Raw genomic sequence first — 226342 nt, 5'->3', positions numbered from 1 at the left:
AGGGCGCGTGCGATCAATCAATCGTCGAGCTTGTCGTAGTCCAGCTTCGGAGCGTTCTGAAGTGCTTCCTTGGTGGTGTCGACGTGAGCCTTCCACGTGCCATTGTCGTTGTTGATGGCAACGGAGGTCGGGTCGAGAACGACATAGCTCTCATTGATGCCGAGGAAGCCGCCGACGCTAGCGACAATACCGATGACAGCCTTGCCATCGCCGATCACGACGTCTTCGATCTCACCGATCTCTTCGTTCTGAGCATTGTAGATGTTCACGCCTTCGAGCTGATCAGCGGTCAGGTCGGTCTTCTGCACGTTGACGAACTTCAGCGGGCCAGCTGGCTTGGTGCCCATGGTGAAGCCAGGACCAGACATCATCGCATCAGAGCCAGAAGCGGCTGGTGCAGGCGCTGCCGGAGCGGCAGGTGCAGCGGTCTGGGCAAAAGCGACAGAGGAGGTCAGGGCTGCAACAGCAGCCAGTGCGAAAACCTTGTTTTTCATGAATGTTTCTTCCCTTTTGTATGCTGAACGTTTCGTTCGGGGGAAGAACGGGTGGGGGGTGGATTTGGTTCCTGGGAGAAGTAAAACTCTTCGTGTTGTCCCTGACTGTAATTATTACTCGGTCTTGCTGCCTTCTGGTTGGGCAGATTTGTCCCACTCGCCATCCACAAACTTCAACGCATCGACAATAGACACCTTCCACAACGACCAAACATGGTCCCCGTCGGTAATACGCAATTCCGACTTGCGGTTGTCGGTCTGTAGCGTTTCGTGCAAGGCGACGGCGCCGCGCCAGAGGAAGAAGCCGTCGTCGTCTCCAACGGTCAGGTAGGTGGCGGGGAGGTCCTGGGATTCGGCGATATGCTGGGCTACGAGGGTGAAGACGTTCTTTTCGTTGAAGAGCCTCGCGTCGAAAGGTGTGCCGAAGGCGCCGGAGAAGTGGTCGCCGGTGGAGGGCAGGACGATGCCGCTGGTGATGGTGGCGCGATCGACGCGGTGGAAGAAGGCGCTGTCCTGGATAAGTTTCAGCTCCGCTGGTGTCTTGTCGAGATCGGAGGCCGGGACGTTCTGCCAGATGGCGCCGGAGAGGCTCGCGACGGCGGCGTAGAGGTCTTCGTGGGCGTAGGCCAGATGCAGCGCGCCGAAGCCGCCCATGGAAAGGCCCGCAATGGCGCGGCCCTGCCTGTCCTTGCGCACCGGCAGCGTCTTTTCGACATGGACGCGCAGATCGCCGGTGATGGCGGCTTCATAATCGCCGGGGCCATCGACGGCGGCGGAATCGACATACCAGCTATTCTTCACGCCAGGCATGACGACGACCAGCGGGCGGATCGTGCCAGCGGCGATCATACCGTCCAGCGTCTTTTCGATATCGCCGAGGTCGCGCCAGCTATTCTGATCGCCATCATGGCCATGCAGCAGGTAGAGAACCGGCCAGCCATTTTCCGGCGGCTCGCCATCCGGGCGATAGATATTCACGGGAAGATTCGCGTTCAATGCGTTGCTGTGAAAGGTGGCGTCGCTGATTGTGCCAGACATAGCGGATGACGTAAGGCAGGCTAGTGTCAGTGCCGAAAAAGCAAGTGTGTGCAGCCGCATATCGCTTCACCTTCCGTTTCATTGCGCGCAACGGGAATGCCGTCGCGCGTCTGAATGTTCCCGAAAGACGTTGCGTTGGTGGCTACAGCATAGGCCTGAACATCGGATTCGATTTCCAGGCCGATGCGTCGATTTAAAGAAGGTAGAGCGTTTTTATGCATCTGAAAAGACGCCCGGCGCTCTATCGTCCTGGTCTGCCCGTCTTGCCCTTGGTCCGTCCTTTGCGCTTCTGTTCACCCGGATCCTCGTAGGAGCCGACGCCGACCTTACCGCGCTTCAGAGGGCGAGGATCGTCCTTGCCGCCATTTGCTGGTTCCGGCAGGCCCTCCAGCAGTGGAGAGAAACGCTTGCCGGGCTGGGTCGCAGGCTTTTCTGGCGCTGCGCCGCGGACGGGTTTTTCAGTGCGACCGACGGTCATTTCATCCAGCGTGTTCTTGCGGAAGAGGGGCTTGGCGGTGTCGGTACCGGGGCCCATGTCGTCCAGCGAGGGTTTGGCGAAGAGGGACGTGCCGTCGGCGTTTGAGGCGTCACCCCGCTCTGTTCTGCCGGACCTCTCCTCAAGGGGAGAGGTCGCCTCGCGGTTGCCGCCCGATCCGGTCTTTCTGGCTTTGCTCGAGGCTTCTTTTCCTCTCATGCCTTCGGCACTCGACGCCTCCTGCTTGGCAATTGGATCATCCATCGCCGCAAGCTCGACGGCTTTGAGGCGCTTGATTTCGTCGCGCAGGCGGGCAGCCTTCTCGAAGTCGAGATCGGCCGCGGCGTCGCGCATCTGTTTTTCCATGGCGTTGAGATGCGCCTGCAGATTGTTGCCGACGAGGTGGCCGCCATCGGCGAAGCCCTTGCCTGAAACGCCGGAAATATCGGCCCTTACGTGGTCGCGTTCATAAACTGAATCAAGAATATCGGAGATCTTCGCCTTGACCGATTCAGGCGTGATTCCGTGCTCTTCATTATAGGCCACCTGCTTTTCGCGACGGCGGCTGGTCTCTTCCATCGCCCGCTTCATCGAGCCGGTGATGTTGTCCGCGTAAAGGATGACCTTGCCATCGACGTTACGTGCAGCGCGACCGATGGTCTGGATGAGCGACGTTTCAGAGCGCAGGAAGCCTTCCTTGTCCGCATCCAGAATCGCGACGAAGCCGCATTCGGGAATGTCGAGACCTTCGCGCAGCAGGTTGATGCCGACCAGAACGTCGAACGCGCCGAGACGCAAATCGCGGATGATTTCGATGCGTTCCAGCGTGTCGATATCCGAGTGCATGTAGCGCACTCGAACGCCCTGTTCGTGCAGATATTCCGTCAGGTCTTCGGCCATGCGCTTTGTCAGCACGGTGCAGAGCGTGCGATAACCTTTGGCTGCAGTCTCGCGGATTTCACCCAGAACATCGTCCACCTGGGATCGCGCGGAGCGCACTTCCACCGGAGGATCGATGAGGCCCGTCGGGCGAATAACCTGTTCGGCGAAGACGCCGCCCGCCTGTTCCATTTCCCAGCCGCCGGGTGTTGCCGACACGGCCACGGTTTGAGGACGCATGGCGTCCCACTCCTCGAAGCGCAGAGGACGATTGTCCATGCAGGAGGGCAGGCGGAAGCCATATTCGGCCAGCGTCGCCTTGCGGCGGAAGTCGCCACGATACATGCCGCCGATCTGCGGAATGGTGACGTGGGATTCGTCGATGAAGATCAGCGCGTTATCTGGAATATATTCGAACAGCGTTGGCGGCGGTTCGCCGGGCGTGCGGCCGGTCAGATAACGCGAATAGTTTTCGATGCCGTTACAGGAGCCAGTGGCTTCCATCATTTCGATGTCATAGCGAGTGCGCTGCTCCAGGCGCTGGGCTTCCAGCAGGCGGCCGGCACTTTCCAGCTCTGCCAGACGATGCTTCAACTCTTCCTTGATCGCCTTGATCGCGCCGTTCAGCGTAGGGCGCGGGGTCACATAGTGCGAGTTTGCGTAGATCTTGACCGATTGCAGGTCGCCGGTCTTCTGGCCGGTCAGCGGGTCGAATTCGGTGATGCTCTCAATCTCGTCGCCCCACATCGAAATGCGCCAGGCGGCATCTTCCAAGTGGGCAGGGAAAAGCTCGATCGTATCGCCGCGCACGCGGAAAGAGCCGCGCTGGAAATCCATGTCGCGGCGCTTGTATTGCTGGGCCACGAGGTCGGCCAGCAGCTGGCGCTGGTCGAGCTTATCGCCCACCTGCATCTGGAAGGTCATGGCGGTGTAGGTTTCCACCGAACCGATACCGTAGATGCAGGAAACGGAAGCGACGATAATGCAGTCGTCACGCTCTAGGATCGCGCGGGTTGCGGCATGGCGCATCCGGTCGATCTGCTCGTTGATCGAAGATTCTTTCTCGATGAAAGTGTCCGAGCGCGGCACATAGGCTTCCGGCTGGTAGTAGTCGTAGTAAGAGACGAAATACTCCACCGCGTTGTTGGGGAAGAAGTTCTTGAATTCGGAATAGAGCTGAGCGGCCAGCGTCTTGTTGGGGGCCAGGATAACCGCCGGGCGGTTGGTGGCCTCAATGACCTTTGCCATGGTGAAGGTCTTGCCCGAGCCGGTAACGCCGAGAAGCACCTGGGACCGGTCACCGGAATTGATGCCTTCCACCAGATCGGCAATCGCGGTTGGCTGGTCGCCGGAGGGCTTGTAGTCCGTCACCATTTCGATAGCAATGCCGCCTTCGGATTTCGGCGGGCGCGCAGGCCGGTGAGGCGTCCACAGCTTACCGTCCTTGAACAGCGGATTGCCGCTTTCAATGAGCTTCGAGAGTGCATCCACCGTGGCGGTTACCGCACCGGGCGCCAGTGAAGCGGCGTCTTCCAATGATATGTCCATGCCCGCGACCGGATTGAGACCGGCTGCCGCTCGAGTTTTCGGATCGGATGAGCCGCCGATCGAAACACCGCGTGACGTCTTGGAGGCCGTCGGCGTCTTGCTCGCCTTGGCGGCTGCTTTTTCCGCTTCCTTGCGCGCTTCGATCTCGATCTTCTTGCGGTGCTTGCCCGCCTTGGAGGCGACTTCGCGCTGCGTCTCGACGGAGGTCGCTTCGGCTTCCGCCTCCAGCTGCTTCACCCAGTCGGCAACAGAGCCGGAGAGGGGAGCACCTTCGAAGGAAGCCTGAGGCATCTCCTCGAAACCATTGGAGGGGGAGCTTTCGGAGGATTTTTTGGGTGATCTGGCCATGCGAGGAATATGGAGAGCTTGAGGTGCAAAGGGAAGAGGCGAGCGCTAAAAAACGAGTACAAAAAGGCAACGGTTTTGTTGGAACAAGAGGCTATCCGCCGCGTTCTTATCGTCATTTTTTAGCCCGCTTCGAAAAGCAGTTCTGGTCGGGCTCAAATTCTTCGCGTGTGGGTTACGAAGTAGTGGACAAAACGATATTGGTTCTCGTCATCGGCACTAGACGGCTGATCAAGGTCTGGCTTGAACCTTTCAGACAAGAGGTAGTGTCATGATTACGCGCCCCGCAACAGCAGACGATGCGCAAGGTATGGCCGCGGTGCAGAACGAAATCTTCGCGGGGGGGCTGCGAAACACCCCGACGGATGTCGAGGTTGTCACGATGAACTATATCTCGGACCCGGCCCGAATCGCTTGCACGGTTGCCGTCGATGAGGATGGGCGCATTCTTGGCTTTCAGTCGCTGAAGCTCGCCACCGCTGCCGGCAATCCCTACGGTGTGGCGGAAGGCTGGGGCATTATCGGCACGCATGTCAGTCCATACGCTGCACGAAAAGGCGTCGGCAAGGCGCTGTTTAAGGTCACGCTCGAAGCCGCTAAAGCCTTCGGTCTAAAAGATATCGACGCCAGTATTGGCGCCGATAATGACATGGGACAGGCTTATTACGAAGCCATCGGATTTCGGACCTATCGCACGACGGACGATCGGGTCTGCAAGGCCTATCGACTCGGCTGAGGCTGAAGGACCGTCCCCTGAGCCGGTTTCGTTCAGATCATGAAGCGGTATTGCGCCGTTGCCCGATTTTCTGGATGGCCAGATCGAGAATCAGCATGACGATCAGGCTTGCACCGACGAGTGGGAAGATGACCCCACCTACTGCGAGGATTGCGGCCAGTCCGTAAAGCGTACGTCTGTTTTGCGGCATAGGCGGAACGCCGAGTGAGCCTTTCGGGCGACGCTTCCACCACATGACGCCGCCCGACACGGCAAGCAGAATGATGGCGAGGCAGGCAAGCGCCAGCACGATCTGGTTGGCAAGACCGAATTGCTGGCCCATATGTACATTGATGCCCCATTCCAGACCGCGGCCGAGCGGACCGTAATCGGCGTAGCTCATGTCGATCAGCGGCTTGCCGGTATATTGATCCAGATGGATGACCCGCTGTCTGGACAGATCGTCGGGGTAAACGGAGCCGCTATAGACGCCCTGCGGCTTTGTCGGGAGCGCCACCGTATAAGCGGCTGCGAGGCCAAGCTCATTGAAGCGAGCGACCGCCTTGTCGATGCCGATGGGGGCTGGCATGTCACCGCCATGGTCGTGGTTCATTGCCATGTGGTTCATGGGCATAGAGGGCGCGGGCTCCGTGTGCTGGCCATGATCGTGACCTTCGGAGGTCGGTATCCTTGCCTGCTCCAGCGACCATGAGGTTTTCGAAACATCGTTGAGCCTATCGCCCGACATCGGGATGTCTACGCGCACCCCTGCCGGATAACCGAAATTGTTGCCATTGGCCCATTCATTGACCTTGCCGCCCCAAACGCCGGACCAGGGCATGCCGGTGATGGCAAGGAAGACGATGAAGGCGCCGACGAAGATGCCGGTTACGGCATGCATATCCCGCCAAAAGACACGCTTCTTCGGCGTGCCGCGAACGGAAACCACGCCGCCGGTCTGGCTGCGCGGCCACCAGAGATAGATGCCGGTCGCCACCAGCAGAATCGACCAGCCGGCGGCAATCTCGATCAGGTAGCGGGCATAGGTGCCGAAATATTTGAGGCTGTGAAGCGTGCGGATTGTCCACATGACGGTGCCCCGGTCGGGTAGGGAGCCGAGGACTTGCCCGGTGTAGCCATTCACATAGACGGCGCGTTTGCCCTCCGGGGTGCTGATCGTCACTTCAGTCGAGGCGCCTGCGTCGGCGGGGCGGGTGAGCTTGACCGCGGTGCCGGGCACGGCAGCCACGGCGTTGGCAATGATGGTGGACGGGGAGACAGTGGCGGTGGTGTCTGCCACCTCTATCCGCTTGAGGTTGGAATGGATGGCGTTATCCAGCTCATCCTTGAAGAGATAGAGCCCACCGGTGATGGCAAGGCTGATCATGAAGGGCAGGACGAAAAGACCGGCGTAAAAATGCCAGCGCCAGACGGCGCGATAGAGATTGAGCGATGACTGCGCGCTCACGCGTTCACCCACAGAGGTGGTGCTGATCGACATTATTGGCTCCGCAAAACGATGCAGGCGGTCGCAATTATTCCGTCGGCGACGTGCCCGCTGGGATTTCAACGCGGGTCGGATCGCGGATCGCCTTGAGGGTTCAAGGCTATTTTTGCGCGATAGGCCCGTAACCAGCCAAGAAGCTGATTGTTCTCGGCGCATTCCTCTATTGCAGAGATGCGCCCTGGATCATGCGTGAAAGGGATTTGGTGGTCCGCGCGGCTGCTGCTCGCGCGTGGGCGGCGCAGAGATTTTGTTTTCGCTCCAACGCCAGAAAGTGACGTGGACGTGTGGAACGACCCGCCCGGCAATTTCGGTCGGACTTGCCAGCAACGCGGTGAAGGACGCGGAGGCAAGACGGCAGAGTGTGCCACAGCAGCTATTGGCGAGCTTTTCCACAGGCGACTGCTTCTGCATGCCGCCACCGCGCATATTAGCCGCGCAGATGATGTCATCGGCTGCAAGGGCCGTGGCCGCCATGCTGCCGTGAGCCACGCCATTCGCAAGGCCTTGCAGCAGAAAAAGCAGCAGGGCCAGCACTGCGACAGCGCCAGCCGAACTGCGATCCTGCATGATCCTGCGAATAAGCTTCATGGACAATGAAGTGGCACAGTTTAGCCACGATGTCACTGCGACAAAGGCGGCGCAGGAGGACCTGCGCCACGATCGACGATCTAAACTTCACTGCTCATGCGGATGATCGGGAAGGGTAGACCCTCGTCATCCACAGAGTGGCGCGAGACGTCGTGAAAGCCGTGGTGATGATAGAAGCGGTGCGCGGCTTGGTTATCGACGTAGACTGTAAGAGACAGGTTCCCCTTCAAGCGAAAGGCATGGGCGAGCAACGCAGCGCCGATGCCCTTGCCCTGATAGTGAGGGGAGACGAAGAGCCCGCCGATGAAATTGTCAATCAGGCCAATGAAGCCGACGGGTGTCTCATCGACACAGGCCACCCATGTTTCCGCCTGGGGCAAGTAGGTGGCTTGGACGAGCGCCCGTTGTTGTGACAACCGCTCTTCTCCGAGAAAGGCGTGCGCCTGGACGGATGCCTCGTACCAGATTGAGGAAAGCGGTGTGTTATCCGCAGGCCGGTAGCGGCGGATTTCGAATGGATCGTTTTTCATGATTGTTCCGTAGCGGATATACGTAAAGTCGAGCCGGCTCGCGATCGAACCAGCCATAAGACCGCGGGGGCGGTGCGGATTTAACCTCTGCGCATAAAACTCCTTCTACGTTTCGTTCGAGGGTAGGCCTCTGCCTCGGCGAAGGCAAGCGTCCCGAGCGCGGATTACAAATTGTCCATGTCGGCAAAATGCCGCCGTTCTGCACGTTTTTTGTCGGAATTGGCTGGAATTCTCCCCGCTATCGATAGTTGGCAGGAGTGGCAGGCATGGCTCCGTTTTCTCCAACGATGGCGGCGATCCGCTATGGTTACGGTCTTGCACCGGACCAGATACTCAGCCGCAATCCTGACGATCTGCTGGTGCAGCTCGTGGATGCGCCCTTGAAAGACAGCTTCTTTCCCATTGGCGGCGCCTTCGATGCGCGGCAGCGGGCTGACGATCTCGCCAAGGGGTTTGAGGCGCTGAAGATCGCCAAGAAAGAGAGTGATGCCGAGACTGATCGCGCGGCGCGCCAGCAATTGCAGCGGAAGGCCGAGCAGAGCTTCCAGCGCGATAGTCTTGCCCGGGTGCTTCAGGCGGCCTTCTCGCCTTACGGTTTTCATGAGCGGCTGGCCGCTTTCTGGTTCGACCATTTCTCCGTCAACGGACACAAATCGTTTCCGATGCGGATGATCACGCCACTCTATGAAGTGGAGGCCATTCGTCCGCATCTTGCGGGATCGTTTCGCGATCTGTTGCAGGCGTCAGTGCTGCATCCGGCGATGCTGATCTATCTCGATCAGGCGCAGTCGACAGGCCCGCAATCGGCAGCGGCGAAGAACCGCAAAAAGGGCTTGAATGAAAATCTCGGGCGCGAGTTGATCGAGTTGCACACGATGGGTGCCGGCAGCGGCTATACCCAGACCGATGTCCGATCCGCAGCACTGGTTCTGACCGGCATGACTGTGGATGATCGCTACGAGATGCTGTTTCGTCCCGGCATGGCAGAGCCGGGCGAGATGAAGGTATTGGGCGTCAAATATGGTGGCGAGCCGCGCTCTGCCGATGACTGTCTTGTCATGCTGGACGATCTGGCAAGCCGGACGGAGACGGCGCAGCACATCTGCCGCAAACTTGTGACCCACTTTATCGCCGACGATCCGCCGCCGGACGTGATCACAGCCATGGTGAGAGAATGGAAGGCGAGCGGCGGACATCTGGCCAAGGTTTACGCCGCAATGCTCAACCATCCGCGCGCATGGCAGGAGCCTGGCGCCAAGATGAAGCTGCCATTCGACTATGTCGTCTCCGGCCTCCGCGCCTTTGGAATCACCCGGAAAAACTGGCGCGAACGAATGTCTCCGGATGGTGATGATAGCTATACGCCGTTCGATACGCCGATCGCGGCCGCAGCCCAGCAGGCGCTGACGGGTGGTGGCGATGAAATGGCCCCGGCGACGTCCGGAGACCCCGGGCAGATGGCGATCGACAAGACTGCTACGGACATGAAGGCTGCCTTTCCATCCAATCCTGCTCAACTGCCAAAGCCAAAAGCGAGTCTTGCCCGGACGCTGACAGTCGCAGCCCTTCGGCGCATGGGGCAGCCGGTTTGGCAGCCGCCGAGCCCGGCCGGTTTCGAGGAGGGCGTGGCCTCATGGCTTTCGCCGAGCCAGATGAGCGAGCGTATCCTGTGGGCACGCAAGGCATCCGGCACGCTCGGAAAGGACATCGAGCCGAAGAAGCTGCTTGAAGTGTCGCTGGCCGATCAGGCGCGCGACGACACAATCCGTGTGGTGGGCCAGGCGCCGAACCGGGTCAGCGGTCTGACGCTGGCGCTGTCGTCACCAGAATTCAACAGGAGATAGGACATGGCCTTCTCTCAGGATATGATGTTGAGCCGCCGCAGCTTCTTGATGACGGCTTGCTGTGCGGCGGCGGTACCGGCTTTCTCCCCAGTCAGCTTCGCTGCGATGCCGGGGGAAAACCGTTTCGTCACGATCGTTCTGCGCGGGGCGATGGATGGGCTCGATCTGGTGCAGCCCTATGGCGAACGTGCCTTCGCTCAGTTTCGCCCGACATTGGCGCTGACACCCGATACGGGACTGATCGATCTGGATGGGCATTTTGGTCTGAACCCTGCGGCTGAGGCGCTGATGCCGATGTGGCAGGCGAAGGAATTGGCTTTCGTCCATGCGGTTTCGACACCCTATCGCGATCAGCGCAGCCATTTCGATGGTCAGGACATGTTGGAAAGCGGTGCGGAGGCGGTGCATGGCGAGCGCACGGGCTGGCTGAACCGGGCGCTTTCCGCCATCCCGCGCTCACAGGATCGCAAGGCCATCGATATCAACACGTCGATGGAGCTCATTCTATCTGGTCCGAATGAGGCGGATGTCTGGGCCTCGAGTTCCAACATGACGATGGCGGCGGATGAAGTCGGTTTCTTCAAGCGGCTTTATGCCAATGACGCCGAGTTCAGCCGCGTGCTCGCCGAGGCGCTGCGCACCGACATGGCGGCCGAGCAGCTCTTTCAAGATGAAAAGCGCGGGCAGGGTATTCGCGATATCGCAAAACTTGCGGGCGGCATGCTGCGCGAAGACTACCGTATCGCCAGCTTCTCCGTCGATGGCTGGGATACGCATGCGGGCCAGAAGGCCCAGTTTGCCCGCACCGTGAAAGATCTGACCATTGCGTTGACGACGCTGAAAGATGCGGTGGGATCCGAGGTCTGGAAGAAGACGATGGTGTTGGCGATGACCGAGTTCGGCCGCACCGCCAGGGAGAATGGCACGGGCGGTACGGACCATGGCACGGGCGGCGTCACTATTCTCGCCGGTGGGGGGATTCAGGGTGGTCGTGTGCTGGGCAAATGGCCGGGTCTGGGTGACGGCAAGCTACTGGACGACCGAGACCTGATGCCGACCGGCGATGTGCGCGAGATCGCAGCCGCCATGCTCTACCGACAGTTCGATGTTGGTAGTGAAGCGCTGACCAATGGAATTTTTCCGGGACTGTCCTTCGACAGATCGTCGACGTATCTCAAGATTTGAATCGCCTGCGAGCAATACATCTCTGTGCGGAACAGGTGTTGACCTAGCCGTCTTTCAGAAAGCGCTGGAAAGCTTTCAGCGTTTCTTCGCTGACATGGTGCTCGATCCCTTCGGCATCGGCCCGTGCCGTGTCCGGATCTACGCCGAGACGACATAGAAAGGCTTCGACGATTTCGTGGCGCCGTCTCGTCTGCGCGGCCAATTGCTGACCTTCGTATGTGAGGAAAACGCCGCGATAGCGTTTTTGCGTAATCAGTCCTTCTTCAGCGAGACGCTTTAGCATCTTGGCGACTGTCGGCTGCTTGACGCCCAGGCGCTGTGCAATATCGATCTGACGTGCTTCCCCCAAATGCTCGATCAGGTCAGCAATCAGCTCGACATAATCTTCCACAAGTTCACTGCGCCTTGCGTCGCGACTTTTCTGGAAAACTTCGGCATGCGTTTCGACTTCGGTCGAAGACAATCGGCTTTCGTTGGATGTGGGCTGCTTCATCGGTCCGAGACTCCTGATCAGATCGGATGTTCATCCCAGTCCCGGCACGGGAATGCCGAAGGTTTGAAGCAACAGCACCCCGTTGAGGGCGAGAATGACGACGGTGCCAACGATCGCCGTCACGTCGATCAGTCGCTTGTTGGCGAAGCTGCCCATGATCGCGGGGTTGCGTGTGAACATGACCAGCGCAATCATCGGGATCGGAAGAGCAAAGGACAGGACGACCTGGCTGTAGACCAGTGCATCGGTGGTGTTGACGCCCATCAGCACGACAACGAATGCTGGTAGCATGGTGACGAGGCGGCGCAGCCAGATCGGAATATGGAAACCGACGAAACCCTGCATGATCATCTGCCCCGCCATGGTGCCAACGGCGGAGGACGACATGCCTGAAGCCATCAGCGAAATCAGAAAGACCGTTGCCGCAGCACCACCCAACAACGGTGTCAGCGTGTGATAGGCTGTCTCGATCTCGGCGACATCCGTATGGCCGGCATGGAAAGCCGCCGCAGCCATGGTCACCATCGCCATGTTGACCAGCCCCGCGACGGCAAGGGCGATGACGCATTCCCAATTGGAGAATCGCAGGAGCTTTTTTCGCTCGGCGTCATTGCGAGCGCTGGCACGATGCTGTGTGAGGCCCGAATGCAAATAGAGCGCATGTGGCATGACCGTCGCCCCGATAATGCCGACCGAAATCGTCAGCGCGGTGGCATCCGGCATGGAGGGAGTGATCACGCCAAGACCGGCTGCACCCCAGTCAACCGGCGCGATGAACATCTCGATGACATAGCAGATTCCAATGATGGAGACCAAAGCCCCAATGACGAGTTCCATGGGCCGAAAACCGCGACCCTCAAAGAGAAGTATTCCGTAGGTCACCACAGCGGTGACTGCCATGCCCGCGAGCAGCGGCATGCCGAAGAGCAGAGACAGACCGATGGCACCGCCGAGGAACTCAGCAAGATCGGTTGCCATAGCGGCGATCTCGCTGACGATCCACATCACGATCCTGACTGGGGTGGAAAATTGATCGTGGCACATCTCCGCCAGATTGCGACCGGTGACAATGCCGAGTTTGGCCGAGAGGGCCTGGAACATCATGGCAATCAGATTTGCCATCAGCACGACCCACAAGAGCGAATAGCCATAGCCGGAGCCAGCCTGGATATTCGTCGCGAAATTGCCGGGGTCCATATAGGCGATCGAGGCTATGACGGCCGGTCCTGCAAAGAGAAGCAGCGAGCCCAAGCCTCGCCTCTGGCCGTTCAAGACCTCTCTTATTTGTGCATCGGTGCGTTCCGACAGCGTCGGCCGCGTCACAGTGTCCGTCATCGCGCTCTCCATGTCGCTGCACTGCAACATAGCAAAGGCTAAGTCTCTGTCAACGAGCTATGATTGGGAGATGAGGCATGATGAGGACGCCATCCTTCCAGCCCCGAAACCGAGTTCTGGAAGGGCGGATGCAATTCCGAAAGTTTTGTCACAGGGATGTAAGAGATCGAAAACGTTGACGGCTCTGTCTGAATTCGATCAAGGCAGTCACCTGCGGCTCAGACGTCGATCGTTTCGATCGGGGTCTGCGGCGGGAGCGGCGTCGGCGTGCCGTTTTCGTCCATGGCCACCATGATGAAGGTGCCCGCCGTGACTTTCTCCAGCTTGTCGTAACGCGAGCGTTGTGCCCAGGCTTCGACGCAAAGGGTGATCGAGGTTCTCCCCGTGCGGGTAATGTCGGTATAGATGGACAGCGTGTCGCCGATTTTAACCGGAAGCTCGAAGGCCATCTCCTTTACCGCTGCCGTCACCACGCGACAGCGCGCCCGTTCTGCAGCGCGTATACCGCTTGCCAAGTCCATCTGAGACATGACCCAGCCGCCAAAAATATCACCTGCCGGATTGGCATCGGCTGGCATGGCCAGCGTGCGAAGCGTCAGTTCACCGGTAGGCTTCGGGGCTTGGTTCATTGCTGTTGTCTCTCCATTAGCGGTTCGCGGTATAACGAGTCCGGGTAATTTTTATGCGGAAGGTTATGCCTTCGCCAAAAACTGCCGTGTTGCATAAAGTGCGATGGCGGCTGCATTCGAAACGTTGAGCGATTTGATTTCGCCCGGCATGTCGAGGCGCGCCAGATGCGTCACGGTTTCGCGCGTCTTCTGGCGCAGGCCCTTGCCTTCGGCGCCCAGAACCAAGGCGATCTTGTCGCCGCTAAAGGTCTGCTCGATGGGGGCGGGGCCTTCCGAGTCGAGGCCGATGGAAGTGAAGCCGAGTTTATGGAGTTCGCCCAGCACATCCGCCAGATTGGTGATCTGGATATAGGGGATCATTTCCAGTGCGCCAGATGCGGACTTTGCCAGCACGCCAGATTCGGTCGGGCTGTGGCGCATGGTGGTGATCAGGGCGCCCGAGTTGAAGGCGACGGCCGAGCGCATGATGGCGCCGACATTGTGCGGGTCGGTCACCTGATCGAGAACCAGAATCAAAGGGCTATCCTTCAAGGCCGAAAGCTTGCGGACCGGCAACGGCCTGGTTTCCAGCATCACGCCCTGGTGGATGGCGTCGGGCCCAAGAACCTTGTCGATGTCCTGGGGGGCAACCATTTCGACCGGAAAAGACTGGGCAGCAGCTTCACCGATTTCCAGGCGCGCGAATGCGTTTTGCGTCACAGACAGCTTGATGATCTGCCGTTCCTTGTTGGCCAGCGCGGCGCGCACCGTGTGCAGGCCATAAAGATAGACCTGGTCGGCGCCAAGCTGCGGCGGCTTCCAGTCATCGGCGCCTTTGTTACGGCGCTTCTGTTGAGGCGGTGTGGGGATTTCACCGCGTTCGCGCTTACCGTCGCGCACGGCGCGTCGAAGGTTGGCATAGTGCGTATCGCGGGTGGATTTGTCTTTGGGATCGTCTTTGCTCATGTCGCCTTATATCGCCGCCGCGTCATCAGCACCAGTCCCCACCGCAACGGCCTGCGCCATCCACAGGGCTTTGACACTGCTCGAATTTTTTCCTGAATTTTCGACATGCATCGTGTTGACAGAACGATGAAGGGCCGTCATATACGCGGCCACAGACGACGAACGGCGCAGCGCCGAACGGACATCTGGACTAAGCTTGGTCGCTTGATCCTCGCAGAATACTGGAGGGATGCCCGAGTGGTTAAAGGGGACGGACTGTAAATCCGTTGGCTCAGCCTACGTTGGTTCAAATCCAACTCCCTCCACCATTCTGCACGGATCAAAATCACCACCGCGGGTATAGCTCAATGGTAGAGCAGCAGCCTTCCAAGCTGAATACGCGGGTTCGATTCCCGCTACCCGCTCCAAACACTTTCCCTCGACATATTCTTCTTTCGGTGTTCGACGTTTCCCGTCAGAGAGTTCTTTGACTCGATCCTACGTTTTTACATTTTGTCACCGTGATTCCCTCGTTTTGAAATGAGATGGCCGGCCAAGTTCGTCGAATTACAACCGCGGATCGCGATTTCGTTGGGTTCGGCGGGCCAGTCGCGGGTCGCTCGGCAAGGGTGGTTTCGGTGCCAACCGGCCGAAGGCGGTGACGATCTCATCAAACGAACTGTTCAATGCTCCAGAGGGAATGGAGATGTGGCCTTGGCCGAACCAGCCATTCGCCCATTGCGTCCATCCCGCAGCAGTGGAGGAGGGGTAGCGATGAGGGTCGCGTAGCCAGACGGTGATGTACCGTGTGCCGAGGTATGAGACCTGTTTCCAGCGTTCGACAGCCTCCCACGGAATCTGTCGGGGTGACCAGCCGCGCCACATGAAGCCATGCTCGTTAATTTCCAGCGTTGGCCCGCATGTAAAGAGACGATGCAGCGGGCCGACGAGGATCAAGGCGAAGATGCCGATCATGGTGGCGAACAACAGCCTGATGCCGATGGGATATGTGGAGTTGACGACCAGCGTCCAAGTCAGTCCTGTCAAAAAGGGGGTGACAGCGGCGATCGACACCAGGGCTTGCTTCTTCGATGCCCATGTCTGGAAGACTGGCAAGACCTTGCTCATGGGGCAGACCATCCGCTTGCGGGAAGCACCATAATGCCGTGAACGGACGTGGCAGCTGACAGAAGCATAAGAAAGATGATTGCTGCCCATTGCAGCCTGTTTTCCAAGGCCGGGCGCTCGACAAGCACGCGACGACGAAATGCCCCGAGTGGATACTTCAATACTGTCGCTCCGCCGACTGCGACCACCACAGCCGCTGTGCCGATATTGCGAAGCATGTCTCTGTCCTCGGCAAAGCCCAACTGAAACAGAACAGACAGAAGCAGCATCATCAGCACCAGGCCGTAGCCGACAAAAATCTGGTGCCAGGCTATCCGATCCTGAACGGGAGTATCGGTTTCCGAAGCAGGGACTTGGCTCATCTTGGGCAAGTCTCTTTGAAGCTTTTGGTTTTCAGGCCATTGTCGATGCTGATCGTAGAGGCGCTGCGGCTTTTCTCGCCTGTTGGATTGTCACAGCCATCGAAGTAGACATTCTCCAGCGTCTTCTTGACCTTCGCGGTCTCACCGTCGCCAACGGCTACTACGTCGAGCGAGACGGTCGTCTGCCCCATATTCATGAAGCTGGCTTCGAGAAAAACTTCGTCGCGCCCATCGGCATCGACATCCGATGCGGCCACGAGGCGTTGGTACTGCACGTCACCCGGCAGCGATCGAACACCAATGGGTCGCTTGTCTTGCATGATAAGCAGGACCGGAGCGCCAGAGGACGGGAAGGGCTCGATCGCGACCGCGGCCTTGTCCTGGATAAGAAGGACGCGTTCCTTTGCACCTGGCGCGGTGAAGGCGCCGGTTGCGTCACCGGCAATGGAGAATCCTTTTGCGAAACGCTTGGCGATTTCCTTCGGTGCTGTTTTCAGAGCCGCCTCGACATCTCTGCGCTGAGCTGCCGAATAGAACGGGCTGCCGGATCGAAACGCATCGTCGCGATAGTCAATGAGGACATCGCCAGCGGCGGGCAGAGCGATCGTGCCGAATGTCAGGGCAGCGATCCCGGTGAGAATGATGCGATGCATGAACGAACTCCCTTATAGAGGTGGCGTCACTGCCAAACGGTGGGATTGGCATTGAGAAGAACCCACCAAGCCAAAACTGCCGACACAAAAAGGATGCCGATATAGAGAAAACCGTGGGTCAACGGCCGCGAGCCTCTTAGCCTCATGTGGCGGTTGGCGATGCCGGCGATAATGAAAGACGGAGCCCATAGAACTGGCATGACGATGATAAGCGGCCAGACGAGAGACTGATCCCAAGAGGCCAGCGGCGGGTATCTAAACGCGAGGACGGGCGATACGAGATGGTAAACGAGTAACCCCAGCAGTCCCATCGACAGAAAAGCACCGACGGCGACCAGGACGGCCGCGAGGAGCGATATCCAGATGTCGGCGACATAGCGGAGCGCAGAGGACATCAGGCCGTCCTCACTGTACGGCAACGCGGGTGAGATAATCGCGCGCCCACGCGCCGTCTGCAGGCATGGGCAGAAAGCGCATGGTGATCTGCACGGTTGCGAGGTCCTTGCCGAGATCAATCACGCGCAGGAAGACGGTTTCCAGCTTGCCGGTCTGTGGATGGCGTGGGCAATCGAGACGAATGCCTTTTGCGCCTTTCTCCCCAAATGTCACATTGGTCAGGTTCGTCTTTGGGCATGTTGCTGAATAGCGCTTGGCGAATTCGTCAAGGTAGGCGTCCTCCGGCACTGTTCCGGGAGCCGTCTGAAGTGTCACCATGCGCGAAAAGTTTTGAACGGTCTCGCCGGATGGAACCAGCTCGACGAGAATCGCACGCCCTTGTCGCGCCTGATGCCCGACGACGAGGCCCTGTTCTGCCGGAAGAGCGATCTGCTTCTCGTCAACAGCGTCTTGCTGAGCTGCGGCTGGTGCTATCAGCAGTAGAGATGCAGCGATTATTGCTGTTGCAAGCCTCATTTCTTCAACCCTCCCTTGAATTTCACGTTCTGACGGAAATGTGAGGAGAATATGACTCGAAGTTGTTAGACCGCTACCAGAAGATCAAGGTTAAGCGGACGCGCGCTTAGAAGCAATACCGGAAGCTTTGCGGTGGGCGCGAGCATCGCAGCATTCCCCAAATGTAAAAAGCGCTCTTTCGAGCGCTTGAAGGGGGGGTGCCGGGGTGGGCTGCGGTCTTGCCAAAGGCCACAGCGTCTTCTTAAAGGTTCAGCTCGCAGTATAGTAGACGAACTGCGCAACGAATACGGCGAGCAGCATGAACGTAAGTGCTGCGCCGATCTTTAACTGTCGAGAGCGCCGCGTGCGGCCGCCGGACCAGTCATAGGCCATGGGTTCAGACATCCTTTTGGTTATTCGTTATGTCTAAAGTAGTGGTCTTCTATGCTTGCGTGAAGCTGACGGCAATCACCAGAAGGGACAGGCGAGTTCTTTGGCTTGTTTCGAGGTCGATTGACGCGGACGCGAAGAATCAATTCGGCGTTTGTTGCTGGTGTTTCTTTGTTCGATGGAGGTGGAAGCCCGAAAGATTCGTTCCGGGCTCCTCATGATCAGGAAGGCGATCCTTCGCACTTAGCTGAAGTAAGGCTGGACATAGGGCCAGACTTCGACAGCGCCATGATAGAGCATGTTGAGCGCCACGTAGACGATGACCGCCAGGCCGACATACGAGATCCAGCGATAGCGGTGGAGCAACTTGGCAACGAAGTTGGCGGCCAGGCCCATCAGCGCAATCGACACGACGAGGCCGATAATAAGGACGGTTACGTGATCCTGCGCGGCACCGGCAACAGCCAGTACGTTGTCCAGCGACATGGAAACGTCGGCAATGACGATCTGCGTTGCGGCCTGGAAGAAGGTCTTGTGACCCTTGGTGAGATCGGCCTCAGCATCGGTGACCGTGTCTCCGGCAGAGGCGTTCTGTTCGCGAAGCTCGCTCCACATCTTCCAGCACACCCAGACGAGCAGGAGACCGCCGAAGAGCTGCAGGCCGACAATGGCAAGCAACTGTACGGTCAGTGCTGCGAAGGCGATGCGCAACACGGTTGCTGCGATGATGCCGACGAGGATTGCCTTGCGGCGTAGATGAGCGGGAAGGCCTGCCGCTGCTAGGCCGATGACGATGGCATTATCACCTGCCAGAACCAGGTCGATCGCAATGACCTGTAGAAAGGCGGTGAAGCCAGCTGCTGTAAAGATTTCCATTCTGTATCCCGAAGCGTAGGCGAGGGGGCCGCGCAAGGAGCGACGCCGAAGTGATGTGTTAAGAGTGGTAAAGCCTGTCTCAATCGCCGTATCCCCGTGGCGATTTCGGCTGGCAATATGACAGGAATTGATTTGACGTAAAGAGTGACCACCGCTCAGGGGTTCTGCCGAGCGATTAAAGTGGTTGATAACACGGCGGAACATCCCCATATGGCGCCAATCCTGCCGCTTTTGGCCGCCGTTTCCGCGCGTCGACAATTAAGTCTTGCGCATTCGGCTACAAAGCCTTAAACGGCGACACCAAACCGGTTCGCCGGGGAAACTACTTCACGTTCACAGGAAGCAATTCACATGGCAAAGAGCAAGTTTGAGCGGAATAAGCCGCACGTCAACATCGGCACGATCGGTCACGTTGACCACGGCAAGACGTCTTTGACTGCCGCGATCACGAAGTACTTCGGCGAGTTCAAGGCGTATGACCAGATCGACGCCGCTCCTGAAGAGAAGGCTCGTGGTATCACGATTTCGACGGCACACGTTGAGTATGAGACGCCTAACCGTCACTACGCTCACGTTGACTGCCCCGGCCACGCCGACTACGTGAAGAACATGATCACCGGTGCTGCCCAGATGGACGGCGCGATCCTGGTTTGCTCTGCTGCTGACGGCCCAATGCCGCAGACGCGCGAGCACATCCTGCTTGCTCGCCAGGTTGGCGTTCCGGCGATCGTCGTGTTCCTCAACAAGGTCGACCAGGTTGACGACGCAGAACTTCTCGAGCTCGTCGAGCTTGAAGTTCGCGAACTTCTGTCGTCCTACGACTTCCCAGGCGACGACATTCCGATCGTCAAGGGTTCGGCACTTGCCGCTCTCGAAGACAGCGACAAGAAGATCGGCGAAGACGCCATCCGCGAGCTGATGGCTCAGGTTGACGCCTACATCCCGACGCCTGAGCGTCCGATCGACCAGCCGTTCCTGATGCCGATCGAAGACGTGTTCTCGATCTCTGGTCGTGGTACGGTTGTGACGGGTCGCGTTGAGCGTGGTATCGTCAAGGTTGGTGAAGAAGTCGAAATCGTCGGCATTCGCGCGACGTCGAAGACGACTGTTACCGGCGTTGAAATGTTCCGCAAGCTGCTCGATCAGGGCCAGGCTGGCGACAACATCGGTGCACTGGTTCGTGGCGTACAGCGCGATGGCGTTGAGCGTGGTCAGATCCTTTGCAAGCCAGGTTCGGTCAAGCCGCACAAGAAGTTCATGGCAGAAGCCTACATCCTGACGAAGGAAGAAGGTGGCCGTCATACGCCGTTCTTCACGAACTACCGTCCGCAGTTCTACTTCCGTACGACTGACGTTACCGGTATCGTTTCGCTTCCAGAAGGCACGGAAATGGTTATGCCTGGCGACAACGTCACCGTTGAAGTCGAGCTGATCGTTCCGATCGCGATGGAAGAAAAGCTGCGCTTCGCTATCCGCGAAGGCGGCCGCACCGTCGGCGCCGGCATCGTTGCCTCGATCATCGAGTAATCTTTTCCCGCAACGGATTTGAGAAAGCCCCGCTGGCAACAGCGGGGCTTTTGCTTTTAGGTGTACTGGCGATCTTGCTCCGGCGGATCGGAGTGCTGATAAGCGGCCGTGTTGACGGGAGCGTCAAAAAAACATCCGATGAGAGGACCCACCGGATGCATATATTCAAAGACCGATGTTACGGGGATCGCCAGTCCGCCCTGTTGCGGACCGGCGTCGTTATCCCAATCTTCAGAACTCTTCCCAGTGACCGGGGGCGGCCGCAGCCGCTGTTCTTCCGCCGAACGCTTTGGTCAGTCTGCCGCCCAATGCGCGGGCTGGAGAAACGACTGGCGCCGCATCGATCGGTGCCGCGCGAAGGGCAGGGGCAGCATCGTCCAGCTTGAAGCGGGTGATGAGGCGAGCGAGATTGGATGCCTCATCGGCAAGGCGATTGGATGAGGCCGTCGATTCCTCCACCATGGCGGCATTCTGCTGTGTCATCTGATCCATGTGGTTGACGGCCGTGTTGACCTCCGACAATCCGGTGGACTGCTCACGTGCTGCGGTGGCGATCGAGTGGACGTGCTCGTTGATCTTGACCACATGGCTCTGGATCTGGCCGAGGGCTTCGCCCGTCGCCGTTACCAGCTTGACGCCGGACTGTACCTCGTCGCCGGAGCGGGAGATCAGCGTTTTGATTTCCTTGGCGGCGTGGGCTGAGCGCTGCGCAAGCTCGCGCACCTCCTGGGCGACGACGGCAAAGCCTTTGCCAGCTTCACCAGCGCGGGCGGCTTCAACGCCTGCATTGAGGGCAAGGAGATTGGTCTGGAAGGCGATCTCGTCGATGACGTTGATGATCTGACCGATTTCACCCGATGCCTGTTCGATGCGACCCATGGCCGAGACGGCATTCTGTACCACAGCGCTGGACTGTTCGGTCGAGCGGCGTGCCTCATCCACCATATGGCTGGCTTCCGTTGCGCGCTCGGTGGAGTTCTTCACCGCGGCGGTGATCTCCTCCAGCGCCGCAGATGTTTCTTCAAGAGAGGCAGCCTGTTGCTCTGTACGCTTGGACAATTCGCCGGAGGCCGTGCGCATTTCGCCTGCGCCACCATTGATGGTCTCGATCGCAATGCGAACCTGGCCCAAGAGGTGACGGAGGTTGGCCATGGTGTGATTGACGTTATCACGCAGTTCTGCAAACGCACCCTGGAAGTCGCCATGCATTCCAGCCGTCAGATCGCCTTCTGAAAGAGCAGAGATAACACGGCGGGTTTCTGCGACACCGCGATCGACGGAGGCGACCAGTTCATTTACCTGGGCCGCAAACCGGTCGAGATCGACATTGTCGTAGTTCTTGGTAATCCGCTTGGTAAAGTCGCCGGCCACTGCTGCGGAGACGACTTCCCCGATGTTGGATTGAAGGTCCGCACTCTTTGCCTGCAGCGCTGATTCCTGCGCGTTCAGTTCACGAACCTTGATGGCATTCTGCTTGAAGACTTCGACTGCACGGGCCATCTCTCCAAGTTCGTTCTTCAATTCGGTGAAAGGAACATCGACGTCGAGATCGCCATCGGCCAGCTTGCGCATGACGACCGTGGAACTGCCAACGGGCTCGGCAATGCCGCGATAAAGAGCAAAGCCGCCGAAAAGAGCGAAACCTGTGAGGCCGATCAGTCCGCCAATGTTCACCCAGTCGGAGTTGCTGACAGCTGCATCGCCGTCGGCGCTTCGCGCAGTCATCAGGGTGCGCTCCGTCTCCTGGATTTCAGCAATGGTGCCACGGATCTTGTCCATATAGGCCTTGCCCGCACCCTGAGCCTCCAACGCTCTGGCCTGCTCGGTGGTGGCCGTATTGCGCATCAGAGCAATCTCTTTTTCCGCAATGTTGGCGCGCCAGGCCTTCGCCTGTTCATCAAGAGCGGCAAGTCGTTGCTGCTGGGCGGGATTGTCCGCAGTCAGTTCCTTCACCTTGGCGAGGCCCGCCTCATAATCACTGATGCCGCCGCGATAGGGATCGAGGAATTCCTCCTTCCCCGCTATGAGGTAACCGCGCAAGCCCGTTTCCTGATTGACGATGGCAACCAGAATTCTATTTGTCGCCCGATAGACTTCATTGGTGTGCTGGATCCAGCCATTTGTATTGTCGATGAAATGGATGCTGCGATAATTGAGAATGCTGACCGTCGCCGCAACAACGATGAGAATCGCAAAGGTAAGTGTGATCTTGAGGGAGGTCTTCATATGTTGCAGTTGCTTCATCATGTGTCTTAGCCGCAAATGATCGAGGAGCCCTAATGCGAGCGACCCAGCATGACTAGACACCCGCACCGCCGAAAAGCGCGCGGGAAGCCATCATCTCTTCCTGCAGCATAGAAATGGTTATGAAGCGCCGCTACAACTCATTCGAGCGACATTGCCCTTCTGTCCAGTAAGAGGCGCAGCAAGACGATGCCGTAACGATGCGACACTGAAATTGGTTCACAAGAATCATCAATTTTTCTGCCAAGGCGATGGATATAGTTCGTAAATACTTTGTTAATACTTTAGAAGAACTATTTGCGGGAAGAGTGTTTGTGAATGTCCCGGCTTCTTCCCATCAATCGTCTCTGTGGGTCGTGAGACATTGGAAAAATGCAAAAAGACGCTTGCCAATCGCGGCGCGTCGCCGTAAAGGAGGCACACACCGAGCGGGCGAGGCGAATTGCTGAGTCTGGTTTGGTCTGAAGGGGTATAGCTCAGTTGGTAGAGCGGCGGTCTCCAAAACCGCAGGTCGTAAGTTCGAGCCTTACTGCCCCTGCCATTTCCTCACTCGCAAGCGCGCAATTTCGCTGCATGGCGATTGGGTGCCGGGTATCCGGCGAATTCACCGAATGTCGATTTGCTCTTGTTAAAAGGGGAATCGGCGTTTATGTAGGGTCAAAACAGACACGCGGTGCGTGGGGCTGATGAGTATCGGCTTTACGCGCCGTAATTGCGTGGGCAGTCAATGGCATCCAAAACCAACCCGTTTACGTTTCTGCAGCAGGTGCGCGCCGAAGCGTCGAAGATCACTTGGCCATCGCGCCGCGAGACCATGATTTCCACGGCAATGGTGCTGGTTATGGTCATTTTCGCGGCTCTGTTCTTCTTTGCGGCAGATCAGCTCATCGGCTGGTTGCTCAGCCTCGTGCTGAACGTCGGCCGCTAACGAATTGAACGGAGAACTATAATGGCAGCGCGTTGGTATATCGTTCAGGCTTACTCGAATTTCGAGAAGAAGGTCGCTGAATCGATCGAAGAGAAGGTTCGCCAGAAGGGTCTGGACCATTTGTTCGAGAAAATCCTCGTTCCGACCGAAAAGGTCGTCGAGGTGCGTCGTGGTCGCAAGGTCGATAGCGAGCGCAAGTTCTTTCCAGGTTATGTGCTTGTGCGCGCCAACCTGACGGATGAGGCCTATCACCTCATCAAGAATACGCCGAAGGTCACCGGCTTCCTCGGTTCCGACAATAAGCCGGTTCCGATCCCTGACTCTGAAGCTGATCGTATCCTTGGTCAGGTTCAGGAAGGTGTCGAGCGCCCGAAGTCTTCGGTCTCGTTCGAAATCGGTGAGCAGGTTCGCGTCTCCGACGGTCCGTTCGCATCGTTCAACGGTGTAGTTCAGGACGTCGATGAAGAGCGCTCGCGCCTCAAGGTCGAAGTTTCGATCTTCGGTCGCGCCACTCCGGTGGAGCTGGAATACAATCAGGTCGAAAAGGTCTGATCAAGTTTCGAAGGGCATTCGTGCCCTTCATCAAATACATCAGGACAATCGAGCAACGACTTGCTTTAAAATCCTGATGGGATGCGACCAAGGTCGCAGAACGCGTGGAAGATCGTCTGGCTCTTAAGCCGGGGCAGGGATCGGACCACGCAACCGCAGCCGCCGGATTTTCCGGCATATGGACCGGGCGACCGGTTCGATTTGAAAGGCAGAGAGTAATGGCTAAGAAAGTTGCAGGCCAGCTCAAGTTGCAGGTAAAGGCAGGATCGGCCAATCCGTCCCCGCCAATCGGACCTGCGCTTGGTCAGCGTGGCATTAACATCATGGAATTCTGCAAGGCGTTCAATGCCGCCACGCAGGAAATGGAAAAGGGTATGCCGATCCCGGTCGTCATCACCTATTACCAGGACAAGTCCTTCACCTTCGTCATGAAGCAGCCGCCGATGACTTATTGGCTGAAGAAGGAAGCAAAGATCACCTCCGGTTCCAAGACGCCTGGTAAGGGCGCCAAGGTCGGCTCCATCACCAAGGCTCAGGTCAAGACGATCGCAGAAGCCAAGATGAAGGATCTGAACGCAGCCGACATCGAAGGCGCAATGGCAATGGTTGAGGGCTCTGCCCGCGCCATGGGCCTGGAAGTGGTAGGTTGATCATGGCTAAGCTTGCAAAGCGCGTACAGAAGACCCGTGAAGGTGTTGACCCGAACAAGCTCTACGTCCTGACCGACGCCATTTCGATGGTTAAGGAACGGGCTGTCGCCAAGTTCGACGAAACCATCGAAGTAGCGATGAACCTTGGCGTTGACCCACGTCACGCCGACCAGATGGTTCGTGGCGTTGTTAACCTGCCGAACGGCACAGGCCGCGACGTTCGCGTTGCTGTTTTTGCTCGTGGCGCCAAGGCTGATGAAGCCAAGGCTGCTGGCGCAGACATCGTTGGTGCCGAAGACCTGCTGGAAACGGTTCAGGGCGGCAAGATCGATTTTGATCGCGTTATCGCGACCCCTGACATGATGCCGCTCGTCGGTCGTCTCGGCAAGGTTCTCGGCCCGCGCGGCATGATGCCGAACCCGAAGGTCGGTACGGTTACGATGGATGTCGCTGGTGCCGTCAAGGCTTCCAAGGGCGGTGCTGTCGAGTTCCGCGTCGAAAAGGCCGGTATCGTTCACGCTGGCGTTGGCAAGGCTTCGTTCGATGCCAAGGCGCTGGAAGAGAACATCAAGGCTTTTGCTGACGCCGTCATCAAGGCCAAGCCTACGGGTGCAAAGGGCAACTACGTCAAGCGCGTAGCGATCTCCTCGACCATGGGCCCAGGCTTCAAGATCGACCCTTCGTCGGTAACGGCTTAAGTTGAATTCGCCGCGCTTCACATGAGGCGCGGCAACACAGATTTCCGGCTCGCAAGAGCTGGAAATTTCCGGGGCAACCCGGAATTCCTGTCCGAGATTGCAGGTGGTCGGTATCTTTCGGGATGTTGGCCTTAATCATTCAACCTGCATGAGACGGGTAAGAGCCCGGATTTTCGCATCGAGACGATGCTAAATAATCCGGTTCGAACCTGATGTGCCTGTGCCTGAAGCCGTTTGCGGCGACAGAGCGGGGGACAGGATCCTCAAGCGTCGCTTGGGATTTCGGCAACGAAAACCCTTGAGGCAAAGGCAAACCCGATGGGTACACATTCAATGTGTAGTCATCTACTGGAGACAGACAGTGGAAAGAGCGGAAAAACGCGAATTCGTCACGGAGCTGAACGAAGTCTTCAAGGCTTCCGGTTCAGTTGTCGTGGCCCACTATGCTGGTGTCACAGTTGCGCAGATGAACGATTTTCGTTCGAAAATGCGTGCTGCTGGCGGCACCGTCAAGGTCGCGAAGAACCGCCTGGCCAAGATCGCTCTTCAGGGTACGGAGTCGGAAGGGATGTCAGATCTCTTCAAGGGACAGACGCTGATTGCATACAGCACTGACCCTATGATTGCTCCGAAAGTCGTCATGGACTTCGCCAAGACTAACGACAAGGTCGTTGTACTGGGCGGCGCCATGGGCGCAACCACTCTGACAGCTGATGCAGTCAAGTCGCTTGCGACACTGCCTTCGCTGGACGAGCTGCGTGCGAAGCTGCTGGGCCTTCTCAATGCCCCGGCAACCCGCGTCGCAACGGTTGTGGCAGCACCGGCAAGTCAGCTTGCTCGTGTGTTCTCGGCTTACTCCAAGAAGGACGAAGCCGCTTAAGGCGGTTTTTCGCTGTAAATATTCAAACCGGTTCGAACCGAATTAAAGGAACTGAAAAATGGCTGATCTCGCAAAGATCGTAGAAGACCTCTCCTCGTTGACCGTTCTGGAAGCTGCTGAGCTTTCCAAGCTTCTCGAAGAGAAGTGGGGCGTTTCGGCTGCTGCTCCTGTAGCAGTTGCTGCTGCTGGTGGCGCTGCTGCCGCTGCTGCTCCTGAAGAAGAAAAGACCGAGTTCGACGTTATCCTGGTTGACGCTGGCGCCAACAAGATCAACGTCATCAAGGAAGTTCGTGGCATCACCGGCCTCGGCCTGAAGGAAGCTAAGGACCTCGTTGAAGGCGCTCCGAAGCCTGTCAAGGAAGCTGTTTCCAAGGCTGAAGCTGCTGACCTCAAGAAGAAGCTTGAAGACGCCGGCGCTAAGGTCGACGTTAAGTAATCTTTTTGATTGCTGGTGGGAGAAGGAAAATCCTTCTCCCATTATCGCTCTGTATGAAACCGATTACCCAAGAACCGCCTGAAAACGGTCCTTGGGTAATGGGTTCTTCAAGAGAATGGTTCCGAACCGGCTCATCAGGCAATCCGGCCTGATCGATCCGGGAAGTGGAACGAGATTGAATTTACCCATTATTCGACGGGGTCGACTGGCCATCGGTACCCGTCCGTTGCAGGCCCGGATGCAATTTTAAAGGAGCGACGATGGCTCAGACCCTTTCGTTTAACGGTCGTAGGCGCGTACGCAAGTTTTTCGGCAAAATTCCAGAAGTAGCGGAAATGCCGAACCTCATCGAGGTTCAGAAGGCTTCGTATGACCAATTCCTCATGGTTGACGAGCCCAAGGGCGGACGTCCCGACGAGGGATTGAATGCCGTATTCAAATCCGTATTCCCGATCACCGACTTCTCCGGCGCGTCCATGCTGGAATTCGTATCCTACGAATTCGAAGCACCGAAGTTCGACGTCGAGGAATGCCGTCAGCGCGATCTGACCTATGCAGCGCCGCTCAAGGTGACGCTGCGCCTCATCGTGTTCGATATCGACGAGGATACAGGCGCGAAGTCCATCAAGGACATCAAGGAACAGTCCGTGTACATGGGCGACATGCCGCTCATGACCAATAACGGCACGTTCATCGTCAACGGTACAGAGCGCGTTATCGTGTCTCAGATGCACCGTTCGCCGGGCGTGTTCTTCGACCACGACAAGGGCAAGAGCCACTCTTCCGGCAAGCTGCTCTTTGCTGCGCGCGTCATTCCTTATCGCGGTTCGTGGCTCGATATCGAGTTCGACGCCAAGGATGTCGTGTTCGCGCGTATCGACCGTCGCCGCAAGCTTCCGGTCACGTCGCTCCTCATGGCGCTTGGCATGGATGGCGAAGAAATCCTGTCGACATTCTACACCAAGGCGACCTACGCCCGTGAAGGCGATGGCTGGCGCATTCCGTTCCAGCCCGAGACGCTGAAGAATGCCAAGGTCATCACCGACATGATCGATGCCGACACCGGCGAAGTCGTTGTCGAAGGCGGCAAGAAGCTCACCCCGCGTCTTTTGCGCCAGTTGACCGAAAAGGGCCTGAAAGCTCTGAAGGCCAGCGACGAAGATCTGTACGGCAACTTCCTGGCGGAAGACATCGTCAACTACGAGACGGGTGAAATCTATCTCGAAGCCGGCGACGAAATCGACGACAAGGCCCTGACCGTCATTCTCGGTCATGGCTTCGACGAGATCTCCGTTCTCAACATCGACCACGTCAACGTTGGCGCCTATATCCGTAACACGCTTGCTGCAGACAAGAACGAGAACCGTCAGGACGCTCTGTTCGATATCTACCGCGTCATGCGTCCGGGCGAACCGCCGACCATGGATTCTGCGGAAGCCATGTTCAACTCGCTGTTCTTTGACGCCGAGCGATACGACCTTTCGGCCGTTGGTCGCGTCAAGATGAACATGCGTCTCGACCTCGACGTGGAAGACACCGTGCGCACGCTGCGCAAGGACGACATCCTGGCCGTGGTCAAGATGCTGGTCGAACTGCGTGACGGCAAGGGCGAAATCGACGACATCGACAACCTCGGCAACCGCCGCGTTCGTTCTGTCGGCGAGTTGATGGAAAACCAGTATCGTCTGGGCCTTCTGCGCATGGAACGCGCGATCAAGGAACGTATGTCCTCGATCGAAATTGACACCGTGATGCCGCAGGATCTGATCAACGCGAAGCCGGCAGCTGCTGCCGTTCGTGAATTCTTCGGCTCCTCGCAGCTGTCGCAGTTCATGGACCAGGTGAACCCGCTTTCGGAAATCACTCACAAGCGTCGTCTTTCGGCTCTTGGACCGGGTGGTCTTACACGCGAGCGTGCAGGCTTCGAAGTCCGCGACGTTCACCCGACCCACTACGGCCGTATTTGCCCGATCGAAACGCCGGAAGGCCCGAACATCGGTCTGATCAACAGCCTGGCCACGTTTGCCCGCGTCAATAAGTACGGCTTCATCGAAAGCCCGTACCGCAAGATCGTGGACGGCAAGGTCACCACCGACGTGATCTACCTCTCCGCCATGGAAGAGGCGAAGTATTACGTCGCGCAGGCCAATGCCGAGTTGGACGCTGAAGGCGCCTTTACGGAAGAATTCGTGGTTTGCCGTCATGCTGGCGAAGTTATGCTGGCTCCGCGTGATAACATCAACCTGATGGACGTTTCGCCGAAACAGCTGGTTTCGGTCGCCGCGGCTCTCATTCCGTTCCTCGAAAACGACGACGCCAACCGCGCGCTCATGGGCTCGAACATGCAGCGTCAGGCCGTTCCGCTTCTGCGTGCCGAGGCACCGTTCGTCGGTACCGGCATGGAACCGATCGTTGCCCGTGACTCCGGCGCTGCCATTGCAGCCCGTCGTGGCGGCGTGGTCGACCAGGTGGATGCGACGCGTATCGTTATCCGTGCAACGGAAGATCTCGATGCTGGCAAGTCCGGCGTTGACATCTACCGCCTGCAGAAGTTCCAGCGTTCCAACCAGAACACCTGCGTCAACCAGCGCCCGCTGGTCGCCGTCGGCGACGTTCTGAACAAGGGCGACATCATCGCGGACGGTCCTTCGACCGATCTCGGTGACCTGGCACTCGGCCGCAACGCGCTCGTCGCGTTCATGCCGTGGAACGGTTACAACTACGAAGACTCGATCCTGATGTCCGAGCGCATCGTCTCCGACGACGTGTTCACCTCCATCCACATCGAAGAATTCGAAGTGATGGCCCGCGACACCAAGCTTGGTCCTGAAGAAATCACGCGCGACATTCCGAATGTTTCGGAAGAAGCGCTGAAGAACCTCGACGAAGCAGGTATCGTTTACATCGGTGCGGAAGTTCAGCCTGGCGATATCCTCGTCGGCAAGATCACGCCGAAGGGCGAAAGCCCGATGACGCCTGAAGAAAAGCTTCTGCGCGCCATCTTCGGTGAAAAGGCTTCCGACGTTCGCGACACCTCCATGCGCATGCCTCCCGGCACGTTCGGTACGGTCGTCGAAGTTCGCGTGTTCAACCGTCACGGCGTCGAAAAGGACGAACGTGCGATGGCTATCGAGCGCGAGGAAATCGAGCGCCTGGCCAAGGACCGCGACGACGAACAGGCAATTCTGGACCGCAACGTCTATGGCCGTCTGGTCGACATGCTGCGCGGTCAGGTTTCGATCGCCGGTCCGAAGGGCTTCAAAAAGGGTGTTGAACTTTCCAACGCCGTCGTCTCCGAATACCCCCGCTCGCAGTGGTGGATGTTCGCGGTCGAGGACGAGAAGGTTCAGTCTGAGATCGAAGCTCTGCGTGGTCAGTACGACGAGTCCAAGTCGCGCCTTGAACAGCGCTTCATGGACAAGGTCGAAAAAGTCCAGCGCGGCGACGAAATGCCTCCGGGCGTCATGAAGATGGTCAAGGTCTTCGTGGCCGTTAAGCGCAAGATCCAGCCGGGCGACAAGATGGCCGGCCGTCACGGTAACAAGGGCGTCGTCTCGCGTATCGTGCCTGTCGAAGACATGCCGTTCCTGGAAGACGGTACGCATGTCGACATCTGCTTGAACCCGCTGGGCGTGCCTTCGCGCATGAATGTCGGTCAGATCCTCGAAACGCACCTCGCATGGGCTTGCGCCGGTATGGGCAAAAAGATCGGCGAGCTGCTCGACGAGTATCGCAAGACGATGGACATCACCGACCTGAAGAACGAGCTGACGGAAGTCTACGCGTCTGAGGCAAAGGACGAAGTGTCTTCCTTCGACGACGATGCGCTGGTGCGCCTGGCAGAGCAGTCCCGCAAGGGCGTCTCCATCGCAACACCGGTCTTCGACGGTGCGCATGAGCCCGACGTTGCTTCGATGCTGAAGCGCGCTGGTCTCAATGAGTCCGGTCAGTCGGTTCTCTATGACGGACGTACAGGTGAGGCTTTCGACCGCAAGGTGACTGTCGGCTACATGTACATGATCAAGCTGAACCACCTTGTCGACGACAAGATCCACGCTCGCTCGATCGGTCCTTACTCACTCGTTACCCAGCAGCCGCTGGGCGGAAAGGCGCAGTTCGGCGGTCAGCGCTTCGGGGAAATGGAAGTCTGGGCTCTGGAAGCTTACGGCGCAGCCTACACGCTGCAGGAAATGCTCACCGTCAAGTCTGACGACGTGGCGGGCCGCACCAAGGTTTACGAAGCGATCGTCCGTGGCGACGACACCTTCGAAGCCGGCATTCCGGAGAGCTTCAACGTTCTCGTCAAGGAAATGCGGTCTCTGGGCCTCTCCGTCGAGCTGGAAAATTCCAAGCTCGAAGAGCAGCAGGCTGGCGATCAGCTGCCTGACGCGGCGGAATAAGATCAGAAAAGGCAGGCGCTTCGAAACGAGCGCCTGCCAGCTTCGCTCACGGATGCGTGTTTGTGGGCGGACACTTTCGCCGCATTTTGCGGATAGATCCATGTTTGAAGCACTGGCCGGTCAGCCCGGGAAAGATCGCGCCAGATGCAAGCAAGGGGCTCCATCCCCTTAAGGAGACAAGGCATGAACCAAGAGGTCATGAATCTTTTCAACCCGCAGGTGCCTGCGCAGCATTTCGATTCCATCCGGATTTCGATCGCTTCGCCGGAGAAAATCCTGTCGTGGTCCTACGGTGAGATCAAGAAGCCGGAAACCATCAACTACCGTACGTTCAAGCCTGAGCGCGACGGTCTGTTCTGCGCGCGCATTTTCGGACCGATCAAGGACTACGAGTGCCTGTGCGGTAAGTACAAGCGCATGAAGTACAAGGGCATCATCTGCGAAAAGTGCGGCGTCGAAGTTACCCTGTCGCGCGTTCGCCGTGAGCGTATGGGCCATATCGAGCTTGCTGCTCCTGTTGCCCATATCTGGTTCCTGAAGTCGCTGCCTTCGCGTATCTCGACCCTGCTCGACATGACGCTGAAGGATGTAGAGCGCGTTCTCTACTTCGAAAACTACATCGTGACCGAGCCTGGCCTGACTTCGATGAAGCAGAACCAGCTTCTGTCCGAAGAAGAGTACATGATTGCTGTCGATGAATTCGGTGAAGACCAGTTCACGGCAATGATCGGTGCTGAAGCGATCTACGAAATGCTCGCTTCGATGGACCTCGAGAAAATCGCTGGCGACCTTCGTACGGACCTTGCTGAGACCACATCCGATCTCAAGCAGAAGAAGTTGATGAAGCGCCTGAAGATCGTCGAGAACTTCATGGAATCCGGCAACCGTCCGGAATGGATGATCATGAAGGTCGTTCCGGTGATCCCGCCGGATTTGCGTCCGCTGGTTCCGCTGGATGGCGGCCGCTTTGCGACGTCCGACCTGAACGATCTCTATCGTCGCGTCATCAACCGTAACAACCGTTTGAAGCGTCTTATCGAACTTCGCGCACCGGGTATCATCATCCGCAACGAAAAGCGTATGTTGCAGGAATCCGTTGACGCGCTGTTCGACAACGGTCGTCGCGGTCGCGTCATCACGGGTGCCAACAAGCGTCCGCTGAAGTCGCTCTCCGACATGCTCAAGGGCAAGCAGGGCCGCTTCCGCCAGAACCTTCTCGGCAAGCGCGTCGACTATTCCGGTCGTTCGGTCATCGTGACCGGTCCGGAACTGAAGCTGCACCAGTGCGGTCTGCCGAAGAAGATGGCGCTCGAACTGTTCAAGCCGTTCATCTATGCCCGCCTCGACGCGAAGGGTTACTCCTCCACCGTCAAGCAGGCCAAGAAGCTGGTCGAGAAAGAAAAGCCGGAAGTCTGGGATATCCTCGATGAGGTTATCCGCGAGCATCCTGTTCTTCTGAACCGCGCACCGACGCTGCACCGTCTGGGTATCCAGGCTTTCGAACCCACGCTGGTCGAAGGCAAGGCCATCCAGCTGCATCCGCTCGTCTGCACGGCGTTCAACGCCGACTTCGACGGTGACCAGATGGCTGTGCACGTTCCTCTGTCGCTCGAAGCGCAGCTGGAAGCACGCGTGCTGATGATGTCGACGAACAACATCCTGCACCCTGCAAACGGCGCACCGATCATCGTTCCTTCGCAGGACATGGTTCTCGGCCTCTACTACCTCTCGATCATGAACGAGCGCGAGCCCGGCGAAGGCATGGCCTTCTCCGACATGGGCGAACTGCATCATGCTCTTGAAAACAAGGTCGTGACGCTGCACGCGAAGATCCGTGGCCGCTTCAAGACCATGGATGCCGACGGCAAGCTGGTTTCCAAGATCTATGAAACGACGCCTGGACGCATGATCATCGGCGAACTTCTGCCGAAGAACGTGAACGTGCCTTTCGAGACCTGCAACCAGGAAATGACCAAGAAGAACATCTCCAAGATGATCGACACGGTCTACCGTCACTGCGGTCAGAAGGACACGGTCATTTTCTGCGACCGCATCATGCAGCTCGGCTTCACCCATGCCTGCCGCGCCGGTATTTCGTTCGGCAAGGACGACATGATCATTCCGGACACCAAGGCAAAGATCGTTGGCGACACCGAATCTCTGGTGAAGGAATACGAGCAGCAGTACAATGATGGTCTCATCACCCAGGGCGAAAAGTACAACAAGGTTGTCGACGCCTGGGGCAAGGCGACTGAAAAGGTCGCCGAAGAAATGATGGCGCGCATTAAGGCTGTGGAATTCGACCAGGAAACCGGTCGCCAGAAGCCGATGAACTCCATCTACATGATGAGCCACTCGGGTGCCCGCGGTTCACCGAACCAGATGCGTCAGCTCGGCGGTATGCGCGGCCTCATGGCCAAGCCATCGGGCGAGATCATCGAAACGCCGATCATCTCGAACTTCAAGGAAGGCCTGACCGTTAACGAGTACTTCAACTCGACCCACGGTGCCCGTAAGGGTCTTGCAGATACTGCCTTGAAGACGGCGAACTCCGGTTACCTGACACGTCGTCTCGTTGACGTCGCGCAGGACTGCATCGTCAACTCTCGTGATTGCGGCACCGACAAGGGCCTCACCATGACTGCCATCGTCGATGCCGGTCAGGTCGTTGCTTCGCTCGGCGCACGTATTCTCGGTCGTACCTCGCTTGACGACATCGACAACCCGGTTACAGGCGAGAACATCGTCAAGGCTGGCACACTGATCGATGAAGCCGACGTTGCTGCCATCGAGAAGGCTGGTATCCAGTCCGTTCGCATCCGTTCTGCTCTGACTTGCGAAATCCAGGTTGGCGTCTGCGGCGTCTGCTACGGTCGTGACCTTGCACGCGGTACGCCTGTCAACATGGGCGAAGCCGTTGGCGTCATCGCCGCTCAGTCGATTGGTGAGCCAGGCACGCAGCTGACCATGCGTACGTTCCACCTTGGTGGTACGGCTAACGTGGTTGACCAGTCGTTCCTGGAAGCGTCTTACGAAGGTACGATCCAGATCAAGAACCGCAACATCCTCCGCTCGTCGGAAGGTGTTCTCATCGCGATGGGCCGCAACATGTCGGTTACCATTCTCGATGAGCGTGGCGTTGAGCGTTCTTCGCAGCGCGTCGCTTACGGTTCGAAGCTGTTCGTCGATGATGGCGACAAGGTCAAGCGCGGTCAGCGTCTGGCAGAGTGGGACCCTTACACCCGCCCAATGATGACGGAAGTGGAAGGCACCGTTCACTTCGAAGATCTGGTCGATGGTCTCTCCGTTCTCGAAGCGACCGACGAATCCACGGGTATCACCAAGCGTCAGGTTATCGACTGGCGTTCGACACCACGTGGTTCGGATCTGAAGCCTGCGATCGTCATCAAGGATGCCTCCGGCGCAGTTGCCAAGCTGTCCCGTGGCGGCGAAGCGCGCTTCCAGCTGTCGGTGGATGCAATTCTGTCGGTCGAACCTGGTCAGAAGGTTTCCCAGGGTGACGTGCTTGCACGTTCGCCGCTGGAAAGCGCCAAGACCAAGGACATCACCGGTGGTCTGCCGCGCGTTGCCGAACTCTTCGAAGCGCGTCGTCCGAAGGATCACGCTATCATCGCCGAAATCGATGGTACCATCCGCCTCGGCCGCGACTACAAGAACAAGCGCCGCGTGATGATCGAGCCTGCAGAAGACGGCGTCGAGGCAGTCGAATACCTGATCCCGAAGGGCAAGCCCTTCCATCTTCAGGAAGGCGACTACATCGAGAAGGGTGAGTACATCCTCGACGGTAACCCCGCGCCGCACGACATTCTGGCGATCAAGGGCGTGGAGGCGCTCGCTTCCTACCTCGTGAACGAAATCCAGGAAGTCTATCGTCTGCAGGGCGTTGTCATCAACGATAAGCACATCGAAGTCATCGTTCGTCAGATGCTGCAGAAGGTTGAGATCACGGATGCCGGCGACAGCCAGTACATCGTGGGCGACAACGTCGACCGCATCGAGATGGAAGACAACAACGATCGTCTGATCGAAGAAGGCAAGAAGCCTGCTTATGGCGAACCGGTTCTTCTCGGTATCACCAAGGCATCGCTGCAGACGCCGTCATTCATCTCGGCCGCTTCGTTCCAGGAAACCACAAAGGTTCTCACGGAAGCTGCAATTGCCGGCAAGACGGACACGCTGCAGGGCCTCAAGGAAAACGTCATCGTCGGCCGCCTTATCCCGGCTGGTACCGGCGGCACCATGACGCAGATCCGCCGCATCGCGACGACCCGCGACGACCTCATCATCGAGGAGCGCAAGAAGAGCACGGGCTCTGCTTCCGCCAACCAGATGCTGCAGGACATGACGGATAAGGCACCGGCTGCCGAGTAAGGCAGCCAGGGCAGAGACCTCTCAAGGAGGTTCTCGCCAATGGACATAGAAACGCCCGGAGCAATCCGGGCGTTTTTCGTTTTGGCGCGGGCATGGAAAGCGGCCGTTTGCTCAGGATGTGCTTATACAAATTGATGTGACTTGAAGGATCGGGGTTAGAAGGCTATCTTGAACGCCTTCGATAGAGGACACATGACGACGATGGATTGGACACGCGCAACCACTTCACCCTTGGTTTTGCAGCGAGATGTTTTGTCCTATGGTTTCGTCAATTTCTCTTTCTGGTCTGTCCTGCATCAAGCCTGACGGCCAACCAGTTTTCACCAATATCGATTTCAATTTCACCGCCGAGCGAGTTGGGCTCGTCGGGCGCAATGGCGTTGGCAAAACCACGCTTCTGCGCGTCATCGCTGGCGATATGATCTCGCAGGGTGGCCGCGTCTCCGTTTCTGGCAAGGTCGCTTTGATGCGACAGGACGAGATGATCCGACCCGATGTAACCCTCTCAGATCTTTTTGGTCTACGCGAGGCACTAGCGCTCATCGAGCGCGCAGCTGCGGGGCAGGCGAGTGCCGAGGAACTGGCGGATGCCGATTGGACAGTTGGCGCAAGGATGGAGGCTGCACTCGAGCACTATGGTTTGGGTGCCGATCCGGAGACCCCGCTTGCCAAGCTGTCTGGCGGACAGCGCGTGCGTGCTTCACTTGCAGCTATCCTTCTAGCAGAGCCGGATTTTCTACTCCTCGACGAGCCGACCAATAATCTCGATCGGGCAGGGCGGGACATGGTGATCGAGCTTGTTCGTCAGTGGCGGCGTGGCGCCATCGTGGTCAGCCATGATCGGGAATTGCTGGAAGAGATGGACGCGATCGCCGAACTGACGTCGCTTGGGATTTCCCGCTATGGCGGCGGCTACAGCGCTTATCTGGAGCTGAAGCAAAAGGAACTGGATGCGGCGACACATGATCTGTCGCAGGCGGAAAGAGTTAGCCGAGAAGTGGCGCAGCGAGCCCAACAGGCTGCGGAGCGAAAAGCCCGCAAGGACAGTGCCGGTGCGAGGAGCCGGTCAATGGGCGATCAGCCGAAGATACTGATGGACGCAGCGAAAGGCCGTGCAGAAGCATCCGGCGGGGCAGGTGCGCGCCTGCGCGACGCCAGACGTGAGACCTCGGAGGCTGCAGTTTCGGCTGCACGATCTCGCATCGAGGTGCTTCAGCCAATCCGGATGGACATCCCCCGAACTGGCTTGGTTGCCGGCAAAGGCGTCCTTCGGCTGCAGGACGTTTCGGCTGGGTATGATCTGTTGCGCCCCCTCATTTGCGAGTTTTCCCTCTCGATGACCGGGCCGGAGCGTGTCGTTCTTGCGGGACCAAATGGCAGCGGAAAGACGACGCTGCTGAAACTGATTTGCGGCGAGATGGCACCGTCCTGCGGCGTAATCGATATGCTGGTGCCGTTCGCCGTTCTGGATCAGCATGTCCGGTGTCTTCGCGACGAGCTGACGTTGCTTGACAATTTCCGGCAGATCCATGCTGAGGCGGAAGATCGAGAAGCCTATGCCGCGCTTGCCCGGTTCAAATTTCGCGCAGACGATGCTCTGCGCATGGCCGACACGTTGAGTGGCGGCGAACGCGTGCGCGCCGGGCTCGCCTGCACAATTGGCGCGGTGACACCGCCACAGTTGCTGATCCTCGACGAGCCGACCAATCATCTCGATCTGGATGGGATCGCAGCTCTCGAGGCGGCGTTGGCGGCCTATGACGGAGCCGTCTTGGCCGTAAGCCACGACGAAGCATTCGTGAAAGCGCTCAATCCAGATAGGGTAATACAGCTCAGTAGATAAATCGCCGCTTTGTTGACGGGCGTCTGGAACCATATCCGTCTTTTCAAGTTGACAGCATGTTGTCAAATTGACAGGAGGCTGACTTGAGTGCCGACGACGCCCAGAAGATCGTGCGTGGTCTCGTTCTCGCTATTTTCGAGAGCAATGGCCGGCTGGTGGATGCGGGCAATCGCATTGTCGGCCCGCTTGGACTGACCACCGCCTGGTGGCAGGTTCTGGGGGCATTGGGCTACGCGTCATTCCCTCTTCCAGTCGCGCACATAGCCCGCAATATGGGTTTGACCCGCCAATCGGTACAGCGCGTGACGGACCTGCTGGTCGAACGCGGCTTTGTGAAACTGGAACCGAACCCCCACCATCTGCGGGCAAAGCTCGTTGTTCTGACGCCAGCGGGTAGGGCTGCTTTGCAGCAGGCTGAGGAAGCCGTTTTGTCGCTGGATGAACACATTCTGAAACGCGTCGGCGCAGAGCGGTTGGGCACCGCCATGGACGTCCTACACGACCTCAATTCAGCATTGGACGAAGCTCTCGAAACGAACGGCGACGATTTCGGCGAGGCTTTCGGGAAAGGAACGTTATGAAGAGCGAACAGGCGAAAAGAGATTTCGATGTCGATGTTGTCATCGTGGGAGGCGGTCCTATCGGGCTCACTACGGCTTGTGCGCTGGCGCATCATGGGGTGACGTTTCGACTGTTTGAACAGCGACATGAGCCGCGAGCGCACTCCCGCGCGAACAACCTTTGGGCTCGGCCACAGGAACTGCTGGCAAGCATCGGACTTCGCGATGCCCTTGCAGAGAAATCCTACCAGATAACCCAAATCAACACGCTGCTGAATGGTCGACCGGTCAACCCAGTCCGGATCGCCGATGTCGATAGCCCTTACGGCACCGTCCTCTATAGCGGCCAGGATGTGATCGAGCAGACGTTGACGGAACGGATCAGGAGCAGCGGAGCAGAGGTAGAGCGAGGCAGAAGGGTCACCTCCTTCGAGCAGGATGCCGACAGCGTTACGGTTACGATCGGCACGGTGAGCCAAGATGATGAAGGCCAGATCGTTGAACCCATCGAGACCTTACGCTGTCGTTACCTTGTCGGCGCAGATGGTCATGATGGCGCCGTTCGCAAGGCATTGGGTCTCGACTTCGAGCTCAAGAAGCTGCCTCATGTGATGAACCGGCAGCTTGACGCAAAGCTGACGTGGCGCCGGTCTACCGACTTCGACCACCTCTGGTTCTTCTACTACGAAAAAGGTTTCTGTGGGGTGCTCTCCGTCTGGGGCGGGTATCACCGTCTGTTCTTCCTGTCCGACGATACCGGACTTCCCGATAGAGACCCGACGCTCGATGAAATGCAGACCATCGCACGCGAGGTAACCGAGGATGAGACGCTGACACTCACCGACCCTATCTGGTTGACCCATAGTCGCTTCCAGCATGGTGCTGCCGAACACTACGCCAAGGGAAGGGTTTTTCTGGTGGGCGACGCCGGGCACGAGTCGCTACCCGCCGGCGGGCAGGGCATGAATTCGGGTTTTCATGATGCGGTGGGTCTGGCTTGGCGCCTAGCAATGGTTCTTGACGGCTGGGCGGCACCTCTGCTGCTCCAGTCTTATGATGAAGAGAGGGGCGGTGAGCACCGCAGACTAGACGATCAGCAAGTTCGCGGGTTTGAAAACAGCGTTTATCGCGGTGCGATCAAGGATGCCGCGATCGATCTGGCGGCAAGGTTCCTTCCCGATATTGGCACTCTCATCCAGGGCAGCGCGGATCTGCAGCAATTGAATGTCGCCTATCCTAAGAGCCCATTGAATGAAGATCATCTCGCCGGGTTGAAAGACCTTGTCGCCAAGGGAGGTCCGAAGGCGGGAGAGCGTGCGCCCGATGCGAAGGTGATCGCTGAGGATGGCAGATCTACGACACTCTTCGACCATCTCTACAATCCCGACGGAAAGAGTTTCGGATGGACGCTGCTTGCTTTTGACGGCCGGGAAAGAGATGTCTTGGACGCGCTCCGTTTGTGCTGCACGGGTGTACAGGAGTGGACCTTCATTTGCCCGCGCCTCATCCTCGGTGCGGCGGTGACAAGGGCTGGCGATCCGACCGCGCTTTACGATCTCGACCATGAAGCCCATGCTGCCTATGGAGTTGGAAAAGCATCATTGATCCTCATTCGACCTGATGGCCACATTGCCTATCGCGGCGAAGCCGATCTCGAGACGCTTCGATCTTACTGTGAGAGAGTGTTTGGTCGGCCACGCTCTCACGCAGTCGATGGCCGACGTCTCGGTGGCGCTAAAAACGCGTTGGGCTGAGTAAGATACACGCAGGTAAGACGTCCAGGACTTTCGTACGCATTCACGTGGTTGCGGACAAATGCTGGAACAGGTCTGCGACCAGAGGCGTCTGCTCTATGCCCTTAGCGATGCAGACCACGAGGTTACGTCGTGCCCATGCATCCGCCAACGGCGTGACGGACAAAGGGTCAGTGCGTTTGCATCGGTGGGCGATGGCGGAGGGGACGATGGCGATGCCGATACCGGCGCTTGCGGCCTGGCAGATGCTTTCGAAGGTGCGCAGGCTGGTACGATAGCGCAGGCGCGCGCCGATTTTTTCTGCCTGGGCCTTGATATGAGCTTGAAGGGCACCGTCCTTCAGCCCGATGAAATAGTCTTCGGTGAGGTTCTCAAAGCGGACCTGCTTGTCGTTCGCCAGCTTGTGGGACTTGGCGCTGACAACGGCGAGTTGACTGGTGGCGAAAGGTTTGAGGACGAGCCCTTCATGTGCCGCAACGTCGGACAGGATGCCGATGTCGGCAAAGCCTGCGGTGACGCTGCGGGCGATCTCGTGGCTTTGACGTTCGCGAAGATCGACATCGACCTGGGGATGCCCTGCAAGCCACGGCGTGAGGCGGTCCGGCAGGGTGTCCACCATTGCCGCCGTGTTGACGGCCATGCGGATCGTCGCTCGCAAGCCTTTGGCAAGTTGGCCTAGATCGGCGCGCATCAGCGCGACATGGCCAATGATCTGACGGGCGTGATGGGAGAGTGTTTCGCCAGCCTCGGTCAGGCGAATGCCGCGCCTGCCTCTCTCCAGCAAGACAACACCGCCCGCAAGCTCCATCTCACGTAGCCTGTCGCTGGCTGCGGCAAGCGACAGGCCGGCTTCCTGTGCACCATGGGTGATGCTGCCGGCTTCGGCAACAGCAAGAAATAGGCGAAGATCGGTGAGGTCGAAGCGCATGACATGGAGCGTAAATGTAAATCAGCCTTCGGTCCAGCCGAAGGCTGATCGAGGAAATCCCGTATTGTGGAGTCCAAGGGCTGCGCTATGACAGTTTCATGAGCGATTATTCCTTCTTCATGCTGCTTGCCGTAGCAGCTACCTTCTTCTGTGCCGGTCTTGTCAAGGGCGTGACAGGGATGGGGCTACCGACCGTCGCGATGGGGATCCTCGGCGGGTTCCTGTCGCCACTTGCAGCCGCATCGCTGCTGATCGTTCCGTCCTTCGTCACAAACGTCTGGCAGTTGCTGGCCGGCGCGAAAGTCGCACGGATATTCTACCGTTTATGGACGATGATGGTTGGGGTTGTAATCGGGACAGTTGCCAGCACCTCGATGCTGACGGGTGGGGACGGGGGATGGAGCACATTTGCTCTTGGAACCGCGTTGACCCTGTATGCGATCTATACGCTGCTGGCGAAACCCTATCGCATCCCACCGGAACATGAATTCTGGCTCTCGCCTTTGGTGGGGATCGTAACAGGATCGATTACAGGCGCGACCGGCGTATTCGTCATTCCGGCGGTTCCCTATCTCCAATCGCTCGGCTTCGAGAAAGACGATCTGGTGCAGGCTCTCGGCCTGTCGTTCACAGTATCGACGATTGCGCTGACGATCGGGCTCGTCTTGAACGGCGCATTTCATTTGGAGGCGGCGGGGTGGTCGGCCCTGGCGGTCTTTCCAGCATTGATCGGCATGGGCGCTGGACAGGTCCTCAGAAGGGCGTTTAGCCCGACGACGTTCAAGCGATGCTTTCTGATGATGCTGGCTTTGCTCGGCCTGGAGATGATGCTGCGTAGCGTTTGGTAAGCGCGAGCAGACAGAAGAAAGGGCGCGCCGTTGCACGCCCTTTGTGATTTCAGGCAAAACGGATGATCGAGACTTCGCCTTCCAGCGCGCCCTGATAGGCGGACGCGTGGGGTTCGTCGTCCGGCACTTCGGTGATCATGCCGATCTGGTCGAGATCGGCTTCGAGGAAACCTTCTTCCGACAGTGCGTTCAAGGCTTCACGCACAGCCGTGTCGTCGTCTGGCGCCTGGAGGATGACGTGGATGTCGATGCCGTCTTCGCCTTCGCGCTCATAGGCCTTGCCGATGATGACGAAGACCATCGCCTCGTCGCGTCCATTGTCGTTGTCGGGTTCGGTGATCATGACGCGATTCCTTTTGTCTTTGGTGGAGGGTGCCAGAGGCGAATCCATCTGACGTTGACGCCTGCCACATGTTGCCTCCATTGCGACCTGAGCTTAGGGCGAATGGTGCTTCAAGGGAATCAATAGACGGCTTTTGTGAAAAGCCAAAGGGCACAAGCCGAAAAACAATGCTGAGGGTAGGGGCTTTATAATAAAAGCCTTTCGAATTGCCGCAGCGCCGGGCGTTGGAGCCTGCCAGGCGGGGACAAAATTCGGATTCACCCTTGACGAAAGCGGGCTAAGACAGTAGTACGCCCGCCATCGGAGCCGATGTGAAGTCTGGCCATCTGGGACGACTCGTCCTGGAGATCACTTCAAACAGGGGTCCAAAACACGTAAGAGACACGATTGTTGCACGCAAGACGTATGTCTTTACGTCCTCTGCTCTTGGTGGTCCATCCGAGGAAACCGGATCGGGCCACGTTTTGCGCATGAGGCTGTGCGTGTTTGGTTGCCGGAGACGGCGTAGCCGCCACCCGAAGGGGTGGCTAAAGTAGTTTTTGCAAGGGATGGTTATATGCCTACCGTAAACCAGCTGATCCGTAAGCCGCGTCAGGCACAGGTAAAGCGCAACAAGGTTCCTGCTCTGCAGGAAAACCCACAGAAGCGTGGCGTTTGCACCCGCGTTTACACGACGACCCCAAAGAAGCCGAACTCGGCTCTTCGTAAGGTTGCCAAGATCCGCCTCACCAACGGCTTCGAAGTCATCGGTTACATTCCTGGCGAAGGTCACAACCTTCAGGAACACTCCGTTGTCATGATCCGTGGCGGCCGCGTCAAGGACTTGCCGGGCGTTCGTTACCACATCATCCGCGGTGTTCTCGATACCCAGGGCGTCAAGAACCGCAAGCAGCGCCGTTCGAAGTACGGTGCGAAGCGTCCGAAGTAATTCGGCAATAACAATCCGGCGCTGCGCGAGGTTCTCCGCGTGGTATAGCGTCAATAACATATGAGAGACAAAGAGTATGTCCCGTCGCCATAGTGCAGAAAAGCGTGAGATCAATCCGGACCCGAAGTTCGGCGATCTGGTCGTCACCAAGTTCATGAATGCCATCATGCTTCACGGCAAGAAGTCTGTTGCCGAAAGCATCGTTTACGGCGCGTTCGACGCCGTGCAGGGCAAGACGAAGCAGGAGCCGCTCGGCGTGTTCCATTCCGCTCTCGACAACGTCGCCCCGCATGTTGAAGTGCGTTCTCGCCGCGTTGGTGGTGCGACATACCAGGTTCCGGTCGACGTTCGTCCGGAGCGCCGCCAGGCTCTCGCCATCCGTTGGCTGATCGCCGCTGCGCGCAAGCGCAACGAAACGACCATGATCGATCGCCTCTCCGGCGAACTCATGGACGCTGCGAACAACCGCGGATCTGCCGTCAAGAAGCGTGAAGACACGCACAAGATGGCTGATGCTAACCGCGCATTCTCGCACTACCGCTGGTAATCTCAACGGTCGAATATCGAAAGGCAGTCCATTATGGCTCGCGAATATAAAATCGAAGACTACCGCAATTTCGGTATCATGGCGCATATCGACGCCGGTAAGACGACGACCACTGAACGTATTCTCTACTATACGGGCAAGTCGCACAAAATCGGCGAAGTTCATGATGGCGCTGCCACGATGGACTGGATGGAGCAGGAGCAGGAGCGTGGCATCACGATCACCTCTGCTGCTACGACGACCTTCTGGAAGGGTCGTGACGGCAAGATGCGCCGTTTCAACATCATCGACACCCCCGGCCACGTCGACTTCACCATCGAAGTCGAGCGTTCGCTGCGCGTTCTCGACGGCGCTATCGCGCTGCTCGATGCCAACGCCGGTGTTGAGCCGCAGACGGAAACCGTTTGGCGCCAGGCAGAGAAGTACAACGTTCCGCGTATGATCTTCTGCAACAAGATGGACAAGACGGGCGCTGACTTCTACCGCTCGGTAGAGATGATCAAGACCCGTCTCGGTGCCACCGCTGTCGTCATGCAGCTGCCGATCGGCGCTGAAACGGAATTCAAGGGCGTTGTCGACCTGATCGAGATGAATGCTCTCGTCTGGCGCGATGAATCGCTCGGCGCCCAGTGGGACGTCGTCGAGATTCCGGAAGACATGAAGGCGAAGGCCGAAGAATATCGCGAAAAGCTGATCGAGACCGTTGTCGAGATCGACGAAGAAGCGATGGAAGCCTACCTCGAAGGCAACTACCCGGACAACGACAAGATTCGCGAACTCGTTCGTCGCGGCACCATCGACGTGAAATTCCACCCGATGTTCTGCGGTACCGCGTTCAAGAACAAGGGCGTTCAGCCGCTCCTCGACGCTGTTGTCGATTACCTGCCTTCTCCGCTGGATATCCCTGCGATCAAGGGCATCGACTTCAAGACGGAAGCCGAAATCGAGCGTCACGCTGACGATTCCGAGCCACTGTCCATGCTCGCGTTCAAGATCATGAACGACCCCTTCGTCGGTTCGCTCACCTTCGCACGCATCTACTCGGGCAAGCTCGAAAAGGGCACGTCCGTCATGAACACGGTCAAGGACAAGCGCGAGCGCGTCGGCCGTATGCTGCAGATGCACTCCAACTCGCGTGAAGACATCGAAGAAGCCTATGCTGGCGACATCGTTGCGCTTGCTGGCCTCAAGGAAACCACCACGGGTGACACGCTCTGCGATCCGCTGAAGCCTGTTATTCTCGAGCGCATGGAATTCCCTGAGCCGGTCATCCAGATCGCGATCGAGCCGAAGACCAAGGGCGACCAGGAAAAGATGGGCCTTGCGCTCAACCGCCTGGCAGCTGAAGATCCTTCGTTCCGCGTGAAGACGGATGAGGAATCCGGTCAGACGATCATCGCCGGCATGGGTGAACTTCACCTCGACATCATCGTCGACCGTATGCGTCGCGAGTTCAAGGTTGAAGCCACCGTCGGTGCTCCGCAGGTTGCTTACCGCGAAACGATCACCAAGTCGCACGAAGAAGACTACACGCACAAGAAGCAGTCCGGTGGTACCGGTCAGTTCGCGCGCGTCAAGCTTCTGTTCGAACCGAACCCAGAAGGCGAAGACTTCAAGTTCGAATCCAAGATCGTTGGTGGTGCTGTTCCGAAGGAATACATCCCAGGCGTTCAGAAGGGTATCGAAAGCGTTCTGTCTTCCGGTCCGCTTGCTGGCTTCCCGATGCTCGGCGTCAAGGCAACGCTTCTCGATGGTGCATACCACGATGTTGACTCGTCTGTTCTGGCGTTCGAAATCGCATCGCGTGCCTGCTTCCGTGAAGCAGCGAAGAAGGCTGGTGCACAGCTTCTCGAGCCGATGATGAAGGTCGAAGTCGTGACCCCTGAAGATTACGTCGGTGACGTGATCGGCGATCTGAACTCGCGTCGCGGTCAGATCCAGGGTCAGGAATCGCGTGGCATCACCATCGTGATCAGCGCTCACGTTCCGCTGGCCAACATGTTCAAGTACGTCGACAACCTTCGGTCGATGTCTCAGGGCCGTGCACAGTACTCGATGACCTTCGATCACTATGCGCCGGTTCCGAGCAACGTTGCTGCCGACATCCAGGCAAAGTACTCCGGTCAGAAGTGATCGGGGTACGCCCCAAACGAGATTTAGAGTTTATTCCCGCTTAGGGACAAGATGGAGAGCCACTAATGGCAAAGAGCAAGTTTGAGCGGAATAAGCCGCACGTCAACATCGGCACGATTGGTCACGTTGACCACGGCAAGACGTCTTTGACTGCCGCGATCACGAAGTTCTTCGGCGAGTTCAAGGCGTACGACCAGATCGACGCGGCTCCTGAAGAGAAGGCTCGTGGTATCACGATTTCGACGGCGCACGTTGAGTATGAGACGCCGAACCGTCACTACGCTCACGTTGACTGCCCCGGCCACGCCGACTACGTGAAGAACATGATCACCGGTGCTGCGCAGATGGACGGCGCGATCCTGGTTTGCTCTGCAGCTGACGGCCCGATGCCGCAGACGCGCGAGCACATCCTGCTTGCTCGCCAGGTTGGTGTTCCGGCGATCGTCGTGTTCCTCAACAAGGTCGACCAGGTTGACGACGCAGAACTTCTCGAGCTCGTCGAGCTTGAAGTTCGCGAACTTCTGTCGTCCTACGACTTCCCGGGCGACGATATTCCGATCGTCAAGGGTTCGGCACTGGCCGCTCTTGAAGATTCCGACAAGAAGATCGGCGAAGACGCAATCCGCGAGCTGATGGCTCAGGTTGACGCCTACATCCCGACGCCTGAGCGTCCGATCGACCAGCCGTTCCTGATGCCGATCGAAGACGTGTTCTCGATCTCGGGTCGTGGTACGGTTGTGACCGGCCGCGTTGAGCGTGGTATCGTCAAGGTTGGTGAAGAAGTCGAAATCGTCGGCATTCGTGCGACCTCCAAGACGACGGTTACCGGCGTTGAAATGTTCCGCAAGCTGCTCGACCAGGGCCAGGCTGGCGACAACATCGGTGCACTGGTTCGTGGCGTGCAGCGCGATGGCGTTGAGCGTGGTCAGATCCTTTGCAAGCCAGGTTCGGTCAAGCCGCACAAGAAGTTCATGGCAGAAGCCTACATCCTGACGAAGGAAGAAGGCGGCCGTCATACGCCGTTCTTCACGAACTACCGTCCGCAGTTCTACTTCCGTACGACTGATGTTACCGGTATTGTTTCGCTTCCAGAAGGCACGGAAATGGTTATGCCTGGCGACAACGTCACTGTTGCCGTTGAGCTGATCGTTCCGATCGCGATGGAAGAAAAGCTGCGCTTCGCGATCCGCGAAGGCGGCCGTACCGTCGGCGCCGGCATCGTTGCTTCGATCATCGAGTAATCTCGACGTCTCAAAATTCTATCTGGCGGCGGTGCTAAAACACCGCCGCCAGTTGTTTGATGAAAAAGCGTATCGGTGCTGCACTTTTAGTGCTTGAAAATTTCGGTGAAAGCGCGTAAACGCGCACTCACGTTCACCGCTGGATTCGCAATGTGTTGCGGCTCCTGGTGATTTCGCAATACAGACTACTGAAATGATTGGGATGCGCTCTTCGCGTTCCTCTCGATTTTTGAAAATCTGCGGCGCCACGATTAACTAGGTTCATGTATTTCCGCGTGCGGAAATCAATAATAAAGAACAAGGACAAGACGAATGAACGGCCAGAATATCCGTATCCGCCTCAAGGCGTTTGACCACCGGATCCTCGATGCCTCTACCCGTGAAATCGTGTCGACCGCCAAGCGCACCGGCGCCAGCGTTCGCGGCCCGGTTCCGCTGCCGACCCGCATTGAAAAATTCACTGTCAACCGCTCTCCCCACGTGGACAAGAAGAGCCGTGAGCAGTTCGAAATGCGGACGCACAAGCGTCTTCTCGACATCGTTGACCCCACCCCGCAGACTGTTGACGCGCTGATGAAGCTCGACCTCGCTGCTGGCGTTGACGTGGAAATCAAGCTCTAAGACCTCGGCCTGACCTTGCGAAAGTAAGGGCCGATATAACAAGGAAGGTACGTGGATTAATCCAACGTCTTCCAATCCGGAGACCGGAAACATCGTGAGATGTCGAAGGGAACTCCCTAACAAAGGCCGAGCAAGGGGTTTCCCTTCAAGGCTCGCAAGAGGATTGAACCAATGCGTTCAGGTGTGATTGCACAGAAAGTGGGAATGACCCGCGTCTACAACGACGCTGGTGAGCATATTCCCGTAACGGTCCTGCGTCTGGACAACCTTCAGGTTGTTGCTCAGCGCACGGAAGACAAGAATGGCTATACCGCAGTTCAGCTCGGTGCCGGCCAGTCCAAGGTCAAGAACACGACAAAGGCGCTCCGTGGCCATTTCGCCGCTGCCAATGTCGAGCCGAAAGCAAAGCTCGTCGAATTTCGGGTCTCTACCGAGAACCTGATCGACGTCGGTGCAACACTGACCGCAAATCATTTTCAAGCCGGCCAGCTGGTCGACGTAACCGGAACAACGATCGGTAAGGGTTTTGCCGGTTCGATGAAGCGTCACAACTTCGGTGGTGGCCGCGCATCGCACGGTAACTCGATCTCTCACCGTGCGCACGGTTCCACGGGTTCCAACCAGGATCCGGGCCGCGTGTGGAAGGGTAAGCGAATGGCTGGTCATATGGGCCAGACTCGCGTCACCACCCAGAATCTGGAAGTGGTTTCGACCGATGAGGATCGCGGTTTGATCCTCGTGAAGGGCGCCGTTCCCGGTTCCAAGGGTTCCTGGATCATCGTCCGCGACGCCGTCAAGTCGGCTGCGAAGTAAGGGAGCCTTATCATGGAATTGAACGTCACGACCCTCGAGGGAAAAGACGCCGGCAAGGTAGCCCTGTCGGACGAAATCTTCGGCCTCGACCCACGCCAGGACATCCTGGCCCGCGTTGTGCGCTGGCAGCTTGCTAAGAAGCAGCAGGGCACGCACAAGACCAAGAACCGTTCGGAAGTTTCCCGCACGGGTGCAAAGATGTACAAGCAGAAGGGTACGGGCCGCGCTCGTCACCATTCGGCTCGCGCACCGCAGTTCCGCGGCGGCGGCAAGGCCCACGGCCCAGTCGTTCGCAGCCACGCTCACGACCTTCCAAAGAAGGTTCGCGCGCTCGGCCTGCGTCTCGCCCTGTCTGCAAAGGCAAAGGCTGAAGAACTGATCATCGTTGATCAGCTGATTGCATCGGACGCAAAGACAAAGGCTCTGCTGGGCAACTTCGCTTCGCTCGGCCTGACCAACGCTCTCGTTATCGGCGGCGCAGAACTTGATGGCAACTTCAAGCTCGCAGCTCAGAACATCCCGAACGTGGACGTTCTGCCGGTACAGGGCATCAATGTTTACGACATCCTGCGCCGTGGCAAGCTCGTGCTTTCCAAGGCTGCTGTAGAGGCTCTGGAGGAGCGGTTCAAATGACGGATCTTCGCCACTACGATGTGATCGTGTCTCCCTCGATCACGGAAAAGTCGACGCTGGTATCCGAACAGAACCAGGTCGTATTCAACGTCGCCAAGGACGCTTCCAAGCCTGAAATCAAGGCTGCCGTGGAAGCTCTCTTCGGCGTCAAGGTCACGGGTGTGAACACGCTTATCCGCAAGGGTAAGACGCGCCGTTTCCGTGGATTCGCTGGCAAGCAGAAGGACGTCAAGAAGGCGATCGTGACACTTGCTGAAGGTCAATCCATCGACGTGTCCACCGGACTCTAAAGGTTAGGCCCAAGCGGGCAAAGACCCAAAAGGGAACAAATACAATGGCATTGAAAAGTTTCAATCCGACCACACCTAGCCAGCGTCAGCTGGTTATTGTGGACCGCGCTTCGCTCTACAAGGGCAAGCCGGTAAAGGCTCTTACACAGGGCCTCAGCTCGAAGGGTGGCCGTAACAACCAGGGCCGGATCACCGTTCGTTTCCAAGGCGGCGGTCACAAGCGGACCTACCGTCTGGTAGACTTCAAGCGTCGTAAGTTCGACGTTGAAGGTACGGTTGAACGTCTGGAATACGACCCTAACCGCACCGCATTCATCGCGCTCGTGACATACACGGACGGCGAACAGGCTTACATTCTCGCGCCACAGCGTCTTGCTGCTGGTGACAAGGTGATCGCCTCCGACAAGGCAGTGGACGTAAAGCCCGGCAACACCATGCCGCTGCAGTTCATTCCGGTCGGCTCGATCATCCATAACGTCGAGATGAAGCCGGGCAAGGGCGGTCAGATCGCTCGCTCCGCCGGTACCTATGCACAGCTCGTTGGCCGCGATGCCGGTATGGCGATCCTGCGTCTCAACTCCGGTGAACAGCGTCTGGTGCACGGCTCCTGCCTCGCATCGATCGGCGCTGTTTCCAACGCTGACCACGGCAACATCAACGACGGCAAGGCCGGTCGTTCGCGTTGGCGCGGCAAGCGTCCGCATGTTCGCGGCGTTGTCATGAACCCTGTCGACCACCCGCACGGCGGTGGTGAAGGTCGCACGTCCGGCGGTCGTCATCCAGTGACGCCATGGGGCAAGCCCACCAAGGGCAAGCGTACCCGCTCGAACAAGTCGACTGACAAGTTCATCATGCGTTCGCGCCATCAGCGCAAGAAGTAAGAGAGGAAGTCTCAAGTGGCTCGTTCAGTATGGAAAGGTCCGTTTGTTGACGGCTATCTTCTCGCTAAGGCTGAGAAGGTGCGCGCAGGCGGACGCAGTGAAGTAATCAAGATCTGGAGCCGTCGCTCCACGATCCTGCCGCAGTTCGTTGGTCTGACCTTCGGTGTTTACAACGGCAGCAAGCATGTGCCCGTCTCTGTCAACGAAGACATGGTCGGTCACAAGTTCGGTGAATTCTCTCCGACCCGGACCTATTACGGTCATGGCGCGGACAAGAAGGCAAAGAGGAAGTAATCATGGCGAAGGCTAAGACCGAACGCCGGCTGAAGGACAACGAGGCTCAGGCCGTTGCCCGTACGCTTCGCGTCAGCCCCCAGAAACTGAACCTGGTTGCCGCTCTTATCCGTGGCAAGAAGGTTGATCGCGCTCTCGCCGAGCTCGAGTTCTCGCGCAAGCGTATCGCTTCCACCGTCAAGAAGACGCTGGAATCGGCTATCGCAAACGCCGAGAACAACCATGACCTCGACGTCGACACGCTCGTCGTCGCCGAGGCCTATGTTGGCAAGTCCATCACCATGAAGCGTTTCCACGCTCGTGGCCGTGGCCGTGCATCGCGCATCGAAAAGCCGTTCTCGCACCTCACGATCGTTGTTCGTGAAGTCGAGGAAAAAGGGGAGGCCGCATAATGGGTCAGAAAATCAATCCAATCGGCTTCCGCCTGGGCATCAACCGTACGTGGGACAGCCGTTGGTACGCTGACACTGCCGAGTACGGCAACCTTCTGCATGAAGACCTCGCTATCCGTGCCTACCTCGTGAAGGAACTGAAGCAGGCCGGTATTGCAAAGGTCGTTATCGAGCGCCCACACAAGAAGTGCCGCGTTACGATCCACTCCGCTCGTCCGGGCCTGATCATCGGCAAAAAGGGCGCTGACATCGAGAAGCTTCGCAAGAAGATCTCCGAGATGACCAGCTCCGAAACGCACCTCAACATCGTTGAAGTGCGCAAGCCGGAAGTCGACGCAACGCTCGTTGCTCAGTCGATCGCCCAGCAGCTGGAACGCCGCGTGGCTTTCCGTCGTGCCATGAAGCGCGCCGTACAGTCCGCTCTGCGCCTCGGCGCGGAAGGCATCAAGATCACCTGCGGCGGCCGTCTCGGTGGCGCGGAAATCGCTCGTACCGAATGGTACCGCGAAGGTCGCGTGCCGCTTCACACGCTGCGTGCAGACATCGACTACGGTACGGCTGAAGCCGAAACCGCATTCGGCATCTGCGGCATCAAGGTCTGGATCTTCAAGGGCGAAATCCTTGAGCACGATCCGATGGCGTCCGAGCGTCGTGCGCTCGAAGGCGATGCTCAGGGTCCTGCAAGCCGTGAGCGTGGCGATCGCAACGATCGTCGTCGCGAAAACGCTTAATTGACGCTGGCGAAAGATAAGCTCGGAGAAGTAAGAAAATGTTGCAGCCAAAGCGTACTAAGTACCGCAAGCAGTTCAAGGGACGCATCAAGGGCGTCGCCAAGGGCGGCTTTGACCTGGCATTCGGTGAATTCGGCTTGAAGTCGCAGGAACCGAACCGCGTGAATGCACGTGAGATCGAAGCGGCCCGCCGCGCGATCACGCGTTACATGAAGCGCGCAGGTCGCGTTTGGATCCGCGTATTCCCCGATACTCCGGTTACGGCTAAGCCGACCGAAGTTCGTATGGGTAAGGGTAAGGGTTCGGTTGACTACTGGGCATGCAAGGTCAAGCCCGGTCGTATGATGTTCGAGATCGACGGTGTTTCCGAGGAGATCGCCCGCGAGGCGCTTCGTCTCGGCGCTGCTAAGCTCTCGGTCAAGACGCGCTTCGTACAGCGCATCGCAGAGTAAGGAGCAAGGCACATGAAAGCCGAAGACATGCGCGGCCTCAGCGCCGACCAGCTCAAGGACAAGTTGGCTGACCTGAAGAAGGAACAGTTCAACCTGCGTTTCCAGAAGGCCACCGGCCAGCTGGAAAAGTCCTCGCGCATCAACGAAGTCCGTAAGGACATCGCCCGGATCAAAACCATTGCTGCCCAAAAGGCCGCAGAAGCCAAGGCCTAAGGAAGAATACTATGCCTAAACGCATTCTCCAGGGCGTCGTTGTATCCGACAAGAACGAAAAGACCGTCGTAGTTCGCGTTGAGCGCCGATTCGCTCACCCGCTGCTGCAGAAGACCGTTCGTCGTTCGAAGAAGTACAAGGCGCACGACGAAAACAACCAGTACAAGGTCGGCGATGTGGTTTCCATTGAGGAATGCGCACCGATCTCCAAGGATAAGCGCTGGACGGTTGTTGCCGCTCACGCTTAATTTCAACGGAATCGCGCCAGGTGTCTTGCACTTGGCGCGAAAATCTGTATGAAGCAGCGCAAGGACGCTCGTAACCCGAGCGTCTTTTGCTTTGATGCGCACGGAAGGTCCCTTTGGGAAACCACCCTGGCAAGATTTCTTCCGCGCAAAGACAGAGATTTCATAAGCTGGAACAGGGGGCAGCATCCATGATGTATGCCCAACCGGTCCGGTAACAACAAGAAGGCGACCTGACATGATTCAGATGCAAACAAACCTCGACGTGGCGGATAATTCCGGCGCACGTCGTGTCATGTGCATCAAGGTGCTGGGCGGCTCCAAGCGCAAGTACGCTTCCGTGGGCGACATTATCGTCGTTTCCATCAAGGAAGCTATTCCGCGCGGCCGCGTCAAGAAGGGCGACGTGATGAAGGCGGTTGTTGTGCGTACCGCCAAGGACATCCGCCGCGCCGACGGCAGCGTCATCCGTTTCGATAACAACGCAGCTGTTCTTATCGACAACAAGAAAGAGCCGATCGGCACCCGTATCTTCGGACCGGTTCCTCGCGAGCTTCGCGGCAAGAACCACATGAAGATCATCTCGCTGGCTCCAGAAGTACTGTAAGGAGCACGAGCGATGCAGAAGATTCGTAAAGGCGACAAGGTTGTCGTATTGACCGGTAAGGACAAGGGCCGTACCGGCGAAGTAATCCAGGTAATGCCGAAGGAAGACCGTGCTGTTGTGCGTGGCGTCAACATGGTGAAGCGTCACCAGCGCCAGACCCAGAGCCAGGAAGCCGGCATTATCAACAAGGAAGCATCCTTGCACATCTCCAACATTGCCATTGCCGATAAGGATGGCAAGCCGACCCGCGTTGGCTTCAAGGTTGTAGAAGGCAAGAAGGTCCGTGTGGCCAAGCGTTCGGGAGAAGTCATCGATGGCTGAGACCAAGTACGAACCGCGTCTCAAGACGGAATACGTCAACCGTATCCGCGGCGCCATGCAGGAGAAGTTCTCCTACGCTAACGTCATGATGATCCCGAAGCTGGATAAGATCGTGATCAACATGGGTGTGGGTGAGGCGACTGCCGACTCCAAGAAGCCCACGGTTGCTGCAGGCGATCTGGCTGCTATTGCAGGTCAGAAGCCAGTCGTTACCCGCGCCCGCAACTCGATTGCTGGCTTCAAGGTTCGCGAAGGCATGCCAATCGGTGCGAAGGTTACTCTTCGCGGCGCACGCATGTACGAATTCCTTGATCGTCTGGTCAACATCGCGCTCCCGCGCGTTCGCGACTTCCGGGGCTTGAACCCGAAGAGCTTTGACGGCCGTGGCAACTTCGCCATGGGCATCAAGGAGCACATTGTGTTCCCAGAAATCAACTACGATAAGGTTGATCAGATGTGGGGCATGGACATCATCGTTTGCACGACGGCTCCGACCGACGACGAAGCACGGGCTCTTTTGACAGAGTTCAACTTCCCGTTCCGTCAGTAACCGTAACGACGAGCGTAGAAAAGGAACTCCGATATGGCGAAAACAAGCGCAGTTGAAAAGAACAAGCGCCGCCGCAAGACAGTTGCCTCCCAGGCCGGCAAGCGTGCCGCCCTCAAGGCCATCGTCATGAACCAGTCCCTTCCGATCGAAGAGCGGTTCCAGGCAACTCTGAAGCTCGCTTCGCTGCCGCGTGACGGCTCGAAGACGCGTATCCGCAACCGCTGCGAAGTAACGGGCCGTCCGCGCGCGTTCTATCGCAAGCTCAAGATGTCGCGTATCGCGCTTCGTGAGCTGGGCAATTCCGGCAAGGTGCCGGGCATTGTCAAGTCGAGCTGGTAAGGAGACGGGCACATGACCATGACTGATCCTTTGGGTGATATGCTCACCCGCATCCGCAATGGTGCTTCCCGTCGCAAGTCTTCGGTTAGCACACCTGCTTCCAGCCTCCGTGCACGCGTTCTCGACGTGCTGCAGGCTGAAGGCTACATCCGCGGTTATTCCAAGGTCGATTTTGAAAACGGCAAGTCCGAGTTCACCATCGAACTGAAGTACTACGAAGGTGCGTCGGTGATCCGTGAGATCGGCCGCGTATCCAAGCCGGGCCGCCGAGTTTATGTCTCGGTTAAGTCCATTCCGCAGGTCGCGAACGGCCTCGGCATCACCATCCTTTCGACCCCGAAGGGCGTGATGGCCGATCACCAGGCTCGCGAACAGAACGTTGGTGGCGAGGTTCTCTGCTCGGTCTTCTAAGGCCGGTCAAGAATCTCCGTAACGGACAGACAGGATAGAAATATGTCTCGTATCGGTAAAAAGCCCGTTCAGGTTCCCGCAGGTGTGACGGCCAACGTTGAAGGCCAGAAGATTACTGCCAAGGGTCCGAAGGGCGAACTGTTCTTCGTCGCAAATGACGATATCCAGCTCAAGCTGGAAGACAACGGCGTTTCGGTACAGCCGTCCAACAACACCAAGGAAGCTCGTTCGAAGTGGGGCATGTCCCGCACGATGATCGAGAACATCTTCAAGGGTGTTAAGGATGGCTATGAGCGCAAGCTCGAAATCAACGGCGTCGGTTACCGTGCCGCCATGCAGGGCAAGAACCTGCAGCTGGCTCTCGGTTTCTCGCACGACGTGGTCTACGAGCCGCCGCAGGGCATCACCATCGCCGTGCCGAAGCCGACGGAAATCATCGTTTCCGGCATCAATAAGCAGCAGGTCGGTCAGGTTGCCGCGGAAATCCGCGAATACCGTGGTCCCGAGCCCTACAAGGGCAAAGGCGTCAAGTACGCTGAAGAACGGATCGTCCGCAAAGAAGGCAAGAAGAAGTAAGGAACTCGCGAAATGGCTAGCAGGAAAGAAGCACTTGCACGTCGTGCGAACCGTGTACGCCGCCAGCTCAAGGCGGTTGCTAACGGTCGCCCGCGCCTGTCGGTTCATCGCTCGTCGAAGAACATCTACGCTCAGATCATCGATGATGTTGCAGGCAAGACGCTCGCGTCTGCCTCCACGCTCGAAGCCGATCTGCGCTCGTCGCTTAAGACCGGCGCTGACGTTGCGGCAGCTGCCGTCGTTGGCAAGCTGGTTGCCGAGCGCGCTGGCAAGGCTGGCGTCAAGGATGTCGTATTCGACCGTGGTGCATTCATCTATCACGGCCGCGTCAAGGCCCTGGCAGAGGCTGCACGCGAAGGCGGTCTGAACTTCTAAGACTTTATCCACCCGGGCGTACGTCGCTCCGGGTGGATTTTCACCGGGCCAACCGGACTTCAGCAATGGAGCCGGAGGGCCTACTTTCGTTTGCCGTTCGATACCGGAAAAGAAAAAGGAAAAGGACAATGGCACAGGAAAAAAGAGGTTCTCGCGACGATCGCCAGAACCGCGAAGAACGCGATAGCGAATTCGTCGACAAGCTGGTCGCGATCAACCGCGTTGCTAAGGTTGTTAAGGGTGGCCGTCGTTTCGGCTTCGCCGCTCTCGTTGTTGTTGGCGACCAGAAGGGCCGCGTTGGCTTTGGTCACGGCAAGGCTCGTGAAGTTCCGGAAGCAATCCGCAAGGCAACTGAAGCTGCCAAGCGCGATCTGATCTTCGTTCCGCTGCGCGATGGCCGCACGCTGCACCACGACGTTAACGGCCGCCACGGCGCCGGCAAGGTTCTGCTGCGTTCCGCCAAGGCTGGTACCGGTATCATCGCCGGCGGTCCAATGCGCGCCGTTTTCGAAACGCTCGGCGTTCACGACGTTGTTGCCAAGTCCACGGGCTCTTCGAACCCGTACAACATGGTTCGTGCAACGTTTGACGCTCTGAAGCATCAGGTTCATCCGAAGGACATCGCTGCTCAGCGCGGTCTGAAGTATGCAACCCTTCAGGCACGTCGCGTCGCATCCGGCGTCGCTTCTGAAGAGTAAGGATCTGGATCATGGCCAAGACTACAACTGAAGCCAAGAAGACTGTCACGGTCGAACAGATCGGCAGCCCAAATCGCCGCCCGGAGATCCAGCGTCAGACGCTGATCGGCCTGGGTCTTAACAAGATGCACCGTCAGCGCACGCTGGAAGATACGCCTTCTGTTCGTGGCATGATTCGTGCGGTCCAGCATCTCGTTCGCGTCGTAGACGAGAAGTGAGACGGAGGAACCTATCATGAAACTCAATGAAATCAGAGACAACGAAGGCGCCACCAAGGACCGCATCCGCGTAGGTCGCGGTATCGGCTCCGGCAAGGGCAAGACCGGTGGTCGCGGCGTCAAGGGTCAGAAGGCTCGTTCGGGCGTTGCCATCAACGGCTTCGAAGGCGGTCAGATGCCAATCTACCGTCGTCTGCCGAAGCGCGGCTTCAACAACATCTTCGCTTCCGAATACGTGACCGTTTCTCTCGGCCGCGTTCAGGCTGCTATCGATGCTGGCAAGCTCGACGCCAAGGCAACGGTTGATGCTGCCGCTCTCAAGGCTGCTGGCGTTATCCGTCGTCCGAAGGACGGCGTGCGCATCCTGGCCGATGGCGAGCTGACGGCAAAGGTTGCTTTCGAAGTGGCCGGCGCCTCCAAGCCTGCGCTTGAAAAAATCGAGAAGGCTGGTGGCTCCATCAAGCTTCTCGTTGTTGCACCGGAAGCTTCCGAGTAATATATGATCTTTGAACGCCCGGGGTGTTTTGCCCCGGGCGTTTCTCTTTACGCTACGTAAGTCTTTGAAAATCTAATCGATTTGACGGAAGTGCGCAGCGACTCATTGCGACCCTGCATGTCTCGCGCTCAAAATGCCGCAGCTTGCAGCGCAAGTGAGTGCCTCACAGTTCTTGAACTCCTTTAGGGGAGGGGATAGGACATACGAAAACAAGGGTGAGGCATGATTGCGGCGTAATAGCCGCTTTCCGTCCGAAGCCCGGTTTTTGAACCAGTATCTTTATGGACCCTGCCGGAGACGCCGTTCACCGTGCTGCTGGACAGGGTCATGCGGAGAATTTTATGGCTTCAGCAGCGGAACAACTGGCCTCAAACCTGAATTTTTCGACCTTCGCCAAGGCTGAAGATCTGAAAAAGCGCCTCTGGTTTACCCTTGCCGCACTTCTCGTCTATCGTCTCGGCACGCATATTCCGCTTCCCGGTCTGAACCCGGAAGCCTATGCCCAGGCATTCCGTGGTCAGGCGAACGGCATTCTCGGCCTCTTCAACATGTTTGCGGGTGGCGCTGTCGAGCGCATGGCGATCTTCGCTCTCGGCATCATGCCTTACATCTCCGCTTCGATCATCGTGCAGCTGATGACCTCAGTCGTGCCGTCGCTCGAAGCGTTGAAGAAGGAAGGCGAAGCAGGCCGCAAGATCATCAATCAGTACACGCGCTACGGTACGGTGCTGCTTGGTACGCTGCAGGCTTACGGCATCGCTGTTGGTCTAGAAAGTGGTGCGGGCCTCGTTGTCGATCCTGGCTTGTTCTTCCGCGTGTCTACCGTCCTGACGCTTCTTGGCGGCACGATGTTCCTGATGTGGCTCGGCGAGCAGATCACCTCTCGCGGTATCGGTAACGGTATTTCGCTGATCATCTTTGCGGGTATTGCAGCTGGCCTGCCGAAGGCTTTGGCTGGTACGCTCGAGCTTGGTCGCACCGGTGCGCTGTCCACGACGCTCATTCTCACCGTGGTCATCGTCGCCATCCTGGTGATCGCACTGATCGTCTTCGTCGAACGTGCACAGCGTCGTCTGCTGATCCAGTATCCGAAGCGTCAGGTTGGCAACCGCATGTTCCAGGGCGACACCTCGCATCTGCCGCTGAAGCTCAACACGGCCGGTGTTATCCCGGCGATCTTCGCGTCCTCGCTCCTGCTTCTGCCGGCAACGGCCGCTGGCTTCACCAACAGCACGAACCTGCCGTCCTGGGCGACGACAATCATCGCGTCTCTCCAGCACGGCCAGCCGCTCTTCATGCTGTTCTACGGTATGCTGATTGCATTCTTTGCCTTCTTCTACACGGCGATCGTGTTCAATCCGAAGGACACGGCCGACAATCTGAAGAAGCACGGCGGCTTCATTCCCGGCATTCGCCCCGGCGAGCGCACCGCAGAGTACATCGACTACGTGCTGACACGTATCACAGTGATCGGCGCGATTTATCTTGTGTTCGTCTGTATCCTTCCTGAGACACTTATTGCCCGTACCGGCATACCGTTAGCCCTTGGTGGTACTTCGCTTTTGATCGTAGTCAGTGTAACTCTGGATACTGTTGCGCAAATCCAGGGCCACCTGATTGCCCAGCAATATGAGGGGCTGATCAAGAAATCGAAACTGCGTGGAGGAAAGAGGGGACGATGAGACTGATATTTTTGGGACCGCCAGGTGCAGGCAAGGGAACACAAGCCAAGCGTTTGACGGACAAGTACGGCATTCCGCAGCTTTCCACCGGCGATATGCTGCGTGCGGCTGTGACTGCTGGAACGGACATCGGTAAGCGCGCCAAGGCGGTGATGGATGCCGGTGGTCTCGTGTCGGACGATATCGTCAACCAGATCGTATCCGAGCGGATCGAGCAGGCTGACTGTGCGAACGGCTTCATTCTCGATGGCTATCCGCGTACCGTGCCGCAGGCCAAGGCGCTGAGCGAGAACCTCCAGCAGAAGAATATTCAGCTGGATGCGGTCATCGAGCTGAAGGTTGACGAGGAGGCGCTCGTGCGCCGAATCGAAAATCGTGTGGCTGAAACGATTGCGGCTGGCGGAACCGTTCGTTCGGACGACAATCCGGAATCCTTCCGCAAACGTCTCTCCGAATATCGCGAGAAGACCGCGCCGCTTTCGGAGTATTACCGTGAGCAGGGCGAACTCGTTGTGCTGGACGGCATGGCCGATGTGGATGCGGTGACTGCCGCAATCGCTGGCGCCTTGGAAAAGGACAACAGCCCGGCGGCCTCTGCTGCACGGATCTAAAGAATCTTGGCGGGGCCGGTTGCTTTTTTGAACCGATTCCGTTAAACACCGCGCCAACTCGCGACAACCCAAGCGACTGGCGCGGATTTTCCTTTAGGGAGGGAAAGTCCGGGTTCGGTCGTTTTGACTTGTGACGAACAGGAATTTGAACTGGCGGCAGCATCGTGCCGCTCAAATGGAAGCACCACTTGCCGGATGGCAACTGGAACGCAAGGAGAATAGACGTGGCACGTATCGCTGGCGTCAACATCCCGACGGCTAAGCGCGTTGTTATCGCTTTGACCTACATTCACGGGATCGGTCCGAAATTCGCGCAGGAAATCATGGACAAGGTTGGTCTCTCGGCCGACAAGCGCGTTCATCAGCTGACGGACGCTGAAGTCCTTCAGATCCGCGAAACCATCGACCGCGACTATCAGGTCGAAGGTGATCTTCGTCGCGAAACTGCGATGAACATCAAGCGCCTCATGGACCTTGGTTGCTACCGTGGCCTGCGCCACCGCCGTGGCCTTCCGGTCCGCGGTCAGCGCACGCACACCAACGCTCGCACCCGTAAGGGTCCGGCGAAGGCGATCGCGGGTAAGAAGAAGTAATTTTCCGGTTATACGGAAGAGGAGGCTGGTGCGAACCGCGCCAGCCTTTCTGAGTTTGGCGCAATGCTCGCAAGCGGGTGGTGCGTCGGTGTAGCCGCTGGTGTTACGGCGGTGAAGAGATCAATGAAAGGACTACCATGGCCAAGGAAGCCGCACGCGTACGCCGTCGCGAACGCAAAAATATCACGTCGGGTGTAGCGCACGTCAACTCGACCTTCAACAACACGATGATCACCATTACCGACGCGCAGGGCAATGCGATTGCCTGGTCGTCTGCTGGTGCAAAGGGCTTCAAGGGTTCGCGTAAGTCGACCCCGTTCGCTGCTCAGATCGCTGCTGAAGATTGCGCCAAGAAGGCTCAGGAACACGGCATGAAGTCGCTTGAGGTCGAGGTTTGTGGTCCGGGTTCCGGCCGTGAATCCGCACTTCGCGCTCTGCAGGCTGCTGGTTTCCTCATCACTTCCATCCGCGACGTGACGCCGATCCCGCACAACGGTTGCCGCCCGCGCAAGAAGCGCCGCGTCTAACGCGTTCTGTCTGAGGTTCCGCCTTTCCTTCGGTCTGGCGGAACTTTCGCGTAATCGGCGTGTGGTTGCCGGCGTGGCCGGTGTGCTTACGCTTGAAACCCTCCGATGAACCTTGCGGTTCCTCTCGGTGATCATGCTCGGTCCGCCACGATTGGATGGTGGCGGCGAACGGAAGGTTTAAAGATGATTCAAAAGAATTGGCAGGAACTGATCAAGCCGAACAAGGTCGAATTCACGTCCTCCAGCCGGACCAAGGCAACGCTTGTTGCCGAGCCGCTGGAACGTGGTTTCGGTCTGACGCTCGGCAACGCGCTTCGTCGCGTCCTCCTGTCGTCTCTGCGTGGCGCCGCTGTGACTGCCGTGCAGATCGACGGCGTCCTGCACGAGTTCTCCTCCATCCCCGGCGTTCGGGAAGATGTGACGGATATCGTGCTCAACATCAAGGAAATCGCCATCAAGATGGACGGCGATGATTCCAAGCGCATGGTCGTGCGCAAGCAGGGACCTGGTGCCGTGACCGCTGGCGATATCCAGACGGTTGGCGACATCGAGATCCTGAACCCTGACCATGTTATCTGCACGCTCGACGATGGCGCTGAAATCCGCATGGAATTCACTGTCAACAACGGCAAGGGCTATGTGCCTGCAGAGCGTAACCGCGCGGAAGATGCCCCAATCGGCCTCATCCCTGTGGACAGCCTTTATTCCCCGGTCAAGAAAGTGTCCTACAAGGTGGAAAACACCCGTGAAGGCCAGGTTCTGGACTATGACAAGCTGATCATGACGATCGAGACCAACGGTTCGGTTTCCGGCGAAGACGCCGTTGCCTTTGCCGCTCGTATTCTTCAGGACCAGCTCGGCGTTTTCGTCAACTTCGACGAGCCGCAGAAGGAAGCAGAAGAAGAATCGGTTACGGAACTGGCGTTCAACCCGGCACTTCTCAAGAAGGTCGACGAGCTCGAGCTGTCGGTTCGTTCGGCAAACTGCCTGAAGAACGACAACATCGTCTACATCGGCGACCTGATCCAGAAGACCGAAGCCGAAATGCTTCGCACGCCGAACTTTGGTCGCAAGTCGCTCAACGAAATCAAGGAAGTTCTCGCTTCCATGGGTCTGCATCTGGGCATGGAAGTGCCTGCATGGCCGCCAGAGAACATCGAAGATCTCGCTAAGCGTTACGAAGACCAGTACTAACAAAGAAAAGGCAGGCCCTCAAAGACTGCCTTTCCCCGTCAAACAGCAGACCAGTCGTCTGCATGTGCCAGGAAACGGCAGGACCGGATAGGGAACCTGCACTAAAGGAGAATAGCAATGCGCCACGGAAATTCAGGCCGCAAGCTCAATAGAACCGCCAGCCACCGCAAGGCAATGTTTGCCAACATGGCTGCTTCGCTCATCACCCATGAGCAGATCGTCACCACTCTGCCGAAGGCGAAGGAAATTCGCCCGATCGTGGAAAAGCTTGTCACGCTCGGCAAGCGCGGCGACCTGCACGCTCGTCGTCAGGCCATCTCGCAGATCAAGGACCAGGACGCCGTCCGTAAGCTCTTCGACGCGATTGCAGCTCGTTACGCAAACCGTAACGGTGGCTACATCCGCATCATGAAGGCTGGCTTCCGTCAGGGCGACAACGCAGCTATGGCTGTTGTTGAATTCGTTGAGCGCGACGTTGACGCCAAGGGCGCAGCCGACAAGGCTCGCGTTGCTGCCGAGACGGCTGCTGCCGAAGCTGCATAAGCGTTCCGCTTAAGCAAATAGAGTCAGAAGCCGGGTGATCGATCACCCGGCTTTTTTCGTTGGTAAGCGGCGGCTCTATTACCACACCGGGACGGGATTATGGTGATACGCTCTTCGCCTTCACTTGTCACAATGGCACTGCATTGGCAGTCAGTAATTCCAGATACGAATATAAATTATCGGCCGCATCTGGCGAACAAGCGCGATTCCTTCGTGTCCAATAAGTGGTTCCTGCCATTTGCGGCATCGCCACAGTTGGTCTCCCAGAACCATCTCGGCTAACAATGGGGCAAGTTGAGCCTCCGGATCATTCACTCCATCGATGAGACTCTGAGGTAGGCCTTCAAGCCGCCCACCCAGCATTTAAATATTCCACTCGCGAAAGCTAGCCGGCGTCATCTCCGCGATAAGTTCTAAGCCGATCGGGTCGTAGATTAAGTCGTCCATTTAAGTACTTATTACGAAACGGCTGTGACCATTGATGACGGAATGTATTCACCCAATGACTTTGCATCGATTTTTTTGACTAGCAATAGCTGAGTGATGTAACAGCTATCCGTTGCACTCGGTCCCCGAGGGTAAACTGCCGAGGGAACAAATCGTTGATCCTGTTTTGCTGCTGGCTGCGAAAGATGGCCCTGAGCGTGGCGGTCAGATAAGCTTGGGATCGGCCGCACATGGTTTGCGAGTCTCACTCAATGCGGTGGTAGGTACGCAGTTCTCTGCTCCCGCGTCGCGCCTGTAGGAGAGGGCGGGCTTTTGGTTGAGAGCAATCGGCTGGATCGTCCCCTAAAGCACGTTCGTTATGCGGCATTCACGCTACTGCGAGATTTTCCGGCGCCGGTCTACGTTATGTTTTGACCTGCCTATTGCGCGTCGGGAAACTGGGCATCGCAAAGTGTAACGAAGCGTTTCATCGAGTCGGGGTCTTTGGCGAAAATCGCGGACATGGTGTCGACATGCTTTTGCAGATAGGTCCGGGCTTCCGACTTCGCCATTCTGTTCTCTTCGAAAGAGGCTTCCGCCATCGCAGCAAGTTTGTTGAACTTGCCTTCGTAATGTTTGGCTTGCGCTCTCGCCTTGGCGGACTTGGGGCCGTCTTTCAATGCTTGGGCGTTGATGATGAAGGTTGCTCCGCACTGGAACATGTAGTCCGTCTTGGATGGGCCAGGTTTGACGGTCGATGCGGCGAGAGCCGGGGAGGCGGAGAGGCTTGCCAGAAGAACGAAGATACCAATACGCAACGCCGGTTCCTTTCAAGAGAGGCAGAACGTTTCGTGGTCATCACGCAGATCTTCACGACGTCATGTCGGCGACTGTCACCAGACAGAATATTTAAGATAAGCCTCCTCGGGGCGGCTGTAAATTGTGGTTTCTCGTACGATTTTTGGGAGCGAAACCATATCTTTAGATGTGATCCAGAGCGGTTTCTACTCCGGGATGAATATCCGATGTTTGATGTGCTTGAGATGGCAGACGATCGTGAATGTCATGATGACGAGCAGAGACCATGAACTCCATTTACCGAGGCTTACTGCGGACCATGCGCCGAGCTGGTTGGGATAGCTCCAGATAGCAAAGAAGGTTGAGATATTTTCTGCCAGCCAGACAAAGAAGCCGATGAGGATAAAGGAAAGGAGCAGCGGCATCTCTCGATCACGATCATAGGGGCGGTAGGTCACCGTCGTGCGGGCATAGAGGCCGAGAACGCATGCGGCTATGTACCAGCGATAGTCGCCTATGTAGTGATGTGTAAAAAAGTTGGCGTAGATCGCAACTGCTATCAGCGTTGCCATCCAGTATGGCGGATGATGGCGGATTCTGAGATCGAACAATCGCCAAGCTTGAATGATGTAGCTGCCGACTGCTGCATACATGAAGCCGGAGAACAAGGGCACACCGAAGACCTTGCTATAGGCAAAGTCTTGGTAGGACCACGACTGGACGGCGCTGGACGTCTTGAACAATTCCAATGCGAAGCCGACGATATGAAACAGGAAGATCGCTTTCGCCTCATCAAGCGTCTCGAGCTTGCTCCAGATCATGAAGATCTGGATCGCCAACGCAATGACGAGGAGAACGTCGTAGCGCGGCAGGCCGAACAGGCCGGCACGGGGCACCAGAAAGATGGAAAGGAAGAAAAGCCCGGCAAACAGGCAGGCTCGGGCGTTCTTGATGCCGAAGTACAGAAATTCAACGACAAAGCGCCTGATGCCGCTCAAGCTTCCCCAGGGCCGCGCCTCGCAAAGATAATGATCCAGGAATGACAGACGGGTTGCCGGAAACATTGCATCGGATACCAAAGTGTATGCTCCTGTACCAGCTACGTGCAAGGGGTAAGGGAATCGACGTAAGGCAGAATGATGATGATCGATAACGGCAAATTTCATGCATCCCGGGTGCTGATCCTGTCAGGCCTTATCTTCGTTATTCTAGCGGGATTGGCGCTGCGGCGTTACGGATACACGATCGGACTGCCATTCCTCATCGTCAAATATGGCGGTTCGGTGTTGTGGGGCGCGATGGTCTATCTCCTGGCGGCACTGCTATTCGTGAACCGCAGGACGCAGCTTTTCATCATCTCCGTCACGTGCTGCTTCGCTGTCGTTGTGGAGTTGTTGCGATTGTTGCATTTCCCGGCGCTGGATGCATTCCGCGACACGGCGACCGGCACGTTGCTGCTCGGTCGCGTGTTCTCACCGTGGAACATCGTTTGCTATTTTGCAGGTATCGGCATGGCTGCCGCGATCACGCGGCAGTTCGCGGGGCGGTAGCGGCTCTGCGGGCTCTGCGCCGCGCCATGATGGTTGGCCGGATCAGACGATAGCCGAGGAGCAGGATCGTGAGGATGATATAGAAAGCCGGCTCGAGAGTCAGGCTCTTGCGCGCCAGAACGAAATGCAAAACGGCAACGGCGAGCACAGGGTAGGCGAGCTTGTGCAGCGTGTTCCAACGCGAGCCGAGCTTGCGGATCGACCAGCGGTTCGAGGTAAGCGCAAGCGGCAGAAGCATCGCCAATCCCGCCATGCCAAACATGATGTAGGGTCGCTTCAGAATATCGCCGATGATGGAGCTGAAGACCAAACCGCGGTCGAGTGTCAAATAAACGGCGAAATGCGCCAGCACATAATAGAAGGCCAAAAGGCCGAGGGCGCGGCGGTAAGCAATCAGGTTGATGTTGAACAGATCGCGCAGTGGCGTTACCAGCAGCCCGAGGCAGAGGAAGCGCAGAGCCCAGATGCCAAGCAAGTGCTCGAAATCCTTGACCGGGTTGAAGCCCAAGCCACCTGTTGCGGCAAGGTAAAAGTACCAAAGGCCGGGACAGAGACCGAGGATGTACAGCGCCCAGATGGCAGCTGGTTGGTACCGCTTGGGGAGTGAAGGGAAGGGCAAGGCGAATGCCATGTCAGTAATTCGCCTTCAGATCCATGCCGGTATAAAGGCTCGCAACGTCTTCATAACCGTTGAACATCAGGGTCGGTCGGTTCTTGACGCTAAAGAAGCCACCTTCACCGATACGCTGCTCGGTGGCTTGGCTCCAGCGTGGGTGATCGACGTTGGGATTGACGTTGGAATAGAAACCGTATTCGCGTGCGTTCGAGTTCTTCCAAGTGGTTTCGGGCTGCTTTTCTACCAGCGAAATGCGAACTATCGACTTGATGCCCTTGAAGCCATATTTCCACGGGACAACGAGGCGGATCGGCGCGCCGTTCTGGTTGGGCAGGGTTTCGCCATAGAGACCGACAGCGAGGATTGTGAGTGGATGGCGGGCCTCGTCGAGGCGCAGACCTTCGACATAGGGCCAGTTGAGCGGCTGAAAGAGGCCGCTCTGTCCCGGCATTTCATCGGGACGAACGACGGTTTCGAATGAGACGAACTTTGCGCTGCCTAGCGGCTCCACCTTGTCAAGAAGACTTGCCAGGGGAAAGCCGATCCACGGGATTGCCATCGACCAGCCTTCGACGCAACGCATGCGGTAAGGCCGTTCCTCGAGATCGAACTTCATCAACTCCTCAAGTCCGAATTCCTTCGGCTTGCCGACCAAGCCATCGACCTTCACGGTCCAGGGCGTTGGCTTGAACTTGCCTGAGTTTTCCTTCGGATCGGATTTGCCAACGCCGAATTCATAGAAGTTGTTGTAGCTGGTGACGGCATCGAGAGGCGTCAGTTGTTCATCCAGCTTGTAGGCTCCGGGCTTCGCCGTCAGCGGTGCTGCAATCGCGTCTCGCCCTGTGAGCCCAATGGCTGCAAGCCCGGCTGCCGTACCGAGAAAGCCACGTCTGGAGAGGTAGACATCGCGCGGCGTGATTTCGCTGGAGGCGATACGGGGAGGGCGATAGACGGGCATTGAGATCTCCTGAGGAACAGGTGCTGCACGGCATGTGCGCGATGAGGCAGGTCTGTATGATATGATCCCGATTTACGGCAAACAACAGGCGTCGGTTCACTCAATCGCGCGAAAGTGAAAGCTTTAAAATGGACCGCCAACGCTGGACCGTCCATGGCTTCAATGTGGCAAGTTGGACTTAAGCGATATTTCTAAGCTTGGCTGCACCTTGGTGGAGGAAGCACGCTTTGTCGAAGAGGCGCAGATCGACCAGATTAGGCAAACGAATGTCGGATAGATCGGGGATACTCTTTCCTAAAGCGTCGAACCTCCGGTCGACCTGAGAGATGAAGCCAATGATCGTCCCGGTTTCTTTGGCAAATTTGGAGAGTTGACTGATCTGCTGGTCAAGACTTGGTTTGACACGCTGCTGGTCTAGAATTTGAAGATAGTCGATGATTGCAACCGTTCCGGGCTTGGCGGCGGAGAGATTCTCGATGATGTAGTCAGCGCTTATGTCATCAGATGTGTAGATATCGATAGCACCAATCGGCAATGTTTCCTTATTGAGAGCGCGCAGATGTACGAGTGCCTGTTCGGACGTATATTCCAGCGTGAAAAAAGCAGCTCGTCTGCCCGCCCGTGCTGCCTCCGTCAGAAGTTGTAATCCCAGAACTGTTTTGCCCTCTCCACGAAGGCCGGCCAGTAGCAGCAAGTCACCTTGGTCGAGCATAGTCAGTATTTTTTGGGAAAGTGGTAGCTGCCTCATATGGGAGGAGAGTGCGCTCCAACTCTGAAAGCCCTCCTCATTAGCAACGAGGTCGAGCATTTCGCTGAGCGTTACCTGCCGCTCGCGTGCGGCGATCTTTGCGCGATGTTTTAACTTGAAGATAGGCGCAGACAATTTCATCAAAACCTCCTTGCGAGCTGATGCGCAATCCCTCCTTATGCGATGCTCGAACAGGCGGTTCGACGGTAATAGTTACCCTGCAAGTCAGATGCTTTCCCATCGGAGGGGGGAGGCTTTGGGGTGCCTAGAGACAATGCTACGGGCAGGATCGATTCGCTTCAAGCTGTGAATCGCCCTCCAGATCAAAGCATCTCTCAAACAAGGAATCCGCATCGTACCGTACCGCACCGTACTGTTTTGCCGTAAGGTGACAGTGACATGACTTTACGAATGGAGTAGAAGACGCGTCAGATTTTAAGCGGGCAGGACGCGCCAATGCGTTCGGAGGAGAAGCCCGCGAGTTTGAGAGAACCGAGGAATAACAAGATGCCTGTCTATCGCTCCAGAACGACAACCCATGGCCGTAACATGGCGGGTGCGCGTGGCCTATGGCGCGCCACCGGCATGAAGGATGGCGACTTCGGCAAGCCGATCATTGCGGTGGTCAACTCGTTCACGCAGTTCGTGCCTGGCCACGTGCACCTGAAGGATCTTGGCCAGCTTGTCGCACGCGAGATCGAGGCGGCTGGCGGTGTTGCCAAGGAGTTCAATACGATCGCAGTGGATGACGGCATCGCCATGGGCCACGATGGCATGCTTTACTCGCTGCCGTCGCGCGAAATCATTGCGGACTCGGTCGAGTATATGGTCAATGCGCATTGCGCTGATGCCATGGTCTGCATTTCCAACTGCGACAAGATCACGCCCGGAATGCTGAATGCCGCTATGCGCCTCAACATTCCCGCCGTGTTTGTTTCCGGTGGCCCCATGGAAGCCGGTAAGGTCGTTCTGCATGGCAAGACCGTTGCGCTCGATCTGGTCGATGCGATGGTCGCGGCGGCTGACGACAAGGTTTCCGACGAAGACGTCAAGATCATCGAGCGCTCTGCTTGCCCGACCTGCGGCTCGTGTTCGGGCATGTTCACCGCCAATTCGATGAACTGTCTGACCGAGGCGCTTGGTCTTTCTCTGCCCGGCAACGGTTCGACGCTCGCGACCCACTCCGATCGAAAGCGTCTTTTCGTCGAAGCCGGTCACCTGATCGTCGATCTGGCACGTCGCTACTACGAGCAGGATGACGAGAGTGTTCTGCCGCGCACGATCGCCTCCAAGGCGGCGTTCGAGAACGCCATGTCGCTTGATATCGCCATGGGTGGTTCTACCAACACGGTTCTGCACATTCTGGCTGCAGCCCATGAAGGCGGTATTGAGTTCACGATGGAGGATATCGACCGGCTGTCGCGCAAGGTTCCCTGCCTCTCCAAGGTCGCGCCTGCCAAGCAGGACGTGCATATGGAAGATGTTCACCGTGCTGGCGGCATCATGCGTATCCTGGGTGAGTTGGATCGCGGCGGTCTTATCAATCGCGATTGCCCGACTGTTCACGAACCCACGCTCGGCGACGCTATCGATCGTTGGGATATCACCCGCACCAATTCCGAGACCGTTCGCGAATTCTTCAAGGCAGCACCCGGCGGCGTGCCAACCCAGGTTGCCTTCAGCCAGTCGTCGCGTTGGGACGATCTTGATACCGACAGCGAAAACGGTGTCATCCGCTCGGTGGAGAAGCCGTTCTCCAAGGACGGCGGCCTTGCCGTCCTCTATGGCAACATCGCGCTTGACGGTTGCATCGTGAAGACCGCTGGCGTGGACGAAAGCATCTTGAAGTTCAACGGCAGCGCTGTCGTCTATGAAAGCCAGGACGCTGCGGTCAAGGGCATTCTCTCCAACGAGGTGAAGGCCGGAGACGTCGTCGTCATTCGCTATGAAGGCCCGAAGGGCGGCCCTGGCATGCAGGAAATGCTCTACCCTACCAGCTATCTGAAATCCAAGGGTCTGGGCAAAGCCTGCGCCTTGATCACCGACGGTCGTTTCTCGGGCGGCACGTCTGGCCTTTCGATCGGCCATGCGTCTCCGGAAGCGGCGCAGGGCGGCGCGATCGGTCTGGTGCGGCAGGGCGATCCGATCGAGATCGACATTCCCAACCGCACGATCAACCTCAAGGTTTCGGATGCTGAACTGGCAGCGCGTCGTGCGGAGCAGGACCAGCTGGGCTGGAAGCCGGCAGAGCTCCGCAAGCGTAACGTGACGACTGCGCTCAAGGCCTATGCCGCGTTTGCATCCAGCGCGGACAAGGGTGCTGTTCGCATTCTGCCGGAGTAGGTTTGCTCAGGGTTTCTGCATGAACACAGCTTAAATTGGGAAACGCCCGGAGACGGGCGTTTTTTCATGTTCTCCAACCTGTTGAGAGGCTTCCTTGCGAGATCGAATCAAGTTGCAGGTCACGCTGCGCACCTTGAGGTTGGCGAGAAACTAAGCTTCCTGCCAAGTCCGGCGATCAAGCCTGTAACGGATAAGGGCTACCACGTTGCCTCGCTCTAGACAGGTGGCTCTTGTGGTGCCGTCCTCTTGAAACCCGAGCTTCTTCAATAGGTGACGAGATGCCCTGTTGTCTGCGATCGGGCTGGCATGGAGCGCGTCGATGTTCAAGCGCTCGAACGCGTAATCGATGACGACACGCGCGGCCTCGTAGGCGTAACCTCTGCCCCAAGCGCTGCGAGCGAGCCAGTATCCAAACTCACCAGCAATGCCGATGACGCCGATGAGTTGTCCATTATCGATAGCCCAGACCGGGCTCCTCTTTTTTCGCGCTCGTAAGATCAACGCGCGGGCGTCGTTCACGGTAAAAGGCATTTCGGTCTTGAGAAGGTTGTTTGTGACGAGTGGATCGTTAGTGAGCCGCGCAAGCCTGGGCGCATCGACGATTTTGAGAGGTCGAAGAAACAGTCGTTTCGTTGTCAGCACGGCAGGATCTCGGGTCGCCTTTTCCATGGAACCCATGATGCGCAAGCCGTCCTTTGACGCAACCCTCGCATCACCATCGGAACATCCCGCCAACTGCAAACGTTGCCCGACCAAATGCGAGGAAGATTATCATGAAACGGGCAATTGTGACCGGCGGCGCTGGTTTGATCGGGACGGGGATTATCGAGGCTCTGTTAGGTGACGGCTGGACGGTTGCGTCTTTCGACGTCAAGGAAACCAAGACGAAGGCGCGCCATATTTTGTGCGACGTAGGCAATGAAACCTCTGTCCTTGCCGCCTTCGACCAACTTGGTTGGAAGGGGCTTGAGCTTCTCGTCAACAATGCTGGCATCGCAAGCCCCACGAATGGACCAATCCATGAGCTCTCGCTTGCCGACTGGCGCAAGGTCACTGACAGCCATCTGACGGGAGCCTTCTTGATGACGCGGTCTGCAGTGCCTTTGATGGGCGAGGGCACCAGCATCGTCAATATGGTGTCGACACGCGCCTTCATGTCGGAGCCTGAAACAGAGGCTTATGCAGCCTCCAAAGGTGGTCTCGTCGCGCTGACCCATGCATTGGCGGTCAGTCTAGGGCCGAAGATACGCATCAATGCGATTGCGCCGGGATGGGTCACAGACGAAACCGATCTGCGAAGCAAGGATAATGCGCAGCACCCGGTCGGTCGCGTCGGTCGGCCGAAGGATATCGCAGAAGGCGTGCTCTATCTTGCAGGCGCCGGCTTCATGACCGGTCAGGTGCTGGTGCTCGACGGCGGTATGACGCGCAAGATGATCTACGAAGAATAGACGCCTCACTTCTTCAAAAACTGAATCAAGCTGTTGAGGTTTTGATTCAGGAGATGACCAGAAGGCGTTGTTTTCAGAATCCTTTGCAAGACCGAAGCCCAGGGAGTCACAAGGTGGTGATGCTGCTTCTTTTGGTGGCGGGAAAGCTTACCTAGACAAATATGAAACGTCGCACAGCACTCGCAATTCTTGCTTCTATTCCTTTCGCTACCGCGGTTCGCGCGCAGTCCTCAAGCGCGGGCAACACCTTCGATCCGATCTTGGAAAAGGCGGATTCCCTGCAGACGCTGAAGTCAGTGATCGTCAGCGTCGATGGAGACGAGGTCGCCTCGCGCGCCCATAATGGCGCCTCGCTCAACGGATCGAGCAATATCAAGTCGGCCTCCAAGTCTATTGTCTCTGCCCTCATTGGCATGGCGATCGACCGCGAGATTCTGGAGGGCGCTGATCAGCCGATCGCCTCGGTGCTGAGGACAGACTTCCCGCCAAACCCGGATGCACGGCTTGAACGGGTTACGATCGGTAACCTGCTTTCCATGCAGTCCGGTCTCACACGCATGTCCGGCCCGAATTACGGTCGGTGGGTTGCGAGCCGCAACTGGGTGCGAGCCGCCCTTGGTTCCGGCTTTGATGGAGAGCCTGGCGGCGGGATGCTCTATTCCACGGCGTCCACGCATCTCCTATCTGCCATCCTGACAAAGGCGTCCGGTCGCTCGACTTTGGCGCTCGCGCGCGACTGGTTCAAACCGCTCGACGGCTTTTCGATCGGAAGCTGGGAGCGCGATCCGCAGGGCATCTATCTCGGCGGTAATCAGATGGCTATGACGGCGCGGTCGCTGTTGGCGTTCGGAGAATTGTACCGCCGCGGTGGCGTCACGTCCGATGGCGAGCGCATCCTGTCGCAATCATGGATCGACCAGTCCTGGACGGAGCGGACGAACTCCGTCTTCAATGGCGATGGTTACGGCTATTGCTGGTTCATCAAGGAGATGGCGGGAGAGAAGGTGTTCTATGCCTGGGGCTATGGTGGGCAGATGCTCTACATCGTTCCCTCAAAGAAACTCTCTGTGGTGATGACATCCCGGGAAGATGCGCCTTCGGCGCGCACCGGTTACCGGGATGCGCTGCACGGTCTGATGACGAACATCATCGCAGCCGTTTAGAGGGGACGGTTGATGCTCAGGAAAGCTTCGCCAAGCTTCACCATGCGCTCGTCATAAGCCTTTGTCAGGCAGGCGACATCCGCCTCACAGGTCTGGCGATGCTTCAACCACTCGGCCTGTTCCGTCTTGAGCGTATCGCGTGCCCCCATGGCCATCAGCTGTGTCAGGATGTCGAAGGTGGTGGCCATCTTAACGTCCTGGTCATTCAGCGTGCGGTTTTCGCAGATAGCTTTTTCATCCGCAGCGAGATCGCTCTTGTTGCAATCAAAGCTCGCGGCGCCGACAGGCGAACCATGCGAGTAGGACGCGCAAACAATAAACAGAGCCAAAGCGTGTTTTCGAAACTGCATTTTTCTGTCTCATCTTTCCATCAAATCTTGGCGGATAAATTCTCAGACACCGAAACCAGTTCCACAGAAAGTAAAGCGCTTGCTCGTAAAGCGGCGCGTCATGATATTGCCGCCCTTTGATTTATAGGCTGAGACGCTATAACTGCATCCTATTGATGAAGATGAGGAATCACATGCAGCGCGTGTTGAAATTCATAGCCCACGGCTTTCTTGCGGCGTTGCTTCTCGCGCCCGTCGGTGCGCAGGCTCAGGACGCCAAGTCAGTTCCCGCCAGCCGCACCGAGATGCAGCTGTCCTTTGCCCCGCTTGTCAAGCGTACGTCCGGTGCCGTGGTGAACGTCTATGCCGAGCGTATCGTCCAGCGCCGTGCCTCGCCCTTTGCCGGGGATCCGTTCTTTGAACAGTTTTTCGGACAGCAACTGCCGAACCGCACGGAAAAGCAGTCCTCGCTGGGCTCCGGCGTTATCGTTTCTGCAAGCGGTCTGGTTGTCACCAACAACCACGTCATCGAAGGCGCCGACGATATCAAGGTGGCGCTTGCGGATGGTCGGGAGTTCTCTTCCAAGGTCTTGCTGAAGGATGACCGCGTCGATCTCGCTGTGCTGCAGATCGATGCCAAGGTGCAGTTCCCGGTCCTGCCGCTCGGCAATTCGGACGCCACGGAAGTTGGCGATCTGGTGCTTGCCATCGGCAATCCTTTCGGTGTTGGCCAGACGGTGACGAGCGGCATTGTTTCGGCTCTCGCGCGCAATCAGGTGACGCAGGGGGATTTTGGTTTCTTCATCCAGACCGATGCGTCGATCAATCCCGGTAACTCCGGTGGCGCGCTGATGAACATGAACGGCGAACTGATCGGTATCAATACGGCGATCTTTTCGCGCGGCGGTGGTTCCAACGGGATCGGCTTTGCCATTCCGGCGAACCTGGTCAAGGTGTTCCTGGCCGCGGCCGAAAAGGGCGATAAGAGCTTCCAGCGGCCCTATGTTGGCGCGACCTTCGATCCGGTAACCTCCGAAGTCGCAGAGGCCTTGGGTCTCAAGCGCGCACGTGGTGCGCTCGTCGTCAGCGTGGTGAAGGGTGGCCCTGCGGAAAAGGCTGGCATCGAGCCCGGCCAGGTGGTCACTGCGGTAAATAGCATCGAGGTCGAGCATCCGGATGCGTTGGGTTATCGCCTGACGACGGCGGGTATCGGCAAGTCGGCCAAGATCACGCTGATCGATAAGGGCAAGGAAAAGACGGTGACCATCGCGCTCGATACGGCGCCGGAAACGGCACCACGCGACGAGCGTCTGTTGGAGGGCCGCAATCCTTTTGCAGGCGCAACGGTTGCCAATCTCTCGCCCAAGCTTGCCGATGAGCTTCGCATGGTCGGGACGCCGTCGGGTGTCGTCATCGTCGACGTCGCGCGCGGCTCGCCTGCTTCACGGGTAGGCTTCCAGCCGAAGGACATCATTGTATCGTTGAACGGCACCGACATCACCACCAGCGCTCAGATGCAGGAGGCGTTGCATGACGATCCTGGTTTCTGGCGTCTGGAGATCATTCGCGATGGTCAACGCCTGCGGCAGTTCCTGCGATGAGCGGAGACCTCTTCGCACCTCAGATCCCGGCGGAGGTCGCCAACAGGCGGCCTCTTGCGGACAGGCTGCGCCCAACGACGATCGCGCAGGTCACGGGCCAGCCGCATCTGACGGGTGAAGAGGGCGTACTACGCCGCATGATCGAAAGCGGCTCGCTCGGCTCCATGATCTTCTGGGGACCGCCTGGCACCGGCAAGACGACGGTCGCCAGGCTGCTTTCGGGCGAAGCCGGTCTCGCCTTCGAGCAGATTTCAGCGATCTTTTCTGGCGTGGCCGACCTGAAGAAGGTCTTCGAAGCCGCGCGGACACGGCGGATGAACGGGCGGCAAACGTTGCTCTTCGTCGACGAAATTCACCGCTTCAACCGGGCGCAGCAGGACAGTTTTCTGCCGGTGATGGAAGATGGCACCATCATTTTGGTAGGCGCCACGACGGAAAACCCGTCCTTCGAACTTAATGCGGCTTTGCTGTCTCGTGCGCGCGTTCTGACCTTCAAGCCGCATGACGAGGAGAGCCTGCTGGAGCTTCTGAAGCGCGCCGAGGAGACGGAAGCCAAACCGCTGCCGCTTGACGAGGATGCGCGGCTCTCACTGCTTCGCATGGCGGATGGTGACGGCCGCGCCGTGCTGACACTTGCCGAAGAAGTCTGGCGGGCGGCGCGCGAAGGGGAGATCTTCGATACCGAAGGGTTGACCCGCATCGTGCAGCGCCGCGCGCCCGTTTACGACAAGAGCCAGGACGGGCACTACAACCTGATCTCGGCATTGCATAAGTCGGTGCGCGGCTCGGACCCGGATGCCGCACTCTACTATCTGGCGCGGATGCTGGATGCCGGCGAAGATCCTTTGTACCTCGGCAGACGCCTCGTACGTATGGCCGTCGAGGATATCGGGCTTGCCGATCCGCAGGCGTTGGTTATCTGCAATGCGGCCAAAGACGCTTATGATTACCTGGGTTCGCCGGAAGGTGAATTGGCGCTGGCGCAAGCCTGTATCTACCTGGCGACGGCGCCGAAATCCAACGCGGTCTACACAGCTTACAAGAGCGCCATGCGCGCGGCCAAGGAGAATGGCTCGCTGCTGCCGCCCAAGCATATTCTCAATGCGCCGACCAAACTGATGAAGGGCGAAGGTTATGGCGATGGCTATCGCTACGACCATGACGAGCCGGATGCCTTCTCAGGCCAGGATTACTTTCCAGAGAAGATGGGCCGGACCACCTTTTACGATCCGCCGGATCGCGGCTTCGAACGCGACATTCGCAAGCGGCTCGATTGGTGGTCGAAGCTGAGACGCGAACGCAACCCGCGTTGACTCTCTTCTCAGGCGCTCTTGCGCTGCGCAGCGGCGGGGCTAGCCGGCAACGTCTTAACAGAAGACTCCGCCAAGCCATGATGGCCTTCACCGTCTACGATGACGTGCCAATGACCCGTTTCGGGAATTGCCATACGCACCGGTGATTTTCGAGCGACACCACCGACATATTTGAAGTCTAATAGCTCGGTAAATCTTTGAAAATTTCCAGCGGTCATCAGTCGTACATTTGCGACTGCGTTTAAAGATACTTCAATAATCGTGCCAGTACGGATCTCCTTAAGATCGTAATGGGTATAACGAAAATTCGGTTTCGGCATATCGATCTCGTAATTTTTATTCTGCGGGAGAGATCATGATTTTTATTTGTTAATTCGCAATTACTCGATTTGTTGTGTCGATGACCTTTTTCAGGTGAGAGAGACTGCGAGATAGAAAATCTATCTTGAAGTTTTGGAAATGAACGTATCTGTGAACGAACACCTCCGATAAATATCCCTCTAAATTGTATTTCCAAGTCAGCACTACGTGCAATTTATCTTTTATCAATTTTTCAAACTTACCAATAATTGACTACATTTGGGGGGGGAGCCAACTCATGAAACATCTAACCATTTCCACGCGGCTTTATGCGCTGGTGGCCTTGTTCTTGGCGATACTGGCTGCAGCACTCACATCAAGCCTCTTCGGTGGTTATGGCGGGATGGAGCGGGAGCGTAAGGCTGGATTGGAGGCGTTGACGCATTCGGCCGTGGGCATTCTCGACCAGTATTATCGTCTTGAACAGAGCGCAGCGCTGACCCGGGAAGCTGCCCAGCAACAGGCAAAGGCCTCTCTGGCGGCGATGCGCTACGACAATGGAAACGGGTATTTTTGGATCAACGATATGGGTCCGAAAATGGTCATGCATCCTGTCAAGCCGGAACTGAATGGTGCCGATCTCACCAACAACAAGGATCCAAACGGCAAGTTTCTATTCGTCGAGTTCGTGAACACGGTGAAGGCCAGTGGAAAAGGCTTTGTCGATTATGAGTGGCCAAAGCCGGGCGCGCCCGATCCAGTCGGCAAATTCTCCTATGTCGAGGGTTTTGCACCCTGGGGCTGGATCGTTGGAACGGGTGTCTATGTCGATGATCTAAACGCGATGTTCTGGCGCGAGGCGACGCTCTATGTCGGCATTTGCCTCATCAGTGCCGTCGTCGTTCTCGGTGTCGCCACCGCTGTCGTGCGCAGCGTTTCAGGCCCGATCGGCAAGCTTAAGACGAGCATGTCCATGATCGCAGACGGAGACGCTCAGGCCGAGGTGCCGTTCGTCGAGCGTCGCAACGAGATTGGCGCCATGGCCAAGACGCTGCTTGTTCTTCGCAATTCCGTCAACGAGCGCAGCCAGTTGCAGCTGCGTGAAGCCGAGCAGCAGCGGGCACTCGAGAGTACCCGCCGGGAAAGTGAAGATGTGCTTCGTTCCGCCTCCGAGCGCCAGGCGCACGCAATGGCCTCACTGGGACACGCCATGGAAAATCTTGCACGGGGTGATCTCACGGTTCAGGTAGGGCAGGTTGGCGCGGACTACGACAAGCTGCGCGCAGATTTCAACAGCGCCGTCGGCGCCCTGCGCGACGTCATTTCGACGATCTCGCGTAGCAGCGAAGTGGTGAATGCCAGCGCCTCCGATATCAGCGAGGCGACAGGCAATCTCTCCCGTCGCACTGAGCAGCAGGCTGCGGCTCTCGAACAAACCGCAGCCGCACTGGATGAAATCACGGCAACGGTCCGCACTGCATCGGAGCGCGCGAATGAGGCGCGGCAGATGGTAACAGAGACGAAGCAGAGTGCGGGTCGCTCGGGCGATATCGTGCGCAGCGCGGTGGAGGCCATGAACAGGATCGAGGAGTCCTCGCGCAAGATCGGCCAGATCATCTCCGTCATCGACGAGATCGCCTTCCAGACAAACCTGCTGGCCTTGAACGCCGGTGTGGAAGCTGCGCGCGCCGGTGAGGCGGGTCGCGGCTTTGCCGTGGTGGCGCAGGAGGTTCGCGAGCTTGCCCAGCGTTCCGCCAATGCTGCAAAGGAAATCAAGACGCTGATCAACAGTTCTGCAGAGCAGGTGAGCGGAGGCGTAACGCTGGTTCGCTCCACTGGCGAGGCGCTGGAAGAGATCGTATCGCTGGTCAACCGTGTCGACGGTCACGTCAATTCGATCGCGACGGCTGCGCGCGAACAGGCGACGGGACTGCAGGAGATCAATACCTCCGTCAACCACATGGACCAGATGACCCAGCAGAACGCGGCAATGGTGGAAGAAACCACGGCGGCGAGCGAAACGCTGGCGGACGAGAGCCGCAAGCTGCATTCGCTTTTGGCGCGTTTCCAGCTGTCAAGTTTTTCTGCTGGCGGCTCCGTGTCGCGGGCGGCCTGATACCCATACCTGTTCAAATAGGGGTGCTGCTCGCGGCGCCCTTTTTCATTTCTCTGACGACGCTAGCTATCATATGGGAAGAACCCGCGATCGCTCTGTCCCATTCTGATGCATATAAGCCTTTGCCGTTCACTTTCTTTGCTTCAGCAAAAAGAGTTCGTTTACCAGATTTCTTTAGAATTTGACCTGATCGCTGCATGTTGCGGTCGCTGAAGGTACAGGTTCTGGTATGGCGTATGTTTCCCTTCCGCGTCGGCTTGCGACGTTGATGACAATGTCGGCGGTGATCGTATCGTGCTCAGCGGAGGGGCTGGTGCCCCCCGCTGACGTCGATGGCGCAACACGCGTCAGCTCCATTCGCTCATCCAGCCAGCAGAGTTATAGCGCGCCGCCGGCACCCGTCACTCAGAGCGTCCCCTTCAATGATTATTCGCAGCCGATGCCGGAAGTGCAGGCTTCGCGCGATCCATTGCTAAATTCTGGAGGGCAGGGCTACTCGACGCTTGATGCGCAGGCGAGCCGCCTCTCGCCGGTTCCGCCGCAGGCGCCCCATGTCGCACCACAATTGCCATCTCAGATGGCGGAGGGTGAGCAGGGTGTCAATATGGACGCTGGACTTGGCGTGACGCCAGGCCGTAGCTTGGCGGAAGAGCAGGACATCCAAGTGTCCGCTCCAGACAACGCCGCCTATCCGCCGCCACAGGCACCGCGTCAACTGGCCAGCCAATCCCGGCTCATACCGCCGCCGCCAGCCGGTGAACGGCGAGCGCCACCCGTTGAAGAGGTGGCGATGCTGATGCCGGACAATCCGGCGCAGGAACGACGGATGTCACAGCCGCCCGGCATGATGCCGCCGTCCGAAGTCGCGTGTCGCACCGAGCTTCGCAGACTGGGTGTGGCCTTCCGCGATGTAGCGCGCATTGCCGATGGCCCGACTTGCGGCATCGATTACCCAATCGAGCTTAGCGGTCTCGATAGCGGCGTTGCGATCCGTCCGGCCGTAAAGCTGAACTGCCAGGTGACGCTCGCTTTCGCAAAGTGGGTGAAGTTCGAACTCGTGCCCTCGTCTCGCTTCCGTTACTTCTCTGGCGTAGGCCGCATCACGCCGATGGGTGGTTACTCGTGCCGCAAGATGAATTCCAGGGCGAGCAACCCTTGGTCGGAGCATGCGCGTGGCAATGCTATCGACATCGGGACGATCACGCTGAAGAACGGCAAGGAAATCGACGTTCGCAAGAAGAGCTTCTTTGCATTCCGCGAGAAGGGGCTGCTGAAAGCTGTCCGCTCAGACAGCTGCAAGTATTTTTCCACCGTACTCGGACCCGGCAGCGATCCAAACCACTGGAACCACTTCCATTTCGACCTTCGCACGCGAAAATCCGGCTATCGTCACTGCGATTGATCGGCGAGCTTTTCGAGCCTCTGCCGTCTGTGTCGTACGAAAAAAACAGGGCAGAGTGCGGGGTAGCCTCTGCCCGAAATAATGTTTTTCAGTATGACTGCCGTATGTCTCAAAATATCGAGCGGTGCTGAAAACCGGGCGGGCGTATCGTGGTGAACAGAACGACCCGCCGCGTCGACAATTACAGCGCCAGCATCACATCTTCATGACAGAGATTTATAAGAGGAGAAATGCAGTCGACGAATGTGCGGAACCGTCGTCGCCGTCTCGTGTTTCCGCTGTCCCGAATTAAGTTTCTTCTCATGCATTCCAATCACAAAACGGGCAACACTTTTGCTGGAAATGCTTTATATGAGCAGTTCAAGATCGTGCCGAAAGATCATTCATGACGTCCTCCCGCAAACCTATCGTCTCCATCCGCAATCTGACGAAGTCGTATGCCAACGGTTTTCAAGCGCTAAAAGGTGTCACGCTCGACATCTACGAGGGCGAGATCCTCGCACTCCTGGGGCCGAACGGCGCTGGCAAGACCACACTGATTTCGATCATCTGCGGTCTCGTCAATCCAGGCGAGGGCAGCGTGCATGTGGGTGGCAGCGATGTCGTGAAGGATTTTCGCAAGACACGCGCGCTGATCGGACTCGTGCCACAGGAACTGACGACCGACCAGTTCGAGACCGTGTGGAACACTGTGTCGTTTTCGCGCGGTTTGCACGGCTACCGAAAAGACCCGCAGTTGATCGAACGCGTCCTGAAATCCCTGTCCCTCTGGAACAAGAAGGACAACATGCTGCGTGAACTGTCGGGAGGCATGAAGCGGCGCGTTTTGATCGCCAAGGCGCTGGCGCATGAGCCCAAGGTTCTTTTTCTCGATGAGCCGACCGCTGGCGTCGACGTGGCGCTTCGGCGTGACATGTGGAAGGTGGTGGAAGAGCTGAGGTCGGCCGGCGTGACCATCATTTTGACCACCCACTATATCGAAGAGGCCGAGGAAATTGCTGATCGCGTCGGGGTGATCAACGGTGGCGAATTGCTACTGGTCGAAGAGAAGACCGCACTGATGCGCAAGCTCGGACGCAAGCAGTTGTCGCTGGAATTGACCGCGCCCGTCAAAACGCTTCCCGAAAGTCTTTCGCCCTTCCACCTGCAACTTTCCGAAGACGGCACGTGTCTGACCTATGAGTATGACGGCAATGGAGAGCAGGGCCGGATTGCCGAGCTTTTGTCGGCACTCGGCGAGCAAGGCATTCATTTCAAGGATATTTCGACGCGGCAAAGCTCGCTCGAGGATATTTTCGTTGCACTGGTGGGAGGACAAAAATGAACTTCGAAGCCATCAAGTCCATCTACCTGTTCGAGATGGCCCGCACGCGCCGTACGCTTTTGCAAAGTGTCATCTCGCCCGTCATTTCGACATCGCTCTATTTCATCGTCTTCGGCACCGCGATCGGTTCGCGCATCCAGGAGGTGGAGGGTGTCTCCTATGGAGCCTTCATTACGCCGGGCCTCATCATGCTGACCCTGTTGACGCAGTGCGTCAGTAATGGCTCGTTCGGCATCTATTTCCCGAAGTTCACCGGCACCGTGTATGAGATCCTCTCAGCCCCGATCTCGATGACGGAAATATTGGCGGGCTATGTGGGGGCGGCTGCGACAAAGGGCCTGATGATCGGCACGATCATCCTGATTACCGCGTCGTTCTTCGTTGACATCTCGATTGCCCATCCGTTCATGATGGTGCTGTTCTTCGTGCTGACGGCCGTCAGCTTCAGTCTATTCGGTTTCATCATCGGCATGTGGGCTTCAAATTTCGAGCAGCTCAACCTAATCCCGATGCTGGTCGTTCCGCCCTTGACCTTCCTCGGCGGCAGTTTCTACTCGATCAACATGCTGCCGCCCTTCTGGCAGACGGTCAGCCACTTCAACCCTGTGCTATACCTGATCAGCGGCTTTCGCTGGAGCTTCTACGAGATTGCCGACGTCAATCCGCTGATCAGTATCGTGATGATCACCGGCTTCCTGGCGATTTGTCTCGGCGTCATCAGTTGGATGTTCAAGACGGGCTACAAGCTGCGCAACTGATTGCTTTCATCGATCTCTGAGCGTGAGCTGGTCGGTTTGCATCTGCAGCGATCCGAGTGTCGAGAGGAAGGTCATGCCGAGCAGGCTCTGATCCAACTGACCCTTTTGGGCTACGAGCGCGGAGATGTTCCTGCGAACGATCGGGCCGATGGCGATTTCGGACAAGCGCACCGGTGCTGCCGATGTTCGTCCGTTGGCAGTCATCACGGAGACGGTGTAGTTGAGGTTATCCGGGTTAATGCCGATCGCCTGCGCATCGGCATTGGAAAGCACGACCGAGCTTGCGCCGGTATCCACCAGCATATGGATCGATACACCGTTGATGGTGGTATCGGCCTCGAAGTGACCGCCCATGGATTTGCTGAGAATGACCTCCTGAACGCCATCGCGCGTCGTCGTCACTACGGCGCGACCGGGAATGACACCCGCCAGTACCCTGTCACCAAACCGCTGCAGATCGCCTCGGTACAAATAACCCGCAATGAGACCCAGGATGATGACGAGCCAGATCGCCAGTTGTCGCAGGACCGTGGGGAGATTGCCGCGGCTGCCCGCCAGAATGCCCGCCGATAGAAGAACGGCTATCGGCGTGAGGTAGAGCGCGCTGGCGAAGCGATCGTTGTCGATGCCGAAGGTCTGTCCGCTGCTATCGTTGATGAGGAGAAGTGCGAGGCCAATGCCGAGAATGAGGAGAACCAAAGTCAGCCTGTTCATGCGCGTGCGTTCTCCATTCCTGCCGCGTTCGCTTTTTTGCGCTGGGGCAGCTCACCCATGATCCGTTGTCGTTCCACGGCGGTGAAGCCGCTCCAGCCGGTAATTTCGGCAATTGTCCGGTAGCACCCAGTGCATAGACCTTCTGGATTGAGCTGGCAGACGTGTATGCAAGGCGTTTCCATCGTCTTCATATCTGTTCTTCATGCGAGGAGAGCAAGAGCGACCAGCATCACGATCTCGGTGATTTGCTGCGTCGCGCCGATGGTGTCGCCCGTGTGACCTTCGATCTTGCGAAAGCAAAGACGTTTGAAAAGGTATGCTGCCGCGAATGAGGCGGCAATAGCAATCATTCCCCCAATAACGGCGTGTGACGTCGCCAGCATCAAACACGCGATGCCGATGCCGTAGGCGAGAGCGAAATTGCGATCGGTCCGCCCTGGCTGGCCGATGGAGGCGGCGACACCGGTTTGGCGGGCAGGCGGTAAATCATGCCAGTGCCAGACCATCATCGCCCGGCTGAAGCTTGCCACGGCGATGAGCGAGGCCGCACTTGCCAATCCTGGCGCCTGGCGGAGGAGGGCGGCGATGGCTGCAGTTCTTATGACGAAGGAGAGGATGAGCGCTACGGCGCCATAACTGCCGATACGGCTGTCCTTCATGATGGTGAGTGACCGCTCTTTATCAGCGCCGCCGCCGAAGCCATCGGCGGTGTCTGCCAGCCCGTCCTCATGAAGAGCACCCGTCAAGCTGGTGGCGAGAGCAACCGCAAGTGCTGCCGTCAACAATGGATCAGCGTTTGCGTGATGAAGAATAGCGACGATAAAGGCTGGTGGCAGGGCGATCAGCAGCCCTGCAACAGGGAAGACGCGGCTTGCCGTTAGCATGTCAACCGTTCGACCACCGAAGAAGGTGTCATGCACCGGAATGCGACTGAGGAAGCTTAGTGCGTGCATGACCCGCGTCAGAAAACTATCCAGGATCAATCCGCTCTCCGTCATTCGAGCGACCTATGTCGCGCCGTCAACGAGCGTCACAGCATCGCAAAACCGCACCGTTGGTTTGCGCCACATGCTTTAGAGGTTGTCCCTCTGCCCGTCCCCGATTATGAGAGGCGCAACAAAGACCGATTTGCCGGAAAACACAAGACTTCGGCATGAGAGAAAGATCGATACCATGAGCGTGAGCGGCCTGCCTTTCGACGATTTTCGTGTTCTTTTGCGTGACCTGCCCGGGCCGGATACGCATGCGCTTGTTGCCGCCAAGGAGCGCAATGCACAACTGACGAAGCCTGCCGGATCGCTTGGTCGTCTCGAAGAGATCGCCATGTGGCTCGCCGCATGGTCTGGACGCGCTCCTGCCGTCAATCGTCCACTCGTTGCGATATTCGCCGGCAATCACGGCGTTACCCGCAATGGTGTGACCCCCTATCCGTCATCCGTGACGCAGCAGATGGTGGAGAACTTCGCCGCAGGCGGTGCCGCAATCAACCAGATCTGCGTAACTCACGATCTTGGTCTGAAAATTTTCGACCTCGCTCTCGATTACCCGACCGGCGACATCACCTGCGAACCAGCCCTTTCTGAGCGCGATTGCGCTGCGACAATGGCTTTCGGCATGGAAGCGATTGCAGGCGGTACCGATCTTCTCTGCATCGGTGAAATGGGGATTGGTAACACCACTGTTGCCGCTGCCATCAACCTCGCGCTCTATGGTGGCACGGCGGAAGAGTGGACCGGTCCTGGCACGGGCTCTCACGGTGAGTTCATGGAGCGCAAGATCGCGGCGGTAAAGGCCGCCGTGGAATTCCACAAGGATCATCTCGCCGACCCGCTGGAAATCATGCGCAGACTGGGTGGTCGCGAAATCGCCGCCATGGCAGGCGCGATCCTTGCCGCGCGCGTGGAAAAGATCCCCGTCCTGATCGACGGCTATGTGGCGACAGCCGCTGCCGCACTTTTGAAAGCCGCAAATCCCGCTGCCCTCGATCACTGCCTCATTGGCCATGTTTCCGGCGAGCCGGGCCACATGGCGGCGGTGGAGCGACTGGGCAAGACGCCGCTTTTGGCGCTTGGCATGCGTCTAGGTGAGGGGACGGGTGCGGCACTGGCAGCTGGTATCGTCAAGGCCGCGGCTGCCTGCCACTCAGGTATGGCGACATTCGCGCAGGCTGGCGTCGACACCGGCGTCCAGCATTGAGGCTATGATGGACAACCCTCCGAAGACGCCTTCGCCGGAGCCGGTCTTTCGTAAGGAAACTGGTTTTCGCCATCTGCTGGCGGCAACACGTTACTCCTTCCAGGGGCTCACTCGCCTGTGGCAGGAAGCGGCGTTTCGCCATGAGGTGATTGCCTTCGGGGTAGGGCTTGTGTTCCTGGTGGGCATTGGCGCGCCGGTGGCGCACGCTTTTATCTTTGTTCTGCTCATGCTTCTGCTCTTCTGCGTGGAAGCGCTGAATACGGCAATCGAGGAAATCGTCGACCGCGTCTCGCCGGAGTTTTCCAGTGCGGCGCGCAACGCCAAGGACCTTGGGTCCTTTGCGGTCTTTTGTCTGCTGCTCGCCAATGGTGGCTTTGTTCTCTACTCGCTCGTTTCGACAGTCTTTTTCAGCGTCTGAGCGATCAGGCGAAAGAGCGCTTGCGCGGCTGGACCACCTGGACGTCTTCGACGGCAGGAACGGTTTGCAGGATGCGCTTGGCCGGTAGAATCGCGATGGTTTCGGTGCCTTCGCGAAGCTTTGATTTCAGCACGAACTGACCATCATGCTTGGAGAGTATGGCCTGCACGATCGGCAGGCCGAGACCCGTTCCCTGTTCGGCGCTTTTGATCGCAATCGATCCTTGGCCAAAGGCTGAGAGGACGACCGGAATTTCCTCTTCGGGAATGCCGGGACCATTGTCCTTGATCGAAACATATTGACCGCCGCGCGCCGTCCAGCCGGCCTTGATGGAAATCTCGCCGCCTTGAGGCGTGAATTTTACGGCGTTTGAGAGGAGGTTGAGGATCACCTGGCGGAGCGCCTTTTCGTCCGCCCAGACGCTCGGTAGACTGCGCTCGAATTGCTGCAGGATACGGATGTTCTTGCCGCGCGCGCGAAGCTGGATCATGCCGACACAATCTTCGGCGATTTCGAGCAGGGAGACTGCTTCTTCCTGCAGCTCGTAGCGTCCTGCCTCGATGCGGGACAGATCGAGGATCTCGTTGATGAGATCAAGCAGATGCTGGCCGGAGCGATGGATATCGCCGGAATATTCCTTGTAGAGCGGATTGTTGAGAGGCCCGAGGATCTCCGAAGCCATGACTTCGGAAAAGCCGAGAATGGCGTTAAGCGGGGTTCGCAGCTCATGCGACATAGAGGCCAGGAAGCGTGACTTTGCGAGGTTCGCCTCTTCCGCTCTGCGCCTTGCCTCATCCGACATGGATTTGGCGACTTCCAACTCCGCGATCAGATCGTCCTTTTCTGACTGGAAGGACAAAAGTTTGATGCTGGAATTGTGCAAGCGTCTGGTGATGTGATGGCAAAACAGCATGGCCATGAAGAACATAAGCGCCATGCCGATGGCCATCGGATCCTGAGAGGTGGCGGCATTGATGCCAAGCGCCATCAGGACGGGCAGGAAGGTCATCAAGATCGCGCGTCGCAACATGAAGTTGGACATGGCGGTGATGGAGAGCGCAATCAGCAGCGTCGCGCCCTTGTAGAACATCGGCAAGGCCGCATCCTTGGCACCCATAGGATAGCCAGCGAAAAGCGCCCAGATCAGTCCGATAATGATCTGTATGGCGAGAAACGTGCTGACCCAGCGGTTGACGCTTGCTGGCGTGATCGCCTGCTTCTGCGCCTTGCGGGCGAAGATCAGCGCAAGCGCGTGACCGCTCAGCGCCAGAAAGGTCCAGCCGACGATCTCGATGTCACGGGTAATATATATGCCAATGCCGGTTGCCAGCAGGATAAAGAGGGGCATGATGGTTGCCCCGTGCAGTGTCTCTGCGATATGCATCTGCAGCATTTCGGATTCGTAGGCTTCGTGGCCCGCGCCGCCATATTGCAACCGCTCGCGCGTCGATTTTACGGCATCGAACACGGCTTTATTGCGCCGCGTGCGAGACCGATCGACGATGTTCTTGTCGGCAATGTTGCTGGCGCTGTTACTCATCTACTGAACGAAACCGATACGGGATGTTTCCACACTATCGGGAAAGTCTTAAGAAGATGCTGCCGCGAAAGGATTTGTTTGCCATTTCTGCAAAGGGTTTATTCGGATATGAGACGAAAGTCAGGCAGGGGGTTTTCTCCGATAAAGGACGGCTTCATCCTGCTTTTGCTCATCTTCTTGGGCGCTCTGGTTTTGGCGAAGGTGGATGGCCTCAATGATCGGCAGTTCTCCGGTCGATTTGTTGCGATTGACGGAGACACGCTTGCGCTGGGCTCCTCGCGCTTTCGACTGATCGGGATCGACGCGCCAGAACTTCGTCAAGAGTGCGGAGCGGAGGACAGAACTTGGGCGTGTGGACAAGCGTCCAGGGATTTCGTGAGAGATGTCCTTGAGACCGGCGAAGCCGAATGTACCGGCGGTAGCAAAGACCGGTACGCACGTTTTCTGGTTCGCTGTTCGGTCAACGGCAAAGACTTGAGCAGTCTTATCGTCTCTGAAGGTCTGGCGGTGACGACGGAGTATTTTCTCTACGCCAAGGAAGAGGACCAGGCACAAGCAGAAAGGCTCGGCCTCTGGAGCGGAACATTCGAAAATCCGAAGGATTGGCGACGCGAGCACAAGACAATGGAAGCCGACGCGCCGTATGCCGGGCCTCTGACGACGCTGCGTCATGTCTTTGGCTGGTGATATGGGTGTGACTGTGCACGCGCAGGGTGATACTCAGTTGTCCCTGATCGAGACGTTGCGCGACACTATCGCGCGATGTCGGATCTGCCGGGACGCGCCGCTGAAAGGTGAGGAAGACCGGCTTCCACACGAGCCGCGACCCGTCGCGGTTATTTCCGCCAAAGCGAAAATATTGATCGCGGGCCAAGCGCCCGGACTTCGCGTGCACGAAAGCGGCCTGCCTTTCAACGATGCATCTGGCGATCGTCTGCGCACATGGCTGAATGTCGATCGAGACACGTTCTACGATTCCGATCGCTTCGCCATCGCGCCGATGGGCTTCTGCTTTCCGGGTTACGACGCGCGGGGAAGTGATCTCCCACCGCGTAAGGAATGTGCGCCGCGCTGGCGCAACGAGGTAATGGTTGCCATGCCACAAATTGAGCTAATCCTTGCGATCGGGCAGTATGCGCAGGCCTACCATCTTGGTGAACGGCGCAAGAAAAGCATGACAGAGACAGTGCAGAACTGGCGTACCTATTTCCAAAGCAATGCAGGCGTTCCTGTGTTGCCTCTCCCGCATCCGAGCTGGCGCAATACCTCTTGGTTGCGGAAGAACCCATGGTTCGAGCAGGAGGTGTTACCAACGCTACGACAGCATGTGGAAATTCTGGCGCGATGAAACAAATTTCTTTTTATTGCTTTTTTTTAGTGTAAATAGAGAAAAATCATTCCGTAGGAGAGAAGATTGGACCGTCTCGACCGTAAAATTCTGCGTATTCTGCAAGAGGATTCCACCTTGGCTGTTGCCGACCTTGCAAAGAAGGTCGGGCTTTCCACGACTCCCTGCTGGCGTCGTATCCAGAAGATGGAAGAGGATGGCGTCATTCGCCGTCGAGTGGCCATTCTGGATGCAGCGAAGGTCAATACCAAGGTGACGGTCTTCGTTTCCATCCGTACCGCGTCGCACTCCATCGAGTGGCTGAAGCGGTTCTCCGAGGTGGTGTCGGAGTTTCCAGAGGTCGTCGAGTTCTACCGCATGAGCGGTGATGTGGATTATCTGCTGCGCGTCGTGGTGCCGGATATCGCCGCTTACGATGCGTTCTACAAGCGGATGATCGCCAAGATCGAAATCCGCGATGTGTCGTCGGTCTTTGCCATGGAGCAGATCAAGTATACGACCGAGCTGCCGCTCGAATATATGATTCTGGACAATCCAAAGTCCGGCGAAGAGTGAACCAAGCTATTCGATCTTGCCGCCATTCCCGCGACGGTCGCGGGAATGGGTAGAGCCACATTCAGCCCTTAAATCTCGCAACCACCAGATGACCGGGCGTTGGCTCGCCATCCTGCATGCGCACGTTGATATCGGTGACCTCGACCACGTCGAAGCCTGTAGCGTTCAGGCGTTCGCGCACATAGGTCTCGGCATGGGCAAAGCGCTGGTGCGCTCCAACGATATAGGGCCTGCCCGCCATCTTGTCCTCGGCCAGAGTTTCCGACGAGAAGACGAAGATGCCGCCAGCGGCCATATTCTCGGCGGCGCCAAAGAAGAGCGGTTCGAGAGCGCCGAGATAGGGCAGCACGTCGGTGGCGGTGATCAGGTCGAAAGCCTCGTCGTCATTGTCTTCGAGGAAATCCTCGACTTCGGCGACATAAAGCGTCTCGTACACATCCTTCTCGTGTGCGATCTCGACCATGTTCTCGGAGATGTCGATCCCAGTGATATCGTCCACCATATCGCGAAGCGCTTCGCCTGTCAGTCCGGTGCCACAGCCCAGATCGAGCATACGCTTGAAGGGGCCGAGATCTAGCGTTTGCAACCGTTGGCGCACCATCATCGGAACGGCGTAGCCGAGCTGTTCAACGAGGATATCTTCGAAGGCTTCAGCATGCTGGTCGAATAGCGTTTCCACATAGGCGTCTGGCGCCTTGGGTGGCGTTTCGCCGCGCCCCATGGATGCGATGCGCACGGCAGCACCACCATGATCCTCAGGATCAATCGCGAGGACCTCCTCGTAAGCCTTCACCGCCGCGTCGATATCGCCGGCCTTCTCAAGGGCGAGCGCGCGGTTATAGGCCTCCGCAAGAGCTTCTTCGTCGATCTTGGTGTTCTTGGTCATGGCGTGCATCCGGCTTGGCTTCGTTGGAAGCCTGATTAAGCCGCAACGCTATTGGGCGCAATGCCTGTTTTGGATTGCCAGCCGCTCGCTTGGACCACAACGCCATCAGTGCAGGATAAACTCGCCTTTCAATGAGCGCCACTCCTGTGCCGAGATCAGCTTGCGGTGGATATAGCGCACCGAGTGCAACGGACCGTCGAGTTTCTCCTGCCAGAACTTCAGAAACCCATGCATTTCCGGAAAGTCAGGTGCGAGATCGTAATTCTGCCAGAGGTAGCTTTGGAGGAGGGATGGATGATCGGGCATGCGATAAAGAATTTCGGCTGTGGTTAGACCATAGCCCTTCAGCATCATTTCCATATCTTGGTTCATGTGGCTGTTCCCGTTCTATTGATCACCGACACGCGAAAGGTGTCATCGACAATGGGAACATGACACGGTTAATCGAACCTTGCCATGAATGCGATCCGTCACGAATTATTTATATTTCTCATGATGTTAGCAGCTACGTGATCGGAGTGCTGCTAACGCTTTACCGCTTCAGGTGGCGCGTCAGTCGCGCTTCCACCATCGCCCACACATGGCGCAGGATTTCCACCATGGAGAGATAGAAGATCGCAGCCCAGAGGTAGGCCTGAAAGTCGAAGGTGCGTGAATAGGCGTAGCGGGTTTGGCCCATGAGGTCAAAGACGGTGACGATAGAGACTACCGCCGAGCCCTTGATCATCAGGATGATCTCGTTGCCATAGGGGCGCAACGCCACGATGAGGGCCTGCGGCAGAACGATCTTCCAGAAGGTCACCGGCTTGGAAATGCCGAGTGAGGCCGCACCTTCATGCTGGCCCTTCGGCACACTCTCAATCGCGCCGCGCAGGATTTCAGCCTGGTAGGCGGCGGTGTTGAGCGTCAACGAAAGGAGGCCGCAATACCACGCATCGCGGAAGAACCACCACAGGCCGACCGCTTCCAGCTCGGTACGGAAGCCGCCGAGTCCATAATAGATGAGGAACAATTGAGCCAGAAGCGGCGTGCTACGGAAGACGTAGACATAGGCGAATGCAATTGCGCTGACGACCCTGTTCTTCGACATGCGGGCGAAAGCGATGGGTGCGGAGAGCACGGCACCCAGAATAAGGGCAAGGCCGACAAGGCTGATGGTCGTCAGCAGGCCGTCAATATAGCGCCAGCCGTAGCGCTCGATCTTGTCTGGATCCCAGTCCACGACTAGCGACAGGACAAGCCCGACAAAAAGGAGCGCCCAAAGCGCGACGATGGCGTAGCCTGCGATCCTCGCAAGTGAGAACTGCCGCGGCGGCGCGGGTGGTGCAGGTCTTGCTTCGATCAAATGGTCGATATGGCTCATTTCTGCACCTCCGAGCGCCGTGCCCAGCGGTCGATGTAGCCAATGCCGATCGACGAGAGGAGCGCGAGGATGAGGTAGAGCATGCAGGCAATGCCGTAGAACAGAAATGCATCCTTGGTGACGCGGGCGGCAATACCGGTCTGGCGCACGATATCCGCAAGCCCGATGATCGAGACGTAGGAGGTATCCTTCAACAGGATCACCCACAGATTGGTCATGCCGGGCAGGGCGATACGCACGAGCTGCGGAATGATGATTAGGACCATGGTGCGGCTCCGCGACAAGCCAAGCGCATCTCCCGCCTCATACTGGCCTTTGGGAATGGCCCGAAAAGCAGACAGCAACACCTCGGACGCGTAGGAAGAGAAAACGACCGAAAGCGCAATCATGCCCGCAACGAAGGCGTTGATCTCGATAGGGCCAGTGAAGCCGAGATAACCGCCGATCGTCTGCAGCAGGATCTGCATGCCGTAATAGACGATGAAGAGGGTCAAAAGCTCCGGTAGACCGCGAAAGATCGTTGTGTAGATGCCGACGGCAAGGCGCAGCGATTTCTCCTGAGATTGCGCGGCGAGCGCGATCAGGAAGCCCAAAAACAGTCCGACCGGGAGTGTGGCGAGCGCCACTGAAATGGTGACCTTGACGCCAAAGGCAATCTCATCGCCCCAGCCATCGCCGCAGGTAAGCAGGGTGCCGTTGCCAAAGAGTGAGAAGATACCGACCGGACCACAGAACGGGTCGAACAGATATGTGAGATAGGTCCAGAACGAACCTACGGCGGAAAACACTCCGCTCATGCCAATGTCCCCTGCGGTCTTCGCCGCCCTTCATATTTGTTTTATGAAGGTGTTCTCAAACAAAACTGGCGGAAGGGCAACCCTCCCGCCATCATATTTCAACATGAGAAACGCGCTTACTGACCGTAAACGTCGAAATCGAAGTACTTGTCGTTGATCTCTTTGTACTTGCCGTTGGCGCGAATGGCGGCAATCGCTGCGCTGAACTTGTCTGCCAGTGCGGTGTCGCCCTTGCGCACCGCGATACCAGCGCCCTTGCCGTTGATTTCTTCATCGACCGGCAGAGCCGTCAGGATCTTGCAGCATGCGCCGGCGTCCGACTTTACCCACTGCGACAGCACGACGATATCGTCGATGACGCCGTCGATACGGCCGTTGGTGATGTCGAGCTTGTATTCGTCAGCCGTCGGGTAGAGCTTCAGCTCGGAATCGGCGAGATGCTTTTCGGCGTAGTTGGCGTGGGTCGTGGAGCCCTGCGCGCCGATCGTCTTGCCCTTCAGGTCTTCCACGGATTTGATTGGGGAATCCTTCGGTACGGCAATGGCCGGCGGCGTGTTGTAGTACTTCTTGGAGAAGTCCACCTTCTGCAGGCGCTCAGGCGTGATCGACATGGACGCAATGATCGCGTCGAACTTCTTGGCCTGAAGGGCAGGGATGATGCCGTCCCAGTCGTTGGTGACGAAGGTGCATTCAGCCTTCATCTCTTCGCAGAGCGCCTTGGCGATATCGATATCGAAGCCGGTCAGCTTTCCGTCAGCTTCCAGAACGTTGAAGGGCGGGTAGGCGCCTTCCGTGCCGATGACGATCTTGTCCTGCGCCGCGGCGGAGCCGGCAAACAGCGACAGAGCAGCAATGGACGCTGCAGCAAACAGACGGGTAGGGTTGAGCATTTCGATCCTCTCTTTCGGCGGTTCGACGCACGCCTCATTTATGTTCTGCGTGCGTGGAGATTTTAGCACTCCGCTGCCGATCAAAGGTCGGTTGCGAATGCTTGGCGGGATACTCATCCCGTTGCAAAAAAAATGCAACATCATTGTTGTGCGCTGCGACAGCCGACTTGAAACGCGCGTTGAACTGCAACTTGGTTACGAGAAGTTAATGGAACAGAAAGTGGCATTCCTGCGTCGTAAGTGAGCCTTATAATTTCAGGCAAATGTTTTCTTATTTCAGAAGACGGTTCCCGTTTTTCGGCCTCCGCCTCCATTTCCGGGAGGGATTTTTATGGGTATCACTCGAAGCATCCAAGCGCTGACACCTTCGCAGCGCAACACTGTCATCGCCAGCTTCCTCGGCTGGACGCTCGACGCCTTCGATTTCTTCATCCTTGTCTTTGTCATCAAAGACATCGCCAAAGAGTTCAACACAAGCATCCCTGCAGTTTCGATCGCAATCTTCCTGACGCTTGCCATGCGGCCCATCGGCGCGTTGATCTTTGGCTTGGCATCCGACCGTTACGGTCGCCGCATCACTCTCATGGTCGATGTCCTTCTTTATTCGGCTCTTGAGCTTCTTTCCGGCTTCTCTACCGGGCTGACGATGTTCATCGTGCTGCGCCTGCTTTATGGCATCGCCATGGGCGGCGAATGGGGGGTGGGCGCTTCACTCACCATGGAAACGGTGCCGCCTCAAGCGCGCGGCTTCGTTTCCGGGCTGCTTCAGGCGGGCTACCCGGCCGGCTATTTGCTGGCGTCGATCGTGTTCTTTCTGCTCTACCCGGTCATCGGCTGGCGAGGGATGTTCTTCGTCGGTGCGCTGCCAGCGCTCATCGTTCTCTACATACGGCGCAACGTAGAGGAATCCCCCGCATTCCTCCAACGCCAGAAGCGGCCACAACAGCCATTCCTCACGGTGCTGAAGAAGAACGTCCCGCTTTTCATCTGGACCGTTATCCTGATGACGGCGTTCAATTTCCTCAGCCACGGCACGCAGGATATCTATCCGACCTTCCTGGAAACGCAGCGCGGCTATGACAGCCACACCACGGGCGCGATCGCGATCGTTTACAATATTGGGGCGATTTGCGGCGGCCTGTTCTTCGGCACTCTTTCGCAACAGATCGGCCGCAGGAAGGCGATCGTGATTGCCGCCATCCTGACTATCCCGGCCGCGTGGTTCTGGGTTTATGCTCCTGGCGCCGTCTTGCTTGCAATTGGCGCCTTCGTGCTGCAGTTCTTCGTTCAAGGTGCATGGGGCGTTATCCCTGTTCACCTGAACGAGCTCTCGCCAGACGAGGTGCGTGGCACGTTCCCAGGCTTTGCCTACCAACTCGGGAATTTGCTCGCCTCCGGTAACGCTACGCTACAGACAACACTTGCTGCGCATTGGAATGGCGACTATGCCCTCGCGCTTTTCAGCGTTGCCGTCGTCGTCGCCTGCGCCGTCGCACTGCTGGCCGGGTTCGGATATGAAAAACGCAATGTGCAGTTCGGCGTCCCGGATGAGCAGGCGATTGAACCTGCTCCATCAGCAAGCGGAAAGACGGCTTAGCGTTCGCGCTACACGGCGGCAGGCCTGACCTGCCGTCGTCACATTCTCCAAAGAATATATACGGCGTCTCGAAGCCCCGCCAATTGGGTCACGTCACATCCCGAAGCGCTCCGATAAGATGCGATATTCGTCGTCAGTCGTCCTTGGCAATTAAGGCCGCGCTTCCAGAAAATGCCTTTTTTCGTTCATTCCCGGTACAGCCCTTGATGATCATCATTGGAACAAGACCGCACGCCCGGCGTTGTTCAGCGCCATTATGTGCAGACTGTGCCCCAATGCCGCAGGGCAGAAGTGGATGAAGACGGCAGATGAGGAAGCGCCATGCTGAATAAGAATAAATTGATGACCGGGGTGGTTTTCCCCCTGATGTCGATTGCCATCGCAGTAGAGCCGGCACTTGTGGCCACCGTTGCGCATGCAGCGCCTTTGGCGCGGGTTGAGCAACAGGCACCCGTTTCCAACGGTAATGGAGCCATTATTCTTGCGCAGGCCGAAGCGCCGGCGAATCCAGAAGAGGAATTGTTGAAGCGCCGCCAGCGCGAGCAGCAGGGTGAGCCACAGGCTGAACCGAAGCGCGAGCCGGAGCAGAAGCGTGAGGAAGCGCCGCCGCGTCCCAAGCGTGAAGCCGCTCCCGAGCCCCAGGCCGAGCAGCCGCAGGAGCGTCCAAAGCGCGAAGCTGCGCCAGAAGGCGAAGCCCGCCCTGAACGCCCGCGTCGAGAGCCGGCCCCAGAAGCGGCGCCACAGGCGGACCCGGAGCAGCAGCAGGAACGCCCACGCCGTAAGCCAGCCGCAGAGGCGCAGCCGGAAGCAGAAGGCCAGCCACGGCCCGAGCGTCCCCGCCGCGAAGCCGCTCCTGAAGGCGCGCCTCAGGCCGAGCCTGAGCAGCAACAGGAGCGCCCGCGCCGCAAGCCCGCCGCCGAAGCGCAGCCAGAAGCTGAAGGCAAACAGCCGCCGAAGCCGGAAGCTCCAGCTGCCAAGCCTGAAGCCCCAGCTGCCAAGCCGGGCAATGAGCCCGCAGCCAACGAAGCCGCACCAGAAAAGCCGGTCAAGCCAGCCAAGCGTCCGGCCGCACCAGAACCTGCAGAGGGAGCAGCACCGGTGCCCGCGGAACCGCCGACCCCTGGTCGCGCCCCTGCACCTGCCGAGCAGCCAAACCCGGCACCTGGCCAGCAGCCCTCCGAACAGCCGCGCCCGCCGCGCGCTCAGAATGGCGAGCCAGCACCGGCGCCCGTTCCGGGCGCGCCGACACCAGCGCCGCTTGACGGAGCCGCGACAGGTCAGGCACCGGCGGGCGAACCTGTTCCAGCCCAGGTCGCAACTCCGCAGACAGAAGCGCCTCCCATGACGAAGGAGCAGTTGGACAAGGCCCGCGCCATTGCCCAGGATCCTTCCAAGTCGGCAGATACGGTCGTGCTTCCGGTTGATAAGGGTGCAGCGGTTCTCGACAGCGACAAGGAAGTCTATCGCAGCGGCAATGAGCAGCTTCGCGAACAGCGTCGCCGCGAACGCGAGCAGGTTCAGGACTTCAAGGTACCGACTTCGGATGCAGAGGCTCAAGCCGCTGCCCGCCGCGACGGACAGCCTGCGCCGCAGATCAACATCCAGAACATCACCAACATCCAGGGTGAACGCATCGACCGCCGTCCGCAGTTCGACCGCCCCGATGGCGTTCGGGAATGGCGTCCTCGCGACCTGCCGCGTGACCGCGACATGGGCGACCGCGTCTTCCTGCAGTTCGGTGACCGCGTTGTCGTGCGCGGCAGTGATGATGACCGCTTCGTCAGCGAAGGTGCGCGTCCCTATTACGAGCGTCTGCCAGACGACCGTTATCGCGAGACGATCGAACGTTCCGACGGCACACAGGTTGTGACGATTCGCAACCGTTATGGTGACGTCATCCAGCGTTCACGTATCGATGCGCGTGGCCGCGAGTATGTGCTGTTCTACGCGCCGGAACTGGCGGATGAGCCAGATCGCGAATATGTCTATCGCGACCCGGGTCTCGACTTGCCGCCGCTGCGTCTGCGCATTCCGGTCAACGAGTACATCATCGATACGTCCTCGGATCAGGATCGCGACTACTACCGCTTCCTCGAGCAGCCGCCGGTAGAACCAGTGCAGCGCGTCTACTCTCTGGATGAGGTCCGCTACTCGGCTCGCGTTCGTGACATGGTGCGTCGTATCGACCTCGACACCATCACCTTCGCCACCGGTAGTGCCGAAATTCCGATGAGCCAGGCACGCTCGCTGCGCAAGGTTGCGGATGCGATGAACAAGGTTCTAGAAAAGAACCCGGCCGAAACCTTCCTCATCGAAGGCCACACTGACGCGGTGGGTTCGGACGAAAGTAACCTCGTTCTCTCCGATGAGCGCGCGGAGTCCGTTGCCAAGGTTCTGACCGACGTTTACGGCATCCCGCCGGAAAACCTGACAACGCAAGGCTATGGCGAGCGTTACCTCAAGGTCCAGACGCTTGGTCCGAACCAGGAGAACCGTCGCGTGACCATCCGTCGCATCACGCCGCTGGTACGCCCGGTCGCGCAGAACTAAGGTTCGCGCAGCTCAATAAAAAGGCCCGGAAGCCATTGGCTTCCGGGCCTTTTCTTTAATCCATTTTCGTTCAGGCAAGCGCTACGGCGATCTCGGCTGCGAGGCGGGCATTATTGCGCACCAGCGAGATGTTCGTGTCGAGGCTGCGGCCTTCGGTGATTTCGAAAATCTTGGCTAGCAGATAGGGCGTTACCGCCTTGCCGCTGATATTGTCTTCTTCGGCGGCTGACAGCGCGCGCTCGATATAAATTTCCATCTCGTCACGGGCGATTTCATCTTCTTCCGGCACCGGATTGGCGATCAGCATGCCGCCTTCGAGGCCGAACTGTTCGCGCGTGGTCTGGAAGTTTGCGATCGCTGCCGGGCTGTTCAACGTCAGCGGGCTTTTGAGGCCCGATGCGCGCGACCAGAAGGCCGGGAACTCGTCCGAGCCATAGGTCACGACCGGAACGCCATTGGTTTCCAGAACCTCGAGTGTCTTTGGCACATCGAGGATGGCCTTGGCGCCGGCGCAGACGACGATGACGCCGGTGCGCGCAAGCTCGGTCAGGTCAGCGGAGATATCGAAGCTTTCTTCGGCACCGCGATGGACGCCGCCGATGCCGCCGGTGGCGAAGACCTTGATGCCCGCATGTTCAGCAGCGATCATGGTGGCGGCGACAGTTGTTGCGCCGGTGCGACGCTCGGCAATCGCGAAAGCGATATCGGCGCGCGAGACCTTCATCGCATCCTTCGTCTGCGCCAGCGCTTCCAACTGATCTTTTTCGAGACCGATATGCAGCGTGCCATGGATGACGGCGATGGTGGCAGGAATTGCGCCATTGTCGCGGATCAGCTTCTCCACGCCTTCAGCCATGCGGATGTTGCCCGGATAGGGCATGCCGTGGGTTATGATGGTGGATTCCAGCGCTACGATCGGCGCGCCGCGCTGCTTGGCTGCAGCGACTTCTTCCGAGTAGACGATCGGCAGGAGCGGGGAGGTGGTCTTGGTCATGGTCTCTTCCATTTTATCTAAGCGGTCTCTTCACACCATTTCAGCTTGCGGCACAAGCGCCAGAAGCGCGCCAAGCGTTTCCCCACTCAACTCGCTGGATGTTGCAAAGGGCGATTGCACGGTAATGGCAGCGGCGGCGGCGCCATGGCGCAGCGCTTCAGTGATGGGTCTGCCGCTGGCAACGGCAGACAAATAGCCTGATGCCATGGCGTCGCCCGCACCGGTCACATCCTTGACGTCCTCGATCAGCGGGGGTGTCAGAACGGCGGCGACTTTCTGGTCGAAAGCGACGACGCGTTTTGCTCCACTGGTAATAACGCCGCCACGAAGACCGATCTTTCTCAGCAAAGCCGGCCACTGTCTCGCATCGGTGACATCCTGGCCGGTCAACGCACGGGCTTCGGCCTCGTTCATGAACAGCATGTCGATGTCGGCCAATGCCGATTTCATTCGAACGACCTTTGCCGGTGAGATGGCAATGGCCGCGAGAGGCTTCTCACAGGCTCGCGCCGCTACGCCGATCGCGCTCAGCGTATCTTCAGGCAGGTTGGCATCGCACAAAACGATGTCGGTCGCCTTGATCGCGTCGCGTACTGCGCGCACTTTAAGCCGACGCGGCGTGAAGAGCTGGTAGAGATCCATATCGGCAATGGCGATGACGAGATTGCCGTCGCGTTCCATGATTGCTGTGTAGCTCGGAGTGCTGCGATCCAAAAAGGTAAACGGCGTGTCTTCGATGCCGGCATCGCGTGCTGCCGCAGCAACGGTCGCGCCATTGCCATCACCGCCACGTGGGGCGATGAGCCTCACTTCAAATCCAAGCCGGGAAAGATTGCGGGCCGCGTTGAACCCGCCGCCGCCAGCCTCTTCCATCCAGGAACCGGGATTGCTGGCGCCGTGCACGGTTTCTGTCTCGATCATGCCGCGCCGGTCGATATGCGCGCCGCCCAGAACGAGTATTTTCTTCACGTCGATCGATCCTTTTTTCGGAGACAGACAAGGCGTCCGATTCGGTGTTTTCTAGTTCTTTCATATGGCGTCGCAGCCCATGCACGACCCTCGCACAAAGAAAAACAAAAGCAGAACGAACGGCTTATCGTTATTTGTTTTCAAAGGGCTGGTGCGTGGTTGTGAAATGAGAACAAAAAGAGTACATACTGTTCCCACACTGCTTCGTTGCCTGTGCGGCTTCAATAACCTAAAGGTGGTTCAGATGGCACAAAATTCTTTGCGTCTTGTAGAGGACAATTCGGTGGATAAAAGCAAGGCACTGGAAGCGGCGCTCTCCCAGATCGAACGTTCGTTCGGCAAGGGATCGATCATGAAGCTCGGTTCCAATGAAAACGTCATTGAGGTCGAGACCGTTTCGACGGGGTCTCTCAGCCTTGATATTGCGCTCGGGATCGGCGGTTTGCCGAAGGGGCGCATCATTGAAATTTACGGTCCGGAAAGCTCGGGCAAGACGACGCTGGCACTGCAGACCATTGCAGAAGCGCAGAAGAAGGGTGGCATCTGCGCCTTCGTGGACGCCGAGCATGCGCTCGACCCGGTCTACGCCCGCAAGCTTGGTGTCGATCTTCAGAATCTTTTGATCTCTCAGCCCGACACGGGCGAACAGGCGCTTGAAATCACCGATACGTTGGTGCGCTCCGGTGCCGTCGACGTGCTTGTGGTCGACTCCGTTGCCGCTCTGACACCGCGCGCTGAAATTGAAGGTGAGATGGGCGACAGTCTCCCGGGTCTTCAGGCGCGTCTGATGAGCCAGGCGCTGCGTAAGCTGACTGCGTCGATCTCCAAGTCGAAGACAATGGTGATCTTCATCAACCAGATCCGCATGAAGATCGGTGTGATGTTCGGTTCGCCCGAAACGACGACGGGCGGTAACGCGCTGAAGTTCTATGCGTCGGTTCGTCTCGATATTCGTCGCATCGGCTCGGTTAAGGAGCGCGAAGAGGTTGTTGGCAACCAGACGCGCGTGAAGGTCGTCAAGAACAAGATGGCACCCCCCTTTAAGCAGGTCGAATTCGACATCATGTACGGCGAAGGTGTTTCCAAGACCGGCGAGCTTGTCGATCTTGGCGTGAAGGCCGGTATCGTCGAGAAGTCGGGTGCATGGTTCTCCTATAACAGCCAGAGGCTGGGGCAGGGACGTGAAAACGCCAAGTCGTTCCTGCGTGACAATCCCGCCGTCGCCAACGAGATCGAGCTGGCGCTTCGGCAGAATGCCGGCCTGATCGCCGACCGTTTCCTTGAGAATGGCGGACCGGAAGCCGATGCGGACGGTGTCGAGCCGGACGCGTGACAATCGGCTGCCGGGTTTTGCCGGCATCGTTGATCAGCATTGATTGAACCAGGGCCGTGCGATCCATTCGCGCGGCCTTCGTCGTTTTGCTGCCTCATTCCGGACGCGCCCGGCGCTCTTTGGCTGGACAGGCAGGGTGGCGGACGATAAAAGCCTGTGACTTTTTTATTATCGCTGCGTGAGCGTGGCAATGAAGGACTTCGTATGAGCGGTGTGAATGAAATCCGATCGACTTTCCTAGACTACTTCAAGAAGAACGGCCATGAAATCGTGCCATCCAGCCCGCTGGTGCCGCGCAACGACCCGACCCTGATGTTTACCAATGCGGGTATGGTTCAGTTCAAGAACGTCTTCACCGGACTTGAAAGCCGTCTGTATTCCAAGGCCGCTTCGTCGCAGAAATGCGTTCGCGCCGGCGGTAAGCATAACGACCTGGATAACGTTGGCTACACAGCGCGTCATCACACCTTCTTCGAAATGCTCGGCAACTTTTCCTTTGGTGATTACTTCAAGGAAGAGGCGATTACGCATGCCTGGAACCTGATCACCAAGGAGTTCGGCATCGATAAGAACCGTCTTCTCGTGACGGTGTATCACACGGATGACGAAGCCTTCGATCTTTGGAAGAAGATCGCCGGGTTCTCTGACGACCGCATCATCCGCATTCCGACCAGCGATAACTTCTGGGCAATGGGCGATACCGGCCCCTGCGGCCCGTGCTCGGAAATCTTCTACGACCACGGCGATCATATCTGGGGCGGACCTCCCGGTTCGGCCGATGAGGATGGCGACCGGTTCATCGAGATCTGGAACCTCGTCTTCATGCAGTATGAGCAGGTGACGAAGGAAGAGCGCATCAACCTGCCGCGTCCTTCCATCGACACCGGCATGGGCCTTGAGCGTATCTCTGCACTGCTGCAGGGCAAGCACGACAATTACGACACTGACCTTTTCCGCGCGCTGATCTCGGCCTCTGTCGAAGCGACCGGCGTTCCTGCTGAAGGCGAGAAGCGCGCGAGCCACCGGGTCATTGCCGACCACCTTCGCTCGTCGGCGTTCCTGATTGCCGACGGCGTTCTGCCGTCGAATGAAGGTCGCGGTTATGTCCTGCGCCGCATCATGCGCCGCGCCATGCGTCACGCCGAGCTTCTGGGTTCCAAGGAACCGTTGATCTGGAAGCTTTTGCCAACGCTCGTTCAGCAGATGGGCCGTGCTTATCCCGAGTTGGTACGCGCTGAAGCGTTGATCTCCGAGACGCTGAAGCTTGAAGAAACCCGCTTCCGCAAGACGCTGGAACGTGGTCTTTCGCTGCTGTCCGATGCAACGTCCGACCTGTCCAAGGGCGGCATGCTGGACGGCGAAACCGCTTTCAAGCTTTACGACACCTATGGCTTCCCGCTCGATCTGACGCAGGACGCACTGCGTGCTCGCGAAATCGGCGTGGACATAGCCGGCTTCACCGACGCGATGGAGCGGCAGAAGGCGGAAGCTCGTTCGCACTGGGCTGGTTCTGGCGACAAGGCAACCGAGACGGTCTGGTTCGAGCTGAAGGAAAAGTTCGGCGCGACCGAATTCCTCGGCTACGACACCGAGACCGCGGAAGGCGTTGTTCAGGCGATCGTGAAAGACGGCAAGTCGATTGACGCTGCGACAGAAGGCGACACCGTTCAGATCGTCGTCAACCAGACTCCCTTCTATGGTGAGTCCGGCGGCCAGATGGGCGACACGGGCGTGATTTCGTCGGACACTGGCAGCTTTACAGTGACCGACACGCAGAAGAAGGGCGAAGGCCTCTTTGTTCACATCGGCAAGGTTGCTAAGGGCGGCGTCAAGCTTGGGGACGCGGTTCAGTTGACCGTCGATCACGATCGACGCTCGCGTCTGCGTGCAAACCACTCTGCAACCCACCTGCTGCACGAAGCGCTTCGCGAAGTGCTTGGAACCCACGTAGCGCAGAAAGGCTCGCTCGTGGCGCCTGAGCGCCTGCGCTTCGACGTTTCGCATCCAAAGCCGATGACGGCTGAAGAGCTGAAGATCGTCGAAGACATGGCAAATGAGATCATTCTGCAGAACTCGCCGGTGGTCACGCGCTTGATGAGCGTGGATGATGCTATTGCGGAAGGCGCGATGGCGCTCTTCGGCGAAAAATATGGCGATGAAGTGCGTGTCGTTTCCATGGGCACCGGTATTCATGGCGCTAAGGCGAACAGGCCGTATTCTGTCGAACTCTGTGGCGGTACGCATGTCGCCGCTACGGGACAGATCGGCCTTGTGCGCGTCCTTGGCGAAAGCGCAGTCGGCGCCGGCGTGCGCCGCGTGGAAGCGGTCACTGGACCAGGTGCGCTTGCCTATCTCGCCGAGCAGGATGAACGTGTGAAGGCGCTCGCGTCCTCGCTTCGCGTACAGCCGGGCGACGTGATCTCGCGCGTCGAAGGCCTGCTGGAGGAGCGCAAGAAACTGGAGCGTGAACTGGCCGATGCTCGCCGCAAGCTTGCCATGGGCGGCGGTTCGGCTGAGGGCTCTACCGGCGACGTGAAGGAGGTCGGTGGCGTGAAGTTCATGGCCAAGGCCATGTCCGGTATCGACGCCAAGGACCTCAAGGGTCTTGCTGACGATGCCAAGACCAATCTCGGCTCTGGCGTTGTGCTTTTGATCGCGGTCTCCGACGATGGAAAAGCCAGCGCCGTCGCGGCGGTAACTGAAGACCTGACATCGCGTTTCAGCGCCGTGGATCTGGTGCGTGCGGCATCTGCCGCTCTCGGCGGCAAGGGTGGCGGCGGACGTCCAGATATGGCGCAGGCGGGCGGCCCGGATGGGTCGAAGGCCGATGAGGCCATCGAAGCCGTGGCAGCAGCCCTCGCAGGCTGATCTCTCTCCAGGCGACGAGGCAGCGAGGCCGCTGTCTCGCTGTTGACTGTCATATCTAAGGGCCGGATTATCGAACGTGATGGTCCGGCCCTTATCTTTTGTGGTCGTAGGTTCGTGACTTCCGATCCGAACGTTCCACGCACCGACGGCGCCTTGGGACAACTGCGTTTTTGTGCCTGCGAGCGTGGCCTAAAGCGTGTCGCGATCTTTCAGATTCGCTCTTTACGCTTTAGCTCCTTCTTCTGCCGCATGTCGTTATCGAAAAACGGCTGCGCAGTTGCGCGCGACATGCTCTAAAGAGCGCCGCGTGCATCTTTTTGAACGCATCGATGACGCTTAATCTTCTTAGATCGACGCGTCGTGCTTTCCAGAAATCGGATTCGATTTTCGGGCCGAAGCTCTAGGATCCTCCACCAGGGCAGCCTGGTTGGCTCGCAGGAGGCGCTACAGAGCGTATGATCAATTCACACGCAAATCTCTTTCGCACGCGTGATTTCGCTCTGTGTTACGAGATCAGGGAACCGGGTGCAGGGCGCGCGGTTCGATGGGCGCAGAGGCTGATATGCTACCCGCATCAGGCCGTCTTCCCCAACTAACCCTCTCTTCGTAGAGGGTTTCTTTTTGTCGAGGAACCCGCACGCAGCCGTCCGCATTGTCTCCTCAATAGAGGAGACGACAATGGACAATTATACAGAACTTCGACAGCAGATCGGCCAGGATCTCGAGACGCTGAGCCGCGCCGAAAGCCCAAAATCTATCTTCGAAATCGCCGATGATTATCTATTGGGAGACCCGTCGCTGAAGCGTCAGCTGGTAGAAGATATCATCAAGGAAGAGGCAGATAAAAGGAACATCCCGATCCACTAGCATGGCGGTCCAACCTTCACAGGTCGCTTCAGGAAAATCGCTTAGATAATTGAAGACAAAGAAAAACCCGCCGAAGCGGGTTTTTCTTTTGGTGCGGTCGAGAAGACTCGAACTTCCACGGGTTGCCCCACAGCGACCTCAACGCTGCGCGTCTACCAATTCCGCCACGACCGCATCGTGGTAGGGTCGACTTGCGCCGACGGGGGTGCATGTAGCAAAAGGATTTTGGGTGCACAAGAGCGCCGTGACAGTTTTTTGAAATTAAAAACGGGCGTGTCCGCTCCTATATTGAAGAAGCCCGGAAACGCCGGGCTTGCAGCCTCAATTTCATTCTGTCAGAAGGCTGTGGAAAGGACATTTCCATGCTCACACGCACCGATCTCACCGAAAAAATGTATCCCGTCGCGGGCTCGCCGCCAGTGCGCTGGCGAATCTCCGACGGGCTGGTGCCTTACGAGCAGGCTGTCGAGGAGATGGAGCGTGAAGTCGCAGCGATTGCTGCCGGTGATGCGGACGAGCTTGTGTGGCTCCTCGAGCATCCGCCACTCTACACGGCAGGCACGAGTGCCGATGCGTCCGACCTGATCGAGCCAGATCGCTTTCCAGTGTTCGCGACGGGCCGTGGCGGGGAGTATACCTACCACGGCCCGGGCCAGCGTGTGGTATACGTCATGCTTGACCTCAAGCGCCGACGCCAGGATGTGCGCGCATATGTGGCGGCATTGGAGGAGGTCATTATCCGCACGCTCGACAAGATGAACGTCAGAGGCGAGCGGCGTGAGGACCGCGTCGGCGTGTGGGTTCGTCGACCGGAGAAGCCGCTTTTGCCGGACGGCGCCTTGTCGGAGGACAAGATTGCTGCACTCGGTATTCGCCTGCGCAAATGGGTGAGCTTCCATGGTCTTTCGATCAATGTCGATCCAGATCTGAGCCACTTCGGCGGGATCGTTCCCTGCGGCATCACTCAATACGGCGTCACCAGCCTCGTCGATCTTGGCCTGCTGGTGATGGTCAACGACGTCGATGTGTTTCTGCGCGAAGCTTTCGAAGAGGTCTTCGGCGATACCGCGAACGAGCAGGGCAGGGTGTTGGCTTAACTCGCCTTGTGCTTTCGTCTTGCCTTGGACCACTTAGCAAAGAGTGTTGTGCGTCGACCAAGTTCTAGCCGTCGGTTCCCGTCCTGACATTTTCGCCGTGTTCCTTGAGGTCGATCCGTGGTGACACGCGCTTTCGTTCAACGATGCTGATACGGCCTGTCGCGATGATCTGATCGAGCGACGCGGGACGGCCGAGAAGGTATCCCTGTGCTTCTCCACATCCTTCCAGTTCCAGAAGGGAAAGTTGTTCCTTTGTTTCCACGCCTTCAGCCAGCACGGGAATCCTCAGACCCTTTCCGAGTGCCAGGACTGTGCGGATGATGGTCAGCGCTTCTTGGTTGCTGTGCGCTTCGTCAATGAAGGAGCGGTCGAGCTTGATCTTGCTGAACGGAAACGATCGAAGCGTGTCGATGGAAGAGTAACCTATACCAAAGTCGTCGAGCGCAATGGAGACGCCATAGGACTTGATCTGGCGAAGCATATGAAAAGCACGCTCGCGATCCTTCAAGATGGCAGTCTCAGTGAGCTCCAACTCCAGTCGATGCGGTGGAAGTCCTGTCTCAAGGAGGACGCTCATCACCAGCTTGGGCAGATCTCCGGCTGCGAACTGGACGGCGGACAGGTTGACGGCAACTTTGCAAGCTGGTTCCCAGGAGGCAGCCGCTGCACATGCGGTTCGCAGCACCCATTCACCGAGTTGCAAGATAAGGCCGCTCTCTTCAGCCAACGGAATAAAATCTGAGGGCGGTATAAAACCGTGCTCGGGATGTTCCCAACGCAGTAAGGCCTCGTATCCTGTGATCTCGCCGGTCGAAACCGATGTTTGCACCTGGTAGTGGATTGAAAGCTGATTGAGGGAAAGTGCTTTACGCAAGTCGGCGGCCATGGACCGACGCGCTTTGACGGCCTTGTCCATACCGGCCTCGTAGAAGCAGATCCGCTTTTCGGTCAATTGCGATTTTGCCCGGTACATGGCGAGGTCTGCATTGCCGACGAGCGTTTCCCTCGTGGTTGCGTCATCGGGATAGATGGCGACGCCGAAGCTCGCGCCAGCGATGATTTGGGCCTCGTCTATGTTAATCGGGCTGAACATCACAGTCTCCAGCCGTTTCAGAAACCTGTTGATGCCAGCTGACCTGTTGTCTTCAATCCGGAAGACGGCAGCGAACTCGTCTCCCCCGACGCGAGCAACGAACTCGCCGTTTTCTTCACGAACGATATTCTTCAGACGCAAGCCGAGATCGGTCAGCACTTCGTCTCCGACGTGATGGCCACGCGTATCGTTGATCTCTTTGAAACGGTTGAGATCAATGCCGATCATGGCGATCCTAAGCTTCTTTGCATCGGCAAGCGCCAGTTCCTGATCGAGCTTCTCATTGAAGTGCGCGCGATTGGGAAGGCCGGTCAACGTATCGTACAACGCCATTTTGCGAAGACGCTCGACGGTTTCTTCGCGGGTGCTGTTATCGATGAGGTAACTGACGAGACCGCACGCCACGATGACGAAGGCCATACCACAAATACCGATGGCCAGCGTCCAGAGTGAGTCTGGATTTGAAAATGCTCCATCGACCAGCATTGGGTCGACATTGAACGCGGTCATGCCAGTGAAATGCAACACGGCAATTGCAAGTGTCAGAACCGCCGCCATCACATTGCTGCCCTTGCGCACACCGAAATGTAGCGCGACAGACGACAGAGCCACCGACAGAACGATAGAGGCGGCGAGGTAGGTCTTGTCCCAGGATATGATCCCCTGCACGCGATACGCCATCATTCCGGTATAGTGCATTGTGGAGATGGCAAGGCCGACTATCGCGCCACCCAAGGCGGGCATGACGACACTTCGCTGGCTGACTGCGACTACGAAACCGATGGCGTTTCCGAAGACGACGGCCATAAGCGAAACGACTGTCAACGGTAAATCGAAGCCGATAGGTACGCGTGCATCATAACCGAGCATTGCAACAAAGTGCGTGCACCATATCGCGACGCCGGCAGAGAGCGACGTCATGGCCTGCCAGCCCGCGCGCTGGTTTCCCGTCGCTGTGATCGTTTTGCTGAAGAGGCGCGATGTCACCCATGAGCCTGTTCCGCATAACACCACGGCCATCAGCACAAGCCAGATGTTGTGGTCCTCAACGATGCAGCCCAGCACGGTCATCATTACAGTCGCCTCTCGTTGTAAGGCACTGCGTCAGCGCGAACGCAGCAGCCTTGTACTGCGTTCGCAGGCCCATTGGCACTCGTTGGTTTTACGACACAACGAGTTAACGATTCATATGTGATTGAGACCGAATTTTATAATATCTACAATGACTTATCTCAATCGCAGGTTGGTTCTTTGTGGTCAGGTAACGCATCCTCTGATAGATACCGCGTATGTCGAACCTAATTGGATCAGCCCGTTTTCATCTGTTTGATTACCGCGTCGTCAATCTCCTGAGCACGCGAGAACGCTGGGCGCTGGCCAAGGCGGGCGAGATAATCGGTGAAGGCCGAGCGCTTCCCCAGCGTACCGAATTGCAGTCCCCAACCAATATGCGAGCCTACGTAGACGTCGGCGGCTGTGAAGTTTTCTCCGGCGATGAAGGGGGTCTGCGTCACCGCGTATTCCAGGGTATCCATCAGGTTCTCGAAACGTCCGCAGCCAGCCATGCGATATTTGTCTTCCGGAATCTCAAATCCCATGGCGCGATTGGTCACGCCCATTTCCAGCGGACCGGCCGCGAAGAAGAGCCAGCGATAGTACAGGCCACGGTTGGAGGTTGGCGGCGCAAGTCCCTTCTCCGGAAAGGCGTCCGCCAGATAGGCGCAGATGGCCGCGCATTCAGTGACAACGGTGTCGCCGTGCTTGATCGCGGGCACCTTGCCCATGGGGTTGATCGCTTTGTATTCGCCAGCCTTCATGTCGCTGTCGAAGCCGATGATCCTGGTGTCGTAGGGTGCGCCCACTTCCTCCAGCATCCAGCGGATGATGCGTCCACGCGACATGGGGTGGGTATAGAATGTCAGATCGCTCATGTCTCTCTCCCTTGTTAAGAGGAGTTTGCTCTGTCAGCATGACCTAATCAAGACACCGTGTCGCCGCAAAAAGAAAACCCGGCGCTAAGGCCGGGTTTCCGAAGATCTGTGAAGGGTAGATGGCTAATCAGGCAGCCATGGCCTTCTTCAGGTTTTCATCGATCTTGTCAAGGAATGCGGTGGTGGAGAGCCAGGGCTGATCCGGACCGATGAGGAGCGCGAGGTCCTTGGTCATGTAGCCGGCTTCAACCGTGTCGACGCAGACGGTTTCCAGCGTCGTGGCGAACTTTGCCAGTTCCCCGTTGTCGTCCAGCTTGGCGCGGTGGGCGAGACCACGGGTCCAGGCGAAGATCGACGCGATGGAGTTGGTCGAGGTTTCTTGGCCCTTCTGGTGCTGGCGGTAGTGGCGCGTGACGGTACCATGTGCCGCTTCTGCTTCAACCGTGCGGCCATCCGGAGACAGGAGAACGGAGGTCATCAGGCCGAGCGAGCCGAAGCCCTGTGCAACGGTATCGGACTGAACGTCGCCGTCATAGTTCTTGCAGGCCCAGATATAGCCACCGGACCACTTCAGAGCGGAGGCGACCATGTCGTCGATCAGGCGATGCTCATAGGTGATACCAGCTTCGTCGAACTGCGCCTTGAATTCGGTCTGATAGACCTCTTCGAAGATGTCCTTGAAGCGACCGTCATAGGCCTTGAGGATGGTGTTCTTGGTGGAGAGGTAAACCGGCCACTTGCGCATCAGACCGTAATTCATAGATGCGCGAGCAAATTCGCGGATGGATTCGTCGAGGTTGTACATGGCAAGAGCCACGCCGGCGCTTGGAGCGTCAAACACATCCTTCTCGATGACCTGGCCGTCTTCACCGACGAACTTGATCGTCAGCTTGCCCTTGCCGGGGAACTTGAAGTCGGTTGCCTTGTACTGGTCGCCGAACGCGTGGCGGCCAACAACGATCGGCTGGGTCCAGCCAGGAACCAGGCGCGGAACGTTCTTGCAGATGATCGGCTCGCGGAAAATAACGCCGCCCAAAATGTTGCGGATCGTGCCGTTCGGGCTCTTCCACATCTGCTTGAGGTTGAATTCCTCAACGCGGGCTTCATCTGGCGTGATGGTTGCGCACTTGATGCCGACGCCGTGCTTCTTGATGGCATGTGCCGCATCGACCGTTACCTGGTCGTTGGTAGCGTCGCGGTTTTCAACGGAAAGATCGTAATATTCGATATCAAGATCGAGGTATGGCAGGATCAGCTTGTCCTTGATGAGCTGCCAGATGATACGGGTCATTTCGTCGCCGTCGAGATCGACGACCGGATTGGCTACCTTGATCTTTGTCATGAATTCCTCACCTTCGAGAACGGTTGCGCCCAATCGAGCGCCATAAGGGCAAATATCCCGTGGCGCTATAGCATTGCGAGCGGCAGAGGCAAAGCCATTGGGCAGTTTTTTTGGCCTTTCTAAAAGGCTGCTTACCGCATTGCCAAAACACATTCGCAGATTAGATTCAGGCGAATCGCTTACGTTGGGTAAGCGGAAGTTTCAGGACGTCATCATGCAGAAAGTTCTGCTCGCCATCGCCGCAATATTCATTTCCTCCAACGCCTTTGCCGCCGATCCCACCGAACCGGTGAAGAAGGTCATGGACATCACGGTGAAGAACTGGTCCGGCGAGGCCGATGACTGGAAATATATTTTCGACGAGGATCTGCTGACAACGCTGTTCAGCAAGGCGTTCATCGCCCAGTATCGAGAAGCCTCCAAGAAGCCGGCCTATGAGGCGCAGGCGGGCGAGAAGGGCGATCCCTTCGGTTATGACGTGGTCACCAATTCTCAGGATGGCTGCCCGCTGCAGGACGTCAATATTTCGGCAGCGCCGCCCAAGGATGGCGTGAGCGACGTCACCGTCAAGTTCAAGCTCTGGGCCTGCATGGATGAGGCCGAGATGAAGGCGACCGTCGATCAGGTCAATTTTGACGTCATCGAAGAAGACGGCAAGCCGGTGATCAACGACATTCACCGCGTTGGCGATGAGGGCCGCGATTCCGTGCTGCAGGAGATGGCAAACATCATCAAGGGCGAATAAGCAGCGCGCAACACACGCCTTGCCTTTGATTTGCACTGAAAACTGTGCCAGTGAAGCCTAAAAATTGGAAGGCGACTATGGCAGGTACAAACAGCGATCTCGAGCTCATTGCCGAAGGCCCGGCGATCATTCTGGTCGAGCCTCAGCTTGGCGAAAATATCGGTATGGTGGCACGCGCCATGGCCAATTTCGGCCTGGCCGAGTTGCGTCTCGTCAATCCGCGCGACGGCTGGCCGAGCGAGAAGGCGCGTGCTGCTGCCTCCAAGGCCGACCACGTGATTGACGCCACCAAGGTTTATGAGACGCTGGACGATGCGGTGCGCGATCTGAACTTCGTCTACGCGACGACGGCACGTGAGCGTTACGGCTTCAAGCCGGTGCGTGCGCCTGTCACTGCGACCGAGACCCTGCGCGCCAAGTTCAAGGCGGGCGAAAAGACTGGCATCATGTTCGGCCGCGAGCGCTGGGGCCTGACGAACGAGGAAGTGGCGTTGGCCGACGAGATCGTGACGTTCCCTGTCAACCCGGCCTTCGCGTCTCTCAACATTGCTCAGGCCGTATTGCTGATGTCTTATGAGTGGATGAAGTCGGGCATGGACGATCTTGCCGAGACGGCGTTTCAGTCGGTGCAGCAGCGGCCTTCCACCAAGGAACAGGTCTTTGGCCTGTTCGATCAGATCGAAGAGGCGCTCGACGCACGCGGATATTTCCATCCGGCTGAAAAAAAGCCCAAAATGGTCGACAATCTGCGCGCTGTTTTATCCAGACGGGGCTTCACGGAGCAAGAAATCAGCGTGTTTCGCGGCGTGATCAAGTCTTTGGACGCATTTCCGCGCCGCTGGCCGAAACGGACAGAAAAAAGTGCCGAAGGCGAGGGGACCCCAACGAGTGGCTCTGGCGACAACGACTGATCTTGGCGCCTCAAAGCCGGTTCTCGTCTTCGATTCTGGCATTGGCGGATTGACGGTTTTGCGCGAGGCGCGGGTGCTGATGCCCGAGCGCGGCTTCATCTATGTGGCCGACGATGCGGGTTTCCCCTATGGCGGTTGGGAAGAGGACGGATTGCGCCAGCGCATATTGTCGCTGTTTGCCCGGTTGCTCGAAAGCTACCAGCCGGAAATCTGTATCATTGCCTGCAATACGGCCTTTACGCTTGCTGGCGCCGATCTGCGGCAAGCCTTTCCCGACATGACGTTCGTTGGGACGGTACCCGCTATCAAGCCGGCGGCCGAACGCACCCGTTCGGGCCTTGTCTCCGTGCTTGCGACACCGGGGACGGTGAAGCGCGCCTACACGCGGGACCTTATCCAGTCTTTCGCCTCGCAATGTCACGTGCGCCTCGTTGGCTCGGAAAATCTGGCACGTATGGCGGAAAGCTGGATCCGGGGTGAGAGCGTATCAGACGAAGCCGTCCTCGCCGAGATTTCCCCGTGCTTTATCGAGGATCAGGGCCGGCGCACCGACATCGTTGTGCTGGCCTGTACGCATTATCCTTTTATGGCGAATGTCTTTCGCAGGCTCGCTCCTTGGCCGGTAGACTGGCTTGACCCGGCGGAGGCCATCGCTCGTCAAGCACGTCGCAAAGTCGAGGTGCTGCAGGGTGCCGAGCATCCTGACGGTTTCGACTTTGCCATCTTCACATCCGGACAGCCGGATTTTACCACGAGACGACTGATGCAAGGTTTCGGTTTGAAGATCGAGCGAGACTGACGGCGAGTTCGTGCCGCTTGGTGTCAGTTGATCGTGTTGTGACATTTTTACAATGATAGAAGGGCCTCGATACAATTCGAGATTGAACCTCTTGCGGAGGAACCGAAGATGTGTCAGAAAATTCAGGCCCGCAACTCAAGAAACAGGAGGCGTTAGATGACTAAATTTAAGTATTTTTGCCTCTCTGGTATGGTTATGTCCGTGGCTTCGGTAATGTCCGTATTCATGATCCGCGCATACCGACGTGGAATCGCGATCTAAGCGTTCCCGTGCCCTTGCAGGCTCTTTCATTATACATCACGGTGTGTCGATAGTCTTTTGACCTCGCAGCCTGTTGCTGCGCAGAACGGTTCCGCACGCCTTTTTCCATCACAAGAGGACCTGGTCGCTATTTCGCGCCGGGACGGATGACCTATGCCTAAACAACAATCATTGAGTGTAAATGATCTGTACAGAACAGTTGACGAGTTGGTTCGCAGCTTCGGTGCGTGGGCCACTCTCAAGGCAGCGGTTCTGGGTGTCATGAAGTATCGGCACACGAAAAACCACGCCACCCATTTGTGCGATCGGCTTCGTCGGGACGCTGGCCTGCCGGTCAAGGAGCCAATGCCAGGCCAACCATTGGTGCCGCCATGGTTCCCTCGGTTCTAAAGCACGGCGTGCAAAAGTGGTGACCGGCTTTGCGATAACGACGTCAGAAAGAAGAGGACCTAAGCGTAAGGAGCGAATCTGAACGATCGCGACACGCTGCAGGGGCTAAGCCCGCGCAACGCTGCGACATCTCTTTAACCGGGGTGTCGCAGCGATTTCATTCCTGTTGAGGCTGTGCGCCTTTCAGCGCAGGGTTCTTCAGGTCGATGCGGCTTGTCTCTTCCGGCAAGAATTGCGGACCGACAATGCGCACCTTGCTGTTCTTCGGATCGTAATCCCTTTCCGGGATTGGCGCGGCCTTGGCTTCCACCTGCGGGGCTGTTTCAGGCGTTGCCGGTTTTGGGTTGTCCGTCTTCGGAGCAGGTATCCGGGTGATGCCGGAATAGGATTGATCCGGAGAGGATTGCTGTGCGCTCGCCTGTTCTTCCTGCTTCTTCATCTCTTGATGATAGGCCGCCATGTTGCAGGAGCAGGAGGGCGAACGCGTTGCCGGTGAGCCGTTGCGATAGGCAAAGGCAGTTGGCATCGACTTGTATGGCTGCCCGGTCTTGGCGGACACCATGTCCGAACTCTCTTGTCCCACCATGGAATGATAGAAGAGTTCGGTCTCAGTGCCGGGGCACATACGCTCGCACTGCGCTGCCTGAGCACCGAAATCCATCGGTGTGGCGTTGGAGGATATGGGGAAGAACGCGCCGTCGCAGGTGCGCACGCAGAGTGTCCTCAAACCGCCCTCGGTCGGCATGTTCGGTGTCGGGCCATAATTACCAATGTCCCTCTGATCGTCGTTGAACGGGTCGGTATAACCGCGGGGTTGGGCATCGAGGCCTGGATCCGTCGATGCGTAATCGCGTGGTTGACGATCAAGACAGCCTTCGGCATCCAGTGCTGCCATAATACGATCCCACCGATCGGCCGCTTCGGTGCGACGGCTCGCGAGCATACGATTGCGCTCCTGCGCGATCATGTCCCGCTCGGCTTCAGCCTGCGCCAGTGCATCGGCAATCTCACCGCAGATCTGCGCATTCGGGTTTCCATAGACAATGACGCTGCCCGATGAGCAGCCGTAGCTTCGCAGATCGTTCTTGATGCGGCGGATCACCAGGTTCTGCTGGGTCATCTCATTGGCAAACTGGCGTACCTGAGCCGTTGTGCCGATAACCTGCGTGGATCCAGTTGGCGGTTGTCTGAGTTGCGCCTCGAGCGTCTCACAAATATCCTGCGCTTGTGCGGCAATAGGCGCAGCAAAGATGGCCGCCGCCAGGCAACTGATGACACGCTTGCGGCGTAGCGCCGGGCGCCTGTTCGATTTCTGCAGGCCCGTCAACATCCAGTCGGCATCCCCTTAAACATCAATCACCAACGCTCAAGCCATGATTAAGTTCAGGATAGCATAGGGCTGTGCCGCACGGCGGCAACAGCCGTTTCAAAATTGCGTTAATTCGAAGTGACGCACTGTCGTCGAGCCATAAGCCAGGCAATCACACCGACGGGTGTGATGCCTGAACAGCGGCAAGTGCCGCCATGTTGACCACGCCGCGCGAGGTGACGGTGGGTGACAGAATATGTGCCGGCAGGGCAGTGCCGAGCAGAATCGGCCCGACATGCAGACCCTCCGTCATGGTGCGCACGATGCCGAGCGAGATATTGGCCGAGTCGAGGTTGGGGAAGACCAGGAGATTTGCTTCACCAGACAGCGCGCTATTGGGCATGGCGCGCTTGCGCAGCATTTCAGACAGTGCCGAACCACCCTGCATTTCACCATCGATTTCCAGCTCAGGCGCCGCGTCGCGCACGAGTTGAAGGGCTGCGCGCATCTTGCGGGCGCTGGCGGAATCGCGCGAGCCGAAATTCGAATGGCTGGCGAGTGCGATCTTTGGCGTGATGCCGAAACGCTTGATTTCCTTGGCTGCAAGAATCGCCATTTCGGCAACGTCTTCCGAGCTCGGATCATAGTTGACGAAGGTGTCGGTCATGAACAAAGCGCCACGCTGGGTGATCAGCAGGCTAAGGCCAGCAAAGGAATTTGCGCCTTCGCGTTTGCCGATGATCTGGTTGACGTCGCGCAGGTGACGATCGAACCGGCCCTCGAGGCCGCAGATCAGGGCATCTGCCTCACCGCGCTTGACGGAGAGTGCGCCGATGACGGTGGTGTTGGTACGAACGATGGTGCGCGCCGCTTCCGGGTTGATGCCGGCGCGACCGACCAGCGCGAAGTAATCATCGACATATTCGCGGTAGCGCGGATCGTCCTCAGGGTTGACCACGGCAAAATCGGCATTCGGACGAATGCGCAAGCCGAAGCGCTTCAGGCGCGTTTCGATGATCTGTGGGCGGCCGATGAGGATCGGAATGCCAGTGCCTTCTTCCAAGAGAACCTGGGCGGCGCGCAGCACGCGCTCGTCTTCGCCTTCGGCAAAGATGATACGCTTCTTTTCCGCGCTCTTGGCGCTGTTGAAGATCGGCTTCATGATGAAGCCGGAGCGCCAGACGAAGCGGTTCAACTGATCGAGATAGGCATCGAAATCGGTAATGGGTCGCGATGCAACGCCGCTTGCCGCAGCGGCCCGCGCGACGGCCGGTGCAATGCGCAGGATGAGGCGTGGGTCGAAAGGCGAGGGGATCAGGTAGTTCGGGCCAAAGATCGGCGTCTCTTCACTATAGGCCTTGGCAGCGACTTCGGAGACTTCCTCGCGCGCCAGTTCGGCGATGGCGCGCACCGCGGCCATCTTCATCTCTTCGTTGATGCTGGTTGCGCCGCAATCAAGCGCCCCACGGAAGATGTATGGGAAGCAGAGAACGTTGTTGACCTGGTTCGGGAAGTCCGAACGGCCCGTGCAGATCATCGCGTCGGGGCGGGCGGCGCGTGCTTCGTCCGGCATGATCTCAGGCTTGGGATTTGCCAGCGCCAGGATTAGCGGCTTTTCTGCCATCTTTGCCAGAAGCTCGGGCTTCAGAACACCCGCAGCCGACAGACCGAGGAATACGTCTGCCCCTTCGATGGATTCGGCCAGTACGCGCTTATCGGTCTTCTGCGCGTAAACTTCCTTCCACTCGTCCATCAGTGTATTGCGGCCGTCATAGACGAGGCCTTCTATATCGTGGACCCAAATGTTCTCGCGCTTGGCACCCATCTCGACTAGCAGGTTGAGACAGGCGAGAGCCGCTGCACCTGCACCGGATGCGACGATCTTGACATCGGACAGGGCCTTGCCCGCAAGCTCCAGCGCATTGGTGACGGCGGCGGCAACGATGATGGCCGTTCCGTGCTGGTCGTCGTGGAAAACCGGAATGTTCATCTTGGCGCGCAACTGACGCTCGACCTCGAAACATTCCGGCGCCTTGATGTCTTCGAGGTTGATGCCGCCGAAGGTGGGCTCAAGTGCTGAAATGGTGGAGACCATGTCGTTGATGCCGGGTGCATCGATTTCGATATCGAATACGTCGATACCTGCAAATTTCTTGAAGAGGACGGCCTTGCCCTCCATCACTGGCTTCGACGCCAGCGGGCCGATGTTGCCGAGGCCGAGAACGGCGGTGCCGTTGGAGATCACAGCCACCAGGTTCGCGCGTGCCGTATATTCAGCCGCCGTCTCCGGATTTTCATGAATGGCAAGGCATGGGGCGGCGACGCCCGGTGAATAGGCAAGCGCCAGGTCGCGCTGGTTGCCGAGCGGTTTGGAAGCTTGAATTTCGAGTTTACCCGGACGCGGATAGCGGTGGTAGAACAGTGCCTGCTCATCCAGATCCGCATTGCTGCTCTTATTTTGCGTCGTGCCCTTGTCCTGAGAACTCATCTTTTCACCGCTTTATTTCAATTGTCACGAAGGTCTTTGCATACAACAAACGGTCCCAGCGTACAGCCGTTTATTTGGCGCGTGGCATGCAAAAGCGAGAAAGTCGATATTCGCAGAAAGACCAGCGGCACGCCCTTGAACCGCCGCTCTGTCATCTTGCTGAAACACGAGTCTGGTTTTCCACAAGGTGAAAGATTTCCAAACGCCTTTCATGAGACGAGGGGACGAGCCCATGGCCACGCAGACCGAAACCAGACACTTCAGGACGCTGTTCATTTCCGATGTGCATCTTGGCTCCAAAGCGGCCAAGACGGATTTCCTGCTGGACTTTCTGAAGTACCACGAGGCGGACACGATCGTTCTCGTCGGCGACATTATCGATGGCTGGCGCCTCCGTCGCAGCTGGTACTGGCCACAGGGCTGCAACGACGTGGTGCAGAAGCTGTTGCGCAAGGCGCGCAAGGGCGCACGCATCGTCTATATTCCTGGCAATCACGATGAATTTCTGCGCGAATTTCCCGGCACCCATTTCGGTGGCATCGAAGTGGCCGAGCGCATGATCCATGAGGCGGCAGACGGCAAGAAATACCTCGTGCTTCACGGAGACGAGTTCGACGTCGTGGTGCGCAACGCACGCCTTCTCGCTTACCTCGGCGACTGGGCCTACGATGCGGCCATTGCTGTGAATGTCGCGATTGCCGCAGTTCGCCGCCGTATCGGTCTGCCTTACTGGTCCTTCTCCGCCTGGGCCAAGCTGCAGGTGAAGCATGCGGTCAACTTCATTGGCGAGTTCCAGCGTGTGGTTGCCGATGAGGCACGCCGCAACAAGGTGGATGGCGTCATCTGCGGTCACATTCACCATGCGGTGATGGAGGATATCGACGGTATCCGCTACATCAACACCGGCGACTGGGTCGAAAGCTGCACGGCAGTCGCCGAGACCATGGATGGCACCTTCGAACTGATCACCTGGATGCAGACCAGCGAGACGATGGAAGAGCCGACGGTTCGCCAAATGGAGCCGGTCGCATTCCCCAAGTTGATCGACACGAGGGCAGCGTAAGACAATCTTCTGCCTGCCGGGGTCTTACCCCCACAGCTCCGGCAGTGGGGGATGAACGAGGGAACCGTCATAGACGAGGCCCGGCTCACGATCGCGCGCCAAAAGGAGCGGGCCGTCAAGGTCGGCAAAGGCGGTGTCTTGCGCCAGGAGAACGGCTGGTGCCATGGCGAGTGATGTTCCAAGCATGCATCCCACCATGATCGTGTAGCCAAGGCGCTCAGCCTCCTGCTTCATAACCAGGGCTTCGGTGAGGCCACCGGTCTTGTCGAGCTTAATGTTGATCGCTTCGTACCGATCTCGAAGCGATTCAAGGTCTCTTGTGAGATGCACGCTCTCATCGGCACAGATCGCTACCGGACGCGTTATTGTCGCCAGAAACTCGTCCTTTCCAGCCGGCAGAGGCTGTTCGATCAGCGAGATGCCCAGCTCGGCTGCGACAGCCATGTGATGTTCGACATTTTCTTCAGACCATCCCTCGTTGGCATCAACGATGATCTTGGCATCCGGCGCTGCCGCACGAACGGCGCGTAGGCGCTCTTCGTCATTCTCCGTTCCGGTCTTGATCTTCAAGAGAGGACGGTGCGCGTTTTCTCTTGTCCTCGCTGCCATCGTCTGAGCGTCGGCAAGCGAAATGGTGTAGGCCGTCAACAGCGGCTTCGGAGCAGACGGGAGAAAATGAGAAAATACCGGCTTGCCCGAAAGCTTTGCTTCCAGATCCCATAGAGCGCAATCTACTGCGTTGCGCGCAGCACCCGGCTTCATGGCTTGCTGGAGGTGCTCTCGGTCCAGGCCTGAAGCGATTGCCTTTGCAGCGGCTTCAATATCAGCCAATACACCTTCGATCGTTTCGCCATAGCGCGCGTAAGGAACGCATTCTCCCTGACCCTGGACACCGTCCTGGATGATCGTACAGGTCACGACATGAATTTCCGTGCGGCTTCCCCGCGAAATGGTGAAGCTTCCTGCAACCGGGAAGATTCGCGCTGTGGCTTCGAGGTAACGGCTCATCAAAATTGCCTTATAGTTGGGGGTAAATGCGTGGAACCTGCAAAATATGTATCCATTTACGGTGCACCGCTGTGGCTTGCTGGTCCGGCAAAAGATATGAATCGTTAAGAGAATCTTTCAGTAAGCTGCATTCGCGCGGAGAAATATGCAAGAACAGGAACCAGGCAAGCGGGTGGAACAGGCTGCAATCTCGGCGGATGACAACGCGGAGCGTAGCGGTGCGCGCTATGTGCTCTCCGGTTCCTGGCGCAATGCGAATATCTCGTCCGTGCTTCCCGAACTCGACAAGATCGAGAAAGCCGGTTCAGCCGGTCCCATCAAAATTGATCTTTCCGGTATCGACAATATCGATACGACGGGCGCGTGGATCCTTCACAGCCTGCGTGGCCGTCTGGAGAAATCTGGCTGTGAGGTAAGCTTCGAGGGCAACGAGAAGGTCGAGGAAATCATCACCTCGCTTCCCGATGAAGCGCCGTTGCCGCCGAAGGATGCGCATAAGCAAAGCATCGCCAGCCGGATCTTCGACCCTGTAGGACGCAACGTCGTCCAGGCTGGGTCGGATTTTATGGCAGGCATGTTCATACTAGGTTCTGCCGTTCGTGGCGCGCAGATGAAGCTTGGTCGTGGCCGTGGCGTTTCGCCGGCGGCAATCGTCAACCAAGTCGATCATATGGGCGTGCGTGCAGTGCCCATCATTACGCTAATGTCATTCCTGATTGGTGCGATCATTGCCCAGCAGGGCGCCTTTCAGCTGCGATATTTCGGCGCGGAAGTTTTCGTTGTCGACCTTGTCGGTATTCTGCAACTGCGCGAAATCGGCGTTCTACTGACCTCCATCATGATTGCTGGTCGTTCCGGCAGTGCGATCACAGCTGAGATCGGCTCGATGAAGATGCGTGAGGAGATCGACGCGCTGAAAGTCATCGGTCTCAACCCGGTGGGAGTTCTGGTGTTCCCGCGTCTGGTGGCGCTGACCATCGCCTTGCCGCTTCTGACTATCATCGCCAATTTCTCCGCGCTGTTCGGCGCGGCAATCGTATCGCTGCTCTATTCGGGCATTACTTTCGAAGTGTTTCTCTCGCGTCTTCACGCCGCGGTGGAAAGCTCGACGATTGCATCCGGCATGATCAAGGCGCCGTTCATGGCGCTCATCATCGGCATCGTGGCGGCCGTCGAAGGCATGAAGGTTGGCGGCAGCGCGGAATCGCTTGGTCAGCATGTGACGTCGTCGGTGGTCAAATCGATTTTCGTCGTCATTCTCGTGGATGCTGTTTTCGCCATCTTCTACTCAGCCATCGATTTCTAAGGAGAGGGCTGTGGATCAAGGGCAAGCAGTCGACAACAGAAAAGACACCAACAAGGATCGCGAAGTCGTGCTCTCAGTAGAGGGCGTGACCGTCAGCTTCGGCGACAAGAAGGTGCTCGACAATCTCGATCTCGATGTCTATCGCGGCGAAATCCTGGGCTTCATCGGCCCTTCGGGTGCCGGCAAGTCGGTGTTGATGCGCACTGTGCTGCGACTCTTGCCGCGCCAGGGTGGAACCATCAAGATCCTCGGAACGGATTACGACAAGGCGACGGATGAGGAGCGCATGGCGCTCGACACACGTCTTGGAGTCCTGTTCCAGCAGGGCGCTCTGTTCTCCGGCCTGACCGTGAAAGAAAACATTCAGCTGCCGATGCGCGAATATCTCGATCTGCCGCAAAAGCTCATGGATGAGCTCGCTGCGTTGAAGATCGAGATGGTGGGTTTGAAGCCGGATGCCGGCGACAAATTTCCGTCCGAACTTTCAGGCGGCATGATCAAGCGCGCCGCACTTGCGCGCGCTCTGGCGCTCGATCCGGACCTGGTTTTCCTGGACGAGCCTACATCGGGTCTCGATCCGATCGGTGCTGCAGAATTTGATATGCTGATTGCGCGCTTGCGCGATTCGATGGGTCTGACCGTCTATATGGTGACCCACGATCTCGACAGCCTGTTTTCAGTCTGTGACCGCATTGCCGTTCTCGGCAACAACAAAGTCGCAGTCGAAGGTACACTTGAGGACATGTTCAACAACGACGATCCTTGGGTCCAATCATATTTCCGCGGAAAGCGGGCTCGCGCCGTCGTCCTTCCGGATGGCACGCAACAGATTCCGGGGAGTAACGGATAGGCATGGAAACCAAGGCGAATTACACCATTGTTGGTATTTTCACGCTCATCGTGGTCGCGGCAGCGTTTGGCTTCGTCTACTGGATGGCCGAATTCGGTCGGGGCGGTCCGACTGCCCAGCTGACAATCCGCATTCCAGGATCGGCAAACGGCCTGTCCGTCGGTTCACCCGTGCGGTTCAACGGTATTCCTGTGGGTACGGTGCGTGGTCTTTCGATCGACCGCGACGATCCGGCTTATTCGATCGCCTATACGGAAGTGCAGGCGGACGCGCCGGTCTTTCCGTCCACCCGCGCGGTTCTGGAAATCCAGGGACTGACGGGTGCTGCCTATATCGAACTCTCCGGTGGGCGCAGCAATGAAGAGCGGATCCTTCAGAAGTCGTTCGAAACAGGCGTTCCCGCTGAATTGACCGCCGATCTGTCGAGCGTAACCAACCTCTTGGCCACAGCCGACAAGATTCTCAAGCGTGCGGATGGTGCGATTGGTGAGTTGCAGGGCTTCGTACAGGACGCGCGCGGACCGCTGACGGAGACCGTGCGCAACGCTGAGAAATTCTCTGCGGCACTGGCGTCCAATTCCGATGGCATTGAAAACTTCCTCGAAAGCCTGAGTTCGCTGTCGACCACCGTTCAGTCCGTGTCTGTTCGTCTCGATGGCACGCTGACGGCAGTTGAAGATCTGGTCAAGGCAGTGGATTCGCAGAAGATCGACTCGATCCTCACCAATGTCGATAAGGTCACGTCTGACGTTGCGGCTTCGTCCGGCGGCATTCAGGATGTCATGGAGACGGTCCAGCGCACGTCACGCAACTTTGAACAGGCAAGCGCCGAAGTTCAAACCGTTGTGAAGCGTGCCGACGAACTCCTGGCTTCCGTCGATGCGTCCAAGGTCAGCAACACGGTCGAGGATGTGTCGGCAGCAACGGCTGACGCACGTCAGGCGATCTCGACCTTCCGCCAGATTGCCGATGATGTCGGAACGCGCCGTCAGGATATCGATCAGGCGATCGCCGACTTCACCGACATGTCTCGCAAGCTGAACACTGCTTCCAGCCGCGTCGATGGAATTCTTGCGAAAGTCGACGGCATGCTTGGAACCGATGACGCAAATTCGCTTTTTGCCAAAGCGCGTGAGACGCTTGCTTCGTTCAAGGCAGTGGCGGACAACTTCAATGCGCGTATTGGTCCGATTGCCGATAACCTGACACGGTTCTCGAATTCGGGTCTGAGAGACTTCCAGGCGCTGATCAACAATACGCGTCAGACGGTCGACAATCTCAACAATACGATCACCAATTTCGACCGCGATCCGCAGCGTTTGATCTTCGGCGGCGAGAACGTAAAACAATATGACGGCCGGACACGGCGTTGATGGGGGTAGTGGTTTTATGATTTCACAGATGCACTGGCGGGGGTTTGCCCCGGCTTCGACGAAGTTTGCTCTGATGATGCCCCTTCTTGGTGCGCTTCTGGCGGGGTGTGGCGGCAGCGCCAAGAACGATACGTTCGATCTGTCAGTGTCGCCGGCGCCTGTCACACAGGCGCGGACACTGAAGTCGCGTCAGCTTCTGGTCGCGGAGCCGACCGCGTTGAAGGCGCTCGATAGCGAGAATATCGTGGTGCGGCTTTCCAACTCGGAAGTGCAGTACCTCGCAAATTCGCAGTGGAGCGATCGCCTGCCGCGCATGGTGCAGTCGAAGCTGGTCGAAGCTTTCCAGGATACGGGCCGCCTCGGCGGTGTTGGACGTCCGGGGCAGGGGCTGGCGATCGACTATCAGGTCGTCACCGATATCCGCGCCTTTGAGGTCGACACCAAGAACAATGTCGCCAACATCGAGATTTCGGTACAGTTGCTGAACGATCGTAACGGCACAGTTCGGGCACAGGACGTGTTCCGTGCAAGCGCGCGCGTCAGCGGTTCGGGCAACGCGAACTTCGTCAAGGCGCTCGACTCGGCGTTTGCTGCTGCCTCTCGCGAGATCGTAGCCTGGACGTTAAAGGCGCTCTGACCACCATTTACGATGTAAAATCAAACGCCGCGACATCATTCGATGCGCGGCGTTTTTCTTTGCGATCGCGTATGGGCTTCACTCGGACCTCTTATTTCGCTGCTGCTTCTTTCTGCCATTCCGGCAGCGGGAATATCGCGTCGTAGGCCCAGTTGAAGACAAAGGCGTAGACGACGTAGAACAGCGCGAAGGATACATCCATGATCAGTGCATGGATAAGGCCGATGCCAAGATACCAGGCGATGAAGGGCATCAGGACGATCAGAAGTCCAAGCTCGAACAGAACGGCATGGGCGACACGGATCGCAGGTGTTTTGAGAGTTGTTCCGCGCAGGCGCTGCAGTGTGTGGTCGAAGCCGAGATTGTAGAGATAATTCCAGGCGGTTGCGACAGTGGCGCTGACAACGCCGACGATGCCGATGTCGCCCATTGGCATGTCGAACACGAACGCGCCAAGTGGAATGACCAAGGCGAGGCCGATAATTTCAAAGCTGAGAGCGTGGCGGATACGATCGCCTATGCTGCGCATGGGAAACTCCCGAGATAACTGACGGGCCGTCCCGAATGCTGTTACCGACGTGGCCGAGGTCGTCCTCGCAAAGACGATATAAGCGGAAGCCGGTTTTGCTTCAAGTCTTCGCGGTCCGCCTCGAGTTCCTCGTCAGAACCAAACGCAAAAAAAAGCGCCTCGAAAGAGACGCTTCTTCTTGTTCGAATATCGAGACGCTCTTCAGCGCTTCGAGACCGGTACGTAGTCGCGCTTTGCAGCACCGGTGTAGAGCTGGCGCGGGCGACCGATACGCTGCTGCGGGTCTTCGATCATTTCGTTCCACTGCGCGATCCAGCCGACTGTGCGCGCGAGCGCGAACAGAACGGTGAACATCGTCGTGGGGAAGCCGAGAGCCTTCAGCGTAATGCCGGAATAGAAGTCGACATTCGGGTAGAGCTTCTTCTCGACGAAGTAAGGGTCCGAAAGAGCGATCTTTTCCAGTTCGAGCGCAACCTGCATGATCGGATCGTCGGAGTTACCGGTCGCTTCCAGCACTTCGTACATGGTTTTCTGCATGATCTTGGCGCGCGGATCGTAGTTCTTGTAGACGCGGTGACCAAAGCCCATCAGGCGGAATGGATCGTTTTTGTCCTTGGCGCGGGCGATGTATTCAGGAATACGATCGACGGTGCCGATTTCGTTCAGCATGTTGAGCGCTGCTTCGTTGGCGCCGCCGTGAGCGGGACCCCAGAGGCAGGCGATGCCAGCTGCGATACATGCGAACGGGTTTGCGCCCGACGAACCGGCCAGACGAACGGTCGAGGTGGACGCGTTCTGCTCGTGGTCGGCGTGGAGGATGAAGATGCGATCCATGGCGCGCGCCAGAACCGGGTCCACCTTGTACTCTTCGCAAGGTACGGCAAAGCACATGTGCAGGAAGTTGGACGCGTAATCGAGATCGTTCTTCGGGTAAACGAAGGGCTGGCCGATGTGATACTTGTACGCCATGGCCGCAATCGTCGGCATCTTGGCGATCATGCGCAGCGAAGCGACCATGCGCTGGTGCGGATCAGTGATGTCGGTCGAGTCGTGGTAGAAGGCCGACAGCGCGCCGACGGTACCGCACATAACAGCCATAGGGTGGGCGTCGCGTCGGTAGCCGGTGAAGAAGCGGCTCATCTGTTCATGCACCATGGTGTGACGCGTCACACGGGTGTCGAAGTCCTTCTTCTGCGCCGTCGTCGGCAGTTCGCCGTAAAGCAGCAGGTAGCAGGTCTCGAGGAAGTCGCCCTGTTCGGCAAGCTGCTCGATCGGGTAACCGCGGTGCAGCAGAACACCTTCGTCACCATCGATATAGGTGATCTTGGATTCGCACGAGGCGGTAGAGGTGAAACCGGGATCGTAGGTGAAGGAGCCGGTGTGTTTGTACAGGGTGCCGATATCGACGACGTGCGGACCAATCGTACCTTCTCGTACAGGAAGATCGACCGTCTTGTCGCCGAGGGTCACTGTAGCGCTTTTTTCCGTCATACCATACCTCCGAATATGCAGGCGATGCGGGTTGACGCATCGGCCAATTAAGCGTCACGGATTTAGCTATATGATCCGTGCGACGATGCCAAGCTATCCAAAAGGCAAATTGTGCATCGCAGAATTGGAATATGCCGATCTAATCGATTTTGACACTTTACTGTTCCATTCTAAGTCAATGCTTCCTTAATCGGCGCGCCCGATTGCAATCCGACTCGCAACGCTGCAAATTGGTTCCGAGGGACCGAGGGGTGGCACTTGAACGAGTACGGGGAACGGCAGCAGTTCCGCTTGCTGGAGACGGGCACGCCTGCAAGCGTTCGGCCTGGCGACGTCCACTTGCCAGCCGCTCTCGAGAATACCGATCTCGCTTTTTTCGATCACACGCGTCCCGCGCCGCGCAGTCTGGCACAGCGTTTGACATCCACTTTATCGCGCTGCGTCACCGATGAGCTTGAATACCGGCAGGACTTCCTGTTCATCCCCGTGCTGGTTGGGGCAGGAGCGGCGATCTGGTTCTCGCTATCTCATCCCCCCTCAGATGTCGTCCTGCTTGTGAGCGGCGTTTGCGTCATCCCCGTTGCAATCATCATGCGTCACCGCCAAACTACGGTGTCGTTTCTGGTGGCGGCGCTCGCTCTTCTACTGCTCGGCATGTTGCTGGCGAACTGGGAGACGCGTCGCGTTGGAACGACGGTACTCGATAGTGCCGTGACGACGACAATCACCGGCACCGTCGAGCGCCGTGAGGTGGATGCCAGGGGCTACTGGCGCTATACGATTGCCTTGAGCTCGACGACCGGTCCATCGCTGACAAGGCTACCGAACAGGATTTCGGTCCTCGCGCGCAGTCGCGAACAACCTGTCCCCGTCGGAGCCCAGATTACCGGCAAGGCACGCCTGTCTCCACCATCCGGCCCGGCGCTGCCTGGACTCAATGACTTCGCCTTTTCAGCCTATTTTGATGGGATTGGCGCTACCGGCTTCTTCTACAGCGTCCCTACGGCACTACCGGGGCAGGTCGAACATCAGAAAGAAGCCGGTTGGTTCGACGCCGCCGGCTCCTGGCTCTACATGCTCCGGTCCGCCATTGCGGAACGAATACGCGGCGTCATCGGCGGCGATGCGGGCGCCTTTGCGGCTTCTATCATCACCGATGAGCGGCGCGCGATCTCCGGCGACACGATGGAAGCTCTGCGGGTATCCGGGCTGGCTCATATCGTGGCTATCTCCGGCCTCAACATGGCGCTCGCCTCTGGCATTTTCTTTGTCGGCATGCGTATGGGCTTCAGCCTGTTTCCGGGCTTCTCGCAACGCTATCCCGTCAAGAAGATCTCTGCGTTTGCGGCGCTGTTGATGACATTCGCCTATTATCTGATTTCGGGTTTTGCTGTCTCTGCCGAGCGAGTATGGCTCATGATGTCCATTATGCTGGCGGCTGTGCTGGTCAACCGTCCATCGATCAGCCTGCGCAACGTTGCCCTTGCTGCAATCGTCATCATTGCTGTTTCGCCGCATGAGATCATGGCGCCGAGTTTCCAGATGTCCTTTGCCGCAACGCTAGCACTGGTTGCGGCCTATTCATTCTGGAGCCGATGGCGGGGCGATCGAGAGCGCCTCTTTATCGCACGGCCACCCTTGTGGTTGGCGGCTTCATCCAAAGTGGGCGCAATCGTCGGCGGTGTGGTCATCACCTCGCTGATCGGTGGTGTGTCGACCGCGATCTACTCCATTGAGCATTTTCACCGCATTACCACCTATGGCCTGGCAGCCAACCTCGCAGCCATGCCGGTTATGTCGATTATAGTCATGCCGTCTGCGCTCGTCGCGATGCTCCTCATGCCCTTCGGCTTGGACGCCCCATTCCTGAAACTGATGGGTTACGGCATGGCTATGGTTATCGACATTGCCAAAACCGTCTCCAGTTGGGGCGGTGACGCCACGATCGGGCGACAGCATCCGTGGTTCCTCGTCGTGTCTACGCTCGGCTTTCTTCTGCTGACCCTGCTTCGAACCCGCCTGGCGTTCGTTGGAATTCCAGTTCTCCTTGCTGGCCTTGCTCTGGTGCCTGTTGAGCAAAACAGCGCAAAGCCAGATCTCTTGATCTACGAAGACGGTGTGCTCGTGGCTTTTAGAACCGACGAGGCCGTTGCGACCACGAAGCGACAGGCAAAGGGGTTCGTCTTCGATCAGTGGGCGAGGGCGGTACCGCTTCCGGACAAACATGTCTCACCGCTCGTTGTGGATGATGGCGAAGTGAATGAGACCGCGGCGGCAGGCCAGCCGATAACACGCCGCCCGGTTCTAACCCATGAGCAGAAGCAACAGGCGCGGTCCAAGATGCTCCTTGCTTTCGAGCGGACGAACGCTTTCTCCTGTCAGAAGACCGCCTGGTGTGCAGGACGCCATGAGAGCGGCGTCAAGGTCGCCGTCGTTTCGAACACTGCCTTCACCGGAACCGCCTGTGATGTAGCGGACATAGTCGTTACTTCGCGCTTGGTTCCGTTCCCTGATTGCCGTTCAGGTGCAGTTTTGATCAGCGCCAACACATTGCGCAAGACTGGATCAATCGAACTTTGGCTCAATGAAAGCGGAGCGCCTGTCGCTCATGCTCGTGCGGCGATGGACCGCGTGTCAAGGCCATGGTCTGTTCATCGCGCCTATGACTGGCGCAGCAAGACGTCAGACGGCGCGTTGCCGCCGCATATCGAGAAGATGCTGGCGGCGCGACCGTAAATTGCAAACTTAACTTGCTACGAGACGGCGGTCCTCAACGATCTCACCAGAAGAACGCGCTTCCTCCTCGTGCTCGGGATCACGCCACTGCTCCTGGATTGCTGCCTGCTCCCAAGCCGTCATCGCCGGCAAGCCAAGAAGACGGGTCTTGTAAGCCTCCGCTGACGGCGAGAGCATTGTACCGTAGGTCCGAAAACGAAACGCGACTGGGCAGAAAAAGGCATCTACGGCGGTGATATGTTCACCAGCCAGGAACGGCCCACCGAAGGCGTTGAGGCCTTGCTGCCACAGCGTGTCGATGCGTGCGATGTCCTTGCGAAGGGCTTCGTTTGCGGCAATTGGCTGGATCCGCAAGCCTACGCTCATCGGGTGCAGGTTGCGCAGGGCTTGGAAGCCGGAGTGCATCTCCGCGGACGCTGAGCGCGACCAAGCCCGGGCTTTGGCGTTATCAGCCCAGACACCATCGTGCCGTTCGGCGAGATATTCGATGATTGCCAGCGAATCCCAGATGGTGACATCGTCCTCGACGAGGCAGGGCACCTTGCCTGTGGGGGAGAAGTACGTAAAGCCGTTCTTGGGATCGGGATCATTGAAGGGAACAAGACGCTCGTTGAAAGGGATATCCAGCGTGCGCATCAGAACCCAGGGCCGCAGGGACCAGGAGGAGTAGTTCTTGTTGGCGATGTAGAGATCGTACATTTTGTCTCCTGGCGGTGAGTTGGCGGTTTGGATGCGGTCACTTGCCTAAGTTTCAGAAGCTTGCGAAATTAATCCGAGGTCAGCGTAAATCCTGATCTGACTGTCACTCTTCTAATGCGCAATGCAGACGACTTACAGGCAAAGCGACTGATCCCAGCTATCATATGATTTGATGCGTTGTTGCTCTTTCGCGCTGTTATCCGACCCGGGCAGTGAACTTCATCGGTTCGTCGCGGTTTGATGTGAACGCGTCAAGCACATGGAGAGATGGAGATGGACACGAAATCTGGCAGTTGTGCCTGCGGCAGCGTGAGGCTTTCGGTGGTCGGTGAGCCCTACCGCGTTGGGATCTGTCACTGCATGGATTGTCGCAAACATCACGGCGCGCTCTTCCATGCATCCGCCATCTTCCCGAAAGATGCCGTCACTATTGAAGGAGAAACACGCAGCTATAACGGCCGCTTCTTCTGCCCCAAGTGCGGCTCGCCCGTGTTTGGAAAAAGCGATGACGAGGTTGAGGTGAACATCGGCTCTTTGGATTCGCCAGATCAATTCGAGCCGACTTATGAATTATGGATGATCCGCCGCGAGGCATGGTTGCCCGATTTTCCGGCTTTGCGGCAGTATGACCGCGATCGAGAATCGACAGGCAGGACGGAGGAAGGGCGTTGATTGATACGGCGTCTTGAGAGGATGAAACGATAGATACCGCTGTCGCTTGATAGAGGCAGGCCGCGTGTTTCGCTTGAAAATACTTTCCCGCCGCGACGATGCGAGACAACTGGATTTCCGTAAATGCATCGACATGAGAACGACTGAGAAAGCGTGATCAAAAGAGCTGTCTTTCTTTGGACGGCAGTAGGCCGAAGCGTTTCGCGATCTTTCAGATTCGCTGATACGCTTTAAGTCATTGTTCTATTGAAAATCATTGTCGCTGAACCGCTGCAAACTTTTGTGCGACATGCTCAAGGAAGAGGATTAGCGGCTTGGCCCCGCACCGAAAGCAGGCACATTGCCTGCCTTAAATACTCGCTTTGGGATGCTCATCTTTGGAAGTGGCGATGGCAACACCGCCGCCTCCTGAGATCACTTAATGATAGCGGCGAATGAGGCCGACGAGCTTGCCTTGAATCTTAACTCGGTCTGGTCCGAAGATGCGGGTCTCGTAAGCGGGGTTTGCAGCTTCGAGCGCAATCGAAGCACCCTTGCGGCGGAAGCGCTTCAACGTGGCTTCTTCGTCATCGACAAGTGCCACAATGATATCGCCAGGGTTGGCGGTGCTGCCATTACGGATGATGACAGTATCGCCATCGAAGATACCGGCCTCGATCATCGAGTCACCCTTAACCTCAAGCGCGTAGTGCTCACCCGTACCCAGCATATCGACGGGGATGGCCACATCATGGGTGTTGTTCTGGATGGCGGAGATCGGCACACCGGCGGCGATGCGTCCCATGACAGGAACGGTGACAGCAGACGAGATTTGATCGTTCGCCGGTTTTGGGGCAGGGGCTGGTTCCGGCGTCTTGGCCTTGCCCAGGCTGCCTTCGATAACGCTCGGCGAGAAACCACGCGGCGGCTTCTGCGCGGGTGCGGAGTAAGCTTCAGGAAGTTTAATGACTTCTAGCGCTCTAGCCCGGTTCGGCAAGCGGCGGATGAAGCCTCGTTCTTCCAAGGCGGTGATCAGCCGATGAATGCCAGACTTCGAAGCAAGGTCGAGGGCATCTTTCATCTCATCGAAAGATGGGGGCACGCCGGACTCTTTCATTCGCTCATGAATGAAAAGAAGCAGTTCCTGCTGTTTGCGCGTGAGCATGAAGAAAACCCTTGGAATGCGTGGCGAAGATTCGCGAAACAAATACAGAACGAACACTATATGTTCCATATGTGTTCTGCAATCCCTTAAAATTCCGCAAACGCTTCTGTTGCACTCGTTAGGAACCTTTTGAGAGCCGTTCGGCGCTACAATCTGGGCTTGCCTCATCCCGTGACACATGACCCACTTGCTGCTAATGCCTGTGCAAGTTCGCAAAGTTGCGATTGCCAGCTATATCTGGCGCATCTGTCGTGAGGAATGAGATGACTGTGAAGAACAATTTGAAGGTGGTTGCTGGCGAAGGTAAAGGAGCCGTCGCCTTTTCCAACACGGAACGATTTTCGCTGATTGCCGGCCCGTGCCAGATGGAGAGCCGGGACCACGCTTTCATGATTGCTGGCACGCTTCATGAGCTCTGCGGCAAGCTTGGTATCGGTCTTGTCTACAAGTCGTCTTTCGATAAGGCCAACCGCACATCGCTCTCCGGCCGGCGCGGTATCGGTCTCGACAAGGCCATGGAGATTTTCGTCGATCTCAAGAAGGAGTTCGGCTTTCCGGTGCTGACCGATATCCACACGGAGGAGCAGTGCGCCATCGTGGCCGAGACCGTCGATGTGCTGCAGATCCCGGCCTTCCTCAGCCGCCAGACCGATCTTCTCGTCGCTGCGGCCAAGACCGGTCGCGTTATCAACGTGAAGAAGGGGCAGTTCCTGGCGCCCTGGGACATGAAGAACGTGCTGGCGAAGTTGAATGAGAGCGGCAATCCGAACGTTCTCTTGTGCGAACGCGGCGCGTCTTTTGGCTACAACACGCTTGTCTCCGACATGCGCTCGCTCCCGATCATGGCGTCTCTCGGCGCGCCGGTCGTGTTCGACGCAACGCATTCCGTGCAGCAGCCCGGCGGGCAGGGCGGATCGACCGGCGGTCAGCGCGAATTCGTCGAGACATTGTCGCGTGCAGCTGTCGCTGTGGGCATTGCAGGCCTCTTCGTCGAGACCCATGAAGACCCGGACAATGCGCCCTCCGATGGTCCGAACATGGTTCATCTTAAGGATATGCCGAAGCTTCTGGAGACGCTTTTGGCGTTTGATGCTATCGCAAAGGCTGCCTGAATTTGGCCTAATCGATTTTTATCAATCGCGCGACGCCTCATGCGCGGCGTCGTCATTGTAAATTCTTCCGCTTCGTCTACAGCGAAGCGGCAATGACATCCGACTCGTTTCAGTCACGTTCATCCGCGATCCGGCCCGAAAACGGCTTCACAGTTCTGCCGATGCGCTCTAAGACAAACGACTGAAATCCTCTGTTCCAGTCCCAAGGGAGAGACCATGACAGCCATTACCGACATCATCGCACGCGAAATCCTCGATAGCCGCGGTAACCCCACGGTCGAGGTCGATGTGTACCTCGAAGACGGCTCCTTCGGTCGCGCCGCCGTTCCATCTGGCGCATCGACCGGCGCTCACGAGGCAGTCGAGCTGCGCGATGGCGGACAGCGCTATCTCGGCAAGGGCGTTGAAAAGGCCGTCGAGGCCGTCAACACCGAGATCTTCGATGCGCTGGGCGGCTTCGATGCCGAAAGCCAGATTCACATCGACCAGACGCTGATCGCGCTCGATGGGACGCCCAACAAGTCTCGTCTCGGTGCAAACGCCATTCTCGGCGTTTCGCTGGCTGTTGCCAAGGCCGCTGCCGAAACGACGGGCCTGCCGCTTTATCGCTACGTCGGTGGCCCGAACGCTCACCTGCTGCCCGTTCCGATGATGAACATCATCAATGGCGGCGCGCATGCCGATAACCCGATCGACTTCCAGGAATTCATGATCATGCCGGTCGGCGCGGAAAGCATCCGTGACGCTGTGCGTATCGGCGCTGAAATCTTCCATGTTCTGAAGAAAGAACTGGCAGCCCAGGGTCACAACACCAATGTCGGTGATGAAGGCGGTTTTGCACCTGGCCTGAAGAGCGCGCCGGAAGCGCTGGACTTCATCATGAAGTCGGTCGAAAAGGCCGGTTACAAGCCGGGCGACGACGTTGCTCTGGCTCTCGACTGCGCCTCGACCGAGTTCTTTAAGAATGGCAAATACGAGATGGAAGGCGAAGGCCGCACGCTTGAGCCGGAAGCCATGGCTGACTATCTCGCGGAACTCGCGGGCAAGTACCCGATCATCTCCATCGAAGACGGCATGGCCGAAGACGATTGGGAAGGCTGGAAGTACCTGACCGACAAGATCGGCTCCAAGGTACAGCTCGTCGGCGACGACCTCTTCGTTACCAACTCCGCGCGTCTGCGTGACGGCATCAAGATGGGCGTTGCCAACTCCATCCTCGTCAAGGTCAACCAGATCGGTTCTCTGACCGAGACGCTCGACGCTGTGGAGACGGCACACAAGGCCCGCTACACTGCGGTCATGTCTCACCGTTCGGGTGAAACGGAAGACTCCACGATTGCCGATCTTGCGGTTGCCACCAACTGCGGTCAGATCAAGACCGGCTCGCTGTCGCGCTCCGACCGCCTGGCGAAGTACAACCAGCTGATCCGTATCGAAGAGATGCTGGGTCCGCAGGCTGCTTATGCAGGCCGTTCGATCCTGCGCGGCTGACTAGGCTACGACCAATTGTGGCTTCTTTCGAAGAGCCCGCTCATAGAAAAACCCGCCAATGGTCTCGGCGGGTTTTTTGTTCGGACATTGCGTTATGTGCTCGCGGTGAGCACCACGCTGGCTGTGCGCGTCAAAGCGCCTGTTTGATCTTCTCGGCGTGAGCCTTGAGCATCTCGACATCCGCCATCGCGCCGCTGTGTGGCTTCACGGGTTCGCCCTCCTTGCGGGGTACGATGTGGAAGTGCAGGTGGAACACTGTCTGGCCAGCGGCCGGCTCGTTGAACTGCGCAACATAGATGCCATCCGCATCGAAAGCTTCCTTGGCGGCGACAGCGAGTTTTTGGACGACGGGAATCGTCTTTGCGAGCACTTCAGGGTCGGCATCGAGAAGGTTGCGCGAGCCGGATTTTGGTGTCACCAGAAGGTGACCCGGGGCCTGGGGCATGACGTCCATGAAGGCCAGGGTGTGGTCGTCTTCATAGACCTTGACGCAGGGGATTTCGCCGCGAAGGATTTTGGCGAAGATGTTTTTGTCGTCATAGGCGGTCATGGCTGCTCCCTCAAAACTTTTTAGTCGTCGTCTTCATGCCGTTCGCCTTTGCGAAACGGGCTGTGATCTTCAAGATAATCGTTGACCTGCTCGACTTCGCTGCGCTCCCGCTCAAGATAATCGGCAATGGCGTGGCGAAGGCCCGGATGGGCAATGTAGTGGGCGGAATGGGTGGTTACCGGCGTGTAGCCGCGTGCTAGCTTATGCTCGCCTTGAGCACCGGCTTCCACGCGCTTCAGACCTCTGCAAAGCGCAAAATCGATGGCCTGATGGTAGCAGACCTCGAAATGCAGAAAGGGGTGGTCTTCGATGCAGCCCCAATGGCGGCCGTAAAGTGCGTCTCCGCCGATGAAGTTGATGGCACCCGCCACGTATTTGCCCTCGCGCTTTGCCATCACCAGCAGAATATCATCTGCCATGCGCTCGGCGATGAGGGAATAGAAGGCGCGGGTCAGGTACGGCTTGCCCCATTTGCGGCTGCCGGTATCCATGTAGAAGGTGAAGAACTGATCCCAGATATCCTCGGTCAGATCGCTGCCCGTCAGCCAGTCGATCTCGATGCCGTTTTCCAGTGATGCGCGCCGTTCCTTTTTCAGGGTCTTGCGCTTGCGCGATGACAGAGCATCCAGGAAATCGGCATGATCACGATAGCCTTGATTGATGAAATGAAACTGCTGATCGGTACGATGCAGAAAGCCTTGATCCTCCAGTGCTTCGATTTCATCTTCGTTGGCAAAGGTCACGTGGGCCGAAGAGATGCCGAGCCTCTCTGTCACCTGCTGGAGACCTGAGGCGAGGACCTGCTGGAAGGCTGCAGTGTCAAGTCCCGTCGTCAACAGACGCGGACCGGTTGCAGGCGTGAAGGGGACCGAGCATTGAAGCTTCGGATAATAGCGGCCGCCTGCGCGCTCGAAAGCGTCCGCCCATCCCTGGTCGAAAACATATTCACCGCGGCTATGGTTCTTGAGATACCCTGGGACTGCGCCCATCAATTCGCCGTCACTGCGCTCCAGCAAAAGGTGCTGGCCAAGCCAGCCGGTCTTTGCCGTTGCAGAGCCCGACTCTTCAAGCGACGACAGGAAGGCGTGCGAGATAAAGGGATTGTAAGGCGTGGTCGATGGTAGTCTGGATGCTCCGGAAAGCCTGTTCCAGCTTTCCGAAGCGATGTCCTTGAAGGACTGTGCAACGCGAATGGTGTATTCATCGCTCATGCGGTGGCTGACTGGTCCTTGGTGTTGGGGACAAATCCCTCGAACGTTATCTGGTCAGCATATGTATAGGACTTCTCCAAGGCATTTTCATCCCGCACGGTCCAGGTAATCACTGGAACGCCCAGTTTTCTCTGCGCCTCGATGAAGCTGTTGGGCAGGTGACCCCAGAAGTAGGAGATGAAGTCCAGTCCGATCTGCATCGCTTCATCATGCTTGAAGAAGTCTTCCGGATTGGCTCCCTCTGCCGTGAGGCCCAACGGCCAGGGAGAGCCGGCCGCCTTCAAATCCTTCAGCAGATGATGATCGAAGCTCATCAGTGCAACATGGCCCTGATAGCCCTCCAGGTCTTCCAGAACCGCTTCGGCAAAGCCGTCATCGACGCCTTCGCCTTCACGACCCTTGAGTTCGATGACAAGCGGCACCTTGCCCGCACAAAGTTTCAAGAGTTGCTTCAACGTCGGCACGCGATCCTTGGTCTGACCGATCGAAAGCATGCCGAGTTCGACGGATGTACGTTCGCGCACGTCGCCCTTGATGCCAGTGAGGCGGGTCATCTCATCATCGTGGAAGACCACCGCAACGCTATCGGCGGCCAGTTGAACATCACATTCGATGGCATAGCCCGCTTCGACGGCGCGGGTGAAGGCCGACAGCGTGTTCTCCCAGACCTCCTTGTTCAGATCATGATAGCCACGATGGGCGACGGGTTGGGCCGTCAGCCAGGACAGTTTCAATGTCATGCGTCGATTTCCACGATAGCATCGATTTCAACGGCGGCGTTGAAAGGCAGGGAAGCCATGCCGACGGCGGCGCGCGCGTGCTTGCCTGCGTCACCCAGAACATTTGCAATCAGGTTCGAGGCACCATTGATGACGAGGTGCTGCTCGGTAAATTCCGGGACGGAAGCGACGAAGCCGTTCAACTTCAGCACGCGGCGCACCTTGGAGAGATCGCCGTTCAGCGCGGCCTTTACCTGCGCCAGAATGTTGACAGCGCAAAGCTCAGCAGCCTTCTGCGCGGTTGTTACATCGACATCGCGACCAACATGCCCGGTGACCGCAATCTTGCCGGATTCCATCGGCAGTTGACCGGAAATATAAAGCAGATTGCCGCTGATCGTGAAGGGAACGTAGTTGGCAGCAGGAGCTGCTGCGGCAGGGAGCGTGTATCCGAGTTCCTTGAGGCGAGCTTCGATGGCGTCTGACATTTTTTCCGTTTCCGCTTTGGTTGTAAATCTTTCAAAAATCCGGCATTCAGGTCATGATGTCGAAAAGCCGGACGGTTGCTTGTACAGTATGAGCGATGAGTCCAACAGGAGTTATTGAATGATCGTCAGGAACCTCGCTCTCGTTCTTGCCGCTGGCGTGGGCTTCATGCCCAGCATCGCAAGTGCCGTGCCTGCCAGCGTTCCCAATCTGATCTCCCACCGCGCCGTCTACGATCTCGAACTGAAGGACGCGTCGGATCGCTCCGGCATCGAGGGCATGACCGGGCGCATGGTCTATGAGTTCACCGGGTCGTCCTGCAAGGGTTACAAGACCGACTTCCGCTTCGTCACGCAGATCAACACGGGTGATGCTGTGCGGATGACCGACCAGCAGACGACGACATTCGAAGATGCTGTGTCGAAGAAGTTCACCTTCGAGACGAAATCCTTCACCGACGACAAGCTCGATAAGGAAGTCATTGGTTCGGCCGCAGACGTCGATGGGAAGATGAAGGTGGATCTCACCAAGCCGGATCCGCGCGAAGTCGATCTCGTTCCTGGCGAATTTCCCACCGAGCACATGTATCAGGTCATCGAAAACGCCAAGCTCGGCAAGCGCATCTTCGAGTCTCGCGTCTTCGACGGCTCGGATGACGGCGATGAGAGCCTGATAACGTCAACGCTCGTCGGTAAGCAGCAGACGCCTAAGGATGGCGATGCTGAAGCGAGTGTCGCTGGCGACTTTGCCAAGGCGCCTTTCTGGCCGGTAACGATCGCCTATTACAACGACAAGACCGGAACGGACTCGTTGCCGATCTATCGAATGTCGTTCAAGCTTTATGAGAACGGAATCACCCGTGATCTGACGATGGATTACGGCGACTTCGTTCTGACGGGCAAACTTGCAAAGCTCGATGTTCTCAAGCCTGAGACCTGCGAAGCGCCGCCTGTGCGCTGAAATATGACAATACCGGCGTTTTTTGATGCCGGATGCTTGCAATTTGGGTAAGGCCGCTGTATGCGGCTCACCATTCCACACGCGAAGCTTGGGGTGTTCCGGGAGAAATCCGGTTCATTCCGCCCGGTGGTGCCGGTCAAACGGTGCTGTTCGCTTCGCGGGGGTTCAACCGGAAAAGGAGTAACAAGGCATGGCATTGCCCGATTTTTCTATGCGCCAGCTTCTGGAAGCTGGTGTTCACTTCGGCCACCAGACACATCGCTGGAACCCGAAGATGAAGCCGTACATTTTCGGCGACCGTAACAACATCCACATCATCGACCTGGCTCAGACCGTTCCGATGCTGTCGCGTGCGCTTCAGGTCGTTTCCGACACCGTTGCTCGTGGTGGCCGCGTTCTGTTCGTTGGTACGAAGCGTCAGGCTTCTGAAATCATCGCAGACAGCGCAAAGCGCTCCGCTCAGTACTACGTCAACTCGCGTTGGCTCGGCGGCATGATGACCAACTGGAAGACGATTTCGAACTCGATCCAGCGTCTTCGCAAGGTCGACGAAATCCTGAACTCGGATGCCTCCGGCTACTCCAAGAAGGAGCGTCTGAACCTCGAGCGCGAACGCGAAAAGCTTGAAAAGGCTCTCGGCGGTATCCGCGATATGGGTGGCGTTCCGGACCTGATGTTCATCATCGACACCAACAAGGAAAAGATCGCGATCGAAGAAGCCAAGCGTCTTGGCATTCCGGTCGTCGCTATCATCGACTCCAACTGCGATCCGGACCATATCGACTTCCCGATCCCCGGTAACGACGACGCGTCGCGCGCCATTTCGCTTTACTGCGATCTGATCGCTCGCGCTGCCATCGACGGTATCGCACGTCAGCAGGGCGCTTCCGGCCGTGACCTCGGCGCTGCTGAAGAAGCTCCGGTCGAGCCTGCTCTCGAAGACGAAGCCAACGCCTGATATTGGCCTTTCGGCGGCGCTCACCGCGCCGCCTTCTCCATCAGGATTAGACAAGGCCGTTCTGGACTGCACGTTCGACGGCCTTGTTCGTTTCAAGCCGCAGCAAACCACTGGCCGAGCAATCGGCTAAATCGGGAACGGTGGCTGGTTTGACAAGTTTCGTGGCGGCTGTTTCATCAGCCTGTCACAGTTCCGGGTACATTCGTTCCCACAATCCGATTTCGGCCTGGCAAGACTGCCGTGACCGACCGAACCGACAAGAGGCACACAATGAGCGAAATCACCGCCGCAATGGTAAAGGAACTGCGCGAAAAGTCTGGCGCAGGCATGATGGATTGCAAAAAGGCGCTGGCTGAAACCAACGGCGACATGGAAGCTGCGATCGACTGGCTGCGCGCCAAGGGTATCGCCAAGGCTGACAAGAAGTCTGGCCGTACCGCTGCTGAAGGTCTCATCGGCATCGCTTCTGCTGGCCACAAGGCCGTCGTCGTCGAAATCAACTCTGAAACCGACTTCGTCGCCCGTAACGACGCCTTCCAGGACATCGTCCGTGGCGTTGCTTCGGTTGCGCTGACGACCGATGGTTCTGTCGATGCGATCGCTGCTGCCACTTATCCGGCAACTGGCAAGTCGGTTTCCGACACCATCAAGGACGCGATCGCCACGATCGGTGAAAACATGGCTCTGCGTCGCGCTGCTCTGCTCGAAGTCGAGCATGGCGTTGTTGCTACCTACGTTCACAACGCTGCCGGCGATGGCATCGGCAAGCTCGGCGTTCTGGTTGCTCTGAAGTCTGAAGGCGACAAAGCCGTTCTGACGTCGATTGGCCGTCAGGTTGCCATGCACGTTGCTGCAACCAACCCGCTCGCGATCCGCGCGGAAGAAGTCGACGCTGCTGTTGCTGAGCGCGAACGCAACGTCTTCATCGAGCAGGCACGCGAATCCGGCAAGCCGGAAGCCATCATCGAAAAGATGGTCGATGGCCGTATGCGCAAGTTCTTCGAAGAAGTTGCTCTTCTGTCCCAGGCTTTCGTTATCAACCCCGACCTGACGGTTGAGGCTGCTATCAAGGAAGCCGAAAAGGAAGCCGGCGCAAAGATTGAAGTTGTCGGCATGGCTCGCCTGCTTCTCGGCGAAGGCATCGAGAAGGAAGAAAGCGATTTCGCTGCAGAAGTTGCGGCTGTCGCAAAGGGCTGATCCCTTTACCCAAATATTGGAAAACTCCGGGGCATCGCGTGACAACGCGGTGCCCTTCGTGTATCCGCGTTGCGGTTACAGTCCGCGTTGCCCGGAAATAGTTTGCAGACGTTCTTGCGACTTCGGACTTTTTATGTTTGGCCTGCCATTGCCGCAAAGCCGCTCAAGGATCTTTGCGCGCCCTGCTTAAAGGAGTCATGATGTCTTCCAAGACGCTCTATAAACGTGTTCTGCTCAAGGCGTCCGGCGAAGCCCTCATGGGCGATCAGGGGTTCGGCATTGATGTTGCCGTGGCCGACCGTATTGCCTCCGATATTGCGGAAGCGCGCGCCATGGGCGTCGAGGTTGGCGTCGTTGTCGGCGGCGGGAATATCTTCCGCGGTGTCGCCGTTGCCTCAAAGGGCGGCGACCGCGTGACCGGTGACCACATGGGCATGCTCGCAACCGTCATCAATGCTCTGGCGCTTGCAACGTCTTTGCGCAAACTGCAGATCGATACCGTCGTTCTTTCCGCCATCGCCATGCCGGAAATCTGCGAGAGCTTCTCGCAGCGCGCTGCCATTCACCATCTGTCGCAGGGCAGGGTGGTGATCTTTGCTGGCGGTACCGGTAATCCCTTCTTCACCACCGATTCTGCTGCGGCTCTTCGCGCCGCCGAAATGGGTGCGGAAGCGATCTTCAAGGGAACGCAGGTCGACGGTATCTACTCGGCCGATCCGAAGAAGGATCCTACCGCAACCCGCTTCGACGAATTGACGCATTCCGAAGTGCTTGCCAAGGGCCTTGCTGTCATGGATGTGGCCGCGGTCGCGCTTGCGCGCGAAAACCATATTCCGATCATCGTGTTCTCGATCCACGAGAAGGGCGGTTTCGCCCAAATATTGACGGGCGGCGGTCTGAAGACCATCGTGCACGACGCCTAAAATCCCCAGGCGCTCAACATGCGCCGGTCAAGATAATGGGCCGCCAAGGCCAGAACGAAATGGAGTATCAAGATGAGTGGTGTTGACCTCAATGACATCAAGCGCCGCATGGACGGTGCCATCAATGCGTTCAAGAGCGATATCGCTTCGCTCAGAACCGGGCGCGCCTCTGCCAACATTCTCGATCCTGTTACGGTCGATGCCTATGGTTCGCGCGTGCCGCTGTCTCAGGTCGCCAATATCACCGTTCCTGAGCCGCGCATGCTTGGCGTGAACATCTGGGACAAGACCATGGTGGGTGCTGTGGACCGCGCCATCCGGGAGTCCAATCTTGGCCTCAACCCGATCGTCGATGGCCAGAACCTGCGTATTCCGCTGCCTGAGCTCAATGAAGAGCGCCGCAAGTCGCTCGTCAAGGTTGCTCACGATTACGCTGAAAAGTCCAAGGTTGCCATCCGTCACGTTCGCCGTGACGGCATGGAAGGTCTAAAAAAGGCCGAAAAGGATGGTGACATCGGTCAGGACGAAAGCCGTGGCAAGTCTGAAAAAGTGCAGAAGATGACGGACGACACGATTTCTGAAATTGATCGCTTGCTCGCTGAGAAAGAAAAGGAAATCATGCAGGTATAATTGGCTCAACGCCAAACCTTGCATTGATTGAACCTGTTTGAACTCCGCACTGCCTGAATGGATTGAGATGTCGGAAACCGCACTTTCCCCGCTACCAGAACATGTCGCCATCATCATGGATGGTAACGGTCGTTGGGCCAAGCAGCGCGGCTTGCCGCGCGTCATGGGCCATCGGCGTGGGGTGGAGGCCGTGCGCGAGACCGTTCGGACTGCGGGCGAATGCGGCCTGAAGTATCTGACACTTTTCGCCTTTTCTTCGGAAAACTGGCGCCGGCCGCAATCGGAAGTTTCGGATCTTCTCGGTCTTCTGAAAGCGTTCATTCGTCGTGACCTGGCCGAACTTCACAAGGAAAATGTGCGTGTTCGCGTGATTGGCGACAGGGCAGGGCTGAAGGATGATATCCGCGCTCTGTTGGAAGAGGCAGAGCAGACGACGCGTGACAACACCGCGCTGACATTGATCATTGCCTTCAACTACGGCGCGCGCGATGAAATTTCGCGCGCAGCCGCGTCGCTGGCTCGCGATGTCGCGGCGGGGAGGATCGATGCGTCGGCGATCACGCCGGAAGCGATCTCCGCCCGCCTCGATACGGCCGGTATTCCCGATCCGGATCTCATCATCCGCACCAGCGGCGAAGAGCGACTGTCCAACTTCCTGCTTTGGCAGGCGGCCTACTCCGAATTTCTGTTCATTCCGGACTATTGGCCTGATTTCAATCGCCAGACGCTGATAGCGGCGATCGATCAGTATATGACGCGCGATCGTCGCTTTGGCGGGCTATCCGCCCAAGTTGCCATGGCGGGCGCCTGATGAGCCGCGAATTAAAGCTGCGGATCATTTCAGGCATCGTGATGGCCGTCGTCATTCTGACGGCCACCTGGTATGGCGGGATTATGTTCCGCACCATTGCCGGGCTTCTGTCGCTGCTCATCTATTATGAGTGGAGCACGATCACCAAGCTGTCCGATACGAATCCTACGGGCTATGCCTGGGGCTGGTTCTCGGTGGCGGTGATGAGCGGCAACACGATCTTTGGCGAAAGCTCGCTCGATCTTCCGCTGCTTTCCGGTTTTGCAATTACCGCGGCTTTGTTTCCGATTCTGCGTGGTCCGAATTGGTGGCTTGTTGGCGGTATCGTCTATTCGGCGTTGAGCGGCATTTCGCTCGCAGCCATTCGTGGCGAGGAATCGACCGGCCTTGTTGCCATGCTCTTCGTCTTCGCGATCGTCTGGGCGACCGATATTCTGGCCTATTTCGTTGGCCGGGCAATCGGCGGCCCAAAGCTTGCGCCTTCGATCTCTCCGGGAAAGACCTGGTCTGGTGCTGCCGGCGGTACGTTTTTTGGCTTGGTTGCGGGCGGCGCTGTGGCGCTCTCCTATCATGGCAGTATCTCGCTGACCGTGCTGTTGCTGGCACTGGCGCTTTCCATCTTCAGCCAGATCGGTGACCTGTTCGAATCCTTCATCAAGCGCCGCTTCGGGGTCAAGGATTCCGGTAACCTGATCCCGGGTCATGGCGGGTTCATGGACCGGGTTGACGGTCTTGTTTTCGCCTGCTTTACCGTATTCCTGATTGCAGTGGTTCACGCGGCAGTAACCGGTGATGTGCCAGGATCGGGCGATGGTATCTTGCTCGGCTTCTAATCTGACGAGATAGACGATAAGAGACGCGACACAAGGGAATCAAAAATAATATGGACACTGTGATGGCTGCGGTTAATTTCCTAACCGGTTATATGGTGCCATTTATTCTCGTGATCTCGCTGTTGGTCTTCGTCCACGAGATGGGCCATTATCTTGTCGGACGCTGGTGCGGCATTCGTTCCACCGCATTTTCCGTCGGTTTTGGGCCGGAATTGATCGGCTTTACCGACAAGCGCGGTACACGTTGGAAAATCTCAGCGGTTCCACTTGGTGGCTACGTGAAATTCTTCGGCGATGAGGACGCATCCAGCAAGCCCGACAGCGATGGCCTTTCCGGCCTGACGCTTGAGGAGAGATCGCACACGCTCGCCGGTGCTAAGCTCTGGAAGCGGGCGGCGACCGTCGCTGCAGGTCCGATCGCGAATTTCATCCTTGCTATCCTGATCTTCACGGTACTTTTTACGATCTACGGCCGGACGATTTCCGATCCCGTGGTGTCTGAGGTACGTCCAGATAGCGCGGCCCAAGCCGCAGGTATTCTTCCGGGCGATCGGCTGATCGCAATCGACGGTGAAAAGGTGCAGACGTTCGAAGACGTTCGCCGCTATGTCTCGATCCGTCCAGGCACGCAGATCAATGTCACCGTGGAGAGAGATGGTCGCGATCTGTCGCTGCCCATGGTGCCGACGCGCACGGAAACCACCGACCAGTTCGGCAACAAGATCGAGCTTGGAATCATCGGCATCACCACCGATCAGACGCGGGGCAATTTTCGCCATGTGAGCTACACACCGGTGGAAGCGCTGGTTGAGGGTGTGCGCGAAACCGGCCACGTGATTACCGGCACCTTCAACTATATCGGCAATCTCGTCACGGGGCGGATGAATGCCGATCAGTTGGGCGGACCAGTGCGCGTGGCGCAGGCATCAGGGCAGGTGGCAACACTTGGTGTTGGTGCGCTGATCCAGCTTGCAGCCGTCCTTTCAATTTCCATTGGACTACTCAACCTCATGCCTGTTCCCATTCTGGACGGCGGCCATCTGGTGTTTTATGCGATAGAGGCGGTGCGTGGCAGACCGGTCGGATCTGGCGCGCAGGAAGTCGCTTTCCGCATCGGCCTGGCGATGATTTTCAGTCTGATGGTTTTTGCGACTTGGAACGATATCAGCAGCTTGATCGGCTAAAGGGTCGTTTCGAGCTGTTTTTTTAAGAGGGCGTTTACCTTGTTTTGAAGCCAAAGTGGCGATTGGGCCACGGTGGCTTGCGAAGTAAACAGAAATTAAGGGTCGGGCTTGCTTGTAGAGGAAAAGCAGGTAAAACGACGCAGATGGCCGGAGTCGGGTTCCGCCCGCTGAGGGACAACGGGAAAAGGTAAGATTTGAAATGAAGGCTGGTTCAAGATTTTTGAACGCGGTATCGGCGGTTGCGCTGTCTGCTGGTGTTTCTTCGATTGCAGCTTTGGGGGTACTTGCTTCTGCCGGTGTTGCCAATGCAGCTGTCGTCAGCAGAATCGATGTTCGCGGTGCTGAACGCTCCGGTGCGGATGCTGTTCGTTCCAACATTACGATCGCTCCCGGTCGCAATTTTTCCAATTCCGATATCGATGAGTCGGTAAAGCGTCTTTACGCTACGGGTTATTTCTCCAACGTCAGCATGCGCGTGGCAGGCAATGCCCTCGTCGTGACGGTAAGCGAGAACAACCTCGTCAACACGGTCGTTTTCAACGGCAACCGCAAGATCAAGGACGACAAGCTTCAGGCGATCGTCCAGACGCAGTCTCTCGGCCCGTATGATCAGACGATCGTCACGGCTGACATTGCGCGCATCAAGGAAGCCTATGCCAACATCGGCCGCAGCGACGTGCAGGTCACGACGCAGGTTGTGCCGGTCGGTCAGGGTCGCGTCAACCTTGCTTTCCAGATCAATGAAGGCGAGCGCACCAAGATCGCGCGTATCGACTTCGTCGGCAACAATGCCTACAGCGATGGCCGTCTGGCTGCCGTCATCAACACCAAGAAGTCCAACATGCTGTCGTTCCTGACACGCAAGGACGTCTACAATGAGGACAAGCTGCGCGCTGACGAAGAGTCGCTGCGCCAGTTCTATTACAACCGTGGTTACGCTGATTTCCGCGTTGTGTCTTCGAATGCCGTTCTTGATGAGGCGACCAACGAATACACCGTTACCATCACGGTGGACGAAGGCCAGCGCTACAATTTCGGCAATGTCGCCGTTGAGTCGACGGTGCCTGGCATCGACGGTTCGCAGCTTCAGGGTCTCGTCTACACGAACTCCGGCTCTTACTATAGCGCCAAGGAAGTTCAGCAGAGCATGGAAGCAATTTCCAAGCGCGTTGCAGCGGAAGGCTATCCCTTCGCGCGTGTGACGCCGCGTGGCGACCGTGACCTTTCTGGCAACACGATTGGCGTGACTTACATCGTCGATCAGGGCGAGCGCGCTTACGTTGAACGTATCGAGATCCGTGGCAACACCCGTACGCGTGACTACGTCATTCGTCGCGAGTTCGACATCAGCGAAGGCGACGCGTTCAACCAGACGGTTATCAGCGCTGCAAAGCGTCGCCTCGAAGCGCTCGGTTACTTCTCCAAGGTCAACATCAGCACCTCGCAGGGCAGTGCGGCTGACCGCGTCGTGATCGTTGTGGATGTCGAAGACCAGCCAACAGGCTCTTTCGGTATCGGTGCGGGTTACTCGCAGAACGACGGTGCGCTGCTTGAAGCCTCCATCGAAGAAAAGAACTTCCTCGGTCGCGGTCAGTACATTCGCGTTGCCGCTGGTGCCGGTCAGGATGATGCGCGCAGCTACACGTTGTCCTTCACCGAGCCATACTTCCTCGGCTATCGTCTTGCTGCCGGTTTCGACCTGTTCAAGACGCAGAGCAGCAAGGAAGAATTCTACAATTACGACGAACAGGGTTTCTCGCTGCGCGTGACCGCGCCGATCACGGAAAATCTTGGTACGACGTTCAAGTACACCTATAAGCAGATTAGCTACGACGGTAAGGGCGACTGGAACAACCCGAACAATCTGGCGGCTCCTTATCGTGACCTGATTGCAGGTGGTGACTGGACGCAGTCGATCATTTCGAACACACTGAACTACAACACGCTGGACGACCGCAACATGCCACGCGAAGGCTGGCAGGCTGCGTTGACCAACGAGTTTGCTGGTCTTGGTGGTGATTCCGAATACTACAAGATCTACGGTAAGGTTCGTTACTACCACTCGCTATCTGACGAGTATGACATCATCGGCTCGCTCACGGGTCAGGCCGGTTATGTTGCCCCGACGGGTGACAATCTTCTGGTGTTTGACCAGTTCAAGATTGGTGGTCGTGTGATCCGCGGCTTCAAGAACGACGGTATCGGTCCGCGTATCGGTTCCGACGCGATTGGCGGTACGACGTATTTCGCGGCTTCGGCTGAAGTCACGGCACCAATGCCGCTCGTTCCGGAAGATGTTGGTCTGCGTCTCGCTGGCTTCGTTGATGCAGGTACGCTGTATGGCAACAAGGTTGCAAACTCCGCAGGCGTTCAGGACGATAGCTCGATCCGCGCATCTGCCGGTGTGGGCATCATGTGGGCATCGCCGTTCGGTCCGCTGCGCGTCGACTACGCTGTGCCGATTGCCAAGGAAAGCTACGACGAGGAACAGCGTTTCCGGTTTGGCATGTCCAACACTTTCTGATATCGGCAGTCCAGAACTGCGAGTTTGAATGTTCTGGAGTTTCCGTTTGATGGACTACAACGCTTTTTTTCCGCCCCACGAAGGCCTGCGATTGAAAGATATCGCGGTCCGTCTTGGGGCGGAACTGTCTGATGAGGCCTTTGCCGATCGGCTGGTACGATCGATCGCGCCAGTGTCGCGAGCCAAGCAGGATCAGCTCTGCTATATCCTGTCTCGCAAGAACCGTGATGAGTTGCTCACTTGCGACGCGGCCGCCGTCATTTGTGACGAGCCGCTGAAAAGCATCGTTCCTGCTCATATACCCGCCCTGATCTGCAAGAACCCCCACACGATCTTTGCACAGGCTGGGGAGCTTCTGCATCCCTCCGCTATGCGTCTTTCTCCCGTCATAGCTGAAGAGACGTTGGTATCGGCTTCTGCTCATATCGACCCGAGCGCAAAGCTCGAACCCGGCGTGATCGTTGAGCCTTTTGCCGTTATCGGTGCCAATGTCCAAATTGGTTCGGGGACGCGGATCGGTCCTGGCGCTATCATTGGTGCCGAGGTTCAGATCGGTCGCGATTGCACGATTGCTGGCGGGGCGAGCATTCTTTCGGCTCTTCTCGGTAATGGCGTCATCATCCACAATGGCGTGCGTATCGGCCAGGACGGTTTTGGCTATGCACCAGGACCACGCGGCATGATCAAGATCGTGCAGATCGGTCGGGTCATCATTCAAGACAATGTCGAGATCGGCGCCAATACGACGGTTGATCGCGGCACGATGGATGATACCGTCATCGGTGAAGGCACGAAGATCGATAACCAGGTCCAGATTGGCCATAATGTCCGCATCGGCCGGCATTGCGGCATCGTCAGCAAGGTGGGCATTGCGGGAAGCACCCGTATCGGCGACGGCGTGATGATTGGTGGTGCCGCTGGCATCAACGGTCATATTACCATTGGCGATGGTGCACAGATTGCAGCCATGAGCGGCGTGGTGTCGGACGTGCCGGCAGGCGCGAAGGTTGGCGGCACCCCAGCGCGCCCGATAAAACATTTCCTGCGTGACATGGCCGATATTCTCGCCCGCGCAGAAGAACGCGATAGAAAAACAGGAGACAAGAATGTCTGAAGAGACGAAGACGACGCTTGGCGCGGCTGACATCCTTGAAGTGATGAAGCTGCTGCCGCATCGTTATCCCTTTTTGCTGATCGACAAGATCATCGACATTGACGGCGACAATTCTGCAATTGGCATCAAGAATGTCACGGTCAACGAGCCGCATTTCACCGGCCATTTTCCTGACCGTCCCATCATGCCTGGCGTTCTGATTGTGGAAGCCATGGCGCAAACGGCAGGTGCCATCTGTGCTCGCAACAAGGATGGCGGTGGATATCTCGTCTATTTCATGACGATCGACAATGCGCGCTTCCGCAAGCCCGTCGTGCCGGGTGACCGACTGGAAATCCACGTCGTCAAGCAGCGTCAGCGCGGCAATGTCTGGAAGTTCCATTGCGAAGCCAAGGTGGACGGCGCTCTCGTTGCCGAGGCTGATGTCGGCGCGATGATGATCCCAGAGGATCAGCAATGAGTGCGGTTTCGGCTTCGGCCAAAATCCATCCCATGGCGGTTGTTGAGGATGGCGCGATCATCGGCGAGAATGTCGAGATCGGGGCCTTCGCTCATGTCGGCGCGAAGGTGACTTTGCGCGACGGCGTCAAGCTGTTGAACCATGCGGTGGTGGGAGGTCGCACTGTGGTGGGTGAGGGTACCGTGATCCACCCGATGGCTATTATTGGCGGTCAACCGCAGGCAATCCGCCACGATGGCTCCGAGACCACGCTTGATATCGGCGCGCGCTGCACGATCCGCGAAGGCGTGACGATGAACACCGGCAGTTCGGACGGTGGTGGCAGGACGGTGGTCGGCGACGACAACCTCTTCCTTGCCAACTCGCATGTCGCGCATGATTGCATTCTCGGCAACGAGATCATTCTGTCGAACAATGTGATGTTGGCCGGCCATGTGCACATCGAGGACAAGGCGATCCTTGGTGGTGGCTGCGCGGTGCACCAGTTCACCCGCATCGGTCGCCAGGCCTTCATCGGCGGCCTGTCAGCGGTCAGCTATGACGTGATTCCCTACGGCATGTTGAACGGCAATCCGGGCGTCTTGAGTGGGTTGAACGTCGTCGGCATGACGCGTGCAGGCATCGAGCGCGCTGATATCCACACCGTTCGCCGTGCCTACAAGCAAATCTTCGAGAGCGAAGGCAATGTGCGCGCCAACGCGGCGGCCATCCGCGAAGACTATCTTGATTGCCCACAAGCGCTGGAGATCGTCGATTTTATTGCGGCCGCCAATGACCGGGCGATTTCATCGCCGAACCGCGGCAAGTAACGCGGTGGCTGAGGGCGCCCAGCGTCTGGCGATCATCGCCGGTAGCGGTTCTCTTCCCCTGTATGTGGCGATTGCTGCACGATCTGCAGGAGAGGACCCGCTGATAATCCGCCTGAAGAATGAAGCCGATCTGGACTGGTCGCAGTTCGAAAGTGCCTCGATCAGTGTCGGCGATGTCAAAGGGCTGGGTCAGCTCCTCAGCCAGCATGCCATCGATCGGGTGGTTCTGTCCGGTGGTGTCGCACGCCGCCCAGAGTGGCGGGAAATCCGCCCAAACCTGAAGATGATCGCCAAAATGCCCTCGATCATCCGCACGCTTTTGTCAGGCGGTGATGACACAGTGCTGCAGATGGTGATCGGCTTGATCGAAGCGCAGGGCGCGCGAGTGATCGGCGCTCACGAGATTGCACCTGGACTTCTTGCGACCACCGGTCCGCTCGGCAAGATAAAGCCGACTGATGATGACCGCAAAGATATCGCGAAAGCCGCGCGGGCAGCGCTCGCACTTGGTGTGCTCGATGTCGGGCAGGGTGCCGTCTCCGTCGGTGGACGCATCGTTGCTCTGGAAGGCGTTGAGGGGACTGATGGCATGCTGGAGCGGGTGGCTGTTCTTCGTGCTGCCGGACGCATTTCACAGCGCCGCAAGGGCGTGCTCGTCAAACTCTGCAAGCCGCAGCAGGATATCCGTGCCGATCTACCCACGATCGGTCCTTCGACCGTCGAGAACGCGGCGAAGGCTGGTCTTGCCGGCATAGCCATAGAGGCGGGCAGGGCCTTCATTCTTGATAGAGAAGCGATGTTGAAAGCTGCTGATGAGTCAGGCTTGTTCGTCTGCGGCATCGACACTGCACTTGAGGGAGACATGATGTGACGAACGGCGTACTGAAACTTGCTGTTGTGGCGGGCGAAGTCTCCGGCGATCTGTTGGGCGCAGACCTCGTTCGCGCGCTGAAGAAACAATATTCAGGGCAGGTGGAGCTTTTTGGCGTGGGCGGCGAGCAGCTAACGGCAGAAGGCTTGAACTCGCTGTTCGACTATTCCGAACTGTCGATCATGGGCTTCACTCAGGTTCTGAAAAAACTGCCGCAACTGCTTTCCCGCATCAGGGAAACGGCGAACGCCATCATCGCATACAAGCCGGATGCGCTGCTGATCGTTGACAGCCCTGATTTCACGCATCGCGTGGCAAAGCGCGTTCGGAAGGTGCTGCCAGATCTGCCGGTGGTCAACTATGTTTGTCCGAGTGTGTGGGCTTGGAAAGAGTACAGAGCGACGGCGATGCTGTCCTATGTCGATCACGTGCTGGCCTTGCTGCCTTTCGAACCTGAGGCAATGCAGCGCCTTGGCGGTCCGGCAACGACTTTCGTAGGCCACCGCTTAAGCGTTGATTTGGATGTGCTGGCGGTGCGTGCGAAACGGGCTTTGCGTCCTACCCCTTCTGCTGGTGATATGCGGACAATCCTTCTTCTGCCAGGCTCTCGCTCGACGGAAACGACCCGCTTGATGGAGCCATTCGAGCAGGCTGCAAGCGCGTTCGTGGAGCGGAACGGGCCGACGCGGTTCGTGTTGCCGACTGTACCACGACAGGAGCAGAGGATCAGGGACCTTGCGGCCTCGTGGCCCGAGGCCATTCGCCCCAAGATTGGCACCGATCCCACGTTCAAGTGGCTCTGCTTTGCTGAGGCGGATGCGGCGATTGCGGCCTCCGGCACGGTCATTCTGGAACTCGCGCTGTGCCATGTTCCGGTGGTGTCCGTCTATAAGACCGACTGGATTTTCACGATGCTGAGCAAGCGAGTGAAGACCTGGACAGGCGCGCTACCCAATTTGATCGCCGACTACGCCGTTGTGCCCGAATACTTCAACGAAGTTGTCCGCGCCGGCTCGATGCTGCGCTGGGCGGAGCGGTTGTCGTGCGACACCATCCAACGCCGCGCCATGCTGGAAGGGTTCGAGCGGGTGCAGGAACGGCTGAAGACAGACGTGCCGCCTGGCGAACGCGGGGCAGCGATACTGCTTGAGACGATCAAAGAAAAGAGCGGCGGGATTTGACATCTGTGTTGGCAGGCGATGACATTATCGGACTGCCTACTGCCGAGCGATCGCGCCGATCGCGTTGACGAGAATGCGGGACGCAGTAATGGCCGATAGTCCATCAATGTCGGCGGGCGGATAAAGTTCGACGAGGTTGAAACCAACGATCTTTGCTTTGTCGGCGACACCAGAAATCAGATCAATCACCTGCGTGTAGGTGAGACCGCCTGGCGTTCTTGCGGCAACACCCGGCATGATACTCGGATCGAGGCTGTCGCAATCAAGTGTGATGACGACTCGAGCGTCATCTGGAATGGCACGAAGGGCGGCAGCCACGCCGACGCGGTGAATTTCTCTCGCCGTAACAAAGTGACTTCCGTAGCGCAGGGCATCATCGACGTCGGCTTTTCTTGCGCTTCCGACGCTTCTCAGTCCGACTTGCACCATCCCAGCCACATGCTCCATCTCACTTGCTCGGCGCATGGAGCTTGAGTAGCCGTACCGTTCTCCCTGAACCTCGTGTCTCCAATCGATATGCGCATCGATCTGCAAAATCCAGACCGGTCCGGTGGCCTCGAACGCGGCGACGAAGGGATATGTCACTGAGCAATCACCGCCGATCAAGATGGGAACAGCGCCAGAGGTGAGGATCGTTTGCGTTTCGTCTTTGATAAGCTGTCTATTGCCCTGATTGTCACCCATCACAGTTTTGATGTTGCCGGCGTCTATGGCACTGACAGCGCAGCCGTCGAAGAGCGATCCATTGAGATCGAAATCCCAATGTTCGATCAAAGGCGCATCTTCTTTGCTCGCGGCTCGGATATGGTCGGCTGCCGTTTCGTATTGGCAGGTCTCTTGATCGGGATAGGCGCTGCCATGTGCGGCGCCAAAGATGACCATGCGTGCAGGTTCGTCGTGTTCGAGTTTCGTCGGGAGGCCAAGAAACGAATTCGCTGCATTCATTCTGCGATCAATTCTGTTGGAGATGTCATCAGCGCTGCGATGATGGCTTAAGGCCCATTGCGTGTCAAAGCGTGCCTCGTGGGATCGAATGGTCGCAACATGTGCCCAACAAAAGATGGTGCGTTCTATCGTTACTTCCAGAACGAAAAACCCCGAGATTGGCTTTCCAATCTCGGGGTTCTGATTCTACTGCGTGTGCTTCAAGGCTTAGAAGAAGCCTTTGCGCTGCCACCAGCCGCCCTTGCGTGGTTTTGGCTCTTCGCCATCGGCGCTGTCGCTCTTGCCGGAAGACGTGACAACCGGCTCGGACGAGGAGACGTTATCGCCGCGGTTGGCGCGGGCTGGCTTTGCAGCGTCGTCCGCTTCTTCTTGAGCCGTTTCGGCAGCAGGTTCAGCAGCCTGCGGAGCAGGTGATGCTGCTGCAGGGGCTTCGGCGGCGGGTGCTTCCTGCGGAGCAGGGGCAGCGTCTGCAACCGGCGTCTGAGCGGTCGGTGTTTCTGCCTCAACCTGGACCTCGGCAACCGCTTCCGTCTTTTCCTTGGCCTTGCGGGTACGGCGCGGCTTCTTCGGCTTTTCGGCCTCTTCAACCTCAGGCGCTTCGGCTTCGGCAGCCTCGACAGCGGCAGTCGGCTCTACGCCTTCGACGGCAGCGGCAGCTTCGCCATCTTCAACGCCGTCATCAGAACCATCCTGATCGCTGTCGCCATTTTCGGCATCCAGCAGTTCACCGTTTTCGTCGCGGTTGCGACGGCCGCCACGCTTGCCACGACGACGACGCTTGCGCTTACCTTCGTCTTGGCCCGCATTTTCGCCTTCGCCGCGCGCTTCCGTAGCCTCTGCCTGATCTTCGGAGGCATCGTCGCCATCCTCGTCATCGCCTTCGCCGGATGCATCGTCATTGGCATCAGCCTGAACGTCGCCGTTTTGGCCTGCACCCTTGCCGCGACGGCGGCGACGACGCTTACGCTTGCGCTTGCCGTCCTCGCCGTTCTCAGCCTGAGGCTGACGTGGCTCGTTGCTCTGAGCCTTGACTACGACTTCTTCCTCGTCTTCTTCCTCCTCGACTTCAATGACGATATCGTCCTCGTCTTCTTCGAAGGTTGGAAGAGCCTGCAGAAGGCTTTCGATTTTCACTGGGTTTTCGACCGCTTCACCGCGGTCGATGGCGAAGTGCTGGGCACCGACGCTGGCATCTGCCGCGATGATGATTGCGACACCGAAGCGCTCTTCATAATCGACGATCGTGCCACGCTTGTGGTTGAGCAGGTAGAGCGCCGTTTCAGGTGTGGTGCGAACCGTGATGTTGTGCGTCGTGTTGCGCAGCAGGTATTCCTCAACGCCACGCAGAACGTGAAGCGCGATGGAGGATTCCGAGCGCACATGACCCGTGCCGCCGCAATGCGAGCAAATCTGCGTGGTCGATTCGAGAACCGAGGCACGAATACGCTGACGCGACATTTCGAGAAGACCAAAATGTGAGATGCGGCCGACCTGAATACGGGCGCGATCGTTCTTGAGGCAATCCTTCAGCTTCTTTTCGACAGAGCGATTATTACGCTTCTCTTCCATGTCGATAAAGTCGATGACGACCAGACCGGCAAGGTCACGCAGGCGAAGCTGGCGGGCAACTTCTTCGGCTGCCTCGAGATTGGTGGCGAGCGCCGTCTCTTCAATCGAATGTTCGCGGGTCGAGCGACCGGAGTTGACGTCGATCGACACCAGAGCTTCGGTCTGGTTGATGATCAGATAGCCACCGGATTTCAGCGTAACCTGCGGCTGAAGCATGCGGTCGAGCTGCGCTTCGATACCCGAGCGCGAGAAGATCGGATGAATGTCGCGGTAGGGTTGAACCACCTTGGCGTGGCTCGGCATCAGCATCTTCATGAAGTCTTTCGCTTCACGATAGCCGTCCTCACCGGAAACGATGATCTCGCTGATGTCCTTGTTGTAAAGGTCGCGGATCGAGCGCTTGATCAGCGAGCCTTCTTCATAGACGAGGCAAGGGGCCGTGGAGTTCAGCGTCAGCGTGCGAACGTTTTCCCACAGGCGCATCAGATACTCGAAGTCGCGCTTGATTTCGACGCGGGTGCGGTTGGCACCGGCAGTGCGCAGAATAACGCCCATGCCGTTCGGCACTTCGAGATCGCGGGCGATTTCTTTCAGGCGCTTGCGGTCGGCAGGCTGAGTGATCTTGCGCGAAATACCGCCGCCACGTGCCGTGTTCGGCATCAGAACGGAGTAACGTCCGGCGAGCGACAGGTAAGTTGTCAGCGCTGCACCCTTGTTGCCGCGTTCTTCCTTGGCAACCTGCACCAGCAGGATCTGACGACGCTTGATGACTTCCTGAATGCGGTACTGCTTGCGCGGCTTGCGCATGGCGCGGTCTGGAACTTCCTCCATCGCGTCTTCGGCGCCGACCGACTCGATCACTTCCTTTTCGTGGTGATCGTCGTCGTCATCATCATCGTCGTCACCGACGCGTTCGACTTCCTCGGAAATCGTGTCGGTATCGACCATGGCCGCCATTTCGCCGCCCTTGGAGCCGTCTTCATCGGAGGCTTCATCAGCAGACGCTTCGGCCGAAGCGTCGTCAGCGTCGGTCTTCTTCTTCGCGCGGGGGCGGCGGGTGCGCTTCTTTGGCTTTTCTTCTTCGGCAGGCTGCTCTTCGGAAACCACTTCTTCCGCAACGGCAACGGTTTCCTCGGAGGCTACTACCGCCTCATCGGATGCTGCTGGCTCTTCAGTCTTTTCCTCAGACGCCAACACGATGCCAATATCCGGCTGATCTGCCTTGGAAAGATCAACGGTGGGTTCGTTGGGAGCGTCAGCCGGTTCAAAGTCATCGCCACGGCGATGCTCTTCGGCTTCCGCCTTTAGAAGCGCCTGCCTGTCGGCCAGTGGGATCTGGTAATAGTCTGGGTGAATTTCGGCGAAAGCCAGAAATCCATGGCGGTTGCCGCCGTAATCCACGAAGGCTGCCTGAAGCGACGGTTCGACGCGTGTCACCTTCGCCAGATAGATATTGCCGCGTATCTGTTTCTTATGTTCGGACTCGAAATCGAATTCTTCAATGCGATTTCCACGAACAACGACTACGCGCGTCTCCTCTTCGTGGGAGGCGTCGATAAGCATTTTGTCTGCCATGTAAGCTGTGCTCCTCGGCGCAGCCTTGTCATATACGAGAACAGGCCTGCCGCAGGGACAGGCCTTTCATCTTTTTCCAAGGGTGTGCCGGAAATGAAGTGTTCCGCCCGACGCATGTAAACTGGCAGCATCCGGACAACGTGCAAGGCTACGTGCCTGCTCCCTGTATCCGGTTCGTATGAAAGCTGCTGCAACGACATCATTGGCCAAGCGAGAACGACTATAATAAATAGACTCCTGAGAGTCCGATGAAAATGCTCTCCTCAGAGCGAGCGGTGGCATGCCACCGGGTATGTTTCCGGCCACAGCCGGATTGATCCAGTTTCAGGATAAAAATGCAGCGACGGCAGATGATTGCCCGAAATTCAGCGCCAGAGTCATTCTCGATTGGCAGCCGGCGGGAATCTATCCCGTCAACATTTTTAACCCTCAATCGTGTTGTATGTTTTCTCCGTCATAATAGCAATAGGCAGGCTAAATATGCCATATCATTGATGGAATTTCGCGGTTAAGAAATGCTTCATCAAGGCTTGCGAATGTTGCGACCGGACGCGAATAAGGCCATCTTCATCAGGGGAAGACGGCGATTTCGGCTGGGAAGCCGGTGATCTTCGCGCTCAACGACATAAAACTTAAAAGATATTGGCGACTATGAAAATTCGGGCGCGGGCGGCAAGGACATCAAAAAGGCGAGCTTCATTGTCGCGAATCACCCGTTATGCGCGTGTGGCAATCGCCGTGTTGCTTCTTGCTTTTGCCGTAGGCGAGAAGGCGCATGCAGCGCCCAAATTCGTCGCGCATGCAGCTCGCATCATAGGCGACGAAGCGCGTACCCGTGTCGTGCTGGATTTCAACGCAGAGCCGGAATTCGAAGTGCATTATCTCGATTCGCCGGCGCGGATTGTGGTGGATTTGCCAGCCGTTAGTTTTGCTTTTCCTGCAAACGATCTGAAGGCGACCGGGCTTTTTAGCGAAATCCGCTTCGGCAGTATGGGCGAGGGGAGCGCGCGTCTGGTGCTGACCGCCAAGAAACCGGTTCAGGTCGCTGTTGCAAAAGTGCAGCCGGAGGACGGCGGCAAGGTCTTCCGCTTCGTCCTCGATACCGAAATCGCTTCCAAACAAAAATTCGTTGATTTGTTGAAGAACCAGGATTGGCAGGCGCTTGCGCCGGCAACCACCGCATCCGTTACACCCGATATCATCGAGACCTCTCCGCGCCAGTCTGACTTCGTCATAGCCGTGGATGCCGGACATGGTGGCATCGACGCGGGCGCGAAGGGTGGTGTCAGCGGCACCGACGAGAAGGTCATCACGCTTTCCTTCGCCAAGCAGCTTACGGATCGTCTCAATCGCTTGCCCGGTATCAAAGCGTTTTTGACGCGAGATGACGACACGTTCCTGGCGCTTTCCGAACGCGTAACTATCGCACGCCAGCACAGCGCAAACCTTTTTATCTCGGTGCATGCTGATACGCTGAGCCAGAAGGGCATACGAGGCGCGACTGTTTACACCATTTCAGACCGCGCATCCGACCGCATGGCGCAGAACTTGGCGGAACGTGAAAACCTTTCTGACCAGATTGCCGGTGTGACCGTCTCCAACGCGCAGCCGGAAGTCGCTGATATTTTGCTTGATCTGACGCGGCGTGAAACGCAGGCGTTCTCCGTAACGCTTGCGGAAAACATCGTCTCCTCGTTTGAGGGGCAAGTGGGGCTGATCAACAATCCGCACCGTTATGCTGGTTTCCAGGTCCTGCGCGCGCATGACGTGCCATCGGTATTGCTTGAACTCGGTTTCCTCTCCAATCCCGAAGATGAAAAGCTTCTTCTGGATGAAAGCTGGCGCGACAAGGTGGCGGAACGTCTGGCCGATGCGGTGACGAAGTATCGTGCTCAAGCTCTTGCCAACGGTGGCTGAACGACAGCGGCTGTGATGCATTTGCGACGGTCGCCAAAAAGCCGCGCAAACTGACTGGTCCGCAGCCGCATTTGATAGGCAAAGCCCTATTTTACTCACATTCAACGCGTTACTCGACATCAGGATTCGGCAGCAGAGCGGGACTCGCTTGCAATTGCGCGAACATTATCTCTCGATAACATGAGCGGGAATGCTTAATCCCCGACTTGTCATCGGTTAAGCGGTGTGCAAAACGGCACGCTACATGTAAAATTGCGCGCCTACGGGCAGGCGCAAAGTGCGATTCGAAGTATCGGTAGCCTCATATGATCAGACTGATTGGATATTTCTTCGGCTTGGCGAGCACGCTTTTTCTCGTGGTCGCTGCTGGCGTTGCCCTTTATTTGGTAACGATCACGAAGGATCTGCCTGATTATGCGGTTTTGAACAGCTACGAGCCGCCGGTCACGACGCGCGTTCACGCCGGCAACGGCGCCCTGATGACCGAGTACGCCGAACAACGCCGCTTGTTCCTGCCGATTCAGGCTATCCCCGATCGTGTGAAGGCCGCATTTCTTTCAGCCGAAGACAAGAATTTCTATCAGCATCCCGGTATCGACGTGACCGGCTTTGCGCGTGCGGCTCTCGCCTATGTAACTGGCGGACCGACCCAAGGTGGTTCGACCATTACGCAGCAGGTGGCGAAGAACTTCCTGCTCACCAATGAGCAGACGATGGAGCGCAAGGCGAAGGAAGCCATTCTTTCCTTCCGCATCGAGCAGGCCTACAGCAAGGACAAGATCCTTGAACTTTATCTCAACGAAATCTTCTTCGGCCTGAACTCCTACGGTATCGCCAGTGCCTCGCTCACCTATTTCAACAAGTCCGTGACCGAGTTGACGATTGCGGAGACGGCCTATCTTGCCGCTCTGCCGAAGGGTCCGGCCAACTACCATCCGTTCCGCCGTGAAAAGGCGGCAGTCGAGCGCCGCAACTGGGTGATCGACCGCATGGCCGAGAATGGCTACATCACCAAGGCAGACGCAGAAGAAGCTAAGCAGCAACCGTTGGGCGTCAATGTTCGTCGTGGTGGCCCGCAGCTTGCCGGTTCGGATTACTTTGCCGAGGAAGTGCGCCGCCAGATCGTCGACCAGTTCGGTGCCGACAAGCTGCTCAAGGGCGGTCTTTCTGTGCGCACCTCGTTCGATCCTGAAATCCAGATGGAAGCGCGCAAAGCGCTGCAGGACGGCCTTATCGACTATGATGAACGTCGCGGCTTTCACGGCCCAATCGATCAAGTCGATGTTAATGGCGACTGGGCAGCGGCACTTTCCAAGCTGAAGCCCCTGCGCGACGTGCCTGAATGGCGGCTTGCCGTTGTGCTTTCTGCAACCGCGGACGGCGTCGATATCGGTCTCCGCCCTGATGCGGACAACGAGGCTTCCGATAAGAATGCGCGCGGGCGCATCAAGCCGGAAGACATGAAGTGGGCTTATCGCGACTCCAAGGGTCAGCGCAGCACGGCGAAGTCCCCCGCTGGCGTATTGAAGGCTGGCGATGTCGTTTATGCCGAGCAAATCGCCGGCCAGGGCGATTCCTATCGTCTTCGCCAGCCGCCGAAAGTGCAGGGCGGTATGGTGGTGATGGATCCGCATACCGGCCGCGTTCTCGCGATCGTCGGCGGTTTCTCCTATGCGCAGTCGGAATTCAACCGCGCGACCCAGGCGATGCGTCAGCCCGGCTCGTCCTTCAAGCCGTTCATCTACGCGGCAGCGCTCGATAATGGTTATACCCCAGCTTCGGTTGTCATGGATGCACCCCTTGAGGTCGTGTCGGGTGGTGAGGTCTGGCGGCCGCAGAACTATGGTGGCGAGGTCGCAGGTCCATCCACGCTTCGTCTCGGGATCGAGAAATCCCGTAACCTGATGACGGTGCGTCTGGCGCAGGATATGGGCATGAACCTGGTGGCGGAATATGCCGACAGCTTCGGCATTTACGACAAGATGCCGCCGTTGCTCGCCATGTCGCTGGGCTCTGGCGAAACTACCGTCATGCGCATGGTGTCGGCCTATTCCGTGATCGCCAATGGCGGCAAGCAGATTAAGCCGACAGTCATCGACCGCATTCAGGATCGCTACGGCAAGACGATCTTCCGTCATGAGGATCGCGCCTGCGAAGGCTGTAATGCGACGGTCTGGCAGGACCAGAACGAGCCAACCATCGTCGACAAGCGTGAGCAGGTTCTCGATCCGATGACCGCCTATCAGGTGACGTCCATGATGGAAGGCGTTGTTCAGCGCGGTACTGCGGCAGGCAAAATCAAGGTCGATCTGCCGGTGGCCGGCAAGACCGGTACCACCAATGACGAGAAGGATGCCTGGTTCGTCGGTTATACGCCAGATCTGGTCGCAGGTCTCTACATCGGCTTCGACAGCCCGGCGCCTCTTGGCCGTGGCGGCACCGGCGGGTCGCTTGCAGCGCCGATCTTCGGTGAGTTCATTTCTCAGGCCGCCAAGCACTTGCCGCACAGCAAGTTCATCGTGCCGAATGGCATGAACTTCATCGCGGTCAATCGCAAGACGGGCATGGCCGCCATGCAGGGTGAACCCGATACAATCATGGAAGCGTTCAAGCCAGGCACTGGTCCTGCATCCACCTTCGACGTGATCGGCATGGACGGAAACATGTCGCAGGAGGATATCCTGCGGGAATCGCCACAAGCACATCAAGCCATTACCGGCGGCGGTGGCGGCCTCTACTAAATCAATTCAACACACGGCGAGGGGCGCGGGTCTTTACATCCGCGCCCCTCGCATTTATTCACCCAGCAAGTTTTTCAAGAAGGCGAAGAATCTGCGAAATGCGCAATGAAATCGTAAACGTAGTCGACGAAATCAAGCAGGCCATAAGCCTGCTGAGGAGGCATCTTTGACTGGGATCAGGCGATAAGACGACTGGACTGGTTGAACAATAAGGCAGAGGACCCGACCCTCTGGAACGATGCCGGTGAAGCGCAGAAGCTGATGCGCGAGCGCCAGCAGCTGGATGAATCCATCACGGGTGTCAAATCGCTCGAGCAGCAGGTCAACGACAACATCGAGTTGATCGAGATGGGTGAGGCCGAGGGCGACGAAGAGATCGTTCGCGAGGCCGAGGAGGCGCTAAAGGCGCTGCGCAGCGAAGCAAACCGCCGTCAGGTGGAAGCTATGCTTTCCGGCGAGGCCGATTCCAACGACACCTATGTCGAAGTGCATTCCGGCGCCGGCGGCACGGAAAGCCAGGACTGGGCCAGCATGCTGCTGCGCATGTATACCCGCTGGGCCGAGCGTCAAGGCTTCAAGGTGGAAGTCCTTGAAGTGCATGACGGTGAAGAAGCCGGCATCAAATCGGCGACTATTCTGGTCAAGGGCCACAACGCGTTTGGCTGGATGAAGACCGAATCCGGCGTTCATCGCCTCGTGCGTATTTCGCCCTATGACAGCAATGCTCGTCGTCACACATCGTTCTCATCGATCTGGGTTTATCCTGTGGTGGATGACTCGATCCAGATCGATATCAACGAAAGTGATTGCCGCATCGATACTTATCGCTCGTCCGGTGCCGGCGGTCAGCACGTCAACACCACGGACTCTGCAGTGCGTATCACCCATATTCCGACCGGTATTGCGGTGGCCTGCCAGCAGGAGCGCTCACAGCACAAAAACCGCGCGAAAGCCTGGGAAATGCTGCGTTCGCGCCTCTACGAGGTGGAGTTGCAGAAGCGGGAAGAGGCCGCCAATGCGCAGGCAGCGTCCAAGACGGATATTGGCTGGGGGCATCAGATTCGCTCTTACGTTCTGCAGCCTTATCAGCTGGTCAAGGATCTGCGCACCGGGGTGGAAAGCACGTCACCCAGCAGCGTCCTCGATGGCGATCTGAACGACTTTATGGAGGCAGCCCTTGCTCACCGCATTAGCGGTGGGGCTGGCGTGGAAGTCTCCGACATCGATTGATAAGGGCGTGTCGATTTCCATATTAGAACCTCCCGTGGCATTCGCTGCGGGAGGTTTTTCTTTTTTGCAGTGCGAAGCTTGAAGGGAATGCAGTGAAGCAAGCGCTCTACATTGTCGACGTGCAACCGAGCTTCAATCCGCCGGCGTACCTCGTTGAGGAGATTGCAAAGCTCGCAACGAAAATGCCGAGCATCGCGAGCGTCGAGCGGCATGATGAGAGCATTACACCTTTTGAGCGGCAACTGGGGTGGACGCCCGGCAAAAACGACGAGTCGCTTGTGGCGGCAGACCGGATTTTCATCAAATACGGTTACGCGCCGCCAAAGGAAGCGATTGATTACCTTTTATCGCTGGACGTCGATCGTGTTCTTGTCTGTGGCATTCAGGCCGACACCTGCGTGCTCGCAGCCGGCTTTTCTTTGTTCGATGCCGGACTGTCTCCAACGCTGCTTCCATGGTTGACGGTTGGCTCCAGTCTTGACCGAACGGGAGCGCTGGGAACGCGCCTGTGGAAGCATCACTTCGGTGCGGTGCTGAGTGGACCGGACGAGATTGGGTTGTGTTAAGCAACGTCGGCGAAGTCCGTTCTGATGGTCTTGCCAAGCCGTGCTCAAGATCCGTCGAGGCAAGACATCCTTTGTTAGTTGGACGCCTTCTCGATTTTCATGTCGCCCAACTCGTCGATCAGAACCGTCCACGCGTCCGGCTCCTTCTGAGCCGGATCTGTCTTCAGATGCACCGTCACAAACAGGCCGGGCAGGCTGGAAGCGCCGGCTGAACTTTCAGGGCGGATGTCGGTCACATAGACCTTCATCTGCGTGAACTCTTCCAGTTCCAGTGTTTCGACAAGGGCAGGGCCATTCGCGGTGTAGGCGATCTGCTGGAGATAGATCTTGGCGGTGCCGTCCGGCTGGCGCAGAGCGATCACCTTGTAATAACCCCGCGTGGGCTCTCCCGGTGGCACCGCATTCTTGTTCGACGTTTGAGGAGCCTTTGCCGCGTCCTCAGCAGCCTCGCGTTCCCACATACCGCTGCTGGTAACGAAGATGGTAGAGACGGGCAGGGCATCGATACCAGGAACATCGGCGAAGGCCTGAGTGAAGCTGCCTAGCATAAGGGCGGCGGCGAAGAGTGCTTTCACGGGACTGTCCTTCATCAATTGGTGAACTGTTCGGCAAGGATCCGGTCCGACCAGGAGCGATCAGGGTCCGAGAGAATCCTGGCCGTTCGGTCCTGAGAAAGCGCTATCTTGACGCTACGCACGGATTTCACCTCGCGATGGTCGGCGACGGCGTTCACCGGGCGCTTTTCGCTTTCCTGAACGTGGATATCGACGGTCACCTTATTAGGAAGCAGCGCACCACGCCAGCGTCTCGGGCGGAAAGGGCTAACGGGAGTGAGTGCGAGTAGCGGGGATTCGAGTGGCAGGATCGGGCCGTGGGCGGAAAAATTGTAGGCGGTTGAGCCAGCAGGTGTCGCCACCATCACGCCGTCGCAGATCAGTTCTTCCAGCCGTGTCTTCCCGTCTATATCGACGCGGAGTTTTGCCGCCTGGTGAGACTGACGGAAGAGGCTTACCTCGTTCATGGCGAGAGCCGAAACCTCGTTGCCGTCCTCATCGATCGTCGTCATTCTGAGTGGATGGAAATCGTTGCCGGTCGCAATCGCGATGCGCTCGTGCAGGCGGCCCACCCTGTAATCGTTCATCAGGAAACCGACGGAGCCGCGGTTCATGCCGTAGACCCGCTTTCCAAGATTCATCGTCTCGTTGAGAACCTGAAGCATGAAGCCATCGCCGCCAAGCGCTACAATCACATCTGCCTCGTCGAATGAGGCATTGCCATATTCGCGGATCAATTCTTCTCTTGCAGCCTGCGCATGGTTTGCCGGCGACGCGACAAAGGAAATCTTGTGTACTGAACGCGACATGCGGACATCCTGATTGATGATCTCTGGTACATGAAGAGACACCTGATGGACAAGCTCTTTCCGGCTGTCAGCGAATAGCCGTAGTGAGACTCAGCGCGAGTTCCCCGACTAAGGAGACCGTGGCGCGCTCCTCGATTCGCATTGTCGCCGTAATTATTAACAACCGGGCGGCGAAGGTCGGAACAAAAGCAAACTCTTTCCGTTCTTCCAGCACAATGGAGATTGTAACATGACGTCACAAGGTACTTCTGGTCGCCGAAGAATTCTTGAGGCCGCAAACAAGGCCTCCATTACCACATACAAACCAATTATCGTTCCTCTTACAGGTACCTATGTGGCGATGATCTTCCGCCGGGGGCTTAAGAGTGCGTCTAAACTGGCAAAGAGTTAGTCGAAACCTGGCGTGACTTGACGCTACTAATGGCTGGTAGCCGCAACGCCATAGATCGCGAAGGAGAATGACATGAAGACAGTTCTCATCATCGCCGCTGCCATGGTCGTTTCCGCAGGCGCGGCGTTCTCAGAATGTATAAAGAGCATCGACACATCATCCGCAGCACCTGGTGTCGATCGGGAGTTCAAGACAGCGAGCATCGTGCCGCCAACGGAGCCCGCCCAGAAGCCAGTCCTCGTTTTGAGAAAAATGGACAGACTGCCTGGCAATATGGAAACTGCCGTTGTTGCATCGCCTGAAAGCGCTCTGGCGCGGATGCAGTAAAGGCCTTGCCTAACCATTTGATCAATCCCGCGTCTGAAAGTCTCAGCGCGGGATTTTTGTGCGTTGGTGATCTTAAAGCGCGTCGCGCAAAAATGTGCAGCGGTTTTCCAAGGACGACATGCGACGATTAGGACCTAAGGCGTGCAAGCGAATCTGAAAGATCGCGACGCGCTTAAGACTAAGCTGATCGACGCGCACCTTTGATGCGCCTACAACACAGAATGCGGCGATCTGCTCAAGCATCATGCTGGAGCAGCACCAGTCATCCGCACCGCCTCTCAGGAGTCGAGCCTGAGCGAGAGTTGCCGGCCACCGTTTTTCTTGAGAATGTATAGTGGCTTGGCCATCATCTCTGTCTTGCGACGCAGGTCGCGTCGGCGCTCTTCAGCCCGTTCTCTCAAATTTCTAGATTGAGCAACAAGAGCGAGTGCCTGCTCAATGGATCTCTCTGACGTCGTCATCGCGAAACTCCCGTTTGTTCTCTTTATGTTCTCATTTTGAAACAGGATTGTCAAGAAATTTGGTTCGGGATCTGACGTTGTCAATTGAAGTGACGATTAATCCTAGATGTAGCCTACTGTTCTCGAAGCGCGTCTTGATCATAAGGGCATGATTTCGGACAGGATCGTGTGAGGCCAGAAAAGAAAAAGGCCCGGCATGACCGGACCTTTCGTCTTTCGCACTGCATTCTCCGTCTTAGGAAAGGGCGCGGTCTTCCATGAAGCTGTCTTCCGACAAGCGACCGCTTGCTAGTGCAACAATAGCAAGAACTGCGTGTTGACGATCCCAGCCAGCATTTTCGGCCACCTCCAGCAGTCCGTTGATGGACGGCTCGAGAGCGAACTGGCATTCCGCCTGGTAATCCATAGTGTCGATTTTAAGCGACGGTGGATTGATCAAAGCGCGCATTCAGCACTCCATTCTGGCACATATCCCGCTCCCCAATGCGCGGACACGCGTGAAATTCACAAGCTTTTGGAGCTCAACGTCACGACGACGTCAAGCGGTATCAAGCCACGAATCCCCCAGCACCGCTGCAGACTCATTTATATTAGAGTTCCTGTCAACCGCGACGCTCGGTTATGCATCGCTTCTGCTCTGGCGAAATGGACGCTTACGCCAGATAAGAAGAGCCATTACGTAGAAAGCAAAAGCAACGAACCAGACGAGGGGGAAGGCGAGAAAAACAGCGGCATATCCACATCCGCCATCGAAGCAGGTACCAAAGGTGGCAGTTTGAACGACGCTCCTTGCGACAAAGAAGGAGACGAAGCCGGTTCCCACAACACCCGCCAGCAACAACACGATATTGGTAAACAGTCTCATGTTGGGCGAGTATGAATAAAAATAAGACGTCTTTGCGGACATCAAACAAGTAGCTGGTTGGAGGTCGAAATTTTATCGCTGGCCGCATTTTGTTCAGCGAGCGCTGCAAGGAAGCGGGTCTTATGTAGAGCGTCCTAGGCGAGACGAATGGAGCATTAGAAGGTCATGCTTCAGTGGTCTTCAAATTGCTAGAGTGGTGCCGCTCCTGGACCTGCGAGGGCGAATGGCGAGAGAGCAGGGAAACCCATCCTGCGGCGATTTACCTTGAATCATATTATTCAAATATTCTTTGTGAGCTTGGGCTATAGGTGGCCTGTGTAGTAGCTTTCCGAAAGAGCTTCTGGAGCATCCGCTTTTCGACGCACAGGTCAGCGGGTTCGCAAGGGGATGTTGTGAAAAGATATATTCGTTTTCTGGTCTACGTTTTCAGAAACTTTATTTTAGCGAGCAGACGATTTGTTCGCCTTTCACCTTCCGAGAGTGGAAGGGTTCATTTTTATGATAAGCAGACCAAACGGTTTCTTCATGTGTCGGTTCGAGATCACATCGACTCAATTACCGCGGATCAGGTGTTTACCGACAGTGATTATGAGCTGCGCTTTTTGAGCCGATATGACGAACTGGTCGCGTTCTATGATCGGACCCTTTCCCAAAACAAGACTCCATTGATAATCGACTGCGGCGCCAATATCGGCTGCTCAGCTGTGTTTTTCGCGCGAGAGTTTCCAGCAGCAAAGCTTGTGGCGATTGAACCAGAACGCAAGAATTTCGAGATGATACAAAGAAACTGCGGTTCACTTGAGAATGTCATTTCGGTGAACAAGGCTGTCGGATCCGTGGATGGTCTTGTTACAATTGCTGATCCGAATTGCGACAATAACGCTTTCAGAATGGCTCGAAATGCGGATGGTACAGGTGACATCCCGGTGACATCGATAGACACCTTGCTTTCCGAATATGATGATTGCGTACCGTTCATTATCAAAATCGATATTGAGGGATTCGAAAACGACCTGTTTTCGGCAAATACCGGCTGGATCGAAAAATTCCCACTGATGATCATGGAGACGCATGACTGGCTTTTGCCGCGCCAGGCAAACTCCAGCAACTTTTTAAAGGTTATCAGCGCAACGAATCGGGATTTTCTTCACAAGAGCGCGAATGTTTTCTCAATCTCCAATACTATCGAGATGTAGAGGTTGAAACGCCTCATACCTGACCACAGAATTTCCCTTCAACCACGCTCAGATTCCTCTGCAGGTTAAAGTCTGGGGAAGCTAGGCGCAGCGAATGCCCCAATTATCACCGAGGGTAGCACTGGCAGTGTTCTCACAGCATTTTGAAGCTGATGATTGCAGGGTGGCGACATTCACTGCCCGCGGATGATATGCCGGGATGCTCATCTGAGGCAGGCATCAGCACCGCTCGCGCAGTGCAGGGCGGCATGGCGTCTCTAAGAAATCCAGCACACGATCAGGCGCTTCGTTCAAGCGTCCAGGCCTTACTGAATCTCATGAGAAATTCTGCCGATTTGCCTGTTGTTTCAGACGCTTGCAGAGAGAAGATGGTGGGTGATGTAGGGCTCGAACCTACGACCCGCTGATTAAGAGTCAGCTGCTCTACCAACTGAGCTAATCACCCGACCGGCACCGTGTGGCGGTGTGAGGGGGCGTATAAAGGGGTTCATTTCCCTTGTCTAGCGCCAATGATGAAATATTCCGATTTTTCTTTCGAAGCCTATCGTGTTTCAGGAAAAAAGCCCGGAAATCCGGGCTTCTTTCGTCGAAGATTTTTTCGCCAATTAGCGTCGTATCGCTCGCGCCACGGCAATCAGGATGCAGGCGCCGATGAAGCCTGCGATCAGGTAGCCGATCCAGCCGCCCAAAACGATTCCGAACACCGACAGGATGGCGTTGGCGATGACTGCGCCCACGATCCCGAGAATGATGTTCATCAAAACACCCATATTGCTCTTCATGAACTGCTCTGCGAGCCAACCGGCGATGCCACCGATAATGATTGCTGCGAGCCAACCGATACCTGCTGATTCCATGATTACCCTCCATCTATGGACACTATTTGCTTGTGCGCTCTTTAATGGTTGAAACCGGAAGAAGTTCCACGGCTTACGCAGGGTGGCACTGTTGAATTGCCACATAGCGCGATTATCTAGGCCAGACGAATCGGCAGGAGCAGAAGGGTATTTTTTGATGACGTTTTCGACGAGTGAGAACAAGTGGCTGCGTTCTCTGCTTCTCCTTCCGCTGATCTGCGTGCTGTTGTCCTCCTTCGCTTTCGCGCAGCAAGATCCTGCGCAAGCGCCCGCTGCAGCCACCATGCCGGTTGTTGAGCGGTCGACGAAGGAACTGGAAAAGTACAAGGCGACGCTTTCCGACATTACTCGCCAACTTGAAGATGGCGGTAGAGACGATACCCGGCTGGTCGATCTGAAGGGCAGGGCAGACGATCTCTCGGCCGCCGTTAACGGCGTCGTCGCAACACTGCGTGGCCGCCTGGATGAGATCAATGCCCGTGTTACGTCGCTTGGTGAGCCGCCAAAGGAAGGCGCGCCTCCGGAAGCCAGTGTGGTAACGGATGAGCGAAACAGACTGAATTCGGAGAAGTCGCAGATCAATGCCGTGTTGGGCGATGGCGAGGCTGTTGCCGGGCGCGCTACATCCCTGTCGAACAATATCACTTCCATTCGACGCGCGCTGTTTGCCGCCACGTTGTTCAAGCGTACGGAGATTTCGCTTCCCGTTCTTGCAGAGGCGGGCAGGGAGTTCATCGATGAAGTCTCGACGCTCAGCAGTTCACTGAGCGGCTGGTCGGTTTTCGTGTGGAATTACAAGCGGCTCTCGATGTTCGGCGCCGTCTCGCTTTCGGTTCTGGCCGCCCTTCTGTTCCTCGTTGGCGGATACCGGCTTCTTGGACATCGCATGGAGCGGCGCGCCTTTTCAGGCGAACCATCTTACCTGCGCCGTTTGTCCGTCGCCTTCTGGTCGACGACGGTGCAATCCATGTCCGTCTTCCTCTTCATGGTCACCTCCGGCTTCTTTCTCGATAATTTCGGTGTCCTGAGGCCGGATATCGCGCCGATCGTCTATGTGGCGATGTCGGTCATTGCCTTTGTCTATTTCGTTTCGCGTCTGACGTATGCGATCTTTGCGCCGACGCAGCCGGAATGGCGTCTGCTGCGGGTCTCCAATAGCGGTGCGCATACGATTTCGTCGGCCATGCTGGTCATGGCGATCGTCAACGGTCTGGATTATCTGTTCAGCACCATCAGTGAGACATTAAATTCCCCGCTGATTTTGACCGTGGCAAAGAGCTTTGTGGCTTCGATCATCATCGGAGTCATCCTGTTCGCTTTGTCGTTCCTCAAGCCTGTTATCGGCGAAGGTGAAGATGCCGAGAGCGGGCATAAGCGTATGCCGCGCTGGCTTGCCATTCTGCTGCGCGTTGGCGGCCTGCTGCTCATCGGCGCTTGCCTGACCGGCTATGTCGGCCTTGCTCGGTTCCTGGCTACCCAGATCGTGGCCACGGGTGCTGTGGTGGCCACCGTCTATATCGGTATTCTCTCAGGCAAAGCGATCTCGCGCCAGGGCGCGTTTGGCGAAACGCTGGCCGGTCGTTACCTCGGACGCCGCTTCGGGCTTGGACCGGTTGCGCTCGATCAGGCTGGTCTGGCCGCTGGTCTCGGCATCTACGCCATCGCGCTCGCCTTCGGCATACCGCTGGTTCTCTTCTCCTGGGGCTTTCAGCCCGGTGACATCGAGAACTGGGCTTTCAGCCTGCTGACGGGTTTCAAGGTCGGCAATACGTCTATCTCGCTCATCAGCATCTTTAGCGGCATCCTTGTTTTCGTCGTCGGTTATGCGGTGACGCGCTGGTTCCAGAAGTGGCTCGATCGCAACGTCATGGCGCGGGGGCAAGTCGATGCCGGCGTTCGAAACTCCGTCGGTACCGGTATCGGCTACCTCGGTATCGTGGTTGCTGCAATCTTCGGCATCTCCTCTGCTGGTCTTGATCTTTCAAGCCTGGCGCTGGTGGCTTCGGCACTGTCGGTCGGTATCGGTTTCGGCTTGCAAAACATCGTTTCGAACTTCGTCTCCGGTCTGATCCTACTCGTCGAACGTCCGTTTAAGGTTGGTGACTGGGTGGTGACAGGCGCGGTCGAGGGCACCGTCAAGCGGCTCTCGGTTCGCGCCACCGAGATTGAGACGTTCCGTGGTCAGTCGATCATCGTGCCGAACTCGGAATTCATCAATTCATCCGTCGGTAACTGGACGCACCGAAACCGCATCCAACGCGCGGAAATTCCCGTATCGGTCGCCTATGAAACCGATCCGCAGAAGGTCATGGATATTCTGCTGGAGCTGGTTAAGAAGCAGACGCCGGTCTTGAGAAATCCGGAGCCGCATGTGGAATTTCTGCGCTTTGGCGATTTCTCGCTGGATTTCGAATTGCGCTTCCACCTTGCCGATCTGTCTCATGGGTTGACCGTGAAGAACAATCTTAGGATGGAGATTCTCAAGCGCTTCCGCGAGGAAGGCATCAGCATCCCGATGCCGCAGCGCAATTTGAACATTCACATGGAAGGTGAGACGAACCCGCAAATTCTGGCAGCACTTCTTTCCGAGGAAGGCGACAAGGCCGTCGTTTCCCACACCGGTGCTGCATCAAGCCCGAAGCAGGAGGCAGGGAAGTCTGAGATTTCCAAGCCACAATCGCAGCCAGAAAAGCCTTCGGAAGCAAAGGTTGAGGAACCTAAATCATCTGCCGCCAAGAGCTGAGGCTGAGCATTTTAGATGCTTGAAAATTGTCAAAAGGCTCGCCGTCGCGGCGAGCCTTTTGCATGTCGTAATCAGGCGTTTGGGCGACGATGCGACATTGCATAGTCTGCGCCATAGGTTCGGAAAAAGCCGCGTTCATGCGGATGACATGCCTCAAGGGGAACTATGACTATGAAGACACATGCGCGGGCAGTGGTTATCGGTGGCGGCGTTGTCGGCGTTTCGACGCTCTACCATTTGGCCAAAAAAGGCTGGACGGATTCCGTTCTGATTGAGCGCAAGGAGCTGACCTCCGGCTCCACATGGCACGCCGCTGGCCTGCTCCCGCTGTTCAACATGAGCTACTCGGTTGGCCAGATCCACAAATACTCGGTCAAGTTCTACGAGGAACTCCAGCAGGAAACCGGCATGAATGTCGGCTTCTCCAAGGTTTCCAACATTCGTCTCGCCCGCACCAAGGATCGCTGGGACGAATATATGTACTATACCGGCATCGCTGAAACGATAGGCGTCAACGTCAAGCTTCTGACGCCGGAAGAAGTCAAGGAAGTCTGGCCACTCTGTGAGACCGACGGTCTTCTCGGCGCGATCCAGCACCCGGACGACGGCTACATCCAGCCGGCAGATCTGACCCAGGCACTGGCCAAGGGCGCGCGCGACAAAGGTGCGACGATCTACAGAAACACGACCGTTACCGCCATCGAGCAGACGGAAGACGGCCAGTGGAAGGTGACGACGGACAAGGGCGAGATCATCGCCGAGCACATCATCTCCTGTACGGGTTCGTTTGCCCGCAAGACGGGCGAGATGGTCGGCATCAACATCCCGGTCATTCCGGTCGAGCACCAGTATATCGTTACCGAGCCGCATCCGGACATTCTGGAGCGCCGCAAGCAGGGTCTGCCCGAAATGGGTGTTCTGCGTGAGTCGGACAGTGCCTGGTATATGCGTGAAGAAGCCGGTGGTCTGATCCTTGGACCTTACGAGCACGGCGCTCCTGTCTGTTATGTCGATGGTCCTTCGGACGACAGCGAGTACGAGCTGTTCCAGGAAGAGCTTGACCGCCTGATGCCGCATATCGAAAGCGCCATTGCGCGCGTTCCGGCTTTCGGCGAAGTCGGCATCAAGAAGGTCTACAACGGCGCGATCGCCTATACGCCGGACGGCAACCCGATCGTCGGTCCGGCTCCAGGTCTGAAAAACTTCTGGCTGAACGAAGGTCACTCCTTCGGTATCACCGCTGCGGGCGGCGCAGGCTGGCAGCTGGCGGAATGGATTGTCGATGGCGAGCCGACGCTCGACCTCACCGGTGTCGATCCACGCCGCTTCGGCCCCTACGCGACCGAAGGCTATCTGATCGCCAAGAACGAAGAAGCCTATGCGAACGTCTTCACCATGCACTATCCGGATGAGGAGCGCTCTGCTGCCCGTCCGCTGAAGACCACCCCAATCTATGATCGCCTGAAGAAGCTCGGTGGCGTCTTCGGTTCCGTCTATGGTTGGGAGCGTGCCAACTGGTACGCACCGGAAGGCTACGCGCTGAAGGAAGAAGAGCTTGGCGTGGGCGCCGACGTCATCACCAGCCACAACCACGCGCCAGCGCTGGAAGACGGCCGTATTGTCGAGAAGTGGTCGTTCCGCCGCTCCAACTACTTCGAGCATGTCGGCAACGAGGTGAAGAACGTCAACCAGAATGTCGGCGTTCTCGACATGTCGGCCTTCGCCAAGATGGAAGTCTCCGGCCCCGGTGCGCGTGCCTGGCTTGAATCGATCCTTGCCAATGCCATTCCGAAGAAGCGTGGCCGTATCGCGCTGACACATCTTCTGACGCCGAATGGTGGCGTCAAGGCGGAGTTCACCGTTTATGAATGGGCACCGGGCCGCTTCTATTTGGTTTCCGCTGGCGGTCTTGAGTCTGTGGATCATGATACCCTTCGTCGTCTTGCGCCGACCGATGGCTCCGTCACCCTGCAGCCGATCACACAGAAGTACGGTGTTCTGGCACTTGCCGGTCCGAAGTCTCGCGAGGTGCTGAAGAAGCTGACGCGCACCAGCCTCGAAAACAAAGACTTCCCTTGGCTGACCGCCAAGGAAATCTCGGTTGGTGTTGCGACTGCTCACGCCCTTCGCGTCAACTTCGTCGGCGAACTCGGCTGGGAACTCCACCACCCGATCGAAATGCAGAATTACATCTTCGATCGTCTGATGGAGGCCGGTGCCGAATTCGGGATCAAGCCGTTCGGCATTCGCGCCATGGTGTCCATGTCGCTCGAAAAATCCTACCGCAACATGGGTCGTGAGCTTTCGGTGGAGTACAATGCCTACTCGTCAGGTCTCGACCGCTTCATCAAGCCTGAGAAGCAGTTCATCGGTCGCGATGCGGTTGTGGCCGGCAAGGAAAAGGGTCTGCCCTGGATCTTCTCCACCCTGATCGTCAGCGGCAACACCACCGTTGATGCACGCGGTTCGGAAGCCATCCTGAACGATGCTGGCGAGGTTGTGGGTCGTGCAACGAGCGGTGGTTTTGGCTGGCGTATTGGCAAGTCGGTAGCGCTCGCGATGCTCGCACCAGACTACGCCACGATTGGCACCAAGCTGAAGATCAAGATCCTTGGCGATCTTTATGATGCGGAAGTCGTGGGTGAAAGCCCGTTCGATCCGGACAACGCAGTGCTGCGCGCTTAAGGCGTCATGCTGCATCTATCAAATAAGAAAGGGCTTCGTTGCGGCGGAGCCCTTTCTCATTGATGAGATTGTTGCCTTCAGTCTCTCAGCCTTATGGCCGTGCATTCCGCCCCAGCAGGCAGTTCGGGCGCGTGCGGTGGGCGGATGATCAGGCAGTTGGACTTCGCCATGATCTTCATCATCGACGAGTCCTGCTTGGTGAAGGCCTCCGCAATGGGGAGCCCATTGTCTGTGCCGGTGAAGCGGGCGCGCAGATAATCCTGGCGCACGTCGTTGGCTTTGAGGGCAGTTGCCGTTGTGACGGTCATCTCGCGGGAGCGTGGCGCATGGTGGCCAAGCTTGTGGACCAAAGGTTCGAGGAACAGCAGGCTACAGACGAGGCTCGCGACCGGGTTACCGGGCAGGCCCAGCACCTGCATCGGACCAATGCTCCCGACCATCAGCGGCTTGCCGGGTCTCATGGCGATGCGCCAGAAGTCCAGCGCCATACCTTCAGCCTTCAACGCGGCCTGGACAAGATCGTGATCGCCAACCGAAGCACCACCGAGGGTCACGAGAATATCGGCTTTGGCGGCGATGGCCTTGCCGATTGCCGCACGAATGAGCGCGTCGTCGTCCTTGACGAGGCCGAGGTCGAGAATATCCGCACCGGCTTGGCGGGCAAGAGCCGCGACGCCGAATGTGTTCGAGGCGATGATCTGCGCCACTTGCGGTTCGTCACCTGGCCGCACCAGTTCATCGCCCGTGGCGAGAACTGCGACCAGCGGCTTGCGATAGACCGTAACGTCGGCATGGTTCATCGCGGCAGCGACGGTGAGATCGGCGAAGCTTAAACATGTACCAGCATTAAGAACGGCTTCGCCTTCCTCAAAATCCTGCCCACGCGGTCGGATATGTCTCCCCTGGATGACATTGAAGGCGGTGCGGATGTGGTCAGCCTCCAAGGTCTCCGCGTCCTCCTGGATCAGAACGGTATCTGCTCCTTCCGGTACAGGGGCGCCGGTGAAGATGCGCACGGCTTCGCCCGGTCCGACTGTACCATCGAAAGAGTGTCCTGCCGAAGCCGTGCCGATGACTTTCAATTCGGAGCCTATTGCTGCAGCATCTGCTGCGCGCAGCGCATAGCCGTCCATCGCTGAGGAATTGAACGGCGGTTGGGTGATCCGCGCCTTAAGGTCAACGGATAGCACTCGGCCTAAGGCTTGCGCGAGGGCGACAGGTTCCTCCACGGTAACAGGTCTCGCCGCGTCCAGCAGGCTTTGGAGGGCGTCAGCGACAGGGAGAAGGGGTTTCATGCGCTTCCTCTTAGACTGGCCATTGACGCTTCCTGATGGCTCACAACGATCATGTCAAAAACGCGACCCTGTCCTCAAGGCTCGTGGACCTAGTGGCTGGCCTCTTGTTCGGCTCTGTAGTCGCCTGATTTACCACCGCTTTTTTCCAAGAGGCGTATAGCGCCGATTTCCATAGCCTTATCGGCGGCCTTCGCCATGTCGTAGATCGTGAGACAAGCAATGGAAACAGCCGTCAGGGCTTCCATTTCGACGCCGGTCTTGCCGGAAAGCTTGACCGTCGCCTGGACCCGTAGGCCGGGCAGGGCGGCGTCTTCGGAGATATTGACTGACACTTTGGTCAGCATCAGCGGGTGGCAGAGTGGGATGAGGTTTGAGGTCTGCTTGGCGGCCATGATGCCGGCAAGACGCGCAGTACCGATGACGTCACCTTTCTTGGCGTTGCCTTCGCGGATCAGCGCCAGGGTTTCCGGCTTCATTCTGACGAAGCCTTCGGCAATAGCGATTCTAACCGTATCGAGCTTGTCCCCGACATCGACCATGTGGGCTTCACCGGATACACCGATATGGGTGAGTTTTTGGGTGCTCATTCCGCGGCCAGAACGCTGCTCTGGCCGGTGAGGAGCGCGCGTGTCGCCTCGGTGACATCATCCTTGAGCATCAGGCTTTCACCCACAAGGAAGGTGCTGATGTTGCATTTTTTTAGCCGCAGACAATCCTCATGGGTGAATATACCGCTTTCGCCCACCAACAGCTTGTCGGATGGAACCAGCTTGGCCAGACGCTCGCTGTTTTCGAGGTTGACTTCGAAGGTGCGTAGATTGCGGTTGTTAACGCCGAGCATGGGCGACGAAAGTTTCAGCGCCCGTTCGGTTTCTTCTTCGTCATGCACTTCCACCAGAACGTCCATGCCAAGCGCGAAGGCCTCGTCCTCAAGGCGCTTTGCTTCGTCATCCGAAAGCGATGCCATGATCAACAGGATGCAGTCGGCGCCCCAGGCGCGGGCTTCGTGCACCTGATAGGTTTCGAACATGAAGTCCTTGCGCAGAGCGGGCAGGGTGCAGGCATTGCGCGCGGCTGTCAGAAACTCCGGCGCGCCCTGGAAGCTCGGTGTATCCGTCAGGACTGAAAGACAGGCAGCGTCGCCGGCTTCATAGGCCTTCGCCAGTGCCGGTGGATCGAAATCCGGACGGATGAGGCCTTTCGACGGGCTTGCCTTCTTGATCTCGGCGATCAGGCCGAAGATGCCTTCGGATTGCTTGCGCTTCAAGGCTTCGTAAAAGCCGCGAGGTGCTGTCTGATCTACCGCCATCGCCTTCAGATCGGCAAGAGAAACCTTCGCCTTGGCGGCTGCGATTTCCTCGCGCTTATAGGCTTCGATCTTTCTTAGAATATCGCTCATCTTCGCCTTACTCTTCGTTGGAGACTGCAACCAGCCTGTCGAGCGCTGCGGCAGCCTTGCCTTCATCCAGGGAGGCACTGGCAATCTTCATACCATCGCTCAGCGTTTCGGCTTTGCCGGCGACAACAAGTGCCGCTGCCGCATTGCAAAGAGAAACATCGCGGTAGGCATTTTTATGACCTGAGAGAACGCCCCGAAGTGCATTAGCATTGAAGATGCCGTCTCCGCCCTTCAGATCGTCGATTGTCGCGGACGACACGCCGAAATCCTTCGGTGTCAGGTCGAAGGTGCGAATCTTGCCATTTTCGAGCGCTGCGACATGAGTGACACCCGTGGTGGTGATCTCATCCATTCCATCGCCGTGAACGACCCAGATTGATTCCGAGCCGAGATCGCGCAAGACCTCGGCAATCGGCTGAAGCCAACGCGGCGAAAAGACGCCGAGCAGCTGGCGCTTCGCGCCTGCCGGGTTCGACAGCGGCCCGAGGAGGTTGAAAATCGTGCGGGTGCCAAGCTCGACTCGTGTCGGTCCGACATGGCGCATGGCGGAGTGGTGCAACTGGGCGAACATGAAGCCAAGGCCTGCTTCGGTGATGCAGCGGCTGATCAGATCAGGCCCGATGTCCAGTTTCACGCCAAGGGCTGACAGCGCATCGGCGGTGCCGGATTTCGAGCTGAGTGCCTTGTTGCCATGTTTTGCCACGGGAAGGCCGGTGCCAGCGACGATGATCGCAGCCAGCGTGGAAATGTTGTAGGTGCCGAGACCATCGCCACCGGTTCCAACAATATCCACCGCATGGGCCGGAGCGGAAACGGGCAGCATACGGGCGCGCATAGAGGAGACTGCGCCGACAATTTCATCGACCGTTTCACCACGTACGCGCAGCGCCATCAGAAAGCCGCCGATCTGGGATGGCGTGGCCTCGCCGGACATCAGAATGTCGAAGGCCTGGCGGGCCTCCTCCCGGTTCAGGCTTTCGCCATTCGCCACCTTGGCAATCAGCGGCTTCAGTTCGGCCATGGTCCCGTCCCTTAAGGTTATCAGTATGCGGTCATCGCCTGGTCTGCGAGAGGCTGATTGATGCTGACGCCATAGTCATTTTGAAGACGAGCGACCATCTGATCCAGCATGTCTTCGCCGGCCGCCTTCGCCATCGCAGTAATCTGACGATCATCATTATTCAGTGCATCGGCCGGAGCATTGGTGTTGACTTCGGTGACCTTGAACAGGATGCGACCCGAGCCATCGGCGTTGACTGCCGTGCCCACAAGACCGTCAGCGCCGGCAAAGATTGCCGAGACTGCCTGCTGGCCAAACAGAGCATCTTCGCTGTTGCGGCGCAGGCCCATCTTCGTTTCGACGGCGAGCCCCATTTCGCCCGCAATCGTCTGAAGGGTTTCGCCCTTTTCAAGGCGGGCCTTCAATTCGTCCGCCTTAGCAGTCAGAGCATTGCGCTGCTGTTCTGCTGTCCAGTCGGCAACCACGCGGTCGCGAACTTCATCCAGCGTACGGTCGCGCGGCGGGATGATCTGATCAACGTCGAACCAGACATAGCCTTCACGACCGATGTTGACCGCCGGCGCTTCCGTGCCAGGCTCAGTCCTGAAAACTTCCGTCAAAAGAGCAGGGGTAGGCAGGCCTTCGACAGGGTTGCCCTTCTCATCTTCACCATTGGCATCGATGGCGTTGATCGTTACCGGCTTCAGATTGAGCTGGGTTGCTGCATCGGTCAACGACGAGCCGCCGCCGCGCAAATCTTCGTAGCGATCATGGACGCTGTTCAATTGTTCTGCAGCGTTGGCCGTAGCAAGTTCGGTGCGGATTTCTTCCTTGGCCTCATCCAGCGTCTTCATGCTGTCGCCCTTGATGCCGGTGACGCGCAGGATGACGGGGCCGAACGCGCCATCAATGACCGGCGAAATGCCGCTATCCTTCTGAACGGCAAACACAGCGTCGGCAATGGAAGGATCAGGCATTGTTTCCTTGGTGAACTCGCCGAGCAACACGTCTGTTGGCTGCTTGCCCTGATCCTTGATGACCTGATCATAGGTCGTTGTGCCGGCGCGGATCTGAACTGCCGCAGCCTCTGCCATTTCCTTGTTCGGGAAGACCAGCTGTTCGACTGTGCGACGCCCGGCTGTGCGGAACTTGTCTTTGTTCTTCTCGTAGTAGTCGGCAACTTGAGCGTCGGTAATCGCGCTCTGGTTGGCGATATCGGAAGGCTCGAGTTTTACGTAAGTGAACTTGCGATATTCGGGGGCGCGATACTGCGCCTTGTGGCTTTCGAACCAAGCGGCCAGTACATCGTCGGCCGGTGCCTTGATAGGATCGATATTGGCGTTGGACAGCAACACATAGTCGATGGAGCGCTGCTCGTTGCGATACTGCTTCATCGCGTCAACCAGAACCTGCGGCGGCGTGAAACCGCCTAAAAGAGCGTCCACGATCTGGCCGCGGACAGCAAGATTGCTGCGGTCCTTGATGTAATCGTCTTCGCTGTAGCCGGCGTCGCGAAGGCGCTGGCGGAACAACTGGCGGTCGAACTGGCCTCCTGATGTTTTGAAAGCAGGATCTTCGGCAATGAGATTGACCAGGCGATCCTCTGAAAGGCCAAGTTTCATGTCATCGGCCAATTGTCTCAGCGATGCTTGGGTCGCGAGTTCGCTCAAGACCTGCCGGTCGATGCCGAACGCCTTTGCCTGTTCCGTCGTAAGGCGCGTGCCGAATTGTTGACTGAGCTGAGCCAACTGCCGCTGATAGGCAAGGCGAAACTGGTTGGGCGTAACAGTCTGGTCACCCACCGTCATGACAGCGTGAGAATTGCTCGAGACGAGTGATGCCGACACACCCCATATGCCGAAAGAGACGACGAGGAGAAGAAGGAGCAGCTTTGCCGCCAAAGTTCTGGAAGCGTTTCTCAGGGAATCGAGCATCGTTATGCAAACCTCACACTATGCGCCCGTTATGCCGGGTCTATCGGGGTTCCTTAGAGCGTTTTATTGGTAAATGGAAGCAGTTCTGTCGGCGCGGCCGAGTCAACTGATTGTGCGAACTGAGGAACAGCGGTTGAAGGCGTTCGCTGAGCAGACTCTGAAAATCGGCTGTGTTCTCGGTGCGGGGAATCACTGACAGGACCTGAACGCGGGTTCGGTTGAACCTATCGGTGCATAGACGCGAAAAAGCCGCCTCGCGAGAGACGGCCTTCGGTAACGTCGGGGTTTGGGAACCGGCTACCGCTTAGAACGACTTGCTGCGTTCCATCAGTTCCTTGAGCTCCTCATCCTCCCTGCGAAGCTCGGAAACAACCGAGGCCACCGATGCGACGAACATTGCGCTGATCAAAGCGGAAAGTATTGTCAGAACGGCAACCATGGCGTCTTGCTCCCTCAGTTCGGGTGTCCCCGATGGATCAATAATAGTTCATGTACTGGTAGCGCGAGGTCAGCTGTGGGAAGCTCGCTTCCTGCTGCTGTGGCTTTTGCGCATAAAGGCTGAACGTCGTCGCAACCATCGCGATAAGCAGCATCGTCCAGGCGGTGCTGATCACGCCGATTTTCGCTGAAGTAGACCGTTTTTCTTTTGCAAACATGTGCCCGTTCCTTTGACTGCGATCTGAACGCCTGACCTCGAGTCGGGTTCCGAAATAGTATTAAAAATCGATTAGCATCGCGCCTCTGAAGCGTGCTTGAATGTCGCGTTCATCTGGCGTTCAGAAAATTGGCAGTTCACGTCAATCCATGAACAGCTGTTCCACGACGAAAGAGCTGATGACTGTGAGGATCACCATGAATGCCAGCATTTCCATCTCCACTTGAGCCTCAGGCCCGGTACGCTATCGATGGTTCACTTTATAAAGGCCTGGTTTGAAGCTGCGCTGAATGCTGCATTCATTCGACATTCACCTCGCTTTTGGGGTGCTAGTCTTGCAGATGCGATGCTGACGTGACAAAAGGCCCATCAAGACGGAAGTATCGAGAGCGGTATGACGATTGCCTTTTATCCTGGATCTTTCGATCCGATGACCAACGGACATCTGGATGTGCTTATCCAGTCGCTTAACGTTGCGTCTCATGTGATCGTGGCGATTGGTGTTCACCCAGGCAAAGTGCCGATGTTCAGCTTCGAAGAACGTGCCGATTTGATACGCCACTCTCTGAACGATGTGTTGCCGGAGGCAAAAGACCGGCTGCGCGTGGTTTCTTTTAGCAATCTGGTTGTCGACGCCGCCCGCGAGCACGAGGCGACACTTTTGGTCAGAGGTCTGCGTGATGGCACCGATCTCGACTACGAGATGCAGATGGCGGGCATGAACCGACAGATGGCGCCGGATATTCAAACCGTATTCCTGCCGGCCGGAACGGCGTCGCGGCCCATTACCGCCACATTGGTCCGTCAGATCGCGGCTATGGGCGGTAATGTCGAGGCCTTTGTGCCAAAAGCCGTGCTTGAAGCCCTTAACACGAAGCTGAAACGCTAGTTTCAGCAAAGAGGTGGAGCCAATCCGAATGAAATTGCTGAAATTTGCCTTTGCTGGCACCATGTTCGTCAGCGCGATCGCCGCGAGCACGATTGCGTCCGCCGCCGATCTTCTGACTATTCAGCTGAAGGACGGCCCGGTCGTTATCCAATTGATGCCCGAGGTCGCGCCGAAGCATGTGGCGCAGATCGAGGCTCTCGCCAAGAAGGGCGCCTATGATGGCGTGGCCTTTCACCGCGTCATCAACGGCTTCATGGCGCAGACCGGCGACGTGCAGTATGGCAACATGACCAAGGGCTTCGACGCCCGCCGCGCAGGCACGGGCGGATCCGACCTTCCGGATATTCCTGCCGAATTCTCCAAGGTGCCTTTCGAGCGTGGTACGGTCGGTATGGCGCGCTCGCAGAATCCGAATTCTGCTAATTCGCAGTTCTTTATCATGTTCGACCAGGGACCCTTCCTCAACGGCCAGTATACCGTCGTCGGCAAGGTCGTTTCGGGCATGGAATATGTCGACAAGATCAAGCGTGGCGCCGGCGGCAACGGCGAAGTCTCCGATCCTGACCGTATGGTCAAGGTGACGGTGACGAAGAAGTAATGTCGGAAAATTACGCATAATCGGGCGTTCTGCCCCTACAGCAAGGAGAGATATCATGGCCGAGATCAAGGATCCGGAAAACACCCTCATCATGGAAACGACGACCGGCAAGGTTGTCATCCAGCTTCTGCCGGATGTCGCTCCTGGCCACGTCGCCCGCATCAAGGAGCTTGTGTCCGAGCAGGCCTATGACGGCGTGGTTTTCCACCGCGTTATCGCCGACTTCATGGCGCAGACCGGCGACGTAAAGTTTGGCAAGAAGGGATCTGCCGACTTTAACCCGGCGCGCGCGGGTATGGGCGGCTCCGAGAAGCCCGACCTGAAGGCTGAATTCTCCGCCATCCCGCACGTTCGCGGCACCTGCTCCATGGCTCGTTCGCAGAGCCCGAACTCGGCCAACTCGCAGTTCTTCATCTGCTTTACCGATTCTCCGTGGCTGAACAAGCAGTACACGGTATGGGGCCAGGTGATCGAGGGCATGGAAGCCATCGACAAGATCAAGAAGGGTGAGCCTGTGAAGGACCCCGATTCGATCGTGTCGATCCGTCTGGCGTCTGCAGCCTAAGGAGTTCTCGCCTTGCTGAGAGGCAAGGCGGGCCGCCGACGTTGTATGTCCTCGGAGCACTCTCGGGCTTAACCCAAGGGCCGAGGATGACGTCGAGGAAGAGGCATCCCTCGTGCCAACCATGACCCGCCGGCAGTTCGCTGCGAGGCGGGTTTTGATATTCTGAGCTTTTCGCTTTTCTCCCGTACGAGAGAGGCGAAAGTGACAATAGACGTATTTTATAAGAGCCTCCGAATGCGTGTTGACCTGTTCGATTTCGATCTCCCCGAGGAGAATATTGCGCTGCGCCCGGCCAATCCGCGTGACAGCGCCCGTCTGCTCGTGGTCGATCCCAATACGGACCGAATGACGGATCATCAGGTTTTCGATCTTGCGAGCTTCCTGAAGCCCGGCGATGCGCTGGTGTTTAACGATACACGCGTCATCCCCGCACAGCTCGAAGGCATTCGCTTGCGCGAGGGTGCGCAGGAGACGTCGGTTTCAGCGACGCTGCACATGCGCGCCGACGCCAGCCGGTGGAAGGCCTTCGCGCGTCCGGGCAAACGCATCAAGGCGGGCGATCGCATTCGCTTCGGTTATGAGCGCGACAATGCCTGCGGTCTTGCCTATCTTGAGGCGACGGTGGAGGAAAAGGGCGAGGAGGGTGAAATCACCCTGCTGTTCGACGTCTCCGGTCCGGCACTCGATGAGGCGATTGCCTCTGTCGGGCATATTCCGCTGCCGCCCTATATCGCTGCGAAGCGGCCCGAGGATGCGCAGGATCAGGAAGATTACCAGACGATCTATGCCCGTGAAAAAGGTGCCGTTGCCGCACCGACTGCGGGCCTGCACTTTACGCCAGCACTCTTCGACGCGCTGGACAAGGCTGGTATCCAGCGCCATTTCGTCACGTTGCATGTCGGGGCAGGGACGTTCCTACCGGTCAAGGCCGACGACACCAACGACCACAAGATGCATCTCGAGATCGGCTATGTGTCCGGGGAAACGGCCGAGAAGCTGAATGCTATAAAGGCGAAGGGTGGACGAATCGTTTGCGTCGGCACCACGTCGCTGCGATTGATCGAAAGCGCGGCAGGCGACGATGGGCAGATCCTCCCTTGGTCGGGAGCTACAGGTATCTTCATAACGCCTGGCTACCACTTCAAGGCGGTCGATATTCTGATGACGAATTTTCACCTGCCGAAATCCACGCTCTTCATGCTGGTTTCGGCCTTTAGCGGTCTGGAGACGATGCGAGCGGCCTACGCCCATGCTATCGAGACCGGCTACCGCTTCTATTCCTATGGCGATTCCAGCCTGTTGTTCCGGAAAGTCTGATGCACGAAAACTTCACCTTCACCCTTAAAGCAACCAGCGGCGGCGCGCGCCTCGGCGAAGTGGCGATGCCGCGCGGCGTGATCCGCACGCCCGCTTTCATGCCTGTAGGCACCGTGGGCACGGTCAAGGCCATGTATCTGGATCAGGTGCGTGAGGCTGGCGCTGATATCATTCTCGGCAATACCTATCACCTGATGCTGCGCCCCGGCCCGGAGCGCGTCGCGCGTCTCGGCGGACTGCATGAGCTGATCCGCTGGTCGCATCCAATCCTCACCGATAGCGGTGGCTTTCAGGTCATGTCGCTGTCTGGCCTGCGCAAGCTGGACGAAAAGGGCGTGACCTTCAAGAGCCATGTCGATGGCTCGCTGCACCATATGTCTCCGGAACGCTCCATCGAGATACAGGGTCTGCTTGATTCGGATATCCAGATGCAGCTCGATGAATGCGTGGCACTTCCCGCCGAACGTAAGGAAATCGAGCGCGCCATGGAGATGTCCCTGCGCTGGGCGGAACGCTGCCGGGTAGCCTTTGGTGAGCAGAAGGGCAAGGCGATGTTCGGTATCGTCCAGGGTGGCGACCAGCCCGACTTGCGCATCCGCTCTGCAGAGGGCTTGAAGCAGCTCGATCTGAAGGGCTATGCCGTTGGCGGCCTCGCCGTCGGTGAACCGCAGGATGTGATGCTTACCATGCTCGACACGACGCTGCCGGTTCTGCCAACGGAAAAGCCGCGCTATCTGATGGGTGTCGGCACGCCGGACGATATTCTGAAATCCGTCGCTCGCGGTATCGACATGTTCGACTGCGTGATGCCGACCCGTTCCGGTCGCCATGGTCTTGCCTTCACCCGCCGCGGCAGGGTGAATATTCGCAATGCTCGTCATGCCGAAGACATGCGCCCGCTGGACGAGCAGTCCAACTGCCCGGCATCGCGCGATTATTCGCGCGCTTACCTGCATCATTTGGTGCGCTCCAATGAAGCGCTGGGCGGCATGCTTCTGTCCTGGCACAATCTTGCCTATTATCAGGAGTTGATGCAGGGGATTCGCAAATCGATCGAAGAAGGTCGCTTTCCGGATTTCTACGCGGAGACCATTGAAATGTGGGCGAAAGGCGATATCGATCCGGTGTGACAACCATCATCGGATAGCTGAATGCTAGATGCGCCTTACGTTCTTTTTCGTGACGATACGACCGGCACCGTAACGCTGTTTACGGAGCCGGAGGAGATTATTGTCGCGCATGAGGCTGACGCGTTCTTTCCCGCCCTTGAACGGATGCAGGCGGCCCAGGCTGAAGGAAAGTATTTAGCCGGCTATATGTCTTACGAGGCGGGATACCTTTTTGAGTCTAAGCTTGCACCTCTGGGAGAGGGCAGGAGAGAGACACCGCTTCTTTGCTTCGGTGTATTCAAGTCACCAAACGATGACGCGTTATCGGCATCTAAGCCATTGAATATAATGCCGGCAGACGAGTTTTTGAGTGATCTCAAACCCTCGTGGTCGTTCTCGGACTACGAACAACAGTTCAAAAAGTTGCATCAGCATCTGCGCCAGGGAGATTGTTACCAGGCTAACCTTACCATGGCTGTCACTGGGCGGTGGCACGGTGATCCGCGTGATGGTTTCTGGTCCTTGATCGACCGTCAGCCGGTCAAATACGGTGCATTGATTGATCTCGGTGGCCCGGTCATTCTCTCGCGCTCTCCAGAGTTGTTCTTCTCGGTGGATGCGGATGGCTGGATTGAGACCCATCCGATGAAGGGGACCGTCAAGCGCGGATCGTCGGCGGAAGAAGATTTGGCCCTTATTGAAGCCATGGCTCAGGACGAGAAGACGCTGGCTGAAAATCGCATGATCGTCGATCTGCTTCGCAATGACATCTCCAGGATCGCGGAAGTCGGCACGCTGCATGTGCCGAAGCTTTTTGAGATCGAGACGTATCCGACCGTTCATCAGATGGTCAGCCATGTGCGCGCCAAGCTTTTACCCAACATGACCATCACCGATATCTTCGCCGCGCTTTTTCCCTGCGGTTCAGTGACAGGTGCGCCGAAAATGCGGGCGATGGAAATCTTGCACGATCTGGAAATCGGGCCGCGCGACGTCTATTGCGGCGCCATTGGATTGATATCTCCAGGTGGCGACATGCGATTTTCCGTTGCGATCCGCACGATCTCGCTGTTCGATGATGGCCGCGCGGCCTTCAATGTCGGCGGCGGTATCGTCTTTGATTCTACCGCTCAGTCTGAATATGACGAGTGCCTGCTCAAGGCGAAGTTCGCGGTGGGGGAACGCAAGCTCGTCTGACCCGGACGAACGTGCGGAGAGGCCGATAGCGGGGCGGCATTGCCGTCATGCAAGTGTCATATCCTGCTCTTAGAGACAGTGATCAGAAGGCAAAACTCCGACAGGCGATAAACCCATAGCGCTCCAGCGCCTTTAACCTGTCGAAGACGCCCTCTTTCTTTGTTTCTTCAAGGATAGCGCTTCATGACATCATCTCGTTCCGTGGCCTCTCGCAGGCTTGCCGCCGCGCTGGCGACATCGATCTTCATATTTCCTGCCGCTGCGATGGCTGAAAGCAGCGCCACCGCAAATGGCGTCAGCTATGCCAACCAGGGTTTGGTTGCCGTTGGGCGCATTCCCGCCAGCCAGCGCGACAAATTCGGTGAAACCTTTGGTTCTGGTTCCGGCATGGCAATCGATGTTACTAGTTGGAAGAGGGATGGCGATGCCTATCGCGGTTCGCTTTGGCTGTTGCCGGACCGTGGCTACAACGTCGAAGGTACGACGGACTACAATGCCCGCATTAACAAGGTTGACGTGACGCTGACGCCTGCAACGGGCGCGAACCTGCCCGCCGACAGGCAGCAGACCGGAGTGCAGGCAACGCTTGCTGATACGCTGCTTTTGACCGATGAGCAGGGTAAGAACATGACGGGCCTCGATCCTGAATCCGGCACGCGTCCGGCGACTGCAACGACGCCGGTTCTTCCATTCGCCTCCACGGGCAAGGTCTCGCTCGATGCGGAAGCGGTGGTGCGTCTGGCCGACGGCTCGTTCCTGATCAGCGATGAATACGGCCCTTATATCTATCACTTCTCCGCCAATGGTAAGATGCTGTCGGCCACGCAGCCGCCAAAGGCGCTGCTGCCGATGCGCAAGGGCGAGATCAATTTCTCTTCCAACAATGTCGGCGAAGGCGGCAAGAAGCCCGATCCGAAGGATCCCGACACCGGTCGCCAGAACAATCAGGGCCTGGAAGGCATGTCGCTGACGCCGGATGGCAAGTACCTCATTGCCGTTCTGCAATCGGCGACCCGTCAGGATGGCGGCGATTCGTCTTCCACCCGCGACCACACCCGCGCTCTGGTCTATGATGCGAGCGACGTCGATCACCTGAAGCTCGTCCACGAATATGTCGTGCCGCTGCCGAAGTTCGAAGGTAAAGATAAGAAGCTCGTCGCAGCGCAAAGCGAAATTCTGGCACTGTCCGACAAGGCTTTCCTGATGCTGGCACGTGACAGCAATAATGGCCAGGGTCTGAAGGGCGATACATCTGTCTATCGCAGAATCGAGCTCGTTGATCTGTCCGGCGCCACCGATATTGCCGGTGGCGAGTTCGATGATGTAAAGCCGGTTGCACCGAAGGGCGTTCTGGATGGCGCGATCAAGCCCGCGGTTCTGCACGACTTCATCGATCTCAACGACAACAAGGAGCTTGCTCGTTTCGGCCTGCACAATGGCGCGCCGAACGACAAGAACAACCTGTCGGAAAAGTGGGAAGCGATGTCGATTGCCAGCGTGCTCGATCCATCCGCGCCGGATGATTATTTCCTCTTCGTCGCCAATGACAACGACTTCCTCACGCAGGACGGTTTCCAGGTTGGTAAGTCTTACAAGGCGGAAGGTCATGCGGATGTGGACACCATGTTCCAGGTGTTCCGTGTGACGCTGCCGGGCGTTGCCAAGCGTTAAAGTTAGGTCGCTTTATGATGGCCGCGCCGAACACAATCGGCGCGGCTTTCTGTTTCTTGATCTCAATCTTCGTCGGCGTCTTCGAATTCCTGGGTGCCTGCAGTGGTTGAATGAAACACCGGCACAAAGAGCCGCATATAGACGAGCTTGACGCTCCAGCCCTGTTCCAAGGCTTCCGCCCAGGCTTGCTTGCGACCGGGTTTCTTGAAGCCTTTGGCAATCGCTTTCTTTTCGCTCTTTGCGAATGTCTTCGGTTGTAGAATGTTTTCCGGCGAGCAAAGGGCAAAGCCCTTCTGAAAGGCGGGAGGCGGATTGGGTGTGATTGTCATGTCATTCAGCCTGCGTGGAGGAAGCGGATCGCTTCATCCCTGCGATGGAGGTAAAGCAGGGTTCTCAGGTTCTTGCCGCGCTCGCTGACGAGCTCAGCGTCTTTTTCGATCATATAGGCGGCATCCTTGCGGGCGATTTCAAGCAAGTCGGCATGGGCTTCGAGACTGGCGATACGAAAGCCCGGCGTCCCGGATTGGCGGGTGCCGAGGAGTTCGCCTTCACCGCGCAGCTTCAGATCTTCTTCGGCAATCAGGAAGCCGTCCTCGCTATCGCGCAGAATGGAGAGCCGCGCCTTGCCGTTTTCGCTGAGCGGACCCTTATAAAGTAGGATGCAGGTGGAGGCTTCATCGCCACGGCCGACACGACCGCGCAACTGGTGAAGCTGGGCAAGGCCGAAACGTTCGGCATGTTCGATCACCATGATCGTGGCATCCGGTACATCGACGCCGACCTCAACGACAGTCGTAGCAACGAGCAAGCGGGTTTCGCCGCTCTTGAAGGCCAGCATCGCGGCATCCTTTTCGGGGCCGCTCATCCGGCCATGGATCAGACCGATATTGGCGCGCAGAGATTGCGATAGCACCGCATGCCGCTCCTCTGCTGACATCAGGTCGGACTCCTCCGACTCCTCGACCAGCGGGCAGATCCAGTAGGCCTTTTTGCCCTCCGCCAACGCACTGCGCAGCCGGTCGACGATGTCGCCCATCCGCTCACTGGGAATGGTCACAGTCTGGATTGGCTTCCGGCCTGCGGGCTTTTCCGTCAGCTTAGAGACATCCATATCGCCGAAGGCGGCGAGAACCAGCGTTCGCGGGATTGGCGTTGCCGTCATGACCAGCATATGCGGCGTGATGCCCTTGGCGGTGAGGCGCAGCCGCTGATGCACGCCGAAGCGATGCTGTTCATCCACGACGGCCAGAACGAGATTCTTATAGGAGACGCTGTCCTGAAACAGAGCATGCGTGCCGATAACGATCTGTGCTTCGCCGGAAGCGATCCGCTCTTCAATCTCGCGGCGCTCCTTACCCTTGGTTCTGCCGGTCAGAACCTCGCAGGAAATGCCCGCAGCGGCGGCATATTTCGAGATTGTCGCGAAGTGCTGGCGCGCCAGAATTTCGGTCGGCGCCATCAGCACGGCCTGTCCACCGACCTCCACAGCCGTTGCCATCGCCATCAGCGCCACCAAGGTCTTGCCTGCGCCGACATCGCCCTGAAGCAGCCGGAGCATTCGGTCTTCGCCTGCCATGTCGGTCAGAATGTCTTTCACCGCAGCGCTCTGGCTGGCGGTCAGCGAGAAGGGCAGGCTTGCGAGAATACGCGCCGCGAAATCGCCCTTGGCGCGGATGGGCTGACCAGCGACTTTGCGCAGTCTTTGGCGAACGAGCGCTAGCGAAAGCTGTCCGGCCAGGAACTCGTCATAGGCAAGCCTGCGGCGGGCAGGGGCTTGCGGATCGATATCGGCGCCGTCGCGCGGATCGTGCAGTTCTCGAAAGGCATCCGCCACATGCGGAAAACTCTGGCGGCTGGCAAGCGTCTCGTCGATCCATTCCGCAAAGATCGGCAGGCGCTGCAAGGCCGTATCGATGGCGCGTTTCAATATCTTGGGCGAAAGGCCAGCCGTCATCGGATAGACGGCTTCGACAAGCGGCAGATTATCCGCCTCCGATACCTTCACCATGAAGTCTGGATGAACCATGGAGGCACGGCCATTGAACCAGTCGATCTTGCCGCTGACCATCACCTCTTCATCGATGGGAAGCGCCTTGGAGAGCCAGTCGCCGCGGGCGCGGAAGAAGGTGAGCGCCAGTTCGCCGGTTTCGTCATGCAGGAAGACGCGATAGGGCGCGGAGCGATTGCCGGGCGGCGCTGGCTGATGGCGATCAATGCGTCCCTGAATGGTGACAATAGCACCCTGTGGTGCCAACGCGATGCCCGGACGATTGCGGCGGTCGATGATATTGGACGGCGCGTGAAACAAGAGATCGATGACGCGGGTGTCTTGCGCACTCTCCCGGCCCAGAAGCTTCGCCAGCAGATCGGCAAGCTTCGGCCCGACGCCGGTAAGTGACGAAACTGTAGCAAAGAGAGGATCAAGTATGGCGGGGCGCATGGCTGCAAAATCGGGTAAGGCTGCGCCCATTGCAAGAGTGGGAGGCTGACAAAGCGCGTTTATCACCGGCAGTTTTTCTGCCCGCTGCAGCTTATTTGCACAAATAGCGGTTCCCAAGCGTTCCTGTCCTGTTCTATAGGAAAGCGAAACCAACAAACAGGTGAATGCAATGACTGGACTGGTGCGCACGAGTGCCGACCTCGAACCGAGGCGTCGGCGGATTCTCTATCGTTGCTGGCATCGCGGCATTCGCGAGATGGACCTGGTGCTCGGGCAGTTCGCCGAGGACAATATTGCCGATCTTTCGGACGCGGATCTTGATGAGCTGGAAGTCATCATGGCTGAGGAAGATAACGACCTCGTCAAGATGGTGACGGGTGCCTTGCCGATACCGGAAAAATTCCGGACACCTCTCTTCATGAAAATCGCCTCCTATCGTCCGGACTTCGATCCGGTCACGTCCGAGACAACGAAAGCCTGATTGATGATCGCCGGGATTGATGTGAAGCTGGTGGCATCGGCTGATACGCCGCTGACCATTGGAAACGTGCCATCCGGAATGGAGGCGCTTCTCCTGGCGGATATGGCGCGGGCGGGAACGTCTGTCGCCTACGTCATGTCGGATGGGCATCGTGTTGCCGATCTCGAGCAGATCCTGGGCTTCGTTGCGCCGGAAATCCCGGTGCTTACACTGCCTGCCTGGGACTGCCTTCCCTATGACCGTGTGTCACCGAGTGCTGACACCTCCGCGCGCAGGCTTGCGGCGCTGTCGGGGTTGATCCAGCACCAGAAGAAGCCTCATCCGGCCATCGTTCTCGTCACCGTCAATGCCATGCTGCAGAAGATGGCGCCACGCGACATCATCGAAAGTCTGGCCTTTTCCGCCAAGCCCGGCAATCAGATCCGAATGGAAGAGATCGCCGCTCGCCTTGAGCGCAACGGTTTCGACCGCGTAGCGACGGTGCGCGAAGTCGGCGAGTTTGCCGTGCGCGGTGGCATTCTCGATGTCTTCGTTCCCGGAACGGAAGAACCGGTGCGTCTCGATTTCTTCGGCGATACGCTGGAGAGCATCCGTACCTTCGATCCCGCCAGCCAGCGCACCATTGGTCACGCCCGGTCGCTTGATCTCAACCCGATGAGCGAAGTTACGCTGACGCCCGATACGATCAGCCGCTTCCGAAAGAACTATCTGTCGCTCTTCGGTGCCGCGACCCGGGACGATGCGCTTTATCAGGCTGTCTCCGAAGGCCGTCGCTATGCGGGTATGGAGCACTGGCTGCCGCTCTTTTACGAGAGGCTCGAAACCGCCTTCGATTATCTGCAAGGCTTCCGCATCGTCACCGATCACACAGCACGCGAGGCAGCTGTCGAGCGCTCAAAGCTTGTACATGATTACTTCGAGGCACGGCGCAATTCTGGCCAGACCAAGGGCGCAACGCAAGGTGCACCTTACAAGCCCGTGTCGCCTAGCCAGCTTTATATTGGCGGCAAGGGTTTCGATGAAGCGTTGAACGCTGTCAATGCCGTGCGCCTGACGCCGTTCAACGAACAGGATTCCAACGACAGGCCGGTTGCGACGCTCGATGCGCATGTCGGCCCGCGGTGGGCTAAGCCACCGGCAGAAGCCGGTAGCGAAGACCGGGTCAACGTGTTCGATCTGGCGGTGAAGCATATCGCCGAGCGTCGATCCAAGGGCTGGAAGGTTTTGATCACTGGTTGGTCGGAAGGATCGCTTGACCGCCTGTTGCAGGTTCTGAGCGAGCATGGGCTTGAAAAAATCAAGCCGATCGCCTCGTTGAAGGAGATCGACAAGCTCGGAAAGGGTGAGGCGGCCTCTGCTGTTCTTAGCCTTGAGGCGGGTTTCGAGACGAGCTTTGGAGCGAGCAATCTTGCCGTCATCGGCGAGCAGGATATTCTCGGCGACCGCATGGTGCGCCGCTCCAAGCGCCGCAAGCGCGGTGCCGATTTTATTTCGGAAGTGGCGGGACTGGACGAAGGGTCGCTGGTCGTTCACGCCGAACACGGTATTGGCCGGTTCGTAGGCCTGCGCACCATTGAGGCAGCCGGCGCGCCGCGCGATTGCCTGGAACTGCATTACGCAGACGACGCCAAGCTGTTCCTTCCGGTCGAAAACATCGACCTCCTGTCCCGCTACGGCTCGGATGCGGCGGAAGCGCAGCTTGACAAGCTCGGCGGTGGCGCATGGCAGATGCGCAAGGCGAAACTCAAGAAACGCCTGCTCGATATGGCGGGCGATCTCATCCGAATCGCCGCTGCCCGCCTCGTCCGCCAGGCACCGGTTCTCACGGCACCTGATGGTCTCTATGACGAATTCGCCGCGCGCTTCCCCTATGACGAAACCGAAGATCAGATGAATGCCATCGACTCGATCCGCGACGATCTCGGTGCGGGCCGTCCGATGGACAGATTGATCTGCGGCGACGTTGGTTTCGGCAAGACGGAAGTGGCGCTGCGCGCGGCCTTCCTCGCGGCCATGAATGGCGTGCAGGTGGCCGTCGTCGTGCCAACCACGCTTCTCGCGCGTCAGCATTTCCGCACCTTCTCGGAGCGTTTCAGAGGGCTGCCGATCCGCGTGCAGCAGGCGTCGCGGCTTGTCGGTGCCAAGGAGCTTAATCTGGTGAAGAAGGAAGTGGCGGAAGGCAAGACCGATATCGTCGTCGGCACACATGCGCTGCTGGGGCAGGGGATCACCTTTGCCAATCTTGGCCTTCTGATCATCGATGAAGAGCAGCATTTCGGCGTGAAGCACAAGGAGCGGCTGAAGGAGCTTAAGAGCGATGTGCACGTGTTGACGCTGTCCGCCACGCCGATCCCGCGCACCTTGCAACTGGCGATGACCGGTGTGCGCGAGCTGTCTTTGATCACCACTCCACCGGTGGACCGCATGGCGGTGCGCACCTTCATCTCGCCTTTCGATCCGCTGGTGATCCGCGAAACGTTGATGCGCGAGCATTACCGCGGTGGCCAGAGCTTTTATGTCTGCCCGCGTCTGGCGGATCTCGCCGACATCCATGCCTTCCTGCAATCCGACGTACCGGAATTGAAGGTCGCGGTCGCCCATGGTCAGATGCCGGCGGGTGAACTGGAAGACATCATGAACGCTTTCTATGACGGCAAATATGATGTGCTTCTCTCCACCACCATCGTCGAATCCGGTCTCGATGTGCCGACCGCCAATACGCTGATCGTCCACCGTGCGGACATGTTTGGCCTGGCGCAGCTTTATCAGCTGCGTGGTCGTGTCGGACGTTCGAAGGTTCGCGCCTTCGCGCTTTTCACGCTGCCGGTCAACAAGGTGCTGACGACGATGGCCGAGCGGCGGCTCAAAGTGCTGCAGTCGCTCGATACGCTTGGCGCCGGCTTCCAGCTTGCCAGCCACGATCTCGATATTCGCGGGGCGGGCAATCTGCTTGGCGAGGAGCAATCCGGTCATATCAAGGAAGTCGGTTTCGAGCTTTACCAGCAAATGCTGGAAGAGGCTGTTGCCGAGGTGAAGGGCGAAGACGATGTTATCGACACCGGCTGGTCGCCGCAGATTTCGGTCGGTACCTCGGTGATGATTCCAGAGAGCTACGTTCCCGACCTGCATCTGCGCATGGGTCTCTACCGCCGTCTGGGCGAGCTGACCGACCTCAACGAAATCGACGGCTTTGGTGCGGAGATGATCGATCGCTTCGGTCCGCTACCGAAGGAAGTGCAGCATCTCTTGAAGATCGTTTACGTCAAGTCGCTCTGCCGTACCGCCAATGTCGAGAAACTGGATGCCGGTCCAAAGGGTGTCGTCGTGCAATTCCGCAACAAGGAATTCCCGAACCCGGCAGCACTCGTTGGCTATATCGCCAAGCAGGGTTCTATGGCGAAGATCAGGCCCGACCACAGCGTGTTCCTGACCCGCGATCTGCCGACGCCTGAAAAGCGCTTGGCAGGTGCGGCGATGATCATGACGCAGCTTGCGGAACTGGCAAAATCCTGACGCGAGTAAGAAAAATCGCGCTGTGGGATTCCTTACAAGGAATTAATCAAACGGACATCTAGCGGTAGTCTTCTGGGGGGTAGTCTCATCCTCATCAGCACAGGACGATGTGCTGAACCTTTTAAGGAGCAGGACTATGTGGACATTGAAGAACAGATTTGTCACCGCTGGTCTGGTTGCTTTGACAATTGCGGGCACCACAATTGCCACCACCAGCCAGGCTGAAGCACGCAACAATTTCGGCCGCGGCCTTGCCGCCGGTATTGCTGGTACACTTGTCGGCGGCGCATTACTGTCTGCTGCACATGACAGGCCGGTTTATGGTACGCCTGTTTATGCCGCACCCACTTATTATGGCCCGCCCCCTGTCGTTTATGAGCCCGTCTATCCCCGTTGCCATGTTGCATGGCGTCAGGACGGATTCGGCGACATGTATCGCGTCCGTGTCTGCGATTGATGTGAAATGATATTGCTATTGATGTGAGCTGAAATTGTAAGACGAAAATAAATAAAATTTTTCAATGACGTGTTTTTAAACGGGGCGGGCCGATTATCGGCCCGCCTCCGTTTTTTCATCCGGCAACATAACGGCCGTCACGTTCTGATCCGATGCAGCAACAGAGTTTGGCAATGGCACGTTACGCTGCTTTTCGCGCATCAGCGTCAGTAGGCCAGAGCCCACGATCAGTGCGATGCCGACGAGCATCCAGCTATCTATCCTGTCGCCAAAGATCAGGTACCCGAAGAGGATTGCCCAGAGCATCTGGCTGTACTGAGTCGGACCGATCACCGCTGCCGGCGCATATTGCGCGGCGTACATGATGAGGACATTGGCCACCGCTGCCAGTAGGCCATAGCCGGCCAGCATCAGCCACTGTTCGGCATTCGGAAGTGCGAAGGTGGGAATCATCAACACGCCGCATACGGCGAGACAGCCAAGCAGACCCGCGCCATAGAGCGAGATGTTCTTTTCCCGGGGCCCTATGGCGCGGAAGATGACGATGGAGATCGCCCCGCTCATGCCGCCGATGATCGCCCCGAGATGACCGATGGAGAGTTCGCGGAAACCCGGTCTCAAGATGATGAGGACACCGGCAAAGCCGATGATGACCGCCGACCAGCGCTTGATGCCAACCTGTTCCTTCAGAAAGATCACCGACATGATGGTGACGAAGGAGGGCAGGAGGAAGATCAATGCAAAGGCTTCCGCCATGGCAAGATGGGTAAAGGCGACGACGCTGCCGATGGTGCTGGCACCAGTGGCAAAGAACCGCAAAAGCCAGAGAGACCGGTTCGTCGTGCGGACGATATCCGTCCAGGCATCGTTGCGCTTGCGGATGAAGGGGAGTGCAAAAAGTCCGAAGAGAGCTCCGAAGAAGCCCGATTCGACGGGCGGGAGTTGCCCGTCGATCAGTTTTACGCTTGCATCGCTGAAAGCATAGGCCGCGAAGGCGGCAAAGGCGAGCAATATGCCCTTCAACCTGCTGTCTGGCACGAAATCACCGCTGGATTACTGGGTCGAAAATCGCAGCGGCGACGAGGTGTTACTCACGCCGTTTCGGGCACTGCGATCAGTTCATTGCCCTATGCTCTTCCGCTTTCATTTTGGCAATATCCCGCAGTGCATTAATAAGCACATCCGGCGTTTGTGCGCCGCTGACGGCGTATTTCTGATCCAGGATAAAGAACGGGACGCCGGAAACGCCCATTTGCTGCGCTGCATCAATCTCAGCCTTAACTGTGTCCTTGTCGGCTTCCGAAGCCAGCAGGCGGCGGACCAGCTCTTTGTCCATGCGACATTTTTCTGCGATATCGATTAGCACAGCATGATCGCCGATGTTACGGCCTTCTTCGAAATTGGCCTTGAACAAAGCTGTGACGACTTTGTCCTGAAGCTCGCGATCTTGCGCATGCGCCCAGAGCGAAAGTCTGTGCGCGTCGAGCGTGTTGGGACCGACTTTGATGGCATCGAAGTCGTAGGCAATGCCCACTTCGCGACCGAGTTCGGTCAGCATCTTGTGGGCCTGTTCGACTCGATCCTTGCCGCCGAGTTTCTTTTCCAACTCGACCTTCTGATCGACGCCTTCTGGCGGATAATCCGGGTTCAGCTGGTATGGGCGCCAGTTGATATCGACGCTGACTTCGTCCTGAACCTCAGCCGGTGCCAGGTCGAGACGCGCCTTGCCGAGATAACACCAGGGGCACACCATGTCCGAGACTACGTCGATGACAATGCGTTGCATGGTGCTGTTCCTTCCTGCGCTTGAATAGACGCCTGATCTAGATAGTCTGTGCTTTCAGCACAAGGCGTTACCAAAAGGGAACCGTCGCGGATGGCGTGGCGCAGCTGTTTTTACTGCGCGCGCGCATCCCACCATGTCTGCTTCTGGTTTCCAGTCAGCGGCGTCTTCTCTGGCCGGTCGATATATTTCCAGCGAGCGACCCATTGCGCGCCGATATAGTAGAGCGGAATGACATAGTGCCCAGCTGTCAGCAGGCGATCGTAGGCCCGCACCGCCACCTCGAAATCTTCCGTTTCTCGCGCCTGCAGCAAGGCCTCGATCATGCGATCGACATCCGGGTCTGCGACGCCTGCATAGTTGAAGCTGCCATTGGCGTTCTTCGAGACCGAGCCCCAGCGGTTGATCTGTTCTGCACCGGGTGACAGGGAGGAGGGGAAGGAACGGATGATCATGTCATAGTCGAAGCCATTGGAGCGCGACTGATATTGTCCGTCGTCCACAGAGCGGATCGCCATATCGACGCCGATGAGCTTGAGCGAGCGCTGGTAGGCAAGCGCGATACGCTCCTGTGCCGGGTTTTGCGTCATGATCTCGAAGCTAACAGGCTTGCCATCCTTATCAACCATCTTGCCGTTCTTGATGGTGAAGCCCGCCTCTCCGAGTTTGGCAACGGCTTGCTTGAGCACAGCACGGTCTGCGCCCGAGCCGTCCGTCGTCGGCATTTCGTACGTGCCAGCCAGGATCTCCGGGGGCAGACGCTTTGCGGCGTCGCCGAGCAACGCCAATTCCTTTTCGTTGGCCGGGTTGCCATAGGCACCGAGCTTGGAGTTCTGCCAGTAGCTTTGGGTTCGCTTGAAGGCGCCACCGAGAATGTTTCGGTTCATCCACTCGAAATCGAGCACGTAAGACAGTCCCTCGCGCACCTTCTCGTCGGCGAACATCGGTCGGCGGGTATTGAAGACCAGACCGAACATGCCAGACGGCAAGCCCGGTTCGAAAACGTCTTTCACGATATCGCCACGCTGAACCGCCGGGAAATTATAAGCCTGGCCCCAGTGCGAGGTGTCAGACGTGCCGTTGATCGCATCGCCTTCCGGATAGATGTCGATATCGCCCTTCTTGAAGGCTTCGAACATCGTCGTCACCTGCAGGAAGTAGGTGACGCTGATTTCATCGTAATTATCGAAACCGACCTTGGAAGGAATATCTTTTCCCCAATAGTTCTTGTCCCGTTCCCAGACGATCTGTTCGCCCGGGCGCAAGGTTTTGATTCGATAAGGGCCGGAGCCGACGACAGGGCCTAGGCCTGCCTGCTCAAACGCCTTGGCGTCGATGGCATGGGCAGGCAGAATTGGCGTGGAAGACGCCAAGATCAACGGGGTCTCGCGGTTGGCCTTTTCGTTGAAGGTGAACCGAACGCTGCGCTCGCCCACCTTTTCCATCTTCGCGACGCCATTGAGGCGGCTATCGAAAGGCGGGCGGCCCTTCTCCTTCAACAGATTGAAGCTGAAGATAACATCATCCGCAGTGACGGGCTTGCCATCCTGCCAATGTGCCTTCGGGTTCAGGTTAAATTGGATGTAGGTGCGCTCATCATCCCATTCGGCGCTTTCTGCCAGCAGTCCGTAAAGCGTGAAAGGCTCGTCGTGCGAACGCTGCATTAGCGGCTCGTATAGAAGGTTGCCGAACTCCGGATCCCAGACGCCGCGCGCCGTGGTGCGCATGCCCTTCAAAACGAAGGGGTTGAGCGCATCGAAGGTGCCGACGACACCATACGAGACCCGGCCGCCCTTCTTTACGTTCGGGTTCACGTAAGGAAGGTTCTTGAAGTCCGCGGGTAAAGCAGGCTTGCCATGCATAGAGATGCCATGAAGCGGTTCAGCCATCGCCATGCCGGAAATAAGAAGGGCGGGAATGAGCGCCAAAAGGCTTCGCATGTCAGTATCCTGTCGCATTCGGGTGATTGATTTTGGAGCTGTCAGGCTCCTGTTCCAACCATCTGTCTTGTTTGATTCCCGCGCAAATGTATCACAGCGGACAAGGGCATCCGATCACGGAAATCTTGTCGGATACAAGGAAAAAGTAAAAGAAATGCTGGATATCAGGCCGAACGGGATGTAACAGGAGTCCCGAAACACTCGGGTCACGCATTTGCCTCATTTAAACGACAGTGGAACGGGCAGACGGATACCGGCGATGTTGAGCGGTGCTCACATGAAGCGCTGCTTCGCATAAATTCAGGAGACGGAACTCTTATGATGCAAACTGCAAACACATTCACCCGGGCGGCCCTTTCTGCTCTCGTTCTTTCGCTGGGCGCCGTGTCTGCACCGGCTGTTTCTCAGGCTCAGCAGGCTGCTGCTCCGGCAGGCGCTCCGCCACTCGGCTGGTTCAAGACCTGCAGCAAGCAGGAAGACAATGATGTTTGCGTCGTGCAGAATATCGTTCTTGCCCAGAATGGGCAGATGATCACCGCTGTTGGCCTCATCAGCGTCGAAGGCAAGGTCAACCGTAAGATCCTCCAGGTTTCCGTCCCGACAGCACGTCTTCTGCCCCCGGGCGTTGTCATGCAGATCGATGGCGGCAAGGGCCAGAAGCTTGACTACGCCGTCTGCCTTCCTGACAAGTGCACCGCCGAAGTTCAGCTGACCGATGCGATGATTGCAAGCCTGAAGAAGGGCAACGAAGTCGTCTTCACGTCGATCAACTTCCGTCGCGCACCAAACCCGATCAAGATCGCCCTCAACGGCTTCACCGGCGCCTATGATGGCCAGCCGATCAGCCAGTCTCAGCTTGCCGAAAGCCAGCGTTCGCTGCAGGAAGGCATGCAGAAGAAGGCTGAAGAAGCTCGCAAGAAGCTGGAAGCCGCGCAGGACGCCGCCAAGGCAAAGCCTGCAAACTGATCTGGTCTGTAGAGATCAAAAAAGAACCGGCTTCGTCTGAGGCCGGTTTTTTCATGTTCTATTTTTTAGGTCGGGCTAACGCGCATGGCCATATTTGGGATTAGGTCGTTACGCTTTAGATCATCATCTCGCCACATGCCGTGCTCGCAAAACGGATGAAGAGTTTTGCGGCCGGTGCTTTAGCTCAATGCGTCATAGCCGATTTCGGCTTTAGCTCACCATCGGGTGTGGTGTCGAAGATCCGGGTGATGTTCGGATTGCGCAAGGGCTGCTCGCTCTCATCATGCACGAGGTTTTGCTCCGAGACGTAAGCTACATATTCCGTCTCATCGTTTTCGGCCAGCAGGTGGTAGAAGGGCTGATCTCGCTCAGGACGGATCTCAGCAGGGATAGCGTTCCACCATTCCTCGGTATTGGCGTATTCGGGATCGACGTCGAATACCACACCGCGGAACGGAAACACCTTGTGGCGAACGACTTCACCGATTGTAAATTTTGCGTTTCTTTGTTTCATGGCATGTCATCCTTTCCCCGTATAATTTGGGGTATCATGCAAAAATATCAAGATGTAGCGGTCCAAGGCACGCTTCAGCGGATTTTTCCAAACGGTGCCGTTGCGAGGACCACGCCTCCTGTCACAAGTACAATGCCTGCCGCATGATATGGTTCGAACGTCTCTCCAAGAAACAGCACGGCCATCACGATAGAGACCGGTGGCATCATGTAGAGCGTGATGCCAGCTGTTACGGGTCCAAAAACGCGGACCGTGTGCGTGAAGCAATAAAAGGCGGCAATCGACGCAAAGAGAATGATGCCGCCGATCTTTGCCCATGCGGTCCATGTAGAGGGTAAGAGACCGCCGTTGAAAAATTCGACGCCGGCAAGAGGCAAAAGAACGAGCGCGCCGGAAAAGGCGATCGTTCCGAAAAGACTTAACGACGCAAGATCGCGTGCGGCGGGATCACGCAAAAGCAGCGAATAGATTGCAAAGGCAATGGCCCCGCTCAAGATTGCGAGGTCGCCGATATTGAAGTTCAACGCCCATAGCTGAGAGATATCTCCCTTCAGCACGATTTCCGTAACGCCGGCGAAAGCGATAAGCATACCGATGATCTCCAGGCGTCTAATAGGTCGAGCCTGGAAGATGCGCTGAAAGATGATGATGAAGAGCGACGATGTGGTGTAGATCAGCGTCCCGTTGGCGGCTGAGGTTTTCGTCAGTCCCCAGTAGACCACGCCACCACAGACCGCCATGCCAAGCGCGCCGAGCACCAACCAGACAACCGTCTTCTTGCGGATGAAGTCCAGGCATGCGCGCCAGTCGCCCAGAATAAAGGGCAGCACGAAAAGGGTGGAGAGAGACCAGCGCAAAAACGCGGCGATGAAGGGCGAGACTTCGCCACTAATCCCGCGGCCGAATATGACATTGCTGGAAAAGAAAAAGGGAACCGCCAGAAAGATCAGCCAGTCACGCAGGCGAGGGGACGGGGTAGAACTCATCGGCATTATCAGTTTTCGCACTTTGTCAGACCGAGACTTGCTCGTCTGTTGCTTGAAAGAGAAAGGCGCCCGCCGGGCGCCTTCGTTCGTCATGGCCGCTTGAAACGGAACCAGATGATATCAAGAAGAGAAAGGCGCTCCGAAGAGCGCCTGACCCAAACATTAAGCCGAGTAGTACATGTCGAATTCGACAGGATGAGGGGTCATCTCGAAACGCATGACTTCCTGCATCTTCAGTTCGATGAAGGCATCGATCTGGTCGTCGTCGAACACGCCGCCGGCGGTCAGGAACTTGCGGTCCTTGTCGAGGCTTTCGAGCGCTTCGCGCAAGCTGCCGCAGACAGTCGGGATCTTCTTCAGTTCCTTCGGCGGCAGGTCGTAGAGATCCTTGTCCATCGGCTTGCCAGGATGGATCTTGTTCTTGATGCCGTCGAGGCCAGCCATCAGCATGGCGGCAAAGCCGAGATAGGGGTTCTGTGCCGGATCCGGGAAACGAACCTCGACGCGCTTGGCCTTCGGGTTCGAGCCGAACGGAATACGGCAGGATGCCGAGCGGTTGCGCGCTGAGTAGGCGAGCAGAACCGGTGCCTCGTAGCCCGGGACCAGACGCTTGTAGGAGTTGGTCGTCGGGTTGGTGAAGGCGTTGATCGCCTTGGCATGCTTGATGATGCCGCCGATGTAATAGAGGCAGGTCTCGGAGAGGCCGGCATATTCATCGCCTGCAAAGGTCGGCTTGCCGCCCTTCCAGATGGACTGATGGACGTGCATGCCCGAACCATTGTCACCGAAGATTGGCTTTGGCATGAAGGTTGCCGTCTTGCCGTAGGCGTTTGCGACCTGATGGACAACGTACTTGTAGATCTGCATCTTGTCGGCGCTGGAAACGAGCGTGTCGAACTTGACGCCAAGTTCGTGCTGGGCGGCAGCGACTTCGTGGTGATGCTTTTCAACGACCACGCCCATTTCGCCGAGGACCGTCAGCATTTCGGAACGCATGTCCTGGAGGCTGTCGACTGGCGGTACGGGGAAGTATCCACCCTTGACGCGGGGACGGTGACCGAGGTTGCCGGTCTCGTAATCGGTGTCGTCGTTGGACGGCAGTTCGGATGAATCGAGCTTGAAGCCGGTGTTGTAGGGATCGGCCTTGTACTTCACGTCGTCGAAAACGAAGAATTCGGGCTCTGGGCCAACGAAGACGGTGTCGCCGATACCGGATGCCTTGAGGTAGGCTTCCGCCTTTTTCGCCGTGCCGCGTGGGTCGCGGTTATAGGATTCACCGGAGATCGGATCGAGAATATCGCAGATGATAACCATCGTGGACTGCGCGAAGAACGGGTCCATATGAACGGTGGCCGGATCTGGCATCAGCACCATGTCGGACTCGTTGATGGCTTTCCATCCACCGATGGAGGAGCCGTCGAACATGACGCCGTCGGCAAACATGTCTTCGTCCACACAGGCAATATCCATGGTGACGTGCTGTAGCTTGCCCTTTGGGTCTGTAAAGCGAAGGTCCACGAATTTTACGTCGTTGTCCTTGATCTGCTTCAAGATATCGTTGGCGGTGGTCATAGCAATTTTCCTTGAGTGGTAATGTTCAACCCGGTGAAGCATGAGCCTTTTTCGGCTCGTCTTTTTTAAATGGCGTCAACACCCGTTTCACCCGTACGAATACGGATAACCTCTTCCACATTCGAGACGAAAATCTTTCCGTCGCCGATGCGGCCCGTCTGAGCGGCATTGCGAATCGCTTCGATCACTGCGTCCGCATTTTCATCTGCAAGAACCACTTCGACCTTCACCTTCGGCAGAAAGTCGACGACATATTCTGCGCCGCGATAAAGTTCCGTATGGCCTTTTTGACGACCAAAGCCCTTGGCTTCCGTAACCGTTATTCCCTGAAGACCGACTTCCTGAAGGGCTTCCTTCACCTCGTCGAGCTTGAAAGGCTTAATGATCGCTTCGATCTTTTTCATGAGAAAATATCTCTCCGCTTCTCCCGTTAAAGCGGACTGTTCCGCTCTCCCACAAGAATGCACGTATCGTGCCAGATCGGAAGCCGGTTTGAATAAAAAATCTGCGAAAATTGGCGATTGAAGAGACAATTCCGTGCGGTTTGAGGGCGTTGAGGCTGGAAAATCTTTCGCTGCAAGGCCAAATGTGGCAAAATTCTTCGAAAGCTGTCATCATTACAATCTCTTAGCTTGAGACCTTTTCATAGAGTTTGTTGCTCAAAAAATCATCAATTGATGATGTTTTAGTCTCCCGACATTGCCGCAAAATGCGCCGGTTGCGTTTCTGCGCATTTTCCGATGTTGTGTGATTATGACTCATGCCATCCAACATCATCTCATCGATCCGGGTATTATGGCTCGCATCGATGCTGCTGCAGAGGCTAGCGGACTTTCCATCACGTCGCTCATGGAGCGAGCAGGGCAAGCAGTCGCCGCCTGCGCCTTGCGGAATTATCCGCAAGCGCATCGATACGCTGTACTTTGCGGAACCGGTAACAATGGCGGCGACGGGTTTGTCGCTGCGCGTGCTCTGCGCGAAGCAGGCGCCAATGTTGCTGTTTTCATGTTCGGGGATGTGGCAAAGCTTAAGGGCGCAGCCCGACAGGCCTATGATGCCTGGGTCGACGGTCAAGAGGATGCGAGTTGTCGAACGCTTGCTGCTTTCACGCCGGGCATTGGCGATGTCGTAATCGATGGAATTTTCGGGGCCGGGCTGGTGCGAGATGTCCCGCCAGAGGTTGCTGCGCTTATCGACGCCGTTCGACGAGCAGGAACGCCGGTTGTCGCTATCGATCTGCCATCGGGCCTTTGCGGTCGCAGGGGCGTTCCTTTAGGTGCTGCATTCAAAGCGAAACATACGGTGACGTTCGTGGCGAAGAAGCCAGGGCATGTGCTGATGCCGGGGCGAGAGCTCTGTGGAACTCTTGAGGTGTTCGACATCGGCATTCCTCGACGTATCGTCGAAGCGCATGCGGGAGCCCTTTGGGAGAACTGCGCCGATCTCTGGCAGAGCCATGTCACCCATGATGATGTGGAGACCCACAAATTCAAACGCGGCCACCTGACCGTCTTCGCAGGGCCATCCCATTCGACAGGTGCTGCGCGGATGACGGCGACATCCGGCTTGCGCGCAGGCGCCGGTATCGTGACGATTGCCGCGCCGCAGGAAGCAATCCCGGTTCTTTCGTCGACGCTGACAGCCGTGATGGTAGCGCCCGTCGACGATCAAGAAGCACTGGCCAAGTGGGACGACGACAAGCGTCATGGCACTTATGTGCTCGGTCCAGGGTTTGGCGATCTGGAAAAAGCCAGAGAGTTTGTCTCGCTTCTCAAGGATCGTGCGCTGGTGCTGGATGCTGACGGCATCACGGCATTCAAGGACGATACCAATACGCTCTTCTCGCTCTTTGCTGGCGACGCACCCAGGATCATGACGCCGCATGAGGGAGAGTTCGCGCGACTGTTCCCCGATATTCATGCGGACGACACACTCAGCAAAATCGAAAAGGCGCAGTCTGCGGCCAGATGCAGCAACGCGGTCATCATCTACAAGGGAGCCGACACGGTCGTCGCGGCCCCCGATGGTCGAGCCGTCGTCAATACCAATGCGCCGTCTTCGCTGGCAACCGCCGGCTCTGGGGACGTGCTCGCTGGGATATGCGGCGGATTTCTGGCACAGCAGGTGCCGGCATTCGAAGCGGCGGCCGCGGCAGTCTGGTTGCACGGGGAGATGGCGCGACGTCTTGGGCCGGGATTGATTGCCGAGGATCTGGCATTGGCAGTTCGGCCAGTCACATCCTAAAATGAGATGGACGCGCTTGCACCTTGCAAGAGTGTCAGAGCTTGGGGGTATGGGTCGACCAGACCGGCTTGCTGATTGTCTGAAGTTCCGAGGTGGGCCTTCCTTCGATGCGCGCCAGCACAGCACGGGCAAGTTCACGGCCCGCCAGCTTGATATCCTCGTTCATCGTGTGGATTTCCGGTCGGAGCCAGTTGAGGAAGTCTGCAGACTGTTTCGACACGACATCGACATCCGTTCCGATCTTCTTGCCGCTCGCTTCGATCCCGGCCACGATCGCGATCGTTGAACTTCCGCTGATTGATATAATGCCGTCCGGCACGTCACTGCCGCTCATCAACCTTGCGGTTTCCTGCTTCAGTTCTTCCAGAGGCGTATCATTGTTGATGTTGGGGAGGGCGAACTCGGTCAGGCCGAAATCTCTCAACCCATGCTCAAAGCCCCGACGGGCAAAATCGTGATAGGAGAACTGGCTTTGCGGCAGCAGCACAGCCACGCGTTTCCTGCCACATTGGGCCAGACGTTTCATCGCCTCATAGACATAGGCCTCGTTGTCGAAGTCATGAAAGGGATGGTCAATGCCCATGCTGCTGCGACCATGCGTAGCAAAGGGCATGTTGCGCTCGGTCATCAACCGTACCCGCGGGTCGTCCGGACGCACTTTTGAAATGATGACGCCGTCGGCCGATCCCGTTTCCAGAATGTAGCGGATGGGGGTCATCGTATCCTTGGCATGCGTGTGCGGGGTTACCACCAGATGGTAGGGCGTGTTGGTTAGAACCTCGGTGATGCCGAAAACCATCTGGGAGGTAAAACCCATCAACTCCTCATCGACGCTCAGGACGAGCGCAATGACATTGGTCTTGCCGGTGCGAAGGCGAACGCCAGCCCGGTTCGGTTGATAGCCGATCTGCCGGGCAACGCGCCGTACGCGTTCCTTTGTATCCGCGCCGATATCGGGTGCATCCTTCAAAGCGCGCGACACTGTCGTAATGCCGAGACCCGTCATATAGGCGATGGTCTTCAGCGTTGGGCGTTCGTTGGATGGAAGAGCCTGGCCGCTTGCTTCGATGTCCGTGCTGTCGTTCATATGCCGCCACCTCCCTGTACCGGACGGGCATCGTAGTTCGCTTTTATTCCATTGCAAAGCTTAAGGTGTCACAACCAGTACGGCCCATCGGGATAGATCGCTGAAACGATGCAGATTTTTTAGCTTCAGTATAGAGGTGACTGAGCCGGTAATGGCCTCTCGACCTTGGGACGTGTTGCGACTTGTCGAGATAAGAATGTTGCCATCAAATTTCAAGAACATCATCCAGTGATTTGATTTTTATACGATTCGTCTAATTATGGTTTCGACGGTTTCCGTGAGCGCATTCTCATGTCTATTGCGTCATGTTTTCGCGCGTGACGGTCATAGTTTTTTACGATAACGTTTCCGCCCGGAGGAATTCTCGATCTTATTTTTCATGGCTGCGGCAGGAGCGAAGACTCGCTTTTACCGCATTGCTGACAGTGGATGGAGTCGCAACGATAGAGCCGTTGCGTAACAAGCAGGGCAGTGAAAATGGCATCAACTTATGCAAGCGATCTCGTGATTGATCTTTCCGGCGAGTGGCGTCTGGCCTCGTCTGAGGGCGATCACGGGACCACAATGACGATCCCAGGCGACGTTCACACGGCGCTGCATGAAGCATCGATCATTCCTGATCCCTACTTCGGCCGAAACGAGAACGACGTGCAGTGGGTGGCGCATCGCGACTGGATCGTCGAACGTAGTTTCACGGTCGATGAGGTCGAGGCTGACTGGTATCTCGATATCGACAACCTCGACACGGTGGCCGTCGTTTTCGTCAATGATGTGCCGGTCCTCACAGCCGATAATTGTTTCCGCCGCTACCGACCGGATGTCTCCTCAGCTCTCCAGCCGGGCGAAAATGTCATCCGCATCCATTTCCATTCCAGCATCAAGGCTGGCGCCGATCGCCAGGCGGCGCAACCTTTTTATGTGCCGTATCACCCGGGTAACTCCCCAATCCCTAATGGAAATCTTCTGCGCAAACCGCAGTGCCACTTTGGCTGGGATTGGAACATAGCGATTGCCCCGCTTGGCATTTACGGAAACATCATGCTGCGTCGGCTTGAGACGGCCCGCATTGAGCATGTGACAACCACACAGCACCATAAGGATGCCGGTGTCGAGGTGCATGTGGAGGTCACGCTGCATGCTGCCCAGCCTGCCAGCGTGCCTGTGCATTTGTCGCTCGGCGAGGAACGGTTGAGGCTTGATTGCGGCGTGACGACGGGTGAGACCGTTGTTCGTCATGTGTTTTTCGTTGAGAACCCAAAGCTCTGGTGGCCGGCAGGTAGTGGTGAGCAAGCGCTCTATACACTGAGCGTCGAATTGCCGGACGAGACGCTAACCCGCCAGATCGGTTTGCGCACAGTCGAACTTCTGACGGACAAAGACGAGGCTGGCAGCCGTTTTGCGCTTCGTGTCAATGGCCGCGAGATATTCTGCCGCGGTGCGAACTGGATCCCGTCCGACGCGCTGTTTTCGCTCTCGAGCGAAAGGAAGACGCAGGATTTGCTTCTCTCCGCCGTGGAAGCAAACATGAACATGATCCGCGTCTGGGGTGGTGGCTTCTACGAGCCGGACTGGTTCTACGATCTCTGCGATCGTCTCGGCCTGATGGTCTGGCAGGACTTCATGTTCGCCTGCAATCTCTATCCTTGCACCGAGGACTTCCTCGACAATGTCGAGCTTGAGGTCGACTATCAGGTGAAGCGGCTTGCCTCGCATCCCTCGATTGCTCTCTGGTGCGGCGACAACGAGTTGGTCGGTGCGCTGAACTGGTTCGAAGAATCGCGCAACAATCGCGATCGTTACCTCGTCGCTTACGATCGCCTTAACCGTACCATCGAGCGCGCGCTGAAGAAGGCGGCGCCTGCGGCTATCTGGTGGCCGTCGAGCCCGGCCTCCGGTTATCTCGATTACGGCGACGCGTGGCATGCCGATGGTTCGGGCGACATGCACTATTGGTCTGTATGGCACGAGAACAAATCCTTCGACGATTACCGGACAGTGCGGCCGCGCTTCTGCTCCGAATTCGGCTTTCAGTCCTACACGTCCATGCCGATCATCCGCACCTATGCGGATGCCAAGGACATGAACATCGCGTCTCCGGTGATCGAACTGCATCAGAAGAATGCGGGCGGTAACGAGCGGATCGCCGGAACGATGTTTCGCTATTTCCGCTTCCCCAAAGACTTCGAGAACTTCGTTTATGTCAGCCAGGTTCAGCAGGCGCTCGCCATCAAGACGGCTGTTGAATACTGGCGCTCGCTCAAGCCCCACTGCATGGGCACGCTCTACTGGCAGCTCAATGACACGTGGCCCGTCGCTTCGTGGTCGAGCCTGGATTACGGCGGCAACTGGAAAGCGCTGCATTATGCAGCACGACGCTTCTTCCAGCCGGTAGCCGTGTCAGCCATTCCATCGGAAGACGGTAAGTCCGTCCGCTTCTCAATGGTCAACGATACGCTGGATGACGTCGAAATCGATATGAATATCTTCGCGCTGTCGCTCGATGGTGTCCGCATTCCACTCAGATCCGCCAATGGCACCTGCGGACCGGATGCCGCCGGGTTGTTGACGGAGATCGATCTGGATCTACTCCCGGCCGGCGCTCTGCTCTCCTGGAATTTCATTGCTTCCAACGGCATGATGGGTGAGGGGCATCATGTGCGCGAGACCTACAAGGCGCTGGATCTTCAACCATCTGTTCTCAGCCATCAAGTAAACGCGCTGGAGAACGGCGATGTCGAGGTCGAGGTTCAGGCGGAAGGGCTTGCACTTTTCGTGATGGTGGAGGCCGACATGGCTGGACGCTATTCAGACAATCTCTTCGATCTGGCTGCGGGAGAAAACCGTCGCATCGTGTTCTCTCCGAACGACAAGTCGCGAACCGGCAAACCCTCGTTCAAAGTGTTCGATCTTTACACGTCGCAGTCGCAGGCTTGAAAGCGAACGACGATCTTTTAATCTAGCTGCACCACGATCCGTCGCCTTAGCGGCGGATCAGCGATTCCATACAAGGGAGGACGTCAATGGCCTGGCAACCGGCTGAAAACCGCTATGCATCCATGAAGTACAATCATTGTGGCCGCACGGGCCTCAAGCTACCGGCCATATCGCTTGGCCTCTGGCATAATTTCGGAAATGACTTCTCCCACAAGACGAAGCAGGAGATTTGCCGCAAGGCCTTCGATCTCGGCATCACCCATTTCGATCTTGCGAACAATTACGGTCCGCCTCCAGGCAGTGCTGAGAGCGCCTTCGGCGAAATCCTCAAAACCGATTTTGCCGGTTATCGCGATGAGCTGATCATCTCTTCCAAGGCAGGCTACAATATGTGGCCCGGCCCTTATGGCGAGTGGGGCAGCCGCAAATATCTGATCTCGTCCTGCGACCAGAGCCTGAAGCGCATGGGTCTCGACTATGTCGATATCTTCTATTCCCACCGCTTCGACCCGGACACGCCACTGGAAGAGACCTGCGGCGCGCTCGATCACATCGTAAGATCGGGCAGGGCACTTTATGTTGGTATCTCGTCCTATAACTCGCAGCGCACGCGCGAGGCTGCGGCGATCCTGAAAGATCTCGGCACGCCCTGCATCATCCATCAGCCGAGCTATTCGATGATCAACCGCTGGATCGAGGAGGACGGCCTTGTCGACACGCTGGAAGAACTCGGCATCGGCTCCATCGTTTTTTCTCCGCTCGCACAGGGCATGCTGACGACGAAGTATCTGAACGGCGTGCCGGATGCGAGCCGCGCCAGCCAGAACAAGTCGCTCAATCCTGCTTTCCTGAATGATCGCAACATCGAGAATATACGTGGGCTGAATGGCATCGCCGAACGGCGTGGACAGACGCTGGCGCAGATGGCGATCGCCTGGGTGCTGCGGGGCGGCCACATTACCTCTGCACTGATCGGCGCAAGCCGGCCTGAACAGGTGGAAGATTGCGTGAAAGCTCTTGAGAAGCCGGACTTCACCGCGGACGAACTGGCCGAAATCGATCGCTATGCACGCGATGCGGATATCAATCTCTGGGCCAAATCTGCCGAACTGAAAAAGTGAGGCAGGTGCACCGCTCAGGCATCTGCGTCCCGAGCGGTCACCGCCGACTTGCTCGTAACATTAGAGATCGTGAACTTTAATTTCGTCCTCTAAGTCACGGTCAACATTACGATATTGTAATTTCGTGCTTCAGTTTCCGTTCATCCTCGACGCGGTAGGGTCACCCCATCACAACAGGAAAGGAAACACCCATGAAAAAGCTCGTTACCGTTTTTCTGGCTGCGACGATTCTCGCAGCGCCGATGGCGCAAGCGCAGGGTCGCCATGACTACGGGCATGAACGCCGTGGTGTCCACGAACGCACTGTTACGACCAAGAAGGTGATCATCAAGAAGCACCGCTGGGACCGCGGTCAGCGTCTGACGCCTGCACAGCGACGTCACTTCGTTGATCGTCGTGAGTATCGCCGCTACCACCTCAGAGAGCCGCGCCGCAATGAGCGCTGGGTGCGCGTCGACAACCAGTTCCTCTTGATCAATGCCGTCAGTGGCCTGATCATCGGACTAGCCGCAGCGCGGTAAGCAATAAACAGGAAGGCGGGCACATTGAGCGCCCGCTTTCTTTTACCTCGTCAGGCTGCCTGTCTGTTCCAATCGGGGAACGGGTCGTTCAGTGCCTTCCAGGCATCCGGCGTAAATGCCTTGGTATCAATCAGGCAGGCATCAAGTTCCTGACGCAGAGCCTCTTCGCTCATCGGGTCGGCGCCGATGAAGACGATCTCCTGACGCCGGTCCCCCCATATCTGGTCCATGTAAGGCGCCAGCATCTTCTCGAAGCCTGGATCATCCGGCCAACGCGCCTTCGGCACGGACGACCACCAAAGCCCCATCTTACCGGTTTTCACCAAAGCGCCCGCCTGGCTGATTTCGCCCACATGGTTGGGCCGTGTTGCCAGCCAAAAGAATCCCTTGGCTCGAATGACGCCAGGCCAGTCGCGGTTGATGAAGGCATGGAAGCGGACTGGGTCGAAGGGTCTTTTGGCGCGGTAAACGAAGGAGCGGATACCGTATTCTTCCGTTTCCGGTACGTGGCCCTTGAAGCCATGCAACTCCTTGAACCAGAGCGGATGCGTTTCGGCCTTGGCAAAGTCGAACAGCCCGGTGCCGAGTACGTCGGCTAGACCCACCTTACCGAAATCGGCCTCCACAAGACGCGCATCGGGATTGAGACCAACGACGATCTTGCGGGCGGCATCGAGCTCTGCAGGGCTGGCAGCAGAAACCTTGTTCAGCACCACGACATTGGCGAATTCAATCTGTTCGACCAGAAGATCGACGAGCGTGCGGTTGTCGCCATCCCCTGCCGTTTCCCCGCGATCCGCCAGAAAATCCGCTGAGCCATAGTTCTTCAGCAGATTGGCGCAATCGACCACTGTCACCATCGTGTCCAGCCGTGCGACATCCGAGAGGCTCTGACCATCTTCGTCGCGGAAGTCGAAGGTGGCTGCGACGGGCAGCGGTTCGGCTATGCCGGTGGACTCGATCAGCAGGTAATCAAAACGATCCTGCTCAGCCAATTGCCTGACCTCGTTCAACAGGTCGTCTCTCAGCGTGCAACAGATGCAGCCATTGGTCATCTCGACCAGTTGCTCCTGCGTCCGCGACAGGTTTGCTCCACCATCGCGAATGAGGGCCGCGTCGATGTTGACCTCGCTCATATCGTTGACAATCACCGCGACGCGCAAGCGGTCGCGATTGCCGAGGATATGGTTGAGGAGGGTGGTTTTGCCAGCTCCGAGGAAGCCGGACAGGACCGTGACGGGCAGCTTCTTTGTCATGTGACGCCTCATTTGTTATAACATTACATTTTTAGCTCGAAAGAAGGGCGGTCAGCGCCGCCCTTTTAGTTTCATCAGATCAGGACAGGCAATTTTTCAATGAGGTGGCGATGCCGCGCATCAGCTTGAAATAGAGATCGGGTCCTGCTTCCAGCGTGCCGGCTTCCGGATCTAGCGTGCCGGACTTCGCGTTTGTGCCTTCGATCACAACGTTGACAAGCTTCGGCTCGAACTGCGGTTCGGCGAACACGCAGGTCGCGTTGAGTTCCTTGACCTTAGCCTGGACCTGTTTGATGCGGTCGGCACCCGGCATGTTTTCAGGGCTGACGGTAATGGAGCCTGCTGTCTTCACCCCATAACGGTGCTCAAAATACTGGTAGGCATCATGGAAAACGATGAAGGGCTTATCCTTGATCGGAGCGACTGTGGCCGCAAGTTCCTTGTCCAGCACGTCGAGATTATCGACCAGTTTCTTGGTGTTCTCCTGATAGGTCTTGGCGTTAGCCGGGTCCGCGGTCATCAGCGTCTTCTCAATCTCGGTTGCCATGGCCTTTGCGTTGGCAGGATCCAGCCAAAGATGCATGTCGTATTCGCCGTGGTCGTGACCGTCTTCATGGGCGTGCTCGTGCTCACCCTCATGCGCGTGATCGTGGCTCTTCTCGCCCTCATGCGCATGATCGTGAGCCTCATGATCATGGCTGTCGTGATCATGCCCTTCATGGTCGTGCTTATCGTCACCCTCATGGGCATGATCGTGGCCTTCATGCTCTCCATGATCATGGGCCTCAAAGGGGCCGCCTTCGCGGAATTTCAGCCTTTCGATGCCGGGCGCATCGTCGAGTTCGACGACGGTTGCCTTGCCTGCCAGTGACTCCAACGGCTTTTCAAGAAACTTTTCCAGCCCTTCGCCGACCCAGAAGACGACATCTGCATTCTCCAGTGCCTTGGCGTTGGATGGCTTGAGGCTATAGGTATGAGGAGAGGTGCCGCCATCGACGATGACCTGAGGCTCCGCGACACCTTCCATAATGGCTGCCACCAGCGAGTGGATCGGCTTGATTGACACGACGACATTAGGCGCGGCCATGGCGTTGGAGGCGCCGATCATGGCGGCAGAGGCGAGGAGGAGGGCGGCGAGTGACTTCATACGGTATGCTCCACTTGTATCGAAGTGTAATGTTATTACATAAGTTGCGTAACGCTATAACGTATGCCATAGCCATGTGCAACAGCCGCAATCGGAAAATCCCATGCTTCATTCTCCGGCCAAAAACGACGGAAATCTCGTCTCCCTGTCCAGTGCAGGTGTGAGACGCAGCGGGCGTTGGCTGGTGCGCGGCGTCGATTTTTCCGTTCGTCGTGGCGAGATCGTGACGCTGATTGGGCCGAACGGATCTGGCAAGTCCACAAGCGCCAAAATGGCGATAGGCGTGATGAAGCCGGATGAAGGAAAGGTCGAGCGTTTGGCTGGCCTGAAGGTCGGCTATGTGCCGCAAAAGCTTTCCGTAGACTGGACGATGCCTTTGACCGTCTGGCGGCTGATGACGTTGACCGGAGCCTTGCCGCCAAGGGAAATCGACGCGGCGTTGAATGCCACCGGCATTGCGCATCTCGCCAAGGCCGAGGTCCAGCATCTGTCGGGTGGAGAGTTCCAGCGTGCGCTTCTGGCGCGTGCGATTGCCCGCAAGCCCGATCTGCTGGTTTTGGACGAGCCTGTGCAAGGTGTGGATTTTTCCGGCGAGATTGCGCTTTACGATCTTATCAAGACCATCCGCAATTCCACCGGCTGCGGCATTCTCCTGATCTCGCACGACCTGCATGTCGTGATGGCGGAGACAGATACGGTCATCTGCCTGAATGGCCATGTCTGCTGCCGAGGTACGCCGCAGGCCGTCAGCCAGAGCCCGGAATATATGCGCCTCTTCGGCGGGGCGGCTGCCAAGGGACTGGCAGTCTATAGTCACCATCATGATCATACGCATCTGCCGGATGGACGCGTGATGCATTCCGATGGCTCGGTGACGGACCATTGCCATCCGGAGGATGGGCATCATCACGATCATGACCATACGCGTTCTCATTCCGAGGGGGATCACCATGATCACGAGGATGCTTGTGGCTGTGGCCATCATCATCATGCCGAACATACTGGCGATGCCCCCGGAGTGAAACATGTTTGACGACTTCTTCATCCGCGCCATCTTCGCTGGCGTCGGTGTTGCGCTGACTGCCGGGCCGCTTGGCTGTTTCGTTGTATGGCGACGTATGGCTTACTTCGGCGACACGATGGCGCATTCGGCGCTACTCGGTGTGGCGCTTTCGCTGTTACTTCAGCTCAACCTGATCGTCAGCGTCTTTCTTGTGGCGTCGGCCGTGTCTCTGCTGCTGCTTTTATTGCAGCGCCGCCAAGCTTTGTCGGCCGATGCGCTGCTTGGCATCCTGTCGCACTCCGCGCTTGCTTTCGGCCTCGTCATCGTTGCCTTCATGACATGGGTGCGGATCGATCTCGTTGCTTTTCTGTTCGGCGATATCCTCGCCGTCTCGATCACTGATATTCAGATGGTCTGGGGCGGCGGCATTCTTGTGCTCTTGGCGATCGTCTATCTGTGGAAACCGCTTCTCGCCTCCACAGTCAATGCAGAGCTCGCTGAGGCCGAAGGACTGCGGCCGGAACGCTCCAAACTTCTCTTCATGCTGCTGATGGCACTCGTCATTGCCATTGCCATGAAGATCGTCGGCATAATGCTGATCACGTCGCTGCTGATTATCCCGGCCGCAACGGCCAGACGCTTCTCTTCGACCCCGGAGATCATGGCGGTCTTGGCGTCTCTCATCGGTGCTGTCGCCGTCATTGGCGGACTGATGGGATCGCTGCAATATGACACGCCGTCCGGCCCGTCGATTGTCGTTGCCGCCGTCTTGCTTTTCGTCTTGAGTCTCTTGCCTGTGCCGGGACGGTCGCGCAGTGCCGAGCAGGGAGTGAGCTGATGAACATGAATACGAATGCCAAGACGCTGACGCGCAACCAGTCACTGGTCTATGATGCGCTGTCGCGATCGCAGGCGCCGCTGAGTGCCTATGTCATCCTCGACAAACTGAGAGACAGCGGCTTTCGCGCGCCTTTACAGGTCTATCGCGCGCTTGAGAAGCTGATTGAGTTCGGTCTGGTCCATCGCCTGGAGAGCCTGAACGCTTTCGTGGCCTGTTCCCACACCAGCGCTGATTGCTGCACGCATCATCATGGCACGGTGGCTTTCGCCATTTGCAATGCCTGTGGTCAGGTCACGGAGTTCCATGATCACGCGATCGATCATCGGCTGGGTGATTGGGTCAAGGGACAGAAGTTCAAGGCGGAAAAGACCACGATCGAGATCCGTGGTCTTTGCGAGGCCTGTGCGGCCTAGTTGTAAGAGCAGGAGCCTGGATGCTAGGCGGGCAGCCTAGACAGGCTTCAGTTCTTCGGCAAAGCGCTTCCAGTTGGCCACGTATTTTTCTGCCGACTTTCTGATGCCGTCTGCCGCCTTTTCGTCCAGCGTGCGGACGACACGCGCAGGGGAGCCGACGATCAGGGAATTGTCGGGAAACTCCTTACCCTCGGTGACGAGCGCGTTGGCGCCGACGAGGCAATTCTTGCCAATCTTGGCGCCATTGAGGATCGTCGCACCCATGCCGATCAGGGAATTGTCGCCGATCGTGCAGCCATGAATGATGGCGTGGTGTCCGATGGTACAGTCCGCTCCGATCGTGGCGGGGAAGCCCGGATCGCTGTGGACCATCACACCTTCCTGGATGTTGGTGCAACGACCGACAGTCATGGGCTCGTTATCGCCACGCAACGTTGCGCCAAACCAGATGCCGACATCCTCGCCTAAAGTGACCGAGCCGATGACGTTCGCATCGGGTGCGATCCAGTGTCGGTCGGGTGAGGGCAGGTTGGGCACTCTGCTTCCGAGACGATAGACGGGCATTGGGCTTCCTCCGACTTCTTTAGGCTGTATCAGACGACCTTGACCGTCAATGTACCGACGCCATCCACGCCGCATTCCATCGTGTTGCCTTTGACGATCGGGCCTACGCCTGCGGGGGTGCCAGTCATGATCACATCGCCAGCGGCAAGTGCAAAGACTTTCGACAATTCGGCGATTATTTCCGCTGTCTTCCAGATCATCTGGTCTAGATCGCCGGATTGCTTGCGTGCGCCATTCACATCGAGCCAGACTGCCCCCTTGTCCGGGTGTCCGATCTTGGAGGCTGGAACAAGCGGGGAGATGGGGGCGGAGAATTCGAAGGCCTTAGCGCCTTCCCAGGATCGTCCCATCTTCTTCAGCGTATCCTGCATATCGCGGCGTGTCATGTCGATGCCGACACCATATCCCCAGACATGATCCAGCGCATTCTCGACGGGAATATTCGACCCGCCGCTCTTCAGTGCTACAACGCATTCGACCTCATAATGGACGTTTGATGAGAGGTCCGGGTAGGGAAAGTCCTGGCCTGCGGGCAGGAGGTTGTCTGGGTTCTTCTGGAAGAAGAAGGGAGGCTCGCGTGATGGATCGTGGCCCATCTCGATGGCGTGGTCCGCATAGTTACGTCCAACGCAATAAACCCGTCGCACAGGAAAGGTCTCGTTCGTGCCGTCAACAGGCAGCAGAACGGGTTGGGGAGCAGGGATAACGGTTGCGGACATGATGGCACTCCTTCTTAAGGAGTGGTGTTGTCCCGCAATTTCAGAGTGATTTCCAGTCCAATCTTGTGGGATACCCGTGTTCAAGATAAAAGCCAAACGACACAGCCGCCCGCAATGATGAAGGCGCCGATCACGGCAAGAAGCCTTACAAGACCCGCATTTGTGTTACTGTCAGCACCAACGATGCTCCAGTAAAGGGACTTCTCGTCGGTTTTTTCGCTCATGGTGATCTCCCATAAAGTTTAGTGGCAATGCATTTCCCGAACATAGCCCGCGTGCAAGGGTTCCGGAATTTGCATCGCGGATTTGAAAAGACGCGGGTGGATCACGCAGTCATTCCGCCTTATATGGGCGCGAAGTTCCCCTCTTCATAAACGCATGTCGAGCAGGAAGACGAACCGGTAATCAGGAATTGGCCGACGCTATGACGATGACTTCTCAACGCACGGACGGCGCGTCACATTACGCGCGTGGAAAAGTATTTGCCGTAGCACCGATGATCGACTGGACGGACACGCGCTGCCGGTTCCTGCATCGTCAACTGTCGGAGCATGCGCTTCTCTACACCGAAATGATCGTGGCTGACGCCATCATCCATGGCAAGCGCGACAAGCTGCTTGAGTACCACCCTCAAGAACATCCCGTGGCGTTGCAACTTGGCGGTTCGGATCCCAGCAAGCTCGCCGAGGCCGTCAGGATTGCCTCAGACTTCGGCTATGACGAGATCAATCTCAATGTCGGCTGTCCCTCCGACCGCGTTCAGTCCGGCACTTTCGGCGCGTGCCTGATGCGCGAGCCTGAAACTGTTGCGGCTTGCATCGAGGCGATGAAGGCCGTGGCGACGGTGCCTGTTACGGTCAAGTGCCGTATCGGCGTGGACGACCAGGAGCCGGACGCTGTTCTTCCAGACTTCATTGCACGCATGGTTGCCGCAGGGGCGGATGCCGTCTGGATCCACGCCCGCAAGGCATGGCTTCAGGGACTGTCACCCAAAGAGAACCGCGAAGTGCCCCCGCTGGATTACCAGCTGGCCTATCGCATGAAGCAGGAATTTCCCGATCTGTTCATCGGTATCAATGGCGGAATTACCGATCTCGATCAGGCGGAGGAGCATCTGAAGCATATGGATGGCGTGATGCTCGGTCGCGCCGCTTATCACAACACCTCCATCCTTGCCGACGTCGATCACCGGATTTATGGCGCACAGCCACGCGAACTCGATCCGACTGTTTTGCGTGATGCGATGATGGCCTATGCGGAGGATTACATGGACAAGGGCGGGCGCCTGAACCACGTGACCCGGCATATGGTCGGGCTGTTTCAGGGACTGCCAGGCGCGCGGCGCTTTAGGCAAATACTCTCCAGCGATGCGACCAAGCCGGGTGCTGGCTCCGAGGTGATCGCAGCGGCCTTCGGCGCTATAGAGTTCGATCGGACGCCGGCAGCGATCGACGCCTGATCCGTCTGTCGCCTAGACGAGGGTCTGCAACAATTGCGCGCCGTTCGGCGCGTTGACCTTGCCGCCGGTGATGAAGAAGGCGAAGACATCGCGCGGCGTCTTTTCGGCTTTTCTGTGCGGCGAGATCATCGGAAGATCGTCGGGCGCGCCGCCAGCTGCATAGGTCTTCAGGCGCTCGCTCCACGCCTTCACATCCTTCTCGGGATAGCAGCTCTCGATATCGTCTTCACCCTTTTGCAGACGACAATAGACGAAATCCGCCGTCACATCCGGCAGCATCGGATAGTCGGGATGATCGGCGCAGACGACGGCGACATTGTGCTTTGCCAGTAACTCGATGAATTCCGGCACCTGGAAGCTGTCGTTGCGCACTTCGACGACATGCTGCAGCCGCAGACCATCCTGCTTTTCCGGCAACAAGGCCAGGAAAGCAGCAAAATCGTCCGGCTCGAATTTCTTCGTCGGCGCGAATTGCCAGAGTATCGGGCCGAGATGATCGCCAAGTTCGGTCAGCCCCTGGGTGAGGAACTTTGTCATCGATTCCTCTGCCTCGGCCAGAACCTTCCGATTGGTGACGAAGCGACTGGCCTTCAGCGAGAAAATGAAACCATCCGGCACCTCGGACGCCCATTTGGCAAAGGTCGCGGGCTTCTGGCTGCCATAATAGGTTCCGTTTACCTCGATCGCCTTCAGCTTGGAGCTTGCATATTCCAGCTGGCGCTTCTTCGTCAGCTTCTCGGGATAAAACGTGCCTTCCCAAGGCACGAAGGTCCAGCCACCAATACCGGCACGGATCATTCCCGACTTGCTCATCTGTCTCTTCCCATAAAAGCGCAGTGGTTCAGGGCGCGGCGGATTACTCCGCCGCCTGAATGTTCTTCTCAGGATGACGCTCCAGCAATTCCTTCAAGAACTGTCCGGTGTAGGAGCGCTTCTCCTTGACGATCTGCTCCGGCGTTCCTGCAGCCACCACCTCGCCACCACCGGTGCCGCCTTCCGGCCCGATGTCGATGATGTAGTCAGCCGTCTTGATCACCTCGAGATTATGCTCGATGACCACGACCGAGTTGCCCTGGTTGACCAGCTCATGCAGCATTTCCAGGAGCTTCTTCACGTCGTGGAAATGCAGCCCTGTGGTGGGCTCATCGAGAATATAGAGCGTCCGGCCAGTGGAGCGCTTGGAGAGCTCCTTGGCAAGTTTCACGCGCTGCGCTTCGCCGCCTGACAGCGTGTTGGCCTGCTGGCCGACTTTGATATAGCCGAGACCGACATCGAAGAGCGATTGCAGCTTGTCGCGCACCGCAGGCACGGCGGCGAAGAACTCGACGCCTTCCTCCACCGTCATATCCAGCACATCGGCGATCGACTTGCTCTTGAAGGTCACATCAAGCGTTTCGCGGTTATAGCGCTTGCCATGGCAGACATCGCAGGTGACATAGACATCCGGCAGGAAGTGCATCTCGATCTTGATCACGCCATCGCCCTGGCAGGCTTCACAGCGTCCGCCCTTGACGTTGAAGGAGAACCGTCCCGGCGCATAGCCGCGTGCCTTGGCTTCAGGCAGACCGGCAAACCAGTCACGGATCGGCGTGAAGGCGCCGGTATAGGTTGCCGGGTTGGAGCGTGGTGTGCGACCGATCGGCGACTGATCGATATCAATGACCTTGTCGATGAACTCGAAGCCATCGATACGATCATGTTCGGCGGGAATTTCGCGTGCGCCCATGACGCGGCGTGCAGCGGACTTGTAGAGCGTCTCGATCAGGAAGGTGGACTTGCCACCGCCAGATACGCCCGTGACCGCGGTGAAGACGCCGAGCGGCACCGCGGCCGTGACGTTCTTCAGGTTGTTGCCGCGTGCACCGACGACCTTAATTTCCTTGCCCTTCTTCGGCTTGCGCCGTTCGGCAGGGACGGGAACGCCCATTTCGCCGGACAGATACTTGCCCGTCAGCGAGTTCGGGTTGGCCATCACCTCCTGCGGCGTGCCCTCGGCAATGACCTGACCGCCATGGATGCCGGCAGCTGGCCCAATGTCGACCACGTAGTCCGCCGTCAGAATGGCGTCTTCGTCATGCTCGACGACGATGACGGTGTTGCCGATATCGCGCAGATGCTTCAGCGTCTCCAGCAGACGAGCATTATCGCGCTGGTGCAGGCCAATGGATGGCTCGTCCAGAACGTAGAGAACGCCGGTAAGGCCTGAGCCGATCTGTGACGCGAGACGGATGCGCTGGCTCTCACCGCCGGACAATGTGCCGGAGTTGCGCGACAGGCTGAGATAATCGAGCCCGACATCGTTGAGGAAGCGGAGACGCTCGCGAATTTCCTTCAAGATGCGAACCGCGATTTCATTCTGCTTGGTGTTGAGCTTTTCAGGCAAGCCCTCGAACCAGTCGCGGGCGACCTTGATGGACATCTGCGTGACTTCGCCAATATGCAGCTTGTTGATCTTGACCGCGAGCGCTTCCGGCTTCAGGCGATAACCGGAGCAGGCCGGGCAGGGGGCTGCCGACATGTAGCGTTCGATTTCCTCACGCGCCCAGGCGCTGTCCGTTTCCTTCCAGCGACGTTCGAGATTGGGCACGATGCCTTCGAAATTCTTGACCGTCTTATAGGAGCGCGCGCCGTCCTGATACTGAAACTCGATCTTCTCGTCGGTACCTTGAAGGATCGCTTTCTTGGCCGCATCCGTCAGGTCGTTCCAGCGGCTGGAAAGCTTGAAGCCAAAGGCTTTGCCGAGTGCTTCCAGGGTTTGATTGTAATAGGGCGAAGAAGACTTGGCCCAGGGCGCGATCGCCCCGTCTTTCAACGTGCGGGCGGGCTCCGGCACGATCAAAGCGTCATCGACCTTCTGCTGCGATCCCAGACCATCACAGGTGGGGCAGGCGCCAAAGGGGTTGTTGAAGGAGAAGAGGCGCGGCTCGATTTCGGGAATGGTGAAGCCGGAAACCGGGCAGGCGAATTTCTCCGAAAACAGCACGCGCTCATGCGTTTCGTTGAGCGACTTGTTCGCGGAGCCACCAGCGGACGTTTCTTCCGCAGGTAGCGGCTTGTCGGCGAACTCCGCGACAGCCAAACCGTCCGCCAGCTTCAGGCAGGTCTCAAGGCTGTCAGCCAAGCGCGCGGCCATATCCGGACGTACCACAGCGCGATCAACAACCACGTCGATATCGTGCTTGTATTTCTTGTCGAGGGTTGGAACGTCGGCGATCTCGTAGAACTGACCGTCCACCTTGACGCGCTGAAAGCCCTTCTTCATCAGTTCGGCGAGCTCTTTCTTGTACTCGCCCTTACGCCCGCGCACGATGGGCGCCAGAATATAGAGACGCGTACCCTCTTCGAAGGCGAGAATGCGGTCGACCATCTGGCTGACTGTCTGGCTCTCGATCGGCAGCCCGGTCACAGGCGAATAGGGGACGCCGACACGCGCGAAGAGAAGGCGCATATAGTCGTAGATTTCCGTGACAGTACCGACAGTCGAGCGTGGATTGCGTGAGGTCGTTTTCTGCTCGATGGAGATCGCAGGCGATAGACCCTCGATCTGATCCACATCCGGCTTTTGCATCATCTCCAGGAACTGGCGCGCATAGGCGGAAAGGCTCTCCACATAGCGGCGCTGTCCCTCGGCATAGATGGTATCGAAAGCCAGCGACGACTTGCCGGAACCGGAGAGGCCCGTCATGACGATCAGCTTGTTGCGCGGCAGATCAAGGTCGATACCTTTGAGATTATGCTCACGCGCGCCGCGGATAGAAATCGTCTTCAATTCACTCATGACAAGGCTCTGGATTTCGGATGTTTGGACGGATCGGTTCTTATGTCATCATCGGGAACGGCGTGTCGAGGCGATTGACGCTCCGCGATAGTCTGGCCGGGCGCAACTTCGTCCGGGGAATGCTTCTAGACCTGCTTGACTCACTCATGATGCCTTAATAGAACAAAAAAGGAACATATTGCAACCGTACCCGTTGGCAAGAACATTCCTTGTGGATTGTCGTTCCATTCGCTGCCCATCTCGGCGGACGATGGTCTATGGTGCGCGGGACTTTTGAACAGGAAAATGCCGTTCATGACGTTCGGCAGACAGGAAGATAAATATGGCTGGCAGCGTAAACAAGGTTATTCTGATCGGAAATGTCGGCGCTGATCCGGAAATTCGCCGCACGCAGGATGGCCGCCCGATCGCCAACCTGCGCATCGCGACGTCAGAAAGCTGGCGCGACCGCAATTCCGGCGAGCGCAAGGAAAAGACCGAATGGCATACGGTTGTGGTCTTCAACGAAGGCCTGTGCAAGGTCGTCGAGCAATACGTCAAGAAGGGCGCCAAGCTTTACATCGAAGGCGCGCTGCAGACCCGCAAGTGGCAGGACCAGACCGGCAACGATCGTTATTCAACGGAGATCGTTCTTCAGGGCTTCAACTCGACGCTGACCATGCTTGACGGTCGCGGCGAAGGCGGTGGCCGTGGCGGAGACTTCGGCGGTGGTGGCGATTATGCCGGCGGCGGTGGTTCATCGTATGGTGGCGGCAGCGGCGGCGGAAATTATGGCGGCGGTTACGACCAGCAGCCATCCCGTGGCGGCGGAGCGTCACGCGGTGGCCAGTCCTCTGGCGGCAACTTCTCCAACGATCTCGACGACGATATCCCGTTTTGATGATGGCGGTTGAGACGCGCGTTATTTTGCGCGCTCATGCCTATTGATAAGACAAAATGAAGGGGTGGCGGTTACGCTACCCCTTATTTTTTAAGCCATTGAGAGAGACGCATATGCCAGACCAGACATCACCTTTGCCGCAACCCGCAACTTGGCGGATCGTGCTGGCTTTCATCCTCGATTTCTTCACGGCATTTTGGGTGCTGGGCTTCCTAGTCGCGTCGATCCTTGGCGGCCGCACCGAAAACGGCTTCGAGCTGAATGGCCTTTCGGCCATCGTCTTCTTCGCCTCCATCATCGCCTACTTCGTCGTCTTCAACAGATATCTCGGTGGCACGATCTGGAAGCGGTTGCTGAAGGCGAAGCGGTGAGCGCCAACTAACCTAAGTGTCTTGCGACGTTGCAACTAAGGCGGTCACTGATAGGTGACGTCTTCCCAAGTCGTCATGGATGCATCTTGGCGCCCCTGCAGATCTTGTCGACGATCTTTTTATCGAAGCGCACCGCAAGACCCACGAGCTTTGCATTGTCCGGTGCGAATTTCGCAAAAACCTCTCGATTGGCCGCATCGTGACCCGTTGCGAACATCTCTTCGATGTAAGCTGATGCCGTGACATTTCGCTCCAGCGTTCGCCGGTGAATGGTTCTCAGTGTCTCTTGATCAGCGGTCAGAACCACGATTGGCTGGATGGACATCGGATTGTAGACATTATCAGTGGCATCCCGATATGGTTCGCCGATGATTGCGGGCGATTGGGCGATGATGCCGCTTGTCAGAAAAGCGGTAACGTTGAGTTTTTGCCACGTAGCAAGGTCATCGCGAATGATGATCGCGATTTTGGTGTCGAACATGTCTTACTCCTTTGACGGTATCGAGGACATCGAGCAACTAGCGGTGCAGCGGGCTCTGGGTCTTGAACGTTCGTGCGTGGAATTTCAGCCCGGCGTGCGGGTGGTTGCGGAAAGAAAAGGCATTGAGCGCACCGAGGTTCGGTTTCATGGCAATGGTTTCACGCCGCATCGACACGATACCTACGCCTTGGGGCTCACGCTTCACGGTGTGCAGACCTTTCGCTATCGTGGCATCGAGCGCTTCAGCATGCCGGGAAACGTGATCGTGCTGCATCCCGATGAAGTGCACGACGGGGCAGCTGGAACGGATGCCGGGCTGATCTATCGCATGGTCTACATGCCACCCGAACTCATCGGTGCTATTGACGGGTACTCTCGCTCATTGCCATTCGTGACGAATCCTGTTGTTGCCAATGCGGAGCTGTCACGTGCGCTCGCCTACATTTTATCGGATCTTGAGCGCGAGCCGGATGATCTAGCCAAGGATGATGCCATTCAACGGATTGGGACAATTCTGTCTCGTGAAGCGGGAGAGCCTCGCAAGCGGGTTAGCAAAGTCGCGCAATCGGCAGTCCTGCGAGCGCGTGACTTTCTTCTTAGCCATAGTGATGAGCCGGTTCGATCAGCCACACTGGAGGACATCACCGGCCTGGATCGGTACGCTTTGGCGCGGCACTTCAGGCAGGTTCTTGGCACCAGCCCGCACCGCTATCTCGTGATGCGCCGACTCGGTCGGGCAAAACAGTTGTTGGTGGGTGGCAGCAGCTTGGCTGGCGCGGCGGTGGAGGCGGGGTTCGCGGACCAAGCTCACCTCACGCGCCACTTTCGCGATGCCTTTGGCATTACGCCTGGACGGTGGCTGGCGTTGCAAGAACGAAAGAATTGAAGCCACTGATGGGCTGCCGGGGCGGGATGCGAAGCCTCGAAAACACGGTCAACGGATGGTTAAGCAAATGCGGCTATTGTGATTCCAGTAGCGCGTTTGAAGGCTGTTTTCAGAGTATGTGGACGAAGCATCACAAGAAAAGACGGTTTGGCCGTCTTGTTGTTCCAGCGATTACGGTCGCCTTTCTTTCCTATTTCGGCTATCATTCCGTCCATGGCGATTTCGGGCTGGAAGCTATGGAGCGCCTTGAGCGTCAACGCATCGCTCGAACGGCTGAGCGAGACAAGATCGTCAAGACGCGGGTAGCGCTTGAGCGGCAGGTGGAATTGATGAGCGACGGGTCGCTTGAGCGCGACATGATCGACGAGATTTCGCGCTACCAGTTGAACATGTCGAAACCGAATGAAATCGTCATCATGAACGGATATATGTGATTAACCGACTTTCGGTTAATCGCGGAATTTATTTTTATTTACAGTCGTTTACTTAGAATATGTGCCATGCGTTTATGGCATTGCTGTGGCGACCTTTTCTGCATATGTTACGCGCCGATCCAACCATTCTAATTCAACTCAGGGAGGGATGAATGGCGCCGCGCAAAAACGCGTCTGTATCCGGCCGCAAGACAACGGCAAAGACGCCTGCCAAGGAATTTACCGGCAAGAATTCTCCGGATTTCGGCAAGGACGAAGAACTCCACGCGTATCGCGAGATGCTGCTCATCCGCCGCTTCGAGGAAAAGGCCGGCCAGCTTTACGGCATGGGCTTCATCGGCGGTTTCTGTCACCTCTACATCGGCCAGGAAGCCGTTGTCGTGGGTATGCAGATGTCGCAGAAGGAAGGTGATCAGGTCATCACTGCCTATCGCGACCACGGCCATATGCTGGCTGCCGGCATGAGCCCGCGTGGTGTGATGGCCGAATTGACCGGACGTCGCGGCGGCCTTTCCAAGGGCAAGGGCGGCTCTATGCATATGTTCTCCAAGGAGAAGCATTTCTACGGCGGTCACGGTATCGTCGGTGCGCAGGTTTCGCTCGGAACCGGTCTTGCCTTCGCCAACAAGTATCGCGGCAACGACAATGTGTCGGTCACCTATTTCGGTGATGGCGCGGCCAACCAGGGCCAGGTCTATGAGAGTTTCAACATGGCTGCTCTCTGGAAGCTGCCGATCATCTACATCGTCGAGAACAACCGCTACGCCATGGGTACGTCGACAAGCCGTGCAACGGCGCAGTCGAACTACTCGCTGCGTGGTTCCGGTTTTGGCATTCCCGGCGTTCAGGTGGACGGCATGGATGTTCGCGCCGTCAAGGCCGCTGCGGACGAAGCGCTTGAGCATTGCCGTTCCGGCAAGGGCCCGATCATTCTGGAAATGCTGACCTACCGTTATCGCGGTCACTCCATGTCGGACCCGGCCAAGTATCGTTCCAAGGAAGAAGTGCAGAAGATGCGCTCCGAGCAGGACCCGATCGAGCAGGTCAAGGCGCGGCTCATGGAGCAGGGCTGGGCGAGCGAGGAAGAGTTGAAGGCGATCGACAAGGATGTCCGTGACATCGTGGCCGACAGCGCTGACTTTGCCCAAAACGACCCAGAGCCGGATGTCTCCGAGCTTTACACCGACATTCTGCTCTGATCGGGAAAGGGAAAACAATGCCAGTAGAAATTCTTATGCCCGCCCTTTCCCCGACCATGGAGGAAGGCACGCTTTCCAAGTGGTTGAAAAAGGAAGGTGACAAGGTCACCTCCGGCGACGTGATCGCGGAAATCGAGACTGACAAGGCGACGATGGAAGTCGAAGCCGTGGACGAAGGTGTTATCGGTAAGATCCTGATCGACGCCGGTACCGAAAACGTCAAGGTGAACACGGCTATTGCCGTTCTCCTTCAGGAAGGTGAGAGCGCTGACGATCTGTCGTCTTCCGCAGCACCGAAGAAGGAAGAGCCGAAGGCAGAAGCTGCAAGCTCCGGTTCTGACGCCGCCGGCGGCAAGACCCGCGAAGCCAGCGAAGAGCCTTCCGCTTCCAAGGAAACGGCAAAGGCACCCGCCGCACCCAAGATTGAGGTTGCTGCCGATCCGGATATTCCGGAAGGCACCGAGTTCGCGACCCAGACCGTGCGCGAAGCTCTGCGCGACGCCATGGCCGAAGAAATGCGCTCGGACGAAAACGTCTTCGTCATGGGCGAAGAAGTTGCCGAATACCAGGGCGCCTACAAGATCACTCAAGGGTTGCTGCAGGAATTCGGCGCCAAGCGCGTTATCGATACGCCGATCACCGAGCACGGCTTTGCCGGTATCGGTGTTGGCGCTGCCATGACCGGCCTGAAGCCGATCGTCGAATTCATGACGTTCAACTTCGCCATGCAGGCAATCGACCAGATCGTCAACTCTGCTGCCAAGACGCTCTATATGTCCGGCGGTCAGATGGGCGCTCCGATGGTGTTCCGCGGTCCGTCGGGTGCTGCTGCCCGCGTGGCGGCTCAGCATTCGCAGTGCTATGCCGCATGGTACAGCCACATTCCAGGCCTCAAGGTCGTCATGCCGTACACGGCAGCCGACGCCAAGGGTCTCTTGAAGGCTGCTATCCGCGATCCGAACCCGGTCATCTTCCTTGAAAACGAAATCCTGTACGGTCAGAGCTTCGAAGTGCCGAAGCTGGATGACTTCGTCCTGCCGATTGGCAAGGCGCGGATTCACCGCAAGGGCAAGGATGCGACCATCGTTTCCTTCGGTATCGGCATGACCTATGCGGTCAAGGCTGTCGCCGAGCTGGAAAAGGAAGGCGTCGATGTCGAGTTGATCGACCTTCGCACCATCCGCCCGATGGATCTTCCGACAGTGATCGAATCCGTCAAGAAGACCGGTCGTCTGGTCACGGTCGAAGAAGGCTTCCCGCAGTCATCGGTCGGTGACTTCATCTCCAACCAGGTTCAGCGCGCCGCATTCGATTATCTCGATGCGCCGATCCTGACGATTGCTGGTAAGGACGTTCCGATGCCTTACGCTGCAAACCTGGAGAAGCTGGCTCTGCCAAACGTTGACGAAGTCATCCAGGCTGTCAAAGCCGTCTGCTACAAGTAAGGGGAGGGCGTTTCGATGCCTATCAACATCACTATGCCTGCCCTTTCGCCGACGATGGAAGAGGGCAATCTGGCCAAGTGGCTGGTCAAGGAAGGCGACAAGGTTGCTCCCGGCGACGTGATTGCCGAAATCGAGACCGACAAGGCGACCATGGAAGTGGAAGCTGTAGACGAGGGCACAGTCGCCAAGATCGTGGTCCCGGCCGGCACGGAAGCGGTCAAGGTCAATGCCTTGATCGCCATCCTCGCTGGCGAAGGTGAAGACGTGGCTGATGCGGCAAAGGGTGGCGATGCTGCCCCCGCTAAGTCTGAGGCGAAGGCTGAGGCTTCCAAGCAGGAAGCCAAGGCCGAGGCCCCCAAGGAAGAGAAGTCTGAGGCTGCACCTAAGGCTGACAAGCCTGTTGCAGATCAGGCGGCTGCGCCTTCGACGCCAGCGCCTGTGTCCAAGTCCGGTGAGCGTCTTTTTGCTTCACCGCTGGCACGCCGCATGGCGAAGGATGCTGGTCTTGATCTTTCGGCTGTTTCCGGCTCCGGCCCGCATGGTCGCATTGTTAAGTCGGATGTCGAAAAGGCCGTTTCGTCTGGTGGTGCGAAGGCTGCACCGGCTGCGGCACAAGCGCCTGCATCGTCCGGCGCTGCTGCTCCGGCCCCTGCGAAGGGTCCGTCAGACGAGAACGTTCTCAAGCTGTTTGCCGAAGGCTCCTACGAGCTTCTGCCACATGACGGTATGCGCAAGACCATTGCCTCGCGTCTCACCGAGTCGACCCAGACTGTTCCGTCCTACACGGTCTCGATGGAATGCGAACTCGATGCGATGTTGAAGCTTCGTGCCGAGATCAATGCCTCAGCACCGGTGAAGAAGACAGAGAAGGGCGAGGTTCCGGCCTTCAAGCTCTCTGTCAACGACTTCATCATCAAGGCAATGGCGCTTGCGCTGCGCGATGTTCCGATGGCGAATGCTTCCTGGACATCGACCGCTCGTGTTCTTCACAAGCACGCCGACGTCGGTGTGGCTGTGTCGATCCCGGATGGCCTGATCACGCCGATCGTCCGCAAGGCCGAGGAGAAGTCGCTTTCGGCTATCTCCAACGAGGTCAAGGATCTTGCCAAGCGTGCGCGTGACAAGAAGCTGAAGCCGGAAGAGTATCAGGGCGGCACCACATCGGTGTCTAACCTTGGCATGTTCGGCGTCTCGTCCTTCACGTCGATCGTCAACCTGCCTCAGGCTTCGATCGTCTCCATCGGCGCTGGCGTCGAGAAGCCGGTCGTTCGCGGCGGCAAGATCGAAGTCGGTACGGTGATGACGGCGACCTTCGCCTTCGACCACCGCGTCATCGATGGTGCGCTCGGCGCGGAACTCGCTTCCGCCTTCAAGCGGTACATCGAAAGCCCGATGTCGATGCTGGTCTGATAAAAATAGTTGAGCCGGATGCTGGTGGCAGCCTTCGGCTCTTCTCCTTCTGGAGGCGGATGTGACGAAAACCGTTCTTTGCTACGGCGACAGCCTGACGTGGGGATATGACGCCGAGAATCTCGGGCGTCATGCTTTCGAAGATCGCTGGCCGAGCGTGCTGCAGAAGGCGCTGGGCGGTGAGGTCAATGTTATTGCCGAAGGCTTGAATGGGCGCACCACCGCGTATGACGATCATCTGGCCGATTGCGACCGCAACGGTGCAACGCTGCTGCCGACGATTCTGCACAGCCATGCGCCGCTTGATCTCGTCATCATCATGCTCGGCACCAACGATTTGAAGCGCGGCATCGGTGCTGGTTCTGCTGTCGGTGCCGTCAAGGGTGTGGAGCGTCTGGTAAGCCTCATCCGACATCACGCCTGGTCCTTCGAGGATCATGACGAGCCGGAAATCCTGATCGTTTCGCCGCCGCATATTTGCGAAACCGGCAACGAGATGTTTGCGGCGATGTATGCGGGTGCCATCGAACAGTCGAAGATGATGGGTTCGCTCTATCGCGATCTGGCGGATGACAAGGGGTGCGCCTTCTTTGATGCGGCCTCCGTTGCAGTCACGACACCACTCGACGGCGTCCATCTGGATGCCGAAAATACGCGTGCGCTGGGACGCGGGCTGGAGCCCGTGGTGCGCATGTTGCTTGGAATTTGATTTGAATTCGATTGACGCAGCGGCGGAACAGTCGCCGTCAAAGAGACAAAGGCAGGACATAGAATGGCTCAATCCTACGACGTCATCATCATCGGCTCCGGTCCCGGCGGTTACGTAACGGCAATCCGTGCGGCACAGCTCGGCCTGAAGACGGCGATCGTCGAGCGCGAACATCTTGGCGGTATCTGCCTCAACTGGGGCTGCATTCCCACCAAGGCGCTTCTGCGTTCCGCCGAAGTGCTCGACAACGCCCATCATGCGAAGAATTATGGCCTGAAGCTGGAGGGAGCGATCAGTGCGGATGTGAAGGAAGTTGTCGCCCGTTCGCGCGGCGTGTCCGCTCGCCTGAATGGCGGCGTCGCCTTCCTGATGAAGAAGAACAAGATCGACGTCATCTGGGGTGAGGCCAAGCTGACCAAGCCGAACGAGATCGTCGTCGGCAAAATTTCCAAGCCGATCGTCCAGCCGCAGAACCCGGTTCCAAAGGGCGTTCTGGGTGAGGGCACCTATACGGCCAAGCACATCATCGTCGCGACGGGTGCGCGTCCGCGTGCGCTGCCAGGGATCGAACCGGACGGCAAACTGATCTGGACCTATTTCGAAGCGATGAAACCGGACTTCATGCCGAAGTCCATCGTGGTCATGGGCTCTGGCGCAATCGGTATCGAATTCGCCTCCTTCTATCGCTCGATGGGCGTGGACGTGACAGTGGTCGAGCTGATGACCAACATTATGCCGGTGGAAGATGCGGAAATTTCAGCTTTCGCTCGCAAGCAGCTTGA

At 57.5% G+C, this 226342-nt stretch carries 216 protein-coding genes and 5 tRNA genes (1 of these 221 only partly in view); 135 read left to right on the top strand and 86 right to left on the bottom strand.

Features of this window, described 5'->3' with window-relative positions:
* Positions 1–17: 17 nt before the first annotated feature.
* The 3 genes from WKI41_RS20335 to uvrB form a co-directional block, all read right to left on the bottom strand.
* Positions 18–494: a PRC-barrel domain-containing protein gene (locus WKI41_RS20335; RefSeq protein ID WP_340195253.1), complete on the bottom strand. Its 477-nt coding sequence runs from the start codon at positions 492–494 to the stop codon at positions 18–20.
* Positions 495–608: 114 nt separating this feature from the next.
* Positions 609–1532 carry an alpha/beta hydrolase gene (locus WKI41_RS20330; RefSeq protein ID WP_425341081.1) on the bottom strand — a complete coding sequence of 308 codons (924 nt, stop codon included), beginning with the start codon at positions 1530–1532 and terminating at the stop codon, positions 609–611.
* Between the two features lie 241 nt (positions 1533–1773).
* A complete protein-coding gene (uvrB, locus tag WKI41_RS20325) occupies positions 1774–4782 on the bottom strand; it encodes an excinuclease ABC subunit UvrB (protein ID WP_340195251.1) in 3009 nt (1002 codons plus the stop codon).
* Here uvrB and WKI41_RS20320 point away from each other — a divergent pair.
* Together WKI41_RS20320 and WKI41_RS20315 are read left to right on the top strand one after the other, a co-directional pair.
* Positions 4770–5054, top strand: coding sequence for a hypothetical protein (locus WKI41_RS20320; protein ID WP_340195250.1), 285 nt, complete (start codon positions 4770–4772; stop codon positions 5052–5054). The two genes, uvrB and WKI41_RS20320, sit on opposite strands and share 13 nt — an antisense overlap.
* Positions 5051–5515, top strand: coding sequence for a GNAT family N-acetyltransferase (locus WKI41_RS20315; protein ID WP_340195249.1), 465 nt, complete (start codon positions 5051–5053; stop codon positions 5513–5515). Before WKI41_RS20320 ends, WKI41_RS20315 begins: the two co-directional genes overlap by 4 nt.
* Before the next feature lie 37 nt (positions 5516–5552).
* Here the strand turns inward: WKI41_RS20315 and WKI41_RS20310 are convergent, their stop codons facing one another.
* The 3 genes from WKI41_RS20310 to WKI41_RS20300 form a co-directional block, all read right to left on the bottom strand.
* A complete protein-coding gene (locus WKI41_RS20310) occupies positions 5553–6995 on the bottom strand; it encodes a PepSY-associated TM helix domain-containing protein (RefSeq protein ID WP_340195248.1) in 1443 nt (480 codons plus the stop codon).
* A 189-nt stretch (positions 6996–7184) separates the two neighbouring features.
* On the bottom strand, positions 7185–7568 hold the full coding sequence (locus tag WKI41_RS20305; protein WP_340195247.1) for a DUF2946 domain-containing protein: 384 nt from the start codon (positions 7566–7568) through the stop codon (positions 7185–7187).
* A gap of 101 nt (positions 7569–7669) precedes the next feature.
* Positions 7670–8119, bottom strand: coding sequence for a GNAT family N-acetyltransferase (locus WKI41_RS20300; protein ID WP_340195246.1), 450 nt, complete (start codon positions 8117–8119; stop codon positions 7670–7672).
* A gap of 266 nt (positions 8120–8385) precedes the next feature.
* Here WKI41_RS20300 and WKI41_RS20295 point away from each other — a divergent pair, with 266 nt between their 5' ends.
* Positions 8386–9963 (top strand): DUF1800 domain-containing protein, encoded by a 1578-nt coding sequence (locus WKI41_RS20295; RefSeq protein WP_340195245.1) that lies wholly within the window; start codon positions 8386–8388, stop codon positions 9961–9963.
* A gap of 3 nt (positions 9964–9966) precedes the next feature.
* Positions 9967–11148 (top strand): DUF1501 domain-containing protein, encoded by a 1182-nt coding sequence (locus WKI41_RS20290; RefSeq protein WP_340195244.1) that lies wholly within the window; start codon positions 9967–9969, stop codon positions 11146–11148.
* A gap of 43 nt (positions 11149–11191) precedes the next feature.
* Here the strand turns inward: WKI41_RS20290 and mntR are convergent, their stop codons facing one another.
* From mntR to WKI41_RS20270, 4 genes are all read right to left on the bottom strand, one after another.
* The gene (gene mntR, locus WKI41_RS20285; protein ID WP_340195243.1) at positions 11192–11641 is read right to left on the bottom strand and encodes a manganese-binding transcriptional regulator MntR; all 450 of its coding nucleotides are present in this window, start codon (positions 11639–11641) and stop codon (positions 11192–11194) included.
* Positions 11642–11671: 30 nt separating this feature from the next.
* Positions 11672–12976, bottom strand: a complete 1305-nt coding sequence (locus tag WKI41_RS20280; RefSeq protein ID WP_340195242.1) for an Nramp family divalent metal transporter — start codon at positions 12974–12976, stop codon at positions 11672–11674.
* A gap of 218 nt (positions 12977–13194) precedes the next feature.
* Positions 13195–13605, bottom strand: a complete 411-nt coding sequence (locus WKI41_RS20275; RefSeq protein ID WP_340195241.1) for an acyl-CoA thioesterase — start codon at positions 13603–13605, stop codon at positions 13195–13197.
* 63 nt (positions 13606–13668) lie between these two features.
* On the bottom strand, positions 13669–14550 hold the full coding sequence (locus WKI41_RS20270; protein WP_340195240.1) for a TrmH family RNA methyltransferase: 882 nt from the start codon (positions 14548–14550) through the stop codon (positions 13669–13671).
* A gap of 223 nt (positions 14551–14773) precedes the next feature.
* On the opposite strand from WKI41_RS20270, the gene WKI41_RS20265 reads away from it, so the two are divergent.
* Both WKI41_RS20265 and WKI41_RS20260 read left to right on the top strand, forming a co-directional pair.
* Positions 14774–14858: transfer RNA gene (locus WKI41_RS20265), tRNA-Tyr, on the top strand.
* Positions 14859–14883: 25 nt separating this feature from the next.
* A tRNA-Gly gene (locus WKI41_RS20260) sits at positions 14884–14957 on the top strand.
* 139 nt (positions 14958–15096) lie between these two features.
* Here the strand turns inward: WKI41_RS20260 and WKI41_RS20255 are convergent.
* From WKI41_RS20255 to WKI41_RS20225, 7 genes are all read right to left on the bottom strand, one after another.
* The gene (locus WKI41_RS20255; protein ID WP_340195239.1) at positions 15097–15657 is read right to left on the bottom strand and encodes an STM3941 family protein; all 561 of its coding nucleotides are present in this window, start codon (positions 15655–15657) and stop codon (positions 15097–15099) included.
* Positions 15654–16019: a hypothetical protein gene (locus tag WKI41_RS20250; protein WP_340195238.1), complete on the bottom strand. Its 366-nt coding sequence runs from the start codon at positions 16017–16019 to the stop codon at positions 15654–15656. The genes WKI41_RS20255 and WKI41_RS20250 overlap by 4 nt, the downstream gene beginning before the upstream one ends.
* Positions 16016–16672 carry a hypothetical protein gene (locus WKI41_RS20245; protein ID WP_340195237.1) on the bottom strand — a complete coding sequence of 219 codons (657 nt, stop codon included), beginning with the start codon at positions 16670–16672 and terminating at the stop codon, positions 16016–16018. The genes WKI41_RS20250 and WKI41_RS20245 overlap by 4 nt, the downstream gene beginning before the upstream one ends.
* A 26-nt stretch (positions 16673–16698) precedes the next feature.
* Positions 16699–17067, bottom strand: coding sequence for a hypothetical protein (locus tag WKI41_RS20240; protein ID WP_340195236.1), 369 nt, complete (start codon positions 17065–17067; stop codon positions 16699–16701).
* Between the two features lie 10 nt (positions 17068–17077).
* On the bottom strand, positions 17078–17584 hold the full coding sequence (locus WKI41_RS20235; protein WP_340195235.1) for a hypothetical protein: 507 nt from the start codon (positions 17582–17584) through the stop codon (positions 17078–17080).
* A 249-nt stretch (positions 17585–17833) separates the two neighbouring features.
* The gene (locus WKI41_RS20230; RefSeq protein WP_340195234.1) at positions 17834–17956 is read right to left on the bottom strand and encodes a hypothetical protein; all 123 of its coding nucleotides are present in this window, start codon (positions 17954–17956) and stop codon (positions 17834–17836) included.
* 240 nt (positions 17957–18196) lie between these two features.
* Positions 18197–18829, bottom strand: a complete 633-nt coding sequence (locus WKI41_RS20225) for a TerC family protein (RefSeq protein ID WP_062426609.1) — start codon at positions 18827–18829, stop codon at positions 18197–18199.
* A gap of 351 nt (positions 18830–19180) precedes the next feature.
* Between WKI41_RS20225 and tuf (WKI41_RS20220) the strand changes: the two genes are divergently transcribed.
* Positions 19181–20356: an elongation factor Tu gene (tuf, locus tag WKI41_RS20220; protein WP_111851116.1), complete on the top strand. Its 1176-nt coding sequence runs from the start codon at positions 19181–19183 to the stop codon at positions 20354–20356.
* A 231-nt stretch (positions 20357–20587) separates the two neighbouring features.
* Here tuf (WKI41_RS20220) and WKI41_RS20215 read toward each other — a convergent pair whose 3' ends face one another.
* Positions 20588–22603 (bottom strand): methyl-accepting chemotaxis protein, encoded by a 2016-nt coding sequence (locus WKI41_RS20215; protein WP_340195233.1) that lies wholly within the window; start codon positions 22601–22603, stop codon positions 20588–20590.
* A 462-nt stretch (positions 22604–23065) separates the two neighbouring features.
* On the opposite strand from WKI41_RS20215, the gene WKI41_RS20210 reads away from it, so the two are divergent.
* The 12 genes from WKI41_RS20210 to WKI41_RS20155 all read left to right on the top strand — a co-directional run bounded on the left by WKI41_RS20210 (position 23066) and on the right by WKI41_RS20155 (position 39693).
* Positions 23066–23141: transfer RNA gene (locus tag WKI41_RS20210), tRNA-Trp, on the top strand.
* Between the two features lie 186 nt (positions 23142–23327).
* A complete protein-coding gene (secE, locus tag WKI41_RS20205; protein ID WP_003523719.1) occupies positions 23328–23528 on the top strand; it encodes a preprotein translocase subunit SecE in 201 nt (66 codons plus the stop codon).
* Between the two features lie 21 nt (positions 23529–23549).
* Complete coding sequence (nusG, locus tag WKI41_RS20200; protein ID WP_296075560.1) at positions 23550–24080, top strand: transcription termination/antitermination protein NusG; 531 nt, start codon at positions 23550–23552, stop codon at positions 24078–24080.
* Between the two features lie 218 nt (positions 24081–24298).
* Positions 24299–24730, top strand: a complete 432-nt coding sequence (gene rplK / locus WKI41_RS20195) for a 50S ribosomal protein L11 (protein WP_027677153.1) — start codon at positions 24299–24301, stop codon at positions 24728–24730.
* A gap of 2 nt (positions 24731–24732) precedes the next feature.
* Positions 24733–25428 (top strand): 50S ribosomal protein L1, encoded by a 696-nt coding sequence (gene rplA, locus WKI41_RS20190; protein WP_296075533.1) that lies wholly within the window; start codon positions 24733–24735, stop codon positions 25426–25428.
* A gap of 361 nt (positions 25429–25789) precedes the next feature.
* The gene (rplJ, locus tag WKI41_RS20185; protein ID WP_296075535.1) at positions 25790–26308 is read left to right on the top strand and encodes a 50S ribosomal protein L10; all 519 of its coding nucleotides are present in this window, start codon (positions 25790–25792) and stop codon (positions 26306–26308) included.
* A 58-nt stretch (positions 26309–26366) separates the two neighbouring features.
* Positions 26367–26744 (top strand): 50S ribosomal protein L7/L12, encoded by a 378-nt coding sequence (gene rplL / locus WKI41_RS20180; protein WP_004442635.1) that lies wholly within the window; start codon positions 26367–26369, stop codon positions 26742–26744.
* Between the two features lie 260 nt (positions 26745–27004).
* Positions 27005–31144 carry a DNA-directed RNA polymerase subunit beta gene (gene rpoB, locus WKI41_RS20175; RefSeq protein ID WP_340195232.1) on the top strand — a complete coding sequence of 1380 codons (4140 nt, stop codon included), beginning with the start codon at positions 27005–27007 and terminating at the stop codon, positions 31142–31144.
* Positions 31145–31327: 183 nt separating this feature from the next.
* Complete coding sequence (gene rpoC / locus WKI41_RS20170) at positions 31328–35536, top strand: DNA-directed RNA polymerase subunit beta' (RefSeq protein WP_340195231.1); 4209 nt, start codon at positions 31328–31330, stop codon at positions 35534–35536.
* A gap of 259 nt (positions 35537–35795) precedes the next feature.
* Positions 35796–37379 (top strand): ABC-F family ATP-binding cassette domain-containing protein, encoded by a 1584-nt coding sequence (locus WKI41_RS20165; protein WP_340195230.1) that lies wholly within the window; start codon positions 35796–35798, stop codon positions 37377–37379.
* An 83-nt stretch (positions 37380–37462) separates the two neighbouring features.
* Entirely contained in the window at positions 37463–37960 is a 498-nt protein-coding gene (locus tag WKI41_RS20160) for a MarR family winged helix-turn-helix transcriptional regulator (protein WP_340195229.1), read from the top strand.
* Positions 37957–39693, top strand: a complete 1737-nt coding sequence (locus WKI41_RS20155; RefSeq protein WP_340195228.1) for an FAD-dependent monooxygenase — start codon at positions 37957–37959, stop codon at positions 39691–39693. Before WKI41_RS20160 ends, WKI41_RS20155 begins: the two co-directional genes overlap by 4 nt.
* 43 nt (positions 39694–39736) lie before the next feature.
* Here WKI41_RS20155 and WKI41_RS20150 read toward each other — a convergent pair whose 3' ends face one another.
* Complete coding sequence (locus tag WKI41_RS20150) at positions 39737–40621, bottom strand: LysR family transcriptional regulator (RefSeq protein WP_340195227.1); 885 nt, start codon at positions 40619–40621, stop codon at positions 39737–39739.
* Between the two features lie 98 nt (positions 40622–40719).
* Here WKI41_RS20150 and WKI41_RS20145 point away from each other — a divergent pair, with 98 nt between their 5' ends.
* A complete protein-coding gene (locus WKI41_RS20145; protein WP_340195226.1) occupies positions 40720–41469 on the top strand; it encodes a sulfite exporter TauE/SafE family protein in 750 nt (249 codons plus the stop codon).
* 49 nt (positions 41470–41518) lie between these two features.
* On the opposite strand, the gene WKI41_RS20140 is transcribed toward WKI41_RS20145, so the two are convergent.
* Positions 41519–41812, bottom strand: a complete 294-nt coding sequence (locus WKI41_RS20140; protein ID WP_113261687.1) for a transcriptional regulator — start codon at positions 41810–41812, stop codon at positions 41519–41521.
* Positions 41813–42368: 556 nt separating this feature from the next.
* Between WKI41_RS20140 and rpsL the strand changes: the two genes are divergently transcribed.
* From rpsL to rplQ, 31 genes are all read left to right on the top strand, one after another.
* Positions 42369–42740 (top strand): 30S ribosomal protein S12, encoded by a 372-nt coding sequence (gene rpsL, locus WKI41_RS20135; protein ID WP_003507760.1) that lies wholly within the window; start codon positions 42369–42371, stop codon positions 42738–42740.
* 76 nt (positions 42741–42816) lie between these two features.
* On the top strand, positions 42817–43287 hold the full coding sequence (gene rpsG, locus WKI41_RS20130; protein ID WP_340195225.1) for a 30S ribosomal protein S7: 471 nt from the start codon (positions 42817–42819) through the stop codon (positions 43285–43287).
* Between the two features lie 33 nt (positions 43288–43320).
* A complete protein-coding gene (fusA, locus tag WKI41_RS20125; protein WP_306933251.1) occupies positions 43321–45420 on the top strand; it encodes an elongation factor G in 2100 nt (699 codons plus the stop codon).
* Between the two features lie 65 nt (positions 45421–45485).
* Positions 45486–46661: an elongation factor Tu gene (gene tuf / locus WKI41_RS20120; RefSeq protein ID WP_340195224.1), complete on the top strand. Its 1176-nt coding sequence runs from the start codon at positions 45486–45488 to the stop codon at positions 46659–46661.
* Between the two features lie 312 nt (positions 46662–46973).
* Entirely contained in the window at positions 46974–47282 is a 309-nt protein-coding gene (gene rpsJ / locus WKI41_RS20115) for a 30S ribosomal protein S10 (RefSeq protein WP_003507767.1), read from the top strand.
* A 171-nt stretch (positions 47283–47453) separates the two neighbouring features.
* A complete protein-coding gene (gene rplC / locus WKI41_RS20110) occupies positions 47454–48095 on the top strand; it encodes a 50S ribosomal protein L3 (RefSeq protein ID WP_340195223.1) in 642 nt (213 codons plus the stop codon).
* A 12-nt stretch (positions 48096–48107) separates the two neighbouring features.
* The gene (gene rplD / locus WKI41_RS20105; protein ID WP_296038476.1) at positions 48108–48728 is read left to right on the top strand and encodes a 50S ribosomal protein L4; all 621 of its coding nucleotides are present in this window, start codon (positions 48108–48110) and stop codon (positions 48726–48728) included.
* Positions 48725–49018 carry a 50S ribosomal protein L23 gene (locus WKI41_RS20100; RefSeq protein WP_027677427.1) on the top strand — a complete coding sequence of 98 codons (294 nt, stop codon included), beginning with the start codon at positions 48725–48727 and terminating at the stop codon, positions 49016–49018. Before rplD ends, WKI41_RS20100 begins: the two co-directional genes overlap by 4 nt.
* Positions 49019–49062: 44 nt before the next feature.
* Complete coding sequence (gene rplB, locus WKI41_RS20095; protein ID WP_062427534.1) at positions 49063–49899, top strand: 50S ribosomal protein L2; 837 nt, start codon at positions 49063–49065, stop codon at positions 49897–49899.
* Positions 49900–49914: 15 nt separating this feature from the next.
* Positions 49915–50193, top strand: coding sequence for a 30S ribosomal protein S19 (rpsS, locus tag WKI41_RS20090; protein ID WP_027677425.1), 279 nt, complete (start codon positions 49915–49917; stop codon positions 50191–50193).
* 2 nt (positions 50194–50195) lie between these two features.
* On the top strand, positions 50196–50585 hold the full coding sequence (rplV, locus tag WKI41_RS20085; RefSeq protein ID WP_306933243.1) for a 50S ribosomal protein L22: 390 nt from the start codon (positions 50196–50198) through the stop codon (positions 50583–50585).
* On the top strand, positions 50585–51316 hold the full coding sequence (rpsC, locus tag WKI41_RS20080) for a 30S ribosomal protein S3 (RefSeq protein ID WP_340195222.1): 732 nt from the start codon (positions 50585–50587) through the stop codon (positions 51314–51316). Before rplV ends, rpsC begins: the two co-directional genes overlap by 1 nt.
* Before the next feature lie 38 nt (positions 51317–51354).
* Positions 51355–51768 (top strand): 50S ribosomal protein L16, encoded by a 414-nt coding sequence (gene rplP / locus WKI41_RS20075; protein ID WP_027677422.1) that lies wholly within the window; start codon positions 51355–51357, stop codon positions 51766–51768.
* Positions 51769–51780: 12 nt separating this feature from the next.
* Entirely contained in the window at positions 51781–51981 is a 201-nt protein-coding gene (gene rpmC, locus WKI41_RS20070) for a 50S ribosomal protein L29 (RefSeq protein ID WP_340195221.1), read from the top strand.
* Positions 51982–51992: 11 nt separating this feature from the next.
* Positions 51993–52229, top strand: a complete 237-nt coding sequence (rpsQ, locus tag WKI41_RS20065; protein WP_027677420.1) for a 30S ribosomal protein S17 — start codon at positions 51993–51995, stop codon at positions 52227–52229.
* Positions 52230–52464: 235 nt separating this feature from the next.
* On the top strand, positions 52465–52833 hold the full coding sequence (rplN, locus tag WKI41_RS20060) for a 50S ribosomal protein L14 (protein ID WP_027677419.1): 369 nt from the start codon (positions 52465–52467) through the stop codon (positions 52831–52833).
* 12 nt (positions 52834–52845) lie between these two features.
* Positions 52846–53154 (top strand): 50S ribosomal protein L24, encoded by a 309-nt coding sequence (gene rplX / locus WKI41_RS20055; RefSeq protein ID WP_062427531.1) that lies wholly within the window; start codon positions 52846–52848, stop codon positions 53152–53154.
* Positions 53147–53704 carry a 50S ribosomal protein L5 gene (rplE, locus tag WKI41_RS20050; protein ID WP_062427530.1) on the top strand — a complete coding sequence of 186 codons (558 nt, stop codon included), beginning with the start codon at positions 53147–53149 and terminating at the stop codon, positions 53702–53704. Before rplX ends, rplE begins: the two co-directional genes overlap by 8 nt.
* Before the next feature lie 33 nt (positions 53705–53737).
* Complete coding sequence (rpsN, locus tag WKI41_RS20045; protein ID WP_062427529.1) at positions 53738–54043, top strand: 30S ribosomal protein S14; 306 nt, start codon at positions 53738–53740, stop codon at positions 54041–54043.
* Positions 54044–54055: 12 nt separating this feature from the next.
* On the top strand, positions 54056–54454 hold the full coding sequence (gene rpsH / locus WKI41_RS20040; RefSeq protein ID WP_062427528.1) for a 30S ribosomal protein S8: 399 nt from the start codon (positions 54056–54058) through the stop codon (positions 54452–54454).
* A 42-nt stretch (positions 54455–54496) separates the two neighbouring features.
* On the top strand, positions 54497–55030 hold the full coding sequence (gene rplF, locus WKI41_RS20035) for a 50S ribosomal protein L6 (RefSeq protein ID WP_062427527.1): 534 nt from the start codon (positions 54497–54499) through the stop codon (positions 55028–55030).
* Between the two features lie 12 nt (positions 55031–55042).
* Positions 55043–55405 (top strand): 50S ribosomal protein L18, encoded by a 363-nt coding sequence (gene rplR / locus WKI41_RS20030; RefSeq protein WP_340195220.1) that lies wholly within the window; start codon positions 55043–55045, stop codon positions 55403–55405.
* A 128-nt stretch (positions 55406–55533) separates the two neighbouring features.
* Positions 55534–56103 (top strand): 30S ribosomal protein S5, encoded by a 570-nt coding sequence (gene rpsE / locus WKI41_RS20025; protein WP_027677412.1) that lies wholly within the window; start codon positions 55534–55536, stop codon positions 56101–56103.
* Positions 56104–56114: 11 nt separating this feature from the next.
* On the top strand, positions 56115–56321 hold the full coding sequence (gene rpmD, locus WKI41_RS20020; RefSeq protein ID WP_296038469.1) for a 50S ribosomal protein L30: 207 nt from the start codon (positions 56115–56117) through the stop codon (positions 56319–56321).
* 16 nt (positions 56322–56337) lie between these two features.
* A complete protein-coding gene (gene rplO, locus WKI41_RS20015) occupies positions 56338–56817 on the top strand; it encodes a 50S ribosomal protein L15 (protein ID WP_306933230.1) in 480 nt (159 codons plus the stop codon).
* Between the two features lie 341 nt (positions 56818–57158).
* On the top strand, positions 57159–58499 hold the full coding sequence (secY, locus tag WKI41_RS20010; RefSeq protein ID WP_340195219.1) for a preprotein translocase subunit SecY: 1341 nt from the start codon (positions 57159–57161) through the stop codon (positions 58497–58499).
* A complete protein-coding gene (locus WKI41_RS20005; protein WP_113327214.1) occupies positions 58496–59110 on the top strand; it encodes an adenylate kinase in 615 nt (204 codons plus the stop codon). Before secY ends, WKI41_RS20005 begins: the two co-directional genes overlap by 4 nt.
* 224 nt (positions 59111–59334) lie before the next feature.
* The gene (rpsM, locus tag WKI41_RS20000) at positions 59335–59703 is read left to right on the top strand and encodes a 30S ribosomal protein S13 (RefSeq protein WP_113327213.1); all 369 of its coding nucleotides are present in this window, start codon (positions 59335–59337) and stop codon (positions 59701–59703) included.
* A 137-nt stretch (positions 59704–59840) separates the two neighbouring features.
* Complete coding sequence (gene rpsK, locus WKI41_RS19995) at positions 59841–60230, top strand: 30S ribosomal protein S11 (RefSeq protein WP_062427519.1); 390 nt, start codon at positions 59841–59843, stop codon at positions 60228–60230.
* 183 nt (positions 60231–60413) lie between these two features.
* The gene (locus WKI41_RS19990) at positions 60414–61424 is read left to right on the top strand and encodes a DNA-directed RNA polymerase subunit alpha (protein WP_003495228.1); all 1011 of its coding nucleotides are present in this window, start codon (positions 60414–60416) and stop codon (positions 61422–61424) included.
* Positions 61425–61541: 117 nt separating this feature from the next.
* Positions 61542–61967: a 50S ribosomal protein L17 gene (rplQ, locus tag WKI41_RS19985; RefSeq protein ID WP_062427518.1), complete on the top strand. Its 426-nt coding sequence runs from the start codon at positions 61542–61544 to the stop codon at positions 61965–61967.
* An 866-nt stretch (positions 61968–62833) separates the two neighbouring features.
* Here rplQ and WKI41_RS19980 read toward each other — a convergent pair.
* Positions 62834–63211, bottom strand: coding sequence for a hypothetical protein (locus WKI41_RS19980; protein ID WP_340195218.1), 378 nt, complete (start codon positions 63209–63211; stop codon positions 62834–62836).
* 186 nt (positions 63212–63397) lie between these two features.
* Positions 63398–64255: a DUF817 domain-containing protein gene (locus WKI41_RS19975; RefSeq protein WP_340195495.1), complete on the bottom strand. Its 858-nt coding sequence runs from the start codon at positions 64253–64255 to the stop codon at positions 63398–63400.
* A gap of 72 nt (positions 64256–64327) precedes the next feature.
* Here WKI41_RS19975 and WKI41_RS19970 point away from each other — a divergent pair, with 72 nt between their 5' ends.
* On the top strand, positions 64328–64741 hold the full coding sequence (locus WKI41_RS19970) for a DUF2809 domain-containing protein (protein WP_340195217.1): 414 nt from the start codon (positions 64328–64330) through the stop codon (positions 64739–64741).
* Here the strand turns inward: WKI41_RS19970 and msrQ are convergent.
* The 3 genes from msrQ to WKI41_RS19955 all read right to left on the bottom strand — a co-directional run bounded on the left by msrQ (position 64716) and on the right by WKI41_RS19955 (position 67204).
* Positions 64716–65372, bottom strand: coding sequence for a protein-methionine-sulfoxide reductase heme-binding subunit MsrQ (gene msrQ, locus WKI41_RS19965; RefSeq protein WP_340195216.1), 657 nt, complete (start codon positions 65370–65372; stop codon positions 64716–64718). The genes WKI41_RS19970 and msrQ overlap by 26 nt on opposite strands.
* 1 nt (position 65373) lies before the next feature.
* Positions 65374–66315 carry a protein-methionine-sulfoxide reductase catalytic subunit MsrP gene (gene msrP, locus WKI41_RS19960; protein WP_340195215.1) on the bottom strand — a complete coding sequence of 314 codons (942 nt, stop codon included), beginning with the start codon at positions 66313–66315 and terminating at the stop codon, positions 65374–65376.
* Positions 66316–66493: 178 nt separating this feature from the next.
* The gene (locus WKI41_RS19955) at positions 66494–67204 is read right to left on the bottom strand and encodes a DNA helicase (RefSeq protein WP_340195214.1); all 711 of its coding nucleotides are present in this window, start codon (positions 67202–67204) and stop codon (positions 66494–66496) included.
* Between the two features lie 366 nt (positions 67205–67570).
* Here WKI41_RS19955 and ilvD point away from each other — a divergent pair, with 366 nt between their 5' ends.
* Entirely contained in the window at positions 67571–69406 is a 1836-nt protein-coding gene (gene ilvD, locus WKI41_RS19950) for a dihydroxy-acid dehydratase (RefSeq protein ID WP_340195213.1), read from the top strand.
* A 150-nt stretch (positions 69407–69556) separates the two neighbouring features.
* Here the strand turns inward: ilvD and WKI41_RS19945 are convergent, their stop codons facing one another.
* Complete coding sequence (locus WKI41_RS19945) at positions 69557–70084, bottom strand: GNAT family N-acetyltransferase (protein ID WP_340195212.1); 528 nt, start codon at positions 70082–70084, stop codon at positions 69557–69559.
* Positions 70085–70179: 95 nt separating this feature from the next.
* On the opposite strand from WKI41_RS19945, the gene WKI41_RS19940 reads away from it, so the two are divergent.
* A complete protein-coding gene (locus WKI41_RS19940) occupies positions 70180–70857 on the top strand; it encodes an SDR family NAD(P)-dependent oxidoreductase (protein WP_340195211.1) in 678 nt (225 codons plus the stop codon).
* A 161-nt stretch (positions 70858–71018) separates the two neighbouring features.
* Complete coding sequence (locus WKI41_RS19935) at positions 71019–72020, top strand: serine hydrolase domain-containing protein (RefSeq protein ID WP_340195210.1); 1002 nt, start codon at positions 71019–71021, stop codon at positions 72018–72020.
* Here the strand turns inward: WKI41_RS19935 and WKI41_RS19930 are convergent.
* Positions 72017–72370, bottom strand: coding sequence for a hypothetical protein (locus WKI41_RS19930; protein ID WP_340195209.1), 354 nt, complete (start codon positions 72368–72370; stop codon positions 72017–72019). The genes WKI41_RS19935 and WKI41_RS19930 overlap by 4 nt on opposite strands.
* Before the next feature lie 173 nt (positions 72371–72543).
* Between WKI41_RS19930 and WKI41_RS19925 the strand changes: the two genes are divergently transcribed.
* Positions 72544–73950 (top strand): DegQ family serine endoprotease, encoded by a 1407-nt coding sequence (locus WKI41_RS19925; RefSeq protein ID WP_340195208.1) that lies wholly within the window; start codon positions 72544–72546, stop codon positions 73948–73950.
* Positions 73947–75263, top strand: a complete 1317-nt coding sequence (locus tag WKI41_RS19920; protein WP_340195207.1) for a replication-associated recombination protein A — start codon at positions 73947–73949, stop codon at positions 75261–75263. Before WKI41_RS19925 ends, WKI41_RS19920 begins: the two co-directional genes overlap by 4 nt.
* Positions 75264–75271: 8 nt before the next feature.
* Here WKI41_RS19920 and WKI41_RS19915 read toward each other — a convergent pair whose 3' ends face one another.
* On the bottom strand, positions 75272–75583 hold the full coding sequence (locus WKI41_RS19915; RefSeq protein ID WP_340195206.1) for a DUF1883 domain-containing protein: 312 nt from the start codon (positions 75581–75583) through the stop codon (positions 75272–75274).
* 278 nt (positions 75584–75861) lie between these two features.
* Here WKI41_RS19915 and WKI41_RS19910 point away from each other — a divergent pair, with 278 nt between their 5' ends.
* From WKI41_RS19910 to WKI41_RS19895, 4 genes are all read left to right on the top strand, one after another.
* Entirely contained in the window at positions 75862–77679 is a 1818-nt protein-coding gene (locus tag WKI41_RS19910) for a methyl-accepting chemotaxis protein (RefSeq protein WP_340195205.1), read from the top strand.
* Positions 77680–77908: 229 nt separating this feature from the next.
* Positions 77909–79081 carry an extensin family protein gene (locus tag WKI41_RS19905; RefSeq protein WP_340195204.1) on the top strand — a complete coding sequence of 391 codons (1173 nt, stop codon included), beginning with the start codon at positions 77909–77911 and terminating at the stop codon, positions 79079–79081.
* A 385-nt stretch (positions 79082–79466) separates the two neighbouring features.
* A complete protein-coding gene (locus WKI41_RS19900; RefSeq protein ID WP_340195203.1) occupies positions 79467–80405 on the top strand; it encodes an ABC transporter ATP-binding protein in 939 nt (312 codons plus the stop codon).
* The gene (locus tag WKI41_RS19895; RefSeq protein WP_340195202.1) at positions 80402–81163 is read left to right on the top strand and encodes an ABC transporter permease; all 762 of its coding nucleotides are present in this window, start codon (positions 80402–80404) and stop codon (positions 81161–81163) included. Before WKI41_RS19900 ends, WKI41_RS19895 begins: the two co-directional genes overlap by 4 nt.
* A gap of 6 nt (positions 81164–81169) precedes the next feature.
* On the opposite strand, the gene WKI41_RS19890 is transcribed toward WKI41_RS19895, so the two are convergent.
* Genes WKI41_RS19890 through cobS form a run of 3 tightly spaced genes read right to left on the bottom strand, consistent with a single transcriptional unit; the run spans position 81170 to position 82875 of the window.
* Positions 81170–81877, bottom strand: a complete 708-nt coding sequence (locus WKI41_RS19890; protein WP_340195201.1) for a TIGR02281 family clan AA aspartic protease — start codon at positions 81875–81877, stop codon at positions 81170–81172.
* Positions 81874–82068 carry a DUF1289 domain-containing protein gene (locus WKI41_RS19885; protein WP_340195200.1) on the bottom strand — a complete coding sequence of 65 codons (195 nt, stop codon included), beginning with the start codon at positions 82066–82068 and terminating at the stop codon, positions 81874–81876. Before WKI41_RS19885 ends, WKI41_RS19890 begins: the two co-directional genes overlap by 4 nt.
* A 9-nt stretch (positions 82069–82077) precedes the next feature.
* Positions 82078–82875, bottom strand: a complete 798-nt coding sequence (gene cobS, locus WKI41_RS19880) for an adenosylcobinamide-GDP ribazoletransferase (RefSeq protein WP_340195199.1) — start codon at positions 82873–82875, stop codon at positions 82078–82080.
* 175 nt (positions 82876–83050) lie between these two features.
* Between cobS and cobT the strand changes: the two genes are divergently transcribed.
* Both cobT and WKI41_RS19870 read left to right on the top strand, forming a co-directional pair.
* On the top strand, positions 83051–84073 hold the full coding sequence (gene cobT / locus WKI41_RS19875; RefSeq protein ID WP_340195198.1) for a nicotinate-nucleotide--dimethylbenzimidazole phosphoribosyltransferase: 1023 nt from the start codon (positions 83051–83053) through the stop codon (positions 84071–84073).
* Between the two features lie 7 nt (positions 84074–84080).
* The gene (locus WKI41_RS19870; protein WP_340195197.1) at positions 84081–84491 is read left to right on the top strand and encodes a diacylglycerol kinase; all 411 of its coding nucleotides are present in this window, start codon (positions 84081–84083) and stop codon (positions 84489–84491) included.
* A 4-nt stretch (positions 84492–84495) separates the two neighbouring features.
* On the opposite strand, the gene WKI41_RS19865 is transcribed toward WKI41_RS19870, so the two are convergent.
* Positions 84496–86031 carry a sensor histidine kinase gene (locus tag WKI41_RS19865; RefSeq protein WP_340195196.1) on the bottom strand — a complete coding sequence of 512 codons (1536 nt, stop codon included), beginning with the start codon at positions 86029–86031 and terminating at the stop codon, positions 84496–84498.
* A gap of 108 nt (positions 86032–86139) precedes the next feature.
* Here WKI41_RS19865 and WKI41_RS19860 point away from each other — a divergent pair, with 108 nt between their 5' ends.
* From WKI41_RS19860 to WKI41_RS19850, 3 genes are all read left to right on the top strand, one after another.
* On the top strand, positions 86140–86718 hold the full coding sequence (locus WKI41_RS19860) for a thermonuclease family protein (protein WP_340195195.1): 579 nt from the start codon (positions 86140–86142) through the stop codon (positions 86716–86718).
* A gap of 1 nt (position 86719) precedes the next feature.
* Positions 86720–87379, top strand: a complete 660-nt coding sequence (locus WKI41_RS19855) for a uracil-DNA glycosylase family protein (protein ID WP_340195494.1) — start codon at positions 86720–86722, stop codon at positions 87377–87379.
* A gap of 66 nt (positions 87380–87445) precedes the next feature.
* Complete coding sequence (locus tag WKI41_RS19850; RefSeq protein ID WP_340195194.1) at positions 87446–87934, top strand: Lrp/AsnC family transcriptional regulator; 489 nt, start codon at positions 87446–87448, stop codon at positions 87932–87934.
* Positions 87935–87995: 61 nt separating this feature from the next.
* On the opposite strand, the gene WKI41_RS19845 is transcribed toward WKI41_RS19850, so the two are convergent.
* From WKI41_RS19845 to WKI41_RS19825, 5 genes are all read right to left on the bottom strand, one after another.
* The gene (locus WKI41_RS19845) at positions 87996–88820 is read right to left on the bottom strand and encodes a methyltransferase domain-containing protein (protein ID WP_340195193.1); all 825 of its coding nucleotides are present in this window, start codon (positions 88818–88820) and stop codon (positions 87996–87998) included.
* Between the two features lie 105 nt (positions 88821–88925).
* Positions 88926–89192, bottom strand: coding sequence for an usg protein (locus WKI41_RS19840; RefSeq protein WP_340195192.1), 267 nt, complete (start codon positions 89190–89192; stop codon positions 88926–88928).
* A 160-nt stretch (positions 89193–89352) separates the two neighbouring features.
* Positions 89353–90183 carry an ABC transporter permease subunit gene (locus tag WKI41_RS19835; RefSeq protein WP_340195191.1) on the bottom strand — a complete coding sequence of 277 codons (831 nt, stop codon included), beginning with the start codon at positions 90181–90183 and terminating at the stop codon, positions 89353–89355.
* On the bottom strand, positions 90180–90980 hold the full coding sequence (locus WKI41_RS19830; RefSeq protein ID WP_340195190.1) for an ABC transporter permease subunit: 801 nt from the start codon (positions 90978–90980) through the stop codon (positions 90180–90182). The genes WKI41_RS19835 and WKI41_RS19830 overlap by 4 nt, the downstream gene beginning before the upstream one ends.
* 116 nt (positions 90981–91096) lie before the next feature.
* Positions 91097–91870 carry an ABC transporter substrate-binding protein gene (locus WKI41_RS19825; RefSeq protein WP_340195189.1) on the bottom strand — a complete coding sequence of 258 codons (774 nt, stop codon included), beginning with the start codon at positions 91868–91870 and terminating at the stop codon, positions 91097–91099.
* Here WKI41_RS19825 and WKI41_RS19820 point away from each other — a divergent pair.
* From WKI41_RS19820 to WKI41_RS19810, 3 genes are all read left to right on the top strand, one after another.
* A complete protein-coding gene (locus WKI41_RS19820) occupies positions 91863–92114 on the top strand; it encodes a hypothetical protein (protein ID WP_340195188.1) in 252 nt (83 codons plus the stop codon). The genes WKI41_RS19825 and WKI41_RS19820 overlap by 8 nt on opposite strands.
* A gap of 87 nt (positions 92115–92201) precedes the next feature.
* Complete coding sequence (locus WKI41_RS19815; protein ID WP_340195187.1) at positions 92202–93467, top strand: MFS transporter; 1266 nt, start codon at positions 92202–92204, stop codon at positions 93465–93467.
* A 321-nt stretch (positions 93468–93788) separates the two neighbouring features.
* The gene (locus WKI41_RS19810) at positions 93789–96017 is read left to right on the top strand and encodes an OmpA family protein (protein WP_340195186.1); all 2229 of its coding nucleotides are present in this window, start codon (positions 93789–93791) and stop codon (positions 96015–96017) included.
* Between the two features lie 70 nt (positions 96018–96087).
* Here the strand turns inward: WKI41_RS19810 and WKI41_RS19805 are convergent, their stop codons facing one another.
* On the bottom strand, positions 96088–97011 hold the full coding sequence (locus WKI41_RS19805; RefSeq protein WP_340195185.1) for a pseudouridine-5'-phosphate glycosidase: 924 nt from the start codon (positions 97009–97011) through the stop codon (positions 96088–96090).
* A 30-nt stretch (positions 97012–97041) separates the two neighbouring features.
* Positions 97042–97980: a carbohydrate kinase family protein gene (locus tag WKI41_RS19800; protein WP_340195184.1), complete on the bottom strand. Its 939-nt coding sequence runs from the start codon at positions 97978–97980 to the stop codon at positions 97042–97044.
* Positions 97981–98224: 244 nt separating this feature from the next.
* On the opposite strand from WKI41_RS19800, the gene recA reads away from it, so the two are divergent.
* From recA to WKI41_RS19785, 3 genes are all read left to right on the top strand, one after another.
* The gene (recA, locus tag WKI41_RS19795) at positions 98225–99313 is read left to right on the top strand and encodes a recombinase RecA (protein WP_306933164.1); all 1089 of its coding nucleotides are present in this window, start codon (positions 98225–98227) and stop codon (positions 99311–99313) included.
* A gap of 204 nt (positions 99314–99517) precedes the next feature.
* Positions 99518–102181 (top strand): alanine--tRNA ligase, encoded by a 2664-nt coding sequence (gene alaS / locus WKI41_RS19790; RefSeq protein WP_340195183.1) that lies wholly within the window; start codon positions 99518–99520, stop codon positions 102179–102181.
* Between the two features lie 678 nt (positions 102182–102859).
* The gene (locus WKI41_RS19785) at positions 102860–103048 is read left to right on the top strand and encodes a hypothetical protein (RefSeq protein ID WP_340195182.1); all 189 of its coding nucleotides are present in this window, start codon (positions 102860–102862) and stop codon (positions 103046–103048) included.
* A gap of 89 nt (positions 103049–103137) precedes the next feature.
* Here WKI41_RS19785 and WKI41_RS19780 read toward each other — a convergent pair.
* Positions 103138–103222, bottom strand: a tRNA-Leu gene (locus tag WKI41_RS19780).
* Between the two features lie 188 nt (positions 103223–103410).
* Here WKI41_RS19780 and lipB point away from each other — a divergent pair.
* On the top strand, positions 103411–104145 hold the full coding sequence (gene lipB, locus WKI41_RS19775; RefSeq protein ID WP_340195181.1) for a lipoyl(octanoyl) transferase LipB: 735 nt from the start codon (positions 103411–103413) through the stop codon (positions 104143–104145).
* A gap of 64 nt (positions 104146–104209) precedes the next feature.
* Here the strand turns inward: lipB and WKI41_RS19770 are convergent, their stop codons facing one another.
* From WKI41_RS19770 to WKI41_RS19760, 3 genes are all read right to left on the bottom strand, one after another.
* Positions 104210–106312 carry a putative bifunctional diguanylate cyclase/phosphodiesterase gene (locus WKI41_RS19770; protein ID WP_340195180.1) on the bottom strand — a complete coding sequence of 701 codons (2103 nt, stop codon included), beginning with the start codon at positions 106310–106312 and terminating at the stop codon, positions 104210–104212.
* Positions 106313–106545: 233 nt separating this feature from the next.
* Positions 106546–107169, bottom strand: coding sequence for a glutathione S-transferase family protein (locus WKI41_RS19765; protein WP_340195179.1), 624 nt, complete (start codon positions 107167–107169; stop codon positions 106546–106548).
* A gap of 127 nt (positions 107170–107296) precedes the next feature.
* The gene (locus WKI41_RS19760) at positions 107297–108511 is read right to left on the bottom strand and encodes an NADP-dependent isocitrate dehydrogenase (RefSeq protein WP_340195178.1); all 1215 of its coding nucleotides are present in this window, start codon (positions 108509–108511) and stop codon (positions 107297–107299) included.
* A gap of 214 nt (positions 108512–108725) precedes the next feature.
* Between WKI41_RS19760 and WKI41_RS19755 the strand changes: the two genes are divergently transcribed.
* The 3 genes from WKI41_RS19755 (at position 108726) to murI (ending at position 110966) form a co-directional block, all read left to right on the top strand.
* On the top strand, positions 108726–109256 hold the full coding sequence (locus tag WKI41_RS19755) for a hypothetical protein (protein WP_340195177.1): 531 nt from the start codon (positions 108726–108728) through the stop codon (positions 109254–109256).
* Positions 109257–109333: 77 nt separating this feature from the next.
* Positions 109334–110167 carry a TrmJ/YjtD family RNA methyltransferase gene (locus WKI41_RS19750; RefSeq protein WP_340195176.1) on the top strand — a complete coding sequence of 278 codons (834 nt, stop codon included), beginning with the start codon at positions 109334–109336 and terminating at the stop codon, positions 110165–110167.
* On the top strand, positions 110145–110966 hold the full coding sequence (gene murI, locus WKI41_RS19745; RefSeq protein WP_340195175.1) for a glutamate racemase: 822 nt from the start codon (positions 110145–110147) through the stop codon (positions 110964–110966). Before WKI41_RS19750 ends, murI begins: the two co-directional genes overlap by 23 nt.
* An 808-nt stretch (positions 110967–111774) precedes the next feature.
* Here the strand turns inward: murI and WKI41_RS19740 are convergent.
* Positions 111775–112947 carry a DUF2865 domain-containing protein gene (locus tag WKI41_RS19740; RefSeq protein ID WP_340195174.1) on the bottom strand — a complete coding sequence of 391 codons (1173 nt, stop codon included), beginning with the start codon at positions 112945–112947 and terminating at the stop codon, positions 111775–111777.
* A 151-nt stretch (positions 112948–113098) separates the two neighbouring features.
* Positions 113099–115414 (bottom strand): NADP-dependent malic enzyme, encoded by a 2316-nt coding sequence (locus WKI41_RS19735; protein WP_340195173.1) that lies wholly within the window; start codon positions 115412–115414, stop codon positions 113099–113101.
* A 232-nt stretch (positions 115415–115646) separates the two neighbouring features.
* Here WKI41_RS19735 and WKI41_RS19730 point away from each other — a divergent pair, with 232 nt between their 5' ends.
* Positions 115647–116477 carry a UDP-2,3-diacylglucosamine diphosphatase gene (locus WKI41_RS19730; protein ID WP_340195172.1) on the top strand — a complete coding sequence of 277 codons (831 nt, stop codon included), beginning with the start codon at positions 115647–115649 and terminating at the stop codon, positions 116475–116477.
* A gap of 24 nt (positions 116478–116501) precedes the next feature.
* On the opposite strand, the gene dgcA is transcribed toward WKI41_RS19730, so the two are convergent.
* Positions 116502–117485, bottom strand: a complete 984-nt coding sequence (dgcA, locus tag WKI41_RS19725; RefSeq protein WP_340195171.1) for an N-acetyl-D-Glu racemase DgcA — start codon at positions 117483–117485, stop codon at positions 116502–116504.
* A gap of 145 nt (positions 117486–117630) precedes the next feature.
* Between dgcA and WKI41_RS19720 the strand changes: the two genes are divergently transcribed.
* The 4 genes from WKI41_RS19720 (at position 117631) to WKI41_RS19705 (ending at position 121651) form a co-directional block, all read left to right on the top strand.
* Positions 117631–118791 (top strand): MlaE family lipid ABC transporter permease subunit, encoded by a 1161-nt coding sequence (locus WKI41_RS19720; protein WP_340195170.1) that lies wholly within the window; start codon positions 117631–117633, stop codon positions 118789–118791.
* 10 nt (positions 118792–118801) lie between these two features.
* Positions 118802–119641: an ABC transporter ATP-binding protein gene (locus tag WKI41_RS19715; protein ID WP_340195168.1), complete on the top strand. Its 840-nt coding sequence runs from the start codon at positions 118802–118804 to the stop codon at positions 119639–119641.
* Positions 119642–119643: 2 nt separating this feature from the next.
* Positions 119644–121014 carry an MCE family protein gene (locus tag WKI41_RS19710; protein ID WP_340195167.1) on the top strand — a complete coding sequence of 457 codons (1371 nt, stop codon included), beginning with the start codon at positions 119644–119646 and terminating at the stop codon, positions 121012–121014.
* A 73-nt stretch (positions 121015–121087) separates the two neighbouring features.
* A complete protein-coding gene (locus WKI41_RS19705; RefSeq protein ID WP_340195166.1) occupies positions 121088–121651 on the top strand; it encodes an ABC-type transport auxiliary lipoprotein family protein in 564 nt (187 codons plus the stop codon).
* A 91-nt stretch (positions 121652–121742) separates the two neighbouring features.
* On the opposite strand, the gene WKI41_RS19700 is transcribed toward WKI41_RS19705, so the two are convergent.
* Together WKI41_RS19700 and gltA are read right to left on the bottom strand one after the other, a co-directional pair.
* The gene (locus WKI41_RS19700; protein WP_340195165.1) at positions 121743–122180 is read right to left on the bottom strand and encodes a PACE efflux transporter; all 438 of its coding nucleotides are present in this window, start codon (positions 122178–122180) and stop codon (positions 121743–121745) included.
* 201 nt (positions 122181–122381) lie between these two features.
* Positions 122382–123671, bottom strand: coding sequence for a citrate synthase (gene gltA / locus WKI41_RS19695; protein WP_340195164.1), 1290 nt, complete (start codon positions 123669–123671; stop codon positions 122382–122384).
* 258 nt (positions 123672–123929) lie between these two features.
* Between gltA and WKI41_RS19690 the strand changes: the two genes are divergently transcribed.
* Positions 123930–126407, top strand: a complete 2478-nt coding sequence (locus tag WKI41_RS19690) for a ComEC/Rec2 family competence protein (RefSeq protein WP_340195163.1) — start codon at positions 123930–123932, stop codon at positions 126405–126407.
* Positions 126408–126416: 9 nt separating this feature from the next.
* Here WKI41_RS19690 and WKI41_RS19685 read toward each other — a convergent pair whose 3' ends face one another.
* The gene (locus WKI41_RS19685; RefSeq protein WP_340195162.1) at positions 126417–127106 is read right to left on the bottom strand and encodes a glutathione S-transferase family protein; all 690 of its coding nucleotides are present in this window, start codon (positions 127104–127106) and stop codon (positions 126417–126419) included.
* Positions 127107–127379: 273 nt separating this feature from the next.
* On the opposite strand from WKI41_RS19685, the gene WKI41_RS19680 reads away from it, so the two are divergent.
* Positions 127380–127778 carry a GFA family protein gene (locus tag WKI41_RS19680; RefSeq protein WP_340195161.1) on the top strand — a complete coding sequence of 133 codons (399 nt, stop codon included), beginning with the start codon at positions 127380–127382 and terminating at the stop codon, positions 127776–127778.
* 418 nt (positions 127779–128196) lie between these two features.
* Here WKI41_RS19680 and lexA read toward each other — a convergent pair whose 3' ends face one another.
* Positions 128197–128922 (bottom strand): transcriptional repressor LexA, encoded by a 726-nt coding sequence (gene lexA / locus WKI41_RS19675; RefSeq protein WP_340195160.1) that lies wholly within the window; start codon positions 128920–128922, stop codon positions 128197–128199.
* A 263-nt stretch (positions 128923–129185) separates the two neighbouring features.
* On the opposite strand from lexA, the gene kdsA reads away from it, so the two are divergent.
* Together kdsA and eno are read left to right on the top strand one after the other, a co-directional pair.
* The gene (gene kdsA, locus WKI41_RS19670; protein WP_340195159.1) at positions 129186–130034 is read left to right on the top strand and encodes a 3-deoxy-8-phosphooctulonate synthase; all 849 of its coding nucleotides are present in this window, start codon (positions 129186–129188) and stop codon (positions 130032–130034) included.
* Positions 130035–130250: 216 nt separating this feature from the next.
* Positions 130251–131525, top strand: a complete 1275-nt coding sequence (gene eno / locus WKI41_RS19665; protein ID WP_340195158.1) for a phosphopyruvate hydratase — start codon at positions 130251–130253, stop codon at positions 131523–131525.
* 130 nt (positions 131526–131655) lie between these two features.
* On the opposite strand, the gene WKI41_RS19660 is transcribed toward eno, so the two are convergent.
* Genes WKI41_RS19660 through WKI41_RS19645 form a run of 4 tightly spaced genes read right to left on the bottom strand, consistent with a single transcriptional unit; the run spans position 131656 to position 134493 of the window.
* Positions 131656–132075, bottom strand: a complete 420-nt coding sequence (locus tag WKI41_RS19660; RefSeq protein WP_340195157.1) for an HIT family protein — start codon at positions 132073–132075, stop codon at positions 131656–131658.
* A 20-nt stretch (positions 132076–132095) separates the two neighbouring features.
* Positions 132096–133286 (bottom strand): GNAT family N-acetyltransferase, encoded by a 1191-nt coding sequence (locus tag WKI41_RS19655; protein WP_340195156.1) that lies wholly within the window; start codon positions 133284–133286, stop codon positions 132096–132098.
* A complete protein-coding gene (locus WKI41_RS19650) occupies positions 133283–134026 on the bottom strand; it encodes a glycerophosphodiester phosphodiesterase (protein WP_340195155.1) in 744 nt (247 codons plus the stop codon). Before WKI41_RS19650 ends, WKI41_RS19655 begins: the two co-directional genes overlap by 4 nt.
* Positions 134023–134493, bottom strand: a complete 471-nt coding sequence (locus WKI41_RS19645; RefSeq protein ID WP_340195154.1) for a RidA family protein — start codon at positions 134491–134493, stop codon at positions 134023–134025. The genes WKI41_RS19650 and WKI41_RS19645 overlap by 4 nt, the downstream gene beginning before the upstream one ends.
* A 118-nt stretch (positions 134494–134611) precedes the next feature.
* Here WKI41_RS19645 and WKI41_RS19640 point away from each other — a divergent pair, with 118 nt between their 5' ends.
* From WKI41_RS19640 to lpxB, 14 genes are all read left to right on the top strand, one after another.
* Positions 134612–135451, top strand: coding sequence for a cell envelope integrity EipB family protein (locus WKI41_RS19640; RefSeq protein ID WP_340195153.1), 840 nt, complete (start codon positions 134612–134614; stop codon positions 135449–135451).
* 190 nt (positions 135452–135641) lie between these two features.
* Positions 135642–136409 carry a 30S ribosomal protein S2 gene (rpsB, locus tag WKI41_RS19635; protein ID WP_306933100.1) on the top strand — a complete coding sequence of 256 codons (768 nt, stop codon included), beginning with the start codon at positions 135642–135644 and terminating at the stop codon, positions 136407–136409.
* Positions 136410–136679: 270 nt separating this feature from the next.
* Complete coding sequence (tsf, locus tag WKI41_RS19630) at positions 136680–137606, top strand: translation elongation factor Ts (RefSeq protein WP_296018442.1); 927 nt, start codon at positions 136680–136682, stop codon at positions 137604–137606.
* A gap of 200 nt (positions 137607–137806) precedes the next feature.
* The gene (pyrH, locus tag WKI41_RS19625) at positions 137807–138529 is read left to right on the top strand and encodes a UMP kinase (RefSeq protein ID WP_340195152.1); all 723 of its coding nucleotides are present in this window, start codon (positions 137807–137809) and stop codon (positions 138527–138529) included.
* A 72-nt stretch (positions 138530–138601) separates the two neighbouring features.
* Positions 138602–139159 (top strand): ribosome recycling factor, encoded by a 558-nt coding sequence (gene frr / locus WKI41_RS19620; RefSeq protein ID WP_340195151.1) that lies wholly within the window; start codon positions 138602–138604, stop codon positions 139157–139159.
* Between the two features lie 67 nt (positions 139160–139226).
* Entirely contained in the window at positions 139227–139970 is a 744-nt protein-coding gene (locus WKI41_RS19615; protein WP_340195150.1) for an isoprenyl transferase, read from the top strand.
* Positions 139970–140803 (top strand): phosphatidate cytidylyltransferase, encoded by an 834-nt coding sequence (locus WKI41_RS19610; RefSeq protein WP_340195149.1) that lies wholly within the window; start codon positions 139970–139972, stop codon positions 140801–140803. The genes WKI41_RS19615 and WKI41_RS19610 overlap by 1 nt, the downstream gene beginning before the upstream one ends.
* Positions 140804–140865: 62 nt before the next feature.
* Positions 140866–141987 (top strand): RIP metalloprotease RseP, encoded by a 1122-nt coding sequence (gene rseP / locus WKI41_RS19605; protein WP_340195148.1) that lies wholly within the window; start codon positions 140866–140868, stop codon positions 141985–141987.
* Between the two features lie 199 nt (positions 141988–142186).
* The gene (gene bamA / locus WKI41_RS19600) at positions 142187–144511 is read left to right on the top strand and encodes an outer membrane protein assembly factor BamA (protein ID WP_340195147.1); all 2325 of its coding nucleotides are present in this window, start codon (positions 142187–142189) and stop codon (positions 144509–144511) included.
* 49 nt (positions 144512–144560) lie between these two features.
* A complete protein-coding gene (gene lpxD / locus WKI41_RS19595) occupies positions 144561–145625 on the top strand; it encodes a UDP-3-O-(3-hydroxymyristoyl)glucosamine N-acyltransferase (protein ID WP_340195146.1) in 1065 nt (354 codons plus the stop codon).
* On the top strand, positions 145618–146085 hold the full coding sequence (gene fabZ / locus WKI41_RS19590; RefSeq protein ID WP_062598479.1) for a 3-hydroxyacyl-ACP dehydratase FabZ: 468 nt from the start codon (positions 145618–145620) through the stop codon (positions 146083–146085). Before lpxD ends, fabZ begins: the two co-directional genes overlap by 8 nt.
* Complete coding sequence (lpxA, locus tag WKI41_RS19585) at positions 146082–146894, top strand: acyl-ACP--UDP-N-acetylglucosamine O-acyltransferase (RefSeq protein WP_340195145.1); 813 nt, start codon at positions 146082–146084, stop codon at positions 146892–146894. Before fabZ ends, lpxA begins: the two co-directional genes overlap by 4 nt.
* Positions 146857–147765, top strand: a complete 909-nt coding sequence (locus WKI41_RS19580) for an LpxI family protein (RefSeq protein WP_425341076.1) — start codon at positions 146857–146859, stop codon at positions 147763–147765. The genes lpxA and WKI41_RS19580 overlap by 38 nt, the downstream gene beginning before the upstream one ends.
* Positions 147762–148946 carry a lipid-A-disaccharide synthase gene (gene lpxB, locus WKI41_RS19575; RefSeq protein WP_340195143.1) on the top strand — a complete coding sequence of 395 codons (1185 nt, stop codon included), beginning with the start codon at positions 147762–147764 and terminating at the stop codon, positions 148944–148946. Before WKI41_RS19580 ends, lpxB begins: the two co-directional genes overlap by 4 nt.
* A 36-nt stretch (positions 148947–148982) precedes the next feature.
* Here the strand turns inward: lpxB and WKI41_RS19570 are convergent, their stop codons facing one another.
* Together WKI41_RS19570 and WKI41_RS19565 are read right to left on the bottom strand one after the other, a co-directional pair.
* Complete coding sequence (locus WKI41_RS19570) at positions 148983–149891, bottom strand: agmatinase (protein WP_340195142.1); 909 nt, start codon at positions 149889–149891, stop codon at positions 148983–148985.
* A gap of 207 nt (positions 149892–150098) precedes the next feature.
* The gene (locus tag WKI41_RS19565; protein WP_340195141.1) at positions 150099–153035 is read right to left on the bottom strand and encodes an Rne/Rng family ribonuclease; all 2937 of its coding nucleotides are present in this window, start codon (positions 153033–153035) and stop codon (positions 150099–150101) included.
* Between the two features lie 651 nt (positions 153036–153686).
* On the opposite strand from WKI41_RS19565, the gene WKI41_RS19560 reads away from it, so the two are divergent.
* The 4 genes from WKI41_RS19560 (at position 153687) to WKI41_RS19545 (ending at position 159489) form a co-directional block, all read left to right on the top strand.
* A complete protein-coding gene (locus WKI41_RS19560; protein ID WP_340195140.1) occupies positions 153687–154952 on the top strand; it encodes an N-acetylmuramoyl-L-alanine amidase in 1266 nt (421 codons plus the stop codon).
* A 305-nt stretch (positions 154953–155257) separates the two neighbouring features.
* Complete coding sequence (locus WKI41_RS19555; protein WP_340195139.1) at positions 155258–157693, top strand: PBP1A family penicillin-binding protein; 2436 nt, start codon at positions 155258–155260, stop codon at positions 157691–157693.
* A gap of 98 nt (positions 157694–157791) precedes the next feature.
* A protein-coding gene (gene prfB / locus WKI41_RS19550) for a peptide chain release factor 2 (protein ID WP_340195138.1) occupies positions 157792–158923 on the top strand; the annotation gives its coding sequence in 2 pieces (ribosomal slippage) (positions 157792–157860 and positions 157862–158923; 1131 coding nt in all).
* A gap of 92 nt (positions 158924–159015) precedes the next feature.
* Complete coding sequence (locus WKI41_RS19545; RefSeq protein ID WP_340195137.1) at positions 159016–159489, top strand: cysteine hydrolase family protein; 474 nt, start codon at positions 159016–159018, stop codon at positions 159487–159489.
* 74 nt (positions 159490–159563) lie between these two features.
* Here the strand turns inward: WKI41_RS19545 and WKI41_RS19540 are convergent, their stop codons facing one another.
* Positions 159564–160037, bottom strand: coding sequence for a hypothetical protein (locus WKI41_RS19540; protein ID WP_340195493.1), 474 nt, complete (start codon positions 160035–160037; stop codon positions 159564–159566).
* A 41-nt stretch (positions 160038–160078) separates the two neighbouring features.
* Positions 160079–160852: an NAD kinase gene (locus WKI41_RS19535; RefSeq protein ID WP_340195136.1), complete on the bottom strand. Its 774-nt coding sequence runs from the start codon at positions 160850–160852 to the stop codon at positions 160079–160081.
* A gap of 463 nt (positions 160853–161315) precedes the next feature.
* Here WKI41_RS19535 and WKI41_RS19530 point away from each other — a divergent pair, with 463 nt between their 5' ends.
* Positions 161316–161570, top strand: coding sequence for a hypothetical protein (locus WKI41_RS19530; protein WP_340195135.1), 255 nt, complete (start codon positions 161316–161318; stop codon positions 161568–161570).
* A 696-nt stretch (positions 161571–162266) separates the two neighbouring features.
* Here the strand turns inward: WKI41_RS19530 and WKI41_RS19525 are convergent.
* Positions 162267–162479 (bottom strand): hypothetical protein, encoded by a 213-nt coding sequence (locus WKI41_RS19525; protein WP_340195134.1) that lies wholly within the window; start codon positions 162477–162479, stop codon positions 162267–162269.
* A gap of 809 nt (positions 162480–163288) precedes the next feature.
* Here WKI41_RS19525 and WKI41_RS19520 point away from each other — a divergent pair.
* On the top strand, positions 163289–164092 hold the full coding sequence (locus tag WKI41_RS19520) for an FkbM family methyltransferase (RefSeq protein WP_340195133.1): 804 nt from the start codon (positions 163289–163291) through the stop codon (positions 164090–164092).
* A 369-nt stretch (positions 164093–164461) separates the two neighbouring features.
* On the opposite strand, the gene WKI41_RS19515 is transcribed toward WKI41_RS19520, so the two are convergent.
* Positions 164462–164537: transfer RNA gene (locus tag WKI41_RS19515), tRNA-Lys, on the bottom strand.
* A 160-nt stretch (positions 164538–164697) separates the two neighbouring features.
* The gene (locus tag WKI41_RS19510) at positions 164698–164949 is read right to left on the bottom strand and encodes a GlsB/YeaQ/YmgE family stress response membrane protein (protein WP_062427424.1); all 252 of its coding nucleotides are present in this window, start codon (positions 164947–164949) and stop codon (positions 164698–164700) included.
* A 157-nt stretch (positions 164950–165106) separates the two neighbouring features.
* On the opposite strand from WKI41_RS19510, the gene WKI41_RS19505 reads away from it, so the two are divergent.
* Complete coding sequence (locus tag WKI41_RS19505) at positions 165107–167692, top strand: mechanosensitive ion channel family protein (RefSeq protein WP_425341075.1); 2586 nt, start codon at positions 165107–165109, stop codon at positions 167690–167692.
* Positions 167693–167863: 171 nt separating this feature from the next.
* Positions 167864–170377 (top strand): GcvT family protein, encoded by a 2514-nt coding sequence (locus WKI41_RS19500; RefSeq protein WP_340195491.1) that lies wholly within the window; start codon positions 167864–167866, stop codon positions 170375–170377.
* A 77-nt stretch (positions 170378–170454) separates the two neighbouring features.
* On the opposite strand, the gene glp is transcribed toward WKI41_RS19500, so the two are convergent.
* The 7 genes from glp to WKI41_RS19465 form a co-directional block, all read right to left on the bottom strand.
* Complete coding sequence (glp, locus tag WKI41_RS19495; RefSeq protein ID WP_340195132.1) at positions 170455–171672, bottom strand: gephyrin-like molybdotransferase Glp; 1218 nt, start codon at positions 171670–171672, stop codon at positions 170455–170457.
* A gap of 89 nt (positions 171673–171761) precedes the next feature.
* Complete coding sequence (gene moaC / locus WKI41_RS19490; RefSeq protein ID WP_340195131.1) at positions 171762–172259, bottom strand: cyclic pyranopterin monophosphate synthase MoaC; 498 nt, start codon at positions 172257–172259, stop codon at positions 171762–171764.
* A complete protein-coding gene (gene trpC / locus WKI41_RS19485) occupies positions 172256–173071 on the bottom strand; it encodes an indole-3-glycerol phosphate synthase TrpC (RefSeq protein WP_340195130.1) in 816 nt (271 codons plus the stop codon). Before trpC ends, moaC begins: the two co-directional genes overlap by 4 nt.
* 7 nt (positions 173072–173078) lie before the next feature.
* Positions 173079–174092 (bottom strand): anthranilate phosphoribosyltransferase, encoded by a 1014-nt coding sequence (gene trpD, locus WKI41_RS19480; protein ID WP_340195129.1) that lies wholly within the window; start codon positions 174090–174092, stop codon positions 173079–173081.
* Positions 174093–174112: 20 nt separating this feature from the next.
* A complete protein-coding gene (locus tag WKI41_RS19475; protein ID WP_340195128.1) occupies positions 174113–176005 on the bottom strand; it encodes a peptidylprolyl isomerase in 1893 nt (630 codons plus the stop codon).
* 304 nt (positions 176006–176309) lie between these two features.
* A complete protein-coding gene (locus WKI41_RS19470) occupies positions 176310–176444 on the bottom strand; it encodes a hypothetical protein (protein WP_340195127.1) in 135 nt (44 codons plus the stop codon).
* 37 nt (positions 176445–176481) lie between these two features.
* The gene (locus WKI41_RS19465; protein ID WP_340195126.1) at positions 176482–176661 is read right to left on the bottom strand and encodes a hypothetical protein; all 180 of its coding nucleotides are present in this window, start codon (positions 176659–176661) and stop codon (positions 176482–176484) included.
* A gap of 393 nt (positions 176662–177054) precedes the next feature.
* Between WKI41_RS19465 and coaD the strand changes: the two genes are divergently transcribed.
* The 7 genes from coaD to WKI41_RS19430 all read left to right on the top strand — a co-directional run bounded on the left by coaD (position 177055) and on the right by WKI41_RS19430 (position 184006).
* Entirely contained in the window at positions 177055–177549 is a 495-nt protein-coding gene (gene coaD, locus WKI41_RS19460; protein ID WP_340195125.1) for a pantetheine-phosphate adenylyltransferase, read from the top strand.
* A 28-nt stretch (positions 177550–177577) separates the two neighbouring features.
* Positions 177578–178147, top strand: a complete 570-nt coding sequence (locus WKI41_RS19455; RefSeq protein ID WP_340195124.1) for a peptidylprolyl isomerase — start codon at positions 177578–177580, stop codon at positions 178145–178147.
* 55 nt (positions 178148–178202) lie between these two features.
* A complete protein-coding gene (locus WKI41_RS19450; protein ID WP_340195123.1) occupies positions 178203–178712 on the top strand; it encodes a peptidylprolyl isomerase in 510 nt (169 codons plus the stop codon).
* Between the two features lie 234 nt (positions 178713–178946).
* On the top strand, positions 178947–180029 hold the full coding sequence (gene queA, locus WKI41_RS19445; RefSeq protein WP_340195122.1) for a tRNA preQ1(34) S-adenosylmethionine ribosyltransferase-isomerase QueA: 1083 nt from the start codon (positions 178947–178949) through the stop codon (positions 180027–180029).
* Complete coding sequence (tgt, locus tag WKI41_RS19440; RefSeq protein ID WP_340195121.1) at positions 180029–181159, top strand: tRNA guanosine(34) transglycosylase Tgt; 1131 nt, start codon at positions 180029–180031, stop codon at positions 181157–181159. The genes queA and tgt overlap by 1 nt, the downstream gene beginning before the upstream one ends.
* 21 nt (positions 181160–181180) lie before the next feature.
* Positions 181181–182335, top strand: coding sequence for an aminodeoxychorismate synthase component I (locus WKI41_RS19435; RefSeq protein WP_340195120.1), 1155 nt, complete (start codon positions 181181–181183; stop codon positions 182333–182335).
* A 183-nt stretch (positions 182336–182518) separates the two neighbouring features.
* The gene (locus tag WKI41_RS19430) at positions 182519–184006 is read left to right on the top strand and encodes an esterase-like activity of phytase family protein (RefSeq protein ID WP_340195119.1); all 1488 of its coding nucleotides are present in this window, start codon (positions 182519–182521) and stop codon (positions 184004–184006) included.
* Between the two features lie 62 nt (positions 184007–184068).
* On the opposite strand, the gene WKI41_RS19425 is transcribed toward WKI41_RS19430, so the two are convergent.
* Together WKI41_RS19425 and recG are read right to left on the bottom strand one after the other, a co-directional pair.
* Positions 184069–184335, bottom strand: coding sequence for a hypothetical protein (locus tag WKI41_RS19425; protein WP_340195118.1), 267 nt, complete (start codon positions 184333–184335; stop codon positions 184069–184071).
* Positions 184336–184340: 5 nt separating this feature from the next.
* Positions 184341–186446 (bottom strand): ATP-dependent DNA helicase RecG, encoded by a 2106-nt coding sequence (gene recG, locus WKI41_RS19420; RefSeq protein WP_340195117.1) that lies wholly within the window; start codon positions 186444–186446, stop codon positions 184341–184343.
* A gap of 169 nt (positions 186447–186615) precedes the next feature.
* On the opposite strand from recG, the gene WKI41_RS19415 reads away from it, so the two are divergent.
* The 3 genes from WKI41_RS19415 (at position 186616) to WKI41_RS19405 (ending at position 190897) form a co-directional block, all read left to right on the top strand.
* Positions 186616–186927 carry a succinate dehydrogenase assembly factor 2 gene (locus WKI41_RS19415; RefSeq protein WP_340195116.1) on the top strand — a complete coding sequence of 104 codons (312 nt, stop codon included), beginning with the start codon at positions 186616–186618 and terminating at the stop codon, positions 186925–186927.
* 3 nt (positions 186928–186930) lie between these two features.
* The gene (gene mfd / locus WKI41_RS19410) at positions 186931–190440 is read left to right on the top strand and encodes a transcription-repair coupling factor (protein ID WP_340195115.1); all 3510 of its coding nucleotides are present in this window, start codon (positions 186931–186933) and stop codon (positions 190438–190440) included.
* A gap of 136 nt (positions 190441–190576) precedes the next feature.
* Complete coding sequence (locus tag WKI41_RS19405; protein WP_111850693.1) at positions 190577–190897, top strand: hypothetical protein; 321 nt, start codon at positions 190577–190579, stop codon at positions 190895–190897.
* 93 nt (positions 190898–190990) lie between these two features.
* Here WKI41_RS19405 and WKI41_RS19400 read toward each other — a convergent pair whose 3' ends face one another.
* From WKI41_RS19400 to WKI41_RS19390, 3 genes are all read right to left on the bottom strand, one after another.
* On the bottom strand, positions 190991–191935 hold the full coding sequence (locus WKI41_RS19400; RefSeq protein WP_340195114.1) for a DMT family transporter: 945 nt from the start codon (positions 191933–191935) through the stop codon (positions 190991–190993).
* A gap of 76 nt (positions 191936–192011) precedes the next feature.
* Entirely contained in the window at positions 192012–192683 is a 672-nt protein-coding gene (locus WKI41_RS19395; RefSeq protein ID WP_340195113.1) for a DsbA family oxidoreductase, read from the bottom strand.
* Between the two features lie 110 nt (positions 192684–192793).
* A complete protein-coding gene (locus tag WKI41_RS19390) occupies positions 192794–194620 on the bottom strand; it encodes an extracellular solute-binding protein (protein WP_340195112.1) in 1827 nt (608 codons plus the stop codon).
* A gap of 318 nt (positions 194621–194938) precedes the next feature.
* Here WKI41_RS19390 and WKI41_RS19385 point away from each other — a divergent pair, with 318 nt between their 5' ends.
* A complete protein-coding gene (locus WKI41_RS19385) occupies positions 194939–195586 on the top strand; it encodes an invasion associated locus B family protein (protein ID WP_062427402.1) in 648 nt (215 codons plus the stop codon).
* 184 nt (positions 195587–195770) lie between these two features.
* On the opposite strand, the gene hspQ is transcribed toward WKI41_RS19385, so the two are convergent.
* From hspQ to WKI41_RS19365, 4 genes are all read right to left on the bottom strand, one after another.
* Positions 195771–196100 (bottom strand): heat shock protein HspQ, encoded by a 330-nt coding sequence (hspQ, locus tag WKI41_RS19380; protein WP_340195111.1) that lies wholly within the window; start codon positions 196098–196100, stop codon positions 195771–195773.
* 74 nt (positions 196101–196174) lie between these two features.
* Entirely contained in the window at positions 196175–197086 is a 912-nt protein-coding gene (locus tag WKI41_RS19375; protein WP_340195110.1) for a DMT family transporter, read from the bottom strand.
* 162 nt (positions 197087–197248) lie between these two features.
* Positions 197249–198658 (bottom strand): type I glutamate--ammonia ligase, encoded by a 1410-nt coding sequence (gene glnA / locus WKI41_RS19370; RefSeq protein WP_340195109.1) that lies wholly within the window; start codon positions 198656–198658, stop codon positions 197249–197251.
* Between the two features lie 65 nt (positions 198659–198723).
* Positions 198724–199062, bottom strand: coding sequence for a P-II family nitrogen regulator (locus tag WKI41_RS19365; protein WP_007753933.1), 339 nt, complete (start codon positions 199060–199062; stop codon positions 198724–198726).
* A 349-nt stretch (positions 199063–199411) separates the two neighbouring features.
* Here WKI41_RS19365 and WKI41_RS19360 point away from each other — a divergent pair, with 349 nt between their 5' ends.
* On the top strand, positions 199412–200902 hold the full coding sequence (locus tag WKI41_RS19360; RefSeq protein ID WP_340195108.1) for an NAD(P)H-hydrate dehydratase: 1491 nt from the start codon (positions 199412–199414) through the stop codon (positions 200900–200902).
* A 34-nt stretch (positions 200903–200936) separates the two neighbouring features.
* On the opposite strand, the gene WKI41_RS19355 is transcribed toward WKI41_RS19360, so the two are convergent.
* Entirely contained in the window at positions 200937–201989 is a 1053-nt protein-coding gene (locus tag WKI41_RS19355) for a LacI family transcriptional regulator (RefSeq protein WP_340195107.1), read from the bottom strand.
* A 477-nt stretch (positions 201990–202466) separates the two neighbouring features.
* Here WKI41_RS19355 and WKI41_RS19350 point away from each other — a divergent pair, with 477 nt between their 5' ends.
* The 3 genes from WKI41_RS19350 to WKI41_RS19340 all read left to right on the top strand — a co-directional run bounded on the left by WKI41_RS19350 (position 202467) and on the right by WKI41_RS19340 (position 206565).
* A complete protein-coding gene (locus tag WKI41_RS19350; RefSeq protein WP_340195106.1) occupies positions 202467–204923 on the top strand; it encodes a beta-mannosidase in 2457 nt (818 codons plus the stop codon).
* A gap of 86 nt (positions 204924–205009) precedes the next feature.
* The gene (gene mgrA, locus WKI41_RS19345) at positions 205010–206044 is read left to right on the top strand and encodes an L-glyceraldehyde 3-phosphate reductase (protein ID WP_340195105.1); all 1035 of its coding nucleotides are present in this window, start codon (positions 205010–205012) and stop codon (positions 206042–206044) included.
* Positions 206045–206235: 191 nt separating this feature from the next.
* Positions 206236–206565, top strand: a complete 330-nt coding sequence (locus tag WKI41_RS19340) for an RcnB family protein (protein ID WP_340195104.1) — start codon at positions 206236–206238, stop codon at positions 206563–206565.
* 50 nt (positions 206566–206615) lie between these two features.
* Here WKI41_RS19340 and WKI41_RS19335 read toward each other — a convergent pair whose 3' ends face one another.
* Together WKI41_RS19335 and WKI41_RS19330 are read right to left on the bottom strand one after the other, a co-directional pair.
* The gene (locus tag WKI41_RS19335) at positions 206616–207821 is read right to left on the bottom strand and encodes a GTP-binding protein (protein WP_340195103.1); all 1206 of its coding nucleotides are present in this window, start codon (positions 207819–207821) and stop codon (positions 206616–206618) included.
* Between the two features lie 79 nt (positions 207822–207900).
* Positions 207901–208968 carry a zinc ABC transporter substrate-binding protein gene (locus tag WKI41_RS19330; protein ID WP_340195102.1) on the bottom strand — a complete coding sequence of 356 codons (1068 nt, stop codon included), beginning with the start codon at positions 208966–208968 and terminating at the stop codon, positions 207901–207903.
* Positions 208969–209071: 103 nt separating this feature from the next.
* On the opposite strand from WKI41_RS19330, the gene znuC reads away from it, so the two are divergent.
* Genes znuC through WKI41_RS19315 form a run of 3 tightly spaced genes read left to right on the top strand, consistent with a single transcriptional unit; the run spans position 209072 to position 211225 of the window.
* Complete coding sequence (znuC, locus tag WKI41_RS19325) at positions 209072–210001, top strand: zinc ABC transporter ATP-binding protein ZnuC (protein ID WP_340195101.1); 930 nt, start codon at positions 209072–209074, stop codon at positions 209999–210001.
* The gene (gene znuB / locus WKI41_RS19320) at positions 209994–210809 is read left to right on the top strand and encodes a zinc ABC transporter permease subunit ZnuB (RefSeq protein ID WP_340195100.1); all 816 of its coding nucleotides are present in this window, start codon (positions 209994–209996) and stop codon (positions 210807–210809) included. The genes znuC and znuB overlap by 8 nt, the downstream gene beginning before the upstream one ends.
* Before the next feature lie 5 nt (positions 210810–210814).
* Positions 210815–211225, top strand: coding sequence for a Fur family transcriptional regulator (locus WKI41_RS19315; RefSeq protein ID WP_340195490.1), 411 nt, complete (start codon positions 210815–210817; stop codon positions 211223–211225).
* A 36-nt stretch (positions 211226–211261) separates the two neighbouring features.
* On the opposite strand, the gene WKI41_RS19310 is transcribed toward WKI41_RS19315, so the two are convergent.
* The 3 genes from WKI41_RS19310 to WKI41_RS19300 all read right to left on the bottom strand — a co-directional run bounded on the left by WKI41_RS19310 (position 211262) and on the right by WKI41_RS19300 (position 212732).
* On the bottom strand, positions 211262–211789 hold the full coding sequence (locus tag WKI41_RS19310) for a gamma carbonic anhydrase family protein (RefSeq protein WP_340195099.1): 528 nt from the start codon (positions 211787–211789) through the stop codon (positions 211262–211264).
* Between the two features lie 29 nt (positions 211790–211818).
* Complete coding sequence (locus WKI41_RS19305; protein ID WP_340195098.1) at positions 211819–212508, bottom strand: fumarylacetoacetate hydrolase family protein; 690 nt, start codon at positions 212506–212508, stop codon at positions 211819–211821.
* An 80-nt stretch (positions 212509–212588) separates the two neighbouring features.
* Complete coding sequence (locus tag WKI41_RS19300) at positions 212589–212732, bottom strand: hypothetical protein (protein WP_340195097.1); 144 nt, start codon at positions 212730–212732, stop codon at positions 212589–212591.
* 206 nt (positions 212733–212938) lie between these two features.
* On the opposite strand from WKI41_RS19300, the gene dusA reads away from it, so the two are divergent.
* Positions 212939–213967 (top strand): tRNA dihydrouridine(20/20a) synthase DusA, encoded by a 1029-nt coding sequence (gene dusA, locus WKI41_RS19295; RefSeq protein ID WP_340195489.1) that lies wholly within the window; start codon positions 212939–212941, stop codon positions 213965–213967.
* 12 nt (positions 213968–213979) lie between these two features.
* On the opposite strand, the gene WKI41_RS19290 is transcribed toward dusA, so the two are convergent.
* Positions 213980–214780: a DUF72 domain-containing protein gene (locus tag WKI41_RS19290; protein ID WP_340195096.1), complete on the bottom strand. Its 801-nt coding sequence runs from the start codon at positions 214778–214780 to the stop codon at positions 213980–213982.
* Between the two features lie 43 nt (positions 214781–214823).
* Positions 214824–217745 carry an excinuclease ABC subunit UvrA gene (gene uvrA / locus WKI41_RS19285; protein WP_340195095.1) on the bottom strand — a complete coding sequence of 974 codons (2922 nt, stop codon included), beginning with the start codon at positions 217743–217745 and terminating at the stop codon, positions 214824–214826.
* Between the two features lie 322 nt (positions 217746–218067).
* Between uvrA and WKI41_RS19280 the strand changes: the two genes are divergently transcribed.
* Positions 218068–218625, top strand: a complete 558-nt coding sequence (locus WKI41_RS19280) for a single-stranded DNA-binding protein (RefSeq protein WP_340195094.1) — start codon at positions 218068–218070, stop codon at positions 218623–218625.
* A 113-nt stretch (positions 218626–218738) separates the two neighbouring features.
* Entirely contained in the window at positions 218739–218996 is a 258-nt protein-coding gene (locus WKI41_RS19275; protein ID WP_340195093.1) for a hypothetical protein, read from the top strand.
* Between the two features lie 73 nt (positions 218997–219069).
* On the opposite strand, the gene WKI41_RS19270 is transcribed toward WKI41_RS19275, so the two are convergent.
* The gene (locus tag WKI41_RS19270) at positions 219070–219477 is read right to left on the bottom strand and encodes a DUF2000 family protein (protein WP_340195091.1); all 408 of its coding nucleotides are present in this window, start codon (positions 219475–219477) and stop codon (positions 219070–219072) included.
* On the opposite strand from WKI41_RS19270, the gene WKI41_RS19265 reads away from it, so the two are divergent.
* From WKI41_RS19265 to lpdA, 7 genes are all read left to right on the top strand, one after another.
* Complete coding sequence (locus WKI41_RS19265) at positions 219449–220363, top strand: AraC family transcriptional regulator (protein WP_340195090.1); 915 nt, start codon at positions 219449–219451, stop codon at positions 220361–220363. The two genes, WKI41_RS19270 and WKI41_RS19265, sit on opposite strands and share 29 nt — an antisense overlap.
* Positions 220364–220479: 116 nt before the next feature.
* Positions 220480–220797 (top strand): FtsB family cell division protein, encoded by a 318-nt coding sequence (locus WKI41_RS19260; protein WP_340195089.1) that lies wholly within the window; start codon positions 220480–220482, stop codon positions 220795–220797.
* Positions 220798–220949: 152 nt separating this feature from the next.
* A complete protein-coding gene (gene pdhA, locus WKI41_RS19255) occupies positions 220950–221996 on the top strand; it encodes a pyruvate dehydrogenase (acetyl-transferring) E1 component subunit alpha (protein WP_340195088.1) in 1047 nt (348 codons plus the stop codon).
* Positions 221997–222013: 17 nt separating this feature from the next.
* The gene (locus WKI41_RS19250; protein ID WP_340195087.1) at positions 222014–223441 is read left to right on the top strand and encodes a pyruvate dehydrogenase complex E1 component subunit beta; all 1428 of its coding nucleotides are present in this window, start codon (positions 222014–222016) and stop codon (positions 223439–223441) included.
* 15 nt (positions 223442–223456) lie between these two features.
* Positions 223457–224851 carry a pyruvate dehydrogenase complex dihydrolipoamide acetyltransferase gene (locus WKI41_RS19245; RefSeq protein ID WP_340195086.1) on the top strand — a complete coding sequence of 465 codons (1395 nt, stop codon included), beginning with the start codon at positions 223457–223459 and terminating at the stop codon, positions 224849–224851.
* A 61-nt stretch (positions 224852–224912) separates the two neighbouring features.
* Entirely contained in the window at positions 224913–225560 is a 648-nt protein-coding gene (locus tag WKI41_RS19240) for an SGNH/GDSL hydrolase family protein (RefSeq protein WP_340195085.1), read from the top strand.
* A 63-nt stretch (positions 225561–225623) separates the two neighbouring features.
* Positions 225624–226342, top strand: partial view of a dihydrolipoyl dehydrogenase gene (gene lpdA / locus WKI41_RS19235; protein ID WP_340195084.1) — the 5' end (the start) only. It continues 727 nt past the right edge of the window; the window shows 719 of its 1446 coding nt (coding positions 1–719); its start codon is at positions 225624–225626; the stop codon falls past the right edge of the window.

It is taken from the genome of Agrobacterium larrymoorei (genome assembly GCF_037722385.1).
In the GTDB taxonomy this organism is placed as follows: Bacteria; Pseudomonadota; Alphaproteobacteria; order Rhizobiales; family Rhizobiaceae; genus Agrobacterium; species Agrobacterium larrymoorei_C.
The sequence above is the reverse complement of the archived record's forward strand: the minus strand, read 5'-3'. Positions and strand labels throughout refer to the sequence as shown.

Coding starts and splice junctions, on each gene's coding strand:
- WKI41_RS20335 (WP_340195253.1), bottom strand. CDS start 494: ATGAAAAACAAGGTTTTCGCACTGGCTGCTGTTGCAGCCCTGACCTCC.
- WKI41_RS20330 (WP_425341081.1), bottom strand. CDS start 1,532: ATGTCTGGCACAATCAGCGACGCCACCTTTCACAGCAACGCATTGAAC.
- uvrB (WP_340195251.1), bottom strand. CDS start 4,782: ATGGCCAGATCACCCAAAAAATCCTCCGAAAGCTCCCCCTCCAATGGT.
- WKI41_RS20315 (WP_340195249.1), top strand. CDS start 5,051: ATGATTACGCGCCCCGCAACAGCAGACGATGCGCAAGGTATGGCCGCG.
- WKI41_RS20310 (WP_340195248.1), bottom strand. CDS start 6,995: ATGTCGATCAGCACCACCTCTGTGGGTGAACGCGTGAGCGCGCAGTCA.
- WKI41_RS20305 (WP_340195247.1), bottom strand. CDS start 7,568: ATGCAGGATCGCAGTTCGGCTGGCGCTGTCGCAGTGCTGGCCCTGCTG.
- WKI41_RS20300 (WP_340195246.1), bottom strand. CDS start 8,119: ATGAAAAACGATCCATTCGAAATCCGCCGCTACCGGCCTGCGGATAAC.
- WKI41_RS20295 (WP_340195245.1), top strand. CDS start 8,386: ATGGCTCCGTTTTCTCCAACGATGGCGGCGATCCGCTATGGTTACGGT.
- WKI41_RS20290 (WP_340195244.1), top strand. CDS start 9,967: ATGGCCTTCTCTCAGGATATGATGTTGAGCCGCCGCAGCTTCTTGATG.
- mntR (WP_340195243.1), bottom strand. CDS start 11,641: ATGAAGCAGCCCACATCCAACGAAAGCCGATTGTCTTCGACCGAAGTC.
- WKI41_RS20280 (WP_340195242.1), bottom strand. CDS start 12,976: ATGACGGACACTGTGACGCGGCCGACGCTGTCGGAACGCACCGATGCA.
- WKI41_RS20275 (WP_340195241.1), bottom strand. CDS start 13,605: ATGAACCAAGCCCCGAAGCCTACCGGTGAACTGACGCTTCGCACGCTG.
- WKI41_RS20270 (WP_340195240.1), bottom strand. CDS start 14,550: ATGAGCAAAGACGATCCCAAAGACAAATCCACCCGCGATACGCACTAT.
- WKI41_RS20255 (WP_340195239.1), bottom strand. CDS start 15,657: ATGAGCAAGGTCTTGCCAGTCTTCCAGACATGGGCATCGAAGAAGCAA.
- WKI41_RS20250 (WP_340195238.1), bottom strand. CDS start 16,019: ATGAGCCAAGTCCCTGCTTCGGAAACCGATACTCCCGTTCAGGATCGG.
- WKI41_RS20245 (WP_340195237.1), bottom strand. CDS start 16,672: ATGCATCGCATCATTCTCACCGGGATCGCTGCCCTGACATTCGGCACG.
- WKI41_RS20240 (WP_340195236.1), bottom strand. CDS start 17,067: ATGTCCTCTGCGCTCCGCTATGTCGCCGACATCTGGATATCGCTCCTC.
- WKI41_RS20235 (WP_340195235.1), bottom strand. CDS start 17,584: ATGAGGCTTGCAACAGCAATAATCGCTGCATCTCTACTGCTGATAGCA.
- WKI41_RS20230 (WP_340195234.1), bottom strand. CDS start 17,956: ATGGCCTATGACTGGTCCGGCGGCCGCACGCGGCGCTCTCGACAGTTA.
- WKI41_RS20225 (WP_062426609.1), bottom strand. CDS start 18,829: ATGGAAATCTTTACAGCAGCTGGCTTCACCGCCTTTCTACAGGTCATT.
- tuf (WP_111851116.1), top strand. CDS start 19,181: ATGGCAAAGAGCAAGTTTGAGCGGAATAAGCCGCACGTCAACATCGGC.
- WKI41_RS20215 (WP_340195233.1), bottom strand. CDS start 22,603: ATGATGAAGCAACTGCAACATATGAAGACCTCCCTCAAGATCACACTT.
- secE (WP_003523719.1), top strand. CDS start 23,328: ATGGCATCCAAAACCAACCCGTTTACGTTTCTGCAGCAGGTGCGCGCC.
- nusG (WP_296075560.1), top strand. CDS start 23,550: ATGGCAGCGCGTTGGTATATCGTTCAGGCTTACTCGAATTTCGAGAAG.
- rplK (WP_027677153.1), top strand. CDS start 24,299: ATGGCTAAGAAAGTTGCAGGCCAGCTCAAGTTGCAGGTAAAGGCAGGA.
- rplA (WP_296075533.1), top strand. CDS start 24,733: ATGGCTAAGCTTGCAAAGCGCGTACAGAAGACCCGTGAAGGTGTTGAC.
- rplL (WP_004442635.1), top strand. CDS start 26,367: ATGGCTGATCTCGCAAAGATCGTAGAAGACCTCTCCTCGTTGACCGTT.
- rpoB (WP_340195232.1), top strand. CDS start 27,005: ATGGCTCAGACCCTTTCGTTTAACGGTCGTAGGCGCGTACGCAAGTTT.
- rpoC (WP_340195231.1), top strand. CDS start 31,328: ATGAACCAAGAGGTCATGAATCTTTTCAACCCGCAGGTGCCTGCGCAG.
- WKI41_RS20165 (WP_340195230.1), top strand. CDS start 35,796: ATGGTTTCGTCAATTTCTCTTTCTGGTCTGTCCTGCATCAAGCCTGAC.
- WKI41_RS20155 (WP_340195228.1), top strand. CDS start 37,957: ATGAAGAGCGAACAGGCGAAAAGAGATTTCGATGTCGATGTTGTCATC.
- WKI41_RS20150 (WP_340195227.1), bottom strand. CDS start 40,621: ATGCGCTTCGACCTCACCGATCTTCGCCTATTTCTTGCTGTTGCCGAA.
- WKI41_RS20145 (WP_340195226.1), top strand. CDS start 40,720: ATGAGCGATTATTCCTTCTTCATGCTGCTTGCCGTAGCAGCTACCTTC.
- WKI41_RS20140 (WP_113261687.1), bottom strand. CDS start 41,812: ATGATCACCGAACCCGACAACGACAATGGACGCGACGAGGCGATGGTC.
- rpsL (WP_003507760.1), top strand. CDS start 42,369: ATGCCTACCGTAAACCAGCTGATCCGTAAGCCGCGTCAGGCACAGGTA.
- rpsG (WP_340195225.1), top strand. CDS start 42,817: ATGTCCCGTCGCCATAGTGCAGAAAAGCGTGAGATCAATCCGGACCCG.
- fusA (WP_306933251.1), top strand. CDS start 43,321: ATGGCTCGCGAATATAAAATCGAAGACTACCGCAATTTCGGTATCATG.
- tuf (WP_340195224.1), top strand. CDS start 45,486: ATGGCAAAGAGCAAGTTTGAGCGGAATAAGCCGCACGTCAACATCGGC.
- rpsJ (WP_003507767.1), top strand. CDS start 46,974: ATGAACGGCCAGAATATCCGTATCCGCCTCAAGGCGTTTGACCACCGG.
- rplC (WP_340195223.1), top strand. CDS start 47,454: ATGCGTTCAGGTGTGATTGCACAGAAAGTGGGAATGACCCGCGTCTAC.
- rplD (WP_296038476.1), top strand. CDS start 48,108: ATGGAATTGAACGTCACGACCCTCGAGGGAAAAGACGCCGGCAAGGTA.
- WKI41_RS20100 (WP_027677427.1), top strand. CDS start 48,725: ATGACGGATCTTCGCCACTACGATGTGATCGTGTCTCCCTCGATCACG.
- rplB (WP_062427534.1), top strand. CDS start 49,063: ATGGCATTGAAAAGTTTCAATCCGACCACACCTAGCCAGCGTCAGCTG.
- rplV (WP_306933243.1), top strand. CDS start 50,196: ATGGCGAAGGCTAAGACCGAACGCCGGCTGAAGGACAACGAGGCTCAG.
- rpsC (WP_340195222.1), top strand. CDS start 50,585: ATGGGTCAGAAAATCAATCCAATCGGCTTCCGCCTGGGCATCAACCGT.
- rplP (WP_027677422.1), top strand. CDS start 51,355: ATGTTGCAGCCAAAGCGTACTAAGTACCGCAAGCAGTTCAAGGGACGC.
- rpmC (WP_340195221.1), top strand. CDS start 51,781: ATGAAAGCCGAAGACATGCGCGGCCTCAGCGCCGACCAGCTCAAGGAC.
- rpsQ (WP_027677420.1), top strand. CDS start 51,993: ATGCCTAAACGCATTCTCCAGGGCGTCGTTGTATCCGACAAGAACGAA.
- rplN (WP_027677419.1), top strand. CDS start 52,465: ATGATTCAGATGCAAACAAACCTCGACGTGGCGGATAATTCCGGCGCA.
- rplX (WP_062427531.1), top strand. CDS start 52,846: ATGCAGAAGATTCGTAAAGGCGACAAGGTTGTCGTATTGACCGGTAAG.
- rplE (WP_062427530.1), top strand. CDS start 53,147: ATGGCTGAGACCAAGTACGAACCGCGTCTCAAGACGGAATACGTCAAC.
- rpsN (WP_062427529.1), top strand. CDS start 53,738: ATGGCGAAAACAAGCGCAGTTGAAAAGAACAAGCGCCGCCGCAAGACA.
- rpsH (WP_062427528.1), top strand. CDS start 54,056: ATGACCATGACTGATCCTTTGGGTGATATGCTCACCCGCATCCGCAAT.
- rplF (WP_062427527.1), top strand. CDS start 54,497: ATGTCTCGTATCGGTAAAAAGCCCGTTCAGGTTCCCGCAGGTGTGACG.
- rplR (WP_340195220.1), top strand. CDS start 55,043: ATGGCTAGCAGGAAAGAAGCACTTGCACGTCGTGCGAACCGTGTACGC.
- rpsE (WP_027677412.1), top strand. CDS start 55,534: ATGGCACAGGAAAAAAGAGGTTCTCGCGACGATCGCCAGAACCGCGAA.
- rpmD (WP_296038469.1), top strand. CDS start 56,115: ATGGCCAAGACTACAACTGAAGCCAAGAAGACTGTCACGGTCGAACAG.
- rplO (WP_306933230.1), top strand. CDS start 56,338: ATGAAACTCAATGAAATCAGAGACAACGAAGGCGCCACCAAGGACCGC.
- secY (WP_340195219.1), top strand. CDS start 57,159: ATGGCTTCAGCAGCGGAACAACTGGCCTCAAACCTGAATTTTTCGACC.
- WKI41_RS20005 (WP_113327214.1), top strand. CDS start 58,496: ATGAGACTGATATTTTTGGGACCGCCAGGTGCAGGCAAGGGAACACAA.
- rpsK (WP_062427519.1), top strand. CDS start 59,841: ATGGCCAAGGAAGCCGCACGCGTACGCCGTCGCGAACGCAAAAATATC.
- WKI41_RS19990 (WP_003495228.1), top strand. CDS start 60,414: ATGATTCAAAAGAATTGGCAGGAACTGATCAAGCCGAACAAGGTCGAA.
- rplQ (WP_062427518.1), top strand. CDS start 61,542: ATGCGCCACGGAAATTCAGGCCGCAAGCTCAATAGAACCGCCAGCCAC.
- WKI41_RS19975 (WP_340195495.1), bottom strand. CDS start 64,255: ATGTTTCCGGCAACCCGTCTGTCATTCCTGGATCATTATCTTTGCGAG.
- WKI41_RS19970 (WP_340195217.1), top strand. CDS start 64,328: ATGATGATGATCGATAACGGCAAATTTCATGCATCCCGGGTGCTGATC.
- msrQ (WP_340195216.1), bottom strand. CDS start 65,372: ATGGCATTCGCCTTGCCCTTCCCTTCACTCCCCAAGCGGTACCAACCA.
- msrP (WP_340195215.1), bottom strand. CDS start 66,315: ATGCCCGTCTATCGCCCTCCCCGTATCGCCTCCAGCGAAATCACGCCG.
- WKI41_RS19955 (WP_340195214.1), bottom strand. CDS start 67,204: ATGAAATTGTCTGCGCCTATCTTCAAGTTAAAACATCGCGCAAAGATC.
- ilvD (WP_340195213.1), top strand. CDS start 67,571: ATGCCTGTCTATCGCTCCAGAACGACAACCCATGGCCGTAACATGGCG.
- WKI41_RS19945 (WP_340195212.1), bottom strand. CDS start 70,084: ATGGGTTCCATGGAAAAGGCGACCCGAGATCCTGCCGTGCTGACAACG.
- WKI41_RS19940 (WP_340195211.1), top strand. CDS start 70,180: ATGAAACGGGCAATTGTGACCGGCGGCGCTGGTTTGATCGGGACGGGG.
- WKI41_RS19935 (WP_340195210.1), top strand. CDS start 71,019: ATGAAACGTCGCACAGCACTCGCAATTCTTGCTTCTATTCCTTTCGCT.
- WKI41_RS19930 (WP_340195209.1), bottom strand. CDS start 72,370: ATGCAGTTTCGAAAACACGCTTTGGCTCTGTTTATTGTTTGCGCGTCC.
- WKI41_RS19925 (WP_340195208.1), top strand. CDS start 72,544: ATGCAGCGCGTGTTGAAATTCATAGCCCACGGCTTTCTTGCGGCGTTG.
- WKI41_RS19920 (WP_340195207.1), top strand. CDS start 73,947: ATGAGCGGAGACCTCTTCGCACCTCAGATCCCGGCGGAGGTCGCCAAC.
- WKI41_RS19915 (WP_340195206.1), bottom strand. CDS start 75,583: ATGCCGAAACCGAATTTTCGTTATACCCATTACGATCTTAAGGAGATC.
- WKI41_RS19910 (WP_340195205.1), top strand. CDS start 75,862: ATGAAACATCTAACCATTTCCACGCGGCTTTATGCGCTGGTGGCCTTG.
- WKI41_RS19905 (WP_340195204.1), top strand. CDS start 77,909: ATGGCGTATGTTTCCCTTCCGCGTCGGCTTGCGACGTTGATGACAATG.
- WKI41_RS19900 (WP_340195203.1), top strand. CDS start 79,467: ATGACGTCCTCCCGCAAACCTATCGTCTCCATCCGCAATCTGACGAAG.
- WKI41_RS19895 (WP_340195202.1), top strand. CDS start 80,402: ATGAACTTCGAAGCCATCAAGTCCATCTACCTGTTCGAGATGGCCCGC.
- WKI41_RS19890 (WP_340195201.1), bottom strand. CDS start 81,877: ATGAACAGGCTGACTTTGGTTCTCCTCATTCTCGGCATTGGCCTCGCA.
- WKI41_RS19885 (WP_340195200.1), bottom strand. CDS start 82,068: ATGAAGACGATGGAAACGCCTTGCATACACGTCTGCCAGCTCAATCCA.
- cobS (WP_340195199.1), bottom strand. CDS start 82,875: ATGACGGAGAGCGGATTGATCCTGGATAGTTTTCTGACGCGGGTCATG.
- cobT (WP_340195198.1), top strand. CDS start 83,051: ATGAGCGTGAGCGGCCTGCCTTTCGACGATTTTCGTGTTCTTTTGCGT.
- WKI41_RS19870 (WP_340195197.1), top strand. CDS start 84,081: ATGGACAACCCTCCGAAGACGCCTTCGCCGGAGCCGGTCTTTCGTAAG.
- WKI41_RS19865 (WP_340195196.1), bottom strand. CDS start 86,031: ATGAGTAACAGCGCCAGCAACATTGCCGACAAGAACATCGTCGATCGG.
- WKI41_RS19860 (WP_340195195.1), top strand. CDS start 86,140: ATGAGACGAAAGTCAGGCAGGGGGTTTTCTCCGATAAAGGACGGCTTC.
- WKI41_RS19855 (WP_340195494.1), top strand. CDS start 86,720: ATGGGTGTGACTGTGCACGCGCAGGGTGATACTCAGTTGTCCCTGATC.
- WKI41_RS19845 (WP_340195193.1), bottom strand. CDS start 88,820: ATGACCAAGAACACCAAGATCGACGAAGAAGCTCTTGCGGAGGCCTAT.
- WKI41_RS19840 (WP_340195192.1), bottom strand. CDS start 89,192: ATGAACCAAGATATGGAAATGATGCTGAAGGGCTATGGTCTAACCACA.
- WKI41_RS19835 (WP_340195191.1), bottom strand. CDS start 90,183: ATGAGCCATATCGACCATTTGATCGAAGCAAGACCTGCACCACCCGCG.
- WKI41_RS19830 (WP_340195190.1), bottom strand. CDS start 90,980: ATGAGCGGAGTGTTTTCCGCCGTAGGTTCGTTCTGGACCTATCTCACA.
- WKI41_RS19825 (WP_340195189.1), bottom strand. CDS start 91,870: ATGCTCAACCCTACCCGTCTGTTTGCTGCAGCGTCCATTGCTGCTCTG.
- WKI41_RS19815 (WP_340195187.1), top strand. CDS start 92,202: ATGGGTATCACTCGAAGCATCCAAGCGCTGACACCTTCGCAGCGCAAC.
- WKI41_RS19810 (WP_340195186.1), top strand. CDS start 93,789: ATGCTGAATAAGAATAAATTGATGACCGGGGTGGTTTTCCCCCTGATG.
- WKI41_RS19805 (WP_340195185.1), bottom strand. CDS start 97,011: ATGACCAAGACCACCTCCCCGCTCCTGCCGATCGTCTACTCGGAAGAA.
- recA (WP_306933164.1), top strand. CDS start 98,225: ATGGCACAAAATTCTTTGCGTCTTGTAGAGGACAATTCGGTGGATAAA.
- alaS (WP_340195183.1), top strand. CDS start 99,518: ATGAGCGGTGTGAATGAAATCCGATCGACTTTCCTAGACTACTTCAAG.
- WKI41_RS19785 (WP_340195182.1), top strand. CDS start 102,860: ATGGACAATTATACAGAACTTCGACAGCAGATCGGCCAGGATCTCGAG.
- lipB (WP_340195181.1), top strand. CDS start 103,411: ATGCTCACACGCACCGATCTCACCGAAAAAATGTATCCCGTCGCGGGC.
- WKI41_RS19770 (WP_340195180.1), bottom strand. CDS start 106,312: ATGATGACCGTGCTGGGCTGCATCGTTGAGGACCACAACATCTGGCTT.
- WKI41_RS19765 (WP_340195179.1), bottom strand. CDS start 107,169: ATGAGCGATCTGACATTCTATACCCACCCCATGTCGCGTGGACGCATC.
- WKI41_RS19760 (WP_340195178.1), bottom strand. CDS start 108,511: ATGACAAAGATCAAGGTAGCCAATCCGGTCGTCGATCTCGACGGCGAC.
- WKI41_RS19755 (WP_340195177.1), top strand. CDS start 108,726: ATGCAGAAAGTTCTGCTCGCCATCGCCGCAATATTCATTTCCTCCAAC.
- WKI41_RS19750 (WP_340195176.1), top strand. CDS start 109,334: ATGGCAGGTACAAACAGCGATCTCGAGCTCATTGCCGAAGGCCCGGCG.
- WKI41_RS19740 (WP_340195174.1), bottom strand. CDS start 112,947: ATGTTGACGGGCCTGCAGAAATCGAACAGGCGCCCGGCGCTACGCCGC.
- WKI41_RS19735 (WP_340195173.1), bottom strand. CDS start 115,414: ATGAGTTCTCAGGACAAGGGCACGACGCAAAATAAGAGCAGCAATGCG.
- WKI41_RS19730 (WP_340195172.1), top strand. CDS start 115,647: ATGGCCACGCAGACCGAAACCAGACACTTCAGGACGCTGTTCATTTCC.
- dgcA (WP_340195171.1), bottom strand. CDS start 117,485: ATGAGCCGTTACCTCGAAGCCACAGCGCGAATCTTCCCGGTTGCAGGA.
- WKI41_RS19720 (WP_340195170.1), top strand. CDS start 117,631: ATGCAAGAACAGGAACCAGGCAAGCGGGTGGAACAGGCTGCAATCTCG.
- WKI41_RS19710 (WP_340195167.1), top strand. CDS start 119,644: ATGGAAACCAAGGCGAATTACACCATTGTTGGTATTTTCACGCTCATC.
- WKI41_RS19705 (WP_340195166.1), top strand. CDS start 121,088: ATGATGCCCCTTCTTGGTGCGCTTCTGGCGGGGTGTGGCGGCAGCGCC.
- WKI41_RS19700 (WP_340195165.1), bottom strand. CDS start 122,180: ATGCGCAGCATAGGCGATCGTATCCGCCACGCTCTCAGCTTTGAAATT.
- gltA (WP_340195164.1), bottom strand. CDS start 123,671: ATGACGGAAAAAAGCGCTACAGTGACCCTCGGCGACAAGACGGTCGAT.
- WKI41_RS19685 (WP_340195162.1), bottom strand. CDS start 127,106: ATGTACGATCTCTACATCGCCAACAAGAACTACTCCTCCTGGTCCCTG.
- WKI41_RS19680 (WP_340195161.1), top strand. CDS start 127,380: ATGGACACGAAATCTGGCAGTTGTGCCTGCGGCAGCGTGAGGCTTTCG.
- lexA (WP_340195160.1), bottom strand. CDS start 128,922: ATGCTCACGCGCAAACAGCAGGAACTGCTTCTTTTCATTCATGAGCGA.
- kdsA (WP_340195159.1), top strand. CDS start 129,186: ATGACTGTGAAGAACAATTTGAAGGTGGTTGCTGGCGAAGGTAAAGGA.
- eno (WP_340195158.1), top strand. CDS start 130,251: ATGACAGCCATTACCGACATCATCGCACGCGAAATCCTCGATAGCCGC.
- WKI41_RS19660 (WP_340195157.1), bottom strand. CDS start 132,075: ATGACCGCCTATGACGACAAAAACATCTTCGCCAAAATCCTTCGCGGC.
- WKI41_RS19655 (WP_340195156.1), bottom strand. CDS start 133,286: ATGAGCGATGAATACACCATTCGCGTTGCACAGTCCTTCAAGGACATC.
- WKI41_RS19650 (WP_340195155.1), bottom strand. CDS start 134,026: ATGACATTGAAACTGTCCTGGCTGACGGCCCAACCCGTCGCCCATCGT.
- WKI41_RS19645 (WP_340195154.1), bottom strand. CDS start 134,493: ATGTCAGACGCCATCGAAGCTCGCCTCAAGGAACTCGGATACACGCTC.
- WKI41_RS19640 (WP_340195153.1), top strand. CDS start 134,612: ATGATCGTCAGGAACCTCGCTCTCGTTCTTGCCGCTGGCGTGGGCTTC.
- rpsB (WP_306933100.1), top strand. CDS start 135,642: ATGGCATTGCCCGATTTTTCTATGCGCCAGCTTCTGGAAGCTGGTGTT.
- tsf (WP_296018442.1), top strand. CDS start 136,680: ATGAGCGAAATCACCGCCGCAATGGTAAAGGAACTGCGCGAAAAGTCT.
- pyrH (WP_340195152.1), top strand. CDS start 137,807: ATGTCTTCCAAGACGCTCTATAAACGTGTTCTGCTCAAGGCGTCCGGC.
- frr (WP_340195151.1), top strand. CDS start 138,602: ATGAGTGGTGTTGACCTCAATGACATCAAGCGCCGCATGGACGGTGCC.
- WKI41_RS19615 (WP_340195150.1), top strand. CDS start 139,227: ATGTCGGAAACCGCACTTTCCCCGCTACCAGAACATGTCGCCATCATC.
- WKI41_RS19610 (WP_340195149.1), top strand. CDS start 139,970: ATGAGCCGCGAATTAAAGCTGCGGATCATTTCAGGCATCGTGATGGCC.
- rseP (WP_340195148.1), top strand. CDS start 140,866: ATGGCTGCGGTTAATTTCCTAACCGGTTATATGGTGCCATTTATTCTC.
- bamA (WP_340195147.1), top strand. CDS start 142,187: ATGAAGGCTGGTTCAAGATTTTTGAACGCGGTATCGGCGGTTGCGCTG.
- lpxD (WP_340195146.1), top strand. CDS start 144,561: ATGGACTACAACGCTTTTTTTCCGCCCCACGAAGGCCTGCGATTGAAA.
- fabZ (WP_062598479.1), top strand. CDS start 145,618: ATGTCTGAAGAGACGAAGACGACGCTTGGCGCGGCTGACATCCTTGAA.
- lpxA (WP_340195145.1), top strand. CDS start 146,082: ATGAGTGCGGTTTCGGCTTCGGCCAAAATCCATCCCATGGCGGTTGTT.
- WKI41_RS19580 (WP_425341076.1), top strand. CDS start 146,857: ATGACCGGGCGATTTCATCGCCGAACCGCGGCAAGTAACGCGGTGGCT.
- WKI41_RS19570 (WP_340195142.1), bottom strand. CDS start 149,891: ATGAATGCAGCGAATTCGTTTCTTGGCCTCCCGACGAAACTCGAACAC.
- WKI41_RS19565 (WP_340195141.1), bottom strand. CDS start 153,035: ATGGCAGACAAAATGCTTATCGACGCCTCCCACGAAGAGGAGACGCGC.
- WKI41_RS19560 (WP_340195140.1), top strand. CDS start 153,687: ATGAAAATTCGGGCGCGGGCGGCAAGGACATCAAAAAGGCGAGCTTCA.
- WKI41_RS19555 (WP_340195139.1), top strand. CDS start 155,258: ATGATCAGACTGATTGGATATTTCTTCGGCTTGGCGAGCACGCTTTTT.
- WKI41_RS19540 (WP_340195493.1), bottom strand. CDS start 160,037: ATGCTAGGCAGCTTCACTCAGGCCTTCGCCGATGTTCCTGGTATCGAT.
- WKI41_RS19535 (WP_340195136.1), bottom strand. CDS start 160,852: ATGTCGCGTTCAGTACACAAGATTTCCTTTGTCGCGTCGCCGGCAAAC.
- WKI41_RS19530 (WP_340195135.1), top strand. CDS start 161,316: ATGAAGACAGTTCTCATCATCGCCGCTGCCATGGTCGTTTCCGCAGGC.
- WKI41_RS19525 (WP_340195134.1), bottom strand. CDS start 162,479: ATGCGCGCTTTGATCAATCCACCGTCGCTTAAAATCGACACTATGGAT.
- WKI41_RS19510 (WP_062427424.1), bottom strand. CDS start 164,949: ATGGAATCAGCAGGTATCGGTTGGCTCGCAGCAATCATTATCGGTGGC.
- WKI41_RS19505 (WP_425341075.1), top strand. CDS start 165,107: ATGACGTTTTCGACGAGTGAGAACAAGTGGCTGCGTTCTCTGCTTCTC.
- WKI41_RS19500 (WP_340195491.1), top strand. CDS start 167,864: ATGAAGACACATGCGCGGGCAGTGGTTATCGGTGGCGGCGTTGTCGGC.
- glp (WP_340195132.1), bottom strand. CDS start 171,672: ATGAAACCCCTTCTCCCTGTCGCTGACGCCCTCCAAAGCCTGCTGGAC.
- moaC (WP_340195131.1), bottom strand. CDS start 172,259: ATGAGCACCCAAAAACTCACCCATATCGGTGTATCCGGTGAAGCCCAC.
- trpC (WP_340195130.1), bottom strand. CDS start 173,071: ATGAGCGATATTCTAAGAAAGATCGAAGCCTATAAGCGCGAGGAAATC.
- trpD (WP_340195129.1), bottom strand. CDS start 174,092: ATGGCCGAACTGAAGCCGCTGATTGCCAAGGTGGCGAATGGCGAAAGC.
- WKI41_RS19475 (WP_340195128.1), bottom strand. CDS start 176,005: ATGCTCGATTCCCTGAGAAACGCTTCCAGAACTTTGGCGGCAAAGCTG.
- WKI41_RS19470 (WP_340195127.1), bottom strand. CDS start 176,444: ATGGTTGCCGTTCTGACAATACTTTCCGCTTTGATCAGCGCAATGTTC.
- WKI41_RS19465 (WP_340195126.1), bottom strand. CDS start 176,661: ATGTTTGCAAAAGAAAAACGGTCTACTTCAGCGAAAATCGGCGTGATC.
- coaD (WP_340195125.1), top strand. CDS start 177,055: ATGACGATTGCCTTTTATCCTGGATCTTTCGATCCGATGACCAACGGA.
- WKI41_RS19455 (WP_340195124.1), top strand. CDS start 177,578: ATGAAATTGCTGAAATTTGCCTTTGCTGGCACCATGTTCGTCAGCGCG.
- WKI41_RS19450 (WP_340195123.1), top strand. CDS start 178,203: ATGGCCGAGATCAAGGATCCGGAAAACACCCTCATCATGGAAACGACG.
- queA (WP_340195122.1), top strand. CDS start 178,947: ATGCGTGTTGACCTGTTCGATTTCGATCTCCCCGAGGAGAATATTGCG.
- tgt (WP_340195121.1), top strand. CDS start 180,029: ATGCACGAAAACTTCACCTTCACCCTTAAAGCAACCAGCGGCGGCGCG.
- WKI41_RS19435 (WP_340195120.1), top strand. CDS start 181,181: ATGCTAGATGCGCCTTACGTTCTTTTTCGTGACGATACGACCGGCACC.
- WKI41_RS19430 (WP_340195119.1), top strand. CDS start 182,519: ATGACATCATCTCGTTCCGTGGCCTCTCGCAGGCTTGCCGCCGCGCTG.
- WKI41_RS19425 (WP_340195118.1), bottom strand. CDS start 184,335: ATGACAATCACACCCAATCCGCCTCCCGCCTTTCAGAAGGGCTTTGCC.
- recG (WP_340195117.1), bottom strand. CDS start 186,446: ATGCGCCCCGCCATACTTGATCCTCTCTTTGCTACAGTTTCGTCACTT.
- WKI41_RS19415 (WP_340195116.1), top strand. CDS start 186,616: ATGACTGGACTGGTGCGCACGAGTGCCGACCTCGAACCGAGGCGTCGG.
- mfd (WP_340195115.1), top strand. CDS start 186,931: ATGATCGCCGGGATTGATGTGAAGCTGGTGGCATCGGCTGATACGCCG.
- WKI41_RS19405 (WP_111850693.1), top strand. CDS start 190,577: ATGTGGACATTGAAGAACAGATTTGTCACCGCTGGTCTGGTTGCTTTG.
- WKI41_RS19395 (WP_340195113.1), bottom strand. CDS start 192,683: ATGCAACGCATTGTCATCGACGTAGTCTCGGACATGGTGTGCCCCTGG.
- WKI41_RS19390 (WP_340195112.1), bottom strand. CDS start 194,620: ATGCGAAGCCTTTTGGCGCTCATTCCCGCCCTTCTTATTTCCGGCATG.
- WKI41_RS19385 (WP_062427402.1), top strand. CDS start 194,939: ATGATGCAAACTGCAAACACATTCACCCGGGCGGCCCTTTCTGCTCTC.
- hspQ (WP_340195111.1), bottom strand. CDS start 196,100: ATGAAACAAAGAAACGCAAAATTTACAATCGGTGAAGTCGTTCGCCAC.
- WKI41_RS19375 (WP_340195110.1), bottom strand. CDS start 197,086: ATGAGTTCTACCCCGTCCCCTCGCCTGCGTGACTGGCTGATCTTTCTG.
- glnA (WP_340195109.1), bottom strand. CDS start 198,658: ATGACCACCGCCAACGATATCTTGAAGCAGATCAAGGACAACGACGTA.
- WKI41_RS19365 (WP_007753933.1), bottom strand. CDS start 199,062: ATGAAAAAGATCGAAGCGATCATTAAGCCTTTCAAGCTCGACGAGGTG.
- WKI41_RS19360 (WP_340195108.1), top strand. CDS start 199,412: ATGACTCATGCCATCCAACATCATCTCATCGATCCGGGTATTATGGCT.
- WKI41_RS19355 (WP_340195107.1), bottom strand. CDS start 201,989: ATGAACGACAGCACGGACATCGAAGCAAGCGGCCAGGCTCTTCCATCC.
- WKI41_RS19350 (WP_340195106.1), top strand. CDS start 202,467: ATGGCATCAACTTATGCAAGCGATCTCGTGATTGATCTTTCCGGCGAG.
- mgrA (WP_340195105.1), top strand. CDS start 205,010: ATGGCCTGGCAACCGGCTGAAAACCGCTATGCATCCATGAAGTACAAT.
- WKI41_RS19340 (WP_340195104.1), top strand. CDS start 206,236: ATGAAAAAGCTCGTTACCGTTTTTCTGGCTGCGACGATTCTCGCAGCG.
- WKI41_RS19335 (WP_340195103.1), bottom strand. CDS start 207,821: ATGACAAAGAAGCTGCCCGTCACGGTCCTGTCCGGCTTCCTCGGAGCT.
- WKI41_RS19330 (WP_340195102.1), bottom strand. CDS start 208,968: ATGAAGTCACTCGCCGCCCTCCTCCTCGCCTCTGCCGCCATGATCGGC.
- znuC (WP_340195101.1), top strand. CDS start 209,072: ATGCTTCATTCTCCGGCCAAAAACGACGGAAATCTCGTCTCCCTGTCC.
- znuB (WP_340195100.1), top strand. CDS start 209,994: ATGTTTGACGACTTCTTCATCCGCGCCATCTTCGCTGGCGTCGGTGTT.
- WKI41_RS19315 (WP_340195490.1), top strand. CDS start 210,815: ATGAATACGAATGCCAAGACGCTGACGCGCAACCAGTCACTGGTCTAT.
- WKI41_RS19310 (WP_340195099.1), bottom strand. CDS start 211,789: ATGCCCGTCTATCGTCTCGGAAGCAGAGTGCCCAACCTGCCCTCACCC.
- WKI41_RS19305 (WP_340195098.1), bottom strand. CDS start 212,508: ATGTCCGCAACCGTTATCCCTGCTCCCCAACCCGTTCTGCTGCCTGTT.
- WKI41_RS19300 (WP_340195097.1), bottom strand. CDS start 212,732: ATGAGCGAAAAAACCGACGAGAAGTCCCTTTACTGGAGCATCGTTGGT.
- dusA (WP_340195489.1), top strand. CDS start 212,939: ATGACTTCTCAACGCACGGACGGCGCGTCACATTACGCGCGTGGAAAA.
- WKI41_RS19290 (WP_340195096.1), bottom strand. CDS start 214,780: ATGAGCAAGTCGGGAATGATCCGTGCCGGTATTGGTGGCTGGACCTTC.
- uvrA (WP_340195095.1), bottom strand. CDS start 217,745: ATGAGTGAATTGAAGACGATTTCTATCCGCGGCGCGCGTGAGCATAAT.
- WKI41_RS19280 (WP_340195094.1), top strand. CDS start 218,068: ATGGCTGGCAGCGTAAACAAGGTTATTCTGATCGGAAATGTCGGCGCT.
- WKI41_RS19275 (WP_340195093.1), top strand. CDS start 218,739: ATGCCAGACCAGACATCACCTTTGCCGCAACCCGCAACTTGGCGGATC.
- WKI41_RS19265 (WP_340195090.1), top strand. CDS start 219,449: ATGATGATCGCGATTTTGGTGTCGAACATGTCTTACTCCTTTGACGGT.
- WKI41_RS19270 (WP_340195091.1), bottom strand. CDS start 219,477: ATGTTCGACACCAAAATCGCGATCATCATTCGCGATGACCTTGCTACG.
- WKI41_RS19260 (WP_340195089.1), top strand. CDS start 220,480: ATGTGGACGAAGCATCACAAGAAAAGACGGTTTGGCCGTCTTGTTGTT.
- pdhA (WP_340195088.1), top strand. CDS start 220,950: ATGGCGCCGCGCAAAAACGCGTCTGTATCCGGCCGCAAGACAACGGCA.
- WKI41_RS19250 (WP_340195087.1), top strand. CDS start 222,014: ATGCCAGTAGAAATTCTTATGCCCGCCCTTTCCCCGACCATGGAGGAA.
- WKI41_RS19245 (WP_340195086.1), top strand. CDS start 223,457: ATGCCTATCAACATCACTATGCCTGCCCTTTCGCCGACGATGGAAGAG.